Source organism: Blastococcus colisei (assembly GCF_006717095.1).
Lineage (GTDB): Bacteria > Actinomycetota > Actinomycetes > Mycobacteriales > Geodermatophilaceae > Blastococcus_B > Blastococcus_B colisei.
The window spans coordinates 738,121-961,852 of record NZ_VFQE01000002.1 but is presented as its reverse complement, the minus strand read 5'-3'; the positions used below and the strand labels follow the sequence as shown (position 1 = coordinate 961,852).

The following is a 223,732-nucleotide window of genomic DNA, read 5'->3' as shown; positions in this document are numbered from 1 at the left end:
AGGCGTTCACCCCGTCCGCCTCCGCCGGCCTCGTCCGGGCCGTGACGGAGGTCGCGCGCTGGGTGTCGGGGAACCTGGAGCTGGCGGAGCTCGACGCGTCACGCACCCGGTTGATGGAGGCCGAGGTCCGGGCCCTGCGCGCGCAGATCAGCCCACACTTCATCTACAACTCGCTGACGGCGATCGCATCGTTCGTGCGGACCGATCCGGAGCGGGCCCGCGAGCTGCTGCTGGAGTTCGCCGACTTCACCCGGTACTCGTTCAGCAGACACGGTGAGTACACGACGCTGGCCGAGGAGTTGAGGTCGATCGAGCGGTACCTCGTGCTGGAGAAGGCGCGATTCGGCGACCGGCTGCAGGTCACGCTCCGGGTGGCGCAGGAGGTCCTGCCGGTCGCTGTCCCGTTCCTCTGCCTCCAGCCGTTGGTGGAGAACGCGGTCCGGCACGGCCTGGAACGCAAACCCGGAACCGGAACGGTGGCCATCATCGCCGCTGACCAGGGCGGCGAGTGCCTGATCTCGGTGGAGGACGACGGCGTCGGGGAGGACCCGGAGAAGGTACGGCGGGCGCTCGCCGGTGACGCCTCCGTCGATTCTGTGGGTCTGGGCAACGTCGACGCTCGGCTGCGCACTGCCTTCGGTGACGACTACGGCTTGGTCGTCGAGACGGGGCCCGGGGCGGGGACGAAGGTTATCGTGCGGGTCCCCAAATTCGCCCCCGGAGTGCGCCCGTGACCGAGCTCGCGCGCTGACGAGCGCCAGCGAGGAGGTGCCGTGACCGTCGACCAGTTGACCGTCCTCGTGGTCGACGACGAACGCCCGGCCCTCGACGAGCTGCGCTGGCTGCTCGAGCGGGACGGACGGATCGGGACCGTGGTGACCAGCGACTCGGCCACCGAGGCTCTGCGTCTCCTCCAGGAGCGAAGTGTCGACGCCGTGTTCCTCGACATCCGGATGCCCGGGCTCAGCGGAGTCGACCTGGCGCGGGTGCTGTCCCGCTTCCGGGCGCCGCCCCCGATCGTCTTCGTCACCGCTCACGACGACCATGCCGTGGATGCGTTCGAGCTGAACGCCGTCGACTACGTGCTCAAGCCGGTCCGCGACGACCGGCTGACCGAGGCGGTCCGCCGGGTGGTCGGCGCGCGGACCGGCGGCTCCGCGCCCGCGGACGACGACATCGCCGTCGAACTGGGCGGGGTGACGAGGTTCGTGCCTCGCTCCAGCGTTCGCTACGTGGAGGCCCAGGGCGACTACGCCAGGCTGCACACCGCGTCGGGCAGCCACCTGGTCCGGGTGCCGCTGACCACCTTGGAGGAAGCCTGGAAGGACGCCGGGTTCGTGCGGATCCACCGGTCGCTGCTGGTCGCGCTCCAGCACGTCGAGGAGGTGCGGATGGACGCCGGCCGGTGCACGGTGGTCGTCGGGGGCGTCGAGCTCGGCGTGAGCCGGCGGCACACCCGGGAACTACGCGATCTCCTGGTGCGCCGGGCGCGTCCGGGTGCATCCGGGAGGGGGTGACCCATGTCGGACGCCACGCCCCGGCGGGTGCGCGTCACTAGCCCGCGCACCGGAGCCGCCCGCGCTCAGCGGGTCCCGGCCGCCCGTGAGATCGACGCCCAGACGCTGCTCGGTGAGGTCTACATGTCCTCGTTGCTGCGCTCCCAACTGCGGCTGGCGCTGCTGGCGCTCAGCGCAGTGGCCGTGCTCGTCGGCGGGATCCCCTTGGTGTTCTGGCTCCTGCCGGACCTGTCCACGGTCGAGGTGCTCGCCGTGCCACTGCCGTGGTTGCTGCTGGCATTCGCCGTCTACCCGGTCCTCTTCGTGATCGGCTGGCTGTACGTGCGCGCCGCCGAGCGCAACGAGCGGGACTTCGCCGACGTGCTGGATCGCTCGTGACCGAGCTCGCGAGGTCACGCATCGGGCGCAGCACCGAGCTCGCGAGGTCAGGAGGTCTCGTGACCGCGACCGTCGGTCGGCCGTGACCGCCACCGGCTACAGCATCATCGGCGTCACGGCAGTCTTCGTGGCCACGTTGGCGGTCGGCGCCTACGGGTGGCGATTCTCCCGCACCACCAGCGACTTCTTCGTGGCGTCCCGCACGGTGCGGCCGGGCCTCAACGCCTCGGCGATCGGCGGGGAGTATCTCTCCGCGGCATCGTTCCTCGGCGTCGCCGGCCTGGTGCTCGCGTTCGGCACGGAGATGCTGTGGTACCCGGTCGGCTGGACGGCGGGCTACCTCGTCCTGCTGGTGCTGGTCGCCGCGCCGCTGCGCCGGTCCGGCGCCTACACGCTGCCCGACTTCGCCGAGAGCCGCCTGGAGTCGCTCGGCGTGCGCCGGCTCTCCTCGCTCCTCGTCGTGGCGATCGGCTGGCTCTACCTCATGCCGCAGTTCCAGGGCGCCGGACTGGCGCTGGCCACCACCACCGGTACCGGTCCGTGGCTGGGCGGCGTGCTGGTCGCCACGGTGGTGCTCGTCAACGTGCTGTTCGGCGGCATGCGCAGCATCACGTTCGTGCAGGCCTTCCAGTACTGGCTGAAGCTCACCGCGTTGCTGTTCCCGCTGCTGTTCATGGCGGGCATCTGGCTCGGCGACGGCGGCGTCTCCCCGGCCTCGGTCGATGTCGCGGACGGCAGCGCGCCCGGCGACACGTGGGCGTCACCGCTCGCCGGGACGAGCGAGCACGAGCTGTACACGACGTACTCGATCATCGTCGCCACATTCCTCGGCACGATGGGCCTCCCGCACGTCGTGGTGCGCTTCTACACCAACCCCGACGGTGCCGCGGCGCGCCGCACGACCCTCTTCGTGCTGGCCCTGCTCGGCGTCTTCTACCTGCTGCCGCCGGTGTACGGCGGTCTGGGCCGGCTGTACGCACCGGATCTCATCACCAGCGGGCGCACGGACGCGGTGGTGCTGGAGCTGCCGGCGCGCATGCTGGACGGCACGCTGGGCGACCTGCTGTCCGCGCTGACCACGGCGGGGGCGTTCGCGGCGTTCCTGTCCACGTCGTCGGGACTGACGGTCGCGGTGGCCGGCGTGATCAGCCAGGACGTGATGGGCCGTCGGTTCGGCGGGGTGCGCGCCTTCCAGGCGGCCGCCGTCGTCGCCGTCTTCACCCCGCTCGGCCTCGCCCTGCTGGCCGAGGGTGTCGGTGTCGCCCAGGCGGTCGGTCTGGCCTTCGCCTTCGCCGCCTCCACCTTCTGCCCCCTGCTGGTGCTGGGCATCTGGTGGCGCCGGCTCACCGACGTCGGCGCGATCGCCGGAATGCTCGTCGGTGGCGGTTGTGCCGGCGCGGCGGTGCTGGCCACCCTGCTCGGCGTGGCACCGGACGGCTGGCCGGGCGCGCTGCTCGGCCAACCGGCGGCCTGGACCGTTCCGCTGGCGTTCCTCGCCATGGTGGCGGTCTCCCTGGCCACCCCCCGGCGGGTGCCGCCGCACGCCGCCCGCACCATGGTCCGGCTGCACACGCCCGAGGCGGTGCAGCTGGACCGTGGGACCGCGCCACCGTGAACTCGTCTGGGGTCAGCGACCGGCCCGGGTGCGCCGCTGTCATCTGCACCCGCACCTGACGCCGCCTTCGCTTCGCGACCGCTCGTCCCGCAGGACCTGCCGTACGCCGACTGACGGTCGCCGCTCAGCGCAGCATCGCCATCTGCCCCTCCACGCTTCAGGATGTGACTCCTAGCGTGACAGCGCTCACAGTCGTGCACCGCTGCGTGGACGATCAGCCCGACTCTGACCAGGAGGCCGCACCTTGACCGAGTCCACGGAACGACGACTACTGACGCCGGAGGAGTACCGCGCCGCTCAGGACTCACCGGAGTTCGTCGAGCTGAAGAAGCGGTTCCGCAGTTTCGCCTTCCCCATGACCGTCGCGTTCCTGGTCTGGTACCTGCTGTACGTGCTGCTGTCGACGTACGCCACCGACTTCATGTCCACGCAGGTGTTCGGCAACGTGAACGTCGGCATCCTGCTGGGGCTGGCGCAGTTCGTGTCGACGTTCGTCATCACCCACCTCTACGTGGCCCACGCCAACAAGCGCACCGACCCGATCGCCGACGAGATGCGCGAGCGCCTCGAGGCCCACGAGTTCGCACCGGGCACCACCGGCGCCGACACGACGCCCCGGGGAGCCACGCGTGCCTGACGTCCTCGCCGCCGACGCCACCATCGGCAGTCCGGCGATCAACATCTCGATCTTCGGTGCCTTCGTCGCGGTCACCCTCTTCATCACGTTCCGGGCCAGCCGCAACAACAAGAGCGCGGCGGACTACTACGCGGCCGGGCGGAACATCACCGGGACGCAGAACGGCCTGGCGATCGCGGGTGACTACCTGTCGGCAGCGTCCTTCCTCGGTATCGCGGGCGCCATCGCCGTCTACGGCTACGACGGCTTCCTGTACTCGATCGGCTTCCTCGTCGCCTGGCTGGTGGCGCTGCTGCTGGTCGCCGAGCTGATGCGCAACACCGCCCGGTTCACCATGGCCGACGTCCTCGCCTTCCGGATGCGGCAGGGACCGGTGCGGACGGCGGCGGCGATCTCGACCCTGGCGGTGTCGCTGTTCTACCTGCTGGCGCAGATGTCGGGCGCCGGCGGTCTGGTCGCCCTGCTCCTCGGCGTCAGCGGCGATCTGGCCGAGGCGCTGGTCGTCACCCTGGTGGGCGCGCTGATGATCTTCTACGTGCTCGTCGGGGGCATGCGGGGCACCACCTACGTTCAGATGATCAAGGCCGCGCTGCTCGTCGCCGGCGCCCTCGTGATCACGGTGTGGACCCTCGCCGAGTACGGCTTCAGCCTGTCGGCCCTGCTGGGTGGGGCGGCCGCGGACGGTGGCCAGGGGGTGCTCGAGCCGGGCGCCCAGTACGGGCTCAGCGGCACCACCCAGCTCGACTTCATCAGTCTGGCGCTGGCGCTGGTTCTCGGCACCGCGGGTCTGCCGCACGTGCTGATGCGCTTCTACACGGTGCCGACGGCGAAGGACGCCCGCCGCTCGGTGGTCTGGGCGATCTGGCTGATCGGCATCTTCTACCTGTTCAGCCTGGTCATCGGCTACGGCGCCGGGGCGCTGGTCGGCGCGGAAACGGTTCTCGCGGCACCCGGTGGGGTCAACTCGGCGGCACCGCTGCTCGCCTTCGAGCTGGGCGGCACCGTGCTGCTGGGGATCATCGCCGGCGTCGCCTTCGCCACGATCCTCGCCGTGGTCGCGGGCCTGACGATCACCGCATCCGCGTCGTTCGCCCACGACGTCTACGCATCGGTGATCAAGAAGGGGAACGTGCCGCCGAACGGCGAGGTCAAGGTCGCCCGGGTCACGGCCGTCGTCATCGGTGCGATCTCGATCGGCCTCGGCATCCTCGCGCTCCAGGCAGGTCTGAACATCGCCTTCCTGGTGGCGCTGGCCTTCGCGGTGGCCGCCTCGGCGAACCTGCCGACGATCCTCTACACGCTGTTCTGGAAGCGGTTCACCACCCAGGGCGCGCTGTGGTCGATCTACGGCGGGCTGATCATCTGCATCGGGCTCATCCTCTTCTCGCCGGTCGTCTCCGGCGCGGAGACCTCGATGTTCCCCGGCGTGGACTTCGCCTGGTTCCCGCTCCGCAACCCCGGCCTCGTGTCGATCCCGGCCTCGTTCTTCCTGGGCTGGCTGGGCACGGTGATCTCGAAGGACAAGCCCGACGAGGCCAAGTGGGCCGAGCTCGAGGTGCGGGCCTTCACCGGCATCGGGGCGGAGAAGGCCGTCCAGCACTGACGCAGGACCCCGTCCTTTCCCATCCTCCGCACGCTCAGGGCGGGACCCGGGACAGGGGCCTGAGCCGAGGCGCGCGTCCCCTGCCGGGGGCGCGCGCCTCGCGCGTTTCGCGGGGCCGGGGTGAGGGCGGCGGCGCGCGTACGCCCGCGGCCGCTGAGCAGCGACGGCGGGGAGCACGCGGATGACCGGGCCCTCACGCGGGCGCGGCGGGCGCGGAGGCCGGCGCGGCGTCCGGCGCCAGTACGGCGACGTCCGCCGAAGGGCCGCCCCGACGAGGCCACGTGGGCCGACTCGAGGTGCGGGTCTTCACCGGCATCGGGGCGGAGAAGGCCGTCCAGCACTGAAGAAGGGCCCGGCTCCTCCCCACCACTCGCAGGCTCGTGGCACCTCGTGCGTTACGTCTCAGTTCCGGAACCCTTCGGGGTGAGACGCTGCCGAGCAACATCAACTATTGCCGCGGGAAGGCCGAAGGCGGACGTACGTCTTCCGAAGGAGCTTTCCGTGTACCGAGCAGTCCCCTCGGCCCTCCACCGGCCGGTCCTCGTGACCACCGTCGCGCTGCTGGCCCTCACTCTCGCCGCCTGCAGCGACGGCTCCGGCCTCGAGTCGACCCTCGACGAGCGGGCGCAGTGGACCCAGGCGTCCCTGCCCGAGAGCGCCCGGCTGGCCGGTGAGCGCGTCTCGTTCGGCCAGACGCTGGGCCGCTCGGGCGAGCTGCCGTGGCTCGTCGCCGGCGTGGCGGCGGAGCCCGGCGAGCGCGACCGCGCCCGGGTCTGGACCGAGGACGGCAACGGCTGGCGCTGGGTGGATCTGCCGCTGCCCGAGGACCGGGCCGCGGGCGTGAGTGCGATCGCCACCGACGGATCACGGACCTGGGTGGCGGGCTGGACCTGGGCAGCCGGCGACCCGGTCGACCCGTTCCTGGTGACCTCGACCGACCGCACCTCCTGGTCGAAGGCCGAGCTGCCGGAGGCGGCGGCCGAGCGGGCGTTCCAGCCCGGTGCCGCCACCGTCGTCGGTCAGCGGCTGCTGCTCGCGGGCCGCGATGCCGACCTGCGGCCGGCGCTGGTCCTCGCCGGGGAGGACGGCGAGCTGGTCGACCTGCCCGCCCCGCCCGACGGCCGCGAGCTGGACGGCATCTACGGGATGGCCGCGGCAGGGGAGACGGTGACCGTCGTGGCCGGCGCCTCCCAGTCGGGTCGGAGCAGCGAGCCGCTGGTCTACAGCTCCACCGACGGTGGCGCCACCTGGGCCGTGGCCCTGGGCCCGGTCGCCGGGCCGGCCGTCGTCCATGGTGTCGCCGTCCAGAACGGGGTCTTCGTGGCGACCGGCTACCAGAGCGACGCGGCCGGGACGAGGTACGCCACCGCCTGGTCCTCGCCCGACGGCAGCACCTGGGCCGCCGAGGCGCTGCCCGCGCTCGACGGGGACCGGGACGGCTTGGCCCCCCGCGAGGGGGAGAACTTCTGGCTGGGTGCTCCCTCGGCGGGTGCCGACCGGCTCGTGGCACCCATCGCCACGGAATACCGGCTGCGCTACGGGATCGTCTCCCGCGATCCGTCCGGCAGCTGGTCGGTGGCAGGCTCGACCACGGACTGGGACGTGCAGGGCGTCGGCGGTACGGTCGCCGTCCAGGACGACGGCACGGTGCTCCTGACCCAGTCCGTGCGCAATGCCGCGCGGATCGGGGAACTCACCGAAGGGGGCCGCTACAACCCCATCGTCCGGGAACTCGGCACGATGGACGACGGCGTGAACTGGCCCGGGTTCCTCGACCCGGACGCTGCGCCGGCGCTCATCGGCTACACCCTGGTCACCGAGGCCACCGGCAACGGCGGCTGGTGGCAGAGCAACCAGCTGGCGCGGTACGCCGTCGAGGACCGGTCGGTCGTCGAGAGCCCGTGGGACCCGGCCGGGACCGAGCAGCTGAGCACCCTGGTCGCCGCCAGCAACCCCGACGATGCCGGCGTGGTCATCGGCAGCGGGTCGATCACTGCCCCGGACGGCGGCCGCGAGTCGGTCCTCCAGGGCTGGTTCCGGACCGGCGAGACGGCGCCGTGGGCACCGGCCACACTGGCGAACTCCGGCGCCGACTGGGTCCAGTCCGTTGCCTCGGTCGAGGGCGCGTGGGTCGGTGCGGGCGTGCGCCGTGCCGACACCAACGCCGGCACCCAGCAGCGGGCCGGCGTCTGGACCTCGGCCGACGGTCTGACCTGGGCCGCTGCCGACGGCCCGTTCGCCGCGGCCGTCGGGAACAGCTGGGCGGGTGGCGCCTGCGCCCTGCCGGGCGGCGACGTGCTGGTCGTCGGCGGTGAGGAGGACGGCGCGCAGTCGCGTCCGGTCGCCTGGCACGGCACGGCCGGCCAGTGGCACCGGGTCGACCAGGCGTCCTTCGGCGACGTCTACGGCGATTTCACCTCGTGCACCACGGTCGACGGCACGACGGTCGTCCAGGGCACCAGTGGCGGGCGACCGACCGTGTGGTCCACCACCGACGGCACCGCGTTCGAGACTACGGAGCTCGGGAAGCGCGGCGAGGAGTTCGGGACGATCCGGGTCGTCGACGGCGGGTTCGCCGCGGCCGGCACCCTCACCGCCGACGGACAGCGCGGTGCCGTGGTCTGGCTGTCGACCGACGCTCGCAGCTGGCGGCCGGTGGCCGTGCCGTCGTCCCGGCCGCTGACCGGGGTGGACATCATGCCCGACGGGGACGGCGGTCTGCTCGTGGCCGCGAACTCGACGTCGTCGCCCGAGATCTGGCTGCTGGCCGACTACGGGTCGCTCCTCACCGAGGACTGAGCCGACCGCCGGATGGTGGCGAGTACCGCGGTTCGCCGCGGTACTCGCCACCACACGGCGGCTCCGACGGGTCAGGCTGCGGCGGCGCGGGCAGCAGCCGCTTCAGGGTCGGCGGACAGGACGGCGTCCACCGCGACGGCGGTGTCGGCGACGGCGACCTGGACGGGGCGCGCACCCCGGACGTGGCGCCGGGCGTGCGCGATCCAGCGGGCGGTCAGGCCCGCGAGGACGACGAGACCGGCGAGGGTCGGCCGGCCCGGGTTCGCGAGCGCGACGGCGATCGCGGACGCGTAGACCATCGAGAGCAGGACGGCGGCAACGGGCAGGTGGGGCAGGTGGGGCAGGTGGGGCAGGTGCAGGTGCACGGTGAGACCTCCGGGGAGGCGTCCCGCCGGGCCGGCGGCCTGCCCTGCGAGGGACGGGCCACCGGCACGGCGACGGCGCAGTGGTGCGGTCAGCTCACTTGAGCAGGTCCTTGGCCTTCTGCAGCAGCCCCTCGCCCGGCACCGGCGGGGTGCCGTACAGCCGCGGGTCGCCCGGCGGCAGGATGGGGGCGTCGGCGGTGGCCTCGATCGGCGCCGAACCGAGGTTCCTGCCCGAGCCGTCGATCGCCGGGCCGCTCGCCCACGACCCGGCGGCGGCGTCCGGGCCGTCGGAGGCGTCGAGGAAGAGGTAGCCGAACTCGCCCGGCTCCTCGTCCATCGGGAACGCCTCCGGCACGGGGATGTTCTCCAGCCCGTCCACCTTCAGTTCCTCGATGGCCTTCAGCCACTGCATCTGGTGGTAGTGGTCCCGGGCGAGCAGGAACCGCAGCGTCTCCTTCACTCCCGGGTCGTCGGTCATGTTGTAGAGCCGGGCGACCTGCAGCCGCCCCATCATCTCGGCGGTCGCGTTGTAGTTGAAGTCGGCCATCAGGTTGCCGCTGGCGGTGACGTAGCCGCCGCTCCACGGGAGCCCCATGCTGTCGCGGAGATAGGCGCCGCCACCGTTGACGATGGCGTGCTGCGGATTGGACTGCCCGTAGCCGGCCGCGGCCTCGTTGGTCCGGTCGGCCGAGTCCGGCTTGAGCGGCTGGTGGTCCAGGAGCCGGTCGATCATCGTCACGAGGATCTCGACGTGGGCCAGTTCCTCGGTGCCGATGGCCAGCAGCATGTCCTTGTACTTGCCGGGGAGCCGGCAGTTCCAGCCCTGCAGCAGGTACTGGGTGGCGACGGTCATCTCGCCCCACTGCCCGCCGAGGACCTCCTGGAGGCGGCGGGCGAAGGCCGGGTCGGGACCGTCGGGCTTGGCCTCGTACTGCAGCGCGTGAGTGTGCGTGAACACGGGTTCTCCCTCTGCGTCGAAGCACCCGCGTTCGCGGGCACACCGACGTTCTGCCCGCGCCCGATGGCCTGCCCGTGCCGTCCGGTGGCCCCCCGGTGCCAATAAGAGGACCCCCGTGCCCTCCACCGCTCGCACGCTCGCGGCGGACCCCTGCACGGGGGCCTAGTCATCGGGCAGCTGGACCCGGAGCGTGAACGCCCCGCCGCCCTCCTCCCAGACGATCCAGCCGCCCAGTTCCCGCGCCTGCTGCTGCACCGACCACAGTCCGAGCCCGGTGAGATCGGCCGGTGGCCGCCTGGTGCTGAGGTGACCGACCACCCGCTCGGAGGCGATGCCGGACTGGGTGACGGCGCACTCCACCCAGCCGCCGCCGCTGGTGATCCCCACGCGCACGGGCGCCCCGCCACCGTGCCGGTGGGCGTTCTCCAGGAGGTTCACCAGGATGCGCTGCAGCCGGGCGTCGCCGACCCGCACGCCGCCCGCCGTCTCGTCCAGGTGCACGGTGAGCTGGTGGCGGGGGAGCCCGGAGGCGGCGACGGACGCGGCCAGCACGTCGGGCAGCAGCTGGCCCGCGGCCGGACGCCGGGGCGGTGCCCCGGCGGTCGCCTCCGCGGTGCGCAGCAGCGAGGTCAGGTGGGACGCCTGGGCCTGGGCCATGGCGAGGACGTCGGACCGGGCCGGCTCGGTGCGGCCGAGGTGGTGGAGCGCGCTCTCCAGACAGGTGAGGGAGCCGCGCATGTCGTGGCACAGTGCCCGGAGCAGCGCGTCCTCGGGGCTGGGCGGTAGCTGGTCGGGGTCGGGGCGGATGGCCCGCCGCAGCCGGGAACAGGCCCTGCGGACCATCGCGGGCAGGAATCCGCGCTGACGTCCGCGAGAGGTGTGCTGGGCCAGGATCACGGGCACCTCCGCTCCCGCGAGCAGCACGCCAGGACGCACGGACGGGCGGGAGAACATGGGCGAGGACGGCGCCGCTGTTTCACGCCGGAACCCCCTGGACGTGATTGTGGTGGACGACCACCCACTTTTCACCCGGGGACTGTCCCTGCTCCTGCCCGAGGTGAGCGAGGGCCGGGTGCGGGTGGTGGGCACCACGGACGACGCCTCCGCCGCGGCGGCACTCGTGCAGCGGTTCCGGGCCGACGTCGCCGTCATCGACGTGCAGATGCCACCACCGGGTGGCAGCCGGGCGATCGCCGCCGTCCGCCGGGTGGAGCCGACGGTGCGGGTCGTCGCCATGTCGGGCATGGCGCAGGAGGACGCGGCCATCGAGGCCCTGCGCGCGGGCGCCTCCAGCTTCCTGCCCAAGACGGCCGATCCGGAGTCGCTGGTGGGACCGCTGCTCGCCGTCCTCGACGGGTGGTCGGTGCTGCCGGAGGCCCTGCTCCGTCACCTGCTCGAGAGCGCGACGCCCACGGCGGACGAGGGGATCGCCGGGCAGCTCACCGCGGACGAGCGCCGGCTCTGGCGGCTGATCGCCGCCGGCGCCGGGACGGTGGACATCGCCACGACCCTGCACGTCTCCGAGCGGACGGCGAAGCGGCTGGTGGCGCACCTGCTGCGGCGGCTCCGCGTGTCCAGCCGCGTGGAGGCGGCCGCGCTGGCCGGCCGGGTCGGGCTGGACCAGCGCGCGCAGGGCTGAGGTCGCTCCGGCCCCGGTCCTCCTGCGGGTGGAGCCGCGTGCCGCATTGTCGAGCCGCGCGCTGACGCGGCTCCACCCTCCGCGGCGCGGCTCGACGTCCCCGTCACGAGCACCAGGGGCGGGTGCGGGCTCGTCCGTCGTTCCCTGTGCTGCCGGAGTCAGCCGATCGTGAGCTGCACGAGCAGGTGCAGGTTGAGCGCGATGATGAGGGCGGCGATGACCGCGCCGGTCGCCGTCGTCCGCCGCCGGTTCACCCAGCCGCCCATGACGTCGTGGCGGCTGGTCAGCCACAGCAGCGGCACCAGGGCGAACGGGATGCCGAAGCACAGCACCACCTGGGACCAGACCAGCGCCGTCGTGGGGTCCACGCCCAGCAGCAGGATGAGCAGCGCGGGGGCCAGCGTGACCAGCCGGCGCAGCAGCACCGGGATGGAGCGGCGCAGGAAGCCGGCCATCACCACCTGGCCGGCGTGCGTGCCGACCGACGACGAGGCGAAGCCCGAGGCGAGCAGCGCGATGCCGAACACGATGCCGGCGCCCCGGCCCAGCTCCTCGCCCAGGCCGGCGTGCACGGCCTCCAGGGAGCCGTCCATGCCGGTTCCGGTGAACAGCTGGGCGGCGACGACGAGCATCGCCGCGTTGATCAGCCCGGCGAAGCCCATCGCCAGCAGGACGTCGAGGCGCTGCGCGCGCAGCAGCCGTCGCCGTCCGCCCGCCGTCTTCCCGGCCGTGACGGCGTCGCCGTACCGGCCGGGGGTGAGCGCGGAGTGCACGTAGATGACGTGCGGCATCACGGTGGCGCCGAGGATTCCGGTGGCGAGGATCAGGCTCTCGGGGCCGGCGAACGAGGGCACCAGGCCGGCCGCCGCGCCCGCGACGTCGACGCCGGAGCCGATCAGCGTGTAGCCGAAGCCCAGGCCGATGACCAGGAGCAGGCCGGCGATGACCCGCTCGAAGGGGCGGTGCCCGCGCGACTGGGCGGCCAGCAGGACGAAGGCGACGACGGCGGTGATCACCCCGCCCACCGGCAGCGGGACGCCGAAGAGGAGGTACAGCGCGACCGCTCCGCCGACGATCTCGGCCAGGTCGGTGGCGATCGCGACCGCCTCGGCCTGCAGCCACAGCCCGCGGGTGACCGGGCGGGGCAGCCGCTCCCGGCAGAGCGTGGCGAGGTCGCGCCCGGTGGCCAGCCCCAGCTTGGCGGTCAGCGACTGGATGAGCATCGCCATGAGGTTGGCCGCGACGATCACCCAGAGCAGGGTGTAGCCGAACGAGGCGCCGCCGGAGAAGTTCGTCGCGAAGTTCCCCGGGTCGACGTAGGCGACGGCGGCGACGAACGCCGGGCCCAGCAGCGGCCACAGCCGCCGGCCGTTCGCCGGCTCCGCCGTGGGCGCGGCCGGGCGACCGCCGAGCTGGGTGGGGAGGAGCGCGGCGTCGGTCTTGGACAGGTACACGGGGACCTCGCACGGTGGGCTGGGGAGCAGGCAAGGCTTCCCTGCCCGCCGGCCGCGGACCGGTCGGGCCGTTCGGTGGCCCCGGAGGGCCATCCGGCGCGGTCGATAGGGTCCGCCGGGTGACCGCCCGACTCGTCCCGTCCGGCGCCGGGCTCCTGCGGGCATGACGCTCGCCTGCGTCGACATCGGGTCGACGTTCACCAAGGCCGCGCTGGTCGATCCGGCCACCGGGCACCTGCTGGCCACGGCCCAGGCGCCGACCACCCTGGACGACGTCGTCACCGGCGTCCTCGCCGCGACGGCGGGGTTCCCCGAGGCGCCCGTCGTGGCGTGCTCCAGCGCCGGGGGCGGGCTGCGGCTGGCGGTGGTCGGGTACGAGCAGCTGATCAGCGCCGAGGCCGGGCACCGGGCGGCGCTGTCGGCCGGTGCGCGGGTCGTGCACGTCGCCGCCGGGCTGCTGGACGCCGACCGGCTGGACGCGCTGCGGGCCGCGGAGCCGGACGTCGTCCTCCTGGTCGGGGGCACCGACGGCGGCGAGGCGTCGGTGCTGCGGGCGAACGCGGCTGTGCTCGCGTCTTCGGCCCCGGTGCAGGGTCCCAGTGCGAGCGCGCGAGTGCTGGGGGGCAGCGGGGTCCTTCCGCGGTCCGTCCCGGTCGTGCTCGCGGGCAACGTCGCCGTGCGGGACGAGGTCGCCGCCGTGCTGCGGGACGGCGGGCTGCCCGTGCACGAGGCCGACAACGTGCTGCCCGACATCGGCCGGCTGGCGCCCGAGTCCGCCCGGACAGCGATCCGCGCGGTCTTCCTCGAGCACGTGATCGGCGGCGGCCGGCTCTCCACCGACCCGGGGCTGCGATCCTGGGTCCGCGCGGTGACGCCGGACGCCGTCCTCGAGGGCGTGACGGTGCTGGCCCGCGTGCTCGCCCCGGAGCGGGTCTCCGTCGTCGTCCTGGACGTGGGCGGCGCGACCACCGACGTCTACTGCGTCCCGGACCCCGACGCCGAGCAGGCGACGCTGGGCCGGGAGGCGGTCGGCGTGCCGGCCCGTCGTCGGACCGTGGAAGGCGATCTGGGCGTCTCGTGGAGCGTGGAGGCGCTCCGGGCCGCGGCGGTGGCCGAGGGGCTGGGCGAGCCCGGCGACGACCCGTTGGACCTGGGCGAGGCGGCAGCGACCGTGGCGTTGCGCCGGCACCTGCGGGCCGAGGCCGGGTACGGCCCCGGCGGCGCGAGCGCCCGCTCTGCCGGCCTCGTGGTGCTCTCCGGGGGTGTCTTCCGCCATGCCGACCGGGCCGCAGTCGACCGGGTTCTCACGCGGGTGGCCGCGGATGCCGGTGGCGCCGGCAGCGTGCTCGCCGGGACGCCGGTGATCGTCGACCGGAGCTACGTCCTCGCCGCGATCGGGCTGCTCGCCGCCGAGCATCCGCACGCCGCCGCTGCGCTGGCCCGGGACCTGCTGGGGAGCCGGCAGCAGGTCATCCCGCCGGTCGGGTGACGCCGTCTCGGCGGGCGGCGAGCTCGCGGGCCCAGCCGTCGGAGGCGGCGGCGGTGAACTCGGCGACCTCGTCCGCCGCCATGTCGACGGCCGCGTAGCCGCCGCGCCCGGCGCCGACGCAGGCGAGGACGGTCGCCAGGCCCGCCGACCGCTGGAACGGCGACTGCCGCACCTGCCAGCCGACGACGGCCCGGCGCTGCAGCACCGCCTGTTCGCGGACCAGCCATCCGCTGCGGACGGCGAACGAGTCCGGCCCGGTCGCGTGGCCCAGGGCGGCGTACCGGCCCAGCCCGAGCGGCACGCCCAGGACCAGGAGCACCAGGCCGAGCGCGAGAACCCACCACCAGCCGAGCAGCGGCGTCACCACCGCACCGGCCGCGGTGACCAGGAGACCGGCCGTGAGGGCGCGGACGATCCGCCGTCGTCGCGCGGCCGGAGGATGGGGCAGCAGCGGGCCCGGCTCGGGGACGAGGCGGACGCCGACCGCCCGGCCCTCCTCGCGGGGCCCCAGCGGCAGCAGCTGCCCGCGTCGGGCGGCATCGCCCAGCCCGGTGACCAGGGCGCTGACCCGCGCCGCCCGCACCCAGCGCATGCCCACGCCCTCGGTGAGGGTCCAGCCGCGGATCCGGTCGATCTCCAGCTCGGTGTGCCGGCGGGTGACCAGCCCGCGCGCCGCGACCAGCGAGCCGCCCCGCCGGGTCAGCCGGAAGCCCCAGTTGACGACGGCGGCGCCGATGACCGAGCCCGCGACGAGCAGCACGAGCGCGATCCCGAGGGCGACGAGGAGCGACTGCACGCCGACGACCTCCACGCCGGGGACGTCGGGGCGGAACCGCTCGGGCAGCTCCTGGGCCAGCCGGAAGAGCCCGCCGACGGCGGCGAGCGGCACGGCCAGGTAGCTGCCGACCAGCGGGGCGTAGAGGAGCCAGCGGTTGTCGAACCGGGCGAACTGCTCCTCCGGCTCGGGCTCGGTGCCCTCGTCCGGCGCCGGCGTGGACCGGTGGGTGAGGACGGCGGCGCGCAGCCGGTCGCCCTCGGCGCGGGGAAGGCCGTCGACGACGAGCTCCTCCTCCTTGCCGTTGACCGCGCCGGCCGCGGCGTCGATGCGCACTCGGACCAGGCCGAACAGCCGGTGCAGCAGCGGGGTCTCCACCTCGACGCCGCGGATGCGGTCGTTCGGCACGGTGCGCACCGAGCGGGACAGCAGCCCGCGGGTGACGACGACCGAGGCGGGGCCGTCGGCGTAGGTGAACCGCCACCAGGAGAGGGCGGCGGTGGCCAGGGACAGCAGGGTGACGCCGACGACGAGGGCGACCACCGTCGTCGTCCCGCCGCCCAGGCCGGTGGCCGCGACGATCGGGATGACCGCCGGGACGAACTGCCGCGCCTGGCGGAAGGTCGCCGTGTGCACGAGGACGACGAGCGGCGAGGTCCGCCGTCCCGTCGTCGGTGGCTGGGGTGTCGGGGCGGTCATGTGGCCTGGTCGCGGACCTGCTCGGCCCGGTGGGCGAGGTCGTCGGCGACCTGCTGGGCGACGTTCGCCTCGAGGTGCCAGACCTGCACGGTGCCCTGCGACGACGCCGTCATCACCGCGACCGTGGAGAGCCCGAACATCTGCTGGAGCACGCCGCGGGTGACGTCGACGGTCTGGATGCGCGAGATCGGCACCAGCGTCCAGGTGCGGGTGAGCCAGCCGGTCAGCGTGTAGACCGCCTCGCCGGTCACCTCCCAGCGGTGCACGCGGAAGCGCACCCACGGCCGGATGCCGATGGCCACGACCGCGTAGACGAGGACCGCGGCGGGGACGAGCCAGCGCAGCAGCGGCATCGGGGCGGGGGCGTCGGACGGGACGAAGGTCGCGAACAGGGCCGCGCCGATGCCCAGGAACACGCTGCTGATGACGCCCTCGGTGACCCACAGCCCGATCGCCGAGCGGGACAGCGGCCAGGCCGGCTCGCGCACGGGCGACGGGGTCGTGGTCATCACGTCCATCCTTCCAGCCGCTCCCGGAGTGATTGCCCTTCCGACGGCACAGCGCCTCTCGTACGGGTGAACGTCCGGGGGTCGCCCCGCCACTCGTGGCGGCTTCTGGCTGGATGAACCGGTGACCGAGGCGGAATGCACAGGCTGAGCGTCGGTGGCCGGGTGACGCTGACCCTCTTCGTCGTCGTGATCGCCGTTGTCGCGGTCGTCCTGTTCATGTGCGGCCACAGCAACTGCCCGGGCGCCGCAGTGAGTGCATGGCAGACCGGCGCCACGGATGTGGACGCCAGGCTGGCCGAGCGGGCCCTGCAGCGGGTACCCGCTGCCGTCCGCTCGGCAGCGGCTTCGTTGGCCCGAGCCCGGCAGCTGCTCGACTCGGCGGCCACCCTCCTCGAGGCCGACCCCGACTCCGCCTACGTGCTCGCATACGACGCCGCCCGCCACGCCGGCATCGCGCTCCTCGCGCGGCAAGGTCTCCGGGCCACCGCCTCCGGCGGGCAGATTGCCGTCGAGCGCGTCCTGCGCGCGCAGTTCACCCGGGATTCGCCGACTTCCATGTTCTGCGCAGGTGTCGCAACGAGCTGGACTACCCGAGTGCTCATGCCCCCGAGACCGTGAGCAGCGGGGAGGCGGGCGAAGCGCTGCAGGCCGCGACCGAGATCGTCGCTCAGGCCGATCAGCTGCTGCCTCGGCTGGGCCTGTACTGACACTGGCTGTCCGCTGGAGCGTCCCGTCCGCCGCTGTGGACGTCGCCCATCTGGCGTGACGCTCTCGACGAACCGCGCGCCGTTGCGTGCCACGATGGAGTGCGTGATGCCGCAGCAGGTTCCGACCGTATCCGCCAGTGAGCTGCCCGAGGACGCCGTCGTCCTCGACGTCCGTGAGGACGACGAGTGGGTGCACGGCCACATCGAGGGTGCGACCCACATCCCGATGGGCGACGTCCCCACCCGGCTCGACGACCTCCCCGAGGGCGATCCGCTCTACGTCACCTGCCGCGGCGGCGGCCGGTCGGCGCGAGTGGCCGCGTGGTTGAACCAGAACGGGTTCGACGCGGTCAACGTCGGCGGCGGCATGGGCGAGTGGGAGGCGGCCGGCAAACCCATGGTGAGCGAGACCGGCCAGCCCCCCTTCGTCCGCTGACCCCGGCCCAGGCATAGGTACCTATACCTGCGGATCGGCCGCCAGAACGCACGTATAGGTACCTATGCCCGGGGGGCGGGTGCAGTGGGGCTGCCGTCAGCTCGGAAGCTGGTACTCCGCGAACTTGCTGCGCAGGTCTTTCTTCGAGAACTTGCCGACGCTGGTCTTGGGCACCTCGTCGATGAACTCCACGGCCTCGGGCATCCACCACTTGGCCACCAGCGGCTTGAGGTGTTCGAGGATCTCCTCCTCGGTCACCGACTCGCCCTCCTTGGTGACGACGCAGGCCAGCGGGCGCTCGTCCCACTTCGGGTGCGGGATGCCGATGACCGCGGCCTCCTTCACCGCCGGGTGGCTCATGATCGCGTTCTCCAGGTCGACCGAGCTGATCCACTCGCCGCCGGACTTGATGAGGTCCTTGGTGCGGTCGGCGATCCGGATCGAGCCGTAGGCGTCCATCGCCGCGACGTCGCCGGTCTTCATCCAGCCGTCCTCGGTGGTGAGCTCCACGCCCGCGTCGGGGTTGTAGTAGTCCTTCGCGCACCACGGCCCGCGCACCTGCAGCTCGCCGGTGGCCTTGTCGTCCCACGGCTGCGGCTCGAGGGTGTCGGCGTCGACGATCCGGGCCTCCACGCCCAGGAACGGGATGCCGGCGCGGGCACGCTGGGCCGCCTTGGTCTCGTCGTCGGCGTTCTCGTACCGGTTGGGCAGCACGCCGGAGGAGGCCACCGGGTGGGTCTCGGTCATGCCCCACGCCTGCAGGATCGGGATGCCGACCTGCTCGCGGTAGGCCTCGCTCAATGCCTTCGGGACGGCGGAGCCGCCGCAGCCGATGTCGCGCAGCTTGTGCGCCTTGCCGGCCAGGTGGGGGAGCACGCCCTGCCAGATGGTCGGGACGCCGGCGGTGAACGTGACGCCCTCGTCGATGATCAGCTTGGCGATCGCCTCCGGCTGCATGAGCGCGCCCGGCATCACCAGCGAGGCCCCGGCCGCGGGTGCGGCCTGCGCGATGCCCCAGGCGTTGGCGTGGAACATCGGCACGACCGGCATCGCGACGTCGCGGATGCCCAGGCCGAAGGCGTTCGGCGCCATCACGCCCATGGTGTGCAGCCACGTCGAGCGGTGGGAGTAGACGACGCCCTTCGGGTTGCCGGTGGTGCCGCTCGTGTAGCACATGGAGGCGGCCAGGGTCTCGTCCTCGACGTGGAACTCGACCGGCTCCGCCTCGGCCAGGAGCGTCTCGTAGTCGAGGATCCGGGCGTCGTCGGGGATCTCGTTGCCGCCGCCGTCGTCCATGACCACGACCTGCCGAACCGTCGTCATGGTGTCGATCAGCGGCCAGAGCAGGGGCAGCACCGTGCGGTCGACGAAGATGACCTCGTCCTCGGCGTGGTTGGCGATGTAGGTGAGCTGCTCGGGGAACAGCCGCACGTTGAGCGTGTGCAGCACGCGGCCGGTGCACGGCGCGGCGAAGTACAGCTCGAGGTGGCGCTGGCTGTTCCAGCCGAACGTGCCGACCCGGCCGTCGCTGCTGATGCCCAGGGTGTCCAGGACGCCACCGAGCTTGCGGGTGCGCTGTGCCCACTCCGCGTAGGTCGCCCGGGTCACGCCCCCGGGGTTGTTGGTGACGATCGTCCCGTCGCCGTAGTGCTGCTCGACGTGCCGGAAGATCGCGTCGACGGTCAGTGGGGTGTCCTGCATCAGCCCGCGCATAGCCGGATCCTGCCAGTGACCCGGCTCACCTTCCACCGGACTACGTGATGATCAGCTGACCCGGGCTCAGTGGGTGGTCGCAACACCCCTGAGCTGACCTGGGGGTCGGGGCATGGCGGAGACGGCGGAGCTGCAGCACCTGCGGCGGGCGTTCTGGCGAGGTATTCGCGACGGGCGGGCCACGGTGGCGGCGGCGAAGCAGGCCGGTGTGTCGCAGGCCCGTGGGTTCCGGTGGTTCCGCGAGTGTGGCGGGGTGTCACCTGTCGAACTGAGTGAGCCGAAGGGCCGGTATCTGAGCCTGCCCGAGCGGGAGGAGATCGCCTGCGCGCTGGAGCGGGGGGAGGGGGTGCGGGCCATCGCCCGGGGGCTTGATCGTGATGCGGGCACGATCAGTCGGGAGATCCGCCGCAACCGTCCGCCGGGCAGGCCGTATCGCGCCGTGCCGGCGCAGGCCGCGGCCGAGCAGCGGGCGCGCCGCCCGAAGCGGCACAAGCTCGCTCACCTGCCGCTGCGCGACCATGTGCAGGCCTGGCTGGAGGACAAGTGGTCACCGCAGGCGATCGCGGCCCGGCTGCGGCTGGACTTCGGTGACGATGAGGCGATGCAGGTCTCCCACGAGACGATCTACCGGTCGCTGTTCATCCAGGGCCGCGGGGAGCTGAGCCGGGAGCTGACCAAGCACCTGCGCACCGGCCGGGCGCTGCGCAAGCCGCGTAAGCGGGTGGACGGTCGGTCCGATCCCGACCGCCGTATCCCGGACAAGATCTCCATCCGGGAGCGGCCGGGCGACGCCGATGACCGCGCCGTGCCCGGGCACTGGGAGGGCGACTTCCTGATGGGCAAGAACAACCGCTCCGCGGTGGGCACCCTGGTCGAGCGCTCGACTCGGTTCACCATCCTGCTGCACCTGCCCGGCCCGCACGACCTGCTCGCCTTCCACGACGCCGTGGTGGCCGCGATGGGCGGGCTTCCGGCGGAGTTGCGCCGCTCGCTGGCCTGGGACCAGGGCCTGGAAATGCGCAACCACAAGCAGATCAGCATCGCCGCCGACCTGCCGATCTACTTCTGCGATCCGCACTCGCCCTGGCAGCGCGGCACCAACGAGAACACCAACGGCCTGCTGCGCCAGTACCTGCCCAAGGGCACCGACCTCTCGGTGCACAGTCCCGCAGACCTCGCCGCCATCGCGGCCTCACTCAACGGCCGGCCCCGCAAGGTCCTCGGCTGGCTCAAGCCCGACGAGGTCATCGGCCCACTATTGTCGGGCCATCAATCCACGGGTGTTGCGACCGCTCCGTGAATCCGCCTGACCTGATCGTCGGGGGTCCTACCTCGCGGTCGACGGTGAGGGAGGACCCCGAACGGTGAGGGAGGACGCGGGAGCCGCGGTCAGGGGGTGAGGACGACGGGCAGGTCGCGCAGGCCGCGGATCACGAACTCCGGACGTCGCTGCGCGGGGCGGCCCAGCTCCAGCCGCGACGTCCGCTCCAGCAGCGCGCCGAACGACGCCTGCAGCTCGACGCGGGCCAGCGGGGCGCCGATGCAGAAGTGCACGCCGGCGCCGAAAGAGATGTGCGGGTTCTCGGTGCGGCCGACATCGAGGGTCTCCGGCTCGGCGAACACCGCCGGGTCGTGGTTGGCCGAGCCGAGCAGGGCCGCGATCTTCTGGCCGCGCTCCACCGTGATGCCGCCGATCTCGACGTCCTCGGTCGCGGTGCGCTCGAACAGCTGCAGCGGGGAGTCGAAGCGCATCAGCTCCTCGATCGCCGTCGGCAGCAGGGCCGGGTCGTTCCGCAGCCGCTGCAGCTGGTCGGGATGCTCCAGCAGCGCCAGCAGGCCGTTGCCGCTCACGTTGACCGTGGCTTCGTGCCCGGCGTTGAGCAGCAGGATGCAGGTCGTCACCAGCTCGTCCTCGGTGAGCCGGTCGCCCTCGGCGTCCCGGACGCCCACCAGGTGCGAGAGCAGGTCCTCGCCCGGGGCGCGACGGCGGTCGGCGGCCAGCCCCCGCAGGTAGGCGACGAACTCCGCCGCGGCGCGCTCGGCGTCGTCCTCGATCTCCGTCGTCCGGCCGTACTCGTACATCTTCACGATCGCGTTCGACCACGGCCGCAGCAGCGGCCGGTCGGCGTCCGGCACGCCCAGCAGCTCGGCGATGACCGCGACGGGCAGCTCCTCGGCCATGCCGGTGAGGACGTCGACCGGCTCGGAACCGGCCGAGCGATCCACCAGCCCGTCGACCAGCGAGCGGGCGAGGTCCTCCACCCACGGCCGCAGCCGCTCGACGTGCCCCCGGGCGAAGGCGGCGCTGATCAGCCGGCGCAGCCTCGTGTGGTCCGGCGGCTCCATCTCCAGGATCGCGTTGCGGTGGATCAGGTTGAAGCTCTCGAACCGCTCGGCCGGCTGCTTGTCCGCCCAGATCCGGCCGAGCCGGCGGTCCCGCAGGACGGCGTTGGACTCGGCGTGGGTGAACGCCAGCCAGAGCCCGAGGCCCGCGTGCCACTGGACCGGCGCGACCGCACGAGCCCGGGCGAAGGAGGGATACGGGTCGGCGACGACGGCGGGGTCAGCCAGGTCGAGCGGAACGGCGGTCACGCGCACGAGCCTATGGAGTGCAGTCACGACGCCGGTCACTTCCGGATCGGGACCCCACATACGCTGCACCGCATGGCTTCCCGCAAGCGCTCCTCCGCCCCCGCCGCCGCGCCGGAGGGCATCAACCCGAAGGCCCCGTGCTTCTGCGGGTCCGGTCGCCGCTACAAGCACTGCCACGGGTCGGGCTACGCCCCGCCGGTGACCCGGCCCTTCGAGGGCCTGCCGGGTGAGGCCGACTGGGTCGCCCTGCGCGAGCTGGTGCCGGCGGCCACGGCCGTGCTGCGGACGACGGACGGCCGCGAGGTCACCCTCGCCAGCGTCCTGCCCGGTGGCACCCCGGCCCTGGTGCGGGCCAACGGCGAGATCGTGGTCGGCGCCCAGATGCATGCGTCCTCCGACGACGTCAGCCGCGACATCGGCACGTCGCTCGCCGCGGCGCTCGAGGCCCCGGCCGGCGCTCCGGTCGACCCGGGCCCGATCGGCGCCGCCGGCTCGGCCGGTCCGCGACTGCAGGAGCTGCTCGACCTCTCGGCGCCGTTCGAGGTGACCGTGCACGACGACTTCGGTTTCTGGCTGGAGGGGACCGATCCGTCCGCCGCGGCCATGGCCGGTCTGGAGCCCGCCAACGAGGCGATCCTGCCGACCGTCCGCCTGGAGGGGCTCGAGGCGGCGTACTGGGTGCGGCCGGGAGACGAGCGGGCTCACCTGCGCTGGGTGCGGCCGGAGCCCGAGGAGAAGCTGCTCGACGCGCTCGCCCGGCTCTCGGCGTCGGGCCAGATCCTGCTCGGCGAGGGAACCCGCTACGCCGGAGCCTTCCGCGCCCTCGGGCTCGTCGTCCCCGTCTGGGACCTGCCCGCCGACATCGCGGCAGAGGACTGGGTGGGGCCGGCGACGGAGTTCCAGTCCCGGCTCGAGCAGGCACTGGCCGTGACCGAGCCGCTGACCTCCGACGAGCGCCGGGCCCGAGCCGGCCTGATCTCCCGGCAGATCACGCTCCGCTGACCCCTTCTGGGGTATTGCTCGCGCTCTGCCGGGTTCTGCCTCACTCCACCAGCACGAGCACGACCCCAGAAATGCGGTCTGTGACGACGCGGGAACCGCTGCAGCGCGCCCACGCCGAGGTGTCGCGGGCGTTACGCCATCGTGACAACTATCGGGCCGACGGGGGTTGACGGCGGCAGTTGTTAGCGCTCACATTGGCTTCGCTCGCGTCGCGCGGGCCTGCGCCGTGTCGACCGGGTCGAGTGGCGGCAGATGTCTCGAAGAGGAGATCACACGTGAGCAGGAAGCTCGGCTTGACCGCCGCGAGCGCCGTCCTGGCGCTCACGCTGGCGGCATGTGGCGGCGAGGGCGCCGGCAGCAACAACGACACGTCGGACGCGGCCCCCGAGGACCTCTCGATCGGTGTCTCGATGCCGACCGAGACGTCCGAGCGGTGGATCGCCGACGGCAACTCCGTCCAGGAGCAGCTGGAGGCCGAGGGCTACGAGGTCGACCTGCAGTACGCCGGCGACGACATCCCGACCCAGGCCCAGCAGGTGGACTCGATGATCACCCAGGGCGTCGACGCCCTGATCGTCGCCGCCATCGACGGCACGGCGCTGTCCAGCCAGCTGCAGGCGGCCGCCGACGCCGGCATCCCGGTCATCTCCTACGACCGGCTGATCCGCGACAGCGAGAACGTCGACTTCTACGTCAGCTTCGACAACTTCCAGGTCGGCGTCGCGCAGGCCGAGTCGCTGGTCGAGGGCCTCGGCGAGGGCGGTCCGTTCAACATCGAGCTGTTCGCCGGCTCGCTGGACGACAACAACGCCCACTTCTTCTTCGACGGCGCCATGTCGGTGCTGCAGCCGCTGATCGACGCCGGCACCCTGGTCGTCCCCTCGGGCCAGACCGACATCGAGCAGGTGGCCATCCTGCGCTGGCAGCAGGAGACCGCGCAGCGGCGCATGGAGGACCTGCTGACCTCCTCCTACAGCGGCGGCCAGCAGCTCGACGGCGTCCTCTCGCCGTACGACGGCCTGTCCCGCGGCATCATCACCGCCCTGCAGAACGCCGGGTACGGCCCGACGATCAGCGAGGGTGACCGCCCGATGCCGATCGTCACCGGCCAGGACGCCGAGATCGCCTCGGTCAAGCTCATCGCCGACGGTGTCCAGTACTCGACGATCTTCAAGGACACCCGTCTGCTGGCCGAGCAGGCCGTGGTCGCCGCCCAGGCGTTCCTCGAGGGCGAGGAGCCGGAGGCCAACGACACCGAGACCTACGACAACGGCGTGAAGGTCGTCCCGTCGTACCTGCTCCCGATCGAGACCGTGACGGCCGACAACATCCAGGAGGTCCTGGTCGACAGCGGCTACTGGACGGCTGAAGAGGTCGCGTCGGGCCAGGCCGAGGGCTGATCCGCACCACCTGAACGCCGGTCGGGCTCGGCGCCGCTACCGCCGCCGGGCCCGACCGGGCACCATCTGCACCACACCGCACGACCCGGCACCACCACGCACCCGTACCACCCGCACGCCACGGGGGCCGGACGGACGCCGTCCGGACGCTCGTGCGCTCCCCATCCGGCCGCCCACGCCCGGCGAAGCGCCGCCCGTAGCCGACCGCCACCATCCGACCGCCCGGATCCGGGCGCGGGAGACGAGGACAGCGGAGTCCATGGACGACTACATCCTGGAGATGCGCTCCATCACCAAGACGTTTCCCGGCGTGAAGGCGCTCGAGGACGTCAACCTCGCCGTACGGCGCGGTGAGATCCACGCGATCTGCGGCGAGAACGGCGCCGGCAAGTCGACGCTGATGAAGGTTCTCTCCGGCGTCTACCCGACCGGCAGCTACGACGGCGAGATCGTCTACGACGGGGAGTCGGTGCACTTCGGCGACATCCGCGACAGCGAGCACGTCGGCATCGTCATCATCCACCAGGAGCTCGCGCTGGTGCCCTTCCTCTCGATCGCCGAGAACATCTTCCTGGGCAACGAGCGCACCGGCCGCGGCGGCCTCATCGACTGGAACAGGGCCAACGCCGACGCCGACGAACTACTGCGCCAGGTCGGCCTGCGCGAGCACTCGGTGACCCCGGTCGGGCAGCTCGGCGTGGGCAAGCAGCAGCTGGTCGAGATCGCCAAGGCGCTCTCGAAGGACGTGCGGCTGCTCATTCTCGACGAGCCGACGGCGGCGCTGAACGACACCGACTCCGCGCACCTGCTGGGTCTGCTCCGCGACCTCAGGGAGCGCGGCATCACCTGCATCATGATCTCGCACAAGCTCAACGAGATCACCGCCATCGCCGACCGCGTCACCGTCATCCGCGACGGGAAGACCGTGGAGACGCTGGAGCTGGCCGCCGGCGAGGTCACGCAGGAGCGCATCATCCGCGGCATGGTCGGCCGCGACCTGGAGAGCTACTACCCCGAGCGGGAGTCGGACCCCGGCGAGGAGGTGCTGCGCGTCGAGGACTGGACCGTGTGGCACCCGACCCAGGAGCGGAAGGTCGTCGACGGCGCGCACTTCTCCGTCCGCGCCGGCGAGGTCGTGGGCATCGCCGGGCTCATGGGCGCCGGCCGCACGGAGCTGGCGATGAGCATCTTCGGCCGCTCGTACGGACGGAACATCGCCGGCCGCGTCTTCATGCACGGCAAGGAGATCAAGGCGCGCAGCGTCGCCGAGGCCATCGACAACGGCATCGCCTACGCCACCGAGGACCGCAAGAAGTACGGCCTCAACCTGATCGAGGACATCCGCCGCAACGTCTCCGCGGCCGCCCTCGGCAAGCTCTCGCGCCGCGGCTGGGTCAACGGCAACGAGGAGATCAAGGTCGCCGAGGGCAGCCGGCGCAGCATGAACATCAAGGCGCCGACGGTCATGTCGGTGGTCGGCAAGCTCTCCGGCGGCAACCAGCAGAAGGTCGTCCTGTCGAAGTGGCTCTACACCGACCCGGACGTGCTGGTCCTCGACGAGCCCACCCGCGGCATCGACGTGGGCGCCAAGTACGAGATCTACACGATCATCAACCGACTGGTGGCGGCCGGGAAGGCCGTCGTCGTCATCTCGTCGGAGCTGCCGGAACTGCTCGGCATCTGCGACCGCATCTACACCCTCGCGGCCGGGCGGATCACCGGTGAGGTGCCGGTGCGTGAGGCCACCCAGGAGAACCTGATGGAGCTCATGACTCAGGACAAGGAGCTGGCGGCATGACCAAGATGGTCCCGCAGACGGAGGAGATCGCCCCGGCGCCGGGTGCTGCCAAGCAGGCGAAGGAGCAGGCGACCGACAGCAACCCGCTGCACCTGCTCACCCGCAACCTGCGCACCAGCGGCATCTACATCGCCTTCGTCGCGATCGTGGTGCTGTTCGCCATCCTCACCGACGGCGTCTCGCTGAGCCCGCGCAACGTCACGAACATCGTCCTGCAGTACAGCTACATCCTCGTTCTCGCGATCGGCATGGTCATCGTGATCATCGCCGGTCACATCGACCTGTCGGTCGGCTCGGTGGTGGCGCTGTGCGGCGCGGTCTCCGCGGTGCTGGTCATCCAGCAGGGCTACCCGACCTGGGTCGGCATCGTCGCCGCACTCGCCGTCGGCATGGCGGTAGGGGCCTGGCACGGCTTCTGGGTCGCCTACGTCGGCATACCGGCCTTCATCGTCACCCTCGCCGGCATGCTGCTCTTCCGCGGCCTCACGCTGCAGGTGCTCGACAACATCTCGCTGTCCCCGTTCCCCCGCGAGTACAGCCGCATCGCCACCGGCTTCCTGAACGGGCTCATCGGCGGGGACGGCTACGACGCCTTCACCCTGCTCATCGGCGGCATCGCCGTCGCCGGATACGCGGTGAGCAGCTGGCGGTCGCGGATGGCCCAGCTTCGCTACGAGCAGCCGGTCGAGAGCCTGCCCCTGTTCATCGCCAAGATCGTCGCCGTGGCGGCCGTCGTCATGGCCTTCGCCTGGCAGCTGGCGCACTCCCGCGGGCTGCCGATCGTGCTGATCATCCTGGCCGTCCTGGTCATCGTGTACGGCCTGGTCACCAAGCGGACGATCTTCGGTCGTCAGGTCTACGCGATCGGCGGCAACCTGTCGGCGGCGATGCTCTCGGGCGTGAAGGTCAGGAAGGTCAACTTCTGGATCTTCGTGAACATGGGCTTCCTGGCGGGGGTGGCCGGCGTCATCTACTCCTCGCGCATGAACGGGGCGCAGCCGTCGGCCGGCGAGATGTTCGAGCTGGACGCCATCGCCGCGGCCTTCATCGGCGGTGCGGCCGTCACCGGCGGGGTCGGCACCGTCGTCGGCGCGATGGTCGGCGGTCTGATCATGGCGGTCATGAGCAACGGCATGCAGCTCATGGGCGTCGAGCAGCCGATCCAGTCGGTGGTCAAGGGCCTGGTGCTCCTGCTCGCCGTCGCCTTCGACGTCTACAACAAGCGCCGCGCCGGCGCATCGCGCTGACGACGACCCCGGTCCGCCGCCCGCCCGGTCGGGCCGTCAGCAGAGGAGACGGGGTGGCGTCCCAGGTGGCGGCGTCCCGCCCACCCGGCTTGGCGGACGTCGCGGCGCGGGCCGGGGTGTCGCACCAGACCGTCTCGCGGGTGATCAACGCGCACCCGAGCGTGGCGCCGCTGACCCGGGAACGGGTGCAGCAGGCGATCGCCGAGCTCGGGTACCGGCCCAATCGGGCGGCCCGCGCGCTGGTCACCGGGAGCAGTCACACCATCGGCCTGGTCACCGTCAAGATCAACCAGTACGGGCCCGCGCAGACGATGCTGGGGCTGGAGAACGCGGCACGGGCCGCCGGCTACTCGCTCAGCGTCTCGATCCTGGACGACGCGACCGCCGGGGCGATGCGTGAGGCGGTGGACACCTTCGTGGCCCAGCGGGTCGACGGCATCGTGGCGCTGTCCACCTACGACGACGCCGCAGAGGCGCTCGCCGCACTCGACCCCGTGGTGCCGCTGGTCGCCGTCCAGGTGGGCGGGGCCGAGGACCGCCCGGCCGTCGGCGTGGACCAGGAGACCGGTGCCCGCCTGGCCACCCGGCACCTGCTCGGCCTCGGCCACCGGACCGTGCACCACGTCGCCGGACCAGCCGACTCCCAGGAGGCCCGAGGACGAATCGAGGGCTGGCGGTCGGAGCTGCTGGCCGCCGGCGCACCGGTGCCCGAGGACATGCTGCGCGGGGACTGGACGCCGTCCTCGGGATACCTCGCCGGCAAGGTGCTCGCCGCCCGCATCCGCGGCGGGGAGGACGTCACGGCCGTGTTCACGGCCAACGACCAGATGGCGCTCGGGCTGCTCGCCGCACTGCACGAGGGAGGCCTGCGCGTACCGGAGGACGTCAGCGTCGTCGGGTTCGACGACCTGCCCGAGGCGGCGTACTTCACGCCTCCGCTGACCACCGTGCGGCAGGACTTCGCCGAGCTGGGACGGCGGGGGGTGCAGCTGGTCCTCGCCCGGATGAAGGGGGAGGACCTGCACCCCGAGCCCGTTCCCCCGGCCCTGCTGGTGCGGTCCAGCACGGGTCCGTCCCCGGCCCGAGCGTGAGGCGGCCCTCTCTGTTAGCGCTAACATCCGGTTGCTTGCCGCGTCCGGCGGTCGACCGGATCGTCGGCGCCAGGCCTGTTCCCGGTGGTCGAAAGGGTCCCCTCACATGACGACGGATGCCGGCGAGGCGATCACCGGCGGTCGCACGGCCCTGGGGATCGAGCTCGGGTCGACCCGGATCAAGGCGGTGCTGATCGGTCCGGACCACGCGCCGCTCGCCGTCGGCAGCTCCGACTGGGAGAACCAGTACGTGGACCGGCTGTGGACGTACTCGCTGGACGCCGTCTGGACGGGCGTGCAGCAGAGCGTTGCGGCCCTGGCGGACGACGTGCGGCGACGCCATGGGGTCGAGCTGGCAGGAGTCGGCGCCCTCGGTGTGTCGGCGATGATGCACGGCTACCTCGCGTTCGACGCCGACGGTGAGCTGCTCACGCCGTTCCGCACCTGGCGCAACACGAACACGGGCCGGGCAGCCGAGCGGCTCAGCGCGGAGTTCGGCGTCAACATCCCGCACCGGTGGAGCGTCGCCCACCTCTACCAGGCGATCCTGGACGGCGAGGAGCACGTCGGCCGGGTGGACCACCTGACGACCCTGGCCGGCTACGTGCACTGGCAGCTCACCGGCGAGAAGGTCCTCGGCATCGGTGACGCCAGCGGCATGCTCCCGATCGACACCGCCACCACCGACAGGGCCACCCGCGGGTACGACGCCACGATGCTGGCCCGATTCGACCAGCTGGCCGCCGAGGCCGGGGTCGAGCTGACCCTCGCCGAGCTGCTGCCGGCGATCGCGGTCGCCGGCCGGCCGGCCGGCGAGCTCACCGAGGCGGGCGCGGCGCTGCTCGACCCGACCGGGCGGCTGCGCCCCGGCATCCCGCTCTGCCCGCCCGAGGGTGACGCGGGCACGGGGATGGTCGCCACCAACTCGGTCGCTCCGCGCACCGGCAACGTCTCCGCCGGAACTTCGATCTTCGCCATGGTCGTGCTCGAGCGCGAGCTCGCCCGGGTGCACCGCGAACTGGACCTTGTCACCACGCCGGCCGGGGACCCGGTGGCCATGGTGCACTGCAACAACGGGGCCAGTGAGCTGGACGCCTGGGTCGGGCTGTTCGCCGAGTTCGCCCGGACGCTGGGCGTCGACGTCGACTCGTCGGAGGTGTTCGAGACGCTGTTCGCCGCCGCACTGGACGGTGCCAGCGACTGCGGCGGGATGCTCGCCTACAACTACCTCTCCGGGGAGCCGATCACCGGCCTCGAGGAGGGCCGACCGCTCTTCCTGCGGTCCCCGGACAGCAGGCTGAGCTTGAGCACCTTCATGCGGACCCACCTGTTCGCGTCCCTGGCCACGCTTCGGATCGGCATGGACGTCCTGCAGAAGACCGAAGGCGTGCGGCTGGACCGGATGTTCGCGCACGGCGGCCTGTTCAAGACCGAGGGCGTCGCGCAACGCTTCCTGGCCGCTGCCATCGACACCCCGGTCTCAGTCGGCGACGTCGCCGGCGAGGGGGGCGCCTGGGGCATCGCCGTCCTGGCCGCCTTCGCGACCAGTGGCTCGTCGGAACGGAGCCTGGCGGACTACCTGGACACCACGGTCTTCACCGGCACGGCCCTGCGGAATCATCTGCCCGACCCGGTCGACGTCGAGGGCTTCGACGCGTTCATGCGGCGGTACGTCGCCGCGCTCCCGGTCGAGCGGGCCGCCGTGGACCACGTCGGGGTCGGCCACCAGCAGACCGACGACACCGGGACGACCTCCGCCGTCCTGACCGAGGAGCAGCCGGCATGATTTCACCCCACGAAGACGCTCCGCTGGCGCTCCACGTCTCCGCGGGGACCCCGAACGCACCGACCGAGCGAGGGACCCACCGAGAGCTGCGCGAGCACGTCGCCGCGCTGCACGGCGAGCTGACCCGCTACGCGCTGGTCACCTGGACGGCGGGCAACGTCTCCGCGCGGGTGCCGGGTGAGGAACTGTTCGTGATCAAGGGCAGCGGCGTCTCCTACGACGAGCTGAGCTGGGAGGGCATCACCGTCTGCGACCTCGACGGGACCGTGGTCGACGGGGTCAAGGCGCCGTCGTCGGACACCGCCGCGCACGCCTACGTCTACCGGCACCTGCCGGAGGCGGGCGGACAGGTGCACACGCACAGCCCGTACGCCGCGGCCTGGGCCGCGCGCGGCGAGGAGATCCCGTGCGTGCTGACGGCGATGGCCGACGAGTTCGGCGGCCCGATCCCGGTGGGCCCGTTCGCGCTCATCGGCGATGACTCGATCGGCCAGGGCGTCGTCGCGACGCTCTCCGGGTCCCGCTCGCCGGCGGTGCTCATGCAGAACCACGGCGTCTTCACCATCGGGGCGAGCGCGAAGGCGGCGGTCAAGGCCGCGGTCATGACCGAGGACGTCGCCCGCACCGTGCACCTCTCCCGCCAGCTGGGCGAGCCCATCCCGATCGCGCAGGCCGACATCGACTCGCTCTACGCGCGCTACCAGAACGTGTACGGACAACGCTGATGGAGGAACCTGTGACTGCCCCGTTCGAAGGCCGCGAGGTCTGGTTCCTGACCGGCAGCCAGGGGCTGTACGGCGAGGAGACCCTCCAGCAGGTCGCGTCCCAGTCCCAGCGCGTGGCGGCCGCGCTCGACGAGGCCGGCGAGGTCCCGGTTCGCGTCGTCTGGAAGCCGGTGCTGAAGGACGCGGCCGCCATCCGCCGGATCATGGGGGCGGCCAACGAGGACGCGGCCTGCCTCGGCGTCATCACCTGGATGCACACGTTCTCCCCGGCGAAGATGTGGATCCCCGGGCTGGACGCGCTGCGCAAGCCGCTGCTGCACCTGCACACCCAGGCCGACGCCGCCCTGCCCTGGGCGACGATCGACATGGACTTCATGAACCTGAACCAGGCCGCCCACGGCGACCGCGAGTACGGGTTCATGCTCACCCGGCTGCGGGTGCCGCGGACGACGGTTGCCGGGCACGTGTCCAACCCTCGGGTGCGCGCGCGGGTCGGCTCGTGGGCCCGAGCGGCCGCGGGTGCCGCCGCCGCGCGTGGTCTCAAACTGGCCCGGTTCGGCGACAACATGCGCAACGTCGCGGTCACCGAGGGGGACAAGGTCGAGGCGGAGATCCGCTTCGGCATGTCGGTGAACACCTGGGGCGTGAACGACCTGGTGGCCGTGGTCGACGCGGTGCAGGAGGCCGCCGTCGACGACCTGGTCGAGGAGTACGCCGAGGTCTACGAGATGTCGGCCGACGTGCTCCCGGGCGGGGACCGGCACGAGGCGGTGCGGTACCAGGCGCGGATCGAGGCCGCGCTGCGGTGGTTCATGGAAGAGGGCGGCTTCGGGGCGTTCACGACGAACTTCGAGGACCTCGGCGGCCTGCGCCAGCTCCCGGGGCTCGCCGTCCAGCGGCTGATGGCCGACGGCTACGGCTTCGGCGGCGAGGGCGACTGGAAGACCTCGGCGCTGCTCCGGGTGCTCAAGGTGGCCAGCGCCGGACTGCCCGGCGGGACGTCGTTCATGGAGGACTACACCTACGACCTCGAGGTGGGCAGCGAGAAGATCCTCGGCGCCCACATGCTCGAGGTCTGCCAGACGATCTCCGGCGAGAAGCCGCGGCTGGAGGTGCACCCGCTGGGCATCGGCGGCCGCGAGGACCCGGCCCGCCTGGTCTTCACCGCGGCCCCGGCGCCGGGCGTCGTCATCGGCTGGTCCGATCTCGGTGACCGGTTCCGGTGGGTCGCCAACGAGATCGACGTCGTCGAGCCCGACGAGCCGCTGCCCAACCTGCCGGTGGCCCGCGCCGTCTGGGAGCCGCGGCCGGACTTCGCGACGGCGACCGAGGGCTGGCTGACCGCCGGCGGGCCGCACCACACGGTGCTGACCACCCAGCTCGGTGCCGACGAGCTCACCGACCTGGCCGAGGTGTTCTCGACCGAGCTCGTGCTGATCGACGCCGACACCACGCGGCGGTCGCTGGCCAAGGAGCTGCGCTGGAGCGCGGCCTACCACCGCCTCAACCAGCGCCTGTAGCAGCGACACCGCGAGGCGCCCCAGGTCCTCGGAAGCTTGTGCTCTGCTTACAGGGGGAAGCAGAGCACGAGCATCCGCGGAACACCCTCAGAGGTGGCGGATCAGGTACCGGAAGAAGCCGGCGCCGCGGTGCAGGGCCGCGACCGAGATGCGCTCGTCGGCGGCGTGCAGGGCGGCCAGTTCGTCCTTGCTCAGGTCGAACGGCATGAAGCGGTAGACGCTGTCGCACACCTGGCTGAAGTGCCGGGCGTCGCTGGCCTGCACCATCACGTACGGCGCCACCGCCGCTTCCGGGTACACCGACCGGACCGCCGCGCTCACCAGCGCGAACGCCTCGTTGTCGGCCCGGGACACCGGTGAGGGGTCGTTGCCCGAGACGACGCGCAGCTCGACGCTCGGGTCGTCGATGACCCGCCGCAGCCGGTCGACCGTCGACTCGACCGTCTCGCCCAGAGCGATCCGGATGTTGGCGTGCGCCCGGGCGCGCGTGGCCAGCACGTTGCGGGCCGTGCTGCCCTCGAGCTGGGTGATGGCGACCGTGGTGCGCACCAGCGCGTTCGCCTCGCGGCTGGCTCCGGACAGGACCTTCGCCAGCGCCGGCCGCAGGTATTCCGCATGGGCGAAGAGGGCGCGGTAGCCGAGGGGTGCGTGCCGGCCGAGGGCGTCGACCATCCCCAGGACGACGTCGTGCAGGCGGGCGGGGAACGGGTGGTCCTCGATCCGCAGGATGGCGCGGGCCAGCCGCGCGGGGGCGCCGCCGCGGACCGGTGCGGACGCGTGACCACCGGCGTCGGTCGTGACCAGCTCGACGTCCAGCAGGCCCTTCTCCGCCAGCCCGACGACGGCGGTCTGCCCCGGGACGCCGGGGAAGACCCCGCTCACCACGGCGCCGCCCTCGTCGATGACAGCCCACGGCCGGACGCCACGGGCGGCGAGGGCCTCGACCGCCAGCTGCGCCCCGACGCCGGCCACCTCCTCGTCGTTGCCGAACGAGAGGTAGACGTCGCGGGCGGGGGTGAACCCGGCGGCGACCAGGGACTCCACCGCTTCCAGGATCGCGACCAGGGCGCCCTTGTCGTCGATGGCGCCGCGGCCGTGCACCACGCCGTCCTCGATCAGTCCGGAGAACGGGTCGCGGGTCCAGTCCTGCCCGGCCACCGGGACGACGTCGTAGTGCGCCATGAGCACCAGGGGTGGCAGGTCGGTGCCGCTCGACCACCGGTAGAGCAGCGCGCCGTCGCCCAGCACCTCCCGCTCCAGCACCCGGTGGGTCTGCGGGTAGAGCTCGGTCAGGCGGTGGCGGAACTGCTCGAACGCGGCGGCGTCGCGCTCCTCCGGGTCGCGCGAGGAGATCGTCGGGATGCGGACCAGCTCCGCCAGCCGCCCGGCAGCGGCGTCGGCGTCCAGACCGTCGAGGTCGGCCGGCTCCGGGAACGTCTCGGGTGGCCTGAAGCGGGCCACCCGGCGGGCGGCCACGGACACCGCGGCACCGCAGGCCGCGGCGAGCAGAGCGCCCTTCACCGGGTCCCCTCGGGTACCGGCCCGGTCGCCGATGCGATGGAACGGACGTCGGTGGCAGCCGGGGCGTCGCGGGCCACCGGGCAGGACATGCAGCGGGGACCGCCCCGGCCGCTGCCGAGCTCCGACCCCGCGATCCGCACGACCTCGATGCCGGCCGCCTCGAGCGCGGCGTTGGTGACCGTGTTCCGCTCGTAGGCCACGGCCAGGCGGGGCGCCAGCGCGAGGGTGTTGTTCCCGTCGTCCCACTGCTCGCGCTCGGCGGTGACCGGATCGAGGCCGGTGTCGATCACCCGGAGCCGGTCGATCCCCATCGCCGCCGCGGCGGCGGTCAGGAAGGGCTGCGGGCCGGCGACCGCGAGCTCGGCCGTGTCGGCATCGTCGGCCACGCCGTCCGGGGCGGTGACGGTCCAGGCGACCAGCGAGTCGGCGACCGCGGGATACATGACCATGGCGTCGGCGTCGACCATCGTGGCGATGGTGTCCAGGTGCATGGTCGCCCGCTGCTGGGCGATGGGGACGACGAGCACGGTGTGCGCCAGCCGCCGGGCGAACAGCCGACGGGCCAGGCGTTCGGCCCCGCCGGGCGTCGTCCGTTCGCCGACCCCGACGGCCACGACGCCCTCGGCCAGCAGCAGGACGTCCCCGCCCTCCAGGTGCTCCAGGCGCGCGCCGTAGAGCTGCTCCACCCCGGCGAACCGTGGGTGGTGGGCGTAGACGGCCGCGGTGATCGTGCTCTCGCGGTGCCGCGCGGGCATGGCCAGCGACGTCACCGCCACCTCGTCGCCCACCCAGACCGAGGAGTCCCGGGTGAACAGCAGGTTGGGCAGCGGGGGGACGACGAAGTCGCCGCGGTCCATGACCTCGTAGGCCAGCCCCTTGCCGCCGCGGAGCTCGTCGTGGGCCAGGCCGGCGATCAGGGTGCGGGCCAGGTCCTCGGGGGCCAGGCCGGTCAGGTGCATGGTGGTCGACCGCTGCAGGGTCGCGCCCAGCCGGGGGTCGTCGACCGCTGCGGCGATCAGCTCGGCCCGGGCGGAGGGGAAGGACAGCACCTCGGCCAGCAGCCGGTCCAGGTGCAGCACCTCGACGCCACGGTCGGTCAGGGCCTGGGCGAACGCGTCGTGCTCCTCCTGGGCGCGGTCCACCCACGGGACGCCGTCGAAGAGCAGCTCGTCGTTGTTGCGCGGGGTCAGCCGCCGCAGCTCGGCGCCGGGGCGGTGCAGCAGCACGGTGCGCAGCCGGCCGACCTCGCTGGTGGCGCCCATGAGGGGCGCCTCTGACGGGGACTCGATCATGCCCAGAGGCTGGCACAGGGGGAGCCCGTGCCGCCCGTCGGTGCCCGGCGACCCGCTGGATAGTGTGGCGAACCGGCCGGCAGCGAGGCGGGCCATCGGCGACACGGAGGAACGCGTGGACCTGTTCGACCTGACCGGCAAGGTGGCCGTCGTCACCGGCGGCACCCGCGGCATCGGCCTGATGATGGCCCGCGGTCTGCTCCAGGCGGGGGCCCGCGTCTACATCTCCTCCCGCAAGGCCGAGGCCGGGGACGCCGCCGTCGCCGAGCTGGCCGAGTTCGGCACCGCCGTCTCCATCCCGGCCGACCTCTCCACCGAGGCCGAGTGCGTCCGGCTCGCCGAGGAGGTGGGCCGGTCCGAGGAGCGGGTGCACATCCTCGTGAACAACGCCGGCGCCACCTGGGGCGAGCCGCTGGAGACCTTCCCCGAGTCGGCGTGGGACAAGCTGCTCGACCTCAACCTGAAGTCGCCGTTCTTCCTCACCCGCGCGTTCCTGCCCACGCTCCAGGCGGCCGCGACCGACGGCGACCCGGCCCGCATCGTGAACGTCGGCAGCATCGACGGCCTGCACGTCAACCCGATGCCGACCTACTCCTACGCCGCGAGCAAGGCAGGTCTGCACCAGCTCACCCGCGTGCTCGCCAAGGAGTTGGGCCCGAAGGGGATCACGGTGAACGCGGTCGCCCCGGGGCCGTTCGAGTCGAAGATGATGGCCGCCACCCTGGACGCGTTCGGGGCCGAGATCGCCGCGAAGTCGCCGCTGGGCCGCATCGGCCGCCCCGATGACATGGCCGGCGTCGTCGTCTACCTGGCCAGCCGGGCCGGTGCGTACGTGACCGGCGCCGTCATCCCCGTCGACGGCGGCATCGCCACGACGTCCTGACCCGCGCTCCCACCGGTGATCAGGTCTCCTGATCGTCGGTGGTCCTCCCTCACGGTCGACGGTGAGGGAGGACGCGCGACGGTGAGGGAGGACGCCCTCCGGCGGGAGTCAGGACGGCGTGCCGAGGGCCCGGGCGACCTCCGCCGTCCGCGGACGCGGGGCGACGGCGCCGATGCGGGCGAGGTGGGCGTCGGCGAGCGCGACCTGGTGCGGGGAGCCGACCAGCACGCCCTGCTCCCGTGCCGCCTGCCACCACCGGCGGGCGCTCGCCAGGTCGCCCCGGCGTTCGGCGATCCGGCCGAGGAGCTCGTCGTAGGCGCCGAGCGTCAGGGACGGCGTCCCCAGAACCGCCTGCCGCCCCCGGTAGGGCAGCAGCGCCTCGGCCGCGGACGCCCACTCCGGCTCGTCGCCCAGCCACAGCGCGGATTCCGCCTGCAGGAGGACGGCGACGTCGCTGGCCCAGTCGCGGATCCGGGTGCGACCCCACCGCGTCCGTAGCCGCCGTGCCTCGGCGAGGTCGCCGGACTCCGCGGCCGCCAGCACCGCCATCTCCTGCAGCAGCGGGCTGCCCTCGTCGCCGGTTCCGACCAGCAGCGGGATCACCTCGCCCAGGCGCCCGTCGGCCCGGCGCAGGGTGAACTGGTGCGCCGCGTACGCGTGCCGGGCGTGCGGGGTGACCCGGCGGTAGAGCTCGTACGCCTCGGTGGTCAGCTCCTCGGCACGTTCGGCGTTCCCGCGCAGCCAGGCCAGCCCGCCGGCCTGCCAGAGCACGTGCGGCCGGACCTCCGGGCCGCTGAGGGACACCGCGAGCCGCCGGGCCTCCTCGTGGTCGGCCTCGAACCCGGCCAGGTCGCCCAGGTGCAGCCGGATGGCCGCCCGGTGCAGGCGGGCGACGAACTCCGTCCAGCGGGGGAGCCCCGCGCCCGCCATCGCCAGCGACTCGTCGGTGGCCGCGAGCCGCAGCTCCGCGGCGCCGGGCCGGCCCCAGACGGCCAGGCAGAAGTTGTTCAGCGCCCGGCCCAGCAGCTCCGGGTCGGCGGTGCGCCGGGCGATCTCCACGGCCTGCCGGGCGGCCTGCACGCCGCGGTCGTCCGGGCCGAACGCCAGCTCCACGCCGAGCGTGCCGAGCAGCTGGGCGGTGGTGCGGTCGTCGGCGGAGCTGTCGGCCAGCAGGTCCTCGAGCAGCGCCACCATCTCGTGGGCCACCATCCCGTGCGGCCGCCAGTTCCAGACGGTGACGCTGCCCCAGACCGCGGCCGCCTGGGCGAGGCAGGCACGGTCCTCGAGCTGCCGGGCGACCGTGATCGCCTGCGCCACCACCTCGCGGGCCTCGGTGCGCGACCCGCTGCGCAGCAGGTCGTTGCCCAGCGCCGTGAGCAGGTCGTGCCGGGTACGGGCGGCGCCGGGCTCCACCGGGTCGACCAGCTCCAGGGCCCGGCGGGTGTGCACCGCGGCCTCCCCGTGGGCCAGCCGGGCCCGGGCGGCCCGGGCCGCGGCGGCCGAGTACATCCGGGCCGGTGCCGGCCCGGTGACGGGCAGCGCCTCGACGAAGTGGTGCGCCAGTCGCTCCACCAGCGAGTCGTCGGTGGTCAGGGCGATCCGGCGTTCCAGCGCCTCGCCCAGCCGCGCGTGCAGCCGTGCCCGGCGCAGGGCGGGCAGGCCACCGACCAGCACCTCCTGGACCAGTGCATGGGCGAACCGCCAGCTCCACGGTCGCATCCCCTCCACCACCAGGCCGACGGCGACGGCGGCGTCCAGTGCGCCCAGCGCCTCCTCCGCGGGCGCGCGCGCCGCCTCGAGCAGGTCCAGGGTCACCTCGCGGCCGGCCACCGCGCACAGCTCGAGCACCTCGCGGGTGGTCGGCGGCAGCCGGTCCAGTCGGGTGCGCAGCACCTCGCCGACGGACGGCGGCACGGGCACGTGGTCCAGGTGCAGGTCGTGGGCGCCCACCATCCACCGGGTGAGCTCCACGACGAAGAACGGGTTGCCGCCGGTGCGGTCGTGCACCGCCGAGGCCAACGCGCGGTCGCCGGGGGCGCCCAGCCCTGCTGCCAGCAGCGCCGCGACGTCGTCCGCGTCCAGGCCGGACAGCCGCAGGCAGGTGGCGGCCGGCTCCCGGGCCAGCCGGGCCAGGCAGTCGGTGACCGCCTCCGGCAGCTGCTCCCCGACGGTGCGCGCGGTGACGACCAGCAGCACCGGCGCCCGTGGCAGGTGGCGGGCCAGGAGGCCGAGCAGCTGCACCGAGGTGGTATCGGCCCCCTGCAGGTCGTCGAGCACCACGAGCACCGGTGCCGGGCCGGCCGCCGTCCTCAGCCGGGCCCGGAGGCCCTGGAACAGCTGGAAGCGCGCGGCGTCGGCGTCGGCGTCCGCCGCCTGGGGGAGGAGGGTGAGGTCCTCCTGGTCGAGCTGCTCGAGCACCTGCGTCCACGGCCACAGCGCGGGGGCGCCGGTGTCGTCGGCGCACCTGCTCCACGCCACCGACCAGCCGGCGGCCCGGGCGGCCTCGGCGGCGGCCTCGGCCAGCCGGGTCTTGCCGATGCCGGCCTCGCCCTCGAGGACGACGACGGCCGCGCGCCCGCCGCTCACCCGCTCGGCGACCGCCTGCAGCCGATCGAGCTCGGGCCGGCGGCCGACCAGCTGCTCGTTCCCCGGGGCGAGGGACGGCGTGGGCGCCTGTGCCGGAGTGACGGGCAGGACCGGGCGGGGCACCCGCTCCAGCAACGCCGGATCCTGACGCAGCACGGCCCGCTCGAGATCGCGCAGCTCCGGCCCGGGATCGATGCCGAGCTCGTCGCGGAGCAGCTCGGCGCACCGGCGGAGGGCGTCCAGCGCCTCGGCCTGCCGGTCGGCGGCGTAGAGGGCGGTGACCAGTCTGGCCCAGAGCCGCTCGCGCAGGGGGTGCTCGGCGACGAGGTGCTGCAGGTCGGTGACCGCCGCCTCGGCCCGGCCCGCCGCGAGCAGGGCGTCGCAGCGCCGTTCCCGTGCCCGCACGTGCAGCTCGGTGAGGCGCAACCGGTCGGTGGCCGCGGCCGGCAGATCGCCGAGCTCGGCCAGCGGCTCCCCGCGCCACAGCCCGAGCGCCTCGTCGAGCAGGGCGATGCCGGTCGCGGGGTCGCCGGCCTCGACGGCCCGGTCGCCGGACTCGACCAGTTCGGGGAAACGGAGCAGGTCGAGGTCTGCCGCGTCGGCCCGCAGCAGATAGCCGGGCGGGCGGGTCAGCAGCACGGTCGGAGCCTCGCGCGGACCCCGCTCGGGCTCGAGGACGCGCCGCAGGTGGGAGACGTAGGCCTGGAGGGTGCCGGTGACCGTCGGCGGCGGCGCATCCCCCCAGAGGGCGCCGACGATGCGGTCGATCCCCACCACCCGGCCGGGCTCGGCCAGCAGCAGCGTGAGCAGCGCACGGGGCTTGGCCCCGCCGACGTCCAGGGGGCCGCCATCGGGACCGGTGACCTCGAGCGGGCCGAGCACGCGGAAGCGCACGAGCCGGGATGCTCCCAGCGCCGGCGCCGGGGCGGCACCCCTTTTCGTGCGCTCGGCCGGTGCAAGTCGGCGTCCTAGTCCCGCCCAAGTATCCGGCAAGGGGCCGTCGGGACTCTTCCTCGCATCCGTTCGAGCTGCGCGGTCACCGCCGCGAGCCACCCCCCGATCCGCGGCCACCGCCGCGGCCGCGAAGAGGAAAACACGACAGATGAGTCTCACCGAGAACCCCGAGCTGCCGTCCGCCGTCCTGAGCGACGCGGTGCTCGACACCCTCGCCCCCGCCTTCCCCGCCGGCGCCGTCGACGAGCTGCGCAGCCAGGTGCACGGGCCGGTCTACGCGGCGGGCGACGACGGCATGGCCGCCGAGGTCGCCACCTGGAACGTCGCCGTGCAGCACACTCCCGCCGTCGCCGTCGGCGCCTCCTGCGCCGCCGACGTCGCCGCCGCCGTCTCCTGGGCCGTCGCGCACGACCTGCGCGTCGCCGTCCAGGCCACCGGCCACGGGCCGGTCCGCAACGCGGCCGGCTCCCTGATGATCACCACGCGGCGGATGCAGGGCGTGCAGATCGACCCCGAGCGGCGCACGGCCCGCGTCGAGGCCGGCACGAAGTGGGTCCGGGTGCTGGAGGCGGCCGGCAAGTTCGGGCTGGCGGGGCTGTGCGGTTCGTCGTCCGACGTCGGCGTCGTCGGCTACACCCTCGGTGGCGGCATGGGGTCGCTGGGTCGCAAACACGGGTTCGCCGCCGACCACGTGCAGGCAGTGGAGATCGTCACCGCCGACGGCCGGCTGCGGCGCCTCACCGCCGGCTCCGAGCCCGAGCTCTTCTGGGCCGTCCGCGGCGGCAAGGGCAACTTCGGCATCGTGACGGCGATCGAGATCGAGCTCTTCCCCGTCTCCGGTCTGTACGCCGGCGGCATCTTCTTCGCCGGCGAGGACATGGCCGCGGTCCTGCACGCCTTCCGCCAGTGGGTGCCGACGCTGCCGGACGACGTCAGCACCTCGGTCGCCATCATGCGGATGCCCGACATGGAGTTCCTGCCGCCGCCGCTGCGGGGGCAGACCGCCGTCCACCTGCGCTACGCCTACTCGGGTACCGACTTCGAGGAGGGGGAGCGCCTCGTCGCCCCGATGAAGGCCGCGGGGCGGATCCTGCTCGGCTTCATCGGCCCCATCCGCAGCACCGAGATGGACGCCATCCACATGGACCCGGTGGACCCGATGCCCGCGTGGGAGAAGGGCATGCTGCTGGCCGACCTGACGGAGCAGACCGTCGATGCCCTGCTCGCCGCGGCCGGGCCGCAGGTCGACATCCCGCTGATCATGATCGAGCTGCGGCTGATGGGTGGCGCGTTCGGTCGGCAGGCGGCGGTGCCGAATGCCGTTCCCGGCCGGGGCGGAGCGTATGCGGTCTACGTGATCGGCCCCGGGATCCCGGAGCTGGCACAGGTCGTGCCCCTGGTGGGGAGGGGCGTCCTGGCCGCCCTCGCGCCGTGGAAGGCGCCGGAGACGGTGATCAACTTCCTCGGTGAGGTCTCGGGCCCGGAGGAGGTCGCGGCGGCCTACCTGCCCGCGACGATCGAGCGGCTGCGCGAGGTGAAGCGCGCGGTCGACCCGGACGGCATCTTCTCCTTCGGCCACGCCATCTGAGCTCGTTGCTGTTGATGATCAGGTCTCCTGATCGAACGGGGTCCTACCTCACCGTCGACGGTGAGGTAGGACCCTCAACGATCAGGTCAGCTGATCATCGGGGGGCTCACTCGGGGAGGAGGACGCCCGGGTTGCAGATGCCGTGGGGGTCCAGGCGCTCCTTGACCGCGCGCAGCACCTCGACGCCGAGCGGCCCGATCTCGCGCTCCATCCAGGGGCGGTGGTCGGCGCCGACGGCGTGGTGGTGGGTGAGGGTGCCGCCGGCGGCCAGCAGCGCGTCGGTCGCGGCCCGCTTGGCGGTCAGCCACTGCTGGATGGGCAGCTCGTCGTCGCGGTCGGCCAGCACGGTCACGTACAGCGAGCCGCCGGTGGGGTAGGCGTGCGAGAGGTGGCTCATCATCAGCGGACGTCGTCCCTTCCGGGTCAGCGACTCGCGCAGCGCCCGCCGGACGGCGTCGTAGACGGTGGGCAGCGCCGACCAGGTGGCCGCCGTCTCCAGGGTCTCGACGAGCAGGCCGCCGTCCATGAGCTTGTCGCGCAGGTAGGGGCCGGAGAAACGGTTCTTCTTCCAGGCCTCGCCGACCTTGCGGCCCAGCCGCAGCGCCCCGCCGTCGCGCAGCACCGAGGCGGCGGCCTTCCTCCGCGCCTGGACGATCGGGGGCAGGCCCTCCCAGCCGAGCACGAGCATGCAGGCGTCCCCGTGCCCCCGGGCCCTGAGGCTGCCGCGCAGGGCACGGGCACCCGCCCCGGAGGCCATGAGCAGGTTCGCCCGGGTCTCGTCGGTGTCCGATAGCCGGACGATGTCGGGCAGCAGCTCGTGCCGGGAGAGCTGCTGCAGCGCGGCCAGCCCGGTGGCCCAGGAGCGGAACGACCAGCCCTCGTAGGAGCTGGCGGCCGGCGTCGGGCGGACCCGCAGCGTCAGCCCGGTGATGATGCCGAGCGTCCCCTCCGAGCCGAGGGCGAGGCCGAGCAGGTCGGGCCCGGCCGCGCTCGCCGGGGGATGACCGAGCTCGAGGACGCCGGACGGCGTGACCATCGTCACCCCCGCGACGAGCTCGTCGAAGCGCCCGACGCCGGTCGAGTTCTGCCCGGCGGAGCGGGTGGCGGCATATCCGCCGAGCGTGGCGAACTCCCAGCTCTGCGGAAGGTGGCCGAAGGTCAGCCCGTCGCGGGCCAGCGCCTGCTCCAGCGCCGGTCCGCGCATGCCGGGGCCGACGGTGACCAGGGACGACGGCACGTCGATCGCCTGCACCGACGACATCCGGGACAGGTCGACGGCGATCGATGGCCGGTCGTCGGGGTCCACGCCCGCCAGCCCGCCCACGACGCTGGTGCCCCCACCGAACGGGACGACGACGACGCCGAGCTCGCTGCACGCGGCCAGCAGCGCCGCCGTCTCCTCGGTCGTGCCGGGCAGGACGACGGCGTCCGGGGCGTCGGAGGCGTCGCCCTCGCGGCGGCGGACGAGGTCCAGGTAGCTCTTGCCCCCGGCCCGCCGCAGCCGCGACTCCCGGTCGGTGCGGACGTTGTCGGCCCCCAGCAGGTCGACCAACCGGGCGTTCGCCTCCTCGGACAGCCGGGAGGGCGCCAGGCGGATCTCGCCGACGGCGACGGGCGGGGTCGCGCGCGGGGTCCAGCCCAGCTCGCCGGACAGGTAGCGGCGGGCGGCCTTGGGCAGCGTCCTGCTCAGGTCGCCGTCGCGCGGTGCCTCGGCGGGGGACGACGGTCCCCAGCCCTGGATCGTCAGTTCCGGCTGCGTGGCCACCGCTACAGTCTGCCGGTGCTGCTGCCGGAGCGATCATGGTGACCGCGTTCCTGCCCGGAACCCTGTCGCCGGCCCGGCGGTCCGGAGATCTCGGCGACCTCCCCGATGCCACCGTGGACGTCGTCGTCGTGGGTGGCGGGGTCACCGGCGCCGGGGTGGCGCTGGACGCCGCGAGCCGTGGCCTGTCGGTCGTGCTGCTCGAGCGCACCGACCTCGCGGCGGGCACCAGCCGGTGGTCCTCCAAGCTCGTGCACGGCGGCCTGCGCTACCTGGTGCACGGCGAGATCGGCCTGGCCCGGGAGAGCGCTCGGGAGCGCGCCGTCCTCATGGGCTCGACCGCGCCGCACCTGGTGCGGCGACTGCCGTTCCTCGTGCCCGACGTCGCCGGCCGGGACGTGACCGCCCTGGCCGCGGTGGGCGGGCGGTTCGGGGACGCCGTCCGGCTGTCGGTGCCCGGCGGCCGCGGCTCGCTGCCGTCGACGCGCCGGGTCGATGCCGACGAGGTCTCGCGGCTGGTGCCGGGTGTGCGCGCCGGCCGTGGCGGCGTCGTCTTCTGGGACGGGCAGCTGGTGGACGACGCCCGGCTGGTCGTGGCCCTGGCCCGGACGGCGGCCGCGTACGGCGCCCGCATCCTGACCGGTGCGGCCGGAATGGCGGTCGACGGCGCCGACGTGCACGCGGTGGTCGACGGGAAACCGGTGAGCCTGCGGGCCGGGGTGGTGGTCAACGCCGCCGGCGTGTGGGCGCAGGCACTGGCGCCGTCGATCCGGCTGGTCCCCTCGCGGGGATCGCACCTGGTGGTGCGGGGGTCGGTGCTCGGGTCGCCGACGGCCGCGCTCACCGTGCCGCTGCCCGGCTCGCGCTCGCGGTACGTCTTCGCGCTGCCGCAGGCCGACGGGCTGGTCTACCTGGGGCTCACCGACGAGCCGGTCGGAGGCCCGGTGCCCGACGACGACGCGGTGCCCGGCGACGTCGAGGTGGCGCAGCTGCTGGCGACGGTGAACCAGGTGCTGGCCGTGCCGCTGACCCGGGACGACGTGGTGGGCGCCTACGCGGGCTACCGGCCGCTGGTGCTGCCCGCGTCGGCGGGCATGGGGCCCGGAAGCGCGACCGCTGACCTCTCCCGCAGGCACCTGCTGCAGCGGGACGGACCGGTCCTCACCGTCGTCGGGGGGAAGCTGACCACCTACCGGGCGATGGCCGAGGAGACCGTGGACGCCGTGGTCGGACGGCTGGGCCGGGGTGCCGCGCGGTCGCTCACCGCGCGGCTGCCGCTGGTCGGGGCCGCGCCGCGGCGGGCGCTGGAGCGGGTCGGCGCTCCTGGCCGGCTGGTGGCCCGGTACGGCACCGAGGCGCCGGTGGTCGAGGCGCTGGGCACCGCGGCCGTGGTGGCGGGCCGGCCGGAGACCGAGGGGGAGCTGCGCTTCGCCGTCCGGTACGAGGGCGCGCGGACCGTCGCCGACCTGCTGGACCGCCGCACCCGCATCGGACTGGTGCCCGCCGATCGCGAGCGCGCCGTACCGATGGCCGAGAAGGTGCTGGCGGAGGAGTCGTAGTTCCCAAGGCGTGGGAACAGCATTCCACCAGGCAGGACCAGCAGTTCAGACTGCACCCGTGGACACGTACACCCACGGGCACGCCGACCCGGTGCTGCAGTCGCACCGCTGGCGGACCGTCGAGAACTCGGCCGCGTACCTGGTCCCGGCGCTGCGGCCGGGGCTCGACGTGCTCGACGTCGGCTGCGGCCCCGGCACGATCACGGTCGACCTCGCCGCCCGGGTCGCGCCGGGCCGGGTGGTGGGCATCGACGTCTCGGCCGAGCCACTGGCCGAGGCGCGGGACGCGGCTGCCGCCGCCGGGGTGGACGTCTCCTTCGAGGTGGGGGACGTCTACGCGCTGGCCGCCGCCGACGACTCCTTCGACGTCGTGCACGCCCACCAGGTCCTGCAGCACCTGAGCGACCCGGTCGCCGCCCTGCGCGAGATGGCCCGCGTCTGCCGGCCGGGCGGGATCGTCGCCGTCCGGGACGTCGACTACGCGGCGACCACCTGGTTCCCGGCGGACCCGGGCCTGGACCGCTGGCTAGCGCTCTACGAGCGGGTCGCCCGGGCCAACGGCGCCGAGCCGGATGCCGGTCGCCGGCTGCTCTCCTGGGCGCACGCCGCGGGGTTGCGGGACACGGCCGCGACCGCCGGCACGTACTGCTTCGCCTCGCCCGACGAGCGGCAGTGGTGGGGCCGGTCGTGGGCCGGGCGGGCGACGTCGTCGGCGTTCGCCGGCCAGGCGCTGTCCTACGGCCTGGCGACGCCGGCGGAGCTGAGAGAGATCGCCGCCGCCTGGCTGCGGTGGGCGGAGTCCGACGACGGCTGGCTGGGCATGCTGCACGGCGAGCTGCTGATCGGCGTCTGAGCCCGGTCAGGTCGGGGAGGCTTTGCGGCGCTCGGCGTCGAGGGCGAGCAGTGCCCGCTGGACGCCGACCGCGACGGCCGCGAGCGCGAGGAAGCCGGGGTCGTCGTCGACCGTCGTCCGGCGGAGGCGGTCGGTGAGGTTGTCCAGCGCGTGCTGGGCGAGATCGATGCGGTGGTCACGGTCGTCGGGCCGGGCGGCGTCGACGTCGTGGTCCGGCGTGCGGACGACGCCGGCGAGCCCGTCGAGGGCGTCGGCCAGGCGCTCCGCCGTCCCCAGCTCGGGCCGCTCGCCGCCCTGGTGCTGCGGCCGGTACTCCGCCACGAGGATCGTGAGGTCGTCGGCGAGGACGGCGACCCGGTCCAGCGACCGCGACTGGGCACGGAGCCGCGCGGCGGGCTCCTGCCACTTCCGGGCCCGCGGATTGGCTCGCCGGGCCCGCTCGACCGTGCGCTCGGCGTCCCGCATGCGGTCCAGCGGCGCGCTCAGGGCCGCGACCCGTCGCTCCTCCTGCTCGGCCGTCGGCAGGTCCCCGCGCCGCAGTTCCCCGGCCACCTGTTCGAGGTGCTCGGCCAGCAGTTCCCGCACCCGGTCGATCTGCTGACGGGCCTGGGTCAGCTGCAGCGGCGGGAAGAGCAACGTCGTGATCAGGACGCCGACCGCGCTGCCGAACAACACCATCGCGGCGTAGGGGAGCAGGTACGCGGTGGGATCGTCCGCGTTCCCCAGCGTCAGGGTGAAGAGCGCGGCGACGCTCACCCAGCTCGCGGTCGAGCCCAGGACCCGCCACTGCTCCACCCCGATCGCGACGGCGACGACCAGTGCGAGGGTGAGGGCGGTCGGCACCGGACGGGCGATCTCGTAGACGCCGACCGCGATCCCGCCGCCGAGCAGGATCGCCAGCACCGTGCGCCAGGCGACGCTCGCGGAATCCGCGACGGTCGGCAGGCAGGCGATGATCGCGCCCAGCGGGGCGTAGTAGGCGTAGTCGGAGAAGGGAGCCGGCAGCAGGACGGCGATCTGCCAGGCGATCCCGGCGGCGAGCGCGGCACGGATGCCTCGCTGGACGGCCGGGCGGTGCAGCGGTGTCCACAGACTCTTCACGAGGTCAGACCGTTCCCTGGGGCGGGTCGGTCAACCGCGGCGGGGCTCAGGCCGGCTGCGGCCAGCGGAGGTGCGCCTCGAGCACGTGCAGCGACCGGTGCATCCCCACCGCCACGGCGCCCAGGGCGAAGAAGCCCTCGTCGTCGCCGATGGCGGAGTCCCGCAGCAGCGCGGTCAGCCGCCCGGCCGCCGAGACGGCGGCGTCGATGGCCCGGTCCCGTTCGTCGGGCTCGGTGTCCGTGGCGTGGTACGGGATCCGGACGACGCCGGCCAGCCCGTCGAGGGCGTCGGCGACCACCCAGCCGGTTCCGTCGTCCACCCGGTCCAGGCCGCGGCGATGCGGCTGGAACTCGACGACCAGCGTGGTGAGGTCGTCGATCAGGACGGCGACGCGGTCCAGGGCGCGGGACTGCTCCCGGATGCTCGCCGCGGCGCCCTGCCACCTGCGCGCCCGCGGATTGGCCCGCCGGGCCCGCTCGACCACCACCTCGGCGGCGCGCATGCGCTCCAGAGCGCGGTCGAGGTCCTTCCGCCGCGCGTTCCACTGGTCGGGTTCGGGCACCCGGCCGCTGCGCAGCGCGGTCGCCATCGTCTCCAGGTGCCCGGCGAGCAGGGCCCGGGCCGCGGAGATCCGGTCCACCGCCGTGGTCAGCTGCAACGGCGGGAACAGCACCGCCGTGACCAGCACGCCGATCGCCGCACCCAGGAGGGTCAGCCCTGCGTACCGGAGGACGTAGGGGCCCGGCTCGCCGGCCCCGACGGTGATCATGAGCACCGCGGCGAAGCTGACCCAGCTCGCCTGGTCACGCAGCACCCGCCGCCACTGCTCGATGCCGACGGCCAGGGCCACGATGAGCGCGATCGTCAGGGCGTTCGGGACCTGCCGGGTCAGCTCGTAGACGCCGAAGGCGAGGGCGAACCCCATGAGCATCGCGAAGACCGACCGCCATGCCGCGTTCGCCGAGTCCGCGATCGTCGGGTGGACGGCGATCACCGCGCCCAGCGGGGCGTAGTAGGCGTAGTCCGACAGCAGCGGTGGCAGCAGGACGGCCACCTGCCACGACAGCCCGGCCGCCAGCGCCGCCCGTATCGCCCGCTGCACCCACGGCTGCTGCAGCCGTGCGATCACCCACCCCATAGCGCCAGGATGGGGTCACGGCGGGCCGGGCGCACCCGTCCGGCGGGTGACGTCCGCCTCTCGGGTGGGTTCAGCCGCCGGACCGACCGTCCAGCCGGGCCGTAACCCGGCTCGACGGTCGACCACCCGGCCCATCCCGTCAATGATCACTGTCCGTCAGCTTCCGGGAACCCACCGGGTCGTCACACGATCGCAGTCATGTTCGGGTCGCCGGTCCGAGGCCGGATGTGCCAACGTCGAACCCCGTGTGCCCGGGACCTTCCTGGTCCGGGCCGGGGACATGGACGAGAACGCGGCGCGCATGCGGCCGGGAGAGGCGCTGCCCCATGTGGGAGTACGTGGTCGATCGCCGCGGGCTCATCGCCTTCCAGGCGTTCCAGCACGTCAGCCTCGTGGTCCAGTGCGTCGTCCTCGGGTCGCTGATCGCGGTCGCGCTGGCGGTCCTGGTCTACCGGAACCCGGCCGCGACGGCCGCCGCCAACGGGTTCTCGGCCGTCGGCCTCACCGTTCCCGCGTTCGCGCTCCTGGGCATCCTGCTGGCGCCGTTCGGGTTCGGCATCACGCCGGCGGTCATCGCGATCACCTTCTACGCGGCGCTCCCGGTGCTGCGCAACGCGGTCGTGGGGCTGGCCGGTGTCGACCGGTCGCTCGTGGAGTCCGCCCGCGGCATCGGGATGAGCCGGATGCGCACCCTGCTGCGCGTCGAACTCCCGCTGGCCTGGCCGGTGATCCTCGCCGGCATCCGGGTGTCCACCCAGATGGTCATGGGCATCGCCGCCATCGCCGCCTACGTGCTCGGGCCCGGCCTCGGCGGGTTCATCTTCTCCGGCCTCTCCCGGCTCGGCGGCGCCAACGCCCTCAACTCCGCGCTCACCGGGACGATCGCCATCGTCCTGCTGGCCCTCGTCCTCGACCTGCTGCTCGTCGTGGCGGGTCGGCTCACCACCCCCAGGGGGATCCGTGTCTGAGACAACGTCGGCGCCGTCGGCCGGAACGACGGGGGACGGCGCCCGGCACATCAGCGGGGTGGCCATCCGCCTGGACGGCGTGACGAAGCGCTATCCCGGCCAGGACCATCCCGCCGTCGACGACGTGACCCTCGAGATCGCCGCGGGGGACACGGTGATGTTCGTCGGCCCCTCCGGCTGCGGGAAGACGACGCTGCTGAAGATGCTCAACCGGCTGATCGAGCCCTCCAGCGGGCGGATCCACCTCGGCGACGAGGACGTCACGGACCAGGACGCCGACCAGCTGCGGCGACGGATCGGTTACGTCATCCAGGCCGGCGGGCTGTTCCCGCACATGACGGTCTCCACCAACATCGGGCTGGTCCCGAAGATGCTCAAGTGGGACAAGGAGCGCATCGCCGCGCGGGTGGACGAGCTGCTCGAACTGGTCGGCCTCGACCCCGCCCTCTACCGCGACCGGTATCCCCGCGAGCTCTCCGGCGGGCAGCAGCAACGGGTCGGGGTCGCCCGGGCGCTGGCCGCGGACCCGCCGGTCCTGCTCATGGACGAGCCGTTCGGCGCGGTCGACCCGATCACCCGTCAGCGCCTCCAGGACGAGCTGCTGCGCATCCAGGACGAGCTCGGGAAGACGATCGTGTTCGTCACCCACGACTTCGACGAGGCGGTGAAGCTCGGCGACAAGATCGTCATCTTCGACGTCGGTGCGCGCGTCGTGCAGTACGACACCCCGGAGCGGATCCTGGCCGAGCCGGCCGAGGAGTACGTCGCCGACTTCGTCGGCGCCGGCGCGACGCTCAAGCAGCTCACGCTCACGCGGGTGGGCGACGTCGAGCTCAAGCAGGTGACGACGGCGGCCGTCGGATCGGACTCGACGCAGGCGGTGGCCGCGGCGCGGGCCGCCGGGGACGACTTCGTCGTGGTGCTGGACCGCCGGGGGCGGCCGATCAGCTGGCCCACCCTGGCCGAGCTCGGCCGGACGACGACGGTCCCGGACACGGTGGACGAGCGGCTCCCCGTCGTGGGGCTCCGGTCCACCCTCAACGACGCGCTGGACACCATGCTGGCGGCCAGCCAGGGCGGTGTCGTGGTCACCGGCCGGCGGGACGGCCTGGCCGGGGTGATGGCGGTGGAGACGGTGATGGCCGCCATCCAGCGCAGCCGCGCCGAGGTGGCCGGATGACCGCATCCACCGAGCCCCGCACGGACGACGCGACCCAGGGGCCGCCGCCGGAGGAGACGGCCCGGCAGGCCGACGCGTCGGCGTCCCGGGACGGCGGCTGGCGCGCCCTGCTGCTGCAGCCGGTCCTGGTGGCCCTCGGCGTCCTCGCCTTCCTGGTGTGGCGGTTCACGGCCACGCTCAGCGAGACCGAGGCCCGCCAGCTGGGCTGGACCGTGCTGTGGAACAGCATCCGGGAGCACCTGTACCTGACCGCGGCGTCCGCGGCGACCGTGCTGGTGATCGCGATCCCGCTGGGCATCGCGCTGACCCGTCGCCCGCTGCGCCGGTTCAGCCCCCTCGTCATCGGGATCGCCAACACCGGACAGGCCGCTCCCGCGATCGGGCTGCTGGTCCTCCTGGCCACCTGGCTGGGGTTCGGCTTCGGGGCGACGGTGGTCGGCCTGGTGGTCTACGCGGCCCTGCCGGTGCTGCGCAACACCATGGTCGGCCTCCAGGGCGTCGACCCGCGGCTGGTCGAGGCCGGCCGCGGCATGGGCATGAGCGCCCTGTCGGTGCTCCTGCGCGTGGAGCTCCCGCTGGCTGTGCCGGTGCTGCTCGCCGGCGTGCGCACCGCGCTCGTGCTGCTCGTCGGCACCGCGACGCTGGCCACCTTCATCGACGGGGGCGGGCTCGGCGTGCTGATCAACACGGGCATCACCCTCTCGCTGGACTCCCTGCTGATCAGCGGGGCGGTGCTCGTGGCGCTGCTCGCGCTCGCCATCGACTGGCTGGGGCGGGTCGTCGAGCACGTCGCCCGACCGAAGGGACTGTGATGCGTTCCCCGCTCGGCGTCGCCGCCGCGCTGCTGACGTCCGCCGCGCTGGTGGCCGGCTGCGGCCTGGAGAGCGCGAACACCTTCACCCCGCAGGCGGAGCCGGGCGAGATCCAGCCGATCGCCGACGAGGGCGCGGAGATCGTGGTCGGCACCAAGAACTTCACCGAGGCGCTGATCCTGGGCAAGATCGCCGTGATCGCCCTGCAGGTCGCCGGCTTCGACGTCGTCGACCGCAGCGGCATCCCCGGTGCGGCGCCGGCCCGGGCCGCGATGCTCAGTGGCGACGTCGAGATGCAGTGGGAGTACACCGGCACCGGGTGGCTGAACTACCTGGGCATGCCCGAGGGCATCCCGGACCAGCAGGAGCAGTACGAGGCGGTCCGGGAGGCCGACCTCGCCAACGGGCTCACCTGGCTGCCGCCGGCGCCGATGAACAACACCTACGCCTTCGCCGTCCGCAGCGAGGCCGTGCCGGAGCTCGGCGGGATCGACAGCCTCTCCGACATCGCGGCACTGCCGGTGGAGGAGCGGACGTTCTGCGTCGAGTCCGAGTTCGCCACCCGCAGCGACGGGTTCGAGCCCATGCTCGAGGCCTACGGCATCCCGCTCGGCGACCCGCAGGGCGTGCCGCGGGACAACGTCCGGGTCCTGGACACCGGTGCGGTCTACACCGCGACCGACAACGGGGCCTGCAACTTCGGCGAGGTGTTCACGACCGACGGCCGGATCGAGTCCCTGGACCTGACGGTGCTCGAGGACGACCGCGGGTACTTCCCGGCGTACAACGTGGCCCCGGTGGTGCTGACCGAGACGCTCGAGGCGCACCCGGAGATCGCCGACGTCTTCGCCCGGATCACCCCGCTGCTCACCGACGAGGTGATGATCGAGCTCAACAGCCGCGTAGACGTCGGCGGCGAGCAGCCCGCGGACGTGGCGCTGGACTGGCTGGTGTCGGAGGGCCTGGTCACCCGCGGCTGAACCGGCCGGGACGCTCCCAGGCATAGGAACCTTTACATGCGTTCTGGGCGCTTGGGTTCAAGGAGTCGATGCAACACCCCGCGGTGAAGTGGGGTGGTGTCGATGGGGCGTCCGCGGATGCCGAAGGAGATCGAGCGCAGGTTCTGGCGGCTGATCGCTGCGGGATCGGCGACGGAGCAGGCGGCGGAAGCGGTCGGCGTGTCGGCCGACACTGGGCAGCGGTGGTTCCGCGACGGTGGCGGCATGGCGCCGATGGCATTGACCGAGCCCAGCGACCGATTCCTGACCGTGGCCGAGCGGGAGACGATCGACCTGTGCTGGGCCGAGGGCTGGCCGCAGGCCGACATCGCCCGCGAGATCGGCCGGCATCCCTCGACGGTCTCCCGCGAGCTGCGCCGCAATCGACTCGAGGGCTATCCGCGGCGTCCGCCGCTGCCCGTCGGCCAGCGGCACCGCCCCGGGCCGGCGCCGGGGACTCAGGGCCCGGGACGGCGCCCACGGCTGCGCTATCGGGCCGCGCCGGCGCAAGCCAAGGCCGAGGCGCGGGGCCGCCGCCCGAAGCCGAGCAAGATCGCCGAGTTCCCCGAGCTGCAGGCCTACGTGCAGCGGCAGTTGAAGGAGGGCTGGAGCCCCGAGCAGATCACCGGCCGTCTGGTCGTGGATTTCCTCGACGATGAACGGATGCGCATCTCACATGAGGCGATCTACCAGGCCCTGTTCGTCCAGGGCCGCGGTGGGCTGAACCGGGAGCTGACCAAGCACCTGCGCACCGGGCGGGCGCTGCGTAAGCCCCGCCGTCGTGTCGATGGCCGCCGGGAACGGATCAAGGACAAAGTCATGATCTCCGAGCGGCCCGCCGAGGCCGACGACCGCGCCGTACCCGGCCACTTCGAAGGCGACCTGATGGTCGGCAAGGACAGCGGCTCGGCGGTCGGCACCCTGGTCGAGCGCACCACCCGGTTCACCATGCTCCTGCACCTGCCGGCCGATCACGGTGCCGAAGCCGTCCGCGACGCCATCACCACCAAAATCGCCACGCTGCCGGTACATCTGCGCCGCTCGCTGACCTGGGACCAGGGCATCGAGTTGGCCAGGCACACCGAGATCACCATCGCGGCCGACCTGCCGATCTACTTCTGCGATCCGCACAGCCCCTGGCAGCGCGGCACCAACGAGAACACCAACGGCCTGCTCCGCCAGTACCTGCCCAAGGGCACCGACCTCTCGGTGCACACCATCGCCGACCTCGAGGCCATCGAGACCCGACTCAACGGCCGACCCCGCAAGACCCTCGGCTTCAAGACCCCCGCCGAAGCCTTCGCCCAGCTACTCTCCGAAGATCAACAAGCTGGTGTTGCGACGACCAGTTGAATCCGCCGCCTGAGAACGCCGGTAAAGGTTCCTATGCCTGCGTGGCAGCTGGGCGGCCCGCCGCCGACGTCAGCCGGTGAGCGCGCGGACGGTCTCGATGACGGCGAACACCGCGAAGACGACGAACAGGCCCGCCGCCACCCGCCGGATCAGCGGGATGGGCAGCCGGTCGGCGAGCGTCCGGCCGAGGAAGACCGCCAGGCCCGACACCACGAGCAGCGCGGCCCAGGCGCCGACGAAGACCGACAGCGGCTCGTCGTAGCGGGCGGCGAGCCCCGCGGTGGCCAGCTGGGACAGGTCGCCCCACTCGGCGGCGAACAGGACGCCGAAGGAGATGGCGGCCACGCGGAAGGACGAGGTGCCCTGCTTCGTCTCGTCGAGGTGCTCCTCCTCGGGCCCGCTGTTCGCGCTGCGCCACAGGATGATCGCCCCGACGAGGAACAGGACGGCGACCACGCCGCTGACCAGCGCATCGGGCAGCAGCGAGAGCAGCGATCCGGCGGTGACCGCGATCGCGACCTGCAGCCCGAACGCCGCACCGACCCCGACGAACACCGGGAGCGGCGCGAAGCGGGTGGCGAGCACCAGGCTGGCGAAGAGCGTCTTGTCCGGCAGTTCGACGGGCAGCACCAGGATGAACGCCGTCGCGATGACGGACAGGACCACGAGAACTCTCCTCCGCTCGGCACTGCCGGGCGGTGCTCGGACAGTTCAGTTCGTCGGCGCCACGGTAATCGAGGGATGGGCCGGGAAAGCCGTCGCGTCGGCCCGCCACCGGCGTTAGCCTCCGCACATGCCGTTCCGTTGACGCCCGTCCCCGAACGCCCTACCGCCCGCCGCACGGCCGCTCGCCCGCCTGGCCGTGGGCTGGGCCGCGCTGTCCGAGCTGGTGCCGCTCTACCCGCTCTACGCGCTGCTCTTCCTCGACACCGGGCTCTCCGGCGGGCAGATCTCCGCGCTGTTCGCCGTCTGGTCGGTCACCTCCTTCGTCACCGAGGTCCCCGCCGGTGCGCTCGCCGACCGCTGGTCCCGCCGCGGGGTGGTGGTCCTGGCCGGCGTCCTGCAGGCCGCCGGCTTCGCCGTGTGGACGGCGGCGCCGCAGGCATGGGCCTTCGCGGTCGGCTTCGTGCTGTGGGGCGTCGCCGGCGCGCTGGTCTCCGGGGCGACCGAGGCGCTGGTCTACGACGGCCTGGCCGCGGTGGGCGCGAGCGACAGCTACGCCCGGATCAACGGCTGGATGACCTCCGCCGAGCTCGTCGTCCAGGTGCCCACGGCGTTCGCCGCCAGCGCGCTGTTCGCCCTCGGTGGGTACCCGCTGGTCGGCTGGGCGAGCGCCGCCGTGTGCCTGGCCGCCGCCGCGCTGGCCCTCCGCTTCCCCGAGGCACGGCGGACGGCGGACGACGCGGAGAGGGGGTCGCTGCGCCAGGGCGTCGTCGAGGCGCTGCGTTCCCCGGCTCTCCGGGTGCTGGTGCTCGCCGTCGCGCTGATCGGCGGCCTGGACGCGGTCGAGGAGTACTTCCCCGTGCTCGCCGGCGACTGGGGGGTGCCCACCACCGCCGTCCCGTTCGCGGTGCTGGTGATCGCCCTCGCCGGGGCCGCCGGCGCCGCGCTCGGAGGCATCGCCGGCCGCATGCCCGGCGGAGCGCTGCTCGGGCTGCTGGTCGCCGCGGCCGGATGCCTGGCGGTGGCCGCGGTCTGGGCCCGGCCGGCGGCGCTGGGCGCCGTCGCGGTGTTCTACGCGCTCTACCTCGCGGTCCTCGTCGTGGCCGAGGCGCGGCTGCAGGACGGGATCGCCAGCGCGCACCGGGCGACGATCACGTCGGTCGCGGGCCTCGGCATCGAGGTGGCCGCGCTGCTGGTGTTCGCGGCCTGGGCGCTGGCGGGGCCGGTCGCGGTGGCGGTCCTGGTGCTCGCCGTCGTCCCGGTCGTCCGGGTGGGCCTGCGGACCAGGGAGCTCGACGTCAGACCGGAGGAGCCGGAGCGCCGGCCGGCGGAGCGGGGCTGACGGCGGGGCCCACGGACAGCCGGGGGAGCAGGGTCTGCACCAGCGGGCCGATCGCCACCGCGTAGAGGACGGTGCCCAGACCCAGCGTGCCGCCGAGCAGCCAGCCGCAGGCGACGACGGCCACCTCGATCGTCGTGCGCACCAGCCGCACCGACCGGCCGGTGCGGCGGACCAGGCCGGTCATCAGCCCGTCCCGCGGCCCTGGCCCCAGGTGCACGCCGATGTAGGCGGCGGTGGCGACGCCGTTCAGCAGGACGCCGGCCACCAGGAGCCCGACCCGCAGCGGGAGGGACGACGGCGCGGGGACGACGGCGAGCGTGGCGTCCAGGGCCAGCCCGAGGACGACGACGTTGCTCACGGTGCCCAGTCCGGGCCGCTGGCGGAGCGGGATCCAGGCCAGCAGCACCAGGGCCCCGACGGCGATCGCGACGGTGCCGATCGACCGGTCGAGCCGGTCGGCGAGCCCCTGGTGCAGCACGTCCCACGGCATGTTCCCCAGCGCCGACCGGATGATCAGGGCCATCGAGATGCCGTAGAGCAGCAGGCCGGCGTAGAGCTGGATCAGCCGGCGGGGCAGGCGCTGCCCGTACCGGGTCGCGGGGGAGGCGTCGAGCACGCGGCCATCCTCCGGGAGGACCGGCCCGCTGGCGGCAGGCCACCGGCGGGAAGTGGCCTGGTCGGTGCTAGCGGTCCTCCGCCGGGTGGCCGACGGGGTAGACGTCCGCCGCGGCGGCGGTGGCGGCGCGCAGCACCTCCTTCACCGGCAGATCCACCACCCGTGCGAGTGCGGCGACGTCCTCGTACTCGACGCTCACGTTGACCACCCGCCCGCCGTGGACGGCGACCTTCACCCCGACGGTGCCGTCGAGCACCTCGACCGACGACTGCACCCGCTCCAGCGCGACCTTGCCCACGGGCACGATCCGCAGGCCGATGCTCGACGTCGTCGCGAAGACCACCGCCTGGACGGCCGCGACGGCGTCCGGCCGGCACAGCGCCGAGAGGGTGTGCGCCGGCCGGCCCTTCTTCATCACGATCGGGGTCAGCCAGGCGTCCGAGGCGCCGGCGGTGAACAGGGCTTCCAGGACCCCGGGCCACAGCCGCGGGTCCAGGTCGTCGACATTGGTCTCGAGGACGACGGGGCTCTCCAGCACCACCGGACCGGCCGGCTGCGGCCCGGCGGGGTCGCCCAGCACCAGCCGGACGACGTTCGGCAGCTCGACGGGGTCCCGGCCGCCCGCGCCCGTGCCGACGCGCGCCACCCGCATCGGCGGCAGCGCCGTCCACTCGTCCACGCGGGCGGCGAGCAGGGCCGCCCCGGTCGGGGTGCACATCTCCGCGCGCACCGGCCCCGCGACCACCGGGACGCCGGCCAGCAGCTCCAGCACCGCCGGGCCGGGGATCGGGACGACGCCGTGCGCGCTCCGCGCCGAGCCGCTGCCCAGCGTCACCGGCGACGCCGTCAGGCGGGTCAGGCCGAGGTGCTCGAACCCGGCCACCACGCCCACGACGTCGGCCAGTGCGTCCAGCGCCCCGACCTCGTGGAAGTGCACGTCGTCCGGGGACACCCGGTGCACCCGGCCCTCGGCCGCGGCCAGCCGCTCGAAGACGGCGAGCGCGCCGTCCCGGATCGTCGCGGGCAGTGCCGCGTCGGTGAGCAGCGCCCGTACCGACGCCCACGTGCGGTGCTCGGACGACGGCGGTGCGTGCACGTGCACGCGGGTGGCGCCCAGCCCGTGCCGCGAGGTCTGCTCGGTCACCAGCCGGATCTGCTCGACCGGCAGGGCAGCCACCGCAGCGGTGAGGACGTCCAGCGGCACCCCGGCGTCCACCAGCGCCCCCAGCAGCATGTCCCCGGAGGCCCCCGCGGAGAGATCCAGCCACCCGATGGTCACCGGGCGATCATGCCGCTCGCCTGCAGCCGGGGGCTGGTGACCCTTCCGCCGGGGCGATCATCGCCGGTCACGACGTCATTCCCGGTAGGCCGCATCCGGGACGTCGGTGACGAACATGTGCCCTGGCGCATGCGTGATCGCGAACGGTGGGCGGGAGGCCATCAGCGCCGCCTGCGGGGTGACGCCGCAGGCCCAGAACACCGGGACGTCCCCGTCGGCGAGATCCACCGGGTCGCCGAAGTCCGGCCGGCCGAGGTCGGGAATGCCCAGCGAGGACGGTGAGCCGACGTGCACCGGTGCCCCGTGCACCTGGGGCATCCGTCCGGTCACCTGCACCGCGGGAACCACGTGCTCCGCGGGCACCGGGCGCATCGAGACCACCAGGGGGCCGGAGAGCCGCCCGGCGGGCCGGCACGCGCGGTCGGTGCGGTACATCGAGACGTTGCGACCCTGCTCGATGTTGCGAACGGGCACGCCGGCGTCCAGCAGGGCGGTCTCGAAGCTGAAGCTGCAGCCGATCAGGAAGGCGACCAGGTCGTCGGCCCACAGATCGCTCACGTCGGTCGGCTCCTCGGCGAGCTCACCGTGCCGCCAGACCCGGTACCGGGGAAGGTCCGACCGGAGGTCGGCGTCCGGTGCGAGAACGGTGCGGAAGGAACCCGGGTCGGTCACGTCCAGCAGCGGCACCGGCCGCGGATTGCGCTGCGCGAACAGCAACATGTCGAAGGCCCAGTCCTGGGGCACCACGACGAGGTTGGCCTGGGTGAAGCCCGGTGCCTCTCCGGAGGTCGGAACCGCCAGGCCGGCGCGGTAGCGGGCCCGGGCATCGGCCGGGGTCCGGCCCGGGAGCGTGGCTGGAGCAGCTGCGGTGGCTGTCACGGGGGCTCCTCCGGACGGCTCGAATTGCCGGGCGTTCGGCTCGAATCTACGGTCGACCGCGACGAGGTGAAAGCGCCGCCCGCCGCCGACGCGACCCGCTGCAGGTCTCCACCCAGGACGAGCTGGACCGCAGGTTCCCAGGAGCCCCCATGTCGCACCTCCCGGAGCAGCCCACCACCACCGCGCCGTCGGGGAGGCTCGCCTCGAGCACCCGCTCGACCCTGCTCGGTGCCATGTTCCTCATGGCCACCTCGGCCATCGGACCGGGTTTCATCACCCAGACGACGACGTTCACGGTGCAACTGGGCGCCGCATTCGCTTTCGCGATCGCCGTCTCGATCGTCATCGACATCGCACTGCAGTTGAACGCGTGGCGGGTCATCGGGGTCACCGGACGCCGCGCCCAGGAGCTGGGCAACCTCGTCCTCCCGGGGCTCGGCTGGGTGATGGCCGGCTTCCTGCTCATCGGCGGCCTGGTGTTCAACGTCGGCAACGTCAGCGGGGCGGGCCTCGGTACCGACGCGATGTTCGGGCTGGACCCGAGGATCGGCGGCGCGCTGTCCGCGCTCATCGCGATCGGCATCTTCCTCAGCAGGCGGGCGGGGGTCGCCGTCGACCGGATCGTCGTCGTCCTCGGCCTGGTCATGATCGCGCTGACCACCTACATCGCCATCACCTCCGGCCCGCCGGTCGGGGAGGCGTTGCAGAACGTCGTGCTGCCCGAGGACGTCTCCTTCCTGGCGATCACGACCCTGGTCGGGGGCACGATCGGCGGCTACATCGTCTACGCGGGTGCCCACCGGCTGCTGGACTCCGGCGTCACGGGGCCGGAGCACGTCCGGGACATCACCCGCGGCTCGATCACCGGCATCGTGATCACCGGCATCATGCGGGTGATCCTCTTCCTGGCCATCCTCGGCGTGGTTGCGAACGGCGCCGACCTCGGCGCCGAGAACCAGGCGGCGAACGCGTTCCAGGAGGCGGCCGGCGAGATCGGCCTGCGCGTCTTCGGGATCGTCCTGTGGGCCGCGTCCATCACCAGCGTGATCGGCGCCTCCTACACCTCGGTGTCGTTCGTGACCTCCCGCACGGGAACCAGCGACCGCACACGCACGATCCTCGTCTGCGCCTTCATCGCCGTCACCACGCTGGCGTTCGTGCTGGTGGGCGCAGCGCCCACCACCCTGCTGGTGTTCGCGGGCGCCTTCAACGGGCTGCTGCTGCCGCTCGGCATCGCCGTGCTGCTGTGGGTGGCCACCCGGCGTGCCGACCTCTTCCACGGCTACCGGTACCCGCGGTGGCTGCTGGTCGTCGGCTGGACCGCCTGGCTGCTGACCATCTACCTGGCGGTCAATTCCGTCCGCCCGGTGATCGACCTGTTCTCGTAGGTGGAGGATGTCCGGCGTGGACCTGAACTCCGACCTCGGCGAGGGGTTCGGGCAGTGGACGCTCGGAGACGACGACGCCCTGCTCGACCTCGTCACCAGCGCCAACGTCGCCTGCGGCTTCCATGCGAGTGACCCCTCGATCATGCGCCGCGTGTGCGCACGGGCGTCCGAGCGCGGCGTCGCGATCGGCGCCCAGGTCGGCTACCGCGACCTCGCCGGGTTCGGTCGACGCTTCATCGACATGGAACCCGACGCGCTCACCGCCGACGTCATCTACCAGATCGGTGCGCTGGAAGGCTTCGCCCGTGTCGCGGGCTCGCGGGTTCGCTACGTCAAGCCGCACGGCGCCCTCTACAACGCGATCGTCCACCACGAGGACCAGGCGGCCGCCGTCGTCCGCGCCGTCGTCGACTACGACCGGGCGCTGCCGGTCCTGGGCCTGCCGGGATCGGCGTGGCTGCGCCTCGCCGGGGAGGCCGGCCTGACGGTGGTGCACGAGGCGTTCGCCGATCGTGCGTACACCCCGGAGGGCACGCTGGTGTCGCGGCGGCTGCCCGGTGCGGTGCTGCACGACCCGGCCGAGATCGCCCGTCGCTGTGTGGCGATGGCCGCCGGGAAGCCGATCCGGGACGTCGAGGGCGGTGAACTCACCCTGCGTCCGGGCTCGATCTGCGTGCACGGCGACACCTCCGGAGCGGTGGAGATCGCCCGGCGGGTGCGGGAGACGCTCACCGCGGCCGGTGTGGCCCTGGCCCCCTTCGCACCCTGATGCGGGTGCTTCCGAGCGGCAGCACGGCGCTGCTGGTGGAGCTGGACGACCTGGATGCGGTGCTGGCGCTCTACGCCGCGCTGGCCGAGGAGCCGCCGGACGGCGTGGTCGACATCGTCCCCGCCGCCCGGACCGTGCTGCTGGTGACCGATCCGGCCCGTACCTCGCTGTCCGCGGTGGGCGACGCCGTCCGTCGGACCACGCCGCGTCCGGGTACCCGCACCGGCGGGGACGTCGTGGAGTTGCCCGTCCACTACGACGGGGAGGACCTCGACGAGCTCGCAGGGCTGCTCGACCTGGCCCCCGAGGAGCTCGTGCGACGGCACACGGCAGGTGAGTGGACCGTTGCTTTCGGCGGCTTCGCCCCCGGCTTCGGCTACCTCACGCAGCCGGGCGGGCAGTGGGACGTGCCGCGCCGGTCGACCCCGCGCACCAAGGTGCCGCCGGGGTCGGTCGCGCTCGCCGGTGAGTTCAGCGGTGTCTATCCGCGCGAGTCCCCCGGAGGCTGGCAGTTGATCGGCCGGACCGACGTCGCCGTCTTCGACCTGGACCGGAACCCTCCGGCGCTGCTGCGCCCCGGGGTACGGGTGCGTTTCGTCGAGACGGCGCCGGGATGACGCGCGCCCTGACCGTGCTGGCGGCCGGTCCCCTGACGACGGTGCAGGACGCCGGCCGGCCAGGGCAGGCCGCGCTCGGCATCGTCCGCTCGGGTGCCTGCGACCGGGCTGTGTACCGGCAGGCCAACCGGCTCGTCGGCAACCCGGAGGGGCTCGCGGTCCTGGAGGTGACCTACGGCGGGCTGGCGGTGCGTGCGGAGGCCGACCTGCTGGTGGTGACGACGGGCGCGCGCTGCGCGGGACCGTTCCCCCACGCCGCGCCGACCGCGCTCCGGCGCGGCACCGAGCTGAGGCTGGGACCGCCCGGGACCGGCCTGCGGACCTACGTCGCCGTCCGCGGCGGCATCGACGTCCCCCCGGTGCTCGGCTCCCGGGCCACCGACGTGCTGTCGGGGCTGGGACCGGCGGTGGTGGCCGACGGCGACGTGCTGCCGGTGGGGCCGCCGGTCGACCCGATGCCCGGGGTCGATCTGGCGCCGGTCCCCGAGATCCCCGGTGGGGAGGTCACCGTGGCGGTGCTGCCCGGCCCTCGCTCCGACTGGTTCGGCGACGCGGGGTGGGCGGCGCTGACCGGGCGGGCCTGGACGGTGACCAACGAGAGCAACCGGGTCGGTCTGCGGCTGGACGGCGTACCGCTGGAGCGGGTACAGAACGGTGAACTGCCCAGCGAGGGCATGGTGCGGGGGGCCCTCCAGGTGCCACCCTCGGGAACGCCGGTGCTCTTCCTGGCCGACCATCCCGTGACCGGCGGCTACCCCGTGATCGGCTACGTGGCCGACGAGCCGGTGCGCAGTGACGTCGACCGGTGCGGGCAGTTGCGCCCCGGCCAGACCCTGCGGTTCAGGGCCGCGCAGTAGGTGTGCCGTGCACCCGTCGCGGGGGGATCACCGTGTCGTCGCTCTCCTCGCCACGCGGGCGGCGAAGACGCCGGCGGAGTAGCCGTTGTCGATGGTGCTGACGGCGACGCCCGGCGCGGCCGAGTTCAGCATCGTCATCAGCGCGCCCAGGCCCGCGAAGGCGTTCGGGGAACCGGTCGACGTGGGCACCGCCACCACGGGCACGTCGGCCATGGCGCCGACCGTCGCCGCGAGCGAGGCGTCCATCCCCGCGACGACGACCAGGCAGTCGGCCTCGGCGAACAGGGACCCGTCGGCGAGCATGCCCCGGACGCGGCTCCCGGCGACGTCGTCCACCCGCACGACCTCGGTGCCGGTGACCCGGGCGACGAAGGCGACCTCGGCCGCGACCGGGCCGTCGGCGCCGCCGGCGCACAGCACGTGCACGCGGCCCACCGGCTCGGGCACGGGCCCGACCGCGGCGGCCATCGCCGCGGCGTCCATCGTCGTGTAGGCGTCGTGCTCCGACGCGAGCGCGACGAGCGTCTCGGCGGCGGCGCGCAGCACCAGCGCCGGGCGGTCGGGGTGCTCGCGACGGGCCTCGCGGACCAGCGCGAGAACCTGCTCGGTGGTGCGGCCGGTGGCCCAGACGACCTCCGGCTCCACCGTGGCCGCGCGGCGCGCGGCCGGCACCGGAGCAACGGTTTCCACGACCGGATCCACCACGATCGGCTGCGGACCGACCGGCGCCACTGCGACCGGCTCCGGGACGGCGACCGGCTCGGGCCTCGGCAGCGGACCGAGCAGCGGCTCGGCCGGGCTGCCGGTGCCCAGTGGCGGGTCGACCGGGCGGGGCGCGACCAGGAGCGGGGCGAACCCGGCGTCGGCGGAGCCCGCGGGCGGCGGGGTGGCCGGCGCGGCGGGAACGGGAGCGGCCGCGTCGTCGTCCGGGATGTCGGAGGTCGTCGTGCCGCCCTCCGGAGCCACGGGTGGGGGGCCGAACAGGGCGTCGAGCGGGCTCGCGCCGGGCGCCCGGGTCTGGGTCACGCCGGACAGCCGGACGACGCGGTCGCGACCGCTGCGCTTGGCGTCGTAGAGGACGCCGTCGGCCGCGGCGAAGAGCGTCCGCCGGTCGTCGCCGCGGGCCGCCGACGCGATGCCGACGCTGATCGTGACCGGGACGTCGATGCCGAGGGAGGACCAGTCGTAGGTGGCCACCGACCGGCGGATCCGTTCGAGCGCCCGCTCGCCCTGCTCCGCGGTCGTGTCGGGCAGCAGGATGACGAACTCGTCGCCGGCCCAGCGGCACACCTCGTCGGTGTCGCGGACGCCGGCCACGAGCAGGTCGGCCACGGTGCGGAGGGCCGCGTCGCCGGCCGGGTGGCCGAAGGCGTCGTTGATGGTCTTGAAGCGGTCGACGTCGACCACGGCGAGCGCCGGCGCCGCGCCCGTGGTGAGCAGCCCGTCGAGCCGGGCCTCGGCGTAGCGCCGGTTGGGCAGGTGGGTGAGCGGGTCCTCGTAGGCCTGCCGGCGGAGCTGGCCCGCGGCCCGCTCCGTCTCCAGCAGGCTCTTGCGCCGGCCGAACAGCTCGACCCAGCGGGTCCGCCGCTCGTCGACCCGGTCCAGCTCGTCGGAGAGGTAGGCCTGCAGGTACGGCAGCGCCCGGCCGGCGTCGTCCAGCTCCGCGTGCAGGGTGCACAGCTCGCGCAGCGCGGCCCGGCGCAGGCGGGGGAGGCCGTGCTCGGTGGCCAGGTTCAGCGCCGAGACCAGGTGCTCGTCGGCCCCGGCGACGTCCCTCTGGCGGCGCAGCGCACGGCCCAGGGCCAGCTGCGCCGAGGCCAGCTGCGCGCGGTCGGCGGTCGCGGACGTGATGCGGACGGCGGCGCGCAGCGGGCCGACCGCGGCCGCGCACTCACCGAGCCCGACCAGCGCCCAGCCGTGCACGACCTGGGCGGTCACGATGCCCGCGCTGTCCGGGGGGAGCAGCGCCAGCGCCTTCTCGGCGAGCATGCGGGCCTCGGCGAAGTGCGGCTCGGCGGACTCGGGGACGCCGTCGTCCAGCAGCCCCTCGCCCAGCTCGGCGCACAGCTCACCGAGGCAGGTCGCGGTGGTGGCGACCAGGACGTCGGCGTCGACTGTGGTGTCGCCGTTCCCGGTCCACTCCGGCGCGCCAGGATCCGCGGCGGCGATCATCGCCGCCTCGTGGGCCCGCCGCTGGTAGTCCAGCGCCAGCGGCATCAGCTCGAGGTCGGCGAGCACGCCGGCGAGAGTGCCGAGGGTGTCGACCAGCAGCGCGCTGGGCGGCAGGACGGGGTCCAGCAGGCTGGCGGCCTCGACGGCCTCGTCCATGGCGGCGTCGATGCGCCGGGAGAGCAGCTCGATCCGCGCGTGCCGGGCCAGGCCGGCGGCTCGCTGCAGGTCGTCGTCCGTGGCGTCGAAGGCGGCCTTCGCCGAGCGGACCAGCGCGATGGCGAGCGCGGCGCGGGAGGCGGACTCCGAACGGGGGTCGCTGTCCTCGCCGCCGGCGCCCTCGATGAGGTCGGCGACGCCGGCGTGCAGGTCGAGGGGGTCCTCCGCGGAGGCGTCGGCGGGAACCGGGTCGCCGACGAGGGTGAAGCCGGCGACCCGGAGCCGGCGTACGAGCAGCTCGGCGCGCAGGGTGTCCGCCCAGGCCTTGCCGAGCGAGACAGGGGCGTCTCCGGGAGCGTCGGCCACCGGGTCCGCGGCGACGTACGGCGACGGCTCCTGCTCCACGTCGGCGAGGAGTTCCTCGGCGTCGTCGAGCTGCCAGTTCGCCAGGGCAGCGGTCACCCGGCGGTGCAGGGTTCCGGGCGGCACGAGCGCACTGTGCACCGCGTCGGGAGCGCTGTCGAGCACATGTTCGGAAACGCGCCGTCCCTCGTCCGATGCGTCCCACGCGTCCCAGGCGGAGCGGGTCACGCGGGGTCCTCGGTGGGTGGATCGGCCGGATCTGCCGCCGGCCCGTCCGCGGATCCCGCCGCCGGCTCCCCGCCGGGGGCCCGCACCCGGTTGCGGCCGCTGCGCTTGGCGGAGAACAGGTGCAGATCGGCGGTGTCGAACAGCGCCCGCCAGCCGACCACCGTCGATGGTTGCTCCTCGTCGACGGCCGGCGCGGTGGCGACGCCGATGCTCACCGTCACCGGATCGGGGACGACGTCGCTCCAGTCGGCATCGGCCACGGCCGCGCGGAGCCGCTCCATCACCACGACCGCCTGAGCCTCGGTCGCGGTCGGCAGCACGACGAGGAACTCGTCACCGGCCCAGCGGTACACCTCGTCGCCGGTGCGGCTGTGCTCGCGCAGCAGGTCGGCCACCCGGCGGAGGACGGCGTCCCCGTGGGTGTGCGAGGCCTCGTCGTTGACCTTCTTGAACCGGTCGACGTCGACCACGGCCAGCGACAGCGGCTCCTCGCCCAGCCGCATCGTGCCCAGCCGGCGCTCGGCGCTGCGCCGGTTCCCGAGCCCGGTGAGCGGGTCCTCCAGCGCGTGCCGGCGGAGCAGGGCGGCCTGCCGCTCGGCCTCCCGCAGCCGGCTGCGGCGGACGAACATCTCCGCCCACATCTCCCGGCCGCGCGAGTGCGCCCGGCCGGTGTCGGCGCGGTAGGCCTCCAGCCAGTGCAGCGCCTCGGCGGGCCGGCCCAGGTCGGCGGAGTTCTGCCCCAGCTCGAGCAGGCACTGCCGGTAGCGGCGGCGGTCGCCCGACGCCACGAAGGCACCGGCGGCGTCGACCAGCAGCCCGATGGCCTCCTCGCCGTACTCCTCGTCCTCGTCCCGCTGGGCGACCCGCACGAGCAGGCGGGCCAGCACCAGGTCGGTGTAGCCGCGCAACCACAGGCCGCCGTGCTCCTGCACGCGTCGGCGGACCCGGCGCAGCGGACCCATCGCGCTGTCGAGGTCGTCGGAGCTGTTCATGGCCCACGCCTGGACGACGTCGAGCAGGTCGGCGTCGGCCGGATCGGGCTCCCACGCCATCTCCCGGGCCTCGGTCGCCTGTGCGATGGCGACGGCGGCCAGTGCACGGGCGCGCTCGGAGTCGCCGCGGCGGCGCAGGGTCTGGGCCAGCTCGGCGTGCTGCTGGGCGGACAGCTGCAGCAGCTGCCACTGGTCGGCGAGATCAGGGAGGACGGCGGCGATCCGGTGGCCGCGGACCGCGTGGGAGACCGCCAGCTCCTCCAGGTCCAGTCCCGACAGCGTCAGCGACAGCCAGCGGTGGGCCTGGTGCAGGGCGCGGGTGGGTTCGCCGGCGTTGGGACCCTCGGTGAGCAGGCTGGCGTCGACGGCGAGCAGCATCGCGGCGTCGAAATGGTCGGCGGTCACCTCGACGTGGGCCAGGTAGGCCAGCGTCAGCGCCGTGTCGGGCGAGGGCGGGCACTTGTCCAGCGCCTCGCGGGCGGCCGCGACGGACTCGACGGCCAGCTCCGGATCGCTCTCGATCAGGGCCCGCCGGGCGGCGAGGGTGTGCCGCCACGCGGACCAGCACGGCTCGTCGGACTCCGCGAGGACGACGTCGACGTCGTCGAGGAGGGCGAGGAAGGCGGTGGAGTCCTCCCGCGAGCTGGCGTCCAGGAGACGACACAGCACAGCCGCGAGGTCGCCGGCGGCGACGCGGGCCGAGCTGGGACTCACGCATCCCTCCACTGACGGGTCGGGCCAGCCCCGGTGCGGCCGGGTCTGTCGGTGACGACTCGGTTCCCCCGGGTCGGGACACGCCCCTACCCGCCCGCACTACCCTCGTCGGATGCCCGGGATGCCATCCAGTACGACTCCGACGCGGTTCGCCTATCTCGGCCCCGAGGGTACCTTCGCCGAAGCCGCGCTCCGCACCGCTGTTGCCTCCTCGGAGGGAACCCGGTACCCCCGGCCGAGTGTCCCCGCGGCACTGGCCGCCGTCCGATCGGGGGACGCCGACGCGGCGCTGGTCCCGCTGGAGAACTCCGTCGAAGGCTCGGTGCCCGCGACGATGGACGGCCTCGCCGACGGCCCCGCCCTCGTGATCACCCGTGAGGTCTTCCTCGACGTCTCCTTCGTGCTCGCCGTCCGCCCCGGCACCGACCTGGCCGGCGTGCGCTCGGTGGCCAGCCATCCGCACGCCCTCGCCCAGACCGCGGGGCGGCTGGCCGAGCTGTTCCCGGGCCTCGCCCCGCTGCCGGTGGCGTCCACCGCCGGGGCCGCCGCGGCGGTGGCGGCGGGGGAGTTCGACGCCGCCGTGTGCGCGCCCATCGCCGCCGAGCGGTACGGGCTGGCGGCCCTCGTCGAGGACCTCGCCGACAACCCCGGGGCGGTGACCCGCTTCGTGCTCGTCGAGCCGGCCGGCGCGCTGCCGGCGCCCACCGGCAACGACAAGACCTCGCTGGTCGCCGTCGTGGGTGACCGCACCGGCGCGTTGCTCGAACTGCTCAGCGAGTTCGCCGTCCGCGGGATCTCGCTGACCCGCATCGAGTCACGCCCCACCAGGCAGCGGCTGGGCGTCTACTCCTTCAGCCTCGACTGCGAGGGGCACATCGCCGACCGTCGCGTGGGCGAGGCGCTGGCCGCCCTGCACCGGGTGTGCGACGACGTCCGCTTCCTCGGTTCCTACGCGCGAACCGACGGGCGGGACAACAAGCCGGTTCCCGGGACCGCCGCGGATCCGGCGTTCGCCGAGGCCGAGGAGTGGCTCGCGGGCATCCGCGGCGGAGACTGAGCCCGCGCGTCAGCGGAGCCGGGCGCGCAGGTCCTCGACGATCCGCCGGGTGACCGGGACGTCGACGCCGTGCCGCTCGGCCGCCCGCAGCACGGCGCCCCCGATCGCCTCCAGCTCGGTGGGCCGGCCGGCCTCGGCGTCGCGCTGCATCGAGGAGCGCATGCCCGCCGGCAGCGGGTCCAGGAGCGCGAGGGTGGCTGCCGGGTCCGGGTCGGCCCCGTCCGCGCGGGCGGCGGCCGCGACCTCGGACACGACCGTCCGCAGATCCTCGGACCGCTGCTCGCGGACCGCGCCCACGGGAGCCGCGAGCGATGTCGTCAGCAGCGCCAGTGGGGCCAGGAAGCTGAGCTTCGCCCAGAGCAGCCCGCGCTCGTCCGGGCGGACGGCGACGTCGAGGCCCGTCACGCGGAGTGCGTCGGCCAGCTGCTCTGCGCCGGGTGCGAGCGTCACCGCGGCCATCGAGCCGTCGTGCCGGACCGTCCCGGGAGCGGTCCGGTGGGCGGCCACCTGGATCGCGCCGGCCACCGTGCGAGCAGCGGGGTAGCGCTCGCGCAGCAGGTCCAGGTGGTCGATGCCGTTCAGCAGGGGGACCAGCACCGCCGTCCCCAGCACGTCGGCCGGGAGACGCTCCAGGGCCGCCTCGAGCTGGGTGGCCTTCGGGGTGACGAGGCAGACGTCGGCCGGCTGGTCGAGCCGCGTCGTCCCCGTGGCCGCGGCGCTGAGCTCGCCGAACCGGTCGCTGGACAGCGTCAGGCCGTGCCGCTGGATGTGCTGGGCGGTCTCCGGGCGGGCGAGGCAGGTGACGGCGTGCCCCTCGCGGGCGAGGAGTGCACCCAGCATCCCGCCGACCCCGCCCGGGCCCAGGATCGCGACGCGCAGCGGCATGCGTGTCACTCTGCCCCACCGTGGACGGAGTGCCGTCAGACGCGTTCGAGCTCCCGGTCCGGCTCGGCGGCCGCTGGGCCCTTCGCCAACCTGCTGGGCCACCACACCGTGTCCCCGATCAGCGCGACGGCGGCGGGCACGACCAGCGAGCGGACGACGAAGGTGTCGAGCAGGACGCCGAAGCCGACGAGGAACGCCATCTGCACGAGGAAGAGCAGCGGGAGCACCGACAGCGCGCCGAAGGTGGCCGCCAGCACCAGGCCGGCGGAGGTGATCACGCCCCCGGTCACCGCCAGGGCGCGGAGGACGCCGTCCCTGGCGCCGCGCCGCTGGGACTCCTCGTGCGCGCGGGTCATCAGGAAGATGTTGTAGTCGATCCCCAGCGCGACGAGGAACACGAAGGCGATCAGCAGGATCGTCGGATCGCTGCCCGGGAATCCGAAGACGTCGTCGAAGAGCAGCGCCGCGACGCCGACCGTCGCTCCCACGCTGAGCACCACGGTCGCCACCAGCAGCAGCGGGGCGACCAGGGAGCGGAGCAGCAGCGCGAGCACGAGCGTGATGACGACGAGGACGCTCGGGACGATCACCCGGAGGTCACGGGCGCCGCTCTCGCGGGCGTCGAGGTTGCTGGCGGTCTCCCCGCCGACGATCGCCGCGGGGTCGGCCTCGTCCAGCGCCGTCCGGAGGTCCTTGACGGTCTCGATCGCCGCGACGCTGTCCGGGGTGACGGCGAGGGTCGCATCGAGCCGGACCAGTCCGTCCACGACCAGCGGCTCCGCGCCCGGCAGCGGAGGACCCGCGGTGAAGGGGGCGACCGAGGCCACGCCGTCCGTGGCCGCAGCCACCTCGGCGACGTCCCGCCAGCTCTCCTCCGGGGCAAGGATGATCGTCGGGCTGCCGACCCCGGCCTCGAAGTGGCGGGCGAGGGCCTCCTGCCCGGCGATCCCGTTCGACTCGCCCTGGATGGTGTCGCTGATCGGAATGCCGTCGGCGTCGAAGGTCGGCGCGAAGACGGCGGCGGCGACGAGAGCCGCGACGCTTCCGGCCAGCACCCGGCGGGGACGACGGCCGACCAGCGCGGCGACCCGTTCCCACCCGCGCCCGCGCCTGGTCTCCGAGCCGAACATCGGCCGGAACGGCCAGAACGCGGCCCGGCCGAGCAGCGTGAGGCCCGCCGGCAGGAACGTGAGCGCTGCGACGACGGCGAGGGTGACGCTCACCGCGGAGATCGGGCCCAGCCCGCGGTTGGAGCCGAGGTCGGAGAAGAGCAGGCAGAGCACGCCCAGGACGACGGTGGCGCCCGATGCGACGATCGGCTCCCACGAGTGGCGCAGCGCGACGCGCATGGCGTCGTACTTGGACTGTTCCCGGCGCAGTTCCTCGCGGTAGCGGGCGGTGAGCAGCAGCCCGTAGTCGGTGGCCGCGCCCACGACGAGGATGGAGGAGATGCCCTGGCTCTGGCCGTTGACCGTGATGACGCCGCCGTCGGCCAGCAGGTAGGCGACGGCGTTGGCTGCGGTGAGCGCCAGTCCGGCGGTGCCGATGACCAGCAGGGGCAGCAGCGGGCTGCGGTAGACGACCAGCAGGATCACCAGGACGACGCCGAACGCCGCGAGCAGCAGCAGCCCGTCGATGCCCTCGAACGCGTCCGAGAAGTCGGCGAAGATCCCGGCCGGGCCGGTGACGTAGGACTCGGTGCCCTCCAGCTCGATCGCGGCGCGGAGCTCCTCGACCACCGGCAGCAGCTCCTCGCCGAGGTCGGGGCTCAGCGGTAGGAAGGCCTGCACCGCCTCGGCGCCCTCCGACGGGATGGGCGGGGAGACCTCGCCGGCGAGCGCGCCGGCATCCTCGGCGATCCGCTGGGCCGCGGCGACACGGTCGCCGATCTCGACGAGGGTGGCCTCGTCCACGCCGTCCGCGCTCTCCCACAGGAGCACCGCAGGGATCGACTCCTCGGACTGGAAGCCGTCCTGCAGCTCCTGGACGCGCGTGGATTCCGCGCTGTCCGGGAGGAACGCCGCGACGTCGTTCTCCTGCAGACCGGTCAGCTTGCCGCCGAGGATGCTGAGCGGTCCGGCGCCGACCAGCCACACCAGGAGGACGACGAAGGGGAGCCAGCGGAGGGAGCGTCGGCCAGGCATGATTCCCCTTGATGGTCGATAATCTCGATCGTCGAGATATTAGCGGTTGGGTGCGCCGGACGCGCGGGACGGAGGTGCGGGGTGGACCGAGCAGCCGACGCGCGTCAGGAGATCGCACTTCTCCTTCGCCGGCTGAACGTCGAACTGGATGCGGTCGGCCAGCGGTTCGCCGACGTGCACGGCCTCAACCGCACCGACGTCCGGGCGCTGGTGGCGATCATGGACGCTGCCCGACGCGGGGAGGCGCTCACCGCCGGCCGGTTGGGCGAGGCGGTCGAGCTGCGGTCGGCCTCGGTGACGGCGCTGGTCGACCGGCTGGAGAAGGCCGGCCACGTGCGGCGGGTGCGCGATCCCGACGATCGGCGGCGGGTGGCGCTGGAGATGTCTGACTCGGCGATGGCGGCCGGGGCCGAGCACTTCGGGGGGCTGGCCCGCGACCTGTCGGCGGCGATGGAGGGCTACAGCGACGAGGAGCTGGCCGTCGTCCGCCGGTGGCTCGAGGACATGACCGGCGTCGTCATGCGCCACTCCCGCGCCGCCCCGCCCGAGGCATAGGTGCCTATACATGCGTTCCGGGGCCGAAGGCGCACGTATAGGTACCTATGCCTGGGGTCAGAGGTAGAGGCCGGTCGATTCCTCGATGCGCTCGGCGGCGACGGCGTGCACGTCGCGCTCGCGAAGGATGATCAGGTCTTCGCCGTGCACCTCGACCTCGTGCTGGTCCTCGGGGGAGAACAGCACCTGGTCGCCCACCTTCACCTGCCGCACCGACGCGCCCACGCCGCGGGCCTCGCCCCACACCAGCCGCTTGGCCACCTGGGCGGTCGCCGGGATGAGGATGCCGCCGCTGGAGCGACGGTCGCCGTCCTCCGTGCGCCGCGCCACCAGGATCCGGTCGTGCAGCATCTTGATCGGCAGCTTGCCGGCGGCGGAGTCCTCGGGCACGTCGTCCCACGCTACCCGCGCCGGCGGAGGTGCATTTATGGCCATAAACGCACCTTCATGCCCAGCCGAGCTCGTGCAGGCGGTCGTCGTCGATGCCGAAGTGGTGCGCGATCTCGTGGACGACGGTGATCGTCACCTCGTCGACCACGTCCTCCTCCGTCGCGCAGATGTCGCAGATGGCCTCGCGGTAGATCATGATCCGGTCCGGCAGCGCGCCGCCGTACTCCCAGCCGCGCTCGGTCAGCGCGTGCCCGTCGTAGAGCCCGAGCAGGTCCGGCTCGTCGGGGTTCCGGTCCTCCACCAGGACGACGACGTTGTCCAGCAGTTCCATCAGCTCCGGCGGCACCTCGTCCAGGGCATCGGCGACCAGCTGTTCGAAGACCGGGAGCGGGAGCGGCTTCACCAGGAGGTCGGCAGCGGCCGGCCCTCCTCGTAGCCGGCCGAGCTCTGCACCCCCAGCACCGCGTGCCCGTGCAGCTCGTCGATGGTCCGGGCCCCGGCATAGGTGCAGGAGGAGCGGACGCCGGCCACGATGCCGTCGATCAGGTCCTCGACGCCCGGCCGGGTGGGGTCCAGGTACATCCGGGACGACGAGATGCCTTCCTCGAACAGTCCGGCACGCGCGCGCTCGAAGCCCGACTGCGACGACGTCCGCGCCTTGACCGCGCGCGCCGACGCCATGCCGAAGCTCTCCTTGTAGAGCCGGCCGCCGTCGTCGTGCACGTCGCCGGCGCTCTCGTACGTGCCCGCGAACCACGAGCCCACCATGACGTTGGCCGCGCCCGCGGCCAGCGCGAGAGCGATGTCGCGCGGGTGCCGCACGCCGCCGTCGGCCCAGACGTGCTTGCCCAGCTCGCGCGCCGCGGCCGCGCACTCCTCGACGGCGGAGAACTGCGGCCGGCCGACGCCGGTCATCATCCGGGTGGTGCACATGGCGCCGGGGCCCACGCCGACCTTGACGACGTCGGCGCCGGCCTCGATCAGGTCGCGGGTCCCCTCCGCCGTCACCACGTTGCCGGCCACGACCGGAGTGGCGCCGGCCACCGAGCGCACCGCCCGCAGTGCCTCGATCGCCTTCTCCTGGTGACCGTGCGCGGTGTCCACCACGAGCACGTCCACACCGGCGGCCAGCAGCGCTCCGGCCTTGCCGGCGACGTCGCCGTTGATGCCGACCGCCGCGGAGGTGAGCAGGTGGCCGTCGGCGTTCACGGCCGGGGTGTAGAGCGCCGACCGCAGCGCGCCCTTGCGGGTGATCACGCCGACCAATCGGTCACCCTCGACGACCGGGGCCGCGCTGACCCGCTCCCCGGACAGGACGTCGAAGATCTTGGGCAGGTCGGTGCCGGCCGGGATGGTCAGCGGGTCGCCGGTCATGACCTCCGACAGCTGGGTGAACCGGTCCACGCCCTGGCACTGGCCGTCGGTGACGACGCCGACGGGGGAGTCGCCCTCGACCACGACGACGATCCCGTGCGCGCGCTTGGTCAGCAGCGCCAGAGCTTCGCCCACGGTGGAGGTCGGCGACAGCGTGATCGGGGTGTCGTAGACCGGGTGCCGGGACTTGATCCACGACAGGACCTCGCTGACCACGTCGACCGGGATGTCCTGCGGCAGCACGGCGAGCCCGCCGCGACGGGCCACGGTCTCGGCCATCCGCCGTCCCGATATCGCCGTCATGTTGGCGACGACGACCGGGATCGTCGTCCCCACCCCGTCCGGCGTCGTCAGGTCGACCTCGAGGCGGGACCCGACCGCCGATCGAGCCGGCACCATGAAGACGTCGGCGTACGTGAGGTCGTGGGCCGGGCGGGTGTCCCCGAGGAAGCGCATGAGCCCATGGTCCCGTAATTGCGCGGGAACGTCGAAACCCGCCACCTACGATCGTGGCGTGATCGACCTGCGACTCGTGCGCGAGAACCCCGACCTCGTCCGTGCCAGCCAGCGCGCCCGGGGTGCCGACGAGTCCCTGGTCGACGCGCTCCTGGCCGCCGACACCGCCCGCCGCGAGGCGGTCAAGCGCGGCGACGACCTGCGTGGCGAGCAGAAGAACGCCTCCCAGGCGGTCAAGAAGGCCACGCCCGAGGAGCGTCCCGCCGTCCTCGAGCGGGCGAAGGTGCTGGCCGCCGAGGTCAAGGAGGCCGAGGAGGCGCAGCGGGCGGCCGACGCCGCCCTGCGCGAGGCGCACCTGAGGATCCCGAACGTCGTCGCCGACGAGGTGCCGCCGGGCGGCGAGGACGACGCGGTGACGCTGCGGACCGTCGGCGAGGTGCCCGCCTACGACTTCCCGTTGCGCGACCACATCGAGATCGGCGAGGCGCTCGGCGCCATCGACATGGAGCGCGGCGCGAAGGTCTCCGGCGCCCGCTTCTACTTCCTCACCGGCCCCGGCGCGCTGCTGGAGTTCGCCCTGGCCCAGCTCGCGATCAGCCGGGCCGTGACCGCCGGCTTCACCCCCGTCATCGCCCCGGCGCTGGTCAAGCCCGACGCGATGGAGGGCACCGGGTTCCTCGGCGAGCACGACGAGGAGGTCTACCGGATCGAGCGCGACGACCTGTACCTCGTCGGCACCTCCGAGGTCGCCCTGGCCGGCATGCACGCCAAGGAGGTGCTCGACCTCTCGGCCGGGCCGAAGCGCTACGCCGGCTGGTCCTCCTGCTTCCGCCGCGAGGCCGGCTCCTACGGCAAGGACACCCGCGGCATCATCCGCGTGCACTGGTTCGACAAGGTCGAGATGTTCACCTTCTGCCGTCCCGAGGAGACCGAGGCCGAGCACCTGCGGCTGCTGGCCTGGGAGGAGGAGTTCCTCCAGGCGCTGGAGCTGCCCTACCGGGTGGTCGACATCGCCGCCGGCGACCTGGGCACCAGTGCCACCCGCAAGTACGACATCGAGGCCTGGTTCCCGACGCAGGGCACCTACCGGGAGCTCACCTCGACGTCGGACTGCACCACCTTCCAGGCGCGCCGGCTGAACATCCGCTACCGCGACGCCGACGGCAAGCCGCAGACGGCGGCCACGCTCAACGGCACGCTGTGCGCGATCGCCCGCACCATCGCCTGCCTGCTCGAGGTGCACCAGCGGGCGGACGGCGCCGTGTACGTGCCGAAGGCGCTGCGGCCCTGGCTCGGTGGCGTCGAGGAGCTCACCCCGGGGATGACGCTCGCGGCGGCGGTGCCCCCCGCATGAGCCGTCAGCGGCCGACGGTGCTCAAGGCCTACGGCGTCGTGCCCGATAGAGATCGGGTGATCCCACTCGGCGATCTGGGCCCCTGGCGGCCCAAGCTGGTCGCCAGCGACCTCGACGGCACACTGCTGAACAGCGAGGGCGAGGTCAGCCCGCGGACGCGGGCGGCGCTGGAGGCCTGCTGGGACGCCGGGATCCCGGTCGTGGGCGTCACCGGCCGCGGTCCCCGCCTGCTCGACAGCGTGCGGGGCGCGCTCGACGGCCGCGGCATCGCCGTGCTGGCGCAGGGCGGGTTCGTCGTCGACCTCGAGCGCGACGAGGTGCTGCGGACGGTCGGGCTGCCCCGGGACCAGGCGCAGGCGGTGATCGAGCGGATCGAGGCCGTCGCCGGCGATCTGATCGTCGCCGTCGAGGACGCCTCGGAGCAGAGCGAGATCTCCGGCCCGCTCCGCGTGCAGCACGGGTTCGACTGGCCCTACCCGGAGCCGGCCCACCTCCTGCCGCGGCACGAGGTGCTGCCCGAGGGCCCGGTGCTCAAGGCGTTCCTCCGCTCCTCGGCCCTCGGGCAGGACGAGCTGCTGGCCCGCGCCAAGGCCGTCGTCGACCCGGCGGACGCCGAGGTGACGCACGCGGGGCTCGGCTTCATCGAGGTGCTCCCGCCGGGCATCACCAAGGCCACCGGGCTGGCGATCGCCCTGGAGCGGTACGGCGTCGGGTTCGGCGACGTGCTGGTGTTCGGCGACATGCCCAACGACCTGCCGATGATCACCGCGGTCGCCGAGGCGGGGGGCACCGCGATCGCGGTCGCCAACGCGCACCCCGCCGTCCGTACGGCGACGACCGGCCTGACCGGTGGTCACGACGCCGACGGCGTCGCCCGTTACCTGGAAGCGGTGCTCGCCGATGTCTGACTGGAGGCCGCGCCTCATCGCCAGCGACATGGACGGCACGCTGCTGCGCTGGGACGACACCGTCAGCGAGACGACCGTGGCCGAGCTCGGGCGCTGGCGCGCCGACGGCGTCCCGGTCGTGCTGGCCACCGGCCGCCCACCGCGCTGGATGCACCGGATCCGGGAGGTGCTCGGCTACGGCACGGCGGTCTGCTGCAACGGTGCGGTGCTCCTGGACCTGGAGACCTTCGAGATCCTCCGCGAGGAGCCGGTGCACCCCGACGTCCTCCGGTCGGTGACGGCCGAGCTGCGCCGGCGGCAGCCCGACACCTGGTTCGCGGTCGAGTACGGGCTGGAGTTCCGTCACGAGCCGATCTACAAGCCGCGCTGGGACGTCGACGCGCCCGGGGTGGCCGAGGCGACGCTTGAGGAGATGGTGGTGCAGCCGGTCGCGAAGCTGCTGGCCCGCCACGAGCACCTGCCCAGGGATGAGTTCGTTGCGTTGGTGGAGGAGGTCATCGGCGGCCGGGCTACCGTCACGAACTCCTCGACGGATGCCCTGGCGGAGATCTCCGCGGCCGGGGTGACGAAGGCGTCGGGCCTCGCCACGGTCGCCGCCCGGCACGGCATCGGCCCCGAGGACGTCGTCGTCTTCGGGGACATGCCCAACGACATCGCGGCCTTCGAGTGGGTGCGGGCTGCCGGCGGCCGCGCCGTCGCGATGGCACACGCGCATCCCGACCTCATGGCCGTGGCCACGGACGTCACCGGCACCAACGAGGACGACGGCGTCGCCGCCTTCCTCGCCGCCCTCTGACCCCCGATCGCGTTGTCGACGCCGGCCGCAGCGGTCACCCGGGCCTTCTCGAGCGGGATCGCTGACCGGTCCGTCATCGGCGGGTGGCCCCCGAGCGCGTTCCGGGGAGCCACCCGCTGAGGATGACCGCCCGAGGCGTCGCATCGTGGGCAAACGGCACACGGCCGTCCGAGCTGGGAGGATGGAGCGGGACGGGTCGGCGCCGCAGGTGCCGTGGGATCGTCCTGACGCCACCGCGCCGACCGTGGAGGTGGCTCCGCATGGAGATTCTGCTCATCGTTCTTGCCGTCGTCGGGGTGCTCGCAGTGGTGCTGCTGAGTGCGAGCGTCCAAGCGGTCCAGCAGTACCAGCGCGGCATCGTGCTGCGGTTCGGCCGGTTGCTGCCCAGCGTCCGGGAACCCGGGCTGCGCCTGATCATCCCCTTCGTCGACCGGATGACGAAGGTGCCGGTGCAGACCCTGGTCCTCGACGTTCCGTCGCAGGGAACCATCACCCGGGACAACGTGACCGTCGGCGTCGACGCCGTCGTCTACTTCCGCGTGGTCGACCCGGTCCGGGCAGTCATCAACGTGGAGAACTACATGATCGCCACGTCGCAGGTCTCCCAGACATCGCTCCGGTCGGTCATCGGTCGGGCCGACCTGGACACCCTGCTCTCGGACCGGGAGCAGATCAACAGCGAGCTCCGGGCCGTGATCGACACTCCCACCGAGGACTGGGGGATCAAGATCGATCGGGTCGAGGTCAAGGACATCTCGCTGCCCGAGGGGATGCGCCGCTCGATGTCGCGGCAGGCCGAGGCAGAGCGGGACAGGCGAGCGCGCGTCATCGACGCCGAAGGTGAGCTGCAGGCGTCGTCCAAGCTGGCGCAGGCCGCCGAGGCCATGAGCGCGACGCCGGGCGCACTGCAACTGCGGCTGCTGCAGACCGTCGCCGACGTCGCGTCGGACAAGAACAGCACGCTGGTGATGCCCATCCCGGTGGAGCTGCTGCGCTTCTTCGAGCACGCCACCGGCGGCGCTCCGGAGGTGGCGGGTGATGAGCGGGCGGCGTCCGGGTCGACCACGTCTCCGGCAGCGCTGCCGGCCTCGGACGGCGGGGCAGCCGAACTGCCCGCCGGTCAGGCGGACGGCGTGCCCGCGGCGATCACCACAGACTCCGCGGCAGGTCGCGGATGAGTTCGGTGAGTTCGGCGAGGGTGCGGGCGGCGTAGGCCGCCTGCACCCGCTCGTCGAACTCGTGGACGGTGAGCCGACCCTGGGTGAGCCCACGCTGGAGCTGGCGCACGGTCTCCTCGCGGTCGGCGTCCGACGCACGGATGTCCCCGTCGCGTGGACTCACCAGCACTCCCCTCCCATCGGTCGATCATCGTCGGCGCACCCGCATCCCGCGCTGCCACCACGGCGGAGTGGCGAGGTGCCCGACGTTCAACTGCCGAAGGCCTACAGGTACTGACCGCCGCCGGGGCGGAAGTCCTGCTGGCCGCCGGGCGCCTGACCGCCGGGCAGGGCCTTGCGGCGGCCCTCCTCGAGCTGCGCCCGTGCGGCCATCTGCTGAGCGAAGATCGCCGTCTGGATGCCGTGGAACACCCCCTCCAGCCAGCCGACCAGCTGTGCCTGGACGATCCGAAGCTCGGCGTCGGACGGCGTCTCCCCCTCGGTGAACGGCAGCGTGATCCGCTCCAGCTCCTCACGCAGCTCCGGTGCCAGCCCGTCCTCCAGCTCCCGGATCGACGCGGCGTGGATGTCGCGGAGCCGGTTGCGGCTGGCGTCGTCCAGGGGTGCGGCCCGGACCTCCTCCAGCAGCTGCTTGATCATGGTGCCGATCCGCATGACCTTCGCGGGCTGCTCCACCATCTCGCCGACGCCGGCCGGGCCGTCTCCGTCGTCGTCCCCTTGGGGCACGGGCAGGGCGCCGACCGGCTGCCCGTCGGGGCCCACGACGACGATGTGCTGGGGGCGCTCGCTGCCGTTCCCGGATGCAGTCATGGCCACCATCCTGCCCCGCCCGCCGGGACGGCGAACGCCAGGCCCGGAAGCCCGGGTCGCCGGCTGAACCGCCGGGACCCGCGCGCCGTGGTGAGGGGGACGGCGGCCGGTCGATCCGCCGGGAGGGAGCCACACCGTGGACGCGACGACGAGACGGGTGGTGGCCGCAGCGGCCCTGGGGGTGCTCGCGCTGGCCGGCTGCGGAGGCGGCGAGGAGGAGGACGACGCTGCCGGCGCGGCGGCACCGGCCGGCGACGCCGTGCTGGCGACGGCCGACAGCGAGCTCGGCGAGATCGTGGTCGACGGGGAGGGCCGCGCCGTCTACGTCTTCGACCGGGACGCGCCCGGCTCGGGAAGCAGCTCCTGCGCGGACAGCTGCGCGGAGAGCTGGCCGCCGGTGACCGCGGAGGCCGAGGCCCCCGAGGTCGACGGCGTCACCGGGGACGTGGGGACGATCGAACGGGACGACGGCACGCGGCAGGTGACCGTCGGGGGGCTGCCCCTGTACACGTACGCCGGGGACTCCGATGCTGGCGACGTGACCGGTCAGGGCGTCCAGGGGGTCTGGTGGGTCGTGGCGCCCCACGGGGCCAAGATCTCCGAGGCGGCGCCGTCGTCGGCGGACACGGCGTACTGACCGCATGCGGGCCCGCGGTGCGACGGCGCGCGAGGAGAGCCTGCGGGCCCTCTACGAGGCGCACGCGCCCGTGCTGCTGGCGTACGCGCTCCGGCTGACCGACGGCGACCGGGCCCGCGCGGAGGACATCGTGCAGGAGACGCTGCTGCGGGCCTGGCGTCACCTGGACCGGGTCGACGACGACCCCGACCGGTCGCTGCGCCCGTGGCTGTTCACCGTCGCGCAGCACCTCGCCGTCGACGCCCACCGGGCCCGCCGTGCGCGGCCGACCGAGGTGGGGGACGCCGCGCTCGCGGTCCTGCCGGCCCTGGACCAGATCGACGCCGCCCTCGACCGCATCGTGGTCGCCGACGCCCTGCACGCGCTGTCGGAGGAGCACCGGGCCGTGATCGTGGAGACCTACTACCGGGGACGCAGTGTCGCGGAGGCCGCCCGCGCCCTGGGCATCCCGCCGGGCACGGTGAAGTCGCGCTGCTACTACGCCCTGCGTGCGCTCAAGCTCGCGCTCGCCGAGCGGGGGGTGACGACGTGAGCTGCCCGGGAACCGTCGAACTGGGCGCCTACGTCCTGGGGGCCCTGGAATCCGGTGAGGCCCGGCAGGTCGAGCAGCACGTGTCCGGCTGCCCCGTGTGCGCGGCCGAGCTCGCGGAGCTGGCCCCCCTGCCCGGTCTGCTCGACCGGGTGCCGCGCGCCGATCTGGCGCCGGTGGGGGTGGCACCGTCCCCGGAGCTGTACGAGCGCGTCGCCGCCGCGGCCCTGCGGCCCCGCCGCCGGGTCCGCCTGCTGCTCGTCGCGGCGGCCGCGCTCGCCGCGCTCGTCCTCGGCGCGGGCGCGACCGCGTGGCTCACCGGCGAGCAGCAGCGGACCCGCTCGGCCACGGCCGGGCCGGTGGAGGCCAGCGTGACGGCGAGTGCCGAGGGCGGCGGCAGCGCGCTGGACGTCACGGTCGCCGGCCTGCGTGCGGGGGAGACGTGCACGATGGTCGCGGTTGAGGACGACGGCGACCGGCACCCGGCAGGGGAGTGGCCGGCGTCGCCCGACGGGGACGGCCGCTGGGTCGGGTGGGCTCCCGTGGAGCCGGACGCCGTCGACGAGGTGGTGCTCCTCGGCGACGGCGGGCGGGAACTGGTGCGGGTCGACCTCTGAGGGCATCAGTCCTCGGGCAGCAGCAGCACCTTGCCGATGTGCTCGCTGGCCTCCACGACGCGGTGCGCCTCGGCAGCGCGGGACATCGGCAGCCGGCGGTCGACGATCGGGCGGACGACGCCACGCTCGACGTCGGGCCACACGTCGTGCCGGACCGCCGCCACGATCTCTGCCTTGCCGCCCCGGCCGGTGGCCGGCCGCGAGCGCAGCGCGGTGGCGTGCACCGAGGCGCGCTTGCCCAGCAGCTTCCTGATGTCCAGCTCGGCCTTCGTGCCGCCCTGCATCCCGATGATCACCAGCCGACCGCCCACGGCGAGCGCATCGACGTTGCGGCCCAGGTACTTGCCGCCCATGTTGTCGAGGACGACGTCGACTCCGCGGCCGTCGGTCGCCTCGCGGACCCGCTCGACGAAGTCCTCGTCGCGGTAGTTGATGCCGACCTCCGCGCCGAGCTCGCGGCACACGTCGAGCTTGGCCGCCGTCCCCGCGGTCGTGAACACGCGCGCGCCGGCGCGGGCGGCCAGCTGGATCGCCATCGTCCCGATGCCGCTGGACCCGCCGTGCACGAGGAAGCTCTCCCCCCGCCGGAGGCCGGCGAGGAGGAAGACGTTGGACCAGACCGTGCAGGTGACCTCCGGGAGGGCGGCCGCGGTGGCCAGCTCCACCCCGGAGGGGCGGGGGAGGAGCTGCCCGACCGGGACGGCGACCCGCTCGGCGTAGCCGCCGCCGGACAGCAGCGCGCACACTTCGTCGCCGACCGACCAGCCGCTGACGCCCTCGCCGACCTCGGAGATCACGCCGCTGCACTCGAGGCCGAGCACGTCACTCGCACCCTTGGGCGGGGGATAGAAGCCCTGCCGCTGGAGGAGGTCCGCCCGGTTCACGGCGGTCGCCGCGACGTCGACGACCACCTCCCCGGGCCCGCAGACCGGGTCGGGCACCTCCGCCCAGGTGAGCACCTCGGGTCCGCCGGGCTCGGTCACCGTCACCGCACGCATGGCCCGACCCTAAGGCCCCCTCCAGGGCACCGTTCCCGAGCCTGCGAGGGGCGGGGAGGAGGGGGTCCTTCTACGAAGGGCGGGACGACGACGGCGTCGGGACCTCCGGACGACGTCGTCCCGAGGTCCCGACGCCGCGGGTCGCTGCTCAGCGGGCCTTGAGGTCCTTGCGCAGGATCTTGCCGGCCGCCGACTTCGGCACCGCGTCGATGAATTCGACGAAGCGCACCTTCTTGTGCGGCGCGACCTTGCCGGCCATGTACTCCATGACCGCCTCCTCGGAGAGCTCCGAGCCGGCCGCGCGGACGACGAACGCCTTGGGCAGCTCCTCGCCGCTCTCCTTGTCCGGCACCCCGATCACGGCGGCGTCGGCGATCTCCGGGTGGCCGATCAGCACGGCCTCGAGCTCGGCCGGCGCCACCTGGTAGCCCTTGTACTTGATCAGTTCCTTGACGCGGTCGACCACGGTGTAGCGACCCTCGTCGTCGACGATCGCGACGTCACCGGTGTGCAGCCAGCCGTCGGAGTCGACGGTGTTCGCCGTCGCCTCGGCGTTGTTGAGGTAGCCCTTCATGACCTGCGGACCGCGGATCCACAGCTCGCCGCTGGCCCCGGGCGCCGCGTCCTCGCCGGTGCCCGGGTCGATGAGCCGGCACTCGGTGTTGGGGATCGCGTAGCCGACCGAGCCCTTGGGGACGTCGGTCTGCGCGCCCGGAGGCTCGCAGCCCGGGTCGGGGGTCGTGTGCGAGACCGGCGACAGCTCCGTCATGCCGTAGCCCTGGCCCACGGTGACGCCGTCCTCGGCGCCCTTGCGGAGCCGGCTCTGGGCGGCCAGGGCCAGCTGCTCGTCCAGCGGAGCGGCGCCGGAGAGGATCGAGGTCAGCGACGACAGGTCGTACTTGTCGACCACCGGGTGCTTCGCCATGGCCAGCAGGATCGGGGGCGCGACGAACGCTCGGGTGATCTTGTGGTCCTGGATGGTGCGCAGGAAGTCCTCGAGGTCGAAGCGGGGGAGCGTCACCACCGCGCCGCCCCACGCCAGGCCCTGGTTCATGAGCACCGTGAGGCCGTAGATGTGGAAGAACGGCAGGACGGCGATGATCCGCTCGTCCTCGCCGAGGCTGATCAGTGGCCGGCACTGCGCCACGTTCGCCACCAGGTTGCGGTGGGTGAGCATGACGCCCTTGGGCAGGCCGGTCGTGCCGCTGGAGTAGGGCAGGGTGACCAGGTCGTTGGCCGGGTCGATGTCCACCTGGACCGACGGCGCGTCGGCGCCGAGCAGGTCGAACAGGTTGGCGTGACCCTCGGCGCCGTCGAGCACGACGATCTCGTCGACCGGCGACTTCTCGGCGGCCGCGGCGGCGCGGTCCAGGAACAGCGAGATCGTGATCAGGATCTTCGCGCCGGAGTCCTTCAGCTGGAAGGCGATCTCGTCGGGCGTGTAGAGCGAGTTGATCGGGCTCATCACGCAGCCGGCGGCGGCGATGCCGTGGAAGACCACCGGGAACCAGGGCGTGTTCGGGCAGAAGACGGCGACGACGTCGCCCTTGCGCAGCCCACGGGCGTGCAGGTTCGCGGCGACCCGGTCGACGTACGCGGCCAACTGACCGTGCGTGATCACGTCGCCCTTGAGGCCGTCGATCAGTGCGGGTGCGTCCGGGCGCTCCTTGCCGGCGGCCAGGACGAACTCGGGCACCGACAGGTTCGGGATCTCGACATCGGGATACGGGCTGGCCAGGGCCACGGGGCTCCTCCTCAGTGCTGGTGTGGCGCCAGTCTCACACCTGGCGTGTCGGGCGCCACAAGGGGGTTACCCGCGGGTTCGCCCCATCGATCCGTTCACCGGGGCCAGAGCACCGACTGCGTGCAGCGGAACAGCGCGATGGTCTTACCCGTCCCGGCGTTCGACACGACGGCGTCCCAGACCTGCGTCGTCCGGCCGGCGTGGACGTTCGTCGCCGTGCAGGCGATCCGTCCCTCGCGCGCGGTGCCGAGGTGGTTGCTCTTCAGCTCGATGGTGGTGAAGCCGGTCGACCCCTCGGGCAGCAGCGCCCGCGTGGGCAGTCCGCAACTGGTGTCGGCGAGCGTGACGACGGTGCCGGCGTGCAGGTAGCCGTTGGGCGCCAGCAGCTCGGGCCGGATGTCGAGATGGCTGGTGAGCCGCCCGCGCTCGTGCGTGTCGATGACGATGCCCAGGAGCCCGGGGAAGGTGCCCGGGAGGAGGGCGTTGAGCTCGTCGACGGTCAGGAACCCGGTGGCGGCCATGCCCGGCAACCTAGCGAGGGCGGTACGAGAACGATCAGGTCACCTGGTCGTCAGGGGTCCTACCTCACCGTCGACGGTGAGGTAGGACCCCTGATGATCAGCCTCAGCTGATCATCGCGGAGCTCAGGTGCGGGCGGTCTCCCACAGACCCATGACGTTGCCTTCCGGGTCGGTGAAGTAGGCCGCGAAGCCCATCTCGCCGACCGGCGTCTTCCCGACGACGGTGGAGCCGCCGAGCTCGCCGATCCTCCTCAGCGAGTCCTCGATGCTGTCCACTCGACGACGAGGACAGGTCCGCGGGTCGCCGCCTGCTCGCGCGACAGCATGCCGCCGTTGATGAAGCCCGATTCGGTCGGGCCGCTGTCGCCGCTGGGGCCTGACATCACGATCGTGTAGCCCATCTCCGGCATCTCCATGAGCTGCCAGTCGAACGCCTCCTTGTAGAAGCTCCGCGCTCGGTCCCCGTCGTCGTAGGGAACCTCGAAGTGCACGACCCGACCGCTCATGGCGGCCTCCTCGGGGTGTGGTCCGGATCCGACGCGGCGGAGGCTAGACCCGCTGGTGCAACCGTGGAAGTGCCACGGGAGGCGATCAGGCGGCGTCCTCCCTCACCGTGTGGCGTCCTCCCGCACGGTCGACCGCGAGGTAGGACCCGTGGTGATCAGGGACCCTGATCACCACGCAGCTCACGCGAGGCCGCGGACCGTTCGCGCGGGCGGCCGGTCGCCGCGGATCGAGGCCACCATGTCCAGCGTCTGCCGGGTGGCGGCGACATCGTGCGCGCGGAACACCCGCGCCCCGAGCCAGGCGCTGACGGCGGTCGCGGCCAGGGTGCCGGTCAGCCGCTCCGCCAAGGGGACGTCGAGGGTCTCGCCCACGAAATCCTTGTTCGACAGCGCCACCAGCACCGGCCAGCCCGTCGCGACGAGCTCATCCAGCCGGCGGGTGGCCTCCAGCGAGTGCCGGGTGTTCTTGCCGAAGTCGTGCCCGGGGTCGACCAGCACCCGGTCGCGGTCCACGCCCGCCGCGACGGCGGCCTCGGCCAGCGCCGTCGTCCGCATGACGATGTCGGCCACGACGTCGTCGTACTGCACCCGGTGCGGGCGGGTCCGCGGCGGCAGCCCGCCGGCGTGCGTGCAGACGATGCCGGCCCCGGCGGCCGCCGCCACCCCCGCGAGCGACGGGTCCACCCCGCCCCAGGCGTCGTTGACGACGTCGGCGCCGGCGGCCAGGGCCTCGCGCGCGACCTCCGCCCGCCAGGTGTCGATGGAGATCGGCAGTGCCGGGTGCGCCGTGCGGATGGCGGCGACCAGGTCGACGGTGCGGCGGATCTCCTCCGCGGCGTCGACGTCCTCGCCGGGGGCGGCCTTCACACCACCGACGTCCACCATGTCCGCGCCCTCGGCGACGACGCGATCCACCCGTTCCATCGCCGCGGCCATGGCGTAGGTCGCGCCGCGGTCGTAGAACGAGTCGGGTGTCCGGTTCACGATCGCCATCAGGACGAAGTCACCGTCTGGCACATCCAGCGCACCGATCCGGAGCAACCCGTTCCCTCCTCGACGACGCCGGTGTGGTGGAGTCAGCCAATCAGATCGAGCGGGAGGGGGCTTCCATGGCGCAGACGACCGTCGAGGGCATCGAGGGCGTGCAGGGACTGGTCGGCCAGCACCTGGGCTACAGCGACTGGGTGGAGATCACCCAGGGGCAGGTGAACCGGTTCGCGGAGGCCACCGGCGACCACCAGTGGATCCACGTCGACCCTGAGCGCGCGAAGAAGGAGAGCCCGTTCGGCGGCCCCATCGCGCACGGCTACCTGACACTGTCGCTCATCCCCTCGTTGATGCCGCAGATCATCGAGATCACGGGCTTCCGGATGGGTGTCAACTACGGCACGGAGAAGGTGCGCTTCCCCTCGCCGGTGCCCGTGGGCGCGCGCGTGCGGGCCGGCGCCACCCTCGAGGCGGCCACTCCGTTCGAGGGCGGCATCGCCATGAACCTCGGCGTCACGATGGAGATCGACGGCGGCACCAAGCCGGCGATGGTCGCCACCGTCGTCTACCGCCGCTACCTCTGACGCCCGCCTGAGGCATAGGAACCTATACATGCGTTTCGGGCCCGAATACGCATGTATAGGTTCCTATGCCTGGTGCCCGGTGGAGCGGATCAGTCGACGAGGGCCTGGTTGACCAGGGCGCGCAGGTAGTTGCGGATCGGCAGGGTGCTCGAGGGCAGGAGCTGCGTGTAGAAGCTGACGGTGATGTCCTCGACCGGGTCGACGTAGAACGCCGTGGACGCCGCGCCGCCCCAGCTGTAGTCGCCGAGGCTGGAGACGACGCCGTACTTCGCGGGGTCGATCACCATCGAGAAACCGAGGCCGAAGCCCACCCCGCGCAGCGGCGTCTCGGCGAACACGGGCCGGCCGAAGGCCTCGATGTCGGCGTTGCCCGGCAGGTGGTTGCGGGTCATGTAGGCGATCGTGCGCGATCCCAGCAGCCGCCCGCCGTCGTAGGAGCCCCCACGGCGGAGCAGCTCGACGAACCGCAGGTAGTCACCTGCCGTGGAGACCAGCCCGCCACCGCCGGAGAGGAACGCGGGCTTGCTGTGCGCGGCCTGGCCCATGGCGTCGATCGGCGCGAAACCGGTGGCAGCGCCCCCCGGCTGCCCGGGGACGGCGGCGTACAGGCGGGCCAGCGTCTCGAGGTCATCCCCCTCGCGCAGACCGAAGGACGTGTCCCGCATGCCCAGGGGCGCGAAGATCCGCTGCTCGAAGAACTCGTCGAGGGGCTGACCGGAGAGCACCTCGACCAGCCGGCCGAGGACGTCGGTGGAGACGCCGTAGTTCCACTCGCTGCCCGGCTGGAAGAGCAGCGGGACCGACGCCCACTGGCGGCACACCTCGGCGGTGTCGGCGCCCGGCGGGCTGCCCCAGTCGTGGCCCATCGCCCGGTACATCGCGTCGACCGGGTGCGTGTTGTGGAAGCCGTAGGTGAGCCCGGACGTGTGGGTGAGCAGGTGCCGGACGCGGATCGGCTCCACCTGCGGCACGGTGACCGGCCGCTGGGACGAACCGGCCACGTAGACGCGGGTCTCGGCGAACTCGGGCAGCCACTTCGCGATCGGGTCGCCCAGCTCGAACGCGCCCTCCTCGTACAGCATCATCGCCGCGACGGAGGTGACCGGCTTGGTCATCGAGAAGATCCGCCAGCGGGTGTCCTCCTCCACCGGCAGGCCGTCCTCGACATCGCGCAGCCCCTGGCGGCCGACGTGCACGAGCCTGCCGTGCCGGGCCACCGTGACGAGGAATCCGGGCAGCTGCCCGTCGTCGACCCAGCGGGCCAGCCGCCGGTCGATCCGCCCGAGCCGGGCCGGGTCGAAGCCCACCTCGGCCGGATCGGTGCTGACGGTCAGATCACTGCCCACATGAACCTCCGGTGGCCCGAACGCCGTCCGCCGTCGGGCGGCGCCTGTACCCGCATCCTGACCCACGACGTTGTGGGCCGGACCACACGGGGTCAGGCAGCCGCCCGACGGCGGAGGTGGCGCAGGAAGACGTCCGGCTCAGACCGGAACGGAGCTGGCGGCCTTCTTGAGGTTCGAGCCGGCGGTCACCTTGACGGTGTTGGCGGCGGGGATGTCGATCGACTCACCGGTCTGCGGGTTGCGGCCGGTGCGCGCCGAGCGCTGCGTGCGCTCGACGGTCAGCAGGCCGGAGACGGCGACCTTCTCGCCGCGGGTGATCGCCTCGACGAGCTCGTCCTGCAGCCCGGCGAGGACCGAGTCCACGGTGGAGGCCGGGACGTCGGCGCGCTTGGCGATGGCGGAGACCAGTTCGGCCTTGTTCATGAGGTTCCTCTCGTGTGTGCGGTGGCAGGTGCCAGGGCTCGGCACGCGGCCGGCTCCGTCCCCCGGTGGGGACCTTCCCGCATCCGCGCTCGGAGCGCGGATGACCCGGGAATCCGGGACTTCCGGGAAGGCGGACCCCGCGCACCGTGCCATGTCGCCCCGGCGTCTGGCCACCCAGGGGTCCCCAAAACGGCCGCGGATGAACCGTTGACCACATCCGCACCACTCGTGCGGACGGCGGGCAGCGGCGTCCCCGCCTAGCGTGGGGACATGCCGCAGCTGCCTGGGACGGACCTGACCGTGAGCGCCCTCTGCCTGGGCGCCAACGTCTTCGGCTGGACGGCGGACGAGCCGACGTCCTTCGCGCTGCTGGACCGCTACCTCGACGCGACGCCGAGCACCGAGGCCCCGTTCGTCGACACCGCCGAGAGCTACGGCGACGGCACGTCGGAGCGGATCCTGGGGGCGTGGATGGCCGCCCGCGGCACCCGTGACCGCGTCGTCGTCGCCACCAAGGCCTCCCGGGGCACGAAGGAGCACCCGCTGGCGGCAGCGGAGATCCGGAGCGCCGCCGAGCGGTCGCTGCGCAACCTGCAGACCGACGTCATCGACGTCTACTACGCGCACTACGACGACGAGACGACGCCGCTGGAGGAGACCGTCACCGCCTTCGACGAGCTGGTGCAGTCGGGCAAGGTCCGGTACGTGGCGGCGTCGAACTACTCGGCGGCGCGGTTGGTGGAGGCGCTGGAGACGGCGGAGAAGATCGGGAAGGCCCGGTACGCGGCGCTGCAGACGCACTACAACCTGATGGAGCGGCCCGTCTTCGAGGACGAGCTCCGCGACGTCGCGGTCGACCGGGGCCTGGGCGTGCTGCCGTACTACGGCCTGGCCAAGGGTTTCCTGACCGGCAAGTACCGCGCCGGCGAGCAGGTCGATTCACCACGGGCCACGAAGGCGTCGGCCTACGTGGGGGAGCGGGGCGACCGGGTGCTGGCAGCGCTGGCGCAGGTGGCCGACGCCCAGGGGATGCCGGTGCCGGCGGTCGCGCTGCGCTGGCTGGCCGATCAGCCGGCGGTCGTGGCGCCGATCGCCAGCGGCCGGAGCGTCGAGCAGTTGGCCGATCTGCTGCCGATGCAGGACATGGTGCTCACCGACGAGCAGCGGGCGCTCCTCGACGAGGCGTCGGCCTGAGCGGGTGGGGACGGCCGGGAGCCGCCCCCACCCGGCGCGTCAGACGCTGACGATGCGGTCCCGGACGGCCTGGACCAGCTCCGGGGTGATGTCGGTGACGCCGTGGTCGGCGGCCGCGTGGCCGGCGACCTGGCTGAAGATGCCGTCCTCGTCGGCGGCCGAGAAGCGGGCGCCGCAGCCGGGGATGACGTCTCCGCAGGCGAAGGTCTTCATGGGGTGGACTCCTTGTCGTCGTGGCGGGGGTGGTGCGTCCGGCCGGGGCGGCCGGGGGCTCTGGTCAGCGGCTCTTCCGGGCCGCGGCTGCGAGGTCCTCGATGCGCAGCAGGCCGAGCACGTGGCCCGAGGGGTCGGTGCAGAGGACCGGGTCGAAGCGGACGGCGGGCGACCGGGTGAGCGCCCGCTGCAGCGCCTCGGTGACGTCGGTCGTGGGGTGGACGCGCAGGGAGACCGGGGCCTGGTAGATCTCGCCCGTGCGCGGGTCGTGCAGCACGAGGCCGGTCGGCTCGCCCTGCGATCCGAGCAGCACCACCGGCGGGACGACGGGCATCTCGTCGTCCGGAGTGTGCTGGCGGACGGGGCGGACGAGACCGGCCACGCTGTCGGTGAGCCGCGCCCGCGCCACCTGGGCCCGGACCAGGTCGGTGGCCTCGGCAGACAGCGGCGCGAAACCCGGGCCGGGCCGGCCGAGCAGCCACCCCTGGGCCAGCGGGACGCCGAGCTGGGCGAACGCGGCGAGCTCGGCGGGCGTCTCGATCCCCTCGGCGAGCAGCCAGGCGTCGATCCGTCCCGCGAACTCCCCGAGCATCTCGGCGAGGGCGACGCGTACCGGGTCGGTGTCGGCGTCGCTCACCAGCGCACGGTCGAGCTTCACGACCTGCGGTCGCAGCGCGGCGAGCTGCTGCAGGCCCGAGTACCCGCTGCCGGCGTCGTCGAGGGCGATGAGCGCGCCGCGGTTGCGCAGGTCGTCGCACTGGCGGCGCAGGGCGGCCAGGTCGTGGACGGGTGTGTGCTCGGTGAGCTCGACGACGACGCGGCGCAGGTCCGGCCGCGCGGCGAGGGCGTGCTGCACCGGCTCCGAGCCGAGGATGTGGGGGCTGACGTTGACGGTGAGGAAGGTGTCCGGAGGCAGCGAGTCGACGGTGGCCAGCGCCTTGTGGATGGCCAGGGCCTCGAGCTCGGCGGCGATTCCGGCCTCGGCGGCGGCGGCGAACCAGACGTCGGGTCCGGAGGCGCCCGGGAAGCGGGCCAGCACCTCGTAGCCGGCGACCGTGGCGCCGGCGAGGTCGACGATCGGCTGGAAGACCAGCGTCATGTCGTCGGGGTCGGCGAGCAGCGGACGGCAGTCCGGCAGGCCCCGCGTGCGCGTACGCAACATGTCCTCGACATCGGTCGTTGCGGATGATCTCTTGAGTGCCGCGGCGCGGTGTCTGACCCCGAGGGGTGCGTGGTGCGGGCGCGGCTGTCGGTTCCGGCGCGCCGCCGTGGAAGCATGTGGCCGCCGGAAGTCCGCTCAGGACGCCGCCAGGAGTCGGGGAAGGGGGGCGTGTGTCCGCTCAGGATGCTCTGCTGCCACCTGAGGACGGCGTGCTGCACGACCCGCACCGGGTGGCGGCCGCGCGCCGGCTGCTCGTGGAGGTGCCGGGGGCGGCAGCGTTCGACCGGCTCTCCCGCCTGGCCGCCCGGCTGGTCGGTGCCGGCCACGCCAAGGTCACGATCTTCACCGACGAGGACACCGTCATCGGTGGCTACGGGCTGCCGCCCGGCGTCATCGGGGGGCCGGCGCTGCTGACCGGCGCCCTCTCCGCCATCGTCGTCCAGCAGGGCAGTCCGCTGAACCTGCCCGACGCGGGGTCGGACCTGCGCATCGCCCACCTGCCGGCCGTGACATCGGGCCAGGTGCGCGCCTACCTGGGCTCACCGCTCGTGGCGGCGTCCGGGCACCTCATCGGCGCCCTGGCCGTCTACGACCCCGTGCCGCGGCCGTGGACCGACGACGACGCGGAGCTGCTCATGCAGCTGGCCACGTCGGTGACCGCCGAGCTCGAGCTCTCGGCCGCCCGGTCCGCGATCGGCACGTCGCTGGCCCGGCTGGAGGTGGCGCTGGAGGCCAGCTCGATCGGCATCTGGGAGAGCGACCTGAAGACCGGCGCCGTCATCTGGGACGAGCGCTGCGCCGCGCTCTTCGGGCTCCACGGCGCGACCCAGTTCGCGACGCTGGACGAGCTGCTGGAGGGCTACGTCCATCCCGACGACCGGGCCGCCGTCGTCGCGCCCATGGAGACCGCACACGCCGAAGGCGGCCAGTACACCAGCGAGCTGCGCGCGCTCCGCGCCGACGGTGCCGAACGGTGGATGGTGGCCCGCGGGCGCATCATCACCGATGCGCGCGGCGAGCCGGTGCGGATGCTCGGCACGATGCTCGACGTCACCGATGCTCGCCGGCAGGCAGCTCAGCGGCTGTCGGCGGTGCAGCGGGCGGCGGCGATCGCCGAGGTCGCGGCGGAGCTGGCCAACGCCAACCGGATCGACCAGCTGGCCGGGGTCACGCTGCGGGGGGCGCAGGTCCTGGGTGCTTCCTCCAGCGGCCTGGCCGTGCTCGAGTCCGACGGCGTGCTGCGCATGCACCTGTCGAGCGAGCTGGCCCAGGCCGTGCGCACGGTGGCGTCCGACGTCGAGCTGACGCCGCACGGGGTGGAGGTTGCGCTCGACGACGCCGGACCCACCCAGTACGTGGCCCGGCGGGGGACGCGGCTGCTCTTCACCGACCGCCGGGCGCTGGTCGACCGGTTCCCCGACAGCGAGGAGGGTGCGACGCTGCTCGGCGTCGAGGCCCTGGCGGCGCTGCCGCTGCGCGTCGAGGGCCGGCTGCTCGGCAGCTTCGTCGCCGTGTGGAGCACCGCCCATGAGTTCACCGCCGACGACATCGAGGTGCTCGAGGCCCTGACCGCGCAGATCGCGCTCACCGCCTCACGTCTGCAGGCCGCCGCCGAGCGCACGGCCGCCGTCGCGGCGATGACCGCGGCCAACCAGCGCCTGCAGCTACTGGCCGATGCCGGCCGCCTGCTGTCGAACACCCTGGACGTCTCCGAGCAGCTGGCGCGCCTGGCCTCCCTCGTCGTCCCCTCCCTCGGCGACTGGTGCTGGATCGTCACCGGCGACGACCACGGCCAGATGCGTGAGACCGCGTCGGCGCACCGCGACCCGTCCCGGGCGGACGAGGTGGCCGCCTACGTCGCGCTGATGACCGCGACGGCCACCGACGAGAGCGCACCGCGGATCGTCCATCGCACCGGTCAGCCGCTGGTCATCCCCGAGCTGCGGCCGGAGCGCATCGCCCGGTCGCTGTCCGATCCCGCCGCCCGTGAGGCGCTGCGGTCGCTGGCCCCGACCGCGGTCGCAGCCGTGCCCCTGGTCACGCGCGGCGAGACGCTGGGCGTGCTGTGCCTGCTCAATGGTGCCGAGCGGGGGCCGCACACCGCCGACGAGATCGAGACCGCGCTGGAGATCGGCCGGCGGGCCGGCCTCGCCCTGCACCAGGCGCAGCTCTACCTCCAGCAGCGCGACCTCGCCGTCGCGCTGCAGCGCAGCATGCTCACCGCGCCCCCGGAGCCCGACCACAGCGAGATCGCCGTCCGCTACGTGCCGGCCGCCGAGGGCGCTGAGATCGGCGGCGACTGGTACGACGCGTTCCTGCAGTCCGACGGCGCGACGGTGCTGGCGATCGGCGACGTCGTCGGCCACGACACCCGAGCGGCTGCGGCGATGGGTCAGGTGCGCGGCCTGCTCCGCGGCATCGCGTACTCCAGCGGCCACGGGCCGGCCGACGTGCTGGCCGGCCTCGACCGCGCCGTCGAGGGCCTGGCGCTGGACACGATGGCGACGGCGCTGGTCGCCCGCCTCGAACAGGAGCAGGACGACCTCCGGGCCCGCCGCGCCGTGCTCCGGTGGTCGAGTGCGGGGCACCCGCCGGCGGCCGTGCTGACCGCCGACGGGAAGGCCCACCTGCTCGACGAGCACCCCGACCTGCTGCTGGGCGTGTCCCCGGACCAGCAGCGCCACGAGCACACCACGGCCCTCGAGGCCGGTGCGACGGTGTTCCTGTACACCGACGGGCTCGTGGAGCGGCGGGACCGGGACGTCGATGCCGGTACCGCCGAGCTGGTCGCCGTGCTCGAGATGTGTGCCGGCATGTCCCTCGACGACCTCTGCGACGAGGTGCTCGAGCGGCTCTTCCTGCCCGACGCGGAGGACGACGTGGCCATCCTCGCCATCCGGCTGCACCCGCAGGACCGGCCGCGCCCGGCGGAGGCCGGCCCCCAGCAGGTCCCGGCGAGCATCGAGCCGGTGCCCGACGTTCTCCCCGGGGCCGGTACCGAGGCCTGACCGGGCGGCCGAGGACGCCGTCGGTCACGGGCCCTCATCTCGCACAGTCGTGCTCTGCCCCGCTCAGGACCCTGTCGCCGCCGGCAGCGGTGCCGACGTCGTGCGGGTTGAGCCGCCCGCCCTGACGTTGAGCCGGGTCATGGCGCGGCCTAACGGCCGTTCAGGCGGCTTGACGTGCCGTTGTTGCCCGGCGCCGGCGCTCCTGCTGTGCGCGATCGTGGCCACGCGGCGGCGTGTACGGCAACACGCACAGCAATAGGCCAACAGGGTCGCTCAGCGGGCAGGGCACCACTGTGCGGGAAAGCCGCCCGCTCGGGCGGTGACGTGCTGGAACGGCCACCGTTCAGGGCCCCGCGCCGAGCGTGCGAGGTGTGGCGTGCTGGCCCTCTTGCTACTGGGCGGGGGCGACCTCCAGGTCGGTGGCGGTGCCCTGCGGGGTGTCCTCTCCGTTCTGCGTCCGCAGCTCGGCGTCGCGGGCGGCCATCGCCTCCTGGCGGTCGGCCTCCTCCTCGAGGATCCGCGCGGCCTTCCACTCGGCCGGGATGGCGAACCCGTCGACCAGGGTGATCAGGTGCGGCCGCAGCTCCTTGAGCAGCTGGTTGACCGTGGCGGTCAGCAGCTTGGCGCGGGCGGCGGTGAGCTGCCCGTGCTCGAGGAACCAGGCCTTGTCCGCCTCGATCGTCGACAGCGCGTAGAGGTCGCAGACCGTGTCCAGCAGCACCTTGGCCGCGGGGTCCTCGGTGCGGTCGACGCCGGCGACGAAGGCCTCGAGGACGACGCGGTCGATGTGCGTCTGCGCCGTCTTCAGCACGTGGTCCTGGACGTCGTTGAACATGTCGAACGGCGCCATGCCGTCGGTGGTCGAGTTCTTCCGCAGCCGCCGGATCGCGCCCTCGAGGGCGTGCTTCTCGCGGAACTCGAACATCTTCAGCTGCCACCCGCGCTCGAGCATCGGGACGTCGTCCACCCCGGGCACCGCGTCGACCAGCCGGGCGATCAGCGCACGCGCCGCCGTCCGCTCCAGCACGGTCTCCCGCACCATGTCGGCGATGAACCCGACCTTGCCCCAGCCCTCCAGGGAGCCGAACGCGTCGCGGTAGCCGGTGAGCAGCCCCTTGGCGACCAGCTGCAGCAGGACGGTGTTGTCGCCCTCGAAGGTGGTGAAGACGTCGGTGTCGGCCTTGAGGTGCGGCAGCCGGTTCTCCTGCAGGTAGCCGGCCCCGCCGCAGGCCTCGCGGCACATCTGGATGGTCGCCGTCGCGTGCGCGGTCTGGGCCACCTTGAGCCCGGCGGCCCGCGACTCCAGCTCCCGCTGGGCCTCCTCGTCGATCTGCTCGCCGTGCACGTGGACGGCGGTCTGGACGTCGTGCATCGTCTCGACCAGCGTGTTCTGCGCGAAGTGCAGCGCGTAGGTCCTGGCCAGCGCCGGCAGCAGCTTGCGCTGGTGCACCAGGTAGTCGTTGATGACGATCTCGCGGTCCTCGCCGGGCGCGGCGAACTGGCGACGGACGTCGCCGTACCGGACCGCGATGTCGAGCGCCATCTTGGTGGCCGAGGAGGCCGAGCCACCGACGCTGACCCGTCCGCGCACCAGCGTGCCGAGCATGGTGAAGAAGCGCCGGGTCTCGTTCTCGATGCTCGAGGTGTACGTGCCGTCGGCCGCGACCTGGCCGTACCGGTCCAGCAGCATGTCGCGCGGGACCTGCACGTGGTCGAACGTGAGCCGGCCGTTGTCCACGCCGGGCAGGCCGGCCTTCGGGCCGTCGTCCCCGATCGTGACGCCCTCGCAGGGCGAGCCGTCCCCGTTCCGGATCGGCACCAGCCAGGCGTGCACACCGTGGTTCTTCCCCTGGGTGATCAGCTGCGCGAAGACCACGGCAAGGCGCCCGTCCTCGGCCGCGTTGCCGATGTAGTCCTTGCGCGCGGCCTGGTGCGGGGTGTGCAGGTCGAAGCACTCCGTGGCCGGGTCGTAGGTGCACGTCGTCCGCAGCTGCTGGACGTCGGAGCCGTGGCCGGTCTCGGTCATCGCGAAGCAGCCGGGCAGGTCGAAGCTCATCACGTCGCGCAGGTACTCCTCGTGGTGCCGGCGGGTGCCGAGCAGCTCCAGGGCACCGCCGAACAGCCCCCACTGGACGCCGGCCTTCACCATCAGCGACAGGTCGCCGAACGCCAGCATCTCGATGGAGATCACCGAGGCGCCGGAGTCGGCCTCGCCGCCGAACTCCTTGGGGAAGCCGAGGCCGACGCGGCCGGAGTCGGCCAGCTTCTTGGCCGCCCGCGTCACCCGCTCGCGGGCCTCCTGCATCGTTTCGCCGTAGACCGGCAGGAAGTCCGGGTCGCGGAGGTTCTCGCGGGCGTCGCGGCGGATGTGGGCCCAGCGCCCGTCCATGACCTCGCGCAGCTTGCCGGGGTCCACCGACGTGGGAACGCTGCTGCTCACTTGTCCTCCTTGCTCGGGGCTTCAGGGATGGTGACGACGCCGGAGAGTCCCGCCCAGGCGAGATCGGTGAGGTGTGCGGCGAGTTCGCCGCGCAGCATGGGGCGCTCGGCGCGCAGCCACCAGTCGGCGGCCGCGCGGACCATCCCCACCACGCCGTGGCCCCAGGGCGCCGCGGGCGCCGGGTCGTGGCCGCCCTGCTGCAGGGTGACGCTGATCGCGGCCGCCACCTGCGCGCCGATGAGGTCGGACAGGCTGGTGAGCGGGTCGGTGGTCGGGCGGTCGAGGGTCTGCTGGTCGACGACGAACCGGTACAGCTCGGGGTCGGCCTCGATGAACGTCAGGTAGGTGTCGATCGCGGCGGCGACCATCCCGCGGGGATGGCCGCTGCTCTCCATCGCGTCCCGCAGCTTCGGCAGGAGCTGCGCGGCCACCCGGTTGCAGACCGCCACGTAGAGCTCGGCGCGGTCGGCGAAGTGCCGGTAGACGACGGTCTTGCTGGTGCCGGCCTCGGCCGCGATCTCGTCCATGCCGACCCCGGCGCCGTGCCGGCTGACGGCGGCCAGCGTCGCCTGGACGAGTTGTTCACGGCGCGTGCGCCGGTGCTCGTCCCACCTCGAGTCGCGGCGGTCACGGGTGTCGGCGACATTTTCCTGGGCGCGGAGGTCGTCCGCAGCCCTGTCGGGCATTGCAGTGGCCTGCGACGAGCGTCTCACCGCCTCGGCTTTCATGTGAAGCATAGTACCGCGTACTCTGAGTACCGGCCAACCCACCCGACCCCGGAGGTTCCGATGGCAGCCCTGACCCGCAAGGCCGCAATCGTCGGCGGGAACCGGATCCCGTTCGCGCGCTCCACCTCCGCCTACGCCCAGGCGTCCAACCAGGACATGCTCACCGCGACGATCGACGGCCTGGTCGCCCGCTTCGGGCTGCAGGGCAAGCAGTTGGGCGAGGTCGTCGCCGGCGCCGTCCTCAAGCACGCCCGCGACTTCAACCTGACGCGGGAGTCCGTGCTCGGGTCGAAGCTCTCGGCCACCACCCCGGCCTACGACGTGCAGCAGGCGTGCGGCACCGGCCTCGAGGCCGCGATCCTCGTCGCCAACAAGATCGCGCTGGGTCAGATCGAGTCCGGCATCGCCGGCGGCGTCGACACCACCTCCGACGCGCCGCTGGCCGTCGGCGACGACCTGCGGCGGGTGCTCATCTCCCTGAACAACGCCAGGACGCTGCAGGACCGGCTGAAGGCGATCGGCAGGATCCGCCCCGGTCAGCTCGTCCCCGAGATCCCGCGCAACGCCGAGCCGCGCACCGGCCTGGCCATGGGCGACCACGCCGCCATCACCGCCGAGGAGTGGCAGATCGGCCGCGAGGAGCAGGACGAGCTCGCCGTCCGCTCGCACCGGAACATGGCCGCCGCCTACGACCGCGGCTTCTTCGACGACCTGGTCACCCCGTTCCTGGGGCTGGCTCGCGACAACAACCTGCGGCCGGACTCCTCGGTCGAGAAGCTCGCGAAGCTCGAGCCGGTCTTCGGCAAGGGGGAGGGCGCCACGATGACGGCGGGCAACTCCACGCCGCTCACCGACGGCGCCTCGACCGTGCTGCTCGCCTCCGACGAGTGGGCCGCCGAGAACGGCCTGCCGGTGCTCGCCCACCTGGTCGACGCGCAGACCGCCGCCGTCGACTACGTGCACGGCGGCGAGGGCCTGCTGATGGCGCCGGTCTACGCGATGCCGGTGATGCTGGCCCGCAACGGCCTGTCGCTGCAGGACTTCGACTTCTACGAGATCCACGAGGCGTTCGCCTCCACCGTGCTCGCGACGCTGAAGGCCTGGGAGGACGAGGACTTCTGCAAGACGAAGCTCGGCCTCGACGCCCCGCTGGGGCCGATCGACCCGTCGAAGCTCAACGTCAACGGCTCCTCGCTGGCCGCCGGGCACCCGTTCGCGGCGACCGGCGGCCGGATCGTCGCCCAGCTGGCCAAGCAGCTGCACGAGGCCGGCCCGGGCAAGCGTGGACTCATCTCCATCTGCGCCGCCGGCGGCCAGGGCGTCGTCGCCATCCTCGAGTCCTGACCCGAGGGGCGTTTATGGCCATAAACGCCCCGAACGCCCCGGCCGTTGGCCCCCTCCCGGCGTTTATGGCCATAAACGCTCTCCTCTCGGAAGGAACCCCAGAACCGTGAGCGACTGGTACCGCGACTTCGCGAACTCCGGCTTCGGCACCACCATCACCGAGAACCTCGGCCTGCCCCGGCCGGCGGTCCTCCGCCGCTACGAGCCGGGCCAGCCGCTGCTGCCGGGCCCGGCGGTCATCGGCTCGGCGGGGGAGGGGCGGCTTCGTGACGCGCTGACCGAGCTCCTGCGCGCCGAGGGGGTGCACGTCCAGTCGCCGGTCACCGCCGACGGCGCGACCGACGGCGAGAAGCCGGCCGCGGTGATCCTGGACGCCACCGGTCTGCGCACCCCGGCCGACCTGGCCAGCGCGCACGACTTCCTCGCCCCCGCCGTCAAGCGGCTCCGGGCCACCGGGCGGGTGCTGATCCTGGCCGACCCGCCCTCCGACGCGGACTCCCCGGCGCAGGCGGCCGCCCGCCAGGCGCTGGACGGACTGGTCCGCTCCATCGCGAAGGAGCTCCGCGGCGGCTCGACGGCGAACCTGGTCCACGTCCCCGTGGGAGCCGAGGGCTCCATCGCCTCGCCGGTGCGGTTCTTCCTCTCCGGCCGCTCGGCCTACGTCGACGGCCAGGTCATGAGCGTCTCCTCGGCCGACATCCCGGTCGCCGCCGACGACGAGAAGCCGCTGGCCGGCAAGGTCGCCGTCGTCACCGGTGCCGCGCGCGGCATCGGCGCCGCGATCGCGAAGGTCATGGCCCGGGACGGCGCGCACGTCGTCGCCGTCGACATCCCCGCCGCCGGCGACAAGCTGGCCGAGGTCGCCAACGAGATCGGCGGGACGGCGCTGCAGCTCGACATCACCGCGTCCGACGCGGCCCAGCGGCTGATCGAGCACCTCGAGGAGCGGCACGGCGGGGTCGACGTCGTCGTCCACAACGCCGGGATCACCCGCGACAAGCTGCTGGTCAACATGGACGCCGCCCGCTGGAACTCCGTCATGGCGGTCAACCTCCAGGCGATGCTGGACATCACCCAGGCGCTGCTGGACGGCGACGTCTTCAAGCCGGGCGCGCGGGTCGTCTGCGTGAGCTCGCAATCGGGCATCGCCGGCAACCGCGGGCAGACCAACTACGCGGCGAGCAAGGCCGGCGTCATCGGCATGGTGCGGGCGTGGGCGCCGCAGTTCGCCGAGCGGAACGCCACGATCAACGCCGTCGCGCCGGGCTTCATCGTCACCGAGATGACGGCGAAGATGCCCTTCGGCACCCGCGAGATCGGCTCGCGGATCAACTCGCTGCAGCAGGGCGGGCTGCCGGTCGACGTCGCCGAGACGATCGCCTGGCTGACGCAGCCGGGCAGCGCCGGTGTCAACGGCCAGACCGTGCGGGTCTGCGGCCAGTCGATGCTGGGCGCCTGACATGGCCGTCACCGTCCTGGACGAGGCGCCGAACCTCGGCAAGCTGTACGCGAAGGCCGCCGTCACGGCACGGGGACGGGGCGGCGACCTCCCCGACACCCACCTCGCGCGCAGGGGCGTCCAGGTCGATCCGGCCCACCTCGCCGCGTACACGCGGGTCTGCCGGCTGCCGCTGAACGACGTCCTGCCAGCGACGTACCCGCACATGCTCACCTTCCCGCTGCAGATGGCGCTGATGAGCGACCGCTCGTTCCCCCTGGCGCTGCCGGGGCTGGTGCACGTGCGCAACCGGATCGACGTGCTGTGGCCGGTCGGCGCCGACGCCCGGCTGGACCTCGAGGTGTGGGCCGAGAACTTCGCGACCCACCGCAGTGGCGCCGCCGTCGACCTGTGCGCGGCGGCCACGGCCGGCGGCCAGGAGGTGTGGCGCTCGCGCTCCACCTACCTCTCCCGCGGCGCGAAGGCGCCCGAGGGCGCGCCGGAGGCCGACGTCGAGGTCGCCGTCGGCGACCTGGAGCGGGCGGCCGCCACCTGGCGGATCCCGGACGACGCCGGACGCCGCTACGCCAAGGTCTCCGGCGACGTGAACCCGATCCACCTGTCGGGACTGACCGCGAAGGCGTTCGGCTTCAAGCGGGCGATCGCCCACGGCATGTGGGTGAAGGCCCGCGTGCTGGGAGCGTTGGCGGGCCGGCTGCCGGACGCGCTGAGCATCGACGTCGAATTCCGCAAGCCGCTGTTCCTGCCGTCGACCGTCACCCTGTCCACGGCGCAGGCCGACGGCGGCTGGGACGCCGCCGTCCGCAACGCCACGAGCGGCACCGAGCACGTCGTCGCGACGATCCGCCCCGCCTGACCGCAGGCATAGGAACCTTTACCCCCGTTCGGGGCGCCCAGGACATAGGTAAAGGTTCCTATGCCTATGGCGCGGAGACGACGCGCGCCCAACGACACGAGCACAGGAGGGCCCGCATGGCCGTCTCGTTCGACCTGACCGAGGACCAGCTCGAGCTGCAGAAGTGGGTGCACGACTTCGCCGCGAACGTCGTACGCCCCGCGGCCGCCGAGTACGACGAGCGCGAGGCGTTCCCCTGGCCGGTGCTGCAGGAGGCCGCGAAGATCGGGCTCTACTCCCTCGACTTCTTCGCCACCCAGTGGTTCGACGAGTCCGGCCTCGGCATCCCGCTCACCATGGAGGAGCTCTTCTGGGGTGACGCCGGGATCGGGCTGGCGATCGTCGGCACCACCCTCGCGGCGGCCTCCGTGCGCGCGAACGGCACCGACGAGCAGGTCGGACAGTGGATCCCCGCCATGTTCGGCACCGTGGAGGAGCCGAAGGTCGCCGCGTTCTGCTCCTCGGAGCCCGACGCCGGTTCCGACGTCGGGGCGATGCGCACACGGGCGGTCTACGACGAGGCGACCGACGAATGGGTGCTCACCGGCGCCAAGACCTGGGCCACCAACGGCGGGATCGCCGACATCCACGTGGTCACCGCCGTCGTCGACCCCGAACTGAAGGCCCGGGGCCACGCCAGCTTCGTCGTCCCCCCGGGTACGAAGGGGATCGCCCAGGGGCAGAAGTTCCTCAAGCACGGCATCCGCGCCTCGCACACCGCCGAGGTCGTGCTCGACGGCTGCCGGATCCCCGGCAACTACCTGCTCGGTGGTCGCGAGAAGCTCGAGGAACGGTTGGCACGGGCGCGCGAGGGCGTGAAGAGCGGCCGTACCCAGCCGTCCATGGCCACGTTCGAGCGCACCCGTCCCGCCGTCGGTGCGCAGGCGGTCGGGGTGGCGCGGGCCGCCTACGACTACGCGCTCGACTACGCCAGGCAGCGGGTGCAGTTCGGCCGGCCGATCATCGAGAACCAGGCGATCGCGTTCCTGCTCGCCGACATGAAGACCTCCATCGACGCCGCCCGGCTGCTGGTGTGGCGTGCGGCGTGGATGGCGCGCAACGGCCAGCAGTTCACCGCCGCCGAGGGGTCGATGTCCAAGCTCGTCGCCGGGGAGACCGCCGTCCGGGTCACCGAGAAGGCCATGCAGATCCTCGGTGGCAACGGCTACACGCGCGAGTACCCGGTCGAGCGGATGGCCCGGGACGCCAAGATCTACACGATCTTCGAGGGCACCTCGGAGATCCAGCGGCTGGTCATCGCCCGCACGATCTCCGGCGTGCACGTCCGCTGACGCGCGACCGGCCCGGCGATCGTGCACGGTTGTAGACAACAGCCCGGTACCGGACCTGTCGGTTCTCGCCTGGATGTGCCGACGCGCTGACCTGCACATACGCCTTCGGAATAACGATCCCATAACGCCGTGACCCACTGGTGGACTCGGGCGTGGCGGCGCCGTTCCGGTCGCACCCCCCATGGTCTCGTTCCGCCGTCCGGATCGCCGGGCCACCGCCCCGGCGATCCGGGTCAACTGAGGGAGCCGACGTGCAGCTCACGTCACCACCCCGTCGTGCGCTCGGTCTCCTGACCGCCGGCACGATCGGCCTGTCCACCGCGCTGCTCGGCGTCGCCGGCGTGGCGAGCGCCACCCCGGGCGACGCCGTGTCGACCGAGGACGTGGTCTCGGCGGCGCTCACCGCCCCCACCGCGCCCCGGTACCTCGAGGTTTACGAGGTCGGCGACGGTTCGGTGACGCTCACCTTCCTCCTCGGCTACTACGACCCCGCCGTCGAGGCCGAGACCACCGGCTACGAGGTCAGCACCGACAACGGCTCCACCTGGAACCCGTTCGTCGTCGATGCTCCCTACGGCAACAACGAGCGTTTCGGCACGGTCACCGGCCTGATCAACGGTCAGAGCTACGACATCGTCGTGCGGGCAACCAGTGATCAGGGCCCGAGTGTCGACAGCGACGTGGTCCAGGGCACGCCCGCCAAGCCGATCGGTGCGCCGGGTGCCCTCACGGTCACCACGGCCCCGGGCAAGGTGACCGCCAGCTGGTCCGCGCCGACGGTCGCCGGCACCTTCCCGGTCGACGGCTATGCCGCCTACATGTTCCAGCCGGCCGGTCCGGACGCCGGCGGGATGGGTGACTCTCTCTGCCACAGCACCGCCGACGTGCTCACCTGCACGGGTGACGCCGACTTCGGTTCTGAGTGGCAGGTGAGCGTCTTCGCGATCGACTCCGAAGGCAACGGAGGCATCCACGCGGCACCGGTCGCGACCGGGAAGATCCCCTTCCCGGCCACGGTCCCGGCGTCCAACGGGCCCATGACCCCGGCGGCCGGCTCGTCGGGCAAGGTCGAGGCCGGCAAGACGATGACCGTGACCGGCACCGGCTACGCGCCCGGGTCGACCGTCACGCTCCTCATCTACTCCGAGCCCCAGGTCCTGACCACGGTCGTCGCGGACTCGTCGGGCAACTTCACCGCCACCGTCACCGTCCCGGCCGGCCTGGCGCCCGGGGAGCACACCCTCGTCGCCTCCGGCTACGACACCAACGGCGACCAGCGCTTCACCACCCTGGCAGTGACGGTGTCCGCGGCCGGGACGGCGACGGTCACCGGTCCGAAGCTGGCCGCCACCGGCGCCGACGTCACCCTTCCCGCGATCGGTGGTCTCGCCGTCCTCGGGCTCGGGACCGGCCTGATCGTCGTCGCCCGTCGCCGCTCCGCCGCCTGACCGCCCGACCCGGGACCCGAGCCACCCGGCTCGGGTCCCGGGTCGTCGCACGTCCTCCGCGCACCACCGCGCACGTACGAACGGACCTGCAATGACGCACACCCAGCCCATGGAGCGGGTCGCCCCGCCGCCGGTGCCGTCCACGACACTGCGTGCGCCGGCACGCTGGGTCGGTGTCGTCCAGGCGGCAGGCGAACTCCTGATCACGGGTGGGCTGGTCGTCCTGCTGTTCGTGGTCTACGAGCTCGTCGTCACCGACGTGCTCGCCGACCGCCGGCAGGTCGCGCTCGCCCATGAGCTGCAGGAGGACTGGGACCGCCCGCCCTCGGCGGCGGTGCCCGTGCACGAGAGCAAGCTGGGTGACGCGTTCGCCGTCCTGCACATCCCGCGCCTCGGCCTGGACTACGAGCGCGTGGTCCTCGAAGGCACGCAGGAGAGGCAGCTCTCGCAGGGCCCCGGTCACTACACCGGCACCGCGATGCCGGGAGAGCAGGGGAACGTCGCCTTCGCCGGGCACCGGGTGGGCAAGGGGTCACCGTTCCTGGAGCTCGACCTGCTGCAGCCCGGTGACCCGATCGTCGTGGAGACGGCGGACAGCTGGTTCGTCTACCGCATGCTCGGGGACGTCGCGACGGGCGACGTCGCCGCCGATCCGAGCGGCATCCCGGGTCGGCAGATCGTCCGCCCGGAGGACGTCGAGGTCATCTCACCGACCCCCAACGCCGCGGAGAACGCGGCTCCGACCGGCGCCTACCTGACCCTGACCACCTGTCACCCCCGATACTCGGCGGAGCAGCGGCTGATCATCCACGCCCGCCTGGACGGCGCAGCGATCAGCAAGGCGGACATGCCCAACGGCCCGGCCGCCCTGTCCGAGCGCTGAGGAAGGAGCACTGCATGTACGGCTGGATCTGGCGGCACCTACCCGGCGGGACGGCGGTCAGGTCGCTGACCGCGCTGGTGCTCGTGCTCGCCGTCGTGGCGCTGCTGCTGTTCGTCGTCTTCCCGTGGGTTGAGCCCCACCTGCCCTTCAACGACGTGACCGTCGACTGATCCCACCCAGGCATAGGTACCTTTACCCCCCATCCCGGGGTCCACGACGCAGGTATAGGTACCTATGCCTTGGCCGGGGTCAGCGGTTGCGGCCGAGCGCGTCGTGGCTGGTCACCCAGTCGCCGGCCAGGATCGCCGAGGTCAGCGAGATGTCGCCGGCCAGGACGACGCCGGCGCAGACCTCGGCGAACTTGTTGACCTTGCCCGCGCCGTAGCACCCGAGGATCTCCAGGCACTCGCGCTGGGTGGCCAGGCCGGTGCCGCCGCCGTAGGTGGCCACGATCAGCGAGGTGAGCGTCGTCGACCAGTAGTAGTCGCCGTTCTCCAGCAGTTGCGCGTACGTGACGCCGGAGTGCGACTCGGCGACGTTGGCGACGTCCTGCCCGGTGGCGATGAACATGGCGGTCAGGCCGTTGGCGGCGTGGGCGCCGTTGTAGGCCGCGCCGGACATGAACGCCCCGGCCATCCCGATCTGGCGGTACTCGAACAGCTGCCGGGTGTCGACGCCGGTGACCCGCTTCAGCACCTCGTTCGGGATCGTCACCTCCGCCACGACCCGCTTCCCGCGGGTCATGAGCATGTTGATCTGCGAGTGCTTCTTGTCGGTGTCGATGGCGCCCGACAGCACGTAGCGCGGGTGGTCGGGGTGGTTCTCGCGGATCCACTCGCAGGCGGCGAGAGTCGCCTTGCCGGTCATGTTCTGGCCGGCCGCGTCGCCGGTCGTGTAGTTGACCCGCAGGTAGCGCAGCGGGCCGATCTGGTGCTGGCCGATGTAGGTGAGCTTCCCCGAGCGGGTGGTCGACTCGGCCGCCGTCCGGATGCCGTCGAGGTGTTCGTCCACCCACCGGCCGAACTCCCGCGCCTGCAGGGCGTCGTCGAGGATGAACGCCGGTGCCCGCTGCATGTGGTCGTCGACGACCGTCGTCCGCACGCCGCCGCACTCGCCGATGAGGCGCATGCCGCGGTTGTAGCTGGCGACCAGCGTGCCCTCGGTCGTCGCGAGCGGGACGAAGAAGTCGCCCTGGGCGTGCTCGCCGCGGACGGTCAGCGGGCCGGCGAGGCCGATCGGGACCTGGGCGACGCCGGTGAAGTTCTCGACGTTGCCGGGCAGGACGGCGGGGTCGAAGGAGTAGGTGCTCACGTGCTCGAGGTGGGCGCCGGTGCGCTCGGCGACGAAGGCCTGCCGCTTGTGCGCCATCTCGTCGGTGTAGTCGTGCTCGCGGTCGCGCGGGATGCGGGTGCGGTGCGTGGACGGGGCATCGGTCATGGGGCACCTCTCCGGTACGACGACGTGATCGCTCGTCCAGTGTGGGCTGCGTCACCCCGCGCCGCTCGTCGTTCCTCCATGACCGATGTGTTGCAGGTGGGTATCGAACCGGCAACGTTCGTGGTGAACGCGCAGTTCGGGTGGCCGACCCGTGCCGACGGCGAGAGGGTCGAGGGTGGACCCGCCTTTCCGAATCCCGGAGGTCAGCGTGCGCACCATCCGACCACTCGCCCTCGCCGCAGCCGGCGCCCTCGCACTGACCGCCTGCGGAGGGGGAGGGGAGAGCGTCGACACCGGTGGTGGTGGCGGTGGTGACAACGTCCTCACCGCCGCGGTCGCCGCACAGCCCGACCAGTTCGACCCGCACGTCACCAGCGCCTACCCGAGCTTCCAGGTGCTGGAGAACGTCTACGACACCCTCGTCGTGCCCAACGCCGAAGACCTCACGATGGAGCCGAGCCTGGCGACCGACTGGGAGGTCAGCGACGACGGCCTGACGTGGACGTTCAACCTCCGTGAGGATGTCACGTTCCACGACGGCAGCGAGTTCGACGCTGCCGACGTCGTCTACTCCTACAACCGGATCATCGACGAGGAACTCAACAACGCCTACCGCTTCTCGACCGTCGAGAGCGTCGAGGCCGTCGACCCGCAGACCGTCGAGATCACGGTCAGCCAGCCGACGCCGAACCTGCCGGCACTGATCGGGGCGTTCAAGGGGATGTCGATCCTCCCCGAGGGCGCGGCCGAGGAGTACGACCTCACCACCGAGGCGGTGGGCACCGGGCCGTTCACGCTGGAGAGCTCCGACGCCAGCAGCACCGAGCTGGCCGCCTACGAGGACTACTGGGGTGGGGCGCCCAGCATCGACGGCGTCGAGTTCCGCTACATCACCGAGCCGGCCGCGGCGCTCACCGCGCTGGAGAACGGCGAGGTCCAGTGGACCGACAACATCCCGCCGCAGCAGATCGAGTCCCTGGCGGGTGACGACGCCGTCGAGCTGGCCACCACACCGAGCGTCGACTACTGGTACATGAGCATGAACTACGCCCGGGAGCCGTTCGGCAACCCGCTGGTGCGCCAGGCGATCGCCACGGCGATCGACCGCGGGGCCGTCACCGAGGCGGCCCGCTTCGGCGCGGCCCAGCCCAATCAGACCGCGATCCCCGAGGACTCGTTCTACTACTACGACTACGCACCGTTCGAGCCCAGCGTCGAGGAGGCGACGGCGCTCCTGCAGCAGGCCGGCGTCCAGACGCCGATCACCATGGGCTTGATGGTGACCGACGAGTTCCCGGAGACGGTCACCGCGGCGCAGGTGATCGCCAGCCAGCTCGAACCGATCGGCATCGACGTCGACGTGCAGACCGTCGACTTCGCCACCTGGCTGGACCGCCAGGCCCAGGGAGACTTCGACGCCTTCCTGCTGGGCTGGCTGGGCAACATCGACCCGTTCGACTACTACCACGCACAGCACATCACCGGCGGGTCCAGCAACTACCAGGGCTACAGCAACCCCGAGGTCGACCGGCTGCTCAACGAGGCCGCCACGGAGACCGACGAGGACGCCCGCAAGGAGCTCTACGACCAGGCGGCCAAGCTCATCGTGGACGACGTCTCCTACCTGTACCTCTACAACCCCGACGTCGTGCAGGCCTGGGTCCCCGGTCTCGAGGGGTACCAGATCCGCGCGGACAAGGCGATCAACTTCGAGGACGTGACGCTGCCCTGACCACCTACCTGCTCCGCCGCATCGGGCAGTCGGCGGTGGTGCTGGCCGGGGTGAGCGTCATCGTGTTCTCCCTGGTCCACCTCGTTCCCGGCGACCCGGTGCGCTTGGCGCTGGGCACGAGGTTCTCCCAGGAGACCTACGACGCCCTGCGGGAGCGGTCGGGGCTGGACCAGCCGCTGGTCGAGCAGTTCTTCGGCTGGCTGGGGCGGGCGCTGACCGGCGACCTCGGCGTGAGCTTCCGCAGCGGGGAGACGGTCACCTCGGTGATCGCCGAGCGGTTGCCCGCGACGCTCACTCTGGCGTTCGCGTCGATCCTGGTGGCGCTGGCCATCGCGATCCCGCTGGGGACGATCTCGGCCCTGCGGCCCGGGTCGATCATCGACCGCATCGCCACCGTGATCAGCCAGTTCGGCATCTCCGTGCCGGACTTCTGGATGGGCATCGTGCTCATCCTGGTCTTCGCCGGCACGCTGGGCTGGCTGCCGTCGGGCGGTTTCGTGCCGCTCAGCGAGGACCCGGGGGCGTGGCTGCAGAGGCTGGTCATGCCGGCGCTGGTCACCGGCGTCGTCTCCGGCTCGGTGATCACCCGCTTCGTCCGGTCCAGCATGCTGGAGGCGCTGGGCTCCGACCACGTGCGGACGGCGCAGGCCAAGGGCCTGCCCACGCGGCAGGTGTTCACCTGGCACGTCCTGCGCAACGCCCTGCTGCCCCTGGTGACGGTGACCGGCGTGCAGCTGGCCTACCTGCTCTCCGGCGTGGTGGTCGTGGAGATCGTCTTCTCCTGGCCGGGGCTCGGGCAGCTGGCCCTGCAAGCGGTGGAAGCGCGCGACTACCCCGTCCTGCAGGGCGCCATCCTGCTGTTCGCGGTGGTGTTCCTCGTGATCAACCTGGTGGTCGACCTGCTCTACACCGCCATCGACCCGCGGATCCGGCGATGACATACAGCCGGGTCCTGCTGCCATGACCGGCGCGCCGCTCCCCGAGCCGGGCAACTCCCCGGACACCCCTGCGGGTGCACCCGGCACGGTGTCGGAGTCGCGGGCCCCCGAGGCGTCGCTTCGCCCCGCCCGACCGCGGTGGCGAGAGACCCTCAGCCTGCTGATCCACAACCCCACCGCGGCGATCGCGTCGGTGACGCTGCTGCTCATCGTGGTGGCCGCCGTCTTCGACGACACCCTGGCGTCGGAGGGCCCGAACGAGATCTCGGTGGCCGACCGGCTGCAGTCGCCCAGCTGGGAGCACCCGTTCGGTACCGACGACCTCGGCCGCGACATCCTGAGCCGGGTCATCCTCGGCGCGTCGGTGTCACTGCGGGTCGGCTTCCTCGCCGTCGGCTTCGCGCTCGTCGTCGGCAGCCTGATCGGCCTGCTGGCGGGCTACTACGGCCGGTGGGTGGACGACGTCCTGATGCGGTTCATGGACGTGCTCTTCGCCTTCCCGGCGGTGCTCCTGGCCATCGCGGTGCTGGCCGTCCGCGGCCCGGGTGCCGGCAACACCGCGCTGGCCATCGGCATCGTCTACACGCCGATCTTCGCCCGGGTGACGCGGGCGAGCGTGCTCGGCGTCCGGGAGGAGGTCTACGTGCGCGCCTCGCGCTCGGTGGGCGCCTCGGACTGGCGCATCCTGACCCGCCACATCCTGCCGAACGCCGCGCCGCCGATCATCGTGCAGACGTCGATCAGCCTGGCCTTCGCCGTCCTCGCCGAGGCGGCGTTGTCCTTCCTGGGGTTGGGCACCCAGCCGCCGAACCCCTCCTGGGGGCTGATGCTGGCCGAGGGGCGTGGCTACATCGAACTGGCCTGGTGGCTGGCCTTCTTCCCGGGCATGGCGATCTTCCTGACCGTGCTGTGCTTCAACCTGCTCGGCGACGGACTGCGCGACGTCCTGGACCCGCGGCAACGCACCCAGATGGCCGGGGGTGGCAAGTGACCGAGCCGGTGCTGGAGGTCGAGGACCTGCGGGTGCGGCTGCGCACTCCACGCGGGACGGCGCACGTGGTCAACGGGCTGACCTACCGCGTCGGCCAGGGGGAGACCGTCGCCGTCGTCGGCGAGTCCGGCAGCGGGAAGAGCGTCTCGGTGCTGGCCCTGCTCGGGCTCCTGCCGGCACGGGTGGCCACGGTCACCGGCCGCGCCCTGCTGCAGGGCGAGGACCTGCTGACCATGGCGCCCGAGCGCCTCCGCCAGGTGCGCGGGGCGGGCGCCGGCATGGTGTTCCAGGACCCGATGACGTCGCTGAACCCGGTGCTCACCGTCGGCCGGCAGCTCGTCGAGGGGCTGCGCGCGCACGGCGACATGTCGAAGGCCGTGGCCCGCCGGCGGGCCGCCGAGTTGCTCGGCGAGGTGGGGCTGCCCGACCCCGAGGGGGCGCTGGACCGCTATCCGCACGAGCTCTCCGGTGGCATGCGGCAGCGGGTGGTCATCGCCATCGCGCTGTCGAACTCGCCGGCGCTGCTCATCGCGGACGAGGCCACCACCGCCCTCGACGTCACGGTGCAGGCGCAGATCATCGACCTGATCGCGAAGCTCCAGGCCGACCACGGCACCGGCGTCATCTGGATCACCCACGACCTGGGCGTCGTCGCCGGCATCGCCGACCGGGTGCTGGTCATGTACGGCGGGCGGTGCGTGGAGGACGGCACGGTGGACGACGTCCTCGAGCACCCCGCGCACCCGTACACACGCGGCCTGCTCGGGTCCCTGCCTGACCTGGCCGCGCCCGCCGGCCCGGACGGCGAGGTGCCCGACCTGACGACCGTGCCGGGGCTGCCGCCGCCACCGACCGATCTGCCGGAGGGCTGTGTGTTCTGGCCGCGGTGCCCCGTCCGCAGCGACGCGCGCTGCGAGACCGAGCAACCACCCCTCGCCCCCGTGAGCAGCGTTTATGGCCATAAACGCTCCTCGGAACTGGAGCACCGGGCCGCCACCTGGTGCACGGAGGAGGGGACTTCCGGCGCCGGGAGTCCCGGGGACGGCGGGGCGTTCCGCGCCGAGAGTCCGGAAGGGGGCCGTGCATGAGCACCGCGCTGGGCGCACAGAGCACGGATCGCACGACGTCCGGCGACGTCCTCGTGTCCGCCCGCGGGCTGGAGGTGCACTTCCCGGTCGGCGGCGGGGGGCTGCGCCGGAAGCCGGCCGGGGTGCTGCGGGCGGTCGACGGGGTCGACCTCGACATCATGCGCGGCGAGACGCTCGGGCTGGTGGGGGAGTCCGGCTGCGGGAAGTCGACGCTGGGCAACGCGCTGCTGCGGCTGGTGCCACCGACCGGCGGCACCATCACCTTCGACGGCGGTGACGTGACCTCGCTGGACCGCCGCGGGCTCAAGGAGATGCGCCGCCGGGCCGGGATGGTCTTCCAGGATCCGTTCGCCTCCCTCGACCCCCGGCGGACGGTCGCGCAGACCGTGGCCGAGCCGCTGGAGGTGCACGGCCTGCGGTCGGGGAAGCGCGAGCGCTCGGCCCGCGTCGGTGAGCTGCTGGAGCTGGTGGGGCTGGACCCAGCGGTCGCCGGCAGGTACCCGCACGAGTTCTCCGGCGGTCAGCGGCAGCGGGTGGGCATCGCCCGGGCGCTCGCGGGGGAGCCGGACTTCCTGGTCTGCGACGAGGCGATCGCCTCGCTCGACGTCAGCGTGCAGGCACAGGTGCTCAACCTGCTGCGGCGGCTGCAGCGGCAGCTCGGGCTCACGCTGCTGTTCATCTCGCACGACCTGTCCGCCGTCCGGCACCTGTCGGACCGGATCGCGGTCATGTACCTCGGCCGGGTCGTGGAGGTGGGGCCGGCCGCGGCGGTGGGCTCGGATCCGCAGATGCCGTACACGCAGGCGCTGCTGTCCGCCGTCCCGGTGCCGCACCCGGCCCTGGAACGGGCCCGGCAGCGGATCGTCCTCACCGGCGACGTCCCCTCGCCGTCCGCCGTCCCCAGTGGCTGCCGGTTCCGGACCCGCTGCCCCTACGCCTTCGAGCCCTGCCCGACCGTCGACCCCGCGCTTCAGCCGGCCGGGGCGGCCGGGCAGCTTGCCGCCTGCCACCTGCACGGCGTCGTCGGCCGGCCGGTGGGGGAGGAGACGCCCGAGGGGATCACCGCCCCCCCGAGCTGATGATCGACTCGGGCAGGGCGATCAGGCGTCGGCGCGCACCAGGCGGGGGCGGGCGGCGACCACGCCCGAGGCCAGCTGGCCGGCCAGCACCACCAGCAGCAGGAGCAGGCTCGCGGTCCAGCCGTCGGTCAGCTCGTGCAGCAGGCCGACGGCGAGCGGTCCGGACGCCGCCAGCAGGTACCCCAGGCTCTGCGACGCGGCGGACAGCCGGCCGGTCTGCGCGGCGTCGCGGGTGCGCACCAGGATCAGGGTCATGGCCAGGGGGAACGACGCGCCGGTGCCCAGCCCGTAGAGCACCGCCCACAGGGCCGGAGCGGCGTCCGGGGCGACCAGGAGGCCCAGGATGCCGGCCGCGGTGGGGGCGGACGCCGCCACGACCCACCCGACCTGGCTCGACCGGCGCGCCGCGAGCGGCGGGACGAGCAGCGACAGCGGGGCACCCAGCAGCGCGGCGGCGGCGACCAGCACGCCGGCGGTGACGGGGGTGACACCGGCGTCGTCCTCGAGGATCGCGGCCAGCCAGGTGAGCAGCGCGTAGAAGGACAGCGACTGGAAGCCGAAGTACGCCATCACGGCCAGGCCCACCCGGTCGCGGAGGATCGCGGTGCGTCGTCCCGGGGCGGGGGGCGGGGCGGGGCTCTCGGGGCGGGCGCGCGCCAGCAACCCCATCGCGACGAGGGCGAGCGCCACCGGAGCCAGCCACAGCGCCAGGCCGCCCATCGCGCTGCCGGTCAGGGCGGTGAGCGGCTGGGCGAGGCCGGCGCCCAGGCTGGCCGACAGCGCCATCGACCCGGTCACCGCCCCGACGACGGCGGCGCTGCGACTGCCGTACTCGGCGCGGGCGACGGCGGGCAGCAGGACGTTCGCGATCGCGATACCGCCGCTCAGGACGACGGTGCCGGCGAACAGGCCGATGGCACCGGCCGAGCGCAGGCCGATGCCGACCGCGAGGACGGCGAGGCCGGCGAGGACCGCGCGGTGCAACCCGATGCGGGCCGCGAGCGCGGGGGCGAACGGCGAGAGCAGGCCGAAGCAGACCAGCGGCAACGAGGTGACCACCGCCAGGGCGCCGGTGGACAGGGACAGCTCGTCCCCGACGTCCCCGAGCACCGGGCCGACGGCGGCGAACGGCCCCCGTAGGCACAGCGCGGTGAGGACGAGCGCCGCCGCCGGTGCGAGCACGGTCCAGCTGAGGCGGCGGGCCGTCGTCACGCGGAGGCCGGGCAACCCAGGTCGCGGGAGATCTGGGCGGCCGTCTCCAGCAGCGGCGGCACGAACTCGTCCTCCAGCCGGCGCAGCGACGTCCGGTTGGCGCTCACCGACAGGTTCACCGCCGCAACCACCGCACCCTCCCGGTTGCGCACCGGAGCAGCCGCCGAGCGCAGTCCCTCCTCCAGTTCCTCGTCCACCACCGCGTAGCCCTGGGCCCGCACCTCACCCAGCCGGGCACGGAGGGCGCCGGGGTCGGTGACGGTCCGCGACGTCAGGGGGGCGAGCTCCGCCCGCGCCAGGTAGTCGGCCAGCTCGGCGTCGGGGAGCCCGGCGAGCAGTACATGGCCCATCGACGTGGCGTACGCCGGGAACCGCGTCCCCACCGTGATCATCACGGTCATGATCCGCTTGGTGTGCACCCGCGCCACGTAGACGACGTCGTCGCCGTCCAGGACCGAGACCGACGACGACTCGTCCACCCGGCTCACCAGCGCCTCGAGGTGCGGCTGTGACACCTCCGGCAGCGTGAGGCCGGACAGGTAGGAGTAGCCGAGCTCCAGGACGCGCGGGCGGAGGGAGAACTCCCGGCCCTCGACCCGCACGTAGCCCAAGTGGACCAGCGTCAGCAGGAACCGCCGGGCGGCGGCGCGGGTCAGGCCCGTCGCCCGGGCGACCTCGCTCAGGTTCAGCACCGGATGCTGGGCGTCGAAGGCCCGGATCACCGCGAGACCCCGGTCCAGGGACTGCACGAACGTGCCGTCGCGGACCCGGCCGACCGTGGTGCCCGTCTCCAGCTCCGTCTCCGCGTCGGCCATGCTCACCTCTCCCCATTCGCCCGGACGCCACCAGCCGACGTCCGCATCACGGACGACGACGGGCGTCGCAGCCTGCGGTGTCCGGCCGTTCGCTGCCGTTGGGCACAGTCCTGTTACAGCTGTTGACGTGGCCACGGTCACCTGCAACCGTTCGTATGGCACACATACGTTCGCAAGGCGAACGACTGTGCGCAAGGTCCCGGTACACGGACACGCCGATCGAAGGAGATCCCATGCGCCGGACGCTGACCGCGTTCCTGACCGCACCCGTGCTGCTGACCATGGCGGCCTGCGGAGGGGACGACGCGGAGAGCCCCCAGGGCGGCGGTGCGGAAGGAGGGGGCCTCGAGGCGGTGACCGTCGGGGTCATCCCGATCGTCGACGTGGCCCCGGTCTACCTCGGCCAGGACCAGGGCTTCTTCGAGGAGTGCGGTCTGGACGTCAGCCTGGAGACCGGCCAGGGCGGAGCCGCGATCGTCCCGGCAGTGGTCAGCGGGGAGTCGCAGTTCGGTTTCAGCAACATCACCTCCCTGCTGCTCGCCGCCAGCGAGGGCCTGCCGCTGCAGGTCGTCGCGAACGGTGTCACCTCGACGGGCGAGCAGGGCGCGGACTTCGGCGCAGTCGTGACCACGCCCGACAGCGGCATCACGGACGCCGCCGACCTGGCCGGGCGCAGCGTGGCGGTCAACACGCTGAACAACATCGGCACCACGACGATCCGCGAGTCGGTGCGCGCCGCGGGCGGCGACCCCGACAGCGTCGAGTTCGTCGAACTGCCGTTCCCCGACATGGGGGCCGCCTTGCAGCAGGGCAACGTGGACGCGATCTGGGTCGTGGAGCCGTTCCTGGCCCTGGCCACGGACAACGGCGCGCAGGTGGTGACGTCGAACTTCGTCGACACCGCCGACGCCCTCACGGTGGCGGCGTATTTCACGAGCCAGCAGTACGCGCAGGAGAACCCCGAGGCCGTGGAGTGCTTCAGCTCCGCCATGCAGCAGTCGCTGGAGTACGCGCAGGAGAACCCGGACGCCGTCCGCGAGATCCTCGGCGAGTACACCCAGATCGACCCTGCGATCGCCGGGGCCATGACGATGCCGGCCTGGCCGACCGAGATCAACCGGGAGTCCGTGCAGACCCTGTCCGACCTCGCGGTCGAGGACGGCCTGCTGGACGAGGCGCCGGATCTGGACGCCCTGCTGCCGTGACGGGGCTCGCGCGGTCCCGGGGGGTCGCAGCACCCGGGGCACCGGTCCGGACGGGCGCGAGCGAGGGGGTTCGCTGATGAGCTCGTCGACCGTCGGCCGGACATCGGCGGACGCCGCCGCCCCGTCGACCGGCGGCGCCCGGCCGTCACGATCGCGGCGGGTGCTGCCGACCTGGGTCCTGGGACTGCTGGGCCTGATCGGACTCGTGGTCCTCGTCGAGGTGGCTCCGCGGATCGGGCTGGTTCCGCGCCGCTACTTCCCGCCGTCGTCGGAGATCGGATCGGCCCTGCTGGAGCAGCTGGGCCGGTCGGAGTTCTGGACCGCCGTCCTCGACACGCTGCAGGGCTGGGCGCTCGGCCTGGCCATCGCGTCCGTGGCGGGCGTCGTCCTCGGCATCCTGATCGGCACCTCCCGGTTCACCCGCGAGTTCACCGCGTCGACCATCGAGTTCCTGCGGCCGATCCCGTCGGTGGCGCTGATCCCGATCGCCGTGCTGCTGTTCGGGTCGGACATCGAGAGCAAGCTGATGCTGGTCATCTACGCCTCGTTCTGGCAGGTGCTCATCCAGGTCCTCTACGGGGTGCAGGACGTCGACCCGGTCGCGCAGGACACCGCGCGGGCGTACGGGTTGGGCTCCTGGGCGCGGATCCGGCACGTCACCTGGCCCACCGCGCTCCCGTACGTGATGACCGGGCTGCGACTGGCCGCCGCGGTGGCGCTGATCCTCGCGGTCACCTCCGAGCTGGTGATCGGGAACCCGGGCCTCGGCAAGCTGCTCAACAACGCGCAGAGCAGCGGGGCCGTCGCGGCGACCTACGCGATCGTCGTCGTCACCGGCATCCTGGGCGTGATCGTGAACGTGGTCTTCCGGGCCGTCGAGCGGCGGTCGCTGTCCTGGCACCCGTCCCAGCGAGGGGAGGTGCCGGCGTGAAGGAGCTTGCGAGTTCACGCATGAGCACAGCAGCCTCGCGAACGCGGCCGACGAGCGCCAGCGAGGAGGACTCGTGAGCGTCGTGCATCGCATCGGGATGGCCCTGGGGCTGCCGGTCATGCTGTTCACCGTCTGGTGGGTGGCCAGTGCCGGCAGTACCAACTTCTTCTTCCCGCCGCTGTCGGAGATCCTCGACAGCCTCGTCCAGGAGTGGTTCGGCGCCCGGCTGGTCGACGACGTCTGGCCGAGCCTGTACCGGCTGGCCGCCGGATACGCGCTCGCCGCAGCGGTCTCCCTCGGCTTGGGCGTGCTGATCGGCACCTCCCGGACGGTGCGGGGGCTGACCGAGCCGGTGTTCGAGTTCTTCCGCGCGATCCCGCCGCCGGTGCTGGTGCCGATCTTCATCCTGCTCTTCGGCATCGGCGACGGCATGAAGATCGTCGTGATCGCCTTCGGGTGCATGTGGCCGATCCTGCTGAACACCGTCGAGGGAGTGCGTGCCGTCGACGAGGTGCTCAGCGACACCGGCCGCGTGTACGGCGTCCACGGCTGGTCCCGGCTGCGGTACCTGGTGCTGCCCAGTGCCAGCCCGCAGATCTTCGCCGGCCTGCGGCAGGGCCTGTCGGTGGCGATCATCCTCATGGTCATCAGCGAGCTCTTCGCGGCCACGAACGGGCTCGGTTTCGCCGTCGTGCAGGCCCAGCGGAGCTTCGCCATCCCCGAGACGTGGGCAGGCATGTTGATGCTCGGTCTGCTCGGCTTCCTGCTGGCGATGCTGTTCCGGCTGGTCGAGAACCGCCGGCTGGCCTGGTACCACGGCCTGCGCCGCGCCCAGCGCTCCTCCTGATCGGAAGGTTTCCCATGCTCGACGTCCGCGGCATCAAGAAGGTGTACGAGAGCAAGGACCGCACGGTCGAGGCCGTGCGCGACCTCACCTTCACCCTCGGCCAGGGCGAGCTCGCCTGCCTGGTCGGCCCGTCCGGGTGTGGCAAGACGACCCTGCTGAAGATCATGTCCGGGCTGCTGGAGCCGACCTCCGGCGAGGTGCTCATGGACGGCGCGCGGGTCTCGGGTCCCCCGCCGGGCATGGCCGTCGTCTTCCAGGAGTACGGCCGCAGCCTCTTCCCGTGGATGACCGTCCGCGAGAACGTCGAGCTGCCGCTCAAGCAGAAGAAGCTGCCGACGGAGCGGCGCAGGCAGCTCGTCGAGGAGTCACTGGCCGCCGTCGGGCTCGCCGAGGCGCACGCCGCCTACCCGTGGCAGCTGTCGGGCGGCATGCAGCAGCGGGTCGCGATCGCCCGCGCCGTCGCCTACGAGCCGCACGTGCTGCTCATGGACGAGCCGTTCGCCGCCGTCGACGCGCAGACCCGCGCCGATCTCGAGGACCTGATCCGCGACCTGTGGCACAAGTTCAAGGTGACGACGCTGTTCGTCACCCACGACATCGACGAGGCGGTCTACCTGGGCCAGCGGGTGCTGATCCTGTCCAACTCGCCCACGGTGATCCGCGACGACCTCACCATCGACCTGCCCGACGAGCGCGACCAGCTGACCACCCGGTCCTCCCCGCGCTTCGCCGAGCTGCGGGCCCGCGTCTACGAGCAGATCCACCGCGCGAAGACGGCGTCCCCCGACGAGCCGGTCGCAGCCGGGGCCACCCCGGCGCCGGTCACCCAGGACCACTCCGGCGCCTGATCGCGTCCGGGACCTGCGGCGGCGGGGTCCCTGCCCGGGGCATTAGCCTCGACGGCGCCAGGAGGGCTCGCCTAGTGGCCGATGGCGGCGGTCTTGAAAACCGCTATGGGGTAACACCCATCGTGGGTTCGAATCCCACGCCCTCCGCTCCTGACCAGCGTTTTGTCCTGTCCGGAAGAACTCTGGCGACGGAAGTCCCGCGCCGCCGCCCGCTCGCGTGCCCGCTACGTGCCCGTACGGTTGGGAGTGGTGCCCGCTGCGAGGTGCCCCAGGCGGGCCGCGACCTCGGCGTCGCGCCGCTCGGCCGCGTGCTGGTAGATCATCGCCGCGCGGGACGATGAGTGGCCGGCGCGCCGCATGACCTCGGCCAGGGCCCCCGCTCTGCGCCGCAAGGGTGAGGCCCGCATGCCGCAGGTGGTGCGGATGAACGTCGGGCAGGTCGGCTGCTCGCCGGGCTGTGCTCCAGGCGGCGTGGACGTGATGGGCGCGGAGAGTTCTCCCGTCTCTCCGCACGAACAGCCGAGCCGTTGGCAGCGCCGGGGAGCGGGTCTTCAGGTGCTCGGCCAGTGCTGAGACGCCCTGCGGGGGGAGGTGGACGACGCGCTGGCTGCCCACCTTCGGTGTGCTCTCCACGGGGCCCGCGTCCGTCTCCACGACCTGCCGCTGCACGGCCACGGTGCCCGCGTCCATGTCGATGTCGCCGATGCGGAGAGCCAGCAGCTCGCCGAGGCGCAGGTGGGCCCAGAAGGCCAGGTCGACGAGACCCCGGAGGTTCTCGGGCATGTTCGCGGAGAGGTGCTGCACCTGGTCGACGTCCAGCAGCGGTCGCTCGTCACTGCGGGCCTGGCCCGCACCCTTGATCCGGCAGGGATTCCGAGGGAGCGCGTCGTCTGCAACGGCCGTGGCCAGGATGGCGTGGAGGAGGGCATAGGCCTGCCTGGTCGCCGTCGGGCCGGTGGCTGCGCTCGTCTCGGCGTGCCATCGCCGCACGGCTGCCGGAGTTATGCGGTCCGCTCTGCCAGCCACGCCTGGCTGTAGTCGCGGAGCGTGACGCCGCTGCGCAACGGGTCGAGCCAGACGCCGCGACCCATGTCGACCTCCACCGTGTCGTTGGCCAGCTTCACCAGGTGGAACGGATCGACGCTGACCGCCGCTGCCGGCAGGTGTTCGCGCAGCGCCTTGCGGAACGCCGCCGACGGGTCGATCGCCACCACCTCCACGCTTCCCCGCCAGGTCTGGCTGCGCGCGGCCAGCCAGGCGCCGACGCCGGTGGAGTCGCGGCCGTCGACCACGCCAAGCACCCGGCCGGTGTCGGTATCGACCAGGGTGGTCATCCATGGCTCGTAGCGCCGCCAGCCGCCGCTCTCGTCGCGGAAGAAACGGACCGAGCGGTAGCGGTGCTCATCGACCCCGAGCCGGCGGACGAGCACGTCGTCGGGGTCGATGATCAGGTCGGCAGCGGCGGTGAGCATGGCCTGCACCGGCCACCAGGACACCCGGTGCGCGCGGGCGACCTCGCTGGCCGCCCGACCGGAGACGACCACGGCGGCGACCAGTGCCTGGCACAACCGGGCAGTGGAGCGGGCGTACGCCGGCACCTGGTCGGTGACCTCGCTGAACGTCTGACGCGAGCAACGAGCCTGGTCGCAGAACCAGCAGCGCTTGACCCAGACCAGCTCCACCGGACCGGCCACCGGCAGGTCCCGGAGCAGTTGCCTGCGGCGTGAGTGCACCCGCGCGGCGAGCACTCCACAGACTGGGCAGCCGGGTGGGTCGGTGGACTGCACCTCGACCCGGCGCAGGCCGTCGTCGTCGATGGCGCTCAGGACCCGGTAGTCGGGCAGGTTGAAGATCGTGCTCGCGGCGTCACGCTGCGAGCCCGTAGGCTCGAACACGGCTCGTGGACCTCACTGGTGCGGATGTCTAGGCAACACCCATCCCAGCAGGACCACGGGCCCTCAACGTCTCCGGGCCACGCTCACGATCATCGGCTCACGCCGCGTCCTTCACCAGGAACCGCGAAGAGCCCGCAAAGCTGCGGTGCTCACTCGCGACCGCCACCTGAACGACCTGGACGCCGACCCGGCCGCCGTTGACGACGCCCTTGTGCCCAACCGGCGCGCACGACCCTGGGCCGTCGGTGCACCCGCGCGCCCGGTGGCCCGCCTGGCCGGACGCCGCGGAACCCGTCCGTGCCGTGCCCAGCCAGAGCAGATCTCGCACAGCAGCTAAAGGACGATGGGCGCACGTGCTGCAGCCGTTCGGCTGGCTGTCACAACTTGCCAAGAGTCCGCACCAGACATCGTTCGGATCACCATCTCGTTGCGCCTTCAGGACGGTCTGTGAGTGGCCGATCATTCCTCGTAGCCGACCTGACGTCTGCTGCCCAACCAGCTGAGCGCCAACTCTGTCGCTCGTCCCGAAGTAGGAGTCTTGATGACCCTCGGCAAGCCGGTCGCCGGCGTCTGCGCCGCGACCGCTCTCTTCGTCTGTGGGGCCACCGGGTTCCCGGTCGCGCCCGACTCCGTCCCGGCGTCCACCGGCACGCTCAGTCTCGGCGGTACCGCGACGACGTCGCTGGTGGCCGGCCAGGACTTGACCCTGACCGCGGACGGATTCGGCTCGAACGCGTCGATCAGCATCGTTCAGTACAGCGAGCCGACGACGCTGGGCACGACGGTCGCTGACTCCAGCGGCCACATGTCGGTGGAGGTAGCCCTCGACCCGAGCCTCACCGGTCAGCACACGCTGGTCGCGCTCGGCAACGCACCGGACGGCTCGCCGCATGTCGTCGAGTCGGTGGTGACCGTCGCCGCGCCGGCGACCTCGCCGACCGGTGCGAGCAAATTGGCGTGGACCGGTTTCAGCACCGCGGCCTACGCCGGCGGTGGCTTCCTCGCCCTCCTGTCGGGCATCGCGCTGATTCGAGCAGCCCAGGGACGCAAGACCCTGCCGGTCGCGTGAGCAGCTCCTGACGCGGCGGGCCGCCACTGTGGCGGCCCGCCGCTCCCGCTTTTCCTCGCCCGCTAGGAGCCCGCCGGTGCTTTACGCGCTCTCGCTGATCCTGGTCCTCGTCGGGCTCGGTTACCTCCTTCTCACCCTGGCGCTCGCCCGGACGAAGAAGCCGCTGCTCGAGGACGGGGACGAGCCGAAGCGATTCATCTTCCTGGTTCCTGCGCTCAACGAGGAACTAGTGATCGGCTCGACCGTCGACGGACTGCTGGGCGCCTGTACCGACCAGGACCGGGTGCTGGTCATCGATGACGGCTCCAGCGACGACACCGCCGGCATCGTCCGCTCGCGCATGGGCGATTCCCGCGTGCAGTTGTTCCAGCGGACCCTGCCGAACGCGAAGATCGGCAAGGGCAAGGCGCTCAACGACGCCTACCGGCACATCCGTGCAGAAGTACTTGCCGAGGGGATCGACCCGCACGACGTGGTGCTGTGCATCGTCGACGCGGATGGCCGCCTGGAGCCGTCGGTGCTTGAGGAGGTGGCGCCCTACTTCCGCGACGAGCGGGTCGGAGCGGTCCAGGTGCTGGTCCGGATCCGCAACCGCGAGAAGTGGCTGAACCGGTTCCAGGATTACGAGTTCCTGCTGTTCTCCTCGCTGACGCAGACCGCCCGAGAGAAACTGGGCAGCGTCGGCCTCGGCGGCAACGGACAGTTCACCCGGCTCGCGGCTCTGATGGAACTGGGCGACGACCCGTGGAGCGAGTGCCTCACCGAGGACCTCGATCTAGGTGTGCGGCTTGCCATCAACGGGTGGCTGAACCGGTTCTGCGGCGAGACGCACGTCGACCAGCAGGGCCTGACGAACCCGCGGCTGCTGATCCGGCAGCGCACCCGCTGGGCGCAGGGGCATTTTCAGTGCTGGAAGCTCGTACCGAAGGTGCTCGCCTCGCACCTGCCGACGGTGACCGCCTTCGACATGTGCTACTACCTGCTGGCGCCGGGCCTGGTGCTGCTGGCGCCGATCATGTTCGCAGCCGCCATGGTCTTCTACGTGACCAGCGTCGTCGCGAACCCAGAGCTGTGGTTCAGCCCGTTCGGTCTCGTCTACTCCGCACTCCAGTACTTGTTCACGTTCGCCCCCGCCCTGTACATGTCGCTGAAGTACCGGCGGCGGGCAGGCGATCTGTCCCTGCTGCGCGCACTCGCCATGGGGCACCTGCTCGCGCTGTACAACTACATCTGGTACATCGCCGAGTACCGGGCCCTCGGCCGGATCCTGCTGCGCCGCAATGGATGGGCCAAGACGGCCCGCGCGGTGGAGGAGGACCCCTCCCTCCCCAAGCCCGAGGGCGTGGACCCCGACGCCCGCGTGGAGGCCGACCCGGCCCTGGAGTGGTGGCGCCATGAGGCGTTCGCGCCCGCCCAGCCGTCCCGGTCGATGCCGGAGCCCGTGATGGTCGGGCAGCCGGCCCAGGCCACGTCGGCCGCACTCCATCGGAGGGGACGGCCGACCGAGTACGTCCTGCGGGACAACTACGACGAGATGCCCACGGTGGTCATGCCTCGTCTGTTGCCTCCCGTGCCGCCGAACGTCCGTCGCCGTCCCACCGCGACCTGACCGCTTTCCCGGGAGCCTCTGCCATGTCCTCGCTGCACCGCGTGCTCGTCGTCTTCGGCACCCGTCCGGAAGCGATCAAGATGGTGCCGGTCATCCGCGCCCTCGATGCCCACCCGAACCTAGCGCCGATCGTGGCGGTGACCGGCCAGCACCGGGAGATGCTCACCCAGGTGCTCACCATGTTCGGCGTCGCGCCGCACGCCGATCTCGACCTGCACGCACCCGGCCAGTCGCTGGAGGAGATCACCGCCCGGGCGCTGCTCGGCCTGCGTCCGGTGCTGGAGAGTGCCGACCCGTCGGCCGTGGTGGTGCAGGGTGACACGTCCACGACGTTCGCCGCCGCGCTGGGTGCCTTCTATACCCGCCGGCCGGTGGTGCACGTCGAGGCCGGGCTGCGTACCGGCGACCTGCACAACCCGTTTCCCGAGGAGGCCAATCGCCGCCTGACCACGCGGTTGGCCGCGCTCCACCTAGCAGCGACCGCAGGCAACCGGGACGCCCTCCTGGCCGAGGGCGTCGACTCCGCCGACATCGCCGTCACCGGCAACACCGTCATCGACGCCCTCTACGAGGCCGCCACGTGGCAGCGCCCGTGGAGCGAAGCGATGCTGGCGGATGCGCTCGGTGAGTACCGGGTCCGTGGGCAGCGGCCGACCGTCCTGGTGACCGCCCATCGGCGGGAGTCATGGGGACAGCCGCTGCGAGAGGTTGCCGCCGCGATCGGCGAGGTCGCCACCGCGCGGCCCGACGTCCAGTTCGTCTGGCCGCTGCACGCCAACCCCGCCGTCCGCGACTGGGTCAGTCCGGCCGTGGCGGACCTGCCCAACGTGGTGCTCACCGGTCCGGCGGCCTACGACGACCTCGTCCGCCTGTTGCGCATCGCCGACGTGGCTGTCACCGACTCGGGTGGCATCCAGGAGGAGGCGCCTGCTCTGGGTGTGCCGGTGCTGGTCACCCGGGACGTGACCGAACGGCAGGAGGCTGTGGAGTGCGGTGCGGCAGAGTTGGTCGGCACGGACGGGGCTCGCATCGTCTCTACGTTGACGACGCTGCTGTCCGAGCCACTGGCCCACGCAGCCATGACGGTCGAGCAATCGCCCTACGGCGACGGCCTGGCCGGGGCTCGTAGCGCTGCGGCCATCGCGGCCATGCTCGGGGTCGGGCAGCGCCTGCCCGACTTCGTCGCATCGATCACGCCTGCGACGCCGGTTGGGATCGATTTCGATCTGCCCGGCATCGACGGCGGCCGTCAGATCGGGAAGCCAGGCCGGCGTCCGCAGGACGATCGCTACGCCCGCAGCGACGGCTGATCGGCGGGAATGCATGACTCTCGTCTCGCCTCCGGTAGAGCATGCTCCTCCGCGACCCGCGCCGACGGTCGCCCGCCGATCCCTGGGCGATGTTGTCCGTCCGTTGGTCAGCGGGCTGGGGCAGCTGTTGGTCACCGTGGCGGTGATCGTGGGACTACTCATCGTCTATGAGAACTTCGTCAGCGACCTGTACAGCGACCGGGCGCAGGCGCACCTCACCGAGCAACTGCGCGATGAGTGGGACGCGCCATCGCCGACGACCGTCGCGGTGCCGCCGCCGGTCACCGCACCGCCGGTCGGCGAACCGTTCGGGTTCCTGCACATCCCTCGACTCGGCACCGACTACCGCCGGGCCGTCGTGGAAGGCACCTAGGAGCAGCAGTTAGCCCACGGCCCCGGCCACTACGTAGGCACGGCGATGCCCGGTCAACCGGGCAACTTCGCCGTCGCCGGTCACCGAGTCGGCCGGGGCTCCCCGTTCCTGGACCTGGACACCCTGCGGCCCGGTGATCTGATCGTCGTGGAGACCGAAGACGCCTGGTACACCTACCGGGTCATCGGCGACACCGCGACGGGAGAGTTCGTCCCGGACGGCAACGGCGTGCCCGGCCGCGAGGTCGTCGACCCGATCGACGTGTCGGTCATCGCGCCCACCCCCCGCGGCGCGATGACCGCAGCCCCGACCGGCGCCTACCTGACGCTGACCACCTGCCATCCGAAGTACTCCGCCCGGACCCGGTTGGTCATCCACGCCGTGCTCGACGGCGCTCCGCTGACCGAGGCGGCGGCACCGGACGGCCCCCTGGCGCTGCAGCAGCGACAGATCCCGGCCTGACCCAAGGAGTCGGACAATGTACACCTGGATCTGGCGACACCTGCCCGGCAGCGCGGGCAGCAAGGTGGCGCAGTCGCTCCTCCTGGTCCTCGCCGCCGCTGCGCTGCTGCTGTTCGTCGTCTTCCCCGCAGTCGAGCCACACCTGCCGTTCAACGACGTCACCATCGACCGATGCCCCAGCGAGTCCGCCAAGTGCGCGTCTGCCCGGCGCTGACCACCACGGTGCACCCGTCGAGAGGAGTGCAGAACAGATGATTCGCTGGCGCCATGCCGTACCGGTGTTCCTGACCGCCTCTACCGTGACGCTGAGTGCCTGCGGAGCCGTTCAGGGCACCGCCGCCGTCGCGAGCCAGGCCGTGTCGCCGAGTGCGCCCGCGACCTCGAGTGCGTCTGCGCCGTCGACCCCGGCGGCGACGTCCAGGCCGGCTCCGCCGGAGCCTCCGTACGAACCGTTGGACGGCGTTGAGGCCGGGGTGCCGGACGGCTGGAAGACCGGAAGTTTCAACGGGCTGTCCTTCGCCGTGCCCGCCGGCGCCAGAGAACGTCCGGGTATCACGGAGCCCAATCGGGACGGCTACGTCGAGCGGGCGTGGAACGGCGCCCCCATCCGCGGCACCACCGCACCCGACGGGGACGGTGAGGCGCTGGCCGAGTACCTCATCCAGAGCAGCACGACCGCCGTCTTCGACGGCGCGGTCCCGGTGGGCGGTGCCCGGGTGTTCGCCCTGACTGTCCCCGGCGCGGAGGTCGCCGCCGGATCGCTCGACGAGGAGCCGGTCCCCGCCCCCGGCAGCGGCACGGTGCTGCGGTTGCGTGTCTACATCCAGGGCTCGGACGGCGCGAACTATCAGGCCGGAATGACCACCGGCGACGACTCCACCGGCCAGCAGGTGGTGCGGCAGTTCATCGGGGCACTGTCGGTCGGCTGACCGCTCGGGACCAGTCTGTCGGCACGTCCGCCGATCGTCCTGCGCGCGTACACCACTCGCGCCAGGGCTGATGACGCAGTTGTGGTAGTGGCAGCAGCACCAGCTCACGGTCTCGCAGCAGCCTCCCCGCGGAACGGCGGCGCGTGTCGAGCGGCCGGCGGACGACGCGGCTCTGCCGGCCAAGAGCGTCCCGGTTGCCCCCCATCCGAGACGACTCACCCGGCGGGTCTACCGGGACCGCTTGCATGGGCTCGAGTGCCTCGCGGCACAAGACCCCGGTGAGGAAGAGCATGGTCAGGTCGTGACCACTGGCCCAGAACCGGAGGGCAACCGCCTCCGGAGCAATGTGTCCGCGAATCGGTCCTATGGGGAGATCATGACCGGCCCGGACGTCGACGTCCTCTACGTGGCCACGCCCACGCCCAGCACCACGCCTTCGTCTCTGGGCATACGTACGCGCCGGCAAGGCGCTGCTGGTCAAGAAGGCGTTCACCGCTACGACCGCCGGGGCCGTGGAGTTGGTGGAGCTGGGCGAGCCCCCGGTGTTGGCCATGGAGGCCATGCGCAGTCTCTTGCAGCCGGCGGTCGTCGCGCTGCTCGAGCTGGTCGCCGACGGCGCGGTCGTCGAGGTGCGCTCGGTGCAGACGGACCTCAGAGTGCACCGCGAGTACGAGCCCGGCCACCGCCTCTTTGGCTCCCGCCCGGCCGCGCCTCGCTGCCGGATCTGGTGCCTACGTGGTCTCCCTTGCCCAGACACGCTCGGCGCGCCGCAGCGACCCCACCGCACCGGCTCGCCGTTCCCCTCGGGCGTTGACGCGGGGGCCAGTCTGCTGCTCGACCACAGCGAGGATCGCTCGGCCACGGCTCACCACCTCGCTGGGACAGGCCTTCCCGTCCAAGTCCGGGTGTTCGGCACCACGGGGCCGGTCGATGTCCTCCCGCTGTTCCATCCGCAGACGATCGTCTTCCAGGGGGATACCGCGGAGTCCCCCTTCGGGATGACCCCGGCTCAGGTTGAAGGCCCGGCGCGCCGATGGACCGGCAGCGGATCGGCAGAAGGCGCGATCCACCATGCTCGGAGGAGCCCCCACATGTTGCTGTTCGAAGGCCTCGCCGCGGTCGCGGCCAAGATCGCCGGTGCCGGCGCAGTCGCGCAGGCCACCGCGGGCCTCGGCATCGCCGTGGCTGGTGTCACGGGAGCGGGCGCCGTCGGCGCCCTGCCCGCCTCGCTTCAGGACCCGGTGGCCGCCGCGGTCGAGACCGTGTCGCCGTTCGACCTTCCCGATTCCAACGACAGCCTCAAGACCGACGACTCGGGCCTCGACGGGCCGGGCGACCTGCCCGATGCGCCCGACACCGACGAGAGCGACGGCCCTGACGACTCCGACGACCCGGCTCGGCTGGCTGCCGAGGCCGAGGAGGACGCCCGGGAGGCCGCCGAGGAGGCCGAGGAGCAGGCCCGTGAGGCTGAGGAGGAGGCTCGCGAGGCCGCCGAGGAGGCCGAGGAGCAGGCCCGTGAGGCTGAGGAGGACGCCCGGGAGGCCGCCGAGGTTGCCGAGGAGCAGGCCCGTGAGGCTGAGGAGGAGGCCCGCGAGGCCGCCGAGGATGCCGAGGAGCAGGCACGCGAGGCCGCCGAGAAGGCGTCCAAGCCGGACAACTCCGGCTCCGGCTCGGCGAACTCGGGCTCCGGCGGTGGGGACGACGACTCCAGCGATTCGGACGACGACTGACGCCTACGGCATCTGACGCACGAGCAGGGCCCCGCTCGTCGGAGCGGGGTCCTGCTGCCGTGTGGGGCTATGGCCAAAGTCGTGTACTGCAGCGACCGGCCCCTGGCGGCCCACCGACGTCGGAAATCGGCGGGGTACGGCTGCTGCGGCCGAACCTTCAGCGGCTGGTGGGGGTAATCAATGGCGTCGGCGATTTCGATTTTCACCTGCGAAAACGATTGATCGTTGTTGGTTCGGAGAGCCTCTGAACCAAGCTTGAAAACCGCTATGGGGTAACACCCATCGTGGGTTCGAATCCCACGCCCTCCGCTCATGCTCACGACCAGAGGTCTTGTGTCGCGCACGGCGCACCGGGGCCGCTCGCGACGCACGCGAGCGGCCCCGGCATGGGCGGATCATCGTCAGCGGAGACGGATCACCACGTCGACGATGTCGCTGTCCGGTCGGAACGTGCCGATCGCCTCGCCGGCGGTGCCGGTGTACCGCCCGGTTCCCCCGGTGACCGCCCAGCGGAAGCCCTCGGGGCCCTGCTGGGGATTCTCGTCGAAGGCGCCCTGGGTGGTGACGGTTCCCTCCGGCAGCAGGATCGTGGTGGTGCACAGGGCGACGAGTCGCGTGTCGGAGACCAGCGCGAGGGTGCAGCTGCCTGTCGAGCTGCCGACGGCCCTGCCGCGTCGCTGCACCTCGTCGACGAAGATCTCGGTGTCACCGGTGCTGAACCCGGGAGCGCCGAGGTCGAGCTCGGTGGACTGGTCGGGAACCTTCACGGTCGTGAGGTGCAGGGTCTGGTCGGCGGCCGCGGTCGGGGCGACGGCGAGAGCCGCGCCGGCGCCGGCGAGCAGGACGGTCGCCGCGAGCACGGCGCGACGGGATCGGGTGATGGTCATCGGACTCTCCTTGCTGGTGGATGGGAAGGGTGGAAACCGCGTCAGCCGGTGAAGGCGAGGTAGACGGCGGTGGCGACGGTGAGGGCGGCCAGCACGAGGGCGACCGTTGCGGGGGCGGTCAGCCGGCCGAGCCGGCGGCGGGCGTCGAGGGCGACCCCGGCCGCGCCGGCCGCGAGAACCGACGGGATGCCGAGGTAGAAGACGGCGATCGCCACCACGCCGAGTCCGGCGAGGACGAGTGCTCGCACCGCGGTGCGCTGCGGCGGAAGGGCTCGCGCCCGGGCGGTGGCGAGGCCGACGAGGACCAGCGACACGGCGACGACGGCGATGTTCACCCCGAGGGCGGCCCAGCCGCCGTGTCCGTGGAAGTCGACGCCCCAGCCGGAATCGTCCTTCCACGGCGTCTCGAGGAAGGTGCCGGCCAGCGTGCAGCCGAGGGCGAGAACTGCACCGGCGGTCGTGAAGGCGTCGGGCGCCGGCACGGAGCGGCGCGTGGCGGTGGACGGGACGGTCGAGCTGGCAGACATGAGGTCCTCCCGGGTCGGTGCCGGCACCGGTGGCCGGTCGGACGCCACCGTGTCGGTCCCGGGCGTCCCTGCGGATGGGCCGCACGGCCGCCCGACCCGGGAACTCCTCCCGGCTCGACCGGGACGCCGAGGCCCCCCACCGGGACACGACCGACGGCACACTGATGCCGTGCGCCCTCGCTACCTCCCGACCGGCGCCGCCGTCACGGCGACGCTGCTGTGTGCGGCCGCCGTCGGCCTGTCGGCCTGGGTGGACGCCCGCCTCCCTGAGTCCGGGGCAGGCGTCCTGAGCGATGCCATCGGCCCCGTCTACGCGGCGACCGGCGCACTGCTGGTCCATCTGCGGCCGCGGAACTCGATCGGCTGGCTGCTGGTGCTGACCGGGCTGCTGGGGGCGCTCAGCTCCACGGCGGTCGCGTACGGGGGCTACGGCACGAGGGTCGCCGATCCGGCGTGGCCCCTCGCTGCCGTGATCGCTCAGGCCGGGTCGATGGCCTGGCTCCCGGCCGCGTTGCTGCCGGCGACGGTGCTGGTCGCCGTCTACCCCTCCGGTCGGCTGCCCGCGCGGTGGTGGCGCTGGCCCGTGGGGGCGGTCGTGTCCGGGTTGCTCGTCGTGACCGTCCTGAGCAGCCTTTCCCAGAGCTCGTACGACGACTTCGCGTCCGGTACGGCGCCCGTCCTGCTGCCCGAAGCCGGATGGGTCGTGGGGGCCGGGGTCGTCGCCGGCCTCGCCATCGCCGCCGGGACGCTCACGATCTGGGCAGCGACCGTCCTGCGGCTGGCGCGGGCCCGGTCGCCGGAGCGCCAGCAGCTGGCGTGGCTGCTGTGCGTCGTGCTGCCCCTCATGGTGGCGATCTTCTTCATCCCGTCGCCCTGGGTCTGGCTGCCGCTGGCCATGATGGTGCCGGGCTCCATCCTCATCGGCGTCGTCCGCTACCGGCTGCTCGGCATCGTGGTGAGCCGGGCGCTCGTGTACGCGGCCCTCACGGCCGCCGTCGTCGTCCTCTACCTCGCCGTCGCGACGGTGACCGCGGCCGCGCTCGGGCGGACGCTGTCGGCCGTTCCCGCCGCGGTGGCCGCCGCCCTGATCGCCGTGGCGCTCGGCCCCGCGCGCGGGCGGCTGCAGGCGGCGGCCGACCGCCTGGTCTACGGACGGCGTCGTGACCCGGTCGGCGCCGTGACCGAGCTCGGCGACCGAGTAGCCACCGCCGAGGAGGCGGACCTCCTTCCGGCCGCACTGGGCAGTGTGACCGCCGCCCTGCGCGCGCCGGGCGCTGTCGTCACGCGCCCAGGGGATCCGCCGACGGAGGAGGGCGGCACGGTCGCCATGCCGCTGCGCGTCGGTGGCCGGGACGTCGGCACGCTGCACGTGACCGAACGGCACCCGGGCGAGCCGTTCACGGCTGGGGACCTGCGGCTGCTGGCTGCGCTGGCACCCCAGGTGGCCGTGGTCGTGCGGGCACTGGAGCTCGCCGGGTGGCTGGAGCGGGAGCGGGATCGGGTGCTGACCGCCACCCACGCCGAACGCGACCGCATCCGCCGCGACCTGCACGACGGGCTCGGCCCGTCGCTGGCCGGTATCGGCCTCGGCGTGCAGGCGGTGCAGGCGCACCTGGACGGGCGGGCCGACGATCCCACCGCGACGCTGCTGGCGCGGCTGAAGGACGAGGTCGACGCCGCCGTCGGCGAGGTGCGCCGGATCATCGACGGCCTGCGCCCGCAGCCGCTCGACGACGTCGGCTTCGTCGCGGCGGTCCGCCGGCACGCCGAGGCGCTGGCCCCGTCGGTGCCGGTGCGGGTGACCGCGGAGGAACTGCCGCCGCTGCCGCCCGACGTCGAGACGGCGGCCTACCGGATCGCACAGGAGGCACTGACGAACGTGGCCCGGCACGCCGGCGCGCGATCGGCCGACGTGGAGCTGCGCGCCCGGGACGGCCGGCTCGAGGTGTCGGTGGGCGACGACGGCACCGGATTCGGGACGGCGGAGGCCGACGGTCCACGACCCGGCGGCGTGGGCCTGGATTCCATGCGCATCCGCGCGCAGGCGGTCGGTGGCGCGCTCACCGTCACCAGTGGGCCCGGCGGCACCCGCGTCGTCGCGGGACTGCCGCTGGAGGCACGGTGATGACCGTGCGGGTCGCGCTGGCCGACGACCACCCCATGTACCGCTTCGGGCTACGCGCGGTCCTCGACGCCTCGCCCGAGGTCGAGGTGGTGGGGGAGGCGGCGGACGGCGCGGAACTCCTCGCGCTCGTGGCCCGCTGCGCGCCGGACGTCGTCCTCACCGACCTGTCGATGCCGAAGCTGTCCGGCGCGGCCGCGATCGACGAGCTGAGCCGGCGCCATCCCGGCATCGGCGTCCTGGTCCTCTCCATGCACGAGGACGACGCCTCGCTCTTCGGTGCCCTACGGGCGGGTGCGCGGGGTTACCTGCTCAAGGGTGCCGACCGGGAGGAGATCGTGCGGGCGGTGCTGACCGTCGCCGGCGGCGACGCGGTCTACGGCGGGGCGGTCGCCCGGCGGGTGGCCGAGGCGCTCACCGGGACGAGCTCACGCGCCCCGGCCTTTCCCGAGCTGACGAACCGGGAACGGGAAGTGCTCGACCTGCTCGCCGGAGGGCTGCGCACCTCGCAGGTCGCCCGCCGGATGGCGCTGTCGGAGAAGACGGTGCGCAACCACGTCTCTGCCGTCCTGAACAAGCTGCAGGTGCCCGACCGCGCGGCCGCTGTCGTCCGCGCCCGGGAGGCCGGGCTCGGCGGCTAGCGGCTCAGCCGCCGTCCGACACGCCGTCCCGGACAGCCGCTGCCGGGATGACCGCACCGCGTCTCGCCGCGTTTCCGCTGGTGGGCGCGCCGCTTGTCGACATGGCGGTGCATCGTGAGGCGGGTCATCGACCGGCTCGGAGGCCGCTGGCAACGATCCGGTGACGGGCGCTCCGTGGCCTGTCGGAAGTCATCGGCAGCGCTGCCTCCGGACGTGACCATTGCACCTGTTCGCGGCACTTCCCCGCCGCGGCGCATGGTGCTGAGGAGTCCACGGGTGACGATGGGCGCGACGCTGGCCTCGCCGGCGATGGCGGTGCTGGGTTTCCTGCTCCTGACCGGCGTGGTGGTCGTGCTGGGTGCCAGCTCGACGGCCCGCTACGAGTTCGAGCGCAACGGCGCCCGGGACCAGCGGCGTGCGGACGCACGCACGTCCGGGACCCATCCCGCCGGCCGTCGTGCCGCGAGCCGCACGGCCGACGCCGGCCGGGCGCAGACGCAGGGCCAGGTCGACGTCGCCGTCCGTCCCGCTCCGGCACAGCCCACCGGCGGGTCCGCCTGGTGGCTGATCGACGACCGCGCGCAGGTGCTGGCCGGCCCGTTTCCCGACCGGATCGACGCCGACTGGGCCGCGCTGGCCGACGAGCTGCCCGCGGTCTCGGTCTTCGGCGTCCGGCGTCCCGACGGCGGTGTGGCGCTGCGGCCCTCGCCGGAGGAGCGGGCCTGGCTCGGGGAGCTCGGGAACCAGCTGGACCGGCTGCCCCGGGACTGGGACGACCTGCTGTCCGACACCGACCCGCTGACCACGCTCGTGGTCGAGGTCGCGGCCGCGCTGGTGGAGGCCGGCATGCCGCTGCACGACACCACGCAGGCGCAGGGCGGGGTCTGCCTGGCACCCGACCTCGAGCTGAGCGGCGTCGTGGTCAGCTGGCGTGCCCACGACCGGCTGAGCCTGCGCCACCCGCGGGGTGCGGCGGCCGACGCGACCGTGCAGCGATCGATGAACGCGGCGATCGCCGAGGTGCTGGGCAACCTCGGGTTCGTCGTCCAGCCGATCGGCGGGACGGGCAGCACGCTCGTGACCGCCCTGCACTGACTCCGGTCGCTAGACGGTCGCCGGCGCGTGCCGGACGACGAGCTCGCCACCGCGCGCCGCGAGCTCCCGGCCCAGCGCGCGCAGGACGTCCAGGCCGGCGTCGTCGGCGTCCCGGACGTCCCGCAGATCGAGGACCACGCGCAGGTGGCCGTTCCCGTGCAGCGACTCCGCGGTCCCGCGCAGGAGGTCGGCGCCAAGCAGGGTGAGGCGCCCGCTGGCCCGGATGGAACCGGTCTGGCGGTCGACGGTCTCGCTGAGCATCAAGCCGCCCGGCGGGCGGTCTCGAGCTCCATGACCCGCCACAGGCCGGTCCGGTGCAGCAGGTCCAGCGTGCGCCGGTTGGCGCCGCGCAGGACGACGGTGCCGCCGCGCGCCCGGCACGTGCGGTGGGCGGAGAGGAAGCTCGCGACGGCGGGGCTGGACAGGTGCTGCACCGCGCTGAGGTCGACGACGAGCCGGCGGGCACCGGCCAGCAGGGCGTCGTGCAGCAGCCAGCGGACGTCGGCCAGCCCGTCGGCGAGCAGGTCGTCGGTGAGCCGGATCGTCACCCGGTCGCGCTCGGGATCCAGCCGGCTGTGCGCCGCCGCGCGGACCGCAGTGGGTGCAGGCATCGGCAACTCCTTCGCTGCGTGGGACGGTCGGTGTCCGGCCCCGAGCGTGGCCCGGCGACATTGCGATGGGCCGGGGAACGCCTTTGCGATTCCATGACGGCGCCCCCGTCGGTGCGGAACGGGGCGGCGGCGATGGCACCATTGCCCGCGATGGCGCTGCGACTGCTGGTGGTGGAGGACGACGACCACATCCGGACGGCGCTCCGCTGGGCTCTGGAGGACGAGGGCTACGACGTCGCGGAGGCCGGCTCCGGTGAGGAGGCATGCCAGGCCGTCGCCGTGAGCGCGCCGGACCTGATGATCGTGGACCTGATGCTCGGGTCGATGGACGGCTTCGAGGTCATCCGGCACGTCCGCCGGACCCTGGACCTGCCGATCATCGTGGTCAGCGCCCGCGCCGACACCAGCGACATCGAGACCGCGCTCGACGCCGGCGCCGACGACTACGTGACCAAGCCGTTCGCGGTCAAGGAGATCAGCGCGCGGCTCCGGGCCCTCCGCCGGCGGGTGACGCCGGCCGCGTTGGCCGACGTCCAGCCCGAGGCCGTGGTCCTCGACCAGGACCCGGTGGCGCCGCTGGTGCTGCGGGAGGCCAGCGGGACGGTGCACCGGGGCGAGGAGCAGCTGCCGCTGACGCTGACGGAGTTCCGGCTGCTGTGCGAGCTGGCCGCGGCCCCGGGCAGGGTCTTCAGCCGCCAGGCCCTGCTCGAGCGGGTCTGGCAGCACGGGTTCTTCGGCGACGAGCGCCTGGTCGACGTGCACGTGCGCCGGCTGCGCACGAAGGTGGAGCGCGATCCGAGCACGCCTCGCGTGGTGGTCACCGTCCGCGGCCTGGGGTACCGGCTGGACCCCCAGTGAGCGACAGGGGCGTGAGCATCGCAGCGAGGCGGCCGCCGACAGGGAGGGAGCATCGCAGCGAGGGACGAGCGAGGAGCGGACCGACCGCGGAGGCGGCCTGGACGCCGGAGCGAGGAGCGGAGCGGCCCGCCGGAGCGAACGCGAAGGCACAGTGAGAGCCGCCCTCCGGGTGCCGGCACTCCGGGGGAAGGGCCTGCGGGCACGGATCGTCCTCGGGTACGCCGTCGGCACGCTGCTGGTCTCGGTCGTGCTGGTGAGCGTCACGTTCCTGCTGGCCCGCAGCTACCTGCTCGACCAGCGCGAGGCCTCGCTGACCCGGCAGGCCTTCGCCGACGCGAACGTGCTGGACAGCCGGCTGGCGACGGAGGGCGCCGAGGTGGGGGACGTGCTGGGTGAGCTGGTGCCGTCGGGTGGCGCGGACGTCGTGCTGCGCAGCGGGAACGCCTGGTACTCGTCGAGCCTGGACGTCGGGGCCCGGGACGTCCCGGCGGACCTCCGGAGGCTGCTGCAGACGGAGCCCGCCGCCAGCGTCGTCGTCGATGCCTCCGGCGGGCCCCGGCTGATCGTCGGGCTCACCCTGCCCAACGCCGACGTCGAGTTCTACGAGGTGGCGCCGCTGACCGAACTGCGGCAGGTGCTGAGCACGCTGGCCGCGGTGCTCGGGGCCGCCGCCCTGGCCGCGACCGCCGCAGGTGCGGCCTTCGGGGCGTGGGCGAGCCGCCGGGCGGTGCAACCGCTGGAGCAGGTCGCCGGTGCGGCCACCCGGATCGCCGGCGGCGAGCTGACCACGCGGCTTCCGGTCACCGACGACCCTGATCTGGTGGGGATCGTGGCGAGCTTCAACAGCATGGTCGACGCGCTCGCCGCCCGGATCGAGCGGGACGCCCGCTTCGTGGGCGACGTGAGCCACGAACTGCGCAGCCCGCTGACCACGCTGGTCACCAGCGTCGAGGTGCTCGGCGGCCGCCGGGAGGAGCTCTCGCCGCGCGGCCGCGAGGCGCTGGCGCTGGTGGAGGGCGAGCTGACGCGCTTCCGGCGCACCCTCGACGACCTGCTGCAGCTCGCCCGGCTGGACGGCGCGCCCGTGTCCGCGTCGGCCCAGCCGGTGTCACTGACCGAGCTGGTGCGCCAGGTGATCGCCGACAGCGGCCGACCCCAGGAGTTGCTCGTGGTGGACGACGACGCCGACACCACCGTCCGGGGCGACAAGACCAGCCTCGAGCGGGCGGTCCGGAACCTGCTCGACAACGCCGACCGGCACGCCGGGGGAGCGTGTGCCGTGTGCGTCGAGCGGCGGGACGGCGCCGTCCTCGTGACCGTCGACGACGCGGGGCCGGGCGTCGTCCCGGAGGACCGCGAGCGGATCTTCGAGCGCTTCGCCCGAGGCCCGCGGGCCGCCCGCAGGTCGCTGCCCGGCGCGGGCCTGGGGCTGGCGATCGTGGCGGAGACGGCGGCCCGGCACGGCGGTGCCGCGTGGTGCTCGGACGGGCCGGACGGCGGTGCGCGATTCACCCTGTCGCTCCCGGCGGTGCCTCGATGACCGGGCGCCGGCGGGCGGTGCCGGCCGGCCTGGTGTGGGCCATGGCGCTCTGCGTCGGCGGGTGCGGCGTGCCCGCCGGGGGAGCGCCGGAGGCCATCCCGTCGTCCGAGGTGCCCTACGGGCTGGCGCAGGCGAGCCCGGAGTCGACCTCCGCTCCTCCCGCGTCGGCGCCGGTCGAGGCGCCGTTCCAGGTCTTCCTGGTCAGTGCGGGCGACGTCCTGGTCGGCCGGCCTCGCGAGGTCGAGGGGGGGACGCTGCGCGAGCGGCTCGCCCACCTGCTCGCCTCGCTCGAGGAGAGCCCCACGGCCGCGGAGCGCGAGGAACAGCTGTCCACCGTGCTGTCCCCGGAGGTGCGGCTGTCGGTCAGCGATCTGTCGGACGGCACGGCGACGATCGACCTCGGATCCCCCACGGCGGCGCCGTCCGGTGCGGCGGGCCGCCGGGCGGTCGCGCAGATCGTGCTGACGGCGACGAGCATGCGGGGGGTCGACGCCGTCCGGCTCACCATCGCCGGGGATCCGGTGGAGGCGCCGCTGCCGACGGGCGAGCTCACGTCCGCGCCGCTGACCGCGAGCGACTACGCCACCTTCCTCACCGCCCCCGAACCCCCCTCGCCGGCAGTGACCGCGGAACCGCCGACGGCCGTCCCGGCCCCGCCGTCCTGACCTGCCGACAGCCGCCCATGACCGGTGGGCCGCGGTCGCTAGTCTCGGGCCGGGAGACCGGACCGTCGGCCCGCCGGGCCGACCGCGTTCCCCGATCAGGAGGTCCGATGCCCACGGGTGGCCGAGCACTCGTCGACGCGCTGCGCGGCCTGGGCGTGGAGACCGCGTTCGGACTCCCGGGGGTGCACAACCTCGACGCCTGGCGCGCGTTCCCCGGGAGCGGGATCCGGCTGGTCGGTGTCCGGCACGAGCAGACGGCCGCCTATGCCGCCGACGGCTACGCCCGGGCGACCGGGCGGCTGGGGGTGGCCCTGACCACGACCGGTCCGGGCGCCGCGAACGCCGTCGCGGCGACCGGCGAGGCCTGGGCCTGTCACTCCCCGGTTCTCGTCATCGCCACCGACATCCCCTCGACCGATCGACGTGCCGGTGGCTATCGGGGCGTGCTGCACGAGACGACGGACCAGGCGGGATTCTTCCGGCCGGTCACGAAGGCGGTCGTCCGGGTGGACCGGGCCGAGCAGATCCACGCCGAGGTCATCCGGGCCGGCCGGCTCGCGATGGCGGCCCCGCGGCGCCCGGTGTACGTGGAGATCCCCACCGACCTGCTCGGCGCCGACGTGCCGGAATCCACGGCCGAGCCCGAGCAGCCGACCGGCCGGGACGGCGACATCTCTCTCGACGAGGCCGTCGCGGCGCTGGCGGCCGCCCGCCGACCGCTGGTGTGGGCCGGTGGCGGCGCGACTGCGGCCGGCGCCGGCGAGCTGGTCGCCCGGGTCGCCGAGCGGCTCGGGGCGCCGGTGCTCACCTCGTACGGCGGGCGTGGACTGCTGGCGCCGGACTCGCCCTGCCTGGTCCCCCTCCCACCGCACGCCCCCGAGGCCGGCGCGCTCTGGGACGACGCCGACGTGGTGCTCGTCGTCGGCAGCGACCTGGACGCGATGAACACCCAGGGCTTCCGGCAGCCGCGCCCGCCCCGACTGATCGCGATCGACCTCGCCGAGCCGGTGACCTATCCGCCGGACGTGTGGGTCCAGGCGGACGCAGCGGTTGCGCTGCGAGGGGTGCTCGCGACGCTCCCCGAGGAGCCGCGTCCGGCGTGGTGGGCACGGCCCGATGGGCGGTCGGCCTACGCGGGTCCGGAGGTCGACTTCCTGGAGGCGTTCGAGTCCGCGCTGCCACCGGACGCCGTCGTGGTGGCGGACATGTGCATCCCGGGGTACTGGTACGCGGCCTTCGGCAAGGTCGCCGCTGCCCGCGGGCTGGCCTACCCCGTCGGCTGGGGCACCCTCGGTTTCGGCTTCCCGGCGTCGCTCGGCGCTGCGCTGTCCGGCCGCCCCACGGTGGCGCTGGTGGGGGACGGCGGGTTCCTGTACGCCTGCGGCGACCTCGCGACCGCGGCACAGGAGCGGCTCCCGGTGACCGTCGTGCTGGTGGACGACGGCGGCTACGGCATGTTGCGGTACGACTTCACCCGTCGGGACGAGGAGCCGCTGGGGTGCGACCTCGGATCGCCGGACTTCGTCGCGCTCGCGCGGTCCTTCGGCGTGCCGGCGCGACGGGTCACCGTGGACGAGCTGGGGGCGGCCGTCGCCGACGGACTCGCGTCCGGTGGCCCGTCGCTGCTGGTGCTCGAGGCGGCCTACACGCCGCCGCTCACCACCTCGCCGCGCTGGTACCGCGCCCGGGGCTGAGCGGGCGGGTCAGCCTCGGAGGCGCTCCAGCGGCCCCGGCTCGTGGGGATGCTCGGTGTGGCCGAGCTCCTGCGGGGTCGCGCCGGCGCCGGCGTCGGTGGCCGTCTCCCCCTCGCGCGCGGCCAGCCACCTCTCCGCGTCGAGGGCCGCCATGCATCCCGTCCCGGCAGCGGTGATGGCCTGCCGGTAGACGTGGTCCACCAGGTCGCCGCAGGCGAAGACGCCGTCGAGGCTGGTGGACGTGCCGGTCAGCGTCCGGACGTACCCCTCCGGATCCAGGTCCACCTGGCCGCGCACCAGTTCCGACCGTGGGTCGTGGCCGACCGCGACGAACAGTCCCGTCACGGCCAGCTCGCCGTCCTTCCCGGTGCGGCGGTTGCGGACGCGCGCCTTCGCCAGCCGGCCGTCCTCGCCGACGGCCTCCACGACCTCGGTGTCCCAGACGAACTCGATCTTCGGGTTGTCGAACGCCCGCTCCTGCATGATCTTGCTTGCGCGCAGCGTGTCGCGGCGGTGCACCAGGTGAACCTTGCGCGCGAACCGGGTGAGGAAGGTGGCCTCCTCCAGGGCGCTGTCACCGCCACCGACGACAGCGATCTCCTGGTCCCGGAAGAAGAATCCGTCGCAGGTCGCGCACCAGCTCACCCCATGGCCGGAGAGCTCCTTCTCGCCGGGGATGCCCAGCTCCCGGTACGCCGACCCCATGGCCAGCACGACGGTCTTCGCCCGGTAGGTCTCGCCGCCGGCGACGACTTCCTTGACCGGGCCGGTCAGCTCCATGGAGGTGACGTCGTCGGTGACGAGCTCCGCGCCGAACCGCTCGGCCTGCCTGCGCAGGTGGTCCATGAGCTCCGGGCCCATGATCCCGTCGGGGAAGCCGGGGAAGTTCTCGACGTCGGTCGTGTTCATGAGGGCGCCACCGGCGGTGACGGCTCCCTCGAAGACCAGCGGCGCGAGATTGGCCCGCGCGAGATAGATCGCCGCCGTGTACCCCGAAGGGCCCGAACCCACGACGATGGCGTTCCGTACCTGACGGTTGTCCACGACACTCCTCATCTCGGTTCCGGCGAGCGCCTCGGCTCTGTGCCCGGCAGTCTCAGCGCGTGTGGTCGAGCACGGCCTGGAGCCGCTGCTGGGCGTCTTCGGTGGCGATGCACAGGGCCTGGGCCGCTGCGTCGACCAGGCGGTGCCGGTCGCCGTCGACGCGCATGGCCTCCTTGGCCAGGCGCTGGGCCAGGGGAGCGGCCTTCGCCAGCTCTCCCAGGAGCTCCTCGAGCGCGGTGTCGAGGAGGTCGGCGGGGACGACCCGTGAGGCCAGCCCCATCGCCCCGGCCTCGGCACCCCGGATGCGCCGGCCGGTGAGGACCAGGTCGGTCGCCGCGCCGGTGCCCACCAGTGCGGCCAGCCGGGTCAGGGCGCCGGCGCTCGGGATGATGCCCAGGCGGACCTCCGGCAGCCCCCACTGCGCGTCCTCGCTGGTGATCCGGAAGTCGCAGGCCAGCGCGAGCTCGCACCCCCCACCCAGGGCCGCTCCGTCGACCACCGCGACGGTGGGCCAGGGATGGTCGTGCAGGCGCTGGAACAGGGAACTGTTCACGCGGCCGAGGCTGTCGTGGACCGTCCGCGCCTTGAGCGAGGCGATGTCGGTGCCGGCCACGAACATGCCCGGCGTGGCACTGCGGAGGACCAGGGGGAGGGGAGTCGCGGTGTACCGATCGAGCACCTCGCCGAGCGCTCGGCTGATCTCCAGCGAGAGGGCGTTGCGCCGCTCGGGCCGGTCGAACAGCACGGTGACGGCGTCCGGTCCTTCCCGGACGACCAGCGGACTGTGGCCTTCGGCCCGCGTCTCGGGTTCCGGCGACATTGCCACACTGTATAGGATGTGGTCTACGCCGCTCGCTCCTAGGGGAAAGAGAATCGACGTGCCGCTGCAGGCCCTGCCACCCGCCCAGGTAGCCGCCCTCCTCGAGGGGGTCGGTGTGCCGCAGGCCCGGAGCACCACGGTCGACTCCGTGGAGGACGTGGCCGCCGCGTTCACCGGCCTGGGCGTCCGGCCCGTCGTCCTCAAGGCCGGGGGCCTCCTGCACAAGACCGATGCCGGAGGTGTGGTCCTCGGGTTGCGCGACGCCGAGGCCGCGGCGGAGACCGCCCGGGAGATGGTGGCCAAGGTCGGCCCGGAGGCGTTCCCCCTGCTCCTGCAGCAGCAGGTGAGCGGACTCGAGATCCTCGTCGGCGCTCGGCGCGACCCCCAGCTGGGTGCCGCCCTCGTCGTGGGCCTCGGGGGTGTCGCCACCGAGGTGCACGCCGATGTCGTGACGACGATGGCGCCGGTCTCGCCGGCGCAGGCGCTGGACGCGTTGCGGCGGCTGCGGGCGTGGCCGCTCCTCGACGGGTTCCGCGGCGAGGCCGGACGCGACGTGAGCGCCCTCGTGGACACCATCGTGGCGGTGTCCCGGCTGGTGGAGGCCGATCCCGGCATCGTCGAGCTGGACCTGAACCCGGTGATGGTGGGCGTCGAGGGGCACGGCGTCGTCGTCGTCGACGCCAGGATCATCCGCACCGACGAGCCGGCGCCGGCGACGCGTCCCCGCCACGACCTTGACCGGATGCTGCGGCCGGAGCACGTGGTCGTCGTGGGCGTGTCCGACGACGAGCACAAGGTCGGCGCCCGGTTGTTCCGGTACCTGGACGACCACGGTTTCCCCGGCAGGCTCGACGCGGTGCACCCCTCGGGCGGCGAGATCCGGGGACGACGGCGCTATTCCTCCCTCGCCGAGGTGGACGGCTCACCCGACCTCGTGTGCGTCACCGTCCCGGGGCGCTTCGTGCCCGACGTCGCCCGGCAGGCCGTCGAGAAGAAGGTCGGCGGCGTGATCGTGCACAGCTCCGACTTCGCGGAGGTGGGCGACGCCGGCCGCGCGGCCCAGGAGGAGCTCGCGCGGATCCTCGTCGAGGGCGGGGTTCCCCTGGCCGGGCCCAACGACATGGGCATCGTGGCGCCGTACCGGGAGCTGACCGCCTCCATCTCCGGCGGGCTCGAGGAGGAGCTCGTCAAGGGGGGCGTGGCGCTGCTCAGCAGCTCGGGGGCACTCGGCAGCTGTCTCGGCACCCGCCTGATGGGTGAGCGGATCGGTCTCTCCTACTGGATCCACGCGGGCAACGAGGCCGACCTCGTCATCGCCGACTACCTGGAGTGGCTCGCCGGCGACGAGGAGACCCGATCGGTCGCGCTGCTCCTGGAGGACATCAAGGACGGCCCCCGGTTCATCGCGGCCGGCCGTCGGATGGCCGAGGCCGGCAAGCCGATGTTCGCCTACAACATGGTGCGGTCCGACCGCGGCCGGGAGGCGGCGCTGAGCCACACCGGTGCCATGGTCGGGTCGTTCGCGGTGCGCGAGGCCGTGGTCGAGGCGGCCGGCATGGTAAGCGTGCCGTCGTTGCGGGTGCTCGAGGACGCCGTCGCGCTCGCCGCCCAGGAGCCGCTCCCGGCCGGCGACCGGCTGGTCGCGGTGACCTTCTCCGGCGGCGCCTGCTCGATCATCGCCGACGAGGGCGAGGTCGCCGGCATCGAACTCCCCGACCTCTCCGAGGAGACCCGCGACGCCGTCCGGCCGCACGTCCCTTCCTACGCCGCGGTCCGCAACCCCCTCGACTGCAGCTACCAGATGATCACCCAGCCCGAGGCGTTCGAGCGGCTGCTCCTCGCGCTGACCGAGCGCGGCGAGTACGACGCGTTGCTGCTGCAGTTCACGACCAACGCCGACCCGTATGCCGCGAAGCTCGCCGAGAAGGTGGTGGAGATGCGCCGGCGGCTGGGCATCCCGCTGTACATCTCCCGGTTCGGCGGCGAGCAGCTCGCGCCCAACGCCCTGGCGGTCTACCGGGAGGCCGGCGTGCACGTCCTCGATGCGCCGGACCGGGCCACGCTCGCGATCGCCGCCGTCATGGCCGGCGCCCGCCAGCTGCGTCGCACCACCGTGTCGGCCGCGCGATGAGCGCCGGGAGCCGGCCCCCGCTGACCGCCCAGGTGGTCGACTGGGCTGCCGACCTCACCGTCGACGACCTCCCGCCCGCGGTCGTGCACCAGGCCAAGCGGGTGATCCTCGACTACGTCGCGGCGGCCCTCGTCGGGACCACGTCCGGCGCCGCGCAGATCCTCCGGCGCTACGTCGCCGAGACGGAGGGCCCCGGTCCGTCGACGGTCGTCGGCACCGCGCTGAAGGTCTCCGCGCCGAGCGCCGCGCTGGTGAACGGCACCGCGACGCACGGACTGGAGGTCGACGACGGCTACACGCCCGGCAGCACCCACCCGGGCGGCCCGATCGGCTCGGCGGTCCTGGCCGTCGCCGAGGCGAGGGGATCCGGTCCGGAGGACATCCTGCTCGCGACGGCGATCGGGCTGGAGCTGACCTGCCGGATCGGCGGGGCCGGGCATCCGGCCACGTGGCGCCGGGGCTTCCACAACACCCCGCTCAACGGCGTCTTCGGGGCCGCGGCTGCCGCCACCCGGCTGCTCGGGGGCGACCGCACCGATCTGGCGAACGCCCTCGGCCTGGCCGGGTCGCACGCCGGCGGGTTGTTCGAGTTCCTGCACGGCGGCGGGGAGGTGAAGCGGCTGCACCCCGGCAAGGCGGCGCGGGACGGCATCATCAGCGCGGAGCTCGCCGTCCGCGGCCTCACCGGTCCGACGACGGTGCTCGAGGGGCCGAGCGGCTACTTCCGGGCCTTCGCCGACGACGACTACGACGCCGACCACCTGGTCGGCGACCTGGGCGGCACGTGGCGGATGCTCGGCATGTACGTGAAGCCCTATCCGTGCTGCCGGCACCTGCACGGCCCGATCGACGCGATCCTGGCGCTGGACCGCGAGGAGGCGATCGATCCCGACGCCGTCGAGTCCGTCCGGGTCGAGACGTTCACCGCCGCGTCCCGGCACGGCGGCAAGAAGATCGACGAGTTCCTCGACGCCCAGATGAGCATCCCGTACGCGGTCGCGGTCACGATGCTCCACGGCATCCCCGGGCTCGAGCACTTCGGCGACGCATACCGCGACGACCCCCGGCTCCGCCGGATCGTGGAGGTCGTCGAGACCGAGGAGGCCGCGGACTGCGTCCGGGACTTCCCGGCGATGCGCCCCGCCCGGGTGACCGTGCGGGCGGACGGCAGGGAGCGCGTCCTGCGGATCGACCAGCCCTACGGCGAGCCCAGCAACCCGGTGCTCGACGAGGACCTCGAGGCCAAGCTGCACCGGCTCGCCGGCCCCGTGGTGGGCGCCGAGCGGGTCTCCGACATAGCCGCGGCGATCTGGGCCTTCGACGATCCCGGCCGGCTGTTCGCCCTGCTGGGCGCCGGAACCCGGCCGTGACGGCCGAGGCCGGGCCGCACGTCGTCTTCTGGGGCGGCGAGGGCCCGATCAGTGCGCTGTACCGCGAGCGCCTGCCCGAGGGGTGGCGGCTGAGCGCCCCGCGGGACCGGGACGACGAGGAGGGCAAGCTCCGGCTGCTGGCCGACGCCGACGTCGTCGTCCACACCGACAGCACCCCGCTCAGCCGGGCCCAGCTGGACGCGGCGCCGCGGCTGCGGCTGCTGCACCGCCAGGGCGTCGGCCTCGATGCCGTGGACCTGGACCTGCTGGGCGAGCGGGGCGTGGCGGTGGCCCTGTGCTCGGCGGGGACTGCGGCGGCCATGGCCGAGCACACCGTGCTGCTCATGCTGGCCGCCGCCCGGCACCTCGTGCGCCAGCACGACGACACGCGGCGCGGGCTCTGGCCCAAGTGGGAGTACCGCAACATCTCCCTCGGCCTGCACGGGTCGACGGTGGGCATCGTCGGCTTCGGCCGCATCGGGCAGGCCGTGGCCCGGGCGGTGCTCGCGTTCGGCAGCGACGTGCTGGTGCAGCGGCGCCAGGACACGCCGCTCGGCGAGGAGTGGGCAGGCCTGCCCGTCCGGCCGGCCGGCAGCCTCGACGAGGTGTTCGCCGAGTCCGACGTCGTGACGCTGCACTGTCCGTTGCTGCCGGAGAACCGCGGCATGGTGGACGCCCGCCGGCTGGCGCTGATGCGGCCGCACTCGGTGTTCGTGAACACCGCGCGGGGAGAGCTCGTCGTCGAGCGGGATCTCGTGGACGCGCTCCGCGCGGGCCGTCCCGCGGCCGCCGGTCTCGACGTCTTCGAGGAGGAGCCGGTGCCGCCGGACAACCCGTTGCTCGAGTTGCCGAACGTCGTGCTCACGGCCCACGCCGGCGCCGGCACCCGGCAGACCGCCGCGCTCAAGGTCCAGGCCGTGCTCGACAACATCGCCCGGTTCTGGGCCGGGCAGCCGCTCGAGGAGCGCGTCCTGTGACCGCCGGCCGAAGGGAGGAGCTCCGATGAACCGCACCTGGCCCGCCGGCATCGTCGACACCCACGTGCACACCGCGCCGGACGTGATCCCGCGGTTGATGACCGACTCGGAGTTCGCCCGGGCGACCGACGAGGCCGAGTACCGCGCCGTGGTGCTCAAGAGCCACCACACGGTCACCGCGGCCCGCGCGACGATGGCGCAGGAGCACGCCGCGACGACGCAGATCCTCGGTGGCGCCGTCCTCAACGTGCAGGCCACCGGCGGGATCAACCCCCACGCGGTGGACACCGTGCTGAAGCTCGGCGGCCGGGTGATCTGGCTGCCCACGATCACCTCGTCGAACCAGGTCCGGCACGTCGCGGAGAAAGGCACCAGCAGCGGCAACCTCGCGGCGCTGGGCTCGATCGGCGGGCCGGGGCTGTCCTGCATCGACGACGAGGGCCGGCCCACCGACGACGTGTGCGCGGTGCTGGACCTGATCGCCGCCGCCGGGGCCACGCTGGCCACCGGGCACATCGGCGTCCCCGAGATCATGGCCGTCGTCCCGGAGGCCCGCCGCCGCGGCGTCCCGAACGTGCTGATCACCCACCCCGAGCACGACTGCGTCGGGCTGGGCCTCGAGGACCAGCTGCAGCTCGCCGAGCTGGGCGGGGTCTGGTTCGAGCGCGTCTTCGCGCTCACGCTGCCGACGAGCGTCGACGTGCCGCTGGACGTCTACGCCGAGAGCATCCGCACCGTCGGTGTCGACAGCACGGTCATGGCGACCGACTTCGGCCAGACGCACAACGTCTCTCCCGTGGTGGGGTTGCAGCAGTACGTCGACGGCATGCGTGACCGCGGCTTCTCGCAGGCCGACATCGAGGCGATGACCGTGGCCAACCCGACGGCCGCGCTGGCGCTGGACGCGCCCGCCCCCAGGAAGGAGAGCGCATGACCGAGGCGCTGGGCACCGACGGGCTGCGGGTGGAGGTGCGCGACCGCGTCGGCTACGTCACCCTCGACCGGCCCGAGCGGCGCAACGCGCTCGGCTCGGCGGAGATGGCCGCCCTCGTCGAGACCTTCGTCCGTTTCGACGCCGACGACGACGTGTGGGCCGTGGTGATCACCGGCGCCGGCGACAAGGCCTTCTCGGCCGGGCGAGACCTCAAGGAGCTCGCGGGCCGGGACTCCGCCGGTGCGCCGCCGCCGTCACCGATGCGCCAGCCGCTGCGCAACCCGTTCGAGGTCGTGCTCGAGTGCCGCAAGCCGACGGTCGCGGCGCTCAACGGCGCGGCGCTCGGCGGTGGCCTCGAGCTCGCACTGGCCTGCGACGTCCGGCTCGCCGCCGACACGGCCACCCTCGCGCTGCCGGAGGCGCTGCGCGGCATGGGCGCCAACTTCGGCTCGGTCATGCTGCCGCGCCTGGTCCCGGTCGGCATCGCCTACGACATGCTCTACACCGGCCGCACGATCTCCGCGGACGAGGCGGCGCGCTGGGGCCTGGTCAACCGCGTCGTCCCCTTCGACGACCTGCCGGACGCGGCCGAGGAGTACGTGCGCACGCTGCTGGCCAACGCGCCGCTGACGATCCGCAGGTACAAGCAGGTCATCCAGAGCAGCCTGCACCAGGCGCCGGCGGCCGCGCTGCGCCTGGACGTCCGCCCCGATCCGTACTCCAGCGAGGACCGGGTGGAGGGCGTTCGGGCCTTCGCCGAGAAGCGCGCACCGCAGTGGCGGGCCCGATGAGCGCCCCGGTACCGCTGCCCCCGCGCAGCGGCGTCGTCGGCGGTGGCCGGATGGGCGCCGGCATCGCGCACGCGCTGCTGCTCGCCGGCGGCGAGGTGGTGCTGGTGGAGGCCGACGCGGACGCGGCCCCGGCGGCCCGGCAGCGGGTGGTCGACGCCGTGCGGCGCAGCGCCGAACGGGGCACGCTGCACGCCGCCGTGGACGACGTCGTCGCCCGGCTGGAGGTGGCTGCCGCCGCGGACGCCCTCACCGGCTGCGGTCTGGTGGTCGAGGCGGTGCCCGAGGACGTCGACCTCAAGGCTCGGGTGTTCACCGCCGTGGAGGCCGCCGTCGGCGACGACGCGGTGATCGCCACCAACACCAGCAGCCTGCCGATCACCCGGCTCGCCGGTGCGCTGCGGCGCCCGGAGCGGGCGCTGGGACTGCACTTCTTCAACCCGGTGCCGGCCAGCCTGCTGGTCGAGGTCGTGGTGGGGGAGGCGACCGACCCGGCGGTGGTCGAGCGGGCCACCGGCTGGGTCGCCACGCTGGGGAAGACCCCGGTCGTCGTCCGCGACGCCCCCGGGTTCGCCAGCAGCCGGCTGGGACTGGCGCTGGGCCTGGAGGCGATCCGGATGGTGCAGGAGGGCGTCGCCTCGCCCGAGGACATCGACGCGGCCATGACCCTGGGCTACAAGCACCCCACCGGGCCGCTGCGCCTCACCGACCTGGTCGGCCTCGACGTGCGGCTGGGCATCGCCCGCCACCTGGCGAGCACACTCGGTCCGAGGTTCGAACCACCGGACCTGCTCGTCGACAAGGTCGCGCGCGGCGAGCTCGGCCGCAAGAGCGGGCGCGGCTTCTACGACTGGAGCATGAGCACAGCAGCACCGCGAACGCGGCCGACGAGCGCTGGCGAGGAGGACTCGTGAGCGAGCTTGCGAGCTCACGCATGAGCACAGCAGCACCGCGAACGCGGTCGACGAGCGCTGGCGAGGAGGACTCGTGAGCGGGCCGGCCGGCGCGTGGGGGCAGGATCGGCCCGTGACCGCTCCCCGGCAGCCCCGCCTGACCCGCATCTACGGGATCCTGGTCGCCCTGCTCGTCATCGCCGGCGTGCTGCTCGCGGCCGGCGAGGCGGTCTGGGGCCTCCTGGTGCTGGCGATCGCCACGCTGCTCAACCTCCGCCTGATGCGCTTCCGCCGTCGCCTCGGCCCCGGAGGGACCGCGGAAGGGACCCAGCGGGATTCCTAGCCGTCCGCCCGGACCGGCGACGAGGCCGGCCGGGGTCCACCGCCCCCCGGTGCCGCACCGGGGTCGCCTGACCAGGAGCACGCCATGACCTCACCGCCCACCACCCCGCCCGTCGTCGTCGGCTACGTGCCGAACGCCCAGGGGCGGGCCGCCCTGCAGCACGGCATCGCCGAGGCCCGGCTGCGCGGCACCGGCGTCCTGGTCGCCAACTCCGCCGGATCCGACGGGTTCGCCGACGCCAAGCGGATCGGGGAGGAGGACGACGCGGAGCTGCAGCGCGAACTGGCCGCCTCCGGCGTCCCGTTCGAGGTGCGGCGGCTGGGGTCGCAGCGCAGCCCCAGCGAGCACCTGGTCGACCTCGCCGAGGAGGTCGGGGCCCCGCTGCTGGTCATCGGTCTCCGGCAGCGCAGCCTGGTCGGCAAGCTGATCATGGGCAGCAACGCGCAGCGGATCCTGCTCGACGCGACCGTTCCCGTCCTGGCCGTCAAGGCGTCCTGACCCATCCTTCCTCCGGTCGGGTCCGACCGCGGGATTGGCACATATAGAGTATGAGATCGGCCGGCTCCCCGAGGGCCCGGTCACGAGCGCGAGGAGTGTCATGGCAGACAGCGGAAAGCCGCTCGAGGGCAGGACGGCGCTGATCACCGGCGCCGGCCGCAACATCGGCCGGGCGATGGCCCGCCGGCTCGCCGAGGCCGGGGCGGACGTCGTCGTCAACGTCCGGCAGAACAAGGAGGAGGGCGAGCAGACCGCCGACGAGGTGCGCGCCCTGGGGGCGAAGGCCACCGTCGTCACCGGCGACGTCTCGAAGGTCGAGGACGTGCGCGCGATATTCGACCACGCCACCGCCGAGTTCGGGCCGGTGCACGTCCTGGTCAACAACGCTGCCGTCCGCCCGCACCAGCCGTTCCTGGAGATCACCCCGGAGGACTGGAACTGGGTGCTCGGGGTCGGGCTCACCGGCGCCTTCCACTGCGCGCAGGCCGCCATCCCCGGCATGGTCGAGGCCGGCTGGGGGCGGATCATCAACATCTCCGGCCGCGACGGCTTCTCCGGCATCCTCAACCGCGCCCACGGCGTGACGGTCAAGGCCGGCATCCACGGCTTCACCAAGGCCCTGGCCCTGGAGTTCGGCCCGAGCGGCGTCACCGTGAACACCGTCGTCCCCGGGCTGATCCGCACCACCCGCCCCGCGGAGTGGTACCCGACGCTCTCCTACGAGGAGCGGGAGAAGGGCATCCCGGTGCGCCACTCCGGCGACGTCGACGACATCGCGCGCACGGTGCGCTTCCTGGTGGCCGAGGGCGAGTACATCACCGGCCAGGCGGTGCACGTCAACGGCGGCGAGTTCCTGGTCACCTGAGCGCCCGGCGGGACCGGACGGCGGGAGGCGGCAGCGCGGAGAGGGGAGCAGCGGGGGTGTCGGGGTGACAGACGTCCGCCTGCCGCGCTGGCTGCTCCCGCTGCTCGTCTGTGCGGTGTTCGTGCAGACGGCGCTGCACCTCGCCCGGCCGCTGGTCACCTACCGCGTGATCGGCCTCGGCGGCGACGCCCTCGCCGTCGGGCTGGTCACGGCCGCCTTCGCGGTGCTCCCGCTGGCCGCGGCCATGCCCCTGGGCCGGTTGACCGACCGGCTGCGCGGGCTGGTCGGGATCCTCACGGTCGGGCTGGTGCTGTCGGCCGGCGGCACGCTGTTCATGTCGATGACCGACAGCCTGGTGTCGCTCGCCGCCACCAGCGCCGTCCTGGGCCTGGGTCAGCTGGTCTACATGCTGTCGGCGCAGGGAATCATCGCCCGCTGGTCCGGCGACCACCTGCTCGACCGCGCGTTCGGCCTGTTCACCGCCGCGGTCGCGGTCGGTCAGCTCGTGGGACCGCTCCTGGTCGGTGCGCTGCTCGGCGACGCCAGCGGAACCGCGCTGCTCGAGGCCAGCCGGGTGGCGTTCTGGGTCGCGGCCGGCATCGCCCTGCTGTCGGTGCCGGTTGCGGGGCTCGTGGCGATGCGGGTGCCGCGGATGCCCCGCCGTCCCGAAGGGCAGGAGCGGGAGCCGATCGACTCCAGCCTCACCCTGATGCGCTACCGGGGCGTGGGCGCGAGCATGTACGCCAGCCTGGCCCTGCTCTCCACGGTGGACATCCTCACCGCCTACCTGCCGCTGATCGGGGAGCGGCGGGGCATCTCCCCCATGGCGGTGGGTGTCCTGCTGGCCGTGCGCTCGGCGGCGACCATCTCCTCGCGCCTGCTGCTGGACGTGATGCTGCGCTGGGGCAGTCGCGAGCGGTTGATCGTGATCAGCGCGGGCGGCTCGGCCGTGGCGCTCGCTGTCGTCCCGATCGAGGGCATCGGCATCATCGGCATGGGTGCCGCGATGGTGGTCGGCGGCTTCCTGCTCGGCGTCGGCCAGCCGCTCACGATGAGCCTGCTGGCCATCGCCGTCCCGGCCAACGCCCGCAGCAGCGTGCTCGCGCTGCGCATGGTGGCCAACCGGGTCGGCCAGGTGGCGGTGCCCGGCGTGGCCGGCGTCGTCGCGGCCTCCGCGGGTGCGGCGGGCGCCTGGTGGCTGTCCTGCGTCGTGCTGGCCACGGCGGCGGTGGTCTCCCAGCGAGGTAAACCGCCGGAGAGGCCGCCGGACGGCGCGCCCGAGGACGACGCCCCCGGAAGGCCGCCTCCGGCGTGACGCCGGGGCGTCCGGCGGGTCGCCGTGACGGTGGCGCCGCGTCGGGTCGTGCGCCGGACGTCGGCCGCGGTGGGACCGATGCTGACCACCGCCCACCTGGACCGGGCCACGGCCCGACCGCTGTCGCGGAAGAGGACGACGGCGTCACGCTGAGTCGCGGTTCGTGAGGGGACTGTTATCTGAGCCCCGAAAGAGCCTGTTGACCCCCACACACCACATCATATAGACAACAGCCATGAGGGAGGTCACACCGGAGACGTCGCCCACAGAAACGCGGGCGAAGGCCTCGACGGACGCCGTCGCCGCCGGGTCGGCGGACCCCGTGCCGCCGAGCGACGAGGCCGGGCCGCAGGCCAGCGCGCGCGCCGCCGACCTCGTCGCTGGGCTGCTCTTCGTCGCGCTGGGCGGCTTCACGCTCTATGCGGGCCGGGACCTCGAGTTCCAGGCGGAGTTCGCCGCGGGTCCCGGCTTCCTGCCGCGCATCCTCGCGATCATCCTGATCGCGGTCGGCGGCGCGCTGGCGGTCAAGCAGTTCGTGCGACCGACCGGTGGGCGGGTCCCGCTCCCGTCGGGGGCGGAGACGGTGAAGATCGCGGCGACCATGGGGCTGGTCCTGCTCGCGGTCCTGTTCATCGAGGTGCTCGGTTTCATCGTGACGGCGTTCCTGCTCGTCGCCGGGCTGCTGTTCGGTGTCGAACGGAAGTTCACGATCACCTCGCTGATCGTCTCGGTAGCCGTTCCGGTCGTGTTCTGGACGCTCTTCGCCGTTCTCCTGGGCGCCCGCCTCCCGGCCGGGCTCATCTCCTTCTGATGACCGCTCCCACCACCAGCGCGGTACGTCCGGAGGCAGGGGCATGATCGAGACGCTGAACGCGCTCGCCGGTGGGTTCGCCAACGCGCTGTCGTTCCAGAACCTGCTCTTCGCCTTCCTCGGCGTGGCCGTCGGAACGCTGGTCGGCGTGCTGCCCGGCCTGGGCCCGTCGGCGACCCTGGCCATCCTGCTGCCGCTCACCTTCACCCTGCCGCCCGCGGCCTCGCTGATCCTGTTCGCCGGCATCTACTACGGCGCCAAGTACGGCGGCTCCACGACCGCGATCCTGCTCAACATCCCGGGTGAGTCGGCGTCGGTGATGACGACCCTGGACGGCTACGCGCTGGCCAAGGAGGGCCGCGCCGGGCCGGCGCTGGGCATCGCCGCCATCTCGTCCTTCGTGGCAGGCACCGTCGGTGTGATCGGGCTGACCTTCCTCGCCCCCGTCATGGCCGAGCTGGCGATCGAGTTCGGCCCGCCGGAGTTCTTCGGCCTGATGGCGTTCGGCCTGACCACGATCGTCCTGCTCGCCGGCGACTCGGTGCTCAAGGGCATCCTCTCGGCGGTCCTGGGCCTGCTGCTGGCCACGGTGGGCTCCGACATCGTGTCCGGCACCGCGCGGTTCACCTTCGGCCAGCTCGAACTGCTCGACGGCATCGACTTCGTGATCGTGGCGATCGGCGTGTTCGCCGTCGCCGAGGTGCTGGTCAACGTCCAGCGGCGCAGCCAGCACCAGTTGTTCACCGTGCCGAAGAAGCTGCGCGAGCTGCTGCCCAGCCGGGACGACCTCAAGCGCAGCCGGTTCGCCATGGCGCAGAGCAGCGTGGTCGGGTTCTTCATCGGCGTCCTGCCCGGCGCCGGCGCCACGGTGGCGTCTTTCGTCTCCTACGGGATCGAGAAGCGCTTCTCCAAGCGCCCGGAGAAGCTCGGCAAGGGCGCGATCGAGGGCGTCGCGGCACCCGAGGGGGCCAACAACAGCGAGACCGGCGGGGCCATGGTCCCGCTGCTCACCCTGGGCATCCCGGGGTCCTCCGCGACGGCGATCATGCTGGCCGCGCTGATCATCTACGGCCTGCAGCCGGGGCCCCAGCTGTTCACGGAACAGCCCGATCTGGTCTGGACGATCATCGCCAGCATGTACATCGGCAACGTCATCTGCGTGTTGCTGAACCTGCCGCTGGTCCCCGTGTTCGCCAGCATCCTGCGGGTCCCGTACACCTACCTCTACCCGGGCATCCTGGTGGTCTGCGTGGTCGGCGTGTACTCGCTGAGCAGCAGCCACTTCGACCTGTATCTGCTCCTGCTGTTCGCGGTCCTCGGGTACGTGATGCGGCTGCTCGACGTCCCGCCGGCGCCGCTCCTCCTGGCCTTCGTCCTCGGTCCGCTGGCCGAGACCGCGCTCGCCCAGTCCATGGTCATCTCCGGCGGCAGCCTCACGATCCTGCTGACCCGGCCGATCAGCCTCGTGTTCCTCGCCCTCGCCGCCCTCCTCCTGCTGTCGACGGTGGCCGGCCGCACGAACACGTTCCGCACGAAGGTTCTCGAAGAAGCCGAGTAACGAGCCGGGACCCCCCGCGCGAGGCCACGGTGGCCGATCGCGGTCCGGAGAGGAGACAGATCGATGATTCGCACAGGGAAGCGGTTCGGTACCGCGGTGGCCTCCATCGCGCTCCTCGGCCTGGCTGCCTGCGGCAGCGACGGCGGGGGCGGCGGCGGAGGTGGCGGCGGTGGAGGTGGCGCCGCCTTCGAGCCCCCGGACCAGGTCACCGTCGTCGTGCACACCGGCCCCGGTGGCGGCGGTGACACCCTGGCCCGCCAGCTCGTCGCGATGATGGAGGAGGAGGGCATCGTCGAGCCCGGCGCCTGGACGGTCGAGAACCGCGAGGGCGGCGGCAGCGCCGTCGCGGTCAACTACCTGGTCGAGCAGGCGGGCCGGGAGGACCTGATCGGCATCGCCAGCAACATCTGGCTGGTCAATGCGATGGTGACCGACGGCGTCGAGGCCAGCGCGCTGGACCTGACGCCACTCGCCGGCATCTACCAGGACCGGTTCGGCATCGCCGTGGCCGCCGACTCCCCGTACGAGACCCTCGACGACTTCATCCAGGCGGCGGAGGCGGAGCCCAACACGCTCATCCAGGTAGGCGGCTCGAACACCTCCAACGACGCGCTGGTCGGGCAGACGCTGATGCGCGAGTCCGGAGCCACGTGGCGCTTCCTGTCCTTCGACAGCGGTGGTGAGCGGCGCACCGCCCTGCTGCGCGGGGACGGCGACATCTTCCTGTCCGAGACCGGTGACCTCGCCGAGAGCGTCGAGGCCGGCGAGATGCGGCTGCTCGCGATCGTGGGCGACCAGGCGTCGCCGCTGTTCCCCGACGTGCCGACGACCGCCGATCTGGGTTACACCGAGGAGACGCCCCGCCAGGTCCGGTACGCCCTCGCCCCGCCGGGGATCTCGCAGGAGGCCATCGACTGGTACGAGTCGAAGTTCCAGGAGCTGGCCGACAGCGAGACCTTCGCCGAGTACATCGACTCCTACGACGCCGACCCGGTGTTCCGTACGTCGGAGGAGCTCGGTGACTTCCTGCTGGAGCAGGAGGAGCAGCACAGGGCGCTGTTCGAGGAGACCGGCCAGCTCGTCGCCGGCTACGGGGAGTGAGCGCCGACCGTCGGAGGGCGCTGATCACCGGAGCCACGCGCAACATCGGGCGGGCCATCGCGGGCCAGCTGGCGCGCCAGGGCATGGACGTGCTGGTCCACGCCCGGCGGGCCGAGCAGGCCGAGCAGGTCCTCGCCGAGCTGCACGGCCTCGGCATCGAAGCCACCTGCCTGGCCGCGGACCTGGGGGATGCAACCCAGGTCCGTGAGCTGGCGCAGCGGGCGGGCCGGGTGGACGTCCTGGTCAACAACGCGTCCATCCGGCCGCACCGGCCGTTCCTCGAGGTCGACCTCGCGGAGTGGCGGGACGTCTTCGCCGTCGGCGTGGAGGCGCCGTTCCTGCTGTGCCAGGCACTTCTCCCCGGCATGCAGGAGCGGGGCTGGGGGCGGGTGGTCAACTTCCTCGGCGTCCGCGCCCAGATGGGCGCCGCCGGCCGGTCCAGCTCCGCCTCGGCCAAGCACGCGCTGGTCGGGCTCACCCGGTCGCTGGCCCGTGAGTTCGGCGAGAGCGGCGTGACCGTCAACGCCGTCTCCCCGGGCACGATCGTCACCGACCGCGACCAGGCGGACGGCGCACGGTTGACGGCCCGGCACGGCATCTCCGCCGTGGGCCGGGCCGGCACGGGGGAAGAGGTGGCGGCCGCCGTGGGATTCCTGGTCTCCGACCAGGCGGCGTTCATCACCGGGCAGATCCTCGGAGTCAACGGCGGGGAGCTGATGGCCTAGATGGCCGGGCGGTGGGTGCGCAGGGCGGGTGGTCCCGCTCGGGGCCGCAGCGTCCTGCGCACCCTCGTCACCGCCGTGATCGGCACGGCCGGTGGGCTGCTGGGCGTGGTCTCGGGGCTGCCCGCCGGGGCGTTGCTGGGCTCGATGGCCTTCGTCGGGGTCTACAACGTGGTCAGCGACGGCAAGGCGCAGCTCATCCCGGTCGTCCGGGACGGCGCCCGCATCCTCACCGGGACGACGGTCGGCTCTCTGGCCACGGCGGCTCTGCTGGCGTCGCTGGGGGCCTACCTGCCCTGGGTGCTCGGCGCCACGCTGCTGATCATCGGCGTCGGGCTCGCCTGCGGGTGGCTGTTCACCCGGCTGACCGGCATCGACCGGGCGACGGCGATGCTGGCGTACTCGCCCGGAGGTCTGCCCGAGATGTCCGCCCTGGCCGAGGAGATGGGCGCCCGCACCGAGGTCGTCGTCGGCATCCAGGTCGTCCGGAAGCTGACCGCGCTCTCGGCGGTCATCACGGTCATCGCCGTGTTCGGGCTGTCATGACCGTCGTGACCTCCGTGGGCATCAGCATGCTCGTCGGGACGACCGCCGGCGTCCTGGCCCGCCGCTTCCGGCTGCCGGGCGGCCCGATGATCGCCGCGCTCGTCACGGTCGGGGTGCTGCACTCCACCGTCAGCGGGTTGCACGCACTCGACCCGACCTTCCGCACCGCCGCACAGATCGCGATCGGGGCCGTCCTCGGCACCTCGCTGGCCCGCGGGCCGCTGCTGTCGCTGCGGACCGTCGCGCTTCCCGCGCTGCTGGTCATCGCGGTGCTCATCGCCGCGGCGCTCGGCATCGGCGCCACCGTGCACGCGATCACCGGCATCTCGCCGGTCACCGCGCTGCTGTCCTTCGCCCCCGGCGGGGCCGCCGACATGTCGGCCGCCGCGCTGAAGCTGCAGGGGGACGTCCCGCTGATCGCGGCGGTCCACGTGATCCGCCAGATCATCATCTTCGTCCTGCTGGCGGCGCTGTTCGCCCGCTTCCTCCCGCCGCCGGCGCGCGGCGCGGACGAGCTGGACCCCGACCGATGATCCATCCCGACCTGGCGTTCCGCACCGGTACGCCGAAACGATCGCATCCCTGGAGGACCCATGAGTGACGCCGTCGCCGCAGGCCTGGCCGCATTCGTCGACGAGCGGCCGCCGTCATCCCCCGAGGCGAGGCACGAGGCCGCCCGGCGCCTGCTCGACGTGTTCGCCCTCGCCGTGTCGAGCAGCCCGGACCACGCCGTCCAGGTCGCGCACTCCCTGGCCGAGCCCCGCGGGACCGACGACGGCGTCACGATCTGGGGCAGGGACGGCCGCTGCGACCTCCTCGGTGCGGTGCTCGCCAACGGCGTCGGCGCCCGGTACCGGGACATGAACGACGCGTACTTCAACCGGGAGTCGCTGCACCCGAGCGACATGGTTCCCGCGCTGGCCGGCCTGGCGGAGTCCCGGCAGGCGTCGGTCGGTGCGCTGCTGGACGCCATCTGCGTCGCCTACGACGTCGCTGTCGACATGGCCGACACCTGGCGCACCTCGTCCCGCGGGGCCGATCACGTCAACCTCATCCGGTTCGGCACGGTCGCCGGTGCCGCGCGGCTGCTGCGACTGGACCCGGAATGCACGCTCCAGGCGTTCGCCATCGCGGCCTCGTCGGGGATCGCCACCCGGCAGACCCGGCGAGGTCAGCTCACCATGTGGAAGGGCTGGGCGGCCGCCGAGGCCGGCGTGGCCGGGCTGCGGGCGGTTGCCATGGCCGCCGCCGGGGCGCACGGGCCGACGCTCGCCTTCACCGGGGACCAGGGGTTCCAGGTCCTCGCCGTGGACGAGGCCACGTGGGTCGAACAGTGGCCATTCCGCGGCGCCGGCCGCGAGCACAGCCGCATCCTCGACACCCATCTCAAGGTCTACCCGGTCGGCTACCTCGGCCAGGCGGTCGCCGAGGTGGGCCTGGACCTGCACCGGCAGCTGGACGGTGTTCCGCCGGTGCAGGCCACGATCCGGACCTACGCGCGGGCGAAGCAGATCATGGGCGACCCCGAGAAGTGGGTTCCGCGGTCGGCCGAGACCGCCGACCACTCACTGCCCTACATCGCCGCCCTCGCCCTGGTGCACGGCCGGGTGGACGTCGACACGGTGCCGAGACGGTGGGACGACCCGGCCGTGACGAAGCTGCTGGCAGCCGTGAGCGTCGACGTCGACGAGGAGCTGACCGCCGGCTACCCGGAGCAGATGCCGGTGCGCCTCGAGGTCACCACCGAGGACGGCGCCCAGCGTGCCGCCGAGGTGCGCTGGCCACGCGGCCACGCCCGGCGGCCGCTACCGGACGACGAGCTGGCGCGGCGGGGGGTCCAGATGCTCGAGCCGACCTTCGGCGCCCGCGCGGACGACCTCGTCGCCCGGATCCTGGCCCACGACGAGGACCAGCCGGCCGCCCGGCTGTGGCAGGCATGACCGTCGACAGCGCCCGCGAGGAGGCCCCCGTGCCGGACATCTCCCCGGTGATGCAGCAGCTCGCCGCCTACTGCGCCGCGGCGCCGGACGCCCCGCTCCCCGACGTCGTCGAGGAGAAGGTCCGACACCACGTCCTCGACACCATCGCCGCGATGGTGTCCGGAGCGCACCTGTTCCCGGGGACGCAGGCGATCTCCTACGTCACCTCGCAGGGCGGAACGGTGGAGGCGTCGGTGCCGGGCACCGGGCTGGTCACGACCGCGACCAATGCCGCGCTGGCCGGCGGGATGTTGGCGCACGCCGACGAGACCGACGACTCGCACGCCGCATCGCTCACCCATCCCGGGTGCGCGGTGGTCCCGGCGGCCCTGGCGATGGCGCAGCGGTGCGGATCGTCGGGTGCCGAGCTGCTGCGCGCGGTCGCCCTCGGCTACGACGTGGGCTGCCGCATGACGCTGGCGCTGCACGCCTACGACTTTCGCGACGCGGGGCACTCGACGCACAGCTTCGGCCCCATGTTCGGCTCGGCCGTGGCCGCTGGTGCCCTCGCCCGCCTGGGGGACCGGGGCGTGCGCCACCTGCTCTCCTACACCGCGCAGCAGGCCTCCGGTGTCGCGTGCTGGATGCGCGACCCCGACCACGTCGAGAAGGCCTTCGACTTCGGGGGCATGCCGGCCCGGAACGGGGTCGCCGCGGCGACGATGGTCCAGCACGGTTTCACCGGGGTGGAGGACGTCTTCTCCGGTCAGCGCAACTTCTTCCTGGCCTACGACGAGTCGGGGCGCATCGGCCGGCCGCCGGTGCCGGAGCGGCTGCTCGAGGGGCTCGGCGAGACCTTCGAGATCATGAACACGAACATCAAGCGGTGGTCGGTGGGCTCCCCGATCCAGGCCCCGCTGGACGGGCTGTTCGCGCTCGTCCACGAGGAAGGGCTGCGAGCCGACCACGTCACCCGGCTCGATGTCCGGGTCGCCCATCACGGCGCGGTGACGGTGAACGACAGGGACATGGCCAACATCTGCCTGCAGCACCTGTGCGCGCTGATGCTGGTGGACCGGAACGTCACCTTCGTGTCGGCGCACGACCAGGAGCGGATGGCCGATCCGGCGGTTCTGGACGTGCGCGGTCGCGTGCACCTGCACGGGGACGACGAGATGACGGCGGCCATGCCCTCGCGGCAGGCCTTCCTCGACCTGGAACTGCGCGACGGCCGGCGCCGACGGGTCCACGTGGACGCCGTCCGCGGCACCTTCGACAACCCGATGACGCGGGCGGAGGTGGACGCGAAGTGCTTCGACCTGATGGCACCGGTGCTCGGCGACGACCGGGCCCGGGAACTGTGCGACGCCGTCTGGGCGATGGACGGGACGACCGAGGTGTCGTCCCTGCGCCGGCTGTGGAAGGACTGAGCAGGGCCGTGGCCGGCTCGCCTGCGGAGACCGACCGGGAGATGCAGAAGAAGGTGACGTCATGAGATTTCCGGCGGCGGCGCTGGAGGAGCAGGCCCGGGGCGTGCTGGCGGCGTGGGGACTGCCTCCGCACGCCGCCACCACGGCGGCCGAGGTCATGGTCGACGCGGATCTGGCCGGTATCGACTCCCACGGGATCTCGATGCTGCCCACGTACGAGTCGCTGCGCGGTCGCGGGGACCTCGTGCTCGATGTGCAGCCGACGACGGTCCGGCAGAACGACGTGACCGCGGTCGTCGACGCCGGGGGAGGCCTCGGGCATCCCGTCGCGGTCGCGGCCATGGGACTGGCCTGCGACAAGGCGGCGGAGCACGGCGTCGGCACCGTCGCAGTGCGCAACTCGCACCACTTCGGGGCGACCGGCTACTACGCGCGCCTCGCAGCCGGGCGGGGGCTCATCGGTCTGGTGACCTCGTCGGCGCGGACGGTCTGCGTGCCACCGACGCGCGGCGCGGTTGCCCGGTTGGCCACCAACCCGCTGGCGTTCGCCGCGCCGGCCCGCCGCAACGCCCCCTTCGTGCTGGACATGTCGACGAGCACGGTGGCGGTCAACAAGGTGAAGGTGCACGGCTACGCGGATCGGCCGCTGCCGGCGGGATGGGTCCTGGACGGCGCCGGCGTGCCGGTCCGCGATCCGCACGAGGCCATGGACGTGCTGCGCAACCGGGACGAGGGCGGGCTCACGCCCCTCGGCGGCACGGCCGAGATGTCCAGCCACAAGGGCTACGGCCTCGCTGTGATGGTGCAGGTGCTGGCCGCCACGCTGTCCGGGGCGTCGTTCGGCGCTCTCCGTTCCCCCGGCGATCCCGAGGACATCGGGCACTTCTTCCTGGCCCTGGACCCTGCGGCCTTCCGCGACGCGGGCGCCTTCCTCGATGACATGGACGACCTGATCGACACGCTGCGCGCCACCCCGCCGGTCGACCCGGAGCTCCCGGTGCTGGTGCCCGGAGACCCCGAGGCGGCCTCCCGGGCGGAGCGTCGGCGCGACGGCGTCCCGGTCCCGGAGGTGCTGCACACCCAGCTGCGCGGCGTGTGCGAGCGCGCCGGGACGCCGTTCCTCCTCACCGATCCCATCGGCTGAGGCTGAGAGGCCTGTCCCGACAGGATCGATCGTCAGGCGGAACCGGCGTCAGGCCGGCCGCAGCACCGTCATGGCACTGACGGGCGCACCCCGGCGCTCGAGGGCGTCGGTCGCGATCGCGATCAGCGTGGGCTCGGGCACCAGGCAGTCCGCGCACGCCGCGTCGTCGAACGACAGGCGCAGCTCGTAGACCCCCGCCTCGACGTCGGCGAGTTCGACGCTCACACCGTCGTCGAGCATCGCGGTGAGTTCCTGCTCGGCCTCGGTCCTGGCGGTGGGAAGGGCGGCGTCCGCGGACATGACTGCTCCTGTTCTGGTGTGGCCTCCTGCAGGTCCCACCGCGAGCGTGCGAGCGGTGCAGGGCAGGAAGTCTCTCCTAGAGGTGCTCGCGCAGCTTCGCCGCGTGCAGCACGTGGTCACGGGCGCGGTCCTGCGCCCGCTTGGCGTCGCGGTCGCGGAGCGCCGCGATGATCTCGTCGTGGTCGGCGGCCAGCGCCTGCGCCGCGTCGGGGTCGGCCCAGATCGTGACGCGCGGCGGGAACAGCGACCACAGGCTCGATGCGTGCGAGGCGATCAGTTCCGAGCCCGCGTGGTAGATCGTGAAGTGCAGCCGGCGGTTGAGGACGGCGAGGTCCTCCCCGCTACCACCCCGGTATCCCCGGATCTCCTCGTGGACTGCCTCGATCCGGCTGAACTGCTCGTCGGTCATGCGCTCGCACGCCACGGCGGTGGCCAGCGCCTCGATCTCGGCACGCAGCAGGTAGACGTCCTGGACGCGCTGTGGCGAGAGCTCGCGCACCGTGGCGCCGCGGTGCGGGGCGTAGCTGATCGTGCCGCCCGCCTCGAGCAGCCGTAGTGCCTCGCGGACGGGGGTGGCGCTGACGCCGTAGCGGGCTGCGATCTCGCTCTGCCGGAGCGAGGTGCCGGGGACGACGACGCCGCTGGCGATGTCCTCGCGGAGCCGCTTGAGGACGTACTCGGTCTTGCTCAGCGGAGGGCCCGTCAGCGCCTGTTCCTGCGTCACGTTCGTCTCGGTCATCCCGGCACCGTCCTGGTCGTCGTCCCTGCACCCGACCTCGGTGAGGGCGGCCGGCTCGTACCGGCCGCCCCGTCACGCGCGCGGTTACACGGACGCGGGCCTGTCGGCCTATATAAGATACAACCACCGCTGCTGATCGAACAGATCTCCGGACCGGCGTCCGCGCCGCCGCCTCCTCCTCCGCGGTCGCCCGAACCGAATCGGCACGGGCCGAATCCGTATCACGGCTTGCTATCGACTTGTTGTCCGCATCACATACATCCTATAGCGTTTACAGGCACCGCATGGTCCGGTGCACTGCACCGTGAAGCGCCGAGCAGGTGCGCGATCGCGCACGGAACGGAGAGTCCCGGGATGGTCGTTCGCATCGTCGACCCGTCGGGCAGTGAGCCCCCCACCGAGCGGCTGGCCACCGCGTCGCGCCCCGCATCGCTGGTCGGCGCACGGATCGCCGTCCTCAACAACGGCAAGCCGAATGCGGAGCACGTGGTCACCGTGCTGGGCCGGCACCTGGCCGAGCGCCTCGGCGCCCAGGAGCCCGTCGGGGCCGAGAAGCCGAACTCGTCGCGCCCCTTCGAGGCAGACGTGCTCGACCGGTTCCGCAACTTCGACGCCGCCATCGTGGGCGTCGGTGACTAGGGCTCCTGCACGTCGTGGAGTGTCCATGACTCAGCTGAGCTCGAACGCCGCGGAATCCCCACGGTCATGATCGCCACCGACTCGTTCCTGCCTCTGGCGCGGGCGGTCGCCCGCCAGGAAGGCATCGAATCGATGGCGGTCGTCACGATCCCGCACCCGATCGGTGGGGTGGAGCCCGAGCAGCTCGACGACGCGCTGGCGGCTGCGGTCGACCGCGTCGCCGACGCGCTGCTGTCCTCGCCGGAGGAGGTGGTGACCGTGTCCGCGCCCGCCGTGCACGATGCCCCGGGCGACGTGCTGGAGTTCCTGGGCTTCGCCGAGGGACGACGGTGGAGCGACGGCCTGCCGATGGTGCCGCCGACCGAGGAGCTGGTGGCGCGTGCGGTGGCGGCCACGGGACGCGACGCCGGCGCGGTCGTGGGGCTCGTGCCCCCGTCCAACCGGGGCGCCACGGTGGGTGCGATCGCGGCCAACGCCGTCATGGCCGGCTGCCCGCCGGAGCTGACGCCGGTGGTCGTGGCGGCGGTCGAGGCCGCGCTCGACCCGCGCCTCAACCTGCAGGCGCTCACCACGACCACCCACCCCGTCACCCCGCTCGTGGTGGTGCACGGCCCGGTCGTCGAGCGGCTGGGCTTCAACAGCGGCCCGAACGTGTTCGGCCAGGGCAACCGGGCCAACGCCGGTGTGGGGCGCGCACTGCGGCTCGTGCTGCAGAACATCGGCGAGGCGCGGCCGGGGGAGACCGACCGGGCCACCCACGGGACGCCGGGCAAGTACGCCTACTGCATCGCCGAGAACGCGGCCGGCTCGCCGTTCGCCACCTTCCACGAGGAGCGGGGAGGGGGAGCGTCGGGCGCGGTCACCCTCTTCGGCGGTGAGGGCCCGCACAACATCAACGACCACGGCAGCACCGACGCCGCCGGCATCCTCAACACGATCGCCGGAACCGTGGCCACCCTGGGCAGCAACAACCTGTACCTGCGCGGACAGATGCTGCTCGTCCTGGGGCCGGAGCACGCCGAGGTCCTCGCCCGCGAGGGCTACGACCGGCGCCGGATCCAGGAGGCCGTGCACGCCCACCCGCGCGCCAGGGTCAGCCTGGCCGGCGTCTCCGAGGGCAACCTCGACCGCTATCGGCGCACGGCTCCGCACGTGTTCGCGGGCGTGCCCGACGACGCCGTTGTCCCCATGCTCGACGGGCCCGAGAGCCTGCTCGTCATGGTGGCCGGCGGGCCCGGCAAGCACTCGATGCTCGTCCCGAGCTTCGGCACGACGGAGGCGGTCACCGTCGACGTCACCGCTGGGGGCGCCGGTGGGTGATCCCTCCGTCCTTCCCCCACGTCGCCCGACCCAGGCGGCGGACCAGCGCAGCACAGCGATCCATCCCATGACCCACTCGACGAGGAGATAGACGATGAAGAAGCACGCTCTGCGAGGCACGCTCGCCGCGGTCAGCGCCCTGGCCCTGGTGGCGTGCGGAAGTGACGGCGGGAGTGAGGGCGGCGCCGCCGCCGGAGGCGGGGACAGCGGTGGCGACGGCACCCGCTGGGAGCCCAACCGCCCGATCACCTACATCATCCCGTACGGCACCGGTGGCTCGACCGACCCGATCGGCCGGCAGTTCGCCAGCCAGCTGTCGGAGATCCTCGGCGTCGACGTCATCGTCGAGAACCGGGAGGGCGGCGCGGCGACGATCGGCACCACCGCGATCGTCACGGCCCAGCCGGACTGCTACACGCTCGGCCTGTCCAACCACACGGCGCTGGCCAACCAGCCGGCCCTCAACCCCGACCTGCCGTTCCAGACCACCGACGACTACACCCCGCTGGTGAAGCTGGCCGACATCCCCGTGGTGCTGGCGGTCAACGCCGACACCCCGTGGCAGACGCTGGAGGAGTTCCTCGCCGCGGCGGAGGCCGACCCCAACGGCATCGGCTACGCGACCTCCGGTGCCGGCGGCACGCCGGACACGAACGCCAAGCTGCTGGAGATCCGCACGGGCATCGAGCTCAACCGGGTGCCGTTCAGCGGTGGCGGCGGTGAGGCCCTGACCGCGGTGGTCAGCGGCGAGATCGAGTCGATCGGCACCTTCTACCCGTCGATGGAGGGCTTCGTGGACTCCGGCGACCTGCGGCCGCTGGGCGTCTTCTACGACGAGGAGTACGCGCCCACCCCCGATCTGCCGCTGATCGGCGAGCAGTTCGAGGGTGCCATCACGCCGGCGGCCTACTACACGATCGCGCCGGCGGGCCTGGACGAGGAGTGCCGCGACACCCTCGTCGAGGTCTCGGAGGAGATCGTGACCTCCGACGAGTTCGCCGCGTTCGCCGAGGAGAACGGCTACGTGGTCGACCCGATCCAGCTCGACGACCTGGCTCAGGAGATCAACGACTACCGGCCGGTCTTCGCCGAGATCGAGGACTCGGACGCCTGATCGGTCGATCCGATCCTCTGATCCGTCGCTACTGATCTCAGGAAGGGACGTATGAGTCGGCAGAGTCCGGCCGACGCACCCCCCGCCACGAGTCCGGCCCTTGGCAGCAAGCGCAAGGGCCGGCTCGTGGTCGGCGGGCTCGGCCTCCTACTGGGTGCCTGGTTCACCTGGTACACCTGGGGCAACGTGCCCATGGGCACGCGGGACCGCCCGGGCGCCGGTGTGTTCCCGCTGGTCATCGGGGTCGCCATGATGGGTGTCTCCATCCTGACGCTCCTCGAGGCGTGGCTGACCGACAAGGTCTCCGGCGACATGCGCCTCCCGCGCGGGGAGAAGCGCAGGACCGTGCTGCTGATGGCGGCGGCACTGCTCGGCTTCATCGCCCTGTACCAGACGCTGGGGCAGTACATCGCGTCGTCGCTGTTCATGGTCGTGGCGCTGAGCCTGCTCGGGACGCGCTCCCTGATCCGCAACGTCGTCTACGGCATCGCGATCGGTGTCGGCATCTCCGCGTTCTTCATGGAGTTGCTGAGCGTGCGCCTGCCCGAGGGGCTGCTCGGCCCGACCGGCCTGATCGGGGGCCTGTTCCTGTGAACTCCTGGGAAGGGCTGCTGTACGGGCTGGAGCTCGTCTTCACCCCGGAACTCCTGCTCGCCGCCTTCATCGGGGCGGCGGCCGGCACCGCCATCGGCGTCCTGCCGGGTCTGGGTCCGGTGGCCGGGGCCGCGCTGATCCTGCCGCTGACGTTCACCCTGCCGCCCGCGGCGGGTCTGATCATGATCGCCGGCGTCTACGCCGGGTCCATGTACGGCGGGTCGACGACCTCGGTGCTGATGAACATGCCCGGGGAGGCGGCGTCGGTGGTCACCGCCATCGACGGGTACGAGATGACCCGGAAGGGCAGAGCCGGGCCGGCACTGTCGATCATGGCGGTCGGGTCCTTCATCGCCGGCACCATCGCCATCATCCTGGTGACGCTGATGTCGCCGCTGCTCTCCAACGTGGCGCTGCTGTTCGGTCCGGCCGAGTACCTGGCGCTGACCGGCGGAGGCCTGCTGGTGCTCGCCCGGGTGTCGGGCGGGAGCCCCGCCAGCGGGTTCTTCCCGATGGTGCTGGGCGTCCTGTTGGGCACGGTCGGGGTCGAGCAGGTGACCGGGTTCTTCCGGTACACCTTCGGCATCCAGGACCTCGCGCTCGGGTTCTCGCTGGTCCCCGTGGCCATCGGCCTCTACGGCATCGCCGAGATCTTCCTGCTCATCGAGGATCCCGAGCGGGCGGCCAAGGTCAAGAGCGTCAAGCTCCGGGAACTGCTGCCCAGCCGGGAGGAGTGGCGGCGGGCGTGGGCGCCGTGGGGCCGCGGATCGGTGATCGGATTCTTCTTCGGCCTGCTGCCGGGGCCGTCGGCGACGCTGTCCAGCTTCGCGTCCTACCGGACGGAGAAGGCGGTCTCCAAGAACCGGGACAAGCTGGGCACCGGTGCGGTGGAGGGCGTCGCCGGCCCGGAGGCCGCCAACAACGGCGCCGCCGTGGGAAGCCTCGTGCCGCTGCTGTCGCTCGGGCTGCCCTTCTCGGCGACCTTCGCCCTGATGCTGGCGGCGATGGTGGTCCAGGGGATCCAGCCCGGACCGCTGCTGATCGAGCAGCGTCCCGACATCTTCTGGAGCCTCATCGCGTCGATGTACGTCGCGAACGTGATGCTGCTGATCCTCAACCTGCCCATGGTCGGGCTCTGGGTCAGCGTCCTGCGCATCCCGAAGAGCATCCTGATGCCCGGCATCATCGTGATCGCCGTGCTGGGCGCCTTCAGCACGCGGTTCAACATGCTGGACGTCTACGTCCTCGTCCTGCTGGGCGCGGTCGGCTACTTCCTGCGAAAACTCGACTTCGCCCTGGCCTCGATGATCGTCGGCCTCGTCCTCGGGCCGTTCATCGAGAAACACTTCCGCGAGGGCATGTTCCTGAGCCGGGGCGATCTGTCGTACTTCGTCGACAGCGGCATCGCGATCGGCATGTGGGTCGTCGCACTCGTGGTGCTGTTCGGTGGCGGGATCTGGAATCTCGTCCGCCGGCGGATCGTCGGCGAGGAGGCCGACAAGGTGAAGCTCGAGGTCGAGGACTGACCTCCATCCCTCCGGGAGCCGGGGGCGCGGGTTGGCGCTCCCGGCTTCGGGAGTCTTTTGTATAGAATATTGATGTCATGACAGCGCGTCGCCCCGGCGCGGCGATCACGAGGAGGCTCCCGTGCAATTCCGTCTCGAGGACGACCAGGAGGCCTTCGCCTCCGCGGTGCGGGACTTCGCCCGCTCGGAACTGCAGAAGGACGCCGTCGAGCTCGCCCACGCCCCCGGCTATCCGTGGGACGTCGCGAAGAAGCTGGCCAAGAACAACCTCCTCGGCCTCACGCTCAAGGAGGAGGACGGCGGTCAGGGCGCCTCGCTCGTCGACGCGGTGATCGCGATCCAGGAGGTCGCCTACGCGTCGCCGAAGGCCGCCGACATCGTGCAGGCCGGCAGCTTCGGGGCGATCCGCACGCTGGCCGAGTACGCCACCCCCGAGCAGAAGGAGCGCTTCCTGCCGGGCCTGCTCTCGGGCGAGAACCTCATCTCGCTGGGGATGTCGGAGTCCGAGGCCGGCTCCGCGGTCACCGAGCTGCGCACCACCGCCGTCCAGGACGGCGACGAGTACGTCCTCAACGGCGCGAAGATCTTCGGCACGCACAGCCCGGAGGCGACGCTCTACCTGGTCTACGTCCGCTTCGGCCCCGGCACCGGCAACATCGGCTCGGTGCTGGTGGAGCGGGACACCCCGGGCTTCACCCTCGGTGCCAAGCACGAGTACATGAGCGGCGAGGAGTGGTCGGAGCTCGTCTTCGAGGACTGCCGCATCCCGGCCGAGAACGTGCTGCTGGGCCCCGGCGGCTTCAAGAAGCAGATCTCCGGCTTCAACGTCGAGCGGATCGGGAACTCCGCCCGCGCGCTCGCCCTCGGGCGCTACGCGTTCACCGAGGCCCGTGAGCACGCCAAGGTCCGCGAGCAGTTCGGCAAGCCGCTGTGCGAGTTCCAGGGCCTGCAGTGGAAGTTCGCCGACATGGCGGTGAAGCTCGACGCGGCGCAGTTGCTGCTCTACCGCGCGGCCAGGAACGCCGACGACGGGCTGCCGTCGGCCTACGACACCTCGGTGGCCAAGCTGGCGTGCAACACCGCCGGCTTCGAGTGCGCGAACGAGGCCCTGCAGATCATGGGCGGGCTGGGGTACAGCACCGACTCCCTCGTCGAGTACTGCCTGCGCCGCACCCGCGGCTGGATGATCGCCGGCGGCTCGCTGGAGATGCTCCGCAACCGGATCGCCGAATCCGTCTTCGACCGCCGCTTCGACCAACGCACGTAGCCGCTCGCCGTCGCCGTCGCCGAGGCCGTCGCCCGGGCATAGGTACCTTTACCTGCGTTTTCGGGCGCAGAACGCAGGTGAAGGTACCTATGCCTGGGTCAGTGCTCGTTGCCGTGGACCTCGAGTGCGACGAGGAAGCGGGACACCATGTTGTAGGCGGCGATCGTGGCGGTGAGCTCGACCGTGCCGCGCTCCCCGAGCAGCTCGCGCGCTTGCGCGAACAGCGCGTCGGGCACCCGGATGTCGCGGGTCACGGCGTCGGTGTAGGCGACGACGGTCCGGTGCGCGGGATCGAGCGCGTCGAGGTCGTCCCCCCGGAGCGACTCGAGCCGGTCCTCGGGGAAGCCGGCAGCGACCAGCAGGGGCGCGTGCGCCCGCCATTCGTAGTCCGCGTCGTTGAGCACGGCGACCCGGCAGATGGCCAGCTCCCGCAGATCGGCGGCCAGTTCGAACCGGGAGCGGACGGCGCCCAGCAGGGTGTTCCAGCCGTCGGCCAGCGGCTCGCTGTGCAGCAGCATGCGGTCCAGCGGGGTGAGGTTGCCGCCGCGGCGGGCGCGCACGCGCTCGGCCACCTCGCCGGCGGGGTCGACGTCGGGCAGGCGGGCCATGGCAGCTCCTCGAAGCGGTACGGGCGATCGGTTTCCTACAGGATGTGGACTATGGTACGGATCACGACCAGGACGACGGAGGGAGCGCTGTGCCGGTGACCGGAGGTGCGCTCGACGGCTACCGCGTGCTCGACATGACGCAGGTCCTGGCCGGCCCCTACTGCACGATGACGCTCGCCGACATGGGCGCCGACGTCATCAAGGTGGAGGGCCCCGACCGGACCTCGCGCCGGTTCGGCTTCGCGATGACCGGCGACGACGGAGCCGCTTTCCTGGCCCTGAACCGGAACAAGCGCAGCTTCACCGTCGATCTCAAGGACGACGAGGGCCGCCGGGCGCTGCTGGACCTGGTGGCCACCGCGGACGTGTTCGTGGAGAACTACCGGCCCGGCGTCACCACCCGGCTCGGCATCGACCACCAGGCCCTGCGCGCGGTGAACCCCCGGCTGGTCTACGCCAGCATCTCCGGCTTCGGGCAGACCGGGCCGTACGCGCAGCGCCCGGGCTACGACATCATCGCCCAGGGGATGTCGGGGATCATGAGCGTCACCGGGGCGTCCGGTGGGCCGCCGATGAAGGCGGGGCTCCCGGTCGCCGATCTCGCCGCCGGCCTGATCGGCGCCAACGCGATCCTGGCCGCCCTGCTCGCCCGCGGACGCACCGGCGAGGGCCAGTACATCGACACCTCGCTGTTCGACGCGGCCATGTCGATGTCGGTCTGGGAGAGCGCCCAGGTCTGGACGACCGGCGAGGTGCCCGGCCCGCTGGGCTCGGCCCACCGCGGCGCGGCGCCCTACCAGGCGCTGCGCGCCGCCGACGGCTACCTGATCGTCGCCGCCAACAAACCGCACTTCTGGCGCAACCTGTGCGTCGTGCTCGGCCGGCCCGACCTCGAGGACGACCCCCGGTTCGCCGCCAACGCCGACCGGCTGCGCAACCTCGACCAGCTGGTGCCCGAGCTCGAGGCGGCCCTCGCCGGCCGCACGGTGGCCGACTGGGTGGAGACGCTGCTCGCGGCGAACGTGCCGGCCGGCCCGATCCTCGACTACGGCCAGTCGCTCGCGGATCCGCACACCCTCGCCCGGGGCATGGTGCAGGAGCTCGACCACCCGGTCGAGGGCCGCGTGCGCACGCTCGGCATCCCGGCCAAGCTCAGCGGGACGCCGGGCAGCCTCCGCCGGCCCGCTCCGCTGCAGGGAGAGCACACCGTCGAGCTGCTGACCGAGCTCGGCTACGACCGGGCCCGCATCGACGGGCTGCTGGCCCGGGGCGGCGTCCGCGCGATGGAGGAGAAGCAGTGAATGAACGGCCCCTGGTTCGCGTCGACCGCCCCTCGCCGGGCGTGGCGGTGCTGACGGTCGACAGCCCGCCGCGCAACGCTTTCACCCGCGACGTCGGCGCGGCGTTCTTCGCGGCGTTCGACCCGCTGGACGCCGACCTCGACGTGCGCTGCGTGGTGATCACCGGCGCCGGGACGGCGTTCCTCGCCGGCGGCGACCTCAAGCTCCAGCAGTCGCTGAAGACCCGTGCGGATGACGAGGCCTACGTCGCCCACCCCCACAGTCTGAGCGCGGCCATGCTGAAGGTGGAGCAGTCGCGGGTGCCGGTGATCGCGGCGGTCAACGGCGACGTGGCCGGGGGAGGGCTTGAGTTCGCGCTCGCCTGCGACATCCGGCTCGCGGCGCCCGGCGCGCGGTTCGTCGCCGCGGGCGTCAACGTGGGCCTGATCCTCAGCTGGTACCGGCTGCCGCGGACGATCGGCCTGGGGCGGGCCAAGCAGATGCTGCTGACCGGCGCGCCCTGCGACGCCGACACCGCCGAGCGCTGGGGCCTGGTCACCGGCGTGCACGAGCCGGAGGAGCTGCTGCCGGCCGCGACGGCGCTGGCCGAGCGGATCGCCTCGCGGGCCCCGCTGAGCGTCGAGAACACCAAGGCCTGCGCCAACCGCGCCTTCGGCCTGGACGACGCGGAGATCACGGCGCTGCAGCGCGAGAAGTTCCTCGAGATGCTCCGCACCCACGACCACCACGAGGCCCTCGACGCGTTCTTCGACCGTCGTCCTCCTGTCTTCGAGCGGCGGTAGGGGCCATGGATCTGGGACTCCAGGGCAGCCGCGTCCTCATCACCGGCGCCTCGGGTGGTCTGGGCGGGGCGATCGCGGCCGGGTTCGTGGCCGAGGGCGCCCGCGTCCTCGCCGCCTCCCGCACCGACGAGCACCCGGTACCGGACGGGGTCGCCGCCCGGGTGCTGGCCGACCTCTCGGCACCCGGCGCGGCCGAGACGCTGGCCGACGCGGCGGCCCGGGAGTTGGGCGGCCTGGACACCCTGGTCGCCGCCGCAGGGGGAGCGGTGAAGGGCCGGGTGGACGAGCTGTCCGACGAGGCCTGGGACGCCGGGCTGGAGGTCAACCTCCGCAGCACGATCCGGTTGGTCCGGGCGACGGCGCCGCTGCTCAAGGAGTCCGGCGGGCGGATCGTCCTGATCAGCGCTCTGTCGGCGAGCGAGCCGCGGCCCGGCCACGTGGTGTCCAACGTCGGCAAGGCCGGTGTGACGGCCCTGGGCAAGACGCTGAGCCGTGAGCTGGCTGCCGACGGCATCCTGGTCAACTGCATCGCCCCCGGCCGGATCCGCAGCCGGCAGCTCGACCGCAACTTCCCCAGCGACGACGCCCGCGCGCAGTTCGCCGCCGCGCACATCCCGCTCGGGCGCTTCGGCAGCGCGGAGGAGATCGTCCCCGTGTCGCTCCTGCTGGGCTCCCCGGCCAACACCTACATCACCGGCCAGACCGTCGGCGTCGACGGCGGCATGGCGATGTCCCTCTGACCTCTGCTGAGACGGCACATCCGCACCGACGAAGGAGCCCCGCGCATGTACTTCGGCGTCAACCTGCTGGGCCTGGCCCAGCAGCCCCGTGACCAGGACATGCAGGAACGGTTCGGCGAGCTGCTCGAGTGGGTGCACGCGGTCCGGGACGCGGGCTACGACCACTTCACGATGGGGCAGCACTACCTGACCGCGCCCTTCCAGCAGTTCCAGCCCGTTCCGCTGCTGGCGCGGCTGATCCCCGAGACGGGATCCATGCGGATGTACAGCACGCTGATCGTCCCGCTGCAGAACCCGGTCGAGCTCGCCGAGAGCTGGGCCAGCCTCGACGTCCTCTCCGGGGGCCGGGTCGGGATGTGCCTGGCGCTGGGCTACCGGGACGAGGAGTACGCCGCCTTCGGGGTCGACCCGAAGACCCGGCTCCGCCGGCAGCGGGACACCATCGAGACACTGCGCCGGCTGTGGACCGAGGACGACGTCACCGCCGAGGGGCTGAACTTCCGGCTGGAGAAGCAGACGGTCACCCTCCGCCCCGTGCAGAAGCCGCACCCGCCGATCTGGATCGCGGCCAACGCCGACGCCGCCGTCGTCCGGGCCGCGCAGTGGGGCCTGAAGTGGAACATCAACCCGCACGCCACCCACGAGACCGTCGCCCGGCAGGTGCAGCTGTACAAGGACGCCTGGCGCGAGGCCGGCCACGAGGGCGACCCGACCTTCCCGATCAGCCGGGAGGTCTTCTGCGCCGAGACCCGCGAGGACGCCGTCCGGCTGGCCTTCCCCTACCTCGGCCAGAAGTACGCCGCCTACGGCAGCTGGGGACAGGACAAGCAGCTGCCGGGGGACGAGAGCTTCCAGATCCCGCTCGAGGAGCTGGCGGGAGACCGGTTCATCATCGGCGACCCGGACGACTGCGCCCGCGAGATCGCCCGGTACCGGGACCTCGGCATCGACCGCATGCACCTGCGGACCAACTGGCCCGGGATGCCCCTGGAGACGGCGCTGACCGGGATGCGGCTGTTCGCCCGGGAGGTGGCCCCCCGCTTCCGCGAGGGCGCGGCCGCGTGACGGCCCGCCTGGCGCTCGTCGGGCCGGCCGACGGCCCCGGCGAGGTGGTGGACGCCGTCCGGGCGCGGGCGCTGGAGTCGGTGGCCCGCACCCGCGCGGTCGGCCCGCACTTCTTCGGCAACTTCGTCGGCATCACCGGGCTGCCGCGCGCCGAAGGCCGGTCCCGGCTGCACCTCGCCCTGGAACCGGGGGACCCGACCGGCGGCCGGATCTCGCCGACCGCCGTCGCGACGGTCGCAGACCTGACGATGAGCGCCTCCATCCGTGCGGTCCTGGGGCCGCAGCGGCGGCTGGGCACCATCACGATGGCGCTGCACCACCTGGAGCCGGTCGTGGTCGGCCCCCTCACCACCGACGCCGTCGCGACGCGGGTCGAGGTCGAGGAGGAGCGCGGCTTCGCCCGCTGCGACCTCCGGGACCCTCGCGGTGTCCTGGTCGCCGCCGTCGAGGCGTGGTTCGTCGCGATGCCCACGCCACCGGGCCGGACGCTGGGTCCCGTGCCGTGGGAGCTGCCCGACGACGTCCCCGTCCCGCCGGTGGGCGACGGCGAGCTGACCGACTCCGAACGGATGGCGGTCGAGGCCTGCGCCGAGGCCGGCCGCCGTGCGGCCGCCGGAGGCACCTCGGTGGTCGAGGAGCTGCTGGGCGGGAGCTGGACACCGGCCGGGGACGACGGCGTCCGTGGCGAGCTGTCGATGGGCCCGGCGCACGCCAACCGGGGCGGGCACGTCCAGGGCGGCGTGCTCTACGGCGCCGCGGCGCTGGGCGCGCAGCGGGTGGTCGCCGAGGGGATGTCGCTGGCGGAGGGGCACCTGGCCTTCCTCGCGCCGGCCGAGGGGGACGTGCTCGTGGTCGAGTCGCGGGTGCTGCGGCACGGCCGTCGCACCAGCTTCGCGGAGTCGCGGCTGCACGTCGGCGACCGGCTCGTGGCGACCGGCGAGTTCGCGTTCCACCGCGTCCCGGGCGGGAGCCAGGCGTGAACCTCCTGGACGGCGTCCGGGTGCTCGACCTCACCAACGTCCTCGCCGGCCCCTTCGCCGGTTACCAGCTGGCCCTGATGGGCGCCGACGTGGTCAAGGTGGAGGTGCCCGGGAGCGGGGACCTGGCCCGCAACCTGGGCGCGGACCCCGAGCTCTCGGCCCGGAACCTGGGCGTCTCCTTCCTCGCGCAGAACGCCGCCAAGCGCTCGGTCACGGTCAACCTCAAGCACCCGCGGGGGCAGGAGGTCTTCCGGCGGCTGGTCGCCTCCGCCGACGTCCTGCTGGAGAACTTCCGGCCCGGGGTCCTCGAGCGGCTCGGCTTCGGCTGGGACGAGCTCCGCGCGCTGCAGCCGGGCCTGGTCTACTGCGCGGTCTCCGGCTTCGGGCAGACCGGGCCGATGCGCGACCTGCCCGCCTACGACCAGATCGTGCAGGGCCTCTCCGGCGTCATGAGCACGACCGGCACGCCCGGGACGGCGCCGCTGCGCACGGGCTTCCCGGTCTGCGACACCCTCGGCGGCTTCGCCGCCGCCTTCGCCGTCGCCGCGGCTCTGGTCCGCCGCGGGCGCACCGGCGAGGGCTGCTACCTCGACGTCTCGATGCTGGAGACGGCGCTGGTCGCGATGGGGTGGGTGGTGTCGGACTACGTGATCGCCGGCCAGGAGCCGGTGCCGATGGGCAACGAGAACAAGACCGCCGCCCCGTCGGGCACGTTCCGGACCGCGGACGGCCGGCTCAACATCGCGGCCAACAAGCAGGAGCAGTTCGAGGCGCTGCTGCGGGTGCTGGGCCGGGAGGAGCTCCTGGCCGACCCGCGGTTCGCCGTCCGCGAGCAGCGCAAGCTGCACCGGGAGGAGCTGCGGACGGCGCTGGAGGAAACGCTCGTCGAGCGCGGCGCCGAGGAGTGGGTCGCGCGGCTGGCGGGCACCGGCGTGCCCGCGGCGGCGGTGCTGACCGTCCCCCAGGCGCTCGGGCTGGACCAGGTGCGCGACCGCGGTCTGCTGCACGAGGTGCGCGTCGAGGAGACCGCGGTGCGCGTGCTCGGCAGCAGCGTGCACGTCGACGGCGCCGCGGTCGGCCCGACGGCGCCCCCGCCGCTGCTGGGCGAGCACACCCGCGCCGAGCTGGGCCGGCTGGGCTTCGACGACGACGAGATCGACGAGCTGTACGCGGAGGGAGCACTGTGACCGGTACTGCTGAGGAGGCCGCCGGCTGGTGGCGGACGGCGGTCTCGGAGACCGCGCCGGACGTGATCCGGTTCCGCGGCTACCCGGTCGAGCAGCTGATCGGCCGGCTCTCCCTCGTCGAGACCGCGTGGTTGCTGCTGCGCGGGGAGCTGCCGACGGCCGCGCAGACCCGGCTGCTCGAGGCGGCGCTCGTGGCATCGGTGGACCACGGGCCCCAGGCGCCGTCGATCGCGGCGGCACGCATGGCGGCGACCTGCGGCGTGGGCCTGAACTCCGCCGTGGCCACCGGGGTGGGGCTGCTCGGCGACGTCCACGGCGGCGCCGGTCAGCAGTGCATGGAGCTGCTCGTGCGGGTGCGGGCAGCCGCGGCCGACGGCGCCGGGCTCGCCGACGCGGTGGCCGCGGAGCTGGCCGCGGTGCGGGCGCGTCGGGCCTACGTGCCCGGCTTCGGGCACCGCTTCCACACCCGCGACCCCCGCCGCGACCCGCTCGTCGGGCTGCTGGAGGCCGCGGTGGACGACGGCGTCGTGCCAGGGGACCACCTCGCCGTCCTGCTGGAGGTCGAGCGGCAGCTGTCGGAGCGCCGCGGGCAGCCGGTGCCGGTGAACGTCGACGGGGTGACCGCCGCCATGTACTGCGAGCTCGGCTTCGCCCCCGCGCTGGCCCGTGGGCTGTTCGTGCTGGCCCGCTCGGTCGGCGTGCTCGCCCACGCGTGGGAGGAGACCCAGGCCGGCACCCGCATCAAGGGGCCGCTGCCGCCGTCCTTCACCGCGCCCTACGACGGTCCGCCGCTGCGTGACCTGCCCGACGACGAGGGAGACCGATGACCCGCACGTACCGGCTCGGCTGCCTGCTCGGCGACGGGATCGGACCGGAGATCGTGCCCGCCGCGCGACGGGTGACCGACGCCGCGCTGGCCGCGGCCGGGGCGCCGGCGGTCGAGTGGGTGGACCTGCCGATGGGGGCGGCGGCGCTGGCCGAGCACGGGGCGGCCGTGCCCGCGTCCACCACGGCCGTGCTGCGCGAGTGCGACGGCTGGCTGGCCGGGCCGCACGACAACGAGTCCTATCCGCCCTCGTGGCGGGCGTCGGGCGAGCGGGCGCCGGGCGGCGAGCTGCGGCACGTCTTCGACCTCTGGGCCAACCTGCGCCCGAGCCGCACCCGGCAGGGCGTGGCCGGCCGGGTGCCGCAGATGGACCTCCTGATCGTCCGGGAGAACACCGAGGGCTTCTACGCCGACCGCAACATGGCCGTCGGCAGCGGGGAGTTCATGCCGACGCCCGACCTGGCGCTGGTGGTGGGCGTGTTCAGCCGCGAGGCCGTGCGGCGGGTCGTGCGGCAGGCGTTCGCGCTGGCGGAGGCGCGGCGCCGGCACGTGACCCTGGTGCACAAGGCCAACGTGCTGCACCTGGCCTTCGGCATCTGGCTGGAGGAGTGCGCGGCCGCGGCGCGGGAGCACCCCGGCGTCCGACTGGAAACCGTGCTGTTCGACGCGATGGCTGCCCGGTTGGTGCGCTCCCCGGAGTCCTTCGACGTGGTCGTCACCGAGAACCTGTTCGGTGACACCTTGTCCGACCTCGCGGGTGAGCTGGCCGGGGCACTGGGCATGTCGGGCAGCCTGAACGCCGGCGACCGGCACGCGATGGCGCAGGCGGCGCACGGCTCGGCCCCCGACATCGCCGGGCGGGGCGTGGCGAACCCGGTCGGCATGATGGCCTCGTCGGCGATGCTGCTGGCCTGGCTGGGCGAGCGGCACGGCGACGCGGCCGCCGGCCGGGCCGGGGCCGCGATCGACGAGGCCATCGACGCCGTGCTCGCCGCCGGAGTGGCCACCGGGGACGTCGGGGGCTCGGCGGGGACCGAGGAGTTCACCGACGCCGTCGTCAGCGAGGTGGGCAGCCGGTGACCTCCGACCCGCCGGCCGGACCGCTCGCGGGCCTGCGCGTGCTGGACGTCTCGACGATCCTCGCCGGACCCCTGGCCTGCCAGATCCTGGGCGACTTCGGTGCCGACGTGATCAAGATCGAGCACCCGAGGGTCGGCGACGCCCTGCGCAACCACGGCCTGGCCAAGGACGGCGTGCCGCTGTGGTGGAAGATGCTGTCGCGCAACAAGCGGACGGTGGGGTGCTATCTCGGGGACCCCGACGGCGCCGAGATCTTCCGCCGCCTCGTCGAGACCGCCGACGTCGTCGTCGAGAACTTCCGTCCCGGCAAGCTGGAGTCCTGGGGCCTGGGCTACGACGTGCTCAGCGAGCGCAATCCGGGCCTGGTCCTGGCCCGGGTCACCGGATTCGGTCAGACCGGGCCCTACCGGAACCGGCCGGGCTTCGGCACGCTGGCCGAGGCGATGAGCGGCTTCGCCGAGATCACCGGGCTGCCCGAGGGCCCGCCGACGCTGCCGCCCTTCGGCCTGGCGGACGGGATCGCGGGCATGGCCCTCGCGTCGTCGATCACGATGGCGCTGTACCACCGGGACGCGCGGGGCGGTCGGGGGCAGGTCATCGACCAGAACATCCTCGAGCCCATCGTCACGGTGCTCGGACCGCAGCCCATCTGGTACGACCAGCTGGGGCACGTCCAGACGCGCACGGGCAACCGTTCGGCGAACAACGCGCCCCGCAACACGTACCGCACCAGCGACGGCCGCTGGGTCGCCGTCTCGACCAGCGCCACGGTCATCGCCGAGCGGGTGCTCCGCCTCGTCGGGCATCCGGAGGTCGTCGACGAACCGTGGTTCGACAGCGGCCGTGAGCGCGCACTCCGGGCCGACCTGCTCGACGAGTACGTGGGCGAGTGGATCGCGGCCCGCACGCGCGACGAGGTGGTCGCGGCGTTCGAGGCCGCCGAGGCCGCGGTCGCCCCGGTGTACGACGTGGCGGAGCTGATGGCCGATCCGCACGTGCAGGCCACCGACATGATCCCCGAGGTCCACGACGAGGAGCTCGGGCCGGTCCGGATGCAGAACGTGATCTCCCGGCTGTCGGAGACGCCCGGCTCGATCCGGTGGACCGGACGGCGCCTGGGAGCCGACACCGACGCCGTCCTGGGGGAGGAGCTCGGCATCCCCGCCGAGCGGCTGGCCCGGCTGCGGGAGCGGGGTGTGGTCGCCTGACCGCCGGGCTCAGCGGTTGCGCAGCAGGCGCGCCAGGGGTGGTCCGGCCAGCAGCATGACCAGCATGCGCAGCACCTGCACGGCGAGGACGACGGTGCCGTCGGCTCCCGACCCGGTGGCCACGGCGAGGACGACGAAGATCCCGCCCGGCGTGGTCGCGAGGTAGCCATCGAGCGGACTGAGGCCGGTCAGCTCGCTGAGCAGGACGCCCAGCCCGCCGCTCACCACGATCAGCCCGACGATGAGGGCCAATCCGGCGGGGAGGACCCGGCGCAGCGTCTTCAGGGTGTCGGGCGTGAACCGGAGCCCCACCTGGGCGCCGATCACCGCGAACGCCGCGGCGGTGAGGGGCCAGGGGACGCCCTCGAGCAGGGGGACGTCGAACGCGGCCAGCACCGCGGTGATGATCAGCGGGCCCAGCAGGCTCGGTGCCGGCAGGTGCGCCAGCCGCCCGGCCCAGGCGCCGACGACCGCGATGGCGAGGACGGCGAGGGTCGCCAGCGGCCACGGGTGCGACCCACCGTCGGCCAACGCCCCCTGCGCCCCGCTGCCGTCGAAGACCACCACCACGGCGATCGGCATCAGCACGACGATCAGCAGCACCCGCAGGTACTGCAGCACCGCCACGAGGCGTCCGTCGGCGCCCAGCTCGTCGCTCACGGCCACGATGCCGGCGGCACCGCCGGCGATCATGCCGAACGTCGCGGTGGTCCGGTCGACGGAGGTGAACCGCGCCAGCAGCAGTCCGGCCAGCACGGTGAGCAGCAGGGTGGCCAGCGTGATGAGCGTGATGGGCAGCCAGTAGCCGGCCAGCGTGCCGAGGGTGTCGGGCTGCACGAGCACACCCATCACCACGCCGATGACCGCCTGCGCAGACGTGCCCAGCCAGCCGGGGGTCCGGAGCTCGTCCTTGGCGACGAAGGCGTAGGCCAGCCCGACGAGAAGCCCGGCGAACAGGTGCGGCGAAGGAAGCCCGGCCAGCTCCAGCAGCGCCGCCACCCCGGCGACGACCACAGCGAGGAGGAGCAACCGCAGCGCGCGCCGACCGGGGCGGGATGCGCGCATGTCGTCGTCCTCCCGCCCCGGGGCATTTCATACAGGATGTTGAGTATGGTCCTTGCCATGGAGAGCGCAGCGAGCGGGTCGGGACGGCTGGCCGGCAAGGTGGCGATCGTGACCGGCGCGGGCAGCGTCGGGCCGGGCTGGGGCAACGGCCGGGCTGCGGCGGTCCGCTTCGCCGAGGAGGGTGCCCGGGTGTTCGCGGTCAACCGCGACGAGGTGTCCCTGGCCGAGACGCTCGAGAAGGTCGCCGAGCGTGGGGGGACGGCCGTGCCCTACATCTGCGACGTGACCGACGCCGAGGCGGTCCTCGCCATGGCGCAGGCCTGTGTCGAGACGCTCGGCGTTCCGGACGTGCTCCTCAACAACGTGGGCGGTTCCCGGGCCGGTGGCGCGATCGAGATGACCGAGCAGCTCTGGCACGAGCAGCTGGACTTCAACCTGACCAGCACGTTCCTCACGTGCAAGGCGGTGCTCCCGTTCATGGTGGAGGCCGGGCGCGGCGCCGTCGTCAACACGGCCTCCACGTCCGGCATCCGCTGGACGGGCGCGGCGCAGGTCGGCTACTCCGCCTCGAAGGCCGGGGTCATCGGCTTCACCCGCGCGCTGGCGGTGCACCACGCGCCCGACGGCATCCGCGCGAACACCGTCGTCCCCGGTCAGATGCACACGCCGATGGTCGAGGTCCGGCTGGCCGGCCAGCGGGCGGGCGGTGACGTCGAGAAGCTGCTCGCGACCCGTCAGGCCCGCATTCCCCTCGGGTTCATGGGCGACGGCCGCGACACCGCCGCGGCGGCGCTGTTCCTCGCCTCGGACGAGGCGCGATTCGTGACCGGCACCGAGCTGGTCGTCGACGGCGGGATGTCCGCGCGCTGCGACTGACCGCGCCCAGCCCGGGTCGAGCCGGGTGGGGCGGGGTGGAGCCGCGGGAGGGTGCGGCTGGACCCCGCCCGGCGCGGCTCAGGCTCCGTCGTCGTGGACGAGGCGCACCTCGCCGTCGACGACCACCGCGCGCCGCATGATCGGGTGCACCCGGCGCTCGGCGGCGAGCACGGAGGCGACGTCGGCGAAGCCGGCCAGCTCGCGCAGCGTCGCCGCGGTGGCGGTCATGAGCTGCAGCGCGCCGTCGGAGTGACGGTCCAGGGTCTCCGCGACCGGGAGCCAGGTGACGGAGTCGGCCTCCCCGCCGACGTCCCGGGTGCGCTGCCCGGCCGGAACCGCGGCGACGAAGAACCGGGTGTCGAACCGGCGGGGTGACCACTCCGGCGTGATCCAGCGCGCCCAGCAGCGCAGCAGGTCGGCCCGCAGCACGAGCGACCGGCGCGCGAGGAACTCGCCGAGGGACACGGTGCCGTCGATCAGCGCCAGCCGGTCGGCCTCCCAGTCCGCACCGGTCGTGTCGCGCACCATCGCGCCGTCGCCGGACGAGGCGAGCAGGACGCCCGACTCCTCGAAGGTCTCCCGGACGGCGGCGCACACGAGCGCCCGGGCCAGCGTGGCGTCGCAGGACAGCCGGTCGGCCCACACCGACGGTTCCGGACCCACCCAGCCGATCGAGGCGTCCCGGTCGCGGTCGTCGACCGATCCGCCCGGGAACACGTGCATGCCCGCCCCGAAGGCCATGGAGGCCCGCCGCCGGAGCAGGTAGACCTCGAGGCCGGTCGCGCCGTCCCGGAGGAGGACGACGGTGGCCGCGTCCCGCGGTTCGGCGACCTCGAGCTCACCGCGCAGGAACCGGTGCACCTGCTCCATCGGGTCGGGTGCGGGTCGTGCCATGCCGGCTCCTCCTAGACGTCGATGCCGGTCAGGACCAGCACCCGGTCGACGGTGAGGTCCAGCATGGCCGCGTGCACGCCTTCGCGGCCCTCGCCGGAGTCCTTGACGCCGCCGTAGGGCATCTGGTCGGCCCGGTACGTGGGCACGTCGCCGATGACGACGGCGCCCACCTCGAGCACCCGCGCGGCTCGGAAGGCCACCTGCAGGTCGGCGGTGAAGACGCCGGCCTGCAGCCCGAACCGTGACTCGTTGACGCGGGCGAATCCCTGGTCGGTCGAGTCGACGGGCTCGACGAGCACGACCGGCCCGAACACCTCCTCGCAGGACACCCGGGCATCGGCGGGCACGCCGGTGAGCACCGTCGGCGCGTAGCAGCAGCCGGTGCGCTCGCCACCGGTCAGCACCCGCGCGCCGGTCGCGACCGCCTCGTCGACCCAGCTCTCCACGCGGCGGGCGGCGGCCTCGTCGATCAGGGGCCCGACATCGGTGGCGGGATCGGCCGGGTCGCCGGTCCGCAGTTTCTCCACCTCCTGCACGATGCGCGCGGTGAGGTCCTCGGCCACCTCGCGGTGCGCGTAGACCCGCTGCACGGAGACGCAGGACTGCCCGGCCTGGTACATGGCGAACGTGGCGATCCGCTGCGCCGCCCACGCCAGGGATTGCTCGCCGCCCTGGTCCGGGCCGACGACGACGGCGCCGTTCCCGCCGAGCTCGAGGGTGACGTGCTTGCGGGGCACCGCGTCCCGGATCGACCAGCCGACCGGCACCGAGCCGGTGAAGGAGACGACCGGCAGCCGCGGGTCCTGGACCAGCTGACCGGCCACCTCGTCCGGCACCGGCAGGACCGACCAGGAGCCCTCCGGCAGCCCGGTCTCGGCCAGCAGCTCGCCCAGCAGCAACGCGCTCAGCGGCGTCTTCGGTGCCGGCTTGAGCACGATCGGTGCACCGACGGCGATCGCCGGTGCGATCTTGTGGGCGACCAGGTTGAGCGGGAAGTTGAACGGGGCGATGCCGAGCACCGGCCCCCGGGGTGCGCGGCGCAGCAGGGCCATCCGGCCGGTGGCCGCGGGGTCGGTGTCGAGGCGCTGCAGGGTGCCCGACCAGCGCCGCGCCTCCTCGGCACCCCAGCGGAACGTGGACACCGCGCGGGCGACCTCCACCCGGGCCCACTTCAGGGGCTTTCCCGCCTCGGCGGTGATCAGCCGCGCGAACTCCTCGGCCCGCTCGGCGATCCGGCGGGACACGTGCTCCAGCGCATCGGCCCGCACGGCCGCCGAACTCGCGGCGAACTCGTGCCGCACCGCATCGGCGGTCGTGACCGCACGCTCGACGTCGGCGTCCGTGGCGAACGTCGTCGTCCCGGCGGGGCCGGCGTGGGGGCCGGTGACGACCAGCTCCCTCCCGCCGTGGGCCGCCTGACCTGCGACCCAGTAGGGGGCGTTCGGCATCCGGGTTCCTCTCGTCGCGGTGCCGGACCGGCGAGGTCCGAGCGCTTCTTGACACGTGATCTGGACCACCCCTAACGTACATGAAGTCCGAATACCGAACAAAAGTCCGTAGCTCGGACTAGATGTCGGCTCCGCGTGAGCGGGAGGACGCCACCGCCCCGCCATCAGCACCCATCCGTACGAAGGCCGATACCGGCCGATGAGGAGCGACCTGATGACTCGACACCGCCTGCTGACCGCCGCCACAGCGGCCGGCGCACTCCTTCTCGCGGGCTGCGGGAGCGGGGGCGACGACGGCTCCGGCTCGGACAACGCCTCGGGCGGCGGGGGCAGCGACTTCCCCTCGCGGGAGATCGCCTACATCATCCCCTACGACACCGGGGGCTCCACCGACCCGATCGGCCGCCAGCACGCGCAGGGGCTCGAGGAGTGCCTGGGCGGCAGCGTGATCGTGGAGAACCAGCCCGGCGCGTCGGCGACCATCGGCACCGGTGCCATCGTGACCGCCGACCCCGACGGTCACACGATCGGGATGACCACCAGCAGCGCGGTCGGGCTGCAGCCGCTGGTCATGGGCGACCAGCTGCCCTACGACTCGGCCGAGGACTACCAGCCGCTGATCAAGCTGGCCGACCTGCCCACGGTGCTCACCGTCCGCGCCGACTCGCCGTGGCAGGACATCGAGGACCTCGTGGCGGCCGCCGAGCAGGATCCCGGCGCCATCCGGGTCTCGGTCTCCGGTGCCGGGACGACCCCCGACCTCAACGTGCAGCAGCTCAACCAGGCGGCCGGCATCGAGCTGACCAGCGTGCCGTTCACCGGTGGCGGCGGCGAGGCGCTGGTGGCTCTGCTCGGCGGCGAGGTCGAGGCCAACGCCGGTTACGCGCCCAGCGTCCAGGCCCAGGTCGAGGCCGGCGAGCTGCGGGTCATCGGGGTCTTCTACGACGAGGAGTACTACGCGTTCCCGGACGCGCAGACCACCAGCGAGGCCGGGTACGACGACGCCGCCCTGCCGGTCGGCTACTACTCGATCGCCCCGAACGACCTGCCCGACGACGTCCTCGAGGAGCTCGTCTCCTGCTCCGAGGACGTTCTCGCGACCGACGAGTTCCAGTCGTTCGCCGAGGAGCAGGGCTACATCTACGACCCCATCACCACCGACGAGGTCCGCGAGGACATCCAGTCCTACCGGGAGCGGTACCAGCCCCTGCTGGACATCATCGGCGGCTGACCCGGCGCGGCACGGGCCGGGGTTCCCCGGTCCGTGCCCTCCTCCCCGGTCGCCCGCGCACCGGACGACCCATCTCGTGCACGGACGGCGGACGGAGCCGGTCCGGGCAGCTCGGAACAGCCCAGGAACCCCAGGCAGGCCGGCGTCGGCCAGAGGAGCAGTCATGACCAGAGTCCGCGTGTCCGCCGTGGCCACCGCCGCTGCGCTCGTACTGGCCGGGTGCGGGGGCGGTGGCGACACCGGCTCGGGCGGCGACTCCGGCGCCCAGGCGGTGGACTACCCCACCCGGGACATCAGCTACATCGTTCCCTACGGCACCGGCGGATCCACCGACCCGATCGGCCGGCAGTACTCCTCGCTGATGGAGGAGCTGCTCGGCGCGACCATCGTCGTGGAGAACCGGGAGGGCGGCGGGGCGACCATCGGCACCAGCGCGGTGGTCACGGCGCAGCCGGACGGGCACACCCTCGGGCTGTCGTCCAACAGCGCGCTGACCAACCAGCCGATCACCCAGCCCGACCTGCCCTACGACACCCCCGAGGACTACCAGCCGATCATCAAGCTGGCCGACCTGCCGACGGTGGTCACGGTCGCGGCCGACGCGCCATGGCAGAGCATCGAGGAGTTCGTGCAGTACGCCGAGGACAACCCGGGGCAGCTCCGGGTCTCCGTCTCCGGTGCCCGGACCGCGCCGGACCTGAGCGTCCAGGAGCTCAATCGCATCGCCGACGTGGAGATCACCACCGTGCCGTTCAGCGGGGGCGGTGGCGAGGCGCTGGCCGCCCTGCTCGGCGGCCAGGTCGAGGCGAACGCCGGCTACGCCCCCAGTGTTCGCGGGCAGGTCGAGGCCGGCGAGCTGCGGGTGCTCGGGGTCTTCTACGACGGCACCTACGACGTCTTCCCCGAGGCCGAGTCCTTCCCCGAGGCCGGCTACGACGTGACCCTGCCGGCCACCTACTACACGATCGCGCCGGCCGGACTACCCGCCGACGTCCTGGACCGACTGGTCGAGGCATCGGAGGAGGCGCTGGCCTCGGAGGAGTTCCTCTCCTTCGCCGAGGAGAACGGCTACATCGTCGATCCCATCACCACCGACGACATCCGGGCCGAGCTGGAGGACTACCGGGAGACCTACGAGGCGCTCTACGAGTTCCTCGGCGACTGATCCCACCGGGCCGGGAGCCCCGGCTCCCGGCCATCGACGAACCAGCGCACGAAGGAGTCACCATGCGGGTGGGGATGATCCTGCCGCGGCACGAGCCGGGCGGCGGGCCGTTGACCTCGACCAGCCTGGCCGAGGGTGCCCGGCGGATCGAGCGGACCGGGTTCGACGGAGCCTGGGTGTTCGACGCGCTCAACCGGGGCTTCGTCCTCCCGGATCCGCTCACCGCCCTGGCCGTCGCCGGGACGGTGACCGAACGGATCGAGCTGGGCACCTGCATCCTCCAGCTCGGCATCCGCCAGCCGGTGGAGGTGGCCCACCGGGTGATGACCACCCACCTGATCTGCGGGGACCGGCTCTCCCTCGGCGTCGGCGCGGGCTCCACGCGCAACGACTTCCTCGCCTGCGGCGCCTCCTACGAGGACCGCTTCACGACCTTCGCCGGCTCGGTCGACCTGCTGCGCCGCATCTTCCGCGGCGAGCCGCCCGAGGGGATCGACCTGACCCCGTGGCCGGCCACCGCCGGCGGGCCGCGGGTGCTCATCGGCGCCTGGGCCGGCAGCGGCTGGATCCGTCGGGCGGCCGAGGAGTTCGACGGCTGGATCTGCTCGGCGGCCAAGGGCGGCCGGCTGGCCGAGGGCATCGCGCACTACCGGGCGGCCGGGGGACAGCGGGCCATGGTCACCAACATCACCGTCGACCTCGACGGGCCCGAGGAGCCACCGGCCGAGGGCGTCCCGTTCTCCCTCGAGTGCGGTCCGCGGCAGGCGCGGGAACGGCTCGGCCGGCTGCAGGACCTCGGCTTCGACGACGTCATCCTCCGGACCGCCGAACACACCGACCGCAACCTCGAGGCCATCCGCGCGCTCGTCCCCTGAGGGACGCCCGCTGCACGGCCGCACGAAAGGGCTGGACCACCACATGACCATCGACCTCACGGTGCAGGACGGGATCGCCGAGATCGTCCTGAACCGGCCCGAGGCGCTCAACGCCATCGACCCGGAGATGCGCGCAGCGCTGGGGCAGGTCTGGAGTCGCGTCCACGAGGACGACGAGATCCGCGTCGCGGTGCTCACCGGCGCCGGCGACCGGGCCTTCTGCGTCGGCTCGGACCTCAAGAAGACCCCGCCGCCGCCGGAGTCCTACGCGCAGCGCGCCTTCGGCCGGGCCACCTCGGACCACCTGCTCGCGGCCCTGCGGACGGACAAGCCGCTGATCTGCGCACTCAACGGCCTGGCGGTCGGTGGCGGGCTGGAGATCGCGCTGGCCTGCGACATCCGCATCGCCTCGGAGACCGCGTCCTTCGGGCTCTCCGAGGTGCGCGTCGGCAGCATCCCCGGCGCCGGCGGCACGCAGCGGCTGCCGCGGATGATCAACACGTCCACCGCCATGCAGATGCTGCTCACCGGTGACCGCATCGACGCCTCAGAGGCGTTGCGCGTCGGACTGGTCAGCGAGCTGTGCGCCCCCGACCAGCTCCTGCCGCGCGCCCGCGAGATCGCCGGCCGCATCGCGGCCAACGCGCCACTGTCGGTGCGGGCGGTCAAGCGCCTCGTGCAGCAGGGCGCCGACCTCCCGCTCGACGCCGCGGTGGACCTGGAGAACTACGTCTGGGGCCTGCTGCGCGACACCGAGGACCGCATCGAGGGCCGCCGTGCCTTCCAGGAGAAGCGACCGCCGCGGTACCGCGGGCGCTGACCAGACGGACGACGGACATCCGGTCCACCCACGACGAAGAGAGGCACACGCATGCACTCGCTCAAGGACCGCACCGCGATCATCGGGGTCGGCGCGACCCCGCAGGGACGCCTGCCGGGATCGACCCAGCTCTCCCTGGCGGTGGACGCGTTCAAGGCCGCCCTGGACGACTCCGGCCTGGAGAAGGGCGACATCGACGGCCTGCTGACCTTCCCCGGCACCACTGCGCCCGAGGGCGCGCTGAACTACCTGCGGGTCGGTGAGGCGCTGGGCATCGACCCGGCCTTCACCGGCAGCATGTCGATGGGCGGCGGGACCGCAGGGGCGCTGGTGCAGATGGCCGCGATGGCCGTCGAGGCCGGCCACGCCAACGCCGTCGCCTGCGTCTTCGGGGACGCCGCCAAGACCGGGGGCTCACGGTTCAACCGGGCGTCGGGCTGGGGCGACTCGTGGGGCATCTGGGGGATGATGGGCGCCGCCGCCAACTCCGCCGTCGCGGCCAGCCGGCACATGGCGCTGTACGGGACCACCAGCGAGCAGCTGGCCGAGGTCGCCGTCGCCTGCCGCAGGCACGCGTCGATGAACCCGAACGCGGTGATGCGCGACCCCATCACGATCGCCGACCACCAGGCGTCCCGGTTCATCGTCGAACCGCTGCACCTGCTCGACTGCTGCCTGATCAGCGACGGCGGCGTCTGCGTCATCGTCACCTCCGCCGAGCGGGCGAAGGACGCGAAGCACCCCCAGGTCCTCATCTCCGGGATGGGCCAGGCCTACACCACCCGCACCCTCGAGCGGGAGGACTGGTGGTACGTCCCGCACCAGAAGGAGGCGCTCGACCGGGCCTACGCGATGGCCGGCATGGGGCCGCAGGACATCGACGTCGCCCAGCTGTACGACAACTTCACGATCAGCGTGCTCCTGTGGCTCGAGCACGCCGGCTTCTGCAAGCCGGGCGAGTCGGGCCCGTTCGTCGAGGGCGGCCGGATCCAGCTGGGCGGCGAGCTGCCGGTGAACACCGCCGGCGGCAACCTCTCGGAGTCCTACATGGAGGGCTGGCTGCACATCGTCGAGGGCGTGCGCCAGCTGCGCGGCCAGGGCGGTGAGCGCCAGGTGACGGGCGCGGAGACCTGCCTGGTCACCGGGCGCGGCATGACCTTGAACTGCTCCAACGCGATGGTTCTGACGAAGGGCGAGGCGTGACCGACTACAGCAAGCCGCTGCCGGAGATCAGCGACGAGACCAGGCCGTTCTGGGACGGCACGCGCAGCGAGCAGCTGGTGCTCCAGCAGTGCGCGCGCTGCCGGCACATCCGCTACCCGATCAGCCGGATCTGCCCCGACTGCCTGGAGGCCGGGCACGAGTGGGTGCCGCTGAGCGGTCGCGGCGAGGTGTACTCCTCGATCGTCTTCCACCAGGTCTACGACAAGGCCTTCGCCGACGACGTCCCGTACAACGTCTCGCTCATCCAGCTCGACGAGGGCCCACGGATGTTCAGCAACGTCGTCGGCGTCCCGCCCAGCGAGGTGAAGGTCGGCGACCGCGTGCGCGTGGTGTTCGACCGGGTGACCGAGGAGGTCTCGATCCCCCGCTTCACCCGGGAGGGCTCATGACCGAGGTCGCCGATGCGGCGACCGAAGGGGCGCTGTCGGGGTTGCGGGTGCTGGACCTCTCCGGTCCGCTGGGCAACTACTGCGGCAAGCTGTTCGCCGAGCTGGGTGCCGACGTCGTGCTGGTGGAACCACCCGGCGGGACGGCGCTGCGGCATCAGCCGCCGTTCGCCGACGACCGGCCGGGCCTCGAGCGCAGCCTGCCGTTCCTCTACACCAACACCAGCAAGCGCAGCCTGCGGCTCGACCTCGACCAGCCAGAGGGCCAGCAGGTGCTGCGCGACCTCGCCGCGGGCGCCGACCTGGTCATCGAGACCGACAGCCCGGGGCGGATGGACGCCCGGGGCCTCGGACACGAGCAGCTCAGCAAGGACAACCCCCGCCTGGTGACGACGAGCATCACGCCGTTCGGGCAGACCGGTCCCTACGCGCAGTACGAGGCCAGCGACCTGGTCTGCCTGGCGATGGGCGGGCTGCTGTACCTCGGCGGGTACGTGGACGGTCCGCCGGTCCAGGCCGGCCAGGAGCAGGCCTACGTCGCGGGGAACCTCTTCGGCGCGGTGGCCTCGATGCTGGCGGTGACCGCCGCCGAGACCTCCGGCCAGGGCCAGCACGTCGACGTCTCGGTGCAGGAGTCGGTGGTGATGGGCCTGGAGAACGCCGCCCAGTTCCAGGACCTCGAGGGGCGGGTCCGCCGGCGCACCGGTGGCCGGCAGTGGCGGGCCGGCGCCGGCGTCTTCCCGTGCGCGGACGGCTACGTCTACCTGCTGGCCGGCGGCATCGGCGGCAACCGGTTCTGGCCCAACCTCGTCGCCTGGCTCGACAGCGAGGCCGCTCCGCGGGTCGAGGACCTGCGGGGCGAGCAGTGGGGCGAGCGGGAGTTCGTGGAGGCCGAGGAGAACCGCGACCTGTTCGCCGAGATCTTCCTGCCCTTCGCCGCGAACCGCACCAAGGCCGAGCTGTACCGCGATGCGCAGAAGTGGCGGGTGCCGCTGTGCCCGGTCTCCAAGCCCTCGGACATCCTCCAGAGCGCGCAGCTACGGCACCGGAACTACTTCGTCTCCGTCGAGGGCCCCGACGGGGCGCCGGCGGTCATGCCCGGGGCGCCGTACGCGCTGTCGGACACCCCGTGGCGACTCAAGGGGCGCGCGCCGCGGCTGGGCGAGCACAGCGTCGAGATCCTGCACGAACTGGGCTGCTCCGCCGAACGGGTGGCCGGACTGAGGCAAGCGGGGGTCATCTGATGGGGCGGCTTCCGCTCAGCGGCGTCCGGATCGCCGACTTCACCTGGGTCGGCGCCGGTTCCTACACGACCAAGATGCTGGCCGACCACGGCGCGGACGTCATCAAGATCGAGAGCAGTGCCAAGGTCGACGGCATCCGGCTCTCCGCGCCCTTCAAGGACGGCATCAAGGGCGTCAACCGCAGCGGCTACTTCGCCGACCGCAACACCAGCAAGCGCAGCATCACGATCGACCTGCGCACCGAGGAGGGGCGCGCGCTCGCCCGCCGGATCGTGGTGGCCAGCGACGTCGTGGCGAACAACTTCACGCCGGGCACGATGGCGAAGTTCGGGCTGGGCTACGACGACGTCCGGGAGATCAACCCGCGTGCGGTCTACCTGGCGATGTCCATGTCGGGCGACAGCGGCCCGGAGCGGGACTTCCTGGGCTACGGGCTCACCATCGGCGCGCTGGTCGGCATCCACCACCTGAGCGGTCTCCCGAACCGGGAACCGGCGGGCACCGGCACCAACTACCCCGATCACATCCCGAACCCCTGCCACTCGGCGTTCGCCGTGCTGGCCGCGCTCCGGCACGCCCGCCGGACGGGCCGCGGCCAGTACCTCGACATCGCCCAGACCGAGCCGACGATCGCCGTCCTCGGCGCGGCCTTCCTCGAGGCCACCGTCAACGGCCGCGACCCGCAGCCGCTGGGCAACGCCCATCGCCGGTACGCGCCCCACGGCGTGTACCGCTGCGCCGGTGAGGACCGGTGGATCGCGATCGCGGTGACCGACGACCGGCAGTGGCCGGCGCTGCGGTCGGCGCTGGGGCTGGCGGAGGAGTCCTGCCCCGCGGAGTGGGCCACCGAGGCCGCCCGGCACCGCGACCGCGAGGCGCTCGACGGCCTGCTCGCGGCCGCCACCGCCGGCCGCGACGCCGGTGACCTGTTCACCCGCCTGCAGGCGGCGGGGGTGCCGGCGGGGGTGGTCCAGGACGCCGCCGACGTCGTCGAGCGCGATCCCCACCTGCAGGCCCGCGGGCACTGGGTGCGGCTCGAGCACCCCGAGATGGGAGAGACGCTGTACAACGCGCCGCCGTTCCAGCTGACCGGTACACCGGCGACCCTCACCCGCCCGGCGCCGATGCTCGGCCAGCACACCCGCGAGATCTGCCACGAGGTGCTCGGTCTCGACGACGCGGAGATCGCCCGGCTCCAGGACGAGGGGGTGCTCGCATGAGCGGGGCACCGACCGCCAGCGAGCGGATCGCCGACCACGTGGTCTCCGTCGACCCGGCCGCGGCCGGCGAGGAGACCGTGCACGCCGTCGCCCGGGCGTTCCTCGACACCTTCGCGGTCGCGGTGGCGGCCACCGGCGACGCGGTCGACGTGGCGCTCACCGGCTACGTCGCCGGCTCGACCGGCCCCGCCAGCCTGTGGGCCGGTGCCGGCTCGGCGAGCCCCGAGCACGCCGCCCTGGTCAACGGTGCCGTGGGGCACGTCCTCGACTACGACGACGTCACCAGCCCGCTGCGCGGACACCCCAGCATCGCGCTGCTGCCGGCGCTGGTCGCGGCGGCGGAGGCCACCGGCGCCGACGGTCGGCGGCTGAGCGCGGCCTACGCCGTGGGCTTCGAGGTGATGTGCAAGCTGGCGAAGGCCTGCGCGCTGGACCACTACGCCCGGGGCTGGCACTCCACGACCACGATCGGGCTGCTGGGTGCGACGGCAGCCGTCGGGCACCTGACCGGGCTGGGCCGGGACGCCGTCCGCGACGCCCTCGGGCTGGCCGTGGCGCAGGCGGCGGGCACCCGGCAGAACTTCGGCACGATGGCCAAGTCGTTCCAGGCGGGTGCCTGCGGCGCGGCGGCGCTGCGGTCGGTCGCGCTCGCCGCGGCCGGGATGACCGCCGCACCGGAGGCGCTGGACGGCGGCACCGGCGGCTTCCTGCGGCTGTACTCCACACCCGAGGCCGCCGCCGCGCTCGACGCCGAGCTCGCCACGCTCGGCCAGTCGCCCGGAGAGCTGGTCACCAGCGGCATCGACGTCAAGAAGTACCCGCTGTGCTACGCCACCCACCGCACCATCGACCTGCTGCTGGACCTGCGGGCCGAGCACGGGCTGACGCTGGCCGACGTCGAGCGGGTGGAGATGCGGGCCAACCGGGGCGGGCTGGCACCGCTCCTGCACGACCGGCCGAGCACCGGGCTGGAGGCGAAGTTCAGCATGCAGTTCGCCGTCGCCGCGGCCCTGCTCGACGGCGAGGTCAAGCTGCGCAGCTTCGACGACGAGCAGGTCCGCCGTCCGGAGATCCAGCGGTTCCTGCCGCAGGTCACGGCCACCGAGGACGACGGTCCACCCTTCCCGCGCTGGGCCGAGGTGACCCTGCACCTGGCCGACGGCAGCACGCTGCACCGGCGCACCACCGTGCTGCGCGGGAGCGCCGACACCCCCCTGTCCGACGACGAACTGCTCGAGAAGGTGGCCGACTGCTTCGGCCGCGGCGGGCTGGGCGAGCACACGTCGACCTTCGCCGACGCCGTGTTCGGGTGGGCCGACCAGCCGGTCCGCTCGGTGCTCGCCCGCCGGCTGCCCTGACCCCGCTCCCGACCCCGGAGATCCCATGACCCTGACCGACGTCCCCGCCGACCTGCTCGAGCTGCGCGACCGGGTGCGCGCCTTCGTGCAGGAGGAACTGGTGCCGCTGGAGCCCGAGGCCGTGCGCCTCGAGCTGCAGGCCAGCCAGCGCACCGAACCCTTCCAGGCCGAGCCCGGCCGCAGCTACCAGTTCGACCCGGTGGGCGACCTGCCTGCCGAGACCTACCAGGGCCTCCTGGACAGCGCCCGCGAGCGCGGGCTGTGGGGGATCGACGTCCCGGTCGAGTTCGGCGGCCAGGGCCACGGCGCGCTGGCCAAGCTGCTGGTCACCGAGGAGATGAGCAGGACCGTCGTCCCGTTCATCCTGCCGCCGGAGTCGCCGAACCTGCACTGGCTGAGCAACGCGGTGAACGACGACCAGCGCACCCGCTACCTCGAGCCCTACGCCCGCGGGGAGATCACCTCCGGCGTGGGGATCACCGAGCCGGGCGCCGGGTCGGACGTGTCGGGCATCTCGACCACCGCCGAGCGGCGCGACGGGCGATGGGTGCTCAACGGCCGCAAGAAGTGGATCGGCAAGGCCGACTGGGCCGACTTCCTCATCGTCGTCGCCGTCACCGACCAGGAGCGGGGCAGCCGCGGCGGGATGACCGCCTTCCTCGTCGACCGCGGGACGCCGGGCGTCGTGGTGGAGCGGCGGCTGCCGACCATCTCCAACTACCGGCCCTGCGAGGTGCGCTTCGACGACGTCGAGCTCGACGACGCCCAGGTGCTGGGCGAGGTCGGCCAGGCGTTCATCCCGCTGCAGAACCGCTTCGCCATCCGCCGGCTGGAGATCGCGGCGCGGTGCTCCGGGGCCACCGCCCGGCTGCTGGACATGCTCATGGAGCACGCCAAGGAGCGGGTCACCTTCGGGCAGCCGCTGGCCTCCCGGCAGACCATCCAGAACTGGATCGCCGACGGCGCGATGGGGCTGCACGCCCTGCGCCTGGTCAACGTCGACGCCGCCCGCAAGCTCGATGCCGGCCGGACCGACATCCGCTACGAGTCCTCGACGGCGAAGGTGCTGGGCACCGAGCTGCTGCAGCGGGTCGCCGACCAGTGCCTGCAGGGTCACGGTGCGCTCGGCCTGGGCAAGGACCTGCCCATCGAGTACTACTACCGGCTGGTCCGCATCTGGCGCATCGTCGAGGGCGCCTCGGAGATCCACCGGGTCACCGTCGCCCGTCAGCTGCTGCGCTCGGGCGTGCCGTGGTGAGCCTCGCGGCGCCGGGCGCCGGCACCAGGGATCGCCGTGCGGGTTGAGGCCAGCCTGCGGGCGACACCCACCGGCGACGTCCCGGTGACCGCTGCCGAGCTGGAACGGGCCGGCGCGAGCGGGGTGTGCGACTCGGAGAGCTCGCGGGACCCGATGCTCACCATGGCCATGGCGGCGGTGACCACCGAGCGCATCGGCCTGGCCACGGCCGTCACCATCGCCTTCCCGCGCAGCCCGATGGTGGTCGCCTACGGCGCGCGGATGCTGCACGACCAGACCGGTGGCCGCTTCCGGCTGGGGCTGGGCACCCAGGTGCAGCGCCACATGGAGCACCGCTTCGGCGTGCCCTGGGACTCCCCGGGGCCGCGGCTGCGCGACTACGTGCAGGCGCTGCGGGCCGTCTGGCGCAGCTGGGAGACCGGCGGGCCGCTGGCGCACTCCGGGCCGTTCTACTCGATGGACCTGATGACGCCGGAGTTCAGCCCCGGTCCCGCTCCGAACGGACCCGTTCCCGTCGACATCGCCGCGGTGAACCCCTACAACCTCGAACTGGCCGGCGAGCTCTGCGACGGGGTTCGGTTGCACGTGTTCAGCACGCCCGGCTACGTGCGCGACGTCGTCCGGCCGCGGCTGGAGGCCGGGGCCGCGCGGGCCGGCCGCGACCTGGCCGGCTTCGAGGTCTACGGCGGTGGGTTCGTCGCCACCGGCGCGACGGCGGCCGACGTCGCGCAGGCCCGGGAACGCGCCCGCGCCCGGGTCGCCTTCTACGGCTCGACGCTGGCCTACCTGCCGGTGCTGGAGCGCCACGGGTGGGGCGGGCTGCGCGAGGAGCTGCGCGAGCTGGTGCGGCAGGAGCGCTGGGACGACCTGCCCGGGGCGGTGCCCGACGAGGTGCTCGACGAGTTCTGCACGGCATGCACCTACGCGGAGCTCGCCCCGGCGCTGGCCCGGCGGTGGGCCGGCCTGATCACGACCGTGCAGCTGCCGGCCCCCGTCCCGTACTTCGCGCAGTGGAACGGGTTCGCCGACGCCTGTGCCGCGGTGGCCGAGCTGTGAGCGGAGGGGAGGTGCTCGTCCCGGTGGCGGAGCTGCGCGGGTTCGTCGCCGCGCTGCTCGAGGGCCTGGGCCTGCCCGAGCAGCACGCCGACGACACCGCCCAGGCCCTCGTCGACGCCGACCTGAGCGGGCGGAGCACCCACGGGGTGCGCCTGCTGCCGCCGTACGCCGCCCGCCTGCGGGAGGGCGCGATCGCGGCGGCGCCTGAGCTGCGGGTGCTCTCCCGGACGGGGGCGGTGTCGGTGCTGGACGGCGGTAACGGCCTCGGCCAGGCCGTCGCCGCGTGGGCGGTCCGGCACAGCATCGACGTGGCGCGGGAGCTGGGCGCGGCCGTGACCACGGTGCGCCGCAGCAACCACCTCGGTGCGCTCGGGTCGTTCACCCGGCTCGCGGCCGAGCAGGGCATGGTCTGCTTCCTCACCCAGAACACTCGGGCGAACATGGCGGCGGCCGGGGGGCGGCAGGCTGCGGTGGGGAACAACCCGTTCTCCTTCGCCGTGCCCGCGCCAGGCTTCCCGGTCGTGCTGGACCTCTCCTGCAGCGCGGTCGCGCGGAGCAACATCGACCTCGCCGCCGAGCGCGGGGAATCGATCCCCGAGGGTTGGGCGCTGGGCCCCGACGGGCGGCCGACCACCGATGCCCAGCAGGCGCTGCTCGGCGCCGTCCTGCCGTTCGCCGGGCACAAGGGATCCGGACTGGCGGTGGTCATGGGGGCGCTGGCCGGGGTGCTCAGCGGCGCGACCTTCGGTGCCGCGGTGCCGCCGCTGGCCGACTACAGCCGGGAGCGCGACCTCGGGCACTTCCTGGTGGTCGTCGACGTACGCGCACTGGGGTCCGCCGACGACCTGGCCGAGCGGATGGACCGCTACGTCGGCGAGATCGCCGACAGCGCTCCGGCCCCCGGCGTCGAGCGGGTCCGGGTTCCCGGCGAGGCGGCCGACGACAGGCGCCGGGAGCTGCTGCAGCGCGGCATCGCGCTCCCCACGACGCTGCTCGACACGCTCCGCGCGCTCGCCGACGAGGTGGCCGTCCCGTCCGACGCGCTCCGTTGAAGATCGGCCCGTCCACAAGGAGGTCACGTGAAGCTCAACCATGGAACGCTCGTCGTCACCAGCACGGCTTTCTCGCACGGCGGGCGGATGCCCGACGCGCACTCCGCCAACGGGGAGGGCGTGTCGCCGGAGCTCTCCTGGTCGGGCGTGCCCGACGGGACGCGCTCTCTCGCGCTGATCGTGGAAGATCCCGACGCGCCGCTCGTCGGCGGCTTCGTGCACTGGGTCCTGTACGGCATCCCCGCCGATGTCACCTCCATCCCGGAAGGTGGCGGAGCGGAGTACCGGCAGGGGCTCAACAGCCGGGGAGAGCTCGGGTGGCGGCCGGCCGCTCCACCGCCGGGGCACGGCACGCACCACTACTTCTTCCACCTCTTTGCGCTCGACGACGACCTCGACCTGCCGGCGGGCCTCGCGGCCAGAGACGTGCTCGACCGCATCGATCCGCACGTGATCAACCAGGCGCGGGTCGTCGGCACCTACTCCAACGACTGAGTGGCGTTCCGCGGACGACGGCCCGTCAGGCTTGCGGGCCGGGCCGGAAGGCGAAGTGGCCGGTGCCCACGGCGCGACCGTCGACGGTGAGGGTGACCGAGGCGAAGGCAGCGCCTCTGCCGCTTCGGGTGACCGTCGCCTCCACCGCCAGCTCCGCGCCGTCGCCGGGCCGGAGGAACTGCCACGAACCGTCGGCCGGCTCGAGCGGGACGCTCCCGGCGCCCACGGCGCGGGCCGCGGCGGCCAGTCCTATGCCGTACAGCGCGCCGCCCTGCAGGTGGCCCACCCGGTTGATCAGCTCCGGTCCGATCCGCAGCGCGCCGCGCGCCATGCCCTCGGGTGGATCCGCATCCCAGGTGAGCGCGGTGAGCTCTTCGCTGACCGACGTCCCGCGTGCGCTGGCCCGCTCGGCGGCTCTGACCGTGGCCTCGACCGCTGCGCGTTCCTGCGGTTCCAGATCTCCTTCGGCGAGCGGGGGGACCGGGGGCAGCTCGTCGAGCTCCCACGGCAGCAGCCGGAGCTGCACGCCCTCGGGCACGGGGAGCGCCATGAACCAGCCCTGCCCCGCGGCGACCAATGCCCCGGAGGCGTCGGTGCAGTCGACGCGGGCCAGGGCGTGCCGCTGCTCGTCGTCGAGCCAGACCACCCGTGCCTCCGGGACCACCGGGGCGCGGACCACCGTGGCGATGTGGTGGAGCGTCATGCTCACCGTCCCCAACCGCCGTCCCGGGCCCACCGCGGCGCGCACGGCCGAGCCCATGGCGAGGTCCGCGACGGCCGCCAGGGCCACCGGCGGAACCGGTCCGGGAGTGACCGCCCGGTCGGGAGCGAGATACGGACTACCCGGTCCACCGGCGGCCGGAGAAAGGGTGATCCCTAGGATCTGACCGTAGAAGTGCATCCCGTGGGCGCGCGTCCGCGCCACGGCAGTGATCGCGGAGGCCCTGATGTCCGGTTCGTGCTCGAGTGCACCCGGGTGGTCGGGTGCCGACTCGCCGGTCCTCGGTGCGCGGCTCATCGCGAACGATCCTCGCCCCGGTCCCCGCGCCGGAGGCGACCGCCCGCCGGGGTCCGTCGATGGCTGAACGGGAACGACCCACGGAGTTCGTCCAGTCGGTGCAGCGGGCGCTGGACGTGATCAAGAGCTTCACGCCCAAGCACCCGAGCATGACGCTGACCGAGGTGGCCGAGCGCACGCACCTGACGCGTGGCGCGGCCCGCCGGTTCCTGATGACGCTGGAGCACCTGGGCTACGTGCGCTCGGACGGTCGCCAGTTCTCGCTGTCGCCCCGGGTGCTCGAGCTGGGGTACGCATACCTCTCCTCGGTCCACCCGTGGGACGCGGCGTTCCCGCTCATGGAGCGGCTCAGCGACGAGGTGGAGGAGAACTGCCTCGCCGGGGTCCTCGAGGGCACCGACGTCGTCTGCGTCGCGCGCACCTCGCGCCGGCTGGTGACGGTCGCGGTGTACGTGGGCGGACGGGTGCCGGCGTCGGCGTCGTCCATGGGGCGGGCCATCTTGGCCTACCAGGACGACGATGTCGTCGAGACCTACCTGGCCGAGACCGACCTCAAGCGCGTCACCCCGTTCACGCTCACCGACAAGGAGGCGCTGCGGGCGGAGCTGAAGACCGTCCGCGAGCAGGGCTGGTCGCTGGTCGAGCACGAGCTCGAGGAGGGGCTGACCTCGGTGTCGGCGCCGGTGTTCGGCGTGGGTGGGCGCTGCGTCGCCGCGCTGAACATCTCCGCGCACGGCCACCGGCTGTCGCGCCAGGACGTCGAAGAGCGGGTGCTGCCGCCGCTCTTGCGCTGCGCCCGGGAGACCAGCCTGCTGTTCGGTCACCGGCCCGCGGGCGACGGCGCGGCGTGAGCCCGCCGCCCGCTCAGCGCGGCGCATCGGGAGCGGCGAGCACGCGGACGGGGGAGCCGGCGAGGAAGCCGGCGACGTCCTCGACCGCCTGACCGAAGAACACGTCGTAGGTCGCGTCGGTGACGTAGCCCAGGTGCGGGGTGAGGACGGTGTTCGGTGCGGCGAGGATCGCCGCGTCGGTCCCGACCGGTTCGTCCTCGTACACGTCCAGCCCCGCGCCGGCGATGCCGCCGCTCGAGAGGGCGTCGATCAGCGCGGCCTGGTCGACCAGCCCGGCGCGGCTGGTGTTGACCAGGACGGCGGTCGGCTTCATCGCGGCGAGCTCGGCGGCGCCGACGATCCCGCGGGTCCGGTCGCTGAGTCGCAGGTGCAGCGAGACGACGTCGGACCCGGTCAGCAGCCGGTCCTTGTCGACCAGCTCGGCCCCGACCTCCGCTGCCCGCTCCGCCGTGAGGTGCTGGCTCCACGCCACCACCCGCATGCCGAAGGCCACCCCGACCTGGCCCACGAGGCCGCCGATGCGACCGAGCCCGATCAGGCCCAGCGTGCGGCCCCGCAACCCGGTGCCCACGGTCTGCTGCCAGCGGCCGGACCGCGTGGCGGCGTCCTCCGGCACGAGGTGCCGGGCGAGAGCCAGGATCAACCCCCAGGTGAGCTCGGCCGGGCCGGTGGCGTCGCTGTGCGTGCCGCACACGGTGATCCCCAGCTCGGCCGCGGCGGCGGTGTCGATCGAGGCGTTCTGCATGCCGGTCGTCACCAGCAGGCGCAGGTCCGGCAGCCGCTCCAGCACGGTCCTGGGCAGCGGCGTGCGCTCGCGCATGGCCACCACGACGGCGAAGCCCTGCAACAGCTCGACCAGTCGGCCTTCGTCGGCAACGTGTTCCCGAAACGGCGTGATGGTGACGTCGCCGGGCAGGTCCGTCCAGGGACCGTGCTGGAGCGCGACCCCCTGGTAGTCGTCGAGCACGGCGATGCGGACGGTCACTCCGGCCTCCTCGGATATATCTGATGCAACCTATCGCGCTCCTCCGTCGCGGCACCGCGTGCGATATCTGCGTCACCGCGCGTGGAAGTCGTGGGCACCGGGCACGACCCTGGAATTCCCACCGCCGATACAGGAGGGCGTCCTTGCTCACCGAGTGGTTGCTCCTGGCCTTCGCCGTTGCGCTGATCGCCGCGAACGCACTCTTCGTCGCGGCGGAGTTCTCGCTCATCACCGTTGACCGGGCAACCGTGGACCGTGCCGCCGAGAGCGGCGACGGCCGGGCCGGCAGCCTGCAGGCGGCCATGCGCACGCTGTCCACCCAGCTCTCCGGTTGCCAGCTCGGCATCACGGTGACCAGCCTCGTGGTCGGCTTCATCGCCGAACCGTCGCTGGCCACCCTGTTCCGGGGTCCCCTGGGCCTCACCGGGCTGCCGGACGGCGCGGTCGTCGGCATCTCCGTGGGCCTGGCCCTCCTCGTCGCCACCTGCCTCCAGATGGTGTTCGGGGAGCTGGTGCCCAAGAACTGGGCCATCGCCGAGCCGATGCGGGTCGGCCGGGTGGTGGCCGGCCCGCAGCGGGCGTTCACCGCGGCCACGCGACCGCTGATCAGCTTCTTGAACGGAACCGCGAACGCGATTCTGCGGCTGTTCGGCATCACCCCGACCGAGGAGCTGGCGTCGGCCCGCGCGCCCCAGGAACTGGTCTCGCTGGTCAGCCGGTCGGGCCGGGCGGGCACGCTCGACGCCGCGACCGCGGAACTCGTCGCCCGCTCGATCGCCTTCGGCGACCGGACCGCTGCCGACGCGATGACCCCGCGACCGAGAGTCCGCTTTCTCATGTCCGGCCAGCCGGTCGCCGACCTGATCGCCGCAGCCGCCTCCTCCGGGCACGCCCGGTTCCCCGTCCAGGGCGAGAGCGTCGACGACATCGTCGGGTTCGTGCACTTCAAGCACGCGCTCGGCGTCGAGCCGGCCCGCCGTGGTGAGACGACCGTGGCCGATGTGATGGTGCCCGCCGCGGCGGTGCCGGCGACCATGGAGCTCGACCCGCTGCTGGGCGTTCTCCGTGAAGGTCTGCAGATGGCGGTCGTGGTGGACGAGTACGGCGGTACCGCCGGCATCGTGACGCTGGAGGACCTCATCGAGGAGATCGTCGGCGAGATCGCCGACGAGCAGGATGCGCCCGCCAGGCGGCAACACCGAGCCGCGGACGGCTCGTGGATCCTCTCCGGCCTGCTGCGCCCCGACGAGGCCGGGGCGCTGGTCGGCCTCGACCTGCCCGAGGCCGAGGAGTCCGACACGCTGGGCGGGCTGCTCACCGAGCGCCTCGGGCGTCTGCCCGACGTGGGGGACGCCGTCCTGCTGTCCGCCCGTGACCTCGAGCGCACCGACGACGACGGACTGCCCACCCGGACCGAGGTGCAGGTCACCGTCACCCGGCTCGACGGGCGCCGGGTGGACCGGCTCCGGCTGCGTCGCAACGGCGGCGCGACCGCCGCCCGGCGGATGCCAGACACCGCCGACGCCTCGGACACGACGGAGGCCCGCCCGTGAGCGACGGCGTCGCGCTGCTGGTCGGGCTCGCCCTGCTGGCCGGGAACGCATTCTTCGTCGGCGCCGAGTTCGCGCTGATCTCGGCCCGGCGCACCCAGATCGAGCCCAGGGCCGCCACGGGGTCGCGCATGGCTCGGGTGACGCTGCGGGCGATGGAACGGGTGTCGCTCATGATGGCCGGTGCCCAGCTGGGCATCACCGTCTGCTCGCTCGGCCTCGGCGCGGTCGGTGAACCGGCGGTGGCGCACCTGCTCGAGAGGCCGTTCGCAGCAGCCGGGCTGCCGGACGCGCTGCTGCACCCCGCGGCCTTCGCGATCGCGCTGGCGATCGTCGTCTTCCTGCACATGGTCCTCGGTGAGATGGTGCCGAAGAACATCGCCCTGGCCGGGCCGGAGCGGTCCGCCCTCGCCCTGGGGCCGCCGCTGTACGCGATCGTCTACATCCTCCGGCCGCTCATCTGGCTGCTCAACCAGGTGGCCAACCTCGTGCTCCGTGCGCTGAAGGTGGACCCGAAGGAGGAGGTGAACTCCACGTTCACCCGCGAGGAGGTCTCCGGGCTGATCGGGGAGTCGCACCGGGAGGGTCTGCTCGACGAGCAGGAGCACACGCTGCTGACCGGTGCCCTGCAGTTCGACGAGCGGCGGGCGGCCGATGTCGCCATACCCATGGCCGAGCTGGTCACCGTCCCGCGCGGTGCGACCGTCGCCGAGCTGGAGGCATGCACCGCCGCGACCGGGTTCTCGCGGTTCCCTGTCGTCGACGACGGAACCCTGGTCGGCTACGTGCACCTCAAGGATCTGCTCGCCACTCCGGCCGACCGCCGCGACGAGCCGGTGGATCCGGTGCACATCCGGCCGCTGGCCGACACGACCACCGACCAGTTGCTGCGGAGCGTCCTCGCCTCGATGCAGCGGGCGGGCGCCCACCTGGGGTCCGTGCGGGACGGAGACGGGCGACTGGTCGGCGTGGTGGCCCTCGAAGACGTGCTGGAGGAACTCGTGGGTGAGGTGCGTGACGCCACGCAGGCGGCCGTCGGCACCGAGTCGCCTCGTGGCGGGTAGGGGTCAGCCGGCCAGGATCTCCCCTTCTGGTCGGCGGAATGAGGCGGCAGCGGTGGTTCCCGACCTCACCGACGGACCGCCGAACTCAGGGTGCAGCGCGAGGCCGGCGGTTCTGCGGTGAGGACGGCGAGCGCGGCAGGACGCCACCTCAGCGGGAGCGGCCGGACCGTCCCGTGCCGGGCCGGCCACCGGTTCCCCGGGACGACGCCCCGCTACCCCGCCGTCCGCCGCCCTCGGACGCCGCTGCCCGGCCCCCGCCGGTCGCGCGGCCGCCGCCGGTCGCCCGGCCGCCGGTGCGCGCCGGGCGCGGATGCCGGCCGTATCCGTCGTGGTGCTGCGTCCCCCGGTGCTGGTCCCGTCCCGGTCCGCGGCCGGCGCTGCCCACCGAGCAGTCGCGGCAGGTGCTGAACCAGGGGGCGATGCCGGCGCCGCAGGCGGAGCAGCGACCGGAGGCGGTCAGCGCGATCGCGTCGGGCAGCAGCTCGGTGATGCGGTCGGCGCAGGCCTCCTCGACCTCGGCGGCGTCCTCGCTGGTGAGCCCCGCGACGCCGGGGAAGGAGCGCAGCAGCGTCTGGGCGTCGCGCGCGGCCGCCGCCGCCTGCTCGTAGTCCTCGACGGTGCCCTTGGCGGGCATCGGCTCGAGCACCGTCTCGGGCGCGACGGACTGCCCGGCGGCCTGCTGGAGCGCGGCCTTGGCCAGCACCAGCCAGCGGGTGCGCCGCGGCGGGTTGTAGTCGATCGGCAGGTTGATCAGCCGCCACACCGTCCAGAGGTCGCCGGCGGTGCCGAGCGGGCCGCGCAGCAACGGCAGCAGCGCGTGCACCCGGACGATCAGGCTGGTGACGTCGTCGGCGGTCATCGCCTGGTCGCGGGTCGCCGCCCGTGCCCACGCCATCCAGCGGGTGAGCGCCTCGGGCAGGTCGACGGGCTCGAAGGCACCGAGGTCGTCGAGCTCCGGGCGCAGCCGCGGTGACCGCTTGGGCAGGTCGCTCATCGCGTCGCCGCGGGCCACCTCGGCACCGGCCTTGAGCAGTCCGGCGTCGGCGCGCAGGCCGGTGACCCCGGCGAGGACACCGACGGTGCCGTGCCCGGTCAGCCCGTACCGCCCGGCCCGGCCGGCGATCTGCGCGGTCTCCCAGGTGCGCAGCGGCCGGCGCTCGAACCCGTCGAACTTGGTGGTCTCGGCGAACAGCACGGTGGTGGCCGGCACGTTGATGCCGTGCCCGATGACGTCGGTGGTCACCAGCACCTCGGTCTCGCCGCGGGTGAACCGGTCGATGACCTCGCGGCGGGTGGCCGGGGGGAGCGCGCCGTAGAGGACGCCGACCTTGCCGGGCCGCTGCGGGTCCAGCGCCGCGGCGACGGCGTAGACGGCCTTGCGGGAGAACGCCACGACCAGCGTCTGCGGCCGGACGACGTCCGGGCGGACCGGCGTGCGCAAGACGTCGAGCCGCGACAGCCGCTTGTGGTTGACGACGGTGATCTTCTTCGCGTCGGAGACCAGCGGCTTGAGCAGCAGGTAGGCCTCGGCAGCGGAGATCAGGTGCATCTCGCGGTAGTCGCCGGTCAGGACCAGGCGCGCCCAGTGGTGGCCGCGGTCGGGGTCGGCCACCCAGTGCGACTCGTCGAGCACCAGGAGGTCGCCGCGCATCGGCGCCTTCTCCACGGTGCAGCAGACGATCGGGGCGTCGGGGTCGATCTCCTCCTCGCCGGTGGAGAGGCCGACGGTGCCCGGGGGCAGCTGGGCCGACAGCCGGGCGTACGCCTCGTGGGCCAGCTGGCGCAGCGGCGCCGCGTAGACGCCGCGGCCGTTCTTCTCGAGGGCGAGGAGGGACTCGTAGGTCTTGCCGGAGTTGGTCGGCCCCAGGTGGAAGACGACGTCCTCGGGCCGGGTCGTGCGGACCGGGAGCTCGGGCTCGGCGCCGTCCACCCAGCTCTGCTGGGCGAGCTTCTCGACGCGCGCGGCGGCGCGGTCGTCGTCGCGCGCCCGGCCCTCGCGGGCGGTGGCGCGGTTCCGGCGCCGGGGGTCAGGGCGACGGGCGGGGTGCTGCGGGGGAACGCTCACAGGGGGGAACAAGCCTTTGGTCGGCGGAGGTCGGGGCGGGTCGGCGCACGTCGCGGCGGTGCCAGCTGTCGCGGACCCTACGGAGGGCAACAGCGGGATCCCGCCGAACATGCCCGGGCGCCACCGGATCAGGCCGCACGCGACACCTCGGATCCCACCGCCAGCAGCCGCACCTCCACGACCAGGCCGCGGATCGCCACCACGTCGTACAGGCTGCGCGGCGGGACGAGCAGGGGTCCGTCGTCCGTCCGGTACTGAACGGTCACCGGGCAGGTGACGGCGTCGGCCGCGTCCCGCAGCGGTCCGCGGGACGCCGTCCGCACCGGCAGCACCCGGTCGGCGACGTCCGCCCAGCCCTCCGCCGTCCTCGGTGCGCCGACCAGGAGCGCCAGGTCGCCCAGCAGGCCCGCGGAGTTCTCGACCTGCAGCCGGTGCCTGCGGTCACGGGGCCAGGGAACGGTCGGCTGGACGACATCGACCCGGATGCCCAGCGCGGTGAGCAGGTTGGCCGCCCCGCACAGCTGCAGCGTCTGACGCCGCTGCACCGATCCGGTGGGTGTCACGGCGGCGCGGGCGCGGAGCGCGGCCAGCGCGGCGCCGTACCGCAGCCGGCGCTGCTGCTGGGTGGCGGGCGTCGCGCGGGGGGACGGGGGGAGGGCGGAAGGTCGGGACGGGGGGACGACGGCGGGACGGGGCGGGGCGGCGGTCACGGCGCTCCTCGGGCCGGAGGGCCGGGGGCCGGCCCTGACGCGGGTCAGCGTCGGGGACGGCGATGACGGGGACGTGACGACGACGCGGCGTCAGCGGGAACAGCCCCTGTCAGCGCAGTCGGCGGGCGGCGGCGGTGAGGGTGCGGGCGGTGAGCCGGCCGTCGGCGAGGCCCAGGTCGACGACGTCGTCGAACACCCGTTGGTCGTCGGCGGCGGCCCGGAAGACGGCGTCCATCACCCGCGGCCACCGGCTGGCCCAGGACGCCGTCGAGGAGTGCAGCAGGTGCCGGCCCAGCCGCCGGCGCAGCGCTGCCCGGTACGCCGTCCCCGCCGCCGAGCCGTGCACCGCGGCGGCGCCGGCGAGGGCGCCGGAGAGGACGGCGTAGAAGATCCCCTCCCCGGTCAGCGGGTTGATCAGCGAGGCGGCGTCGCCGGCCAGCAGCACCCGGCCGTCGGGCTGGCGGGGCCGGCCGGTCGACAGCGGCAGCCGGTGCGCCTTGAGCTCCGCGGCCTCCACGCCGGGCAGCAGCCGGCCCAGGCCCGCGAGCAGCCCCTCCCGGTTCACCCCGCCGGAGACGAGCTCCCCGTAGCCCACGTTGGCCCGCCCGTTCCCGAGCGGGAAGGACCACGCGTAGGCCGGCCACCGCTGCTCGGTGGTGGCGATCAGCTGGACGTCCTCGAGGCCGGCGGGGACGGGTGCGTAGCCGCGGAGCGCGATCGCCAGCCGGCTCGGCGGGTTCGGGCCGATCCCGAGCGCCCGGCGGACGACGGACTCCGCGCCGTCGGCACCCACCACGACCCCGGCGGTGAGCACGCCGTCGACCTCGACGTGCGTCGGGTGCACCGCGATCCGCCGGACGACGTGCCTGCGGAACTCCGCGCCCGACGCGAGCGCCGCGGTGAGCAGCCGGGCGTCGAGCACCGCGCGCGGGACGACCCGCGCCGGGCGGTGCATCGTGCGGTCGACCGTCGTCCCGCCGGGGGAGCGCAGCCGCAGGCGGGGGACGACGGCGTAGCCCTCGGTGAGCCCGGCGGGATCGATGCCGAGACCGGCCAGGACGTCGAGCGCCTCGGGGGCGATGCCGTCGCCGCACACCTTGTCGCGGGGGAAGTCGGCCCGGTCGAGCACCAGCACCCGTGCCGACGGGTCGGCGCGACGGGCCGCCGCGGCGCAGGCGGCGCCGGCCGGCCCGCCCCCCACGACGACGACGTCCCAGTGCTTCACGGTGACGACGCTAGGCAGGTCGCCCGCTCAACGCGCGACGGGGCGGGCGAGGCGTCCTGGTCAGCGGCGCGGCGGCGGGGCGGTCCACTTGCGGGGCGGGTGCCGGTAGCACTCGACGAACGCCAGGAGGGCCTTCGCGTCGGACACGACGCCGAGGGCGTCCAGCCGGGCCGCGTCGAGGTAGCCGTCGTCCACCATGCGCTGCAGCTGGGTGAGCAGCGGCTGCCAGAACCCGTCGACGTCGAAGAGCGCGGTGGGCTTGGCGTGCAGGCCGAGCATCCCCCAGGTCCAGGCCTCGAAGAGTTCCTCCAGCGTGCCGGCCGCCCCCGGGAGGGCGACGAACGCGTCGGCGAGGTCGGCCATGACCGCCTTGCGCTCGTGCATCGACTGCACGACCTCGAGCCGGGGCAGGCCGGGATGGGCCACCTCGTCGTCGACCAGGTGCTGCGGGATCACGCCGACGACCTCGCCGCCGGCGGCCAGCGCCGCGTCGGCGACGACGCCCATCATCCCGACGTGCCCGCCGCCGTAGACGATGCCGACGCCGGCCTCGGCGAGGTCGCGGGCGAAGGCCGCGGCGGCGTCGGCGTGGGACGGCGGCCCGGCGTGCGACCCGGTGAAGACCGCGATCCGCACGCGGCCGTCAGCCGCCGTAGTAGCGGTAGACCGGCTCGGCGATGCAGACCGGCTTGTCCCCGCCCTCGCGCTCGATGACGGCGGACAGCGTCAGCTGCAGGCCGCCGGTGACCTCCTCGACCGACTGGAGGCTCGCCGTCAGCCGCACCTTGGCGCCGACCGGGACGGGGGAGGGGAACCGCACCTTGTTCAGGCCGTAGTTGACGCCCATGACCGTGTCGGTGACCACGAGGACCTGGGAGGACAGCGGCGCCAGCAGCGACAGCGTCAGGTAGCCGTGGGCGATCGGGCCGCCGAAGGGGCTCTCGGCCTTGGCGCGCTCGACGTCGACGTGGATCCACTGGTGGTCGCCGGTCGCCTCGGCGAACTGGTTGACGTGGTCCTGGGTGACCTCGTGCCAGTCGCTGCTGCCGAGGTCGGTGCCGACGAGTCCGGGGACCTCGGCCATGGTCGTCGTGGTGGTCATGCGTGCGTCCTCCGATGGACGGGTGTCTGCGGAACCTTGTGCTCTGCTTACCAGTGGAAGCAGAGCACAAGCTTCCGCGGAGGCTCTCCCCGGCATCCCGGCGGCGGACCAGGTTCACTGGGCGGGTGCTCGCCTCGACCGACGGCTGGACCACCTGCGCCCAGGGCCACCGCCACTGGGGTCGTGCCGGCGCCGCCGGCCTGCTGCTGCACCGGGACGGCGCCGAGGGCCCCGAGGTCCTGCTGCAGCACCGGGCCTGGTGGTCCCACCACGGCGGCACCTGGGGGACGCCGGGCGGCGCGCTCCACCACGGCGAATCCGTCGACGACGGCGCGCTGCGCGAGGTCCGGGAGGAGCTCGGCCTCACCGCGGCGGACCTCGTGCTCGGCGTCCGGTCGGTCGACGACCACGGCGGCTGGTCGTACACGACCGTGCTGGCCCGCCCGGCGCGGCCCATCGAGCCCGACGACCTGCAGCTGGACGGCGAGAGCACCGGGGTCGCGTGGGTGCCGGTGGCGGGGCTGGACGGCGTGGACCTGCATCCGGGGCTCGCCGCGTCGCTGGCGCGGCTGCGACCGCTGCTGGAGGACGCACGCCGGTAGCTCCGCGTGTCCGCGCATGAGGTCGCAGTGCGTGGGTAGGCGGTCACAGTTCTTCCCGATCACCGAAGGAGCCGGACCTGTCCCGCCGCCACCGCGCCCCGGGCGCCGCATCATCGGGCGCTGCCCGGCTCGCGACCGCACGTCTGGCTCTCCAGCGCAGCCGCGCCCGGATCGTCCTGGTCCTGGGCATGGCCTGCGGCGCCCTGCTGGTCGCGGCTCCTCTCGCACTGTTCCTGGCCGGCGGTCCCGACGGCGGGGGCGGGAACTCCCGTGACCCCGACGGGGTCTTCACCGGCGAACCGGGAACCGGCACCCCGGGCGGCTCCGGCGCCGATGGCGGCGGGACCGGCGTGGCGACGGATTCCGCCCGCTCGCCGGCGCCCGGTCTGCCGCCGGTGGACACGGCCGGTGACGCGGCCACCGCCGACGGCGCGGATCTGACCGGTGTCGGCGGGGACAGCCCCCTGCCAGGGACGGCGGGGGCGGCGGGCGCGGCGGGGACGGCGGGCGCGGCGGGGACCGGTTCCGGCGGCGGTCAGGGCGGCGGCAGCCCGGGGCAGACCGCGGCCGGGGCGCCGGCCCCCGCGGGTGGCGCCGGCGGAGCGCCGTCCGGCGGAGCACCGTCCGGCGGGGGATCCCCCGCGCCGGCCCCCCAGCGACCCGGCGGGGGCGGCAACCAGCAACCCGCACAGGAAGAACCCGCAAAGGAGCAGCCCACACCGGAACCCGCACCGGACCCCGAGGACTGCCTCTGCGAGACGCTGGACCCGGCGACAGATCCGGTGACGGACATCATCGACGGGGTCACCGACCCGGTCGGCGGGCTGCTCGCCCCGTGACGGGGCGGTACCGGCTCCGGGCGCCCGCGTTAGGTTCGAGCGCATGAGCGCCCGCGACGACGTCTCCGAGATCTTCGACAGCACCGCGTGGCGGCCGGTCGACGGGTTCGACTTCGAGGACATCACCTACCACCGGGCCGTGGACGCCGGCGTCGTCCGCATCGCGTTCGACCGGCCCGAGGTGCGCAACGCCTTCCGCCCGCAGAGCGTCGACGAGCTGATCGCCGCGCTGGAGCACGCGCGGCTGTCCACCGACGTCGGCTGCGTCATCCTCACCGGCAACGGCCCGAGCCCCAAGGACGGCGGCTGGGCGTTCTGCTCGGGCGGCGACCAGCGGGTGCGCGGGAAGTACGGCTACGAGCACGAGGCAGGGGCGCGTGCTGCTGGGGGTGGTGCGGGCGGGGGAGGACTGGGCCGGCTGCACGTCCTCGAGGCGCAGCGGCTGATCCGCTTCATGCCCAAGGTGGTCATCTGCGTCGTCCCCGGCTGGGCCGCGGGCGGCGGGCACAGCCTGCACGTCGTCTCGGACCTGACCCTGGCCAGTGCCGAGCACGCCCGGTTCAAGCAGACCGACGCCGACGTCGGCAGCTTCGACGGCGGCTTCGGCTCGGCCTACCTCGCCCGCCAGGTGGGGCAGAAGTTCGCCCGCGAGATCTTCTTCCTGGGCGAGGAGTACTCGGCGCAGGACGCTCACGCGATGGGCATGGTCAACCGCGTCGTCCCCCACGCCGAGCTCGAGGCGACGGCGCTGGACTGGGGCAGGCGCATCGTCGCCAAGAGCCCGACCGCGCAGCGGATGCTCAAGTACTCGTTCAACCTGATCGACGACGGCTTGGTCGGCCAGCAGCTGTTCGCGGGGGAGACCACCCGCCTGGCCTACATGGCCGAGGAGGCGGTCGAGGGCCGCGATGCCTTCCTCGAGAAGCGCGACCCCGATTTCACCGGCTTCCCCTGGCATGTGTAGTGGCGTTTATGGCCATAAATGCGGGATGAGTCCCCGAGCGAGGAGGTCCACGTGATCGTGGAGGTGGTGACGGGCGCCGACGAACGTCCGGAGGCGCGGGTCGTCGACATCGACGACCTCGGCCGGCTGCACCTGGCCCTGGGTCAGGTGACCGACGACGAGGCCGCGGAGGTGCTGGAGCGGGCCGGCCTCGGGCGGTTCCGCGACAGCGAGACCGCCGTCCTCGACGTGGCCGCCCTGCGGGCCGCCGCCGAGCCGCGAGCGACGGCACCGGACTGGCAGGCTCGCTGGGACGAGATGATCGCGCACGCCCGCAGCAAGGGGTGGCTCTCCGAGGACGGGTCCGGTCTGCAGGTCCACGTGGAGAGCGCCGCCGGGGCCTGATCCGAGCCGTCGCGCGCACCTGCGCGAAGGCCGTGCGGCGGTGCAACAACATTCAAGCGTCTGACATCGTCCGCACTTCTCCTGTCCAGGGCATTGTGGTAACGCTTTCAACAGGCCAGGATGTCGCGGTGCCTATGACGTCGCGTCACGTACTCCCGTCATGAGCGGTACGCCGGGGCGGCCGCTCAGCCCGGAACTCTCCGAGCAACTGCTCTCGGTGGCGGTGGACATCCTCGCCGAGGAAGGGTGGGGCCGGCTCAACAGCGACCGGGTCGCCGCCCGTGCCCGGGCCGGGAAGGCGGGGATTTACCGCCGTTGGCCCACCATGGCCGCCCTCGCCCGCCACGCCGTCGGCCGGTTCCGCCTCGTCTCCCTTCCGGAGGACGGCGGCTCGCTGCGTGCCGACCTCGTCTCCCTCGCCGCCGCGTGGAGCCGACCGCTGGACCGCGAGGAGCGTGCGGTCGCCAGCATCGTGGGCGCCGCCCGCCACGAGGAGCAGCTGCGCGCCGGTTTGGACGACGCGCTGGTGCGCCCGCTGGCCGCGGTCGTCGCCGAGCTCGGGGAGCGGTCCGCCGCACGCGGTGCCCCGATCCCACCGGGACGGCTGGCCCTGCTGGGCTCGGTGCTGCAGGCCTTCTGGTGGCAGCGGTACACGGCTGCCGGGGACGGCGCCATGAGCGTCGAGGCGGTGGAGCGCGTGGTCGACGACGTCCTCCTGCCGGCCGCGGCGCCGGGGTGTGCGTCGCGGCGACCGGCGCCCGCGACCGTCTGAGCGCCGGGCTCGGTCAGCCGGCCCGGCGCATGGCCACCGGCGGCCAGCCGGTGTCGCCGTACGTCGATCCCTGTCCACGTCCGTGGACGACCGCTACGCCGGCCTCGAAGTGCCGGAACAGGCGGTCGGCCATGTCGAGCACCCTGTCCGCCAGCACGGCGGGATCCGCGTCGTCCATCATCGCCGTGCGCTGGGTCACCACCAGCGTGCGGGCCGTCGACAGCCACGAGGCCGCGACCAGGGTAGCCGCGGTCTCGGGATCGGCCGGAGCGGCCGGTGACGCGTCGGCCGACCAGGCGTCGACCAGGGCGCTGCGCAGCCGGAGCTCCGTCTCGTGCACGAGTTCGCGCTCGTGGGCGCGCAGGGCGTCCGACGCCTCGAGGGTGCCCACGTAGCAGCGACGGTCGGGCTGGCCCAGCGAGGACACCAGGTCGCGCACGGTGCCGACCAGGTACTCGCGCAGCGCGGTGAGCGGCGGCATCGACGGCATGCGATCCCGGACCGCGTCTGCCGGACCGGCCACCCAGGGGGTGCGGCCGTCGAAGAACAGCTCTTCCTTGGTGGTGAAGTGGTTGAAGACCGTCTGGACGGCGACGTCGGCCTCGCGGGCGATGTCGGCGATCGTCACCGAGTCGAAGTCGCCCTCGGCGAACATCCGCTGCGCCACCGTGCGGACGCGGTCGCGCGTGCGAGCCTTCTTCAGTGCCCGCCGGTCCATGATCTCACTCACCGTGGCAGCATAAGCACAGAACGTGCAGACCGCTCGTCAACGTGACGGTGCGCGTCTCGTTACTCCGGTCGCACCGGTGCGGCGGTCCAGTCCGCCCGGACCGCTCTCGCCCATGACTCGACGAGGACCGGCAGGTCGATGACGTCGAGGTCCGCGGCGACGTCGGCGATCGTCGTCCGCCACGCCGGCGGGGTCCGGCTCACGTCCACGTCCGCGGGGGCGCCGAGGCGGTCCAGGGCATCGCGCAGCCGGCCGTCGTCGCCGGTCATCGGGTGCTGGGCGTCGTAGGCGGCGTCGGCGAGCCGCACGACCGTCGCCGTGACCGGGTGCGATCCGCCGTCCTCCCGCAGGCCGCGGAGGGTGACCTCGAACAGCCGGGCGCAGGAGGCCGAGGCGCCGGGGTGGGCCGGCCCGCCGTCGGCCGGGGCGAGAACGGCGCCGCACCCGGGGCAGATCTCGGTGGATCGGGGCGCGTCGTCGGGGAGCACTCCTCGATGGTGCCGCACCCGGGGAGGCCCCGCGGTCGCGACGGCGGGGGAGGGGGCCCGTGCGGCACCGGGTGCCGGTCCAGGCAGCATGACCGGCGTGCGAACCAGAGCTGCTGTCCTGCGCCGGCCGGAGTCCGAGTACGAGATCGTCGACCTCGAGGTCCTCGATCCGGGGCCGGGCGAGGTGCTGGTCGAGATGGCCTACGCCGGGCTGTGCCACTCCGACGAGCACCTGCGGCACTCGAACCCGGGTGGGCGCTACCCGATCGTCGGCGGCCACGAGGGCTCCGGCGTCGTCCTGGCCGTGGGGCCGGGCGTCACCGCCGTCGCGCCGGGCGACCACGTCGTCACCAGCTTCCTGCCCGCCTGCGGGCACTGCCGGTTCTGCGCGCAGGGCCGGTCCAACCTGTGCGACAAGGGCGCCACGATCGCCAAGGGCGAGCTGCCCACCGGCACCTACCCGTTCCGGCTGGACGGCGAGCCGCTCGGCGGGTTCTGCATGATCGGCGCCTTCGCCCGGCACACGCTGCTCAGCGAGTTCTCCTGCGTCAAGATCGACCCCTGGATCGCCCTGGACACCGCGGCGCTGGTCGCCTGCAGCGTGCCGACCGGCTGGGGCTCGGCGGTCTACTCCGGTGGGGTGCGGCCCGGTGACACCGTGGTCGTCGTCGGTCTCGGGGGCGTGGGCGTCAACGCCGTGCAGGGCGCCGTGCACGCGGGGGCGCTGCACGTGATCGGCGTCGACCCCGTGGCGATGAAGCGCGAGTTCGCCGAGTCGCTGGGTGCCACGCGCACCGTCGCCGGCACGGACGAGGCCACCGGTCTGGCCCGCGAGCTGTCGCGCGGCACCGGCGCCGACGTCGTGATCGTCACCGTGGGGAAGATGTCGGCCGAGGCGTACGCGGGCGCGGCGGCGTCCCTGGGCAAGGGCGGGACCCTGGTGCTCACCGCGCTGGCCGACCGCCCCGAGGACGGGAACGTGCAGCTCGGTGGCCAGCTGGCCACCGTGTTCGAGCAGCGCATCCAGGGCTCGCTGTTCGGCTCGTGCAATCCCTTCCGCGACATCCCGATGCTCCTGCGCCTGCACGAGGAGGGCCGGCTCGAGCTGGACCGGCTGATCACCCGCCGGTACGCGCTCGACGAGGTCAACCAGGGCTATCGCGACCAGGCGGCCGGCGAGACCGTCCGCGGCCTCCTCGACCACTCCCGCGCCTGACCGGAAAGCCCCAGGCCGATCGGTCGGTTCGTCGGCGCGCGGGGTGGGCAGGGGCGGGCGCATGAGAAACGCGCGCATCGCCGTCCTGGATGTCGACGGCACCCTCGTCGACACCAACTACCAGCACGCGCTGGCGTGGTACCGGGCCTTCCGGTCGCTGGGGGAGACGTACCCGGTCTGGCGGATCCACCGGCTGATCGGCATGGGCGGTGACCGACTGGTGGCCGCACTCGGTGGCGACGACGTCGAGCAGCGGATCGGGGACGAGGCGCGCGAGCGCTGGACGGAGGAGTTCGACCGGCTGATCGACGAGGTCGCCCCGCTGCCGGGTGCCCGCGAGCTGATCGTGGCGATCGGCGAGCGCGGGCACCGGGTGGTGCTGGCCAGCTCGGGCAAGGCCAAGCACGTCGACCACTTCCTCGACCTGCTCGACGTGCGCGACCTCGCCGAGGCGTGGACCACCAATGACGACGTCGAGTCGAGCAAGCCCGCGCCCGACCTGCTGCAGGTGGCGCTGAAGAAACTGGGCGAGCCGGTGGACGCCCCGAGCGTCGTCGTCGGCGACTCCGTGTACGACGTCGAGGCCGCGAAGAACGCCGGGATGCCGGCGATCGTCGTCCGGTCCGGAGGGTTCGGGGACGACGAACTGCGCGACGCCGGCGCCGTCGGCATCTACGACACCCCAGCCGACCTCGCGGCGGCCCTCGACGACACCGCTCTGGCATGAGCATCCGGGTGGGCCTGGTCGGGGCGGGTGGCGTGGGTGCCCGGCATGCCCGGACGCTGGCCGGGCTGGAGGACGTCGAGCTCGTCGGCATCGTGGACGCCCTTCCCGGCGCCTGCGATGCCCTGGCCGGGCAGCTCGGGGTCCCGGTCGTGGACACCCTCGACCGCCTCCTTCACGGGGCGCTGGACGCGGTCTGGCTCTGCGTCCCGCCCTTCGCGCACGGCGAGCTCGAACTGGCCGTGGTGCGGGCCGGCCTGCCGTTCTTCGTGGAGAAGCCGCTGGCTGCCGACCTCGGCACCGCCGACACGGTGGCCGCATCCGTCGCCGCGGCGGGCCTGCCCACCGCGACCGGCTACCACTGGCGGCACCTGGACACGGTGGCGCGGGCACGCGAGGCCCTGGCCGGTGTCCCGCCGCGCCTGGTGTCCCTCACCTGGCAGGACAAGGTGCCGCCCCCCGACTGGTGGCGCACGACCCGCCTCTCCGGCGGGCAGGTCGTCGAGCAGGCGACGCACGTGCTGGACCTCGCCCGGGTGCTGGCGGGTGAGGTCGTCGAGGTCCGTGCCGCCGCGGCGCCCTCGTCGGATCCCGGACGGGACGTCGCGGATGCGACGACGGCCGTCCTGACCTTCGCTTGCGGCGCGCTCGGCACGCTCGCCGTCACGTGCACGCTCGCGGCGAAGGGCCGGGCCGGTATCGAGGTGGCCGCTGACGGCGTGCTCGTCGAGCTGACGGAGACCTCGTTGCGGGTGTCGGGTGCGGGCGGCGTCGAGGAGGTGCAGCCGGCGGTGGACGGGCGCCTGGCGGTGGACCGGGCCTTCGTCGACGTCCTCTGCGGTCGACCGGCCGCGCCCGGGGTCGTCGACTACGCCGAGGCGCTGCGCACCCACCGGCTGGCCTGCGCGGTGGCCGAGTCGGCGCGGAACGGCAGCGCGGTGCGGGTGCCGGCATGAGCACGGTCCGGACCACCACGGCGATCCGCTCGCCCAGCACGTCGTCCGGCTGCCGGAGGAGCTGGATCCGCTGGTCGGCATCTACGTGGCCCACCTGGGACCGATCTGCGTCAACGGTCTGCTGCACGCCGCGGCCGATGTGGGTGGCACGGCCCTGACGACGGGGTGCGCGGCCGGCTGGTCCTGGTCACCGGCGGCGGGGCCATCGGGCTGCTCGTGGGCCTGCTGGCGCGGCACTCCGGGGCAGCGGAGGTCGTCGTGGCCGACCCCACCCCGCAGCGGCGGCCGCGGCCGCGGGCCTAGGACCCCAGGCGGTCGACGACTCCCCGGAGGCCGTCCGCGAGCTGAAGACCCGGTGGCGGCACGGACCGGCCGACCACGGGGCCGACGTGGTGTTCCAGTGCCGGGGGCAGGCCGGCGCGCTCGCCGCAGCCCTGCGTGGGCTCCGACCCCAGGGGACGGTCGTCGACCTCGCCTTCTACACCTCGGGGTCCGATGCGGTCCGGCTCGGCGAGGAGGTCCACCACAACGGCCTGTCGGTCCGCTGCGCGCAGATCGGCCGGGTGCCGCGCGGCCTGGCGCAACTGTGGGACCGGCGCCGGCTGTCCACCGAGACCCTCGGGCTGCTCGCTGCCCACGGGGACGCCGTCCGGGAGCACCTCCTGTCCGACGTCGTCCCCTTCGACGAGGCGCCGCAGCTGTTCGCCGACCTCAGCGCACGGCGGCGTCACGTGCTCTCGGCGGCGCTGGCCGTTCCGCCGGCGTGAGCCGGTCGGTGCGGCGCAGGACCTCGGCGTAGAGCTCCTCGTAGCGCTCCGCCATCACCGCCGGGGCGAACCGGCGGCGGGCCTCGGCGGCGCACGCCGTGGGATCGATCTCCGCCAGCCGCCCCAGGGCCGCGGTGAAGCCCGCCTCGTCGTCGGCCAGGAACCCGGTCCGGCCGTCGTCGACGAGCGACGGGAGGCACCCGCGGGCCATGGCGACCACCGGCGTCCCGGCGGCGAGCGCCTCGCAGACCGCCGTCCCGCCCGGCTCCTCCCAGCGGATCGGGAACAGGACCGCGCGTGCCTCCCGGACCAGCCGGGCCTTCTCCGGTCCCGCGACCGTCCCGATCCAGCGCGCGTGCGTGCCGTCGAGCAGGGGTTCGACGTGCTCGGTGAACCAGGGCAGATCGGGGTGGGTGTGCACCGGGTGGCGCGGATCGGCGCGCGCGTCCGCGAGCGCCGCGGCGTCGGGCATCCCGGCCACCGGGCCGGCCAGCACCAGGGGGAGACGGGCGTCCCGGCAGGCACGCAGCGCCGTGTCAGTGCCCTTGAGCTCGCAGATCCGCGCGAGGAGCAGCACGAAGTGCGACCGTGCGGAGACCGGCAGCGGCTGCTCCTGCGGCACGGGAACCGACAGGGGAACGGAACCGAGCACCTGCCGGCGGAGCCGGTCAGGGGCCGCGGCCAGCTGGATCTCCGAGACGCCGACGAAGAACACCCGGCCGTGCCCGTCGAAGGCGCTGTAGAAGGCGGAGTTCCGACCCAGGTCCCAGTGCAGCGTGGCGAGCACCGGCGGACCGGCCCTGCGCATCGCCCCCAGGATCGCCGGCCCCACCACCTCCACGTGCGTGTGCACGACGTCGAAGGGGACGCCGGCCTCCGCGTGCTCCTCGACGGCCCGCAGGACGGCCTGCTCGTGCGCGTGCGCGATGCCCACGACCTGCGGATAAGGGCCGGCGAGCTGCGCGAACTGACCGGTGGGGAAGGCGCTGACCCGTCCGTCGGCCGGCAGTTCGGAGTCCCCCACGCTGGCCAGGACGACGGTGTGCCCGCGAGCGCGCAGCTCTCCGGTCAGCGTGGCGACGACGTTCTCGAGCCCGCCGTAGCCGCGTGGGGGCACGGGCAACCATGGCCCGGCGTCCATCAGCACCTTCACGGCCGGCGTCCTCCATGGCCGGCCCGGGCGCGTACCTCTCGCATGGGTGGACGATCGATGGTGCCGGTGTCCCAGCTGACGGCTTCGACGCCGTCGTCGGTCCGCACGAACTGCAGGAGCTCCGTGGACGCCGTCGTCCGGCCGGGCAGTCTGGCCATGGCGGTCTGCAGGATCTGCCCGGCCATCCGGCCGAGCGCCGCGTCGGACTGGTGGCCGTGCTGACGGGTCCCGAGATCGGCCTGGGCGAGGGCGTCGACACCGGCCAGCCGCGCGAGGTCGACCAGGAGCCCGAACTCCACGCCGTAGCCCGAGGCGAAGGGCACCGACTCCAGGAGATCGCGGCGCCCGGCGTACTCGCCGGACAGCGGCTGGACGAAGCCGGACAGCTCCGGCCAGAACGCGTTGAGCAGCGGGCGGGCGAGCAGCTCGGTGACCCGGCCGCCGCCCGAGGGGACCAGCCCCTCCGTGGTGGTGAGCGGGCGGTCGTAGAGGCCCTTGACGTAGCCGACCGCCGGATCGGTGAGGAGTGGACCGAGCAGACCGACGACGAAGCGCGGGTCGAAGGCGACCAGATCGGCATCCACGAAGACGACGAGGTCACCGCTGGTGGCGTGGAGGGACTTCCAGAGCGCCTCCCCCTTGCCCGGCACGCGTCCGTGCCCGGGGAGCACGGTGTCGACGTGCACCACCCGGGCACCGGCCTCCTGCGCCACGGCGGCGGTGCGGTCGCACGACCCGCTGTCCATGACGACGAGCTCGTCGATCACGGGATGCCGCTCGACGAGGGCGCCGCGGAGCGCGGTCACGATGGCGCCCACCGTGCCCTCCTCGTCGAGGGCGGGCAGCACCACGCTGACGGTGGCGCCCTGCCGGCGCTTCGCGGCCAGCAGCTGTTCCGGCTCCCAGCAGGTGACGCGATAGGTGCGGTCGTGCAGCCAGCGGCGGACGTCTGCTCGCATAGGGCCCCCAGGACGGGCGCCGACACCCTCGTCGGCGCTGGACCCCGTGCACGCAGGATGCCTCACGTCGGACAGTCCGGCGACCGATCACGTGCCGTATCCGCAGACGTCGCCTTTGAGTGGGAGCTACGAGGCGGCGGGGTCAGGAGGCGGCGGAATCGCGGCCGAGGCGGCGCAGCAGCTCGTCGGGGCGGTCGGTGATGATCGCGTCGACACCGAGGGCCCGCATCAGGTCCATGTCGGCGGGCCGGTTGACCGTCCAGACGTGGACCTCCTTGCCGGCGGCATGGGCTTCGGCGACGAAGCCGGGGTCCGAGCGGAGCAGCGCGACGCCGGGGCCGACCGCCGAGGCGCTGCCGCTCAGCAGCTCGCGGCGGACGGGACGCAGCCGCTTGCCGATCAGCTGCACGGTCGGCACCCCGGGGGCGAGCTCGGCCATCCGGCGCACGGCGAACTGGGAGAAGCTCATCATCCGGACGGCCGGCTTGCCGGCCCACTCGACCGGGCGCCCGTTGCCGAGCAGCCCGTACCGGCGCAAGCAGTCGACCAGCGCCTCCTCGACCCTGCGGGTGTGCCGGGTCGGGTGCTTGGTCTCGATGGCCAGCCGCAGGCTGCCGGGCGTCGCGGTGATGTACTGCAGCAACCGGTCGAGGGTGAGGACCAGGCCGTTCTCGACGTCGGGCTCGTCGGTGACGGACAGGATCTCGTCGTCCGCCCAGCGGCTGCGGCCCTTCGGCTTCCGGGCGCCGAACTGGAACTGCTCCAGCTCCTCCAGGTGCAGCGCCGAGACGATGCCGCGCCCGTTGGAGGTGCGCCTGATCTGCCGGTCGTGCACGCAGACCAGCACGCCGTCACGGGTCAGCCGGACGTCGCACTCGACCGCGTCCGCCCCGACGGCGGCGGCGTGCCGGTAGGCGGCGAGCGTGTGTTCCGGCGCCCCGGCGGTGGCGCCGCGGTGGGCGACGACCTCGGGGGCGGTCACCGGGGCGAGGCGGGGGGAACGACCGGCACGCGGTGATTCTCTCCCGTCGCGGCGGAGGCTGCGCGGCAGGGTGGCCGCCCGTTCCACGTGCCGGGAAGCCATGTCGGGAAGCTACGGCCTCTGCTTGCGGGGTGACCTTGTTGGTCTTTTCGGCGGTAGACGGCGCTCAGGGGCGCTGACGTCGAGCGGGTTGAGCCGCGCGCCCGAACGTTGAGCCGGGTCAGGGCGCGGCTCAAGGGCCGATGAGGCGGCTTGACGTGCCGTTGTCGGCCGCGCCGGCGCCCCTGCTGTGCGCGACCGTGGCCACGCGACGGCGTGTACGGCAACACGCACGGCACTCGGCCAACAGGGTCCAAGTGCAAGCAGCGACCGAGCGTGGGAAGTGCCCTGGTCAGCCCGCCATGCCGGCGTCCCCGGTGCGGTACTCGGCGATGGTCACCATGGGGGGCCGCTCGTCGACGCCGACCGCGCGGCTGCTGGGCACGAATCCCGAGCCGTCGTGGCGGAACTGGGTGAGCAGTCCGCTGGCGGTGAGCGGTTGGTGCCCCGGGCGGCCGCACTCGGCACGGGCGAGCACCGTCGAGACGACCTCGCCGGCCATCGCGCCGAGCGCTTCCTGCGACTGGGAGGTGTGCCGCCGGACGCCGAGGTCGACCTGAGCCAGCGAGGAGAGCCCGCCCAGGCGCAGCAGGTCGACGAGCAGGCCGACCTCCACCCCGTAGCCGGAGACGAACGGCACCTGCTCCAGGGCCGACCGGCGTCCGGCGTACTCGCCCCCGAGCGGCTGGACGAACCCGGCCAGCTCCGGCCAGAGCGCGTTGAGCAGCGGCCGGGCGGTGAGCTCGGTGACCCGGCCCCCGCCGGCGGGCCGGGCCTGCCCGTCGATCTCGAGGGGGCGCGTGTAGCAGCCCTTCACGTAGAGCACCTGCGGGTCGGTGAGCAGCGGCCCGAGCAGGCCGGGCACGTAGTGGGCGACGTCGCCGAGGAGGTCGGCGTCGAGGAAGACGACGAGGTCGCCGGTGGTGGCGGCCAGCGACTTCCAGAGCGCCTCACCCTTTCCGCGCCGGGTGCCGTGCCCGGGCAGGACGTCGGTGGTGGCGACGACGTCGGCGCCGGCGGCCCGGGCGACCTGGGCGGTGGCATCGGTGGAGTCGGAGTCGACGACGAGCAGTTCGTCGATCAGCGGCAACCGGGCCATCCAGCGTTCCCGCAGGTCGGTGACCAGGCGCCCGACCGTCGCCTCCTCGTCCCGGGCGGGCAGGACGACGCTGACGCGGTGCCCGCCGCGGCGCTTGGCCCGCACGAGGGCATCGGGGTCGATCTCGGCCAGGCTGGCCGCAGACGTGGTGCGGTGCTCGAACCAGGCGCGGGCGTCGGGTCTCACCGCCTCACTGTCGTGCAGGGCGGCCGCCCCTGACCAGGACGGCGCCCACAGTTCACGTGTTCGTCACCGGAAGCCGGCCCGGGGACAGCGGGTGCATCTTGTGCATTCCTTGCGGTTCCCGAGCGGTGCGCCTGCGGTTGGGCGGCCAGAGTCGGTGCTGCACCACGAGGGGGAACCGCCGCCCGGACCGAGGAGACACGCAGATGATCCGCATCGACGCAGCCCTGACCCGCCGCGTCACCGGTGCGCGCCTCACTGCTGCCGCCGCGGTCCTGGGCGGCACTCTCGCCCTCGCGGGGCTCGGCGCATTCGGGGATCTCCCCGGCGCTCCCATCGACGGCGACGTCGGCCCCGGCATCATGACCGTGGAGCTGTCGCAGGCGGTCAGCACCCGGTAGGAACGGCCCATGACCGCCCGCTTCGCCACCGTCGACGACTACGCGGCCTCGCTGCCCGAGGACGTCCGGTCGGTGCTGGAGGAGGTCCGTCGCGTCGTCCGCCGGGTGGTGCCGGACGTCGGCGAGACGATCAGCTACCGGATGCCCACGTTCACCCTCGACGGGCAGCCGCTGGTACACGTCGCGGCCTGGAAGAAGCACCTCGGGCTGTACCCGCTCCCGCCGATGGACGCCGAGCTGGCCGCACAGGTCGAGCCCTACCGGGGGGCGAAGGACGCGATGCAGCTCCGCTACGACCGGCCGGTGCCCTACGACCTGGTGGAGCGGGTCGTCGCAGTCCTCCTCGAGCAGCGACGTGCGGCGGCCGCAGGCCCCGGCGTGTGAACGCCCCGTAGCCGAGGTCCCCCGGTCGGTGGAGCGGTGTCATCCGAGCGGGGACATCGGACGGGCGGACGGTCACGGGCAGTGGGAACGGCGGCGACTATCGCCGGCGTGCCGACGATGGTGAAGCTGTTCTTCTCCCTGGCCACCGTGGCCGGGGCGCCTGCGGTGGCCACCTACGCGGTGTGGAGCCGATACGTCTAGAACGCAGGGCGGGTGACCTACAAACGCCACCTCGAGGCCCTGCGTGCCGTCGCCGACGGCTCCTGAACAGCGGGCCGGGACGTCGGTGCGCGAGGGGTGGGAGGCATGGCACGTCCCATCCGGCCGCGGGCACGGCCGGACAGAGCATCCGCGCCCGCCGGCACGCGGCTCAGCGCCGTCGGGCTCTGCTCGCCGACCGCGGCGCCGTCCCCGGTCGGCTCCGGGTGGCCGAGATCGGTGAGCCAGCCGCGCAGCACCCGGTGCAGGTGCTCGGCGCCGACGATCTCGCCCGGCGCCGCCCACTCGCGGGGGTGGACGAGCAGCGCATGCTGCTGCGGCCCGCCCAGGCCCCCGTGCGAGCCGACGTGCGGCTCGAACGGCGAGGCCTCGTCGGTGCCGGGGTCGTAGCGGCTGTTGATCACGACGTCGGGGCAGTGCGGGAACGTCGAGACGCGGGCGACCAGGGCGGCGGCGTGCTCGCCGTAGGGCAGCAGCGGGTCGGTGCCGATGACGACGCCGGTCGCGAGCCGGTGCAGCCCGTCCCGGCCGAGGACGACCGGCCCGAACTCCTCGGAGTGCACCAGCAGGAAGCCGACGCCGTCGTGGTCGACCAGGCCGGGCAGCAGGGCGGGCCAGTGCCGCTCGATCTCCTCCAGCGCGGCCCGCCCCGGGAGGTCGGGGAAGGACACCATCGCCTGGTGGCCGGAGACCACGCACACGACGCCCGGCGCCACGCGCGGCACCGCACCGGCCGGCCCCGGCTCGACGGCGTGGTCGTGACGGACCGCCCCGGCACGTTCCACGCGCTCCTGCAGCCGGCGCGCGATGGGTCCACCGCTCTCGGCCAGGGCGGCGGTCACCTGCCAGCTCTCCACCGGACGGCGGCTGTCGCGGGTGCCGGTGGACTGCCGGGAGCCGAGGGTGCCGCCGCAGAGCCGGCCGACCAGCTCCTCGATCGACTCCCCGAACCGGTCGGCGAACGCCCAGCCCTGGGTCTGGCCGTGGTCGGAGAGGACGACGAGGTGGTACCGGCGGGGCGCGAGCGTCGCGGCCCGGTGCAGCCGGCCGATCTGCTGGTCGATGCTGCGCAGCACGGCCAGGCTGTCGGCCCGCTCCAGGCCGCCGTGGTGGGCGGCCTCGTCGTAGCCGAGGAAGTCCGCGTACACGACCGGGCGGCCGGCCAGCATGTCCTCGAGCAGCGCGAAGACGACGACGTCGCGGGAGATGACGGTGACGCCGGGGCGGGCCAGCGGGTAGATGCCGCCGCGGCTGACCCGGGGCCGGACGTCGTCCCGGCGTTCCCGCGCGGCGGCGGCGAGCTCGCGGCAGATGTCGACCAGGGAGACCCCGATGGTGCGCAGCGCGTTGACCGGGTTCGCGAAGTAGGCGTAGTAGCCGGAGCCCACGCGCTCGCGGGTGCGCCGGGCCCGGCGGGCGCGGGCCGGGACGACGTGCGACAGCGAGCTCATCGTCAGGCTGACGTGGGCGGCGTCGCCGGTGAACAGGTTGCCGTGGCCGGCGCCGTCCGGGGCGAGCAGCCCGCGCCCGTCGGAGTGCCGGCGCTCCACCTCGACGGCGTCGGCGGGGTGGGAGACGCGGGTGATGTGGTCGCGCTCCTTCTCGTACCAGCGGAACCCGAGGACGTCGTGGTTGGAGCCGTGCAGGATCCCGCTGACCGCAGCGCCGGTCTGGGAGCTCCAGTCGGTGTGCCAGGAGGTCATCGCGTGGCTGCCGGTGCGCAGCCAGGCGGCCAGGTTCGGCATCCAGCCGTCGCGGACGGCCCGCCGGGCGGTGTCGTGGGAGAGCGCGTCGATCTGGAGGAACAGCACGCCCGGTGGGCGCCCGGCGTCCTCCGGCGTCCCCCGTGCCCGGCGGCGTGCGCGGCGGAAGAAGATCTCGTCCTCGTCGACGGCGAGCAGGCTGCTGACCACGCCGGAGACGGCGGCGATGACGACTGCCACGACGACGGCCACGCGCAGGTCCGCCACCACCACGCCCGGCACGGCGAAGGAGACCGCGAGCACGACGGCGCCGAAGAGCAGGAAGCTGCCCAGCCCGAGCGTGAAGAACGCGACCGGCAGGGCCACCCGCATCACCAGCGGCCAGGCCGCCGCCGCCAGGACGCCGAGCAGCAGCGCCATGACCGGCGCCTGCCACCACGACGACAGCTCGAACCCGGTCATCCGCGCGCTGAGGACCACCAGCGCGCCGGTGACCGCGCCCCAGGTGACCAGCACGCGGGCGAGCGTGCGGCCGGTGCGCAGCAGCCGGCCGGGGGCGGCGGGGGTACTCACACGGTCTCGCAGGGTTCGGGCTCGGCGGCCGCCGGCACGGTTCGGCGGCGCCGGTTGCCAATCAGGTTCAGCACCGCGCTGACCGCGAGCACCAGCACGGTGGCGACCAGCATGGCGACCAGCGGGGAGTCGAAGATGCCGCCGCTGACCACGCCGAGCAGCGCGTAGGCCAGCGCCCACAGGAAGGCGGCGAGCAGGGACGCCGGCACCAGCCGGCGCCAGGGATAGGTCAGCGCCCCCGCTGCGGCCAGGACCGGGATGCGGCCGGCGGGCAGCAGCCGTCCGGCCACGATGATCTGCCAGCCGTGCCGCCGGAACTGCTCGCGCACCTGGTCGAGGCGGTCGGCGTGCTGGCCGCGGGTGACCCACCGGACCGCCGACGGGCCGCCGAACCGGCAGATCGCGAAGGTGACCAGGTCGCCGGTGAGCGCGGCGAGGGTGGCCACGGCGAGCACCAGCGCCAGCCCGAGGCCGGCGGTGGTCATGGCGAAGGCCGCGGCCGTGCCGACGACGAGGCCGGTCGGCACCACCGGGACGACGGAGCCCAGCAGCACCAGCCCGAACAGCAGCGGATAGCCGACGGCGGTGTCGCCGTCCCAGGCGCTGGTGAGCACGTCGAGGTTCATGTCTCGGCCACCGACAGGTCGACGGCGGAGCCGGGGGCGGTGACGACGACGCGGGTCGGCAGACCGCGCGCGGCGACCTCGGTGGCGAACGCGTGGGGTGGGTCGACCAGCAGCCGCCGCATGCGGGCGCGCAGCGGGGAGGGGACCGATGTCATCCCCGCGACGGTGAGCGTGCCCCAGTGGACCGGGACGGCGATCCGCGGCCGGATCAGGGCGGCGGCGTCCGCGGCGCCGACCGGGTCGAGGTGGCCGGGACCCAGGGTCGGGCCCCAGCCCCAGACAGGCAGCAGGGCGACGTCGACGTCCCGGTCCCGCAGCACGCCCATCCCCTGAAAGACCCCGGTGTCGCCGCTGACGTAGACGCACGAGCCGCCGCCCTCGAGCAGGAAGCCGATCGCCTCGGTGTCGGGCCCGTGCGTGGAGCGGGGGCCCCAGCGGTGGCCGCTGTGCTCGGCGCGGACGGCGGTGATCCGCAGCTCGCCGTCGGGCAGCGACTCGCCGGCCGAGAGCTCGTCGACGCGGGGGAACCCTCGGCCGCGCAGCCACTCGCCGGCGCCGCGCGGCACCACGATCCGGGTGCGGGGCCCGACCGTGCGCAGGGAGGGGATGTGCAGGTGGTCGCCGTGCAGATGGCTGATCAGGACGAGGTCGACCCCGGCCCACGTCGCCGGGTCGGGCAGGGACACGACGCGGCGGAGCAGACCCACGGTGGGGGCGAGCACGGGATCGGTGAGCACGGTGCGTCCGGCCATCTCGACGCGGACGGTCGAGTGGCCCAGGAAGTGCAGCACCGGGCTGGTCACGGCGTCAGTATTCGCGGGGGTAGTGACAGTCCCAAGGCGTTTGCGCCCGTATGGGGGTGCCGGCGCCGGAAATGGGTGGAAACCCTGAGCCCAGGGTCCGGCGTTTATGGCCAGGGCGCTGACCCGAGCCCCGTTTCCGCCATCGTGGCCACTTTGGCGGGTGGGACGCGCACGACTCAGACGGCGGGGACCGTCAGCAGGGCGGCGACCTCGGCGGCGGTCAGGTCGTGCGGCTCGCTGCGGCCGTGCAGCAGCTGCACCCCCGTGGCGACGACGGCCTCGCGCACCTCGGGCGTGCTCACCCCGCCGGCGATGGTGGTCAGACCGAAGCCGGTGTTGGTCCGGACGATGGCCGCCAGCACCTGCAGGGCGCGGGTGGTGTCGTCGCGGGAGGAGAGGCCGTTGAGGTCCAGGCGGACGGCGTCGAGGTGGACGCGGGCCAGCAGGGCGAAGAGGCTGTGGCCCATGCCGTAGTTGTCCAGGCAGAGGCGCACGCCGCTCCTGCGGACGGCCTCCAGCTCCGGGACGAGCGCGGCCGAGCCGGTGAGCAGGGTCTCCTCGGTGAACGACAGCATCAGCCGGGAGGCGGCCAGGCCGGACGCGTCCAGGGCGGCGGCGATCTCGGCGGCCAGGCCCTCGGCGGGGACGAAGCCGGCGGGGAGGCTGACCGCGACGTCGACCCGCTCGTCGGGCAGCGCGGCGACCTCCCGGCAGGCCTGGTGCAGCAGCCAGGTCCGCAGCTCGGTGGCGCGTCCCTGGCGTCCGGCGAAGCCCCACAGCTCCAGGTTCTGGACGGCGGGGTGGTCGGGGTGGCTCCAGCTCGGCGTCGCGTGGACCAGTGCGATCCGGCCGTCCGGGTGGCAGGCGGCGTCCATGCGGACGGAGAACAGGCCCTCGGCCACGACGTCGGCGAAGTCCGGATGGGCCTCGACGTGGGAGGGGGCCGGGGCGTCGGCGGTCCGCACGCAGCCCTTGCCGGCCTGCTTGGCGGCGCGCAGGGCGGCGTCGGCCTCCCTGAAGGCGACCTGTCCGCCGGCCGCGCCGAGTGCGGCGACGCCGACGCTGGCGCCGACGGCGAAGGCGCCGTCGGCGGTGCGGTAGGGCATGCCGAGGACGTCGACGACGCGCTGGGCGACGTCCTGGGCCTCGGCGAGGGTGCCGGTGACCAGGACGGCGAACTCGTCGCCGCCGAGACGGGCGACCAGGTCGTCCTCGCGGACGACGGTGTGCAGCCGGCGGGCCACCTCGACCAGCAGGTGGTCGCCGGCCTCGTGCCCGGCGACGTCGTTGACCGCCTTGAACCCGTCGAGGTCGAGGACCAGCAGGCAGCGGTCGTCGACGGACGGCGTGGCCAGCTCCCGGAACAGCGTCGCGCGGTTGGGCAGGCCGGTGAGGTGGTCGGTGTAGGCCATGCGCTCGAGCTCGCGTTCGCGGCGGCGGCGAGTGGTGACGTCGCGCAGGTAGAGCACCCGGCGCCCGCTGCCGGGGCGCTCGGTGGAGGTGGCCTCCAGTTCGCTGTGCGAGCCGTCGGCCGGGACGACCCGGAAGTGCAGGGGCGCGCCTTCCCCGGCGGGGACGTCGAGGGTGGCGGCGCGGACGGTGTCCCGGTCGGCGGGGTCGACGAGGTCGAGCAGTGAGACGGCGTCCTGAGCGCTCGAATCGATGCCGAGGAGGCTGCGCGCCGCCGGCGAGGTGAACAGCAGGCGGAACTCGCCGTCCATGATCGCGATGCCGTCGGAGCTGGCCTCGATGAGCTCGCGGAAGTCCTCTTCGCTGCGCACGAGGTCCTCGATCACCCGCCCGTCGTCGCGGACGCGCATGAACGACCGGAGCGCGGTGAGCCCGAAGACGAGGGCACAGCCGAGCTGGGCGCCGGCGGAGAAGGGCACGTCCCACAGCAGCCCGCCGATGAGGGCGGCCGGCAGGGTGAGCATGGAGTTGGTGATCATCGCCAGCCCCACGGGGCTGACGACCGGCGCCGAGGCTCGTGGCCCCCGCTCGGGGAGGCGCAACGGGGCCAGGTGCACGGCCAGGGTCGAGGCCAGCATGGCCGCGGCGACGGAGGCGTCGGAGACCGCGGTCCACATCGTCGCCGGCGACACGATGGCGATCGCCTCGGCCCCGGCGGCCGCCGACTGGCAGGTGACGGCCACGATGAGCACGGTGGACGCGCTGCGCAGAGCGGCGGTGGAGACCGTGCAGAGGGCGCCGATGCCGCCGAGCATGAGCGCCCCGTAGGCGCCGTACGCGAAGACGAGGGTGCGGAGGGCATCCGGCGCCTCGACCGGGTCGATCAGCGCCGCGTGCAGCACCTCGGTGACGACGAGCATCGCGGTGGTGATGAGCGCGCCTTCGACGACGAGCACGGACCAGCGGGTGCGGCTGACCCGGCGGGCCAGCATCCCGGCGGTGACCACTGGCGAGGTCGCACCGAAGAAGAGGATGACGTCGTCGAACCCGAACCCGTCGAGCCCCGGGCCGGGGAAGGACCCGGCCAGCAGCTGCGCGAGGGCGAAGAACACCGCCCCGAACGCGGTGGGGTACCAGGGGCGGGCGACGTCGCGGTCCATCGTGCGCAGCCGGCGGAACATCGACCAGGCCACCATCGACGCCAACGAGCCGAGGACCAGCTCGTCCCACTGCATGCCGGTGCCGTCGGGCGCGCTGAACGGCACGGCCAACGCGAGGCCGACCAGGGCCAGCGGCACCGCCGTCCGGACGCCCCAGGGGACGCTCCGTAGCGCGATCACGACTGCGCCGGGGTCACGGCATCGGGCAGCGCGCTCCGCATGTCCCACTCGCCGGCGGCGAGCTGGCCGGCCTCGAGCGGCCGGGCGAAGACGTAGCCCTGGAGGTACCGGTGCCCCATGTCCCGGAGCAGGGTGAGGACGGCCTCGTTCGTGACCCCCTCGACGATGACGGGCAGGTCGAGGCTGGAGCCCAGCTGCAGCACCGCCCGGCACATGGCGCGCCGGGCAGGGTCGTGCTCGACGTCGGAGAGGAAGTACTGGTCCATCTTGAGGACGTCGACGGGCATGCCGACCAGGTAGGCCAGCGACGACCAGCCGGTGCCGAAGTCGTCGACGGCGACGCGGACGCCGAGCCGGCGCAGGACGGTGAGGTCCTCGATGACGTGCGAGTCGTCGAGCAGCACCGACTCGGTGATCTCGACGATGAGGCGCGAGGACGGCAGGCCGCTGGTCTCCAGGGCGCTGATGACGTCGGGCACGAGCTCGCCGCTGCGCACCTGCCGGGCGGACACGTTGACCGCGACGCCCAGGTCGGCATCGCCGAGGGCGGCGATGGTGGCGCACGCCTCGCGCAGCACCCACCGGCCGAGCT

The 223,732-nt window shown here is 73.2% G+C and carries 211 protein-coding genes, 1 tRNA gene and 3 pseudogenes (1 of these 215 cut by a window edge); 140 read left to right on the top strand and 75 right to left on the bottom strand.

Annotated features, from left to right (window positions below; genetic code table 11):
- From FHU33_RS24040 to FHU33_RS24010, 7 genes are all read left to right on the top strand, one after another.
- A partial coding sequence (locus FHU33_RS24040) for a sensor histidine kinase (protein WP_170182675.1) occupies window positions 1-734 on the top strand: 734 nt, incomplete at its 5' end.
- A 39-nt stretch (window positions 735-773) separates the two neighbouring features.
- On the top strand, window positions 774-1,517 hold the full coding sequence (locus FHU33_RS24035; protein ID WP_142028054.1) for a LytR/AlgR family response regulator transcription factor: 744 nt from the start codon (window positions 774-776) through the stop codon (window positions 1,515-1,517).
- A gap of 3 nt (window positions 1,518-1,520) precedes the next feature.
- Window positions 1,521-1,895 (top strand): hypothetical protein, encoded by a 375-nt coding sequence (locus FHU33_RS24030; RefSeq protein ID WP_142028053.1) that lies wholly within the window; start codon window positions 1,521-1,523, stop codon window positions 1,893-1,895.
- Window positions 1,896-1,977: 82 nt separating this feature from the next.
- Complete coding sequence (locus tag FHU33_RS24025; protein WP_142028052.1) at window positions 1,978-3,510, top strand: sodium/solute symporter; 1,533 nt, start codon at window positions 1,978-1,980, stop codon at window positions 3,508-3,510.
- Between the two features lie 244 nt (window positions 3,511-3,754).
- The gene (locus tag FHU33_RS24020) at window positions 3,755-4,147 is read left to right on the top strand and encodes a DUF485 domain-containing protein (RefSeq protein ID WP_142028051.1); all 393 of its coding nucleotides are present in this window, start codon (window positions 3,755-3,757) and stop codon (window positions 4,145-4,147) included.
- Window positions 4,140-5,750: a solute symporter family protein gene (locus FHU33_RS24015; protein WP_142028050.1), complete on the top strand. Its 1,611-nt coding sequence runs from the start codon at window positions 4,140-4,142 to the stop codon at window positions 5,748-5,750. Before FHU33_RS24020 ends, FHU33_RS24015 begins: the two co-directional genes overlap by 8 nt.
- A gap of 501 nt (window positions 5,751-6,251) precedes the next feature.
- Window positions 6,252-8,549, top strand: a complete 2,298-nt coding sequence (locus FHU33_RS24010) for a hypothetical protein (protein WP_142028049.1) — start codon at window positions 6,252-6,254, stop codon at window positions 8,547-8,549.
- 71 nt (window positions 8,550-8,620) lie between these two features.
- Here the strand turns inward: FHU33_RS24010 and FHU33_RS24005 are convergent, their stop codons facing one another.
- The 3 genes from FHU33_RS24005 to FHU33_RS23995 all read right to left on the bottom strand — a co-directional run bounded on the left by FHU33_RS24005 (window position 8,621) and on the right by FHU33_RS23995 (window position 10,775).
- Window positions 8,621-8,914 carry a hypothetical protein gene (locus FHU33_RS24005; RefSeq protein WP_142028048.1) on the bottom strand — a complete coding sequence of 98 codons (294 nt, stop codon included), beginning with the start codon at window positions 8,912-8,914 and terminating at the stop codon, window positions 8,621-8,623.
- Window positions 8,915-9,008: 94 nt separating this feature from the next.
- Window positions 9,009-9,872, bottom strand: a complete 864-nt coding sequence (locus tag FHU33_RS24000) for a manganese catalase (protein ID WP_142028047.1) — start codon at window positions 9,870-9,872, stop codon at window positions 9,009-9,011.
- A gap of 162 nt (window positions 9,873-10,034) precedes the next feature.
- Entirely contained in the window at window positions 10,035-10,775 is a 741-nt protein-coding gene (locus FHU33_RS23995; protein WP_170182674.1) for a sensor histidine kinase, read from the bottom strand.
- 103 nt (window positions 10,776-10,878) lie between these two features.
- Here FHU33_RS23995 and FHU33_RS23990 point away from each other — a divergent pair, with 103 nt between their 5' ends.
- Entirely contained in the window at window positions 10,879-11,511 is a 633-nt protein-coding gene (locus FHU33_RS23990) for a response regulator (protein WP_246064181.1), read from the top strand.
- A gap of 158 nt (window positions 11,512-11,669) precedes the next feature.
- Here FHU33_RS23990 and FHU33_RS23985 read toward each other — a convergent pair whose 3' ends face one another.
- The gene (locus tag FHU33_RS23985; protein ID WP_142028044.1) at window positions 11,670-12,965 is read right to left on the bottom strand and encodes an Nramp family divalent metal transporter; all 1,296 of its coding nucleotides are present in this window, start codon (window positions 12,963-12,965) and stop codon (window positions 11,670-11,672) included.
- Window positions 12,966-13,128: 163 nt separating this feature from the next.
- Between FHU33_RS23985 and FHU33_RS23980 the strand changes: the two genes are divergently transcribed.
- Window positions 13,129-14,454 carry a glutamate mutase L gene (locus FHU33_RS23980; protein ID WP_142028043.1) on the top strand — a complete coding sequence of 442 codons (1,326 nt, stop codon included), beginning with the start codon at window positions 13,129-13,131 and terminating at the stop codon, window positions 14,452-14,454.
- Here the strand turns inward: FHU33_RS23980 and FHU33_RS23975 are convergent.
- Both FHU33_RS23975 and FHU33_RS23970 read right to left on the bottom strand, forming a co-directional pair.
- Window positions 14,435-15,928, bottom strand: a complete 1,494-nt coding sequence (locus FHU33_RS23975; RefSeq protein ID WP_142028042.1) for a PH domain-containing protein — start codon at window positions 15,926-15,928, stop codon at window positions 14,435-14,437. The two genes, FHU33_RS23980 and FHU33_RS23975, sit on opposite strands and share 20 nt — an antisense overlap.
- Window positions 15,925-16,437, bottom strand: coding sequence for a PH domain-containing protein (locus FHU33_RS23970; RefSeq protein ID WP_142028041.1), 513 nt, complete (start codon window positions 16,435-16,437; stop codon window positions 15,925-15,927). The genes FHU33_RS23975 and FHU33_RS23970 overlap by 4 nt, the downstream gene beginning before the upstream one ends.
- 135 nt (window positions 16,438-16,572) lie before the next feature.
- Here FHU33_RS23970 and FHU33_RS23965 point away from each other — a divergent pair, with 135 nt between their 5' ends.
- Window positions 16,573-17,055, top strand: coding sequence for a hypothetical protein (locus FHU33_RS23965; protein WP_142028040.1), 483 nt, complete (start codon window positions 16,573-16,575; stop codon window positions 17,053-17,055).
- A 195-nt stretch (window positions 17,056-17,250) separates the two neighbouring features.
- The gene (locus tag FHU33_RS23960; RefSeq protein WP_246064180.1) at window positions 17,251-17,580 is read left to right on the top strand and encodes a rhodanese-like domain-containing protein; all 330 of its coding nucleotides are present in this window, start codon (window positions 17,251-17,253) and stop codon (window positions 17,578-17,580) included.
- A 96-nt stretch (window positions 17,581-17,676) separates the two neighbouring features.
- Here the strand turns inward: FHU33_RS23960 and FHU33_RS23955 are convergent, their stop codons facing one another.
- The gene (locus FHU33_RS23955; RefSeq protein WP_142028039.1) at window positions 17,677-19,293 is read right to left on the bottom strand and encodes a long-chain fatty acid--CoA ligase; all 1,617 of its coding nucleotides are present in this window, start codon (window positions 19,291-19,293) and stop codon (window positions 17,677-17,679) included.
- A gap of 112 nt (window positions 19,294-19,405) precedes the next feature.
- Between FHU33_RS23955 and FHU33_RS23950 the strand changes: the two genes are divergently transcribed.
- Entirely contained in the window at window positions 19,406-20,593 is a 1,188-nt protein-coding gene (locus tag FHU33_RS23950) for an IS30 family transposase (RefSeq protein WP_425456752.1), read from the top strand.
- 89 nt (window positions 20,594-20,682) lie between these two features.
- Here the strand turns inward: FHU33_RS23950 and FHU33_RS23945 are convergent, their stop codons facing one another.
- Entirely contained in the window at window positions 20,683-21,885 is a 1,203-nt protein-coding gene (locus FHU33_RS23945; protein WP_246064178.1) for a cytochrome P450, read from the bottom strand.
- Between the two features lie 72 nt (window positions 21,886-21,957).
- Here FHU33_RS23945 and FHU33_RS23940 point away from each other — a divergent pair, with 72 nt between their 5' ends.
- From FHU33_RS23940 to araA, 8 genes are all read left to right on the top strand, one after another.
- Window positions 21,958-22,887: a DUF5926 family protein gene (locus FHU33_RS23940; RefSeq protein WP_142028037.1), complete on the top strand. Its 930-nt coding sequence runs from the start codon at window positions 21,958-21,960 to the stop codon at window positions 22,885-22,887.
- Between the two features lie 275 nt (window positions 22,888-23,162).
- On the top strand, window positions 23,163-24,287 hold the full coding sequence (chvE, locus tag FHU33_RS23935; protein ID WP_142028036.1) for a multiple monosaccharide ABC transporter substrate-binding protein: 1,125 nt from the start codon (window positions 23,163-23,165) through the stop codon (window positions 24,285-24,287).
- A 259-nt stretch (window positions 24,288-24,546) separates the two neighbouring features.
- Entirely contained in the window at window positions 24,547-26,085 is a 1,539-nt protein-coding gene (gene mmsA, locus FHU33_RS23930; protein WP_142028035.1) for a multiple monosaccharide ABC transporter ATP-binding protein, read from the top strand.
- Window positions 26,082-27,332, top strand: coding sequence for a multiple monosaccharide ABC transporter permease (mmsB, locus tag FHU33_RS23925; protein ID WP_142028034.1), 1,251 nt, complete (start codon window positions 26,082-26,084; stop codon window positions 27,330-27,332). Before mmsA ends, mmsB begins: the two co-directional genes overlap by 4 nt.
- A 53-nt stretch (window positions 27,333-27,385) precedes the next feature.
- A complete protein-coding gene (locus FHU33_RS23920) occupies window positions 27,386-28,423 on the top strand; it encodes a LacI family DNA-binding transcriptional regulator (protein ID WP_246064177.1) in 1,038 nt (345 codons plus the stop codon).
- Window positions 28,424-28,529: 106 nt separating this feature from the next.
- Window positions 28,530-30,209: a xylulokinase gene (locus FHU33_RS23915; protein ID WP_142028033.1), complete on the top strand. Its 1,680-nt coding sequence runs from the start codon at window positions 28,530-28,532 to the stop codon at window positions 30,207-30,209.
- On the top strand, window positions 30,206-30,934 hold the full coding sequence (locus FHU33_RS23910; RefSeq protein WP_142028032.1) for an L-ribulose-5-phosphate 4-epimerase: 729 nt from the start codon (window positions 30,206-30,208) through the stop codon (window positions 30,932-30,934). Before FHU33_RS23915 ends, FHU33_RS23910 begins: the two co-directional genes overlap by 4 nt.
- An 11-nt stretch (window positions 30,935-30,945) precedes the next feature.
- Complete coding sequence (gene araA / locus FHU33_RS23905; protein ID WP_246064175.1) at window positions 30,946-32,454, top strand: L-arabinose isomerase; 1,509 nt, start codon at window positions 30,946-30,948, stop codon at window positions 32,452-32,454.
- An 87-nt stretch (window positions 32,455-32,541) separates the two neighbouring features.
- Here the strand turns inward: araA and FHU33_RS23900 are convergent, their stop codons facing one another.
- Together FHU33_RS23900 and FHU33_RS23895 are read right to left on the bottom strand one after the other, a co-directional pair.
- Window positions 32,542-33,975 (bottom strand): M20/M25/M40 family metallo-hydrolase, encoded by a 1,434-nt coding sequence (locus tag FHU33_RS23900; RefSeq protein ID WP_211355339.1) that lies wholly within the window; start codon window positions 33,973-33,975, stop codon window positions 32,542-32,544.
- Entirely contained in the window at window positions 33,972-35,267 is a 1,296-nt protein-coding gene (locus FHU33_RS23895) for an arginine deiminase (RefSeq protein WP_142028030.1), read from the bottom strand. The genes FHU33_RS23900 and FHU33_RS23895 overlap by 4 nt, the downstream gene beginning before the upstream one ends.
- 115 nt (window positions 35,268-35,382) lie before the next feature.
- Here FHU33_RS23895 and FHU33_RS23890 point away from each other — a divergent pair, with 115 nt between their 5' ends.
- The gene (locus tag FHU33_RS23890) at window positions 35,383-36,150 is read left to right on the top strand and encodes an SDR family oxidoreductase (RefSeq protein ID WP_142028029.1); all 768 of its coding nucleotides are present in this window, start codon (window positions 35,383-35,385) and stop codon (window positions 36,148-36,150) included.
- Window positions 36,151-36,258: 108 nt separating this feature from the next.
- Here FHU33_RS23890 and FHU33_RS23885 read toward each other — a convergent pair whose 3' ends face one another.
- Window positions 36,259-39,630 (bottom strand): ATP-binding protein, encoded by a 3,372-nt coding sequence (locus FHU33_RS23885; protein ID WP_142028028.1) that lies wholly within the window; start codon window positions 39,628-39,630, stop codon window positions 36,259-36,261.
- 208 nt (window positions 39,631-39,838) lie between these two features.
- Here FHU33_RS23885 and FHU33_RS23880 point away from each other — a divergent pair, with 208 nt between their 5' ends.
- Window positions 39,839-41,278 carry an FAD-binding oxidoreductase gene (locus tag FHU33_RS23880; RefSeq protein WP_142028027.1) on the top strand — a complete coding sequence of 480 codons (1,440 nt, stop codon included), beginning with the start codon at window positions 39,839-39,841 and terminating at the stop codon, window positions 41,276-41,278.
- Between the two features lie 106 nt (window positions 41,279-41,384).
- Here the strand turns inward: FHU33_RS23880 and FHU33_RS23875 are convergent, their stop codons facing one another.
- Window positions 41,385-43,043: an FAD-binding oxidoreductase gene (locus FHU33_RS23875; RefSeq protein WP_142028026.1), complete on the bottom strand. Its 1,659-nt coding sequence runs from the start codon at window positions 43,041-43,043 to the stop codon at window positions 41,385-41,387.
- A gap of 35 nt (window positions 43,044-43,078) precedes the next feature.
- On the opposite strand from FHU33_RS23875, the gene FHU33_RS23870 reads away from it, so the two are divergent.
- A complete protein-coding gene (locus FHU33_RS23870; RefSeq protein ID WP_142028025.1) occupies window positions 43,079-44,599 on the top strand; it encodes a glycerol-3-phosphate dehydrogenase/oxidase in 1,521 nt (506 codons plus the stop codon).
- Window positions 44,600-44,657: 58 nt separating this feature from the next.
- Window positions 44,658-45,452 carry a methyltransferase domain-containing protein gene (locus FHU33_RS23865; protein WP_142028024.1) on the top strand — a complete coding sequence of 265 codons (795 nt, stop codon included), beginning with the start codon at window positions 44,658-44,660 and terminating at the stop codon, window positions 45,450-45,452.
- 6 nt (window positions 45,453-45,458) lie between these two features.
- Here the strand turns inward: FHU33_RS23865 and FHU33_RS23860 are convergent, their stop codons facing one another.
- Both FHU33_RS23860 and FHU33_RS23855 read right to left on the bottom strand, forming a co-directional pair.
- The gene (locus tag FHU33_RS23860) at window positions 45,459-46,553 is read right to left on the bottom strand and encodes an FUSC family protein (RefSeq protein WP_142028023.1); all 1,095 of its coding nucleotides are present in this window, start codon (window positions 46,551-46,553) and stop codon (window positions 45,459-45,461) included.
- Window positions 46,554-46,599: 46 nt separating this feature from the next.
- Window positions 46,600-47,691, bottom strand: coding sequence for an FUSC family protein (locus tag FHU33_RS23855; protein ID WP_142028022.1), 1,092 nt, complete (start codon window positions 47,689-47,691; stop codon window positions 46,600-46,602).
- Window positions 47,692-48,017: 326 nt separating this feature from the next.
- Between FHU33_RS23855 and FHU33_RS23850 the strand changes: the two genes are divergently transcribed.
- The 5 genes from FHU33_RS23850 (at window position 48,018) to FHU33_RS23830 (ending at window position 53,002) form a co-directional block, all read left to right on the top strand.
- Entirely contained in the window at window positions 48,018-48,659 is a 642-nt protein-coding gene (locus tag FHU33_RS23850; protein WP_142028021.1) for an ABC transporter permease, read from the top strand.
- Window positions 48,652-49,839 carry an ABC transporter ATP-binding protein gene (locus FHU33_RS23845; protein ID WP_142028020.1) on the top strand — a complete coding sequence of 396 codons (1,188 nt, stop codon included), beginning with the start codon at window positions 48,652-48,654 and terminating at the stop codon, window positions 49,837-49,839. Before FHU33_RS23850 ends, FHU33_RS23845 begins: the two co-directional genes overlap by 8 nt.
- Complete coding sequence (locus FHU33_RS23840) at window positions 49,836-50,651, top strand: ABC transporter permease (RefSeq protein WP_142028019.1); 816 nt, start codon at window positions 49,836-49,838, stop codon at window positions 50,649-50,651. The genes FHU33_RS23845 and FHU33_RS23840 overlap by 4 nt, the downstream gene beginning before the upstream one ends.
- Entirely contained in the window at window positions 50,651-51,631 is a 981-nt protein-coding gene (locus FHU33_RS23835; RefSeq protein WP_142028018.1) for a glycine betaine ABC transporter substrate-binding protein, read from the top strand. The genes FHU33_RS23840 and FHU33_RS23835 overlap by 1 nt, the downstream gene beginning before the upstream one ends.
- Window positions 51,632-51,733: 102 nt before the next feature.
- Entirely contained in the window at window positions 51,734-53,002 is a 1,269-nt protein-coding gene (locus tag FHU33_RS23830) for an IS30 family transposase (protein ID WP_211355014.1), read from the top strand.
- 69 nt (window positions 53,003-53,071) lie between these two features.
- Here FHU33_RS23830 and FHU33_RS23825 read toward each other — a convergent pair whose 3' ends face one another.
- Window positions 53,072-53,668 carry a TMEM165/GDT1 family protein gene (locus FHU33_RS23825; RefSeq protein WP_211355338.1) on the bottom strand — a complete coding sequence of 199 codons (597 nt, stop codon included), beginning with the start codon at window positions 53,666-53,668 and terminating at the stop codon, window positions 53,072-53,074.
- A 196-nt stretch (window positions 53,669-53,864) separates the two neighbouring features.
- Between FHU33_RS23825 and FHU33_RS23820 the strand changes: the two genes are divergently transcribed.
- The gene (locus tag FHU33_RS23820) at window positions 53,865-55,007 is read left to right on the top strand and encodes an MFS transporter (protein ID WP_142028017.1); all 1,143 of its coding nucleotides are present in this window, start codon (window positions 53,865-53,867) and stop codon (window positions 55,005-55,007) included.
- Here the strand turns inward: FHU33_RS23820 and yczE are convergent.
- From yczE to FHU33_RS23805, 3 genes are all read right to left on the bottom strand, one after another.
- The gene (yczE, locus tag FHU33_RS23815) at window positions 54,964-55,623 is read right to left on the bottom strand and encodes a membrane protein YczE (protein ID WP_211355337.1); all 660 of its coding nucleotides are present in this window, start codon (window positions 55,621-55,623) and stop codon (window positions 54,964-54,966) included. The two genes, FHU33_RS23820 and yczE, sit on opposite strands and share 44 nt — an antisense overlap.
- Before the next feature lie 67 nt (window positions 55,624-55,690).
- Window positions 55,691-56,902: a nickel pincer cofactor biosynthesis protein LarC gene (gene larC / locus FHU33_RS23810; protein WP_142028016.1), complete on the bottom strand. Its 1,212-nt coding sequence runs from the start codon at window positions 56,900-56,902 to the stop codon at window positions 55,691-55,693.
- A gap of 75 nt (window positions 56,903-56,977) precedes the next feature.
- Window positions 56,978-57,781 carry a putative hydro-lyase gene (locus FHU33_RS23805; protein ID WP_142028015.1) on the bottom strand — a complete coding sequence of 268 codons (804 nt, stop codon included), beginning with the start codon at window positions 57,779-57,781 and terminating at the stop codon, window positions 56,978-56,980.
- Between the two features lie 149 nt (window positions 57,782-57,930).
- On the opposite strand from FHU33_RS23805, the gene FHU33_RS23800 reads away from it, so the two are divergent.
- Genes FHU33_RS23800 through FHU33_RS23785 form a run of 4 tightly spaced genes read left to right on the top strand, consistent with a single transcriptional unit; the run spans window position 57,931 to window position 61,412 of the window.
- The gene (locus tag FHU33_RS23800) at window positions 57,931-59,169 is read left to right on the top strand and encodes an NRAMP family divalent metal transporter (RefSeq protein WP_142028014.1); all 1,239 of its coding nucleotides are present in this window, start codon (window positions 57,931-57,933) and stop codon (window positions 59,167-59,169) included.
- A 16-nt stretch (window positions 59,170-59,185) separates the two neighbouring features.
- A complete protein-coding gene (locus tag FHU33_RS23795; protein ID WP_246064174.1) occupies window positions 59,186-59,938 on the top strand; it encodes a LamB/YcsF family protein in 753 nt (250 codons plus the stop codon).
- Complete coding sequence (locus FHU33_RS23790) at window positions 59,938-60,555, top strand: 5-oxoprolinase subunit B family protein (protein ID WP_142028012.1); 618 nt, start codon at window positions 59,938-59,940, stop codon at window positions 60,553-60,555. Before FHU33_RS23795 ends, FHU33_RS23790 begins: the two co-directional genes overlap by 1 nt.
- Complete coding sequence (locus FHU33_RS23785; protein ID WP_142028011.1) at window positions 60,552-61,412, top strand: 5-oxoprolinase subunit C family protein; 861 nt, start codon at window positions 60,552-60,554, stop codon at window positions 61,410-61,412. Before FHU33_RS23790 ends, FHU33_RS23785 begins: the two co-directional genes overlap by 4 nt.
- Window positions 61,413-61,439: 27 nt before the next feature.
- On the opposite strand, the gene FHU33_RS23780 is transcribed toward FHU33_RS23785, so the two are convergent.
- Window positions 61,440-64,331, bottom strand: a complete 2,892-nt coding sequence (locus FHU33_RS23780; RefSeq protein ID WP_142028010.1) for a diguanylate cyclase domain-containing protein — start codon at window positions 64,329-64,331, stop codon at window positions 61,440-61,442.
- On the bottom strand, window positions 64,328-66,037 hold the full coding sequence (locus tag FHU33_RS23775; RefSeq protein WP_142028009.1) for a GGDEF domain-containing protein: 1,710 nt from the start codon (window positions 66,035-66,037) through the stop codon (window positions 64,328-64,330). The genes FHU33_RS23780 and FHU33_RS23775 overlap by 4 nt, the downstream gene beginning before the upstream one ends.
- A gap of 112 nt (window positions 66,038-66,149) precedes the next feature.
- On the opposite strand from FHU33_RS23775, the gene pheA reads away from it, so the two are divergent.
- Window positions 66,150-67,094 (top strand): prephenate dehydratase, encoded by a 945-nt coding sequence (gene pheA / locus FHU33_RS23770; RefSeq protein WP_142028008.1) that lies wholly within the window; start codon window positions 66,150-66,152, stop codon window positions 67,092-67,094.
- A gap of 9 nt (window positions 67,095-67,103) precedes the next feature.
- Here pheA and FHU33_RS23765 read toward each other — a convergent pair whose 3' ends face one another.
- Window positions 67,104-67,979 carry a ketopantoate reductase family protein gene (locus FHU33_RS23765; RefSeq protein ID WP_142028007.1) on the bottom strand — a complete coding sequence of 292 codons (876 nt, stop codon included), beginning with the start codon at window positions 67,977-67,979 and terminating at the stop codon, window positions 67,104-67,106.
- A gap of 35 nt (window positions 67,980-68,014) precedes the next feature.
- Window positions 68,015-70,123, bottom strand: coding sequence for an MMPL family transporter (locus FHU33_RS23760; protein WP_142028006.1), 2,109 nt, complete (start codon window positions 70,121-70,123; stop codon window positions 68,015-68,017).
- Window positions 70,124-70,204: 81 nt separating this feature from the next.
- On the opposite strand from FHU33_RS23760, the gene FHU33_RS23755 reads away from it, so the two are divergent.
- Entirely contained in the window at window positions 70,205-70,678 is a 474-nt protein-coding gene (locus tag FHU33_RS23755; protein ID WP_142028005.1) for a MarR family winged helix-turn-helix transcriptional regulator, read from the top strand.
- A 57-nt stretch (window positions 70,679-70,735) separates the two neighbouring features.
- Here the strand turns inward: FHU33_RS23755 and FHU33_RS23750 are convergent, their stop codons facing one another.
- From FHU33_RS23750 to FHU33_RS23740, 3 genes are read right to left on the bottom strand one after another with little or no spacing between them, the layout of a single operon-like run.
- Window positions 70,736-71,068: a GroES family chaperonin gene (locus tag FHU33_RS23750; RefSeq protein WP_142028004.1), complete on the bottom strand. Its 333-nt coding sequence runs from the start codon at window positions 71,066-71,068 to the stop codon at window positions 70,736-70,738.
- 55 nt (window positions 71,069-71,123) lie between these two features.
- Entirely contained in the window at window positions 71,124-71,471 is a 348-nt protein-coding gene (locus tag FHU33_RS23745) for a metallopeptidase family protein (RefSeq protein WP_142028003.1), read from the bottom strand.
- The gene (locus FHU33_RS23740; protein ID WP_142028002.1) at window positions 71,468-72,898 is read right to left on the bottom strand and encodes a GuaB1 family IMP dehydrogenase-related protein; all 1,431 of its coding nucleotides are present in this window, start codon (window positions 72,896-72,898) and stop codon (window positions 71,468-71,470) included. The genes FHU33_RS23745 and FHU33_RS23740 overlap by 4 nt, the downstream gene beginning before the upstream one ends.
- 58 nt (window positions 72,899-72,956) lie before the next feature.
- On the opposite strand from FHU33_RS23740, the gene serS reads away from it, so the two are divergent.
- From serS to FHU33_RS23720, 4 genes are all read left to right on the top strand, one after another.
- On the top strand, window positions 72,957-74,252 hold the full coding sequence (serS, locus tag FHU33_RS23735) for a serine--tRNA ligase (RefSeq protein WP_142028001.1): 1,296 nt from the start codon (window positions 72,957-72,959) through the stop codon (window positions 74,250-74,252).
- A complete protein-coding gene (locus FHU33_RS23730) occupies window positions 74,249-75,160 on the top strand; it encodes an HAD family hydrolase (RefSeq protein ID WP_142028000.1) in 912 nt (303 codons plus the stop codon). Before serS ends, FHU33_RS23730 begins: the two co-directional genes overlap by 4 nt.
- Window positions 75,153-75,956, top strand: coding sequence for a Cof-type HAD-IIB family hydrolase (locus FHU33_RS23725; RefSeq protein WP_142027999.1), 804 nt, complete (start codon window positions 75,153-75,155; stop codon window positions 75,954-75,956). Before FHU33_RS23730 ends, FHU33_RS23725 begins: the two co-directional genes overlap by 8 nt.
- 260 nt (window positions 75,957-76,216) lie before the next feature.
- Window positions 76,217-77,134 carry a slipin family protein gene (locus FHU33_RS23720; RefSeq protein WP_142027998.1) on the top strand — a complete coding sequence of 306 codons (918 nt, stop codon included), beginning with the start codon at window positions 76,217-76,219 and terminating at the stop codon, window positions 77,132-77,134.
- On the opposite strand, the gene FHU33_RS23715 is transcribed toward FHU33_RS23720, so the two are convergent.
- Both FHU33_RS23715 and FHU33_RS23710 read right to left on the bottom strand, forming a co-directional pair.
- Window positions 77,103-77,297, bottom strand: coding sequence for a DUF1707 SHOCT-like domain-containing protein (locus FHU33_RS23715; protein WP_170182673.1), 195 nt, complete (start codon window positions 77,295-77,297; stop codon window positions 77,103-77,105). The genes FHU33_RS23720 and FHU33_RS23715 overlap by 32 nt on opposite strands.
- A gap of 101 nt (window positions 77,298-77,398) precedes the next feature.
- The gene (locus FHU33_RS23710; protein WP_142027996.1) at window positions 77,399-77,944 is read right to left on the bottom strand and encodes a bacterial proteasome activator family protein; all 546 of its coding nucleotides are present in this window, start codon (window positions 77,942-77,944) and stop codon (window positions 77,399-77,401) included.
- Between the two features lie 136 nt (window positions 77,945-78,080).
- Here FHU33_RS23710 and FHU33_RS23705 point away from each other — a divergent pair, with 136 nt between their 5' ends.
- The 3 genes from FHU33_RS23705 to FHU33_RS25240 are packed head-to-tail and all read left to right on the top strand — an operon-like array spanning window position 78,081 to window position 79,727.
- The gene (locus tag FHU33_RS23705) at window positions 78,081-78,581 is read left to right on the top strand and encodes a COG4315 family predicted lipoprotein (protein ID WP_211355336.1); all 501 of its coding nucleotides are present in this window, start codon (window positions 78,081-78,083) and stop codon (window positions 78,579-78,581) included.
- A gap of 4 nt (window positions 78,582-78,585) precedes the next feature.
- Window positions 78,586-79,113, top strand: coding sequence for a sigma-70 family RNA polymerase sigma factor (locus tag FHU33_RS23700; protein ID WP_142027995.1), 528 nt, complete (start codon window positions 78,586-78,588; stop codon window positions 79,111-79,113).
- Window positions 79,110-79,727, top strand: coding sequence for an anti-sigma factor family protein (locus FHU33_RS25240; RefSeq protein ID WP_170182672.1), 618 nt, complete (start codon window positions 79,110-79,112; stop codon window positions 79,725-79,727). The genes FHU33_RS23700 and FHU33_RS25240 overlap by 4 nt, the downstream gene beginning before the upstream one ends.
- Window positions 79,728-79,732: 5 nt before the next feature.
- Here FHU33_RS25240 and FHU33_RS23685 read toward each other — a convergent pair whose 3' ends face one another.
- From FHU33_RS23685 to folP, 6 genes are all read right to left on the bottom strand, one after another.
- Complete coding sequence (locus FHU33_RS23685; protein WP_142027994.1) at window positions 79,733-80,725, bottom strand: NAD(P)H-quinone oxidoreductase; 993 nt, start codon at window positions 80,723-80,725, stop codon at window positions 79,733-79,735.
- A 148-nt stretch (window positions 80,726-80,873) separates the two neighbouring features.
- Window positions 80,874-82,469, bottom strand: coding sequence for a 4-coumarate--CoA ligase family protein (locus tag FHU33_RS23680; protein WP_142027993.1), 1,596 nt, complete (start codon window positions 82,467-82,469; stop codon window positions 80,874-80,876).
- A gap of 95 nt (window positions 82,470-82,564) precedes the next feature.
- The gene (locus tag FHU33_RS23675; protein WP_142027992.1) at window positions 82,565-82,990 is read right to left on the bottom strand and encodes a PaaI family thioesterase; all 426 of its coding nucleotides are present in this window, start codon (window positions 82,988-82,990) and stop codon (window positions 82,565-82,567) included.
- 123 nt (window positions 82,991-83,113) lie between these two features.
- Complete coding sequence (locus FHU33_RS25575) at window positions 83,114-83,266, bottom strand: VOC family protein (RefSeq protein WP_211355335.1); 153 nt, start codon at window positions 83,264-83,266, stop codon at window positions 83,114-83,116.
- Window positions 83,242-83,496: a VOC family protein gene (locus FHU33_RS23670; RefSeq protein ID WP_211355334.1), complete on the bottom strand. Its 255-nt coding sequence runs from the start codon at window positions 83,494-83,496 to the stop codon at window positions 83,242-83,244. The genes FHU33_RS25575 and FHU33_RS23670 overlap by 25 nt, the downstream gene beginning before the upstream one ends.
- 180 nt (window positions 83,497-83,676) lie before the next feature.
- Entirely contained in the window at window positions 83,677-84,489 is an 813-nt protein-coding gene (gene folP, locus FHU33_RS23665; protein WP_246064172.1) for a dihydropteroate synthase, read from the bottom strand.
- Between the two features lie 116 nt (window positions 84,490-84,605).
- Between folP and FHU33_RS23660 the strand changes: the two genes are divergently transcribed.
- Window positions 84,606-85,067: a MaoC family dehydratase gene (locus tag FHU33_RS23660; RefSeq protein ID WP_142027990.1), complete on the top strand. Its 462-nt coding sequence runs from the start codon at window positions 84,606-84,608 to the stop codon at window positions 85,065-85,067.
- An 89-nt stretch (window positions 85,068-85,156) separates the two neighbouring features.
- Here the strand turns inward: FHU33_RS23660 and FHU33_RS23655 are convergent, their stop codons facing one another.
- Both FHU33_RS23655 and FHU33_RS23650 read right to left on the bottom strand, forming a co-directional pair.
- Window positions 85,157-86,413 (bottom strand): serine hydrolase domain-containing protein, encoded by a 1,257-nt coding sequence (locus tag FHU33_RS23655; protein WP_142027989.1) that lies wholly within the window; start codon window positions 86,411-86,413, stop codon window positions 85,157-85,159.
- A gap of 138 nt (window positions 86,414-86,551) precedes the next feature.
- Entirely contained in the window at window positions 86,552-86,836 is a 285-nt protein-coding gene (locus tag FHU33_RS23650; protein WP_026857957.1) for an HU family DNA-binding protein, read from the bottom strand.
- 270 nt (window positions 86,837-87,106) lie between these two features.
- Between FHU33_RS23650 and FHU33_RS23645 the strand changes: the two genes are divergently transcribed.
- A complete protein-coding gene (locus FHU33_RS23645) occupies window positions 87,107-88,030 on the top strand; it encodes an aldo/keto reductase (protein WP_142027988.1) in 924 nt (307 codons plus the stop codon).
- Window positions 88,031-88,069: 39 nt separating this feature from the next.
- Here FHU33_RS23645 and FHU33_RS23640 read toward each other — a convergent pair whose 3' ends face one another.
- Entirely contained in the window at window positions 88,070-88,243 is a 174-nt protein-coding gene (locus FHU33_RS23640; RefSeq protein WP_142027987.1) for a DUF1059 domain-containing protein, read from the bottom strand.
- A 64-nt stretch (window positions 88,244-88,307) separates the two neighbouring features.
- The gene (locus FHU33_RS23635) at window positions 88,308-89,405 is read right to left on the bottom strand and encodes an EAL domain-containing protein (RefSeq protein WP_142027986.1); all 1,098 of its coding nucleotides are present in this window, start codon (window positions 89,403-89,405) and stop codon (window positions 88,308-88,310) included.
- Window positions 89,406-89,575: 170 nt separating this feature from the next.
- Between FHU33_RS23635 and FHU33_RS23630 the strand changes: the two genes are divergently transcribed.
- Window positions 89,576-92,413, top strand: a complete 2,838-nt coding sequence (locus FHU33_RS23630; RefSeq protein ID WP_142027985.1) for a SpoIIE family protein phosphatase — start codon at window positions 89,576-89,578, stop codon at window positions 92,411-92,413.
- A 391-nt stretch (window positions 92,414-92,804) separates the two neighbouring features.
- Here FHU33_RS23630 and FHU33_RS23625 read toward each other — a convergent pair whose 3' ends face one another.
- Both FHU33_RS23625 and FHU33_RS23620 read right to left on the bottom strand, forming a co-directional pair.
- Complete coding sequence (locus FHU33_RS23625; RefSeq protein ID WP_246064170.1) at window positions 92,805-94,853, bottom strand: acyl-CoA dehydrogenase family protein; 2,049 nt, start codon at window positions 94,851-94,853, stop codon at window positions 92,805-92,807.
- Window positions 94,850-95,539 carry a TetR family transcriptional regulator gene (locus tag FHU33_RS23620; protein ID WP_142027984.1) on the bottom strand — a complete coding sequence of 230 codons (690 nt, stop codon included), beginning with the start codon at window positions 95,537-95,539 and terminating at the stop codon, window positions 94,850-94,852. Before FHU33_RS23620 ends, FHU33_RS23625 begins: the two co-directional genes overlap by 4 nt.
- Window positions 95,540-95,641: 102 nt before the next feature.
- Here FHU33_RS23620 and FHU33_RS23615 point away from each other — a divergent pair, with 102 nt between their 5' ends.
- The 7 genes from FHU33_RS23615 (at window position 95,642) to FHU33_RS25235 (ending at window position 103,072) form a co-directional block, all read left to right on the top strand.
- On the top strand, window positions 95,642-96,925 hold the full coding sequence (locus tag FHU33_RS23615; RefSeq protein ID WP_142027983.1) for an acetyl-CoA C-acetyltransferase: 1,284 nt from the start codon (window positions 95,642-95,644) through the stop codon (window positions 96,923-96,925).
- Window positions 96,926-97,031: 106 nt separating this feature from the next.
- Window positions 97,032-98,384: a 3-oxoacyl-ACP reductase gene (locus FHU33_RS23610; RefSeq protein WP_142027982.1), complete on the top strand. Its 1,353-nt coding sequence runs from the start codon at window positions 97,032-97,034 to the stop codon at window positions 98,382-98,384.
- 1 nt (window position 98,385) lies between these two features.
- Window positions 98,386-99,240, top strand: a complete 855-nt coding sequence (locus tag FHU33_RS23605) for a MaoC family dehydratase (RefSeq protein WP_142027981.1) — start codon at window positions 98,386-98,388, stop codon at window positions 99,238-99,240.
- 116 nt (window positions 99,241-99,356) lie between these two features.
- A complete protein-coding gene (locus FHU33_RS23600) occupies window positions 99,357-100,571 on the top strand; it encodes an acyl-CoA dehydrogenase family protein (protein WP_142027980.1) in 1,215 nt (404 codons plus the stop codon).
- Window positions 100,572-100,822: 251 nt separating this feature from the next.
- Window positions 100,823-102,019, top strand: a complete 1,197-nt coding sequence (locus FHU33_RS23595) for a fibronectin type III domain-containing protein (protein ID WP_142027979.1) — start codon at window positions 100,823-100,825, stop codon at window positions 102,017-102,019.
- 91 nt (window positions 102,020-102,110) lie between these two features.
- Complete coding sequence (locus tag FHU33_RS23590; RefSeq protein ID WP_246064168.1) at window positions 102,111-102,902, top strand: class E sortase; 792 nt, start codon at window positions 102,111-102,113, stop codon at window positions 102,900-102,902.
- Between the two features lie 14 nt (window positions 102,903-102,916).
- Window positions 102,917-103,072, top strand: coding sequence for a hypothetical protein (locus FHU33_RS25235; protein WP_170182671.1), 156 nt, complete (start codon window positions 102,917-102,919; stop codon window positions 103,070-103,072).
- A gap of 79 nt (window positions 103,073-103,151) precedes the next feature.
- Here FHU33_RS25235 and FHU33_RS23585 read toward each other — a convergent pair whose 3' ends face one another.
- Window positions 103,152-104,339 carry a hydroxymethylglutaryl-CoA reductase gene (locus tag FHU33_RS23585; protein WP_142027978.1) on the bottom strand — a complete coding sequence of 396 codons (1,188 nt, stop codon included), beginning with the start codon at window positions 104,337-104,339 and terminating at the stop codon, window positions 103,152-103,154.
- Between the two features lie 208 nt (window positions 104,340-104,547).
- Between FHU33_RS23585 and FHU33_RS23580 the strand changes: the two genes are divergently transcribed.
- Genes FHU33_RS23580 through FHU33_RS23560 form a run of 5 tightly spaced genes read left to right on the top strand, consistent with a single transcriptional unit; the run spans window position 104,548 to window position 110,167 of the window.
- Window positions 104,548-106,071 (top strand): ABC transporter substrate-binding protein, encoded by a 1,524-nt coding sequence (locus tag FHU33_RS23580; protein WP_142027977.1) that lies wholly within the window; start codon window positions 104,548-104,550, stop codon window positions 106,069-106,071.
- A complete protein-coding gene (locus FHU33_RS23575) occupies window positions 106,068-107,009 on the top strand; it encodes an ABC transporter permease (RefSeq protein ID WP_142027976.1) in 942 nt (313 codons plus the stop codon). The genes FHU33_RS23580 and FHU33_RS23575 overlap by 4 nt, the downstream gene beginning before the upstream one ends.
- Window positions 107,010-107,031: 22 nt before the next feature.
- Window positions 107,032-108,000, top strand: coding sequence for an ABC transporter permease (locus tag FHU33_RS23570; RefSeq protein ID WP_142027975.1), 969 nt, complete (start codon window positions 107,032-107,034; stop codon window positions 107,998-108,000).
- Window positions 107,997-109,088 (top strand): ABC transporter ATP-binding protein, encoded by a 1,092-nt coding sequence (locus FHU33_RS23565; RefSeq protein WP_142027974.1) that lies wholly within the window; start codon window positions 107,997-107,999, stop codon window positions 109,086-109,088. Before FHU33_RS23570 ends, FHU33_RS23565 begins: the two co-directional genes overlap by 4 nt.
- Window positions 109,085-110,167 (top strand): ABC transporter ATP-binding protein, encoded by a 1,083-nt coding sequence (locus FHU33_RS23560; RefSeq protein WP_142027973.1) that lies wholly within the window; start codon window positions 109,085-109,087, stop codon window positions 110,165-110,167. The genes FHU33_RS23565 and FHU33_RS23560 overlap by 4 nt, the downstream gene beginning before the upstream one ends.
- Before the next feature lie 21 nt (window positions 110,168-110,188).
- Here the strand turns inward: FHU33_RS23560 and FHU33_RS23555 are convergent, their stop codons facing one another.
- Both FHU33_RS23555 and FHU33_RS23550 read right to left on the bottom strand, forming a co-directional pair.
- Window positions 110,189-111,379, bottom strand: coding sequence for an MFS transporter (locus tag FHU33_RS23555; RefSeq protein ID WP_246064164.1), 1,191 nt, complete (start codon window positions 111,377-111,379; stop codon window positions 110,189-110,191).
- Window positions 111,376-112,194, bottom strand: coding sequence for an IclR family transcriptional regulator domain-containing protein (locus FHU33_RS23550; protein WP_142027971.1), 819 nt, complete (start codon window positions 112,192-112,194; stop codon window positions 111,376-111,378). The genes FHU33_RS23555 and FHU33_RS23550 overlap by 4 nt, the downstream gene beginning before the upstream one ends.
- Before the next feature lie 233 nt (window positions 112,195-112,427).
- Here FHU33_RS23550 and FHU33_RS23545 point away from each other — a divergent pair, with 233 nt between their 5' ends.
- The 5 genes from FHU33_RS23545 to FHU33_RS23525 all read left to right on the top strand — a co-directional run bounded on the left by FHU33_RS23545 (window position 112,428) and on the right by FHU33_RS23525 (window position 116,172).
- Window positions 112,428-113,399, top strand: a complete 972-nt coding sequence (locus FHU33_RS23545; RefSeq protein ID WP_142027970.1) for an ABC transporter substrate-binding protein — start codon at window positions 112,428-112,430, stop codon at window positions 113,397-113,399.
- Between the two features lie 76 nt (window positions 113,400-113,475).
- Window positions 113,476-114,330, top strand: coding sequence for an ABC transporter permease (locus FHU33_RS23540; RefSeq protein WP_142027969.1), 855 nt, complete (start codon window positions 113,476-113,478; stop codon window positions 114,328-114,330).
- Between the two features lie 73 nt (window positions 114,331-114,403).
- The gene (locus tag FHU33_RS23535) at window positions 114,404-115,177 is read left to right on the top strand and encodes an ABC transporter permease (protein ID WP_246064163.1); all 774 of its coding nucleotides are present in this window, start codon (window positions 114,404-114,406) and stop codon (window positions 115,175-115,177) included.
- 14 nt (window positions 115,178-115,191) lie between these two features.
- Window positions 115,192-116,025, top strand: coding sequence for an ABC transporter ATP-binding protein (locus FHU33_RS23530; RefSeq protein WP_142027968.1), 834 nt, complete (start codon window positions 115,192-115,194; stop codon window positions 116,023-116,025).
- A 60-nt stretch (window positions 116,026-116,085) separates the two neighbouring features.
- A tRNA-Ser gene (locus tag FHU33_RS23525) sits at window positions 116,086-116,172 on the top strand.
- A gap of 77 nt (window positions 116,173-116,249) precedes the next feature.
- On the opposite strand, the gene FHU33_RS23520 is transcribed toward FHU33_RS23525, so the two are convergent.
- The 3 genes and pseudogenes from FHU33_RS23520 to FHU33_RS23510 all read right to left on the bottom strand — a co-directional run bounded on the left by FHU33_RS23520 (window position 116,250) and on the right by FHU33_RS23510 (window position 117,920).
- Window positions 116,250-116,432, bottom strand: a complete 183-nt coding sequence (locus FHU33_RS23520) for a hypothetical protein (protein WP_142027967.1) — start codon at window positions 116,430-116,432, stop codon at window positions 116,250-116,252.
- A 28-nt stretch (window positions 116,433-116,460) separates the two neighbouring features.
- Window positions 116,461-116,808 (bottom strand): annotated as a pseudogene (locus FHU33_RS26555) (tyrosine-type recombinase/integrase); the annotation flags it as partial.
- 218 nt (window positions 116,809-117,026) lie between these two features.
- Window positions 117,027-117,920, bottom strand: a complete 894-nt coding sequence (locus FHU33_RS23510; protein ID WP_142027966.1) for a transposase — start codon at window positions 117,918-117,920, stop codon at window positions 117,027-117,029.
- Window positions 117,921-118,461: 541 nt separating this feature from the next.
- Between FHU33_RS23510 and FHU33_RS23505 the strand changes: the two genes are divergently transcribed.
- The 8 genes and pseudogenes from FHU33_RS23505 to FHU33_RS23475 all read left to right on the top strand — a co-directional run bounded on the left by FHU33_RS23505 (window position 118,462) and on the right by FHU33_RS23475 (window position 125,402).
- A complete protein-coding gene (locus FHU33_RS23505; protein ID WP_142027965.1) occupies window positions 118,462-118,989 on the top strand; it encodes a hypothetical protein in 528 nt (175 codons plus the stop codon).
- 76 nt (window positions 118,990-119,065) lie between these two features.
- On the top strand, window positions 119,066-120,598 hold the full coding sequence (locus FHU33_RS23500; protein WP_170182670.1) for a glycosyltransferase: 1,533 nt from the start codon (window positions 119,066-119,068) through the stop codon (window positions 120,596-120,598).
- Window positions 120,599-120,621: 23 nt separating this feature from the next.
- Window positions 120,622-121,908, top strand: coding sequence for a non-hydrolyzing UDP-N-acetylglucosamine 2-epimerase (wecB, locus tag FHU33_RS23495; protein ID WP_142027963.1), 1,287 nt, complete (start codon window positions 120,622-120,624; stop codon window positions 121,906-121,908).
- Window positions 121,909-122,011: 103 nt separating this feature from the next.
- Window positions 122,012-122,281, top strand: coding sequence for a class E sortase (locus FHU33_RS26085; RefSeq protein ID WP_246064160.1), 270 nt, complete (start codon window positions 122,012-122,014; stop codon window positions 122,279-122,281).
- A 15-nt stretch (window positions 122,282-122,296) separates the two neighbouring features.
- Window positions 122,297-122,743: pseudogene (locus tag FHU33_RS26080) on the top strand (sortase domain-containing protein); the annotation flags it as partial.
- A 16-nt stretch (window positions 122,744-122,759) separates the two neighbouring features.
- On the top strand, window positions 122,760-122,957 hold the full coding sequence (locus FHU33_RS23485; protein ID WP_142027962.1) for a hypothetical protein: 198 nt from the start codon (window positions 122,760-122,762) through the stop codon (window positions 122,955-122,957).
- A 238-nt stretch (window positions 122,958-123,195) separates the two neighbouring features.
- Window positions 123,196-123,672, top strand: coding sequence for a hypothetical protein (locus FHU33_RS23480; protein ID WP_142027961.1), 477 nt, complete (start codon window positions 123,196-123,198; stop codon window positions 123,670-123,672).
- A gap of 1,091 nt (window positions 123,673-124,763) precedes the next feature.
- Complete coding sequence (locus FHU33_RS23475; RefSeq protein WP_142027960.1) at window positions 124,764-125,402, top strand: hypothetical protein; 639 nt, start codon at window positions 124,764-124,766, stop codon at window positions 125,400-125,402.
- A 401-nt stretch (window positions 125,403-125,803) separates the two neighbouring features.
- Here FHU33_RS23475 and FHU33_RS23470 read toward each other — a convergent pair whose 3' ends face one another.
- Both FHU33_RS23470 and FHU33_RS23465 read right to left on the bottom strand, forming a co-directional pair.
- Complete coding sequence (locus tag FHU33_RS23470; RefSeq protein ID WP_142027959.1) at window positions 125,804-126,289, bottom strand: allene oxide cyclase barrel-like domain-containing protein; 486 nt, start codon at window positions 126,287-126,289, stop codon at window positions 125,804-125,806.
- A gap of 41 nt (window positions 126,290-126,330) precedes the next feature.
- Window positions 126,331-126,816, bottom strand: a complete 486-nt coding sequence (locus tag FHU33_RS23465; protein WP_142027958.1) for a hypothetical protein — start codon at window positions 126,814-126,816, stop codon at window positions 126,331-126,333.
- Between the two features lie 169 nt (window positions 126,817-126,985).
- Between FHU33_RS23465 and FHU33_RS23460 the strand changes: the two genes are divergently transcribed.
- From FHU33_RS23460 to FHU33_RS23450, 3 genes are all read left to right on the top strand, one after another.
- On the top strand, window positions 126,986-128,941 hold the full coding sequence (locus FHU33_RS23460) for a histidine kinase (RefSeq protein WP_142027957.1): 1,956 nt from the start codon (window positions 126,986-126,988) through the stop codon (window positions 128,939-128,941).
- Complete coding sequence (locus tag FHU33_RS23455; RefSeq protein ID WP_142027956.1) at window positions 128,941-129,579, top strand: response regulator transcription factor; 639 nt, start codon at window positions 128,941-128,943, stop codon at window positions 129,577-129,579. The genes FHU33_RS23460 and FHU33_RS23455 overlap by 1 nt, the downstream gene beginning before the upstream one ends.
- Window positions 129,580-129,861: 282 nt before the next feature.
- Entirely contained in the window at window positions 129,862-130,674 is an 813-nt protein-coding gene (locus tag FHU33_RS23450; RefSeq protein ID WP_142028133.1) for a hypothetical protein, read from the top strand.
- Window positions 130,675-130,683: 9 nt separating this feature from the next.
- Here FHU33_RS23450 and FHU33_RS23445 read toward each other — a convergent pair whose 3' ends face one another.
- Together FHU33_RS23445 and FHU33_RS23440 are read right to left on the bottom strand one after the other, a co-directional pair.
- Window positions 130,684-130,935 (bottom strand): STAS domain-containing protein, encoded by a 252-nt coding sequence (locus FHU33_RS23445; RefSeq protein ID WP_142027955.1) that lies wholly within the window; start codon window positions 130,933-130,935, stop codon window positions 130,684-130,686.
- Window positions 130,935-131,285, bottom strand: a complete 351-nt coding sequence (locus FHU33_RS23440) for an STAS domain-containing protein (RefSeq protein WP_142027954.1) — start codon at window positions 131,283-131,285, stop codon at window positions 130,935-130,937. The genes FHU33_RS23445 and FHU33_RS23440 overlap by 1 nt, the downstream gene beginning before the upstream one ends.
- A gap of 150 nt (window positions 131,286-131,435) precedes the next feature.
- Between FHU33_RS23440 and FHU33_RS23435 the strand changes: the two genes are divergently transcribed.
- The 4 genes from FHU33_RS23435 (at window position 131,436) to FHU33_RS23420 (ending at window position 136,042) form a co-directional block, all read left to right on the top strand.
- Window positions 131,436-132,143 carry a response regulator transcription factor gene (locus tag FHU33_RS23435; RefSeq protein ID WP_142027953.1) on the top strand — a complete coding sequence of 236 codons (708 nt, stop codon included), beginning with the start codon at window positions 131,436-131,438 and terminating at the stop codon, window positions 132,141-132,143.
- A gap of 151 nt (window positions 132,144-132,294) precedes the next feature.
- Window positions 132,295-133,683, top strand: coding sequence for a sensor histidine kinase (locus FHU33_RS23430; protein ID WP_246064156.1), 1,389 nt, complete (start codon window positions 132,295-132,297; stop codon window positions 133,681-133,683).
- Window positions 133,680-134,348, top strand: a complete 669-nt coding sequence (locus tag FHU33_RS23425; RefSeq protein ID WP_142027952.1) for a GerMN domain-containing protein — start codon at window positions 133,680-133,682, stop codon at window positions 134,346-134,348. The genes FHU33_RS23430 and FHU33_RS23425 overlap by 4 nt, the downstream gene beginning before the upstream one ends.
- 107 nt (window positions 134,349-134,455) lie before the next feature.
- Window positions 134,456-136,042 (top strand): thiamine pyrophosphate-binding protein, encoded by a 1,587-nt coding sequence (locus FHU33_RS23420; RefSeq protein WP_142027951.1) that lies wholly within the window; start codon window positions 134,456-134,458, stop codon window positions 136,040-136,042.
- A 9-nt stretch (window positions 136,043-136,051) separates the two neighbouring features.
- On the opposite strand, the gene trxB is transcribed toward FHU33_RS23420, so the two are convergent.
- Entirely contained in the window at window positions 136,052-137,086 is a 1,035-nt protein-coding gene (trxB, locus tag FHU33_RS23415) for a thioredoxin-disulfide reductase (RefSeq protein WP_246064154.1), read from the bottom strand.
- Between the two features lie 52 nt (window positions 137,087-137,138).
- Complete coding sequence (locus FHU33_RS23410; RefSeq protein ID WP_142027949.1) at window positions 137,139-137,906, bottom strand: enoyl-CoA hydratase/isomerase family protein; 768 nt, start codon at window positions 137,904-137,906, stop codon at window positions 137,139-137,141.
- 58 nt (window positions 137,907-137,964) lie between these two features.
- Here FHU33_RS23410 and FHU33_RS23405 point away from each other — a divergent pair, with 58 nt between their 5' ends.
- From FHU33_RS23405 to FHU33_RS23315, 19 genes are all read left to right on the top strand, one after another.
- Window positions 137,965-140,037, top strand: a complete 2,073-nt coding sequence (locus FHU33_RS23405) for an acetate--CoA ligase family protein (RefSeq protein WP_170182669.1) — start codon at window positions 137,965-137,967, stop codon at window positions 140,035-140,037.
- A complete protein-coding gene (locus FHU33_RS23400) occupies window positions 140,034-141,407 on the top strand; it encodes an MmgE/PrpD family protein (protein ID WP_142027947.1) in 1,374 nt (457 codons plus the stop codon). The genes FHU33_RS23405 and FHU33_RS23400 overlap by 4 nt, the downstream gene beginning before the upstream one ends.
- Window positions 141,404-142,384, top strand: coding sequence for a 2-hydroxyacid dehydrogenase (locus FHU33_RS25230; RefSeq protein ID WP_170182668.1), 981 nt, complete (start codon window positions 141,404-141,406; stop codon window positions 142,382-142,384). Before FHU33_RS23400 ends, FHU33_RS25230 begins: the two co-directional genes overlap by 4 nt.
- A 25-nt stretch (window positions 142,385-142,409) precedes the next feature.
- Entirely contained in the window at window positions 142,410-143,318 is a 909-nt protein-coding gene (locus FHU33_RS23390; protein ID WP_142027945.1) for a DUF6282 family protein, read from the top strand.
- Entirely contained in the window at window positions 143,315-144,109 is a 795-nt protein-coding gene (locus tag FHU33_RS23385) for an enoyl-CoA hydratase/isomerase family protein (protein ID WP_142027944.1), read from the top strand. Before FHU33_RS23390 ends, FHU33_RS23385 begins: the two co-directional genes overlap by 4 nt.
- Window positions 144,106-145,020, top strand: coding sequence for a 3-hydroxyacyl-CoA dehydrogenase family protein (locus tag FHU33_RS23380; RefSeq protein WP_142027943.1), 915 nt, complete (start codon window positions 144,106-144,108; stop codon window positions 145,018-145,020). The genes FHU33_RS23385 and FHU33_RS23380 overlap by 4 nt, the downstream gene beginning before the upstream one ends.
- A gap of 112 nt (window positions 145,021-145,132) precedes the next feature.
- A complete protein-coding gene (locus FHU33_RS23375; protein WP_142027942.1) occupies window positions 145,133-145,342 on the top strand; it encodes a hypothetical protein in 210 nt (69 codons plus the stop codon).
- Between the two features lie 84 nt (window positions 145,343-145,426).
- On the top strand, window positions 145,427-145,840 hold the full coding sequence (locus tag FHU33_RS23370) for a universal stress protein (RefSeq protein ID WP_142027941.1): 414 nt from the start codon (window positions 145,427-145,429) through the stop codon (window positions 145,838-145,840).
- A gap of 100 nt (window positions 145,841-145,940) precedes the next feature.
- Entirely contained in the window at window positions 145,941-146,705 is a 765-nt protein-coding gene (locus FHU33_RS23365; protein ID WP_142027940.1) for an SDR family NAD(P)-dependent oxidoreductase, read from the top strand.
- Window positions 146,706-146,769: 64 nt separating this feature from the next.
- The gene (locus tag FHU33_RS23360; RefSeq protein ID WP_211355333.1) at window positions 146,770-148,020 is read left to right on the top strand and encodes an MFS transporter; all 1,251 of its coding nucleotides are present in this window, start codon (window positions 146,770-146,772) and stop codon (window positions 148,018-148,020) included.
- Between the two features lie 235 nt (window positions 148,021-148,255).
- Window positions 148,256-148,831 carry a tripartite tricarboxylate transporter TctB family protein gene (locus FHU33_RS23355; RefSeq protein WP_142027939.1) on the top strand — a complete coding sequence of 192 codons (576 nt, stop codon included), beginning with the start codon at window positions 148,256-148,258 and terminating at the stop codon, window positions 148,829-148,831.
- A 43-nt stretch (window positions 148,832-148,874) separates the two neighbouring features.
- Window positions 148,875-150,389, top strand: coding sequence for a tripartite tricarboxylate transporter permease (locus FHU33_RS23350; RefSeq protein WP_142027938.1), 1,515 nt, complete (start codon window positions 148,875-148,877; stop codon window positions 150,387-150,389).
- A 63-nt stretch (window positions 150,390-150,452) separates the two neighbouring features.
- A complete protein-coding gene (locus FHU33_RS23345; protein WP_142027937.1) occupies window positions 150,453-151,490 on the top strand; it encodes a Bug family tripartite tricarboxylate transporter substrate binding protein in 1,038 nt (345 codons plus the stop codon).
- The gene (locus FHU33_RS23340) at window positions 151,487-152,215 is read left to right on the top strand and encodes an SDR family NAD(P)-dependent oxidoreductase (RefSeq protein WP_142027936.1); all 729 of its coding nucleotides are present in this window, start codon (window positions 151,487-151,489) and stop codon (window positions 152,213-152,215) included. Before FHU33_RS23345 ends, FHU33_RS23340 begins: the two co-directional genes overlap by 4 nt.
- Window positions 152,216-152,758 (top strand): AbrB family transcriptional regulator, encoded by a 543-nt coding sequence (locus tag FHU33_RS23335; protein ID WP_142027935.1) that lies wholly within the window; start codon window positions 152,216-152,218, stop codon window positions 152,756-152,758.
- Between the two features lie 5 nt (window positions 152,759-152,763).
- Window positions 152,764-153,291 (top strand): AbrB family transcriptional regulator, encoded by a 528-nt coding sequence (locus FHU33_RS23330; RefSeq protein WP_170182667.1) that lies wholly within the window; start codon window positions 152,764-152,766, stop codon window positions 153,289-153,291.
- 60 nt (window positions 153,292-153,351) lie between these two features.
- Complete coding sequence (locus FHU33_RS23325; protein WP_142027933.1) at window positions 153,352-154,698, top strand: MmgE/PrpD family protein; 1,347 nt, start codon at window positions 153,352-153,354, stop codon at window positions 154,696-154,698.
- Window positions 154,695-156,107, top strand: a complete 1,413-nt coding sequence (locus tag FHU33_RS23320; protein ID WP_142027932.1) for an MmgE/PrpD family protein — start codon at window positions 154,695-154,697, stop codon at window positions 156,105-156,107. Before FHU33_RS23325 ends, FHU33_RS23320 begins: the two co-directional genes overlap by 4 nt.
- Window positions 156,108-156,168: 61 nt before the next feature.
- Window positions 156,169-157,251: an Ldh family oxidoreductase gene (locus FHU33_RS23315; RefSeq protein ID WP_142027931.1), complete on the top strand. Its 1,083-nt coding sequence runs from the start codon at window positions 156,169-156,171 to the stop codon at window positions 157,249-157,251.
- Between the two features lie 48 nt (window positions 157,252-157,299).
- Here FHU33_RS23315 and FHU33_RS23310 read toward each other — a convergent pair whose 3' ends face one another.
- Together FHU33_RS23310 and FHU33_RS23305 are read right to left on the bottom strand one after the other, a co-directional pair.
- Window positions 157,300-157,551: a hypothetical protein gene (locus FHU33_RS23310; protein ID WP_142027930.1), complete on the bottom strand. Its 252-nt coding sequence runs from the start codon at window positions 157,549-157,551 to the stop codon at window positions 157,300-157,302.
- 76 nt (window positions 157,552-157,627) lie between these two features.
- Window positions 157,628-158,290 carry a GntR family transcriptional regulator gene (locus FHU33_RS23305; RefSeq protein WP_142027929.1) on the bottom strand — a complete coding sequence of 221 codons (663 nt, stop codon included), beginning with the start codon at window positions 158,288-158,290 and terminating at the stop codon, window positions 157,628-157,630.
- Between the two features lie 354 nt (window positions 158,291-158,644).
- Here FHU33_RS23305 and FHU33_RS23295 point away from each other — a divergent pair.
- The 5 genes and pseudogenes from FHU33_RS23295 (at window position 158,645) to FHU33_RS23275 (ending at window position 164,750) form a co-directional block, all read left to right on the top strand.
- Window positions 158,645-160,249, top strand: a pseudogene (locus FHU33_RS23295) (UGSC family (seleno)protein).
- Window positions 160,250-160,343: 94 nt separating this feature from the next.
- Window positions 160,344-161,363 (top strand): Bug family tripartite tricarboxylate transporter substrate binding protein, encoded by a 1,020-nt coding sequence (locus FHU33_RS23290; protein WP_142027927.1) that lies wholly within the window; start codon window positions 160,344-160,346, stop codon window positions 161,361-161,363.
- A 51-nt stretch (window positions 161,364-161,414) separates the two neighbouring features.
- On the top strand, window positions 161,415-161,957 hold the full coding sequence (locus FHU33_RS23285; RefSeq protein ID WP_142027926.1) for a tripartite tricarboxylate transporter TctB family protein: 543 nt from the start codon (window positions 161,415-161,417) through the stop codon (window positions 161,955-161,957).
- Complete coding sequence (locus FHU33_RS23280) at window positions 161,954-163,483, top strand: tripartite tricarboxylate transporter permease (protein ID WP_142027925.1); 1,530 nt, start codon at window positions 161,954-161,956, stop codon at window positions 163,481-163,483. Before FHU33_RS23285 ends, FHU33_RS23280 begins: the two co-directional genes overlap by 4 nt.
- Before the next feature lie 121 nt (window positions 163,484-163,604).
- Window positions 163,605-164,750 (top strand): acyl-CoA dehydrogenase family protein, encoded by a 1,146-nt coding sequence (locus FHU33_RS23275; RefSeq protein WP_142027924.1) that lies wholly within the window; start codon window positions 163,605-163,607, stop codon window positions 164,748-164,750.
- A 98-nt stretch (window positions 164,751-164,848) separates the two neighbouring features.
- On the opposite strand, the gene FHU33_RS23270 is transcribed toward FHU33_RS23275, so the two are convergent.
- The gene (locus tag FHU33_RS23270; RefSeq protein WP_142027923.1) at window positions 164,849-165,358 is read right to left on the bottom strand and encodes a carboxymuconolactone decarboxylase family protein; all 510 of its coding nucleotides are present in this window, start codon (window positions 165,356-165,358) and stop codon (window positions 164,849-164,851) included.
- Between the two features lie 95 nt (window positions 165,359-165,453).
- Between FHU33_RS23270 and FHU33_RS23265 the strand changes: the two genes are divergently transcribed.
- From FHU33_RS23265 to FHU33_RS23225, 9 genes are read left to right on the top strand one after another with little or no spacing between them, the layout of a single operon-like run.
- Window positions 165,454-166,659 (top strand): CaiB/BaiF CoA transferase family protein, encoded by a 1,206-nt coding sequence (locus tag FHU33_RS23265; protein WP_211355332.1) that lies wholly within the window; start codon window positions 165,454-165,456, stop codon window positions 166,657-166,659.
- Window positions 166,656-167,441 carry an enoyl-CoA hydratase/isomerase family protein gene (locus FHU33_RS23260; protein WP_142027922.1) on the top strand — a complete coding sequence of 262 codons (786 nt, stop codon included), beginning with the start codon at window positions 166,656-166,658 and terminating at the stop codon, window positions 167,439-167,441. Before FHU33_RS23265 ends, FHU33_RS23260 begins: the two co-directional genes overlap by 4 nt.
- 5 nt (window positions 167,442-167,446) lie before the next feature.
- Window positions 167,447-168,181, top strand: coding sequence for an SDR family NAD(P)-dependent oxidoreductase (locus FHU33_RS23255; RefSeq protein WP_142027921.1), 735 nt, complete (start codon window positions 167,447-167,449; stop codon window positions 168,179-168,181).
- 45 nt (window positions 168,182-168,226) lie between these two features.
- Window positions 168,227-169,246, top strand: a complete 1,020-nt coding sequence (locus FHU33_RS23250) for an LLM class flavin-dependent oxidoreductase (RefSeq protein ID WP_142027920.1) — start codon at window positions 168,227-168,229, stop codon at window positions 169,244-169,246.
- Complete coding sequence (locus tag FHU33_RS23245; RefSeq protein WP_142027919.1) at window positions 169,243-170,226, top strand: acyl-CoA thioesterase domain-containing protein; 984 nt, start codon at window positions 169,243-169,245, stop codon at window positions 170,224-170,226. The genes FHU33_RS23250 and FHU33_RS23245 overlap by 4 nt, the downstream gene beginning before the upstream one ends.
- Window positions 170,223-171,413 (top strand): CaiB/BaiF CoA transferase family protein, encoded by a 1,191-nt coding sequence (locus FHU33_RS23240; protein ID WP_142027918.1) that lies wholly within the window; start codon window positions 170,223-170,225, stop codon window positions 171,411-171,413. The genes FHU33_RS23245 and FHU33_RS23240 overlap by 4 nt, the downstream gene beginning before the upstream one ends.
- Window positions 171,410-172,240, top strand: coding sequence for a citryl-CoA lyase (locus FHU33_RS23235; RefSeq protein WP_142027917.1), 831 nt, complete (start codon window positions 171,410-171,412; stop codon window positions 172,238-172,240). The genes FHU33_RS23240 and FHU33_RS23235 overlap by 4 nt, the downstream gene beginning before the upstream one ends.
- Window positions 172,237-173,319, top strand: a complete 1,083-nt coding sequence (locus tag FHU33_RS23230; protein ID WP_142027916.1) for an isocitrate/isopropylmalate dehydrogenase family protein — start codon at window positions 172,237-172,239, stop codon at window positions 173,317-173,319. Before FHU33_RS23235 ends, FHU33_RS23230 begins: the two co-directional genes overlap by 4 nt.
- Window positions 173,316-174,527 (top strand): CaiB/BaiF CoA transferase family protein, encoded by a 1,212-nt coding sequence (locus FHU33_RS23225; RefSeq protein ID WP_142027915.1) that lies wholly within the window; start codon window positions 173,316-173,318, stop codon window positions 174,525-174,527. Before FHU33_RS23230 ends, FHU33_RS23225 begins: the two co-directional genes overlap by 4 nt.
- A gap of 9 nt (window positions 174,528-174,536) precedes the next feature.
- Here the strand turns inward: FHU33_RS23225 and FHU33_RS23220 are convergent, their stop codons facing one another.
- Entirely contained in the window at window positions 174,537-175,592 is a 1,056-nt protein-coding gene (locus FHU33_RS23220; RefSeq protein WP_142027914.1) for an AbrB family transcriptional regulator, read from the bottom strand.
- A 57-nt stretch (window positions 175,593-175,649) separates the two neighbouring features.
- Here FHU33_RS23220 and FHU33_RS23215 point away from each other — a divergent pair, with 57 nt between their 5' ends.
- The gene (locus FHU33_RS23215) at window positions 175,650-176,468 is read left to right on the top strand and encodes an SDR family NAD(P)-dependent oxidoreductase (RefSeq protein ID WP_142027913.1); all 819 of its coding nucleotides are present in this window, start codon (window positions 175,650-175,652) and stop codon (window positions 176,466-176,468) included.
- 78 nt (window positions 176,469-176,546) lie between these two features.
- Here the strand turns inward: FHU33_RS23215 and FHU33_RS23210 are convergent, their stop codons facing one another.
- A complete protein-coding gene (locus FHU33_RS23210) occupies window positions 176,547-177,362 on the bottom strand; it encodes an NUDIX hydrolase (RefSeq protein WP_246064150.1) in 816 nt (271 codons plus the stop codon).
- 11 nt (window positions 177,363-177,373) lie between these two features.
- The gene (locus FHU33_RS23205; RefSeq protein WP_142027912.1) at window positions 177,374-178,810 is read right to left on the bottom strand and encodes an aldehyde dehydrogenase family protein; all 1,437 of its coding nucleotides are present in this window, start codon (window positions 178,808-178,810) and stop codon (window positions 177,374-177,376) included.
- Window positions 178,811-179,024: 214 nt separating this feature from the next.
- Between FHU33_RS23205 and FHU33_RS23200 the strand changes: the two genes are divergently transcribed.
- The 13 genes from FHU33_RS23200 to FHU33_RS23140 all read left to right on the top strand — a co-directional run bounded on the left by FHU33_RS23200 (window position 179,025) and on the right by FHU33_RS23140 (window position 192,194).
- The gene (locus FHU33_RS23200; protein WP_170182666.1) at window positions 179,025-180,041 is read left to right on the top strand and encodes a Bug family tripartite tricarboxylate transporter substrate binding protein; all 1,017 of its coding nucleotides are present in this window, start codon (window positions 179,025-179,027) and stop codon (window positions 180,039-180,041) included.
- 163 nt (window positions 180,042-180,204) lie between these two features.
- Window positions 180,205-181,206 (top strand): Bug family tripartite tricarboxylate transporter substrate binding protein, encoded by a 1,002-nt coding sequence (locus FHU33_RS23195; protein ID WP_142027910.1) that lies wholly within the window; start codon window positions 180,205-180,207, stop codon window positions 181,204-181,206.
- 62 nt (window positions 181,207-181,268) lie between these two features.
- On the top strand, window positions 181,269-182,081 hold the full coding sequence (locus tag FHU33_RS23190) for an LLM class flavin-dependent oxidoreductase (RefSeq protein WP_142027909.1): 813 nt from the start codon (window positions 181,269-181,271) through the stop codon (window positions 182,079-182,081).
- 43 nt (window positions 182,082-182,124) lie between these two features.
- Entirely contained in the window at window positions 182,125-182,901 is a 777-nt protein-coding gene (locus tag FHU33_RS23185; protein ID WP_142027908.1) for an enoyl-CoA hydratase/isomerase family protein, read from the top strand.
- A 51-nt stretch (window positions 182,902-182,952) separates the two neighbouring features.
- Window positions 182,953-184,104 (top strand): thiolase family protein, encoded by a 1,152-nt coding sequence (locus tag FHU33_RS23180; RefSeq protein ID WP_142027907.1) that lies wholly within the window; start codon window positions 182,953-182,955, stop codon window positions 184,102-184,104.
- On the top strand, window positions 184,101-184,514 hold the full coding sequence (locus FHU33_RS23175; protein WP_142027906.1) for a Zn-ribbon domain-containing OB-fold protein: 414 nt from the start codon (window positions 184,101-184,103) through the stop codon (window positions 184,512-184,514). Before FHU33_RS23180 ends, FHU33_RS23175 begins: the two co-directional genes overlap by 4 nt.
- Window positions 184,511-185,755 carry a CaiB/BaiF CoA transferase family protein gene (locus FHU33_RS23170; protein ID WP_142027905.1) on the top strand — a complete coding sequence of 415 codons (1,245 nt, stop codon included), beginning with the start codon at window positions 184,511-184,513 and terminating at the stop codon, window positions 185,753-185,755. Before FHU33_RS23175 ends, FHU33_RS23170 begins: the two co-directional genes overlap by 4 nt.
- Window positions 185,755-186,975, top strand: coding sequence for a CaiB/BaiF CoA transferase family protein (locus FHU33_RS23165; protein ID WP_142027904.1), 1,221 nt, complete (start codon window positions 185,755-185,757; stop codon window positions 186,973-186,975). The genes FHU33_RS23170 and FHU33_RS23165 overlap by 1 nt, the downstream gene beginning before the upstream one ends.
- The gene (locus FHU33_RS23160) at window positions 186,972-188,333 is read left to right on the top strand and encodes an MmgE/PrpD family protein (RefSeq protein ID WP_142027903.1); all 1,362 of its coding nucleotides are present in this window, start codon (window positions 186,972-186,974) and stop codon (window positions 188,331-188,333) included. The genes FHU33_RS23165 and FHU33_RS23160 overlap by 4 nt, the downstream gene beginning before the upstream one ends.
- A gap of 25 nt (window positions 188,334-188,358) precedes the next feature.
- Window positions 188,359-189,591: an acyl-CoA dehydrogenase family protein gene (locus FHU33_RS23155; protein WP_142027902.1), complete on the top strand. Its 1,233-nt coding sequence runs from the start codon at window positions 188,359-188,361 to the stop codon at window positions 189,589-189,591.
- A gap of 36 nt (window positions 189,592-189,627) precedes the next feature.
- Window positions 189,628-190,647: a TIGR03617 family F420-dependent LLM class oxidoreductase gene (locus tag FHU33_RS23150; RefSeq protein ID WP_170182665.1), complete on the top strand. Its 1,020-nt coding sequence runs from the start codon at window positions 189,628-189,630 to the stop codon at window positions 190,645-190,647.
- On the top strand, window positions 190,644-191,699 hold the full coding sequence (locus FHU33_RS23145; protein ID WP_170182664.1) for an Ldh family oxidoreductase: 1,056 nt from the start codon (window positions 190,644-190,646) through the stop codon (window positions 191,697-191,699). Before FHU33_RS23150 ends, FHU33_RS23145 begins: the two co-directional genes overlap by 4 nt.
- Window positions 191,700-191,726: 27 nt before the next feature.
- The gene (locus FHU33_RS23140; protein ID WP_211355331.1) at window positions 191,727-192,194 is read left to right on the top strand and encodes a YbhB/YbcL family Raf kinase inhibitor-like protein; all 468 of its coding nucleotides are present in this window, start codon (window positions 191,727-191,729) and stop codon (window positions 192,192-192,194) included.
- Between the two features lie 25 nt (window positions 192,195-192,219).
- Here FHU33_RS23140 and FHU33_RS23135 read toward each other — a convergent pair whose 3' ends face one another.
- Window positions 192,220-193,212 carry a PaaI family thioesterase gene (locus FHU33_RS23135; RefSeq protein WP_142027899.1) on the bottom strand — a complete coding sequence of 331 codons (993 nt, stop codon included), beginning with the start codon at window positions 193,210-193,212 and terminating at the stop codon, window positions 192,220-192,222.
- A gap of 59 nt (window positions 193,213-193,271) precedes the next feature.
- Here FHU33_RS23135 and FHU33_RS23130 point away from each other — a divergent pair, with 59 nt between their 5' ends.
- Window positions 193,272-194,063 carry an IclR family transcriptional regulator domain-containing protein gene (locus FHU33_RS23130; RefSeq protein ID WP_142027898.1) on the top strand — a complete coding sequence of 264 codons (792 nt, stop codon included), beginning with the start codon at window positions 193,272-193,274 and terminating at the stop codon, window positions 194,061-194,063.
- Between the two features lie 13 nt (window positions 194,064-194,076).
- Here the strand turns inward: FHU33_RS23130 and FHU33_RS23125 are convergent, their stop codons facing one another.
- On the bottom strand, window positions 194,077-195,048 hold the full coding sequence (locus FHU33_RS23125; protein WP_142027897.1) for a D-2-hydroxyacid dehydrogenase family protein: 972 nt from the start codon (window positions 195,046-195,048) through the stop codon (window positions 194,077-194,079).
- Between the two features lie 143 nt (window positions 195,049-195,191).
- Here FHU33_RS23125 and FHU33_RS23120 point away from each other — a divergent pair, with 143 nt between their 5' ends.
- Both FHU33_RS23120 and FHU33_RS23115 read left to right on the top strand, forming a co-directional pair.
- On the top strand, window positions 195,192-196,601 hold the full coding sequence (locus tag FHU33_RS23120; protein ID WP_246064148.1) for a hemolysin family protein: 1,410 nt from the start codon (window positions 195,192-195,194) through the stop codon (window positions 196,599-196,601).
- Window positions 196,598-197,662 (top strand): hemolysin family protein, encoded by a 1,065-nt coding sequence (locus FHU33_RS23115; protein WP_142027895.1) that lies wholly within the window; start codon window positions 196,598-196,600, stop codon window positions 197,660-197,662. The genes FHU33_RS23120 and FHU33_RS23115 overlap by 4 nt, the downstream gene beginning before the upstream one ends.
- A 148-nt stretch (window positions 197,663-197,810) precedes the next feature.
- On the opposite strand, the gene FHU33_RS23110 is transcribed toward FHU33_RS23115, so the two are convergent.
- The 5 genes from FHU33_RS23110 to FHU33_RS23090 all read right to left on the bottom strand — a co-directional run bounded on the left by FHU33_RS23110 (window position 197,811) and on the right by FHU33_RS23090 (window position 202,764).
- Window positions 197,811-199,727 carry a helicase-related protein gene (locus tag FHU33_RS23110; protein WP_170182663.1) on the bottom strand — a complete coding sequence of 639 codons (1,917 nt, stop codon included), beginning with the start codon at window positions 199,725-199,727 and terminating at the stop codon, window positions 197,811-197,813.
- Window positions 199,728-199,855: 128 nt separating this feature from the next.
- Window positions 199,856-200,437 (bottom strand): hypothetical protein, encoded by a 582-nt coding sequence (locus tag FHU33_RS23105; RefSeq protein ID WP_142027893.1) that lies wholly within the window; start codon window positions 200,435-200,437, stop codon window positions 199,856-199,858.
- 109 nt (window positions 200,438-200,546) lie between these two features.
- Entirely contained in the window at window positions 200,547-201,662 is a 1,116-nt protein-coding gene (locus FHU33_RS23100; protein WP_142027892.1) for an NAD(P)/FAD-dependent oxidoreductase, read from the bottom strand.
- Between the two features lie 60 nt (window positions 201,663-201,722).
- The gene (locus FHU33_RS23095) at window positions 201,723-202,298 is read right to left on the bottom strand and encodes an LOG family protein (protein WP_142027891.1); all 576 of its coding nucleotides are present in this window, start codon (window positions 202,296-202,298) and stop codon (window positions 201,723-201,725) included.
- A 7-nt stretch (window positions 202,299-202,305) separates the two neighbouring features.
- Window positions 202,306-202,764 (bottom strand): MaoC family dehydratase, encoded by a 459-nt coding sequence (locus tag FHU33_RS23090; protein WP_142027890.1) that lies wholly within the window; start codon window positions 202,762-202,764, stop codon window positions 202,306-202,308.
- Between the two features lie 125 nt (window positions 202,765-202,889).
- Here FHU33_RS23090 and FHU33_RS23085 point away from each other — a divergent pair, with 125 nt between their 5' ends.
- From FHU33_RS23085 to FHU33_RS23065, 5 genes are all read left to right on the top strand, one after another.
- The gene (locus FHU33_RS23085) at window positions 202,890-203,366 is read left to right on the top strand and encodes an NUDIX domain-containing protein (protein WP_142027889.1); all 477 of its coding nucleotides are present in this window, start codon (window positions 202,890-202,892) and stop codon (window positions 203,364-203,366) included.
- Between the two features lie 188 nt (window positions 203,367-203,554).
- Complete coding sequence (locus FHU33_RS23080) at window positions 203,555-204,205, top strand: hypothetical protein (protein WP_142027888.1); 651 nt, start codon at window positions 203,555-203,557, stop codon at window positions 204,203-204,205.
- A 43-nt stretch (window positions 204,206-204,248) separates the two neighbouring features.
- Window positions 204,249-205,169 carry a 1,4-dihydroxy-2-naphthoyl-CoA synthase gene (locus tag FHU33_RS23075; protein WP_142027887.1) on the top strand — a complete coding sequence of 307 codons (921 nt, stop codon included), beginning with the start codon at window positions 204,249-204,251 and terminating at the stop codon, window positions 205,167-205,169.
- Window positions 205,170-205,220: 51 nt separating this feature from the next.
- Window positions 205,221-205,553 (top strand): hypothetical protein, encoded by a 333-nt coding sequence (locus tag FHU33_RS23070; RefSeq protein WP_142027886.1) that lies wholly within the window; start codon window positions 205,221-205,223, stop codon window positions 205,551-205,553.
- Between the two features lie 160 nt (window positions 205,554-205,713).
- Window positions 205,714-206,325 (top strand): TetR-like C-terminal domain-containing protein, encoded by a 612-nt coding sequence (locus FHU33_RS23065; RefSeq protein WP_142027885.1) that lies wholly within the window; start codon window positions 205,714-205,716, stop codon window positions 206,323-206,325.
- 13 nt (window positions 206,326-206,338) lie between these two features.
- Here FHU33_RS23065 and FHU33_RS23060 read toward each other — a convergent pair whose 3' ends face one another.
- Together FHU33_RS23060 and FHU33_RS23055 are read right to left on the bottom strand one after the other, a co-directional pair.
- Window positions 206,339-207,055, bottom strand: a complete 717-nt coding sequence (locus tag FHU33_RS23060; protein WP_142027884.1) for a TetR/AcrR family transcriptional regulator — start codon at window positions 207,053-207,055, stop codon at window positions 206,339-206,341.
- A 59-nt stretch (window positions 207,056-207,114) separates the two neighbouring features.
- On the bottom strand, window positions 207,115-207,543 hold the full coding sequence (locus FHU33_RS23055; RefSeq protein WP_142027883.1) for a DUF5946 family protein: 429 nt from the start codon (window positions 207,541-207,543) through the stop codon (window positions 207,115-207,117).
- 97 nt (window positions 207,544-207,640) lie between these two features.
- Between FHU33_RS23055 and FHU33_RS23050 the strand changes: the two genes are divergently transcribed.
- The 5 genes from FHU33_RS23050 to FHU33_RS23030 all read left to right on the top strand — a co-directional run bounded on the left by FHU33_RS23050 (window position 207,641) and on the right by FHU33_RS23030 (window position 211,206).
- A complete protein-coding gene (locus FHU33_RS23050) occupies window positions 207,641-208,759 on the top strand; it encodes an NDMA-dependent alcohol dehydrogenase (RefSeq protein ID WP_142027882.1) in 1,119 nt (372 codons plus the stop codon).
- 61 nt (window positions 208,760-208,820) lie between these two features.
- The gene (locus FHU33_RS23045) at window positions 208,821-209,486 is read left to right on the top strand and encodes an HAD family hydrolase (protein ID WP_142027881.1); all 666 of its coding nucleotides are present in this window, start codon (window positions 208,821-208,823) and stop codon (window positions 209,484-209,486) included.
- On the top strand, window positions 209,483-210,439 hold the full coding sequence (locus FHU33_RS23040) for a Gfo/Idh/MocA family protein (protein WP_142027880.1): 957 nt from the start codon (window positions 209,483-209,485) through the stop codon (window positions 210,437-210,439). The genes FHU33_RS23045 and FHU33_RS23040 overlap by 4 nt, the downstream gene beginning before the upstream one ends.
- Window positions 210,440-210,604: 165 nt before the next feature.
- Window positions 210,605-210,742, top strand: coding sequence for a hypothetical protein (locus FHU33_RS23035; protein ID WP_170182606.1), 138 nt, complete (start codon window positions 210,605-210,607; stop codon window positions 210,740-210,742).
- 86 nt (window positions 210,743-210,828) lie between these two features.
- Window positions 210,829-211,206 carry an MDR/zinc-dependent alcohol dehydrogenase-like family protein gene (locus tag FHU33_RS23030; RefSeq protein WP_142027879.1) on the top strand — a complete coding sequence of 126 codons (378 nt, stop codon included), beginning with the start codon at window positions 210,829-210,831 and terminating at the stop codon, window positions 211,204-211,206.
- On the opposite strand, the gene FHU33_RS23025 is transcribed toward FHU33_RS23030, so the two are convergent.
- From FHU33_RS23025 to FHU33_RS23010, 4 genes are all read right to left on the bottom strand, one after another.
- Complete coding sequence (locus tag FHU33_RS23025; protein WP_142027878.1) at window positions 211,151-212,359, bottom strand: glycosyltransferase; 1,209 nt, start codon at window positions 212,357-212,359, stop codon at window positions 211,151-211,153. The genes FHU33_RS23030 and FHU33_RS23025 overlap by 56 nt on opposite strands.
- Entirely contained in the window at window positions 212,356-213,318 is a 963-nt protein-coding gene (locus tag FHU33_RS23020) for a glucosyl-3-phosphoglycerate synthase (protein WP_142027877.1), read from the bottom strand. Before FHU33_RS23020 ends, FHU33_RS23025 begins: the two co-directional genes overlap by 4 nt.
- A 142-nt stretch (window positions 213,319-213,460) precedes the next feature.
- Complete coding sequence (locus FHU33_RS23015) at window positions 213,461-214,402, bottom strand: glycerophosphodiester phosphodiesterase (protein WP_142027876.1); 942 nt, start codon at window positions 214,400-214,402, stop codon at window positions 213,461-213,463.
- Window positions 214,403-214,691: 289 nt separating this feature from the next.
- Window positions 214,692-215,684, bottom strand: coding sequence for a glucosyl-3-phosphoglycerate synthase (locus tag FHU33_RS23010; protein WP_142027875.1), 993 nt, complete (start codon window positions 215,682-215,684; stop codon window positions 214,692-214,694).
- A 203-nt stretch (window positions 215,685-215,887) separates the two neighbouring features.
- On the opposite strand from FHU33_RS23010, the gene FHU33_RS23005 reads away from it, so the two are divergent.
- Together FHU33_RS23005 and FHU33_RS23000 are read left to right on the top strand one after the other, a co-directional pair.
- Entirely contained in the window at window positions 215,888-216,082 is a 195-nt protein-coding gene (locus FHU33_RS23005; RefSeq protein ID WP_142027874.1) for a hypothetical protein, read from the top strand.
- A gap of 9 nt (window positions 216,083-216,091) precedes the next feature.
- Window positions 216,092-216,466 carry an iron chaperone gene (locus FHU33_RS23000; RefSeq protein WP_142027873.1) on the top strand — a complete coding sequence of 125 codons (375 nt, stop codon included), beginning with the start codon at window positions 216,092-216,094 and terminating at the stop codon, window positions 216,464-216,466.
- 218 nt (window positions 216,467-216,684) lie between these two features.
- Here FHU33_RS23000 and FHU33_RS22995 read toward each other — a convergent pair whose 3' ends face one another.
- From FHU33_RS22995 to FHU33_RS22975, 5 genes are all read right to left on the bottom strand, one after another.
- Complete coding sequence (locus tag FHU33_RS22995; protein ID WP_142027872.1) at window positions 216,685-218,961, bottom strand: phage holin family protein; 2,277 nt, start codon at window positions 218,959-218,961, stop codon at window positions 216,685-216,687.
- Window positions 218,958-219,587 carry a DedA family protein gene (locus FHU33_RS22990; protein WP_142027871.1) on the bottom strand — a complete coding sequence of 210 codons (630 nt, stop codon included), beginning with the start codon at window positions 219,585-219,587 and terminating at the stop codon, window positions 218,958-218,960. The genes FHU33_RS22995 and FHU33_RS22990 overlap by 4 nt, the downstream gene beginning before the upstream one ends.
- The gene (locus FHU33_RS22985) at window positions 219,584-220,390 is read right to left on the bottom strand and encodes an MBL fold metallo-hydrolase (protein WP_142027870.1); all 807 of its coding nucleotides are present in this window, start codon (window positions 220,388-220,390) and stop codon (window positions 219,584-219,586) included. Before FHU33_RS22985 ends, FHU33_RS22990 begins: the two co-directional genes overlap by 4 nt.
- Window positions 220,391-220,566: 176 nt before the next feature.
- Window positions 220,567-223,140, bottom strand: coding sequence for a diguanylate cyclase domain-containing protein (locus FHU33_RS22980; RefSeq protein ID WP_142027869.1), 2,574 nt, complete (start codon window positions 223,138-223,140; stop codon window positions 220,567-220,569).
- Window positions 223,137-223,732: the end of a putative bifunctional diguanylate cyclase/phosphodiesterase gene (locus FHU33_RS22975; RefSeq protein ID WP_170182661.1), read on the bottom strand. 1,321 nt of this gene lie beyond the right edge of the window; only the last 596 of its 1,917 coding nucleotides appear in the window; its start codon lies beyond the right edge, outside the window; its stop codon occupies window positions 223,137-223,139. Before FHU33_RS22975 ends, FHU33_RS22980 begins: the two co-directional genes overlap by 4 nt.

Coding starts and splice junctions, on each gene's coding strand:
- FHU33_RS23615 (WP_142027983.1), top strand. CDS start 95,642: ATGGCAGCCCTGACCCGCAAGGCCGCAATCGTCGGCGGGAACCGGATC.
- FHU33_RS23440 (WP_142027954.1), bottom strand. CDS start 131,285: ATGCCTGCACCCACTGCGGTCCGCGCGGCGGCGCACAGCCGGCTGGAT.
- FHU33_RS23800 (WP_142028014.1), top strand. CDS start 57,931: ATGTCGCACCTCCCGGAGCAGCCCACCACCACCGCGCCGTCGGGGAGG.
- FHU33_RS23315 (WP_142027931.1), top strand. CDS start 156,169: ATGAGATTTCCGGCGGCGGCGCTGGAGGAGCAGGCCCGGGGCGTGCTG.
- FHU33_RS23465 (WP_142027958.1), bottom strand. CDS start 126,816: ATGTCTGCCAGCTCGACCGTCCCGTCCACCGCCACGCGCCGCTCCGTG.
- FHU33_RS23135 (WP_142027899.1), bottom strand. CDS start 193,212: ATGAGCCGCGCACCGAGGACCGGCGAGTCGGCACCCGACCACCCGGGT.
- FHU33_RS23210 (WP_246064150.1), bottom strand. CDS start 177,362: ATGGCACGACCCGCACCCGACCCGATGGAGCAGGTGCACCGGTTCCTG.
- FHU33_RS23320 (WP_142027932.1), top strand. CDS start 154,695: ATGACCGTCGACAGCGCCCGCGAGGAGGCCCCCGTGCCGGACATCTCC.
- FHU33_RS23450 (WP_142028133.1), top strand. CDS start 129,862: ATGGGCGCGACGCTGGCCTCGCCGGCGATGGCGGTGCTGGGTTTCCTG.
- FHU33_RS23675 (WP_142027992.1), bottom strand. CDS start 82,990: ATGGCCGCCACCGGGTTCCTGACCGTCGACGAGCTCAACGCCCTCCTC.
- FHU33_RS23270 (WP_142027923.1), bottom strand. CDS start 165,358: ATGGCCCGCCTGCCCGACGTCGACCCCGCCGGCGAGGTGGCCGAGCGC.
- FHU33_RS23850 (WP_142028021.1), top strand. CDS start 48,018: ATGTGGGAGTACGTGGTCGATCGCCGCGGGCTCATCGCCTTCCAGGCG.
- FHU33_RS23250 (WP_142027920.1), top strand. CDS start 168,227: ATGTACTTCGGCGTCAACCTGCTGGGCCTGGCCCAGCAGCCCCGTGAC.
- FHU33_RS23955 (WP_142028039.1), bottom strand. CDS start 19,293: ATGCGCGGGCTGATGCAGGACACCCCACTGACCGTCGACGCGATCTTC.
- FHU33_RS23560 (WP_142027973.1), top strand. CDS start 109,085: ATGAGCACCGCGCTGGGCGCACAGAGCACGGATCGCACGACGTCCGGC.
- FHU33_RS23960 (WP_246064180.1), top strand. CDS start 17,251: ATGCCGCAGCAGGTTCCGACCGTATCCGCCAGTGAGCTGCCCGAGGAC.
- FHU33_RS23540 (WP_142027969.1), top strand. CDS start 113,476: ATGAGCTCGTCGACCGTCGGCCGGACATCGGCGGACGCCGCCGCCCCG.
- FHU33_RS23160 (WP_142027903.1), top strand. CDS start 186,972: ATGAGCGGGGCACCGACCGCCAGCGAGCGGATCGCCGACCACGTGGTC.
- FHU33_RS23635 (WP_142027986.1), bottom strand. CDS start 89,405: ATGTTGCGTACGCGCACGCGGGGCCTGCCGGACTGCCGTCCGCTGCTC.
- FHU33_RS23000 (WP_142027873.1), top strand. CDS start 216,092: ATGACCGCCCGCTTCGCCACCGTCGACGACTACGCGGCCTCGCTGCCC.
- FHU33_RS23685 (WP_142027994.1), bottom strand. CDS start 80,725: ATGCGTGCGGTGACGGTGACCGAGCCCGGCGGACCCGAGGTGCTCACC.
- FHU33_RS23475 (WP_142027960.1), top strand. CDS start 124,764: ATGTTGCTGTTCGAAGGCCTCGCCGCGGTCGCGGCCAAGATCGCCGGT.
- FHU33_RS23350 (WP_142027938.1), top strand. CDS start 148,875: ATGATCGAGACGCTGAACGCGCTCGCCGGTGGGTTCGCCAACGCGCTG.
- FHU33_RS23470 (WP_142027959.1), bottom strand. CDS start 126,289: ATGACCATCACCCGATCCCGTCGCGCCGTGCTCGCGGCGACCGTCCTG.
- FHU33_RS23355 (WP_142027939.1), top strand. CDS start 148,256: ATGAGGGAGGTCACACCGGAGACGTCGCCCACAGAAACGCGGGCGAAG.
- FHU33_RS23335 (WP_142027935.1), top strand. CDS start 152,216: ATGGCCGGGCGGTGGGTGCGCAGGGCGGGTGGTCCCGCTCGGGGCCGC.
- FHU33_RS23720 (WP_142027998.1), top strand. CDS start 76,217: ATGGAGATTCTGCTCATCGTTCTTGCCGTCGTCGGGGTGCTCGCAGTG.
- FHU33_RS23180 (WP_142027907.1), top strand. CDS start 182,953: ATGCACTCGCTCAAGGACCGCACCGCGATCATCGGGGTCGGCGCGACC.
- FHU33_RS23425 (WP_142027952.1), top strand. CDS start 133,680: ATGACCGGGCGCCGGCGGGCGGTGCCGGCCGGCCTGGTGTGGGCCATG.
- FHU33_RS23710 (WP_142027996.1), bottom strand. CDS start 77,944: ATGACTGCATCCGGGAACGGCAGCGAGCGCCCCCAGCACATCGTCGTC.
- FHU33_RS23880 (WP_142028027.1), top strand. CDS start 39,839: ATGAGTCTCACCGAGAACCCCGAGCTGCCGTCCGCCGTCCTGAGCGAC.
- FHU33_RS23005 (WP_142027874.1), top strand. CDS start 215,888: ATGATCCGCATCGACGCAGCCCTGACCCGCCGCGTCACCGGTGCGCGC.
- FHU33_RS23835 (WP_142028018.1), top strand. CDS start 50,651: ATGCGTTCCCCGCTCGGCGTCGCCGCCGCGCTGCTGACGTCCGCCGCG.
- FHU33_RS23200 (WP_170182666.1), top strand. CDS start 179,025: ATGACTCGACACCGCCTGCTGACCGCCGCCACAGCGGCCGGCGCACTC.
- FHU33_RS23725 (WP_142027999.1), top strand. CDS start 75,153: ATGTCTGACTGGAGGCCGCGCCTCATCGCCAGCGACATGGACGGCACG.
- FHU33_RS25235 (WP_170182671.1), top strand. CDS start 102,917: ATGTACGGCTGGATCTGGCGGCACCTACCCGGCGGGACGGCGGTCAGG.
- FHU33_RS23895 (WP_142028030.1), bottom strand. CDS start 35,267: ATGATCGAGTCCCCGTCAGAGGCGCCCCTCATGGGCGCCACCAGCGAG.
- FHU33_RS23435 (WP_142027953.1), top strand. CDS start 131,436: ATGGCGCTGCGACTGCTGGTGGTGGAGGACGACGACCACATCCGGACG.
- mmsB (WP_142028034.1), top strand. CDS start 26,082: ATGACCAAGATGGTCCCGCAGACGGAGGAGATCGCCCCGGCGCCGGGT.
- FHU33_RS23065 (WP_142027885.1), top strand. CDS start 205,714: ATGAGCGGTACGCCGGGGCGGCCGCTCAGCCCGGAACTCTCCGAGCAA.
- FHU33_RS23400 (WP_142027947.1), top strand. CDS start 140,034: ATGAGCGCCGGGAGCCGGCCCCCGCTGACCGCCCAGGTGGTCGACTGG.
- FHU33_RS23980 (WP_142028043.1), top strand. CDS start 13,129: ATGACGCTCGCCTGCGTCGACATCGGGTCGACGTTCACCAAGGCCGCG.
- FHU33_RS23765 (WP_142028007.1), bottom strand. CDS start 67,979: ATGCCGCTGCGCGTCGCGATCCTGGGCCCGGGCGGGGTCGGCGGGATG.
- FHU33_RS23325 (WP_142027933.1), top strand. CDS start 153,352: ATGAGTGACGCCGTCGCCGCAGGCCTGGCCGCATTCGTCGACGAGCGG.
- FHU33_RS23915 (WP_142028033.1), top strand. CDS start 28,530: ATGACGACGGATGCCGGCGAGGCGATCACCGGCGGTCGCACGGCCCTG.
- FHU33_RS23640 (WP_142027987.1), bottom strand. CDS start 88,243: ATGAAGACCTTCGCCTGCGGAGACGTCATCCCCGGCTGCGGCGCCCGC.
- FHU33_RS23455 (WP_142027956.1), top strand. CDS start 128,941: ATGACCGTGCGGGTCGCGCTGGCCGACGACCACCCCATGTACCGCTTC.
- FHU33_RS23790 (WP_142028012.1), top strand. CDS start 59,938: ATGCGGGTGCTTCCGAGCGGCAGCACGGCGCTGCTGGTGGAGCTGGAC.
- FHU33_RS23670 (WP_211355334.1), bottom strand. CDS start 83,496: ATGAGCGGTCGGGTCGTGCACTTCGAGGTTCCCTACGACGACGGGGAC.
- FHU33_RS23015 (WP_142027876.1), bottom strand. CDS start 214,402: ATGGCTTCCCGGCACGTGGAACGGGCGGCCACCCTGCCGCGCAGCCTC.
- FHU33_RS23195 (WP_142027910.1), top strand. CDS start 180,205: ATGACCAGAGTCCGCGTGTCCGCCGTGGCCACCGCCGCTGCGCTCGTA.
- FHU33_RS23520 (WP_142027967.1), bottom strand. CDS start 116,432: ATGCGGGCCTCACCCTTGCGGCGCAGAGCGGGGGCCCTGGCCGAGGTC.
- FHU33_RS23020 (WP_142027877.1), bottom strand. CDS start 213,318: ATGCGAGCAGACGTCCGCCGCTGGCTGCACGACCGCACCTATCGCGTC.
- FHU33_RS23590 (WP_246064168.1), top strand. CDS start 102,111: ATGACGCACACCCAGCCCATGGAGCGGGTCGCCCCGCCGCCGGTGCCG.
- FHU33_RS23445 (WP_142027955.1), bottom strand. CDS start 130,935: ATGCTCAGCGAGACCGTCGACCGCCAGACCGGTTCCATCCGGGCCAGC.
- FHU33_RS23390 (WP_142027945.1), top strand. CDS start 142,410: ATGAACCGCACCTGGCCCGCCGGCATCGTCGACACCCACGTGCACACC.
- FHU33_RS23345 (WP_142027937.1), top strand. CDS start 150,453: ATGATTCGCACAGGGAAGCGGTTCGGTACCGCGGTGGCCTCCATCGCG.
- FHU33_RS23760 (WP_142028006.1), bottom strand. CDS start 70,123: ATGCCTGGCCGACGCTCCCTCCGCTGGCTCCCCTTCGTCGTCCTCCTG.
- FHU33_RS23040 (WP_142027880.1), top strand. CDS start 209,483: ATGAGCATCCGGGTGGGCCTGGTCGGGGCGGGTGGCGTGGGTGCCCGG.
- FHU33_RS23620 (WP_142027984.1), bottom strand. CDS start 95,539: ATGCCCGACAGGGCTGCGGACGACCTCCGCGCCCAGGAAAATGTCGCC.
- FHU33_RS23080 (WP_142027888.1), top strand. CDS start 203,555: ATGGCCTGCGGCGCCCTGCTGGTCGCGGCTCCTCTCGCACTGTTCCTG.
- FHU33_RS23365 (WP_142027940.1), top strand. CDS start 145,941: ATGGCAGACAGCGGAAAGCCGCTCGAGGGCAGGACGGCGCTGATCACC.
- FHU33_RS23185 (WP_142027908.1), top strand. CDS start 182,125: ATGACCATCGACCTCACGGTGCAGGACGGGATCGCCGAGATCGTCCTG.
- FHU33_RS23190 (WP_142027909.1), top strand. CDS start 181,269: ATGCGGGTGGGGATGATCCTGCCGCGGCACGAGCCGGGCGGCGGGCCG.
- FHU33_RS23585 (WP_142027978.1), bottom strand. CDS start 104,339: ATGACCGATGCCCCGTCCACGCACCGCACCCGCATCCCGCGCGACCGC.
- FHU33_RS23870 (WP_142028025.1), top strand. CDS start 43,079: ATGGTGACCGCGTTCCTGCCCGGAACCCTGTCGCCGGCCCGGCGGTCC.
- FHU33_RS23505 (WP_142027965.1), top strand. CDS start 118,462: ATGACCCTCGGCAAGCCGGTCGCCGGCGTCTGCGCCGCGACCGCTCTC.
- FHU33_RS23840 (WP_142028019.1), top strand. CDS start 49,836: ATGACCGCATCCACCGAGCCCCGCACGGACGACGCGACCCAGGGGCCG.
- wecB (WP_142027963.1), top strand. CDS start 120,622: ATGTCCTCGCTGCACCGCGTGCTCGTCGTCTTCGGCACCCGTCCGGAA.
- FHU33_RS23855 (WP_142028022.1), bottom strand. CDS start 47,691: ATGGGGTGGGTGATCGCACGGCTGCAGCAGCCGTGGGTGCAGCGGGCG.
- FHU33_RS23090 (WP_142027890.1), bottom strand. CDS start 202,764: ATGACCACCACGACGACCATGGCCGAGGTCCCCGGACTCGTCGGCACC.
- FHU33_RS23220 (WP_142027914.1), bottom strand. CDS start 175,592: ATGCGCGCATCCCGCCCCGGTCGGCGCGCGCTGCGGTTGCTCCTCCTC.
- FHU33_RS23290 (WP_142027927.1), top strand. CDS start 160,344: ATGAAGAAGCACGCTCTGCGAGGCACGCTCGCCGCGGTCAGCGCCCTG.
- FHU33_RS23485 (WP_142027962.1), top strand. CDS start 122,760: ATGTACACCTGGATCTGGCGACACCTGCCCGGCAGCGCGGGCAGCAAG.
- FHU33_RS23975 (WP_142028042.1), bottom strand. CDS start 15,928: ATGACCGCCCCGACACCCCAGCCACCGACGACGGGACGGCGGACCTCG.
- FHU33_RS23215 (WP_142027913.1), top strand. CDS start 175,650: ATGGAGAGCGCAGCGAGCGGGTCGGGACGGCTGGCCGGCAAGGTGGCG.
- FHU33_RS23255 (WP_142027921.1), top strand. CDS start 167,447: ATGGATCTGGGACTCCAGGGCAGCCGCGTCCTCATCACCGGCGCCTCG.
- FHU33_RS23700 (WP_142027995.1), top strand. CDS start 78,586: ATGCGGGCCCGCGGTGCGACGGCGCGCGAGGAGAGCCTGCGGGCCCTC.
- folP (WP_246064172.1), bottom strand. CDS start 84,489: ATGGCGATCGTGAACCGGACACCCGACTCGTTCTACGACCGCGGCGCG.
- FHU33_RS23385 (WP_142027944.1), top strand. CDS start 143,315: ATGACCGAGGCGCTGGGCACCGACGGGCTGCGGGTGGAGGTGCGCGAC.
- FHU33_RS23165 (WP_142027904.1), top strand. CDS start 185,755: ATGGGGCGGCTTCCGCTCAGCGGCGTCCGGATCGCCGACTTCACCTGG.
- FHU33_RS23970 (WP_142028041.1), bottom strand. CDS start 16,437: ATGACCACGACCCCGTCGCCCGTGCGCGAGCCGGCCTGGCCGCTGTCC.
- FHU33_RS23910 (WP_142028032.1), top strand. CDS start 30,206: ATGATTTCACCCCACGAAGACGCTCCGCTGGCGCTCCACGTCTCCGCG.
- FHU33_RS23155 (WP_142027902.1), top strand. CDS start 188,359: ATGACCCTGACCGACGTCCCCGCCGACCTGCTCGAGCTGCGCGACCGG.
- pheA (WP_142028008.1), top strand. CDS start 66,150: ATGCCCGGGATGCCATCCAGTACGACTCCGACGCGGTTCGCCTATCTC.
- FHU33_RS23045 (WP_142027881.1), top strand. CDS start 208,821: ATGAGAAACGCGCGCATCGCCGTCCTGGATGTCGACGGCACCCTCGTC.
- FHU33_RS23605 (WP_142027981.1), top strand. CDS start 98,386: ATGGCCGTCACCGTCCTGGACGAGGCGCCGAACCTCGGCAAGCTGTAC.
- FHU33_RS23600 (WP_142027980.1), top strand. CDS start 99,357: ATGGCCGTCTCGTTCGACCTGACCGAGGACCAGCTCGAGCTGCAGAAG.
- FHU33_RS23170 (WP_142027905.1), top strand. CDS start 184,511: ATGACCGAGGTCGCCGATGCGGCGACCGAAGGGGCGCTGTCGGGGTTG.
- FHU33_RS22990 (WP_142027871.1), bottom strand. CDS start 219,587: ATGAACCTCGACGTGCTCACCAGCGCCTGGGACGGCGACACCGCCGTC.
- FHU33_RS23570 (WP_142027975.1), top strand. CDS start 107,032: ATGACCGGCGCGCCGCTCCCCGAGCCGGGCAACTCCCCGGACACCCCT.
- FHU33_RS23550 (WP_142027971.1), bottom strand. CDS start 112,194: ATGGCCGACGCGGAGACGGAGCTGGAGACGGGCACCACGGTCGGCCGG.
- FHU33_RS24030 (WP_142028053.1), top strand. CDS start 1,521: ATGTCGGACGCCACGCCCCGGCGGGTGCGCGTCACTAGCCCGCGCACC.
- FHU33_RS23740 (WP_142028002.1), bottom strand. CDS start 72,898: ATGCGCTTCCTCGGGGACACCCGCCCGGCCCACGACCTCACGTACGCC.
- FHU33_RS23205 (WP_142027912.1), bottom strand. CDS start 178,810: ATGCCGAACGCCCCCTACTGGGTCGCAGGTCAGGCGGCCCACGGCGGG.
- FHU33_RS23530 (WP_142027968.1), top strand. CDS start 115,192: ATGCTCGACGTCCGCGGCATCAAGAAGGTGTACGAGAGCAAGGACCGC.
- FHU33_RS23830 (WP_211355014.1), top strand. CDS start 51,734: ATGGGGCGTCCGCGGATGCCGAAGGAGATCGAGCGCAGGTTCTGGCGG.
- FHU33_RS23650 (WP_026857957.1), bottom strand. CDS start 86,836: ATGAACAAGGCCGAACTGGTCTCCGCCATCGCCAAGCGCGCCGACGTC.
- FHU33_RS23410 (WP_142027949.1), bottom strand. CDS start 137,906: ATGTCGCCGGAACCCGAGACGCGGGCCGAAGGCCACAGTCCGCTGGTC.
- FHU33_RS23545 (WP_142027970.1), top strand. CDS start 112,428: ATGCGCCGGACGCTGACCGCGTTCCTGACCGCACCCGTGCTGCTGACC.
- FHU33_RS23730 (WP_142028000.1), top strand. CDS start 74,249: ATGAGCCGTCAGCGGCCGACGGTGCTCAAGGCCTACGGCGTCGTGCCC.
- FHU33_RS23130 (WP_142027898.1), top strand. CDS start 193,272: ATGGCTGAACGGGAACGACCCACGGAGTTCGTCCAGTCGGTGCAGCGG.
- FHU33_RS23380 (WP_142027943.1), top strand. CDS start 144,106: ATGAGCGCCCCGGTACCGCTGCCCCCGCGCAGCGGCGTCGTCGGCGGT.
- mmsA (WP_142028035.1), top strand. CDS start 24,547: ATGGACGACTACATCCTGGAGATGCGCTCCATCACCAAGACGTTTCCC.
- FHU33_RS23305 (WP_142027929.1), bottom strand. CDS start 158,290: ATGACCGAGACGAACGTGACGCAGGAACAGGCGCTGACGGGCCCTCCG.
- FHU33_RS23965 (WP_142028040.1), top strand. CDS start 16,573: ATGCACAGGCTGAGCGTCGGTGGCCGGGTGACGCTGACCCTCTTCGTC.
- FHU33_RS23660 (WP_142027990.1), top strand. CDS start 84,606: ATGGCGCAGACGACCGTCGAGGGCATCGAGGGCGTGCAGGGACTGGTC.
- FHU33_RS23285 (WP_142027926.1), top strand. CDS start 161,415: ATGAGTCGGCAGAGTCCGGCCGACGCACCCCCCGCCACGAGTCCGGCC.
- FHU33_RS23230 (WP_142027916.1), top strand. CDS start 172,237: ATGACCCGCACGTACCGGCTCGGCTGCCTGCTCGGCGACGGGATCGGA.
- FHU33_RS23420 (WP_142027951.1), top strand. CDS start 134,456: ATGCCCACGGGTGGCCGAGCACTCGTCGACGCGCTGCGCGGCCTGGGC.
- FHU33_RS23075 (WP_142027887.1), top strand. CDS start 204,249: ATGAGCGCCCGCGACGACGTCTCCGAGATCTTCGACAGCACCGCGTGG.
- FHU33_RS23940 (WP_142028037.1), top strand. CDS start 21,958: ATGGCTTCCCGCAAGCGCTCCTCCGCCCCCGCCGCCGCGCCGGAGGGC.
- FHU33_RS23785 (WP_142028011.1), top strand. CDS start 60,552: ATGACGCGCGCCCTGACCGTGCTGGCGGCCGGTCCCCTGACGACGGTG.
- FHU33_RS23645 (WP_142027988.1), top strand. CDS start 87,107: ATGCCGCAGCTGCCTGGGACGGACCTGACCGTGAGCGCCCTCTGCCTG.
- FHU33_RS23370 (WP_142027941.1), top strand. CDS start 145,427: ATGACCTCACCGCCCACCACCCCGCCCGTCGTCGTCGGCTACGTGCCG.
- FHU33_RS23310 (WP_142027930.1), bottom strand. CDS start 157,551: ATGTCCGCGGACGCCGCCCTTCCCACCGCCAGGACCGAGGCCGAGCAG.
- FHU33_RS23950 (WP_425456752.1), top strand. CDS start 19,406: ATGGCGGAGACGGCGGAGCTGCAGCACCTGCGGCGGGCGTTCTGGCGA.